This window comes from Proteus sp. LHD240705, from assembly GCF_047921555.1.
GTDB lineage: Bacteria > Pseudomonadota > Gammaproteobacteria > Enterobacterales > Enterobacteriaceae > Proteus.
Genome location: NZ_JBLRMI010000004.1, coordinates 1 through 230,686 on the forward strand (window position 1 = coordinate 1; position 230,686 = coordinate 230,686).

General features: G+C 38.0%; 213 protein-coding genes, 9 tRNA genes and 5 pseudogenes. 81 read left to right on the forward strand and 146 right to left on the reverse strand.

All coding sequences use genetic code 11. The features are described from left to right. The 10 genes from ACNART_RS08980 to ACNART_RS09025 form a co-directional block, all read right to left on the reverse strand. Positions 1 to 339: hypothetical protein (locus tag ACNART_RS08980; RefSeq protein WP_416303580.1), on the reverse strand; the 339-nt coding region annotated here is incomplete at its 3' end. Positions 340 to 571: 232 nt separating this feature from the next. Beyond that, on the reverse strand, positions 572 to 805 hold the full coding sequence (locus ACNART_RS08985) for a hypothetical protein (RefSeq protein WP_311747548.1): 234 nt from the start codon (positions 803 to 805) through the stop codon (positions 572 to 574). 72 nt (positions 806 to 877) lie between these two features. Continuing rightward, complete coding sequence (locus tag ACNART_RS08990; RefSeq protein ID WP_160230483.1) at positions 878 to 1,090, reverse strand: hypothetical protein; 213 nt, start codon at positions 1,088 to 1,090, stop codon at positions 878 to 880. Positions 1,091 to 1,526: 436 nt separating this feature from the next. Then, positions 1,527 to 1,928: an antiterminator Q family protein gene (locus ACNART_RS08995; RefSeq protein WP_160230484.1), complete on the reverse strand. Its 402-nt coding sequence runs from the start codon at positions 1,926 to 1,928 to the stop codon at positions 1,527 to 1,529. Between the two features lie 27 nt (positions 1,929 to 1,955). Continuing rightward, complete coding sequence (locus tag ACNART_RS09000; protein ID WP_311748418.1) at positions 1,956 to 2,981, reverse strand: DUF968 domain-containing protein; 1,026 nt, start codon at positions 2,979 to 2,981, stop codon at positions 1,956 to 1,958. Next, positions 2,981 to 3,688, reverse strand: coding sequence for a phage antirepressor KilAC domain-containing protein (locus ACNART_RS09005; protein WP_161748489.1), 708 nt, complete (start codon positions 3,686 to 3,688; stop codon positions 2,981 to 2,983). The genes ACNART_RS09000 and ACNART_RS09005 overlap by 1 nt, the downstream gene beginning before the upstream one ends. A gap of 171 nt (positions 3,689 to 3,859) precedes the next feature. Next, positions 3,860 to 4,951 (reverse strand): replication protein, encoded by a 1,092-nt coding sequence (locus tag ACNART_RS09010; protein WP_160230487.1) that lies wholly within the window; start codon positions 4,949 to 4,951, stop codon positions 3,860 to 3,862. A gap of 12 nt (positions 4,952 to 4,963) precedes the next feature. Beyond that, positions 4,964 to 5,143 carry a DUF4222 domain-containing protein gene (locus ACNART_RS09015; RefSeq protein ID WP_004247132.1) on the reverse strand — a complete coding sequence of 60 codons (180 nt, stop codon included), beginning with the start codon at positions 5,141 to 5,143 and terminating at the stop codon, positions 4,964 to 4,966. A 287-nt stretch (positions 5,144 to 5,430) separates the two neighbouring features. Then, positions 5,431 to 5,889 carry a YmfL family putative regulatory protein gene (locus ACNART_RS09020; RefSeq protein WP_311747423.1) on the reverse strand — a complete coding sequence of 153 codons (459 nt, stop codon included), beginning with the start codon at positions 5,887 to 5,889 and terminating at the stop codon, positions 5,431 to 5,433. An 82-nt stretch (positions 5,890 to 5,971) separates the two neighbouring features. Next, the gene (locus tag ACNART_RS09025) at positions 5,972 to 6,193 is read right to left on the reverse strand and encodes a transcriptional regulator (RefSeq protein WP_063108339.1); all 222 of its coding nucleotides are present in this window, start codon (positions 6,191 to 6,193) and stop codon (positions 5,972 to 5,974) included. Between the two features lie 128 nt (positions 6,194 to 6,321). Between ACNART_RS09025 and ACNART_RS09030 the strand changes: the two genes are divergently transcribed. The 6 genes from ACNART_RS09030 (at position 6,322) to ACNART_RS09055 (ending at position 10,514) form a co-directional block, all read left to right on the forward strand. Continuing rightward, on the forward strand, positions 6,322 to 6,789 hold the full coding sequence (locus ACNART_RS09030) for a hypothetical protein (RefSeq protein ID WP_099075719.1): 468 nt from the start codon (positions 6,322 to 6,324) through the stop codon (positions 6,787 to 6,789). A gap of 208 nt (positions 6,790 to 6,997) precedes the next feature. After that, positions 6,998 to 7,339: a hypothetical protein gene (locus tag ACNART_RS09035; RefSeq protein ID WP_129586862.1), complete on the forward strand. Its 342-nt coding sequence runs from the start codon at positions 6,998 to 7,000 to the stop codon at positions 7,337 to 7,339. Between the two features lie 173 nt (positions 7,340 to 7,512). Continuing rightward, positions 7,513 to 7,887: a hypothetical protein gene (locus ACNART_RS09040; protein WP_099075721.1), complete on the forward strand. Its 375-nt coding sequence runs from the start codon at positions 7,513 to 7,515 to the stop codon at positions 7,885 to 7,887. Positions 7,888 to 7,952: 65 nt separating this feature from the next. Beyond that, positions 7,953 to 8,780, forward strand: coding sequence for a YfdQ family protein (locus tag ACNART_RS09045; RefSeq protein ID WP_416303581.1), 828 nt, complete (start codon positions 7,953 to 7,955; stop codon positions 8,778 to 8,780). Between the two features lie 57 nt (positions 8,781 to 8,837). After that, positions 8,838 to 9,287, forward strand: coding sequence for an HD family hydrolase (locus tag ACNART_RS09050; protein ID WP_160230492.1), 450 nt, complete (start codon positions 8,838 to 8,840; stop codon positions 9,285 to 9,287). 207 nt (positions 9,288 to 9,494) lie between these two features. Further along, positions 9,495 to 10,514, forward strand: a complete 1,020-nt coding sequence (locus tag ACNART_RS09055) for a tyrosine-type recombinase/integrase (protein ID WP_099075724.1) — start codon at positions 9,495 to 9,497, stop codon at positions 10,512 to 10,514. A gap of 236 nt (positions 10,515 to 10,750) precedes the next feature. On the opposite strand, the gene ACNART_RS09060 is transcribed toward ACNART_RS09055, so the two are convergent. Next, positions 10,751 to 11,893 (reverse strand): FliC/FljB family flagellin, encoded by a 1,143-nt coding sequence (locus ACNART_RS09060; protein ID WP_198630075.1) that lies wholly within the window; start codon positions 11,891 to 11,893, stop codon positions 10,751 to 10,753. A gap of 387 nt (positions 11,894 to 12,280) precedes the next feature. Here ACNART_RS09060 and fliD point away from each other — a divergent pair, with 387 nt between their 5' ends. The 3 genes from fliD to fliT are packed head-to-tail and all read left to right on the forward strand — an operon-like array spanning position 12,281 to position 14,501. Further along, positions 12,281 to 13,711, forward strand: coding sequence for a flagellar filament capping protein FliD (gene fliD / locus ACNART_RS09065; protein ID WP_198619840.1), 1,431 nt, complete (start codon positions 12,281 to 12,283; stop codon positions 13,709 to 13,711). A 19-nt stretch (positions 13,712 to 13,730) separates the two neighbouring features. Further along, a complete protein-coding gene (fliS, locus tag ACNART_RS09070) occupies positions 13,731 to 14,129 on the forward strand; it encodes a flagellar export chaperone FliS (RefSeq protein WP_023581844.1) in 399 nt (132 codons plus the stop codon). 18 nt (positions 14,130 to 14,147) lie between these two features. After that, the gene (gene fliT, locus ACNART_RS09075; protein ID WP_023581843.1) at positions 14,148 to 14,501 is read left to right on the forward strand and encodes a flagellar protein FliT; all 354 of its coding nucleotides are present in this window, start codon (positions 14,148 to 14,150) and stop codon (positions 14,499 to 14,501) included. 126 nt (positions 14,502 to 14,627) lie between these two features. Here the strand turns inward: fliT and ACNART_RS09080 are convergent, their stop codons facing one another. The 7 genes and pseudogenes from ACNART_RS09080 to fliE all read right to left on the reverse strand — a co-directional run bounded on the left by ACNART_RS09080 (position 14,628) and on the right by fliE (position 18,942). Beyond that, a complete protein-coding gene (locus tag ACNART_RS09080; RefSeq protein ID WP_198619839.1) occupies positions 14,628 to 15,086 on the reverse strand; it encodes a GNAT family N-acetyltransferase in 459 nt (152 codons plus the stop codon). A 251-nt stretch (positions 15,087 to 15,337) separates the two neighbouring features. Then, positions 15,338 to 15,619: a DUF2622 domain-containing protein gene (locus ACNART_RS09085; protein WP_198619838.1), complete on the reverse strand. Its 282-nt coding sequence runs from the start codon at positions 15,617 to 15,619 to the stop codon at positions 15,338 to 15,340. 185 nt (positions 15,620 to 15,804) lie between these two features. Continuing rightward, on the reverse strand, positions 15,805 to 16,938 hold the full coding sequence (locus ACNART_RS09090; RefSeq protein WP_198626604.1) for a hypothetical protein: 1,134 nt from the start codon (positions 16,936 to 16,938) through the stop codon (positions 15,805 to 15,807). A 352-nt stretch (positions 16,939 to 17,290) separates the two neighbouring features. Further along, the gene (locus tag ACNART_RS09095; protein ID WP_023581839.1) at positions 17,291 to 17,506 is read right to left on the reverse strand and encodes a hypothetical protein; all 216 of its coding nucleotides are present in this window, start codon (positions 17,504 to 17,506) and stop codon (positions 17,291 to 17,293) included. A gap of 104 nt (positions 17,507 to 17,610) precedes the next feature. After that, a pseudogene (locus ACNART_RS09100) lies at positions 17,611 to 17,730 on the reverse strand (DUF6500 family protein); the annotation flags it as partial. Positions 17,731 to 17,804: 74 nt separating this feature from the next. Continuing rightward, entirely contained in the window at positions 17,805 to 18,143 is a 339-nt protein-coding gene (locus ACNART_RS09105) for a GlpM family protein (protein ID WP_151435470.1), read from the reverse strand. A 487-nt stretch (positions 18,144 to 18,630) separates the two neighbouring features. Continuing rightward, complete coding sequence (gene fliE, locus ACNART_RS09110) at positions 18,631 to 18,942, reverse strand: flagellar hook-basal body complex protein FliE (protein ID WP_004248328.1); 312 nt, start codon at positions 18,940 to 18,942, stop codon at positions 18,631 to 18,633. Between the two features lie 276 nt (positions 18,943 to 19,218). On the opposite strand from fliE, the gene fliF reads away from it, so the two are divergent. The 14 genes and pseudogenes from fliF to ACNART_RS09180 form a co-directional block, all read left to right on the forward strand. Further along, positions 19,219 to 20,946 (forward strand): flagellar basal-body MS-ring/collar protein FliF, encoded by a 1,728-nt coding sequence (gene fliF / locus ACNART_RS09115; RefSeq protein ID WP_198619836.1) that lies wholly within the window; start codon positions 19,219 to 19,221, stop codon positions 20,944 to 20,946. Beyond that, on the forward strand, positions 20,943 to 21,941 hold the full coding sequence (gene fliG / locus ACNART_RS09120; RefSeq protein WP_109373784.1) for a flagellar motor switch protein FliG: 999 nt from the start codon (positions 20,943 to 20,945) through the stop codon (positions 21,939 to 21,941). The genes fliF and fliG overlap by 4 nt, the downstream gene beginning before the upstream one ends. Further along, entirely contained in the window at positions 21,934 to 22,653 is a 720-nt protein-coding gene (gene fliH / locus ACNART_RS09125; RefSeq protein ID WP_109373785.1) for a flagellar assembly protein FliH, read from the forward strand. Before fliG ends, fliH begins: the two co-directional genes overlap by 8 nt. Then, complete coding sequence (gene fliI, locus ACNART_RS09130) at positions 22,653 to 24,020, forward strand: flagellar protein export ATPase FliI (RefSeq protein ID WP_198619835.1); 1,368 nt, start codon at positions 22,653 to 22,655, stop codon at positions 24,018 to 24,020. The genes fliH and fliI overlap by 1 nt, the downstream gene beginning before the upstream one ends. A gap of 36 nt (positions 24,021 to 24,056) precedes the next feature. Continuing rightward, on the forward strand, positions 24,057 to 24,503 hold the full coding sequence (gene fliJ, locus ACNART_RS09135; RefSeq protein WP_006533149.1) for a flagellar export protein FliJ: 447 nt from the start codon (positions 24,057 to 24,059) through the stop codon (positions 24,501 to 24,503). Further along, on the forward strand, positions 24,503 to 25,906 hold the full coding sequence (locus tag ACNART_RS09140; RefSeq protein WP_416303582.1) for a flagellar hook-length control protein FliK: 1,404 nt from the start codon (positions 24,503 to 24,505) through the stop codon (positions 25,904 to 25,906). Before fliJ ends, ACNART_RS09140 begins: the two co-directional genes overlap by 1 nt. A 177-nt stretch (positions 25,907 to 26,083) precedes the next feature. Then, positions 26,084 to 26,566: a flagellar basal body-associated protein FliL gene (fliL, locus tag ACNART_RS09145; RefSeq protein ID WP_109373788.1), complete on the forward strand. Its 483-nt coding sequence runs from the start codon at positions 26,084 to 26,086 to the stop codon at positions 26,564 to 26,566. 5 nt (positions 26,567 to 26,571) lie between these two features. After that, entirely contained in the window at positions 26,572 to 27,603 is a 1,032-nt protein-coding gene (gene fliM / locus ACNART_RS09150; protein ID WP_109373789.1) for a flagellar motor switch protein FliM, read from the forward strand. Further along, a complete protein-coding gene (fliN, locus tag ACNART_RS09155) occupies positions 27,596 to 28,006 on the forward strand; it encodes a flagellar motor switch protein FliN (RefSeq protein WP_006533153.1) in 411 nt (136 codons plus the stop codon). Before fliM ends, fliN begins: the two co-directional genes overlap by 8 nt. A 3-nt stretch (positions 28,007 to 28,009) precedes the next feature. After that, on the forward strand, positions 28,010 to 28,456 hold the full coding sequence (fliO, locus tag ACNART_RS09160) for a flagellar biosynthetic protein FliO (RefSeq protein WP_198630079.1): 447 nt from the start codon (positions 28,010 to 28,012) through the stop codon (positions 28,454 to 28,456). Beyond that, the gene (fliP, locus tag ACNART_RS09165; RefSeq protein ID WP_232797659.1) at positions 28,456 to 29,226 is read left to right on the forward strand and encodes a flagellar type III secretion system pore protein FliP; all 771 of its coding nucleotides are present in this window, start codon (positions 28,456 to 28,458) and stop codon (positions 29,224 to 29,226) included. Before fliO ends, fliP begins: the two co-directional genes overlap by 1 nt. Positions 29,227 to 29,241: 15 nt before the next feature. Beyond that, complete coding sequence (gene fliQ / locus ACNART_RS09170; RefSeq protein ID WP_069367481.1) at positions 29,242 to 29,511, forward strand: flagellar biosynthesis protein FliQ; 270 nt, start codon at positions 29,242 to 29,244, stop codon at positions 29,509 to 29,511. Positions 29,512 to 29,516: 5 nt separating this feature from the next. After that, positions 29,517 to 30,299 carry a flagellar biosynthetic protein FliR gene (gene fliR, locus ACNART_RS09175; RefSeq protein WP_368927901.1) on the forward strand — a complete coding sequence of 261 codons (783 nt, stop codon included), beginning with the start codon at positions 29,517 to 29,519 and terminating at the stop codon, positions 30,297 to 30,299. A gap of 156 nt (positions 30,300 to 30,455) precedes the next feature. Beyond that, positions 30,456 to 30,581: pseudogene (locus tag ACNART_RS09180) on the forward strand (GNAT family N-acetyltransferase); the annotation flags it as partial. Positions 30,582 to 30,667: 86 nt separating this feature from the next. On the opposite strand, the gene flgL reads toward ACNART_RS09180, so the two are convergent. From flgL to flgB, 11 genes are all read right to left on the reverse strand, one after another. Further along, positions 30,668 to 31,612, reverse strand: a complete 945-nt coding sequence (flgL, locus tag ACNART_RS09185) for a flagellar hook-associated protein FlgL (protein ID WP_198619832.1) — start codon at positions 31,610 to 31,612, stop codon at positions 30,668 to 30,670. Between the two features lie 27 nt (positions 31,613 to 31,639). Further along, positions 31,640 to 33,280, reverse strand: coding sequence for a flagellar hook-associated protein FlgK (gene flgK, locus ACNART_RS09190; protein WP_198619831.1), 1,641 nt, complete (start codon positions 33,278 to 33,280; stop codon positions 31,640 to 31,642). Positions 33,281 to 33,397: 117 nt separating this feature from the next. Then, positions 33,398 to 34,384, reverse strand: coding sequence for a flagellar assembly peptidoglycan hydrolase FlgJ (gene flgJ, locus ACNART_RS09195; RefSeq protein WP_109373795.1), 987 nt, complete (start codon positions 34,382 to 34,384; stop codon positions 33,398 to 33,400). Then, positions 34,384 to 35,490, reverse strand: a complete 1,107-nt coding sequence (locus ACNART_RS09200; protein WP_099075765.1) for a flagellar basal body P-ring protein FlgI — start codon at positions 35,488 to 35,490, stop codon at positions 34,384 to 34,386. Before ACNART_RS09200 ends, flgJ begins: the two co-directional genes overlap by 1 nt. A gap of 14 nt (positions 35,491 to 35,504) precedes the next feature. Then, positions 35,505 to 36,248 (reverse strand): flagellar basal body L-ring protein FlgH, encoded by a 744-nt coding sequence (locus ACNART_RS09205; protein ID WP_023581820.1) that lies wholly within the window; start codon positions 36,246 to 36,248, stop codon positions 35,505 to 35,507. Between the two features lie 63 nt (positions 36,249 to 36,311). Next, positions 36,312 to 37,094 (reverse strand): flagellar basal-body rod protein FlgG, encoded by a 783-nt coding sequence (gene flgG / locus ACNART_RS09210; protein ID WP_109373796.1) that lies wholly within the window; start codon positions 37,092 to 37,094, stop codon positions 36,312 to 36,314. 19 nt (positions 37,095 to 37,113) lie between these two features. Continuing rightward, positions 37,114 to 37,869, reverse strand: coding sequence for a flagellar basal body rod protein FlgF (locus tag ACNART_RS09215; RefSeq protein ID WP_198626598.1), 756 nt, complete (start codon positions 37,867 to 37,869; stop codon positions 37,114 to 37,116). A gap of 21 nt (positions 37,870 to 37,890) precedes the next feature. After that, entirely contained in the window at positions 37,891 to 39,141 is a 1,251-nt protein-coding gene (gene flgE, locus ACNART_RS09220; protein ID WP_198619829.1) for a flagellar hook protein FlgE, read from the reverse strand. A 27-nt stretch (positions 39,142 to 39,168) separates the two neighbouring features. Continuing rightward, on the reverse strand, positions 39,169 to 39,999 hold the full coding sequence (locus ACNART_RS09225) for a flagellar hook assembly protein FlgD (RefSeq protein ID WP_198619828.1): 831 nt from the start codon (positions 39,997 to 39,999) through the stop codon (positions 39,169 to 39,171). Positions 40,000 to 40,011: 12 nt separating this feature from the next. Continuing rightward, positions 40,012 to 40,416, reverse strand: coding sequence for a flagellar basal body rod protein FlgC (gene flgC / locus ACNART_RS09230; protein ID WP_006533173.1), 405 nt, complete (start codon positions 40,414 to 40,416; stop codon positions 40,012 to 40,014). A 10-nt stretch (positions 40,417 to 40,426) separates the two neighbouring features. Continuing rightward, positions 40,427 to 40,837 (reverse strand): flagellar basal body rod protein FlgB, encoded by a 411-nt coding sequence (gene flgB / locus ACNART_RS09235; RefSeq protein ID WP_072068529.1) that lies wholly within the window; start codon positions 40,835 to 40,837, stop codon positions 40,427 to 40,429. A 209-nt stretch (positions 40,838 to 41,046) separates the two neighbouring features. Here flgB and flgA point away from each other — a divergent pair, with 209 nt between their 5' ends. The 3 genes from flgA to ACNART_RS09250 all read left to right on the forward strand — a co-directional run bounded on the left by flgA (position 41,047) and on the right by ACNART_RS09250 (position 42,886). Next, positions 41,047 to 41,703, forward strand: coding sequence for a flagellar basal body P-ring formation chaperone FlgA (gene flgA / locus ACNART_RS09240; protein WP_198619827.1), 657 nt, complete (start codon positions 41,047 to 41,049; stop codon positions 41,701 to 41,703). A 429-nt stretch (positions 41,704 to 42,132) separates the two neighbouring features. Continuing rightward, the gene (flgM, locus tag ACNART_RS09245; RefSeq protein ID WP_109396479.1) at positions 42,133 to 42,432 is read left to right on the forward strand and encodes a flagellar biosynthesis anti-sigma factor FlgM; all 300 of its coding nucleotides are present in this window, start codon (positions 42,133 to 42,135) and stop codon (positions 42,430 to 42,432) included. Between the two features lie 13 nt (positions 42,433 to 42,445). Then, positions 42,446 to 42,886: a flagella synthesis protein FlgN gene (locus ACNART_RS09250; protein ID WP_109373857.1), complete on the forward strand. Its 441-nt coding sequence runs from the start codon at positions 42,446 to 42,448 to the stop codon at positions 42,884 to 42,886. A 260-nt stretch (positions 42,887 to 43,146) separates the two neighbouring features. Here ACNART_RS09250 and flhA read toward each other — a convergent pair whose 3' ends face one another. The 17 genes from flhA to cspE all read right to left on the reverse strand — a co-directional run bounded on the left by flhA (position 43,147) and on the right by cspE (position 64,734). Further along, the gene (gene flhA, locus ACNART_RS09255) at positions 43,147 to 45,237 is read right to left on the reverse strand and encodes a flagellar biosynthesis protein FlhA (RefSeq protein WP_198619826.1); all 2,091 of its coding nucleotides are present in this window, start codon (positions 45,235 to 45,237) and stop codon (positions 43,147 to 43,149) included. Continuing rightward, the gene (flhB, locus tag ACNART_RS09260) at positions 45,230 to 46,378 is read right to left on the reverse strand and encodes a flagellar biosynthesis protein FlhB (RefSeq protein ID WP_198619825.1); all 1,149 of its coding nucleotides are present in this window, start codon (positions 46,376 to 46,378) and stop codon (positions 45,230 to 45,232) included. The genes flhA and flhB overlap by 8 nt, the downstream gene beginning before the upstream one ends. Positions 46,379 to 46,800: 422 nt before the next feature. Continuing rightward, positions 46,801 to 47,457 (reverse strand): protein phosphatase CheZ, encoded by a 657-nt coding sequence (gene cheZ, locus ACNART_RS09265; RefSeq protein WP_023581808.1) that lies wholly within the window; start codon positions 47,455 to 47,457, stop codon positions 46,801 to 46,803. Between the two features lie 9 nt (positions 47,458 to 47,466). Next, positions 47,467 to 47,856 (reverse strand): chemotaxis response regulator CheY, encoded by a 390-nt coding sequence (cheY, locus tag ACNART_RS09270; protein ID WP_023581807.1) that lies wholly within the window; start codon positions 47,854 to 47,856, stop codon positions 47,467 to 47,469. 59 nt (positions 47,857 to 47,915) lie between these two features. Beyond that, positions 47,916 to 48,968 (reverse strand): protein-glutamate methylesterase/protein-glutamine glutaminase, encoded by a 1,053-nt coding sequence (locus tag ACNART_RS09275; protein WP_109373805.1) that lies wholly within the window; start codon positions 48,966 to 48,968, stop codon positions 47,916 to 47,918. Further along, a complete protein-coding gene (gene cheR / locus ACNART_RS09280; RefSeq protein WP_109373806.1) occupies positions 48,961 to 49,851 on the reverse strand; it encodes a protein-glutamate O-methyltransferase CheR in 891 nt (296 codons plus the stop codon). Before cheR ends, ACNART_RS09275 begins: the two co-directional genes overlap by 8 nt. A 6-nt stretch (positions 49,852 to 49,857) precedes the next feature. After that, positions 49,858 to 51,504, reverse strand: coding sequence for a methyl-accepting chemotaxis protein (locus ACNART_RS09285; RefSeq protein WP_198619824.1), 1,647 nt, complete (start codon positions 51,502 to 51,504; stop codon positions 49,858 to 49,860). A gap of 59 nt (positions 51,505 to 51,563) precedes the next feature. Further along, on the reverse strand, positions 51,564 to 53,270 hold the full coding sequence (locus ACNART_RS09290) for a methyl-accepting chemotaxis protein (protein WP_160230501.1): 1,707 nt from the start codon (positions 53,268 to 53,270) through the stop codon (positions 51,564 to 51,566). A gap of 383 nt (positions 53,271 to 53,653) precedes the next feature. Continuing rightward, positions 53,654 to 54,154, reverse strand: coding sequence for a chemotaxis protein CheW (gene cheW, locus ACNART_RS09295; RefSeq protein ID WP_023581802.1), 501 nt, complete (start codon positions 54,152 to 54,154; stop codon positions 53,654 to 53,656). A gap of 21 nt (positions 54,155 to 54,175) precedes the next feature. Continuing rightward, on the reverse strand, positions 54,176 to 56,347 hold the full coding sequence (gene cheA, locus ACNART_RS09300; RefSeq protein WP_198619823.1) for a chemotaxis protein CheA: 2,172 nt from the start codon (positions 56,345 to 56,347) through the stop codon (positions 54,176 to 54,178). 35 nt (positions 56,348 to 56,382) lie between these two features. Beyond that, positions 56,383 to 57,429 (reverse strand): flagellar motor protein MotB, encoded by a 1,047-nt coding sequence (gene motB, locus ACNART_RS09305; protein WP_198619822.1) that lies wholly within the window; start codon positions 57,427 to 57,429, stop codon positions 56,383 to 56,385. 2 nt (positions 57,430 to 57,431) lie between these two features. After that, entirely contained in the window at positions 57,432 to 58,325 is an 894-nt protein-coding gene (gene motA, locus ACNART_RS09310) for a flagellar motor stator protein MotA (RefSeq protein ID WP_196571556.1), read from the reverse strand. 134 nt (positions 58,326 to 58,459) lie between these two features. Continuing rightward, positions 58,460 to 59,041, reverse strand: a complete 582-nt coding sequence (gene flhC, locus ACNART_RS09315) for a flagellar transcriptional regulator FlhC (RefSeq protein WP_006533207.1) — start codon at positions 59,039 to 59,041, stop codon at positions 58,460 to 58,462. Between the two features lie 2 nt (positions 59,042 to 59,043). Then, complete coding sequence (flhD, locus tag ACNART_RS09320) at positions 59,044 to 59,394, reverse strand: flagellar transcriptional regulator FlhD (protein WP_072063484.1); 351 nt, start codon at positions 59,392 to 59,394, stop codon at positions 59,044 to 59,046. A gap of 3,720 nt (positions 59,395 to 63,114) precedes the next feature. Next, positions 63,115 to 63,813 carry an MgtC family protein gene (locus ACNART_RS09325; protein ID WP_072068540.1) on the reverse strand — a complete coding sequence of 233 codons (699 nt, stop codon included), beginning with the start codon at positions 63,811 to 63,813 and terminating at the stop codon, positions 63,115 to 63,117. A 403-nt stretch (positions 63,814 to 64,216) separates the two neighbouring features. Next, a complete protein-coding gene (dsrB, locus tag ACNART_RS09330; RefSeq protein WP_099075784.1) occupies positions 64,217 to 64,411 on the reverse strand; it encodes a protein DsrB in 195 nt (64 codons plus the stop codon). A 110-nt stretch (positions 64,412 to 64,521) separates the two neighbouring features. Next, positions 64,522 to 64,734, reverse strand: a complete 213-nt coding sequence (cspE, locus tag ACNART_RS09335) for a transcription antiterminator/RNA stability regulator CspE (protein WP_004243573.1) — start codon at positions 64,732 to 64,734, stop codon at positions 64,522 to 64,524. A 455-nt stretch (positions 64,735 to 65,189) separates the two neighbouring features. Between cspE and ACNART_RS09340 the strand changes: the two genes are divergently transcribed. Next, on the forward strand, positions 65,190 to 65,696 hold the full coding sequence (locus ACNART_RS09340; protein ID WP_198619821.1) for a YlaC family protein: 507 nt from the start codon (positions 65,190 to 65,192) through the stop codon (positions 65,694 to 65,696). A gap of 156 nt (positions 65,697 to 65,852) precedes the next feature. After that, positions 65,853 to 65,928 (forward strand) — tRNA-Asn (locus ACNART_RS09345). Between the two features lie 142 nt (positions 65,929 to 66,070). On the opposite strand, the gene ACNART_RS09350 is transcribed toward ACNART_RS09345, so the two are convergent. Together ACNART_RS09350 and ACNART_RS09355 are read right to left on the reverse strand one after the other, a co-directional pair. Further along, a complete protein-coding gene (locus ACNART_RS09350) occupies positions 66,071 to 66,664 on the reverse strand; it encodes an NAD(P)H-dependent oxidoreductase (RefSeq protein ID WP_198619820.1) in 594 nt (197 codons plus the stop codon). Positions 66,665 to 66,753: 89 nt separating this feature from the next. Continuing rightward, positions 66,754 to 67,695, reverse strand: coding sequence for an AraC family transcriptional regulator (locus ACNART_RS09355; RefSeq protein WP_232797671.1), 942 nt, complete (start codon positions 67,693 to 67,695; stop codon positions 66,754 to 66,756). Positions 67,696 to 67,991: 296 nt separating this feature from the next. Between ACNART_RS09355 and ACNART_RS09360 the strand changes: the two genes are divergently transcribed. The 6 genes from ACNART_RS09360 (at position 67,992) to ACNART_RS09385 (ending at position 71,508) form a co-directional block, all read left to right on the forward strand. Beyond that, positions 67,992 to 68,067, forward strand: a tRNA-Asn gene (locus tag ACNART_RS09360). A gap of 352 nt (positions 68,068 to 68,419) precedes the next feature. Beyond that, positions 68,420 to 68,495 (forward strand) — tRNA-Asn (locus tag ACNART_RS09365). Between the two features lie 323 nt (positions 68,496 to 68,818). Next, positions 68,819 to 68,894 (forward strand) — tRNA-Asn (locus ACNART_RS09370). 198 nt (positions 68,895 to 69,092) lie between these two features. Next, the gene (gene pyrC / locus ACNART_RS09375; RefSeq protein ID WP_198619819.1) at positions 69,093 to 70,145 is read left to right on the forward strand and encodes a dihydroorotase; all 1,053 of its coding nucleotides are present in this window, start codon (positions 69,093 to 69,095) and stop codon (positions 70,143 to 70,145) included. Positions 70,146 to 70,356: 211 nt separating this feature from the next. Beyond that, entirely contained in the window at positions 70,357 to 70,611 is a 255-nt protein-coding gene (bssS, locus tag ACNART_RS09380; RefSeq protein ID WP_064720401.1) for a biofilm formation regulator BssS, read from the forward strand. 294 nt (positions 70,612 to 70,905) lie between these two features. Next, on the forward strand, positions 70,906 to 71,508 hold the full coding sequence (locus ACNART_RS09385; RefSeq protein WP_198619818.1) for a response regulator transcription factor: 603 nt from the start codon (positions 70,906 to 70,908) through the stop codon (positions 71,506 to 71,508). 270 nt (positions 71,509 to 71,778) lie between these two features. On the opposite strand, the gene ttrA is transcribed toward ACNART_RS09385, so the two are convergent. From ttrA to ttrB, 3 genes are read right to left on the reverse strand one after another with little or no spacing between them, the layout of a single operon-like run. After that, positions 71,779 to 74,859, reverse strand: coding sequence for a tetrathionate reductase subunit TtrA (gene ttrA / locus ACNART_RS09390; RefSeq protein WP_368927929.1), 3,081 nt, complete (start codon positions 74,857 to 74,859; stop codon positions 71,779 to 71,781). Then, a complete protein-coding gene (gene ttrC, locus ACNART_RS09395) occupies positions 74,852 to 75,880 on the reverse strand; it encodes a tetrathionate reductase subunit TtrC (protein WP_198625768.1) in 1,029 nt (342 codons plus the stop codon). The genes ttrA and ttrC overlap by 8 nt, the downstream gene beginning before the upstream one ends. Then, positions 75,877 to 76,620 carry a tetrathionate reductase subunit TtrB gene (ttrB, locus tag ACNART_RS09400; RefSeq protein WP_368927930.1) on the reverse strand — a complete coding sequence of 248 codons (744 nt, stop codon included), beginning with the start codon at positions 76,618 to 76,620 and terminating at the stop codon, positions 75,877 to 75,879. The genes ttrC and ttrB overlap by 4 nt, the downstream gene beginning before the upstream one ends. 177 nt (positions 76,621 to 76,797) lie before the next feature. Here ttrB and ttrS point away from each other — a divergent pair, with 177 nt between their 5' ends. From ttrS to ACNART_RS09435, 7 genes are all read left to right on the forward strand, one after another. Then, on the forward strand, positions 76,798 to 78,561 hold the full coding sequence (gene ttrS, locus ACNART_RS09405; RefSeq protein ID WP_198630083.1) for a tetrathionate respiration histidine kinase TtrS: 1,764 nt from the start codon (positions 76,798 to 76,800) through the stop codon (positions 78,559 to 78,561). A gap of 10 nt (positions 78,562 to 78,571) precedes the next feature. Next, complete coding sequence (gene ttrR, locus ACNART_RS09410; RefSeq protein ID WP_075673842.1) at positions 78,572 to 79,174, forward strand: tetrathionate respiration response regulator TtrR; 603 nt, start codon at positions 78,572 to 78,574, stop codon at positions 79,172 to 79,174. Between the two features lie 74 nt (positions 79,175 to 79,248). Continuing rightward, on the forward strand, positions 79,249 to 80,190 hold the full coding sequence (locus ACNART_RS09415) for a Kdo(2)-lipid IV(A) acyltransferase (RefSeq protein WP_198619814.1): 942 nt from the start codon (positions 79,249 to 79,251) through the stop codon (positions 80,188 to 80,190). Between the two features lie 272 nt (positions 80,191 to 80,462). Continuing rightward, positions 80,463 to 81,671: a multidrug efflux MFS transporter MdtG gene (mdtG, locus tag ACNART_RS09420; protein WP_100160056.1), complete on the forward strand. Its 1,209-nt coding sequence runs from the start codon at positions 80,463 to 80,465 to the stop codon at positions 81,669 to 81,671. A 420-nt stretch (positions 81,672 to 82,091) separates the two neighbouring features. Further along, positions 82,092 to 83,627, forward strand: a complete 1,536-nt coding sequence (locus tag ACNART_RS09425) for a peptide MFS transporter (RefSeq protein ID WP_099075795.1) — start codon at positions 82,092 to 82,094, stop codon at positions 83,625 to 83,627. Between the two features lie 163 nt (positions 83,628 to 83,790). Continuing rightward, positions 83,791 to 84,570 (forward strand): PhzF family phenazine biosynthesis protein, encoded by a 780-nt coding sequence (locus ACNART_RS09430; protein ID WP_198619812.1) that lies wholly within the window; start codon positions 83,791 to 83,793, stop codon positions 84,568 to 84,570. Between the two features lie 107 nt (positions 84,571 to 84,677). Next, complete coding sequence (locus ACNART_RS09435) at positions 84,678 to 85,088, forward strand: acyl-CoA thioesterase (RefSeq protein ID WP_023581781.1); 411 nt, start codon at positions 84,678 to 84,680, stop codon at positions 85,086 to 85,088. Between the two features lie 229 nt (positions 85,089 to 85,317). On the opposite strand, the gene ACNART_RS09440 is transcribed toward ACNART_RS09435, so the two are convergent. The 6 genes and pseudogenes from ACNART_RS09440 to ACNART_RS09465 form a co-directional block, all read right to left on the reverse strand. Next, on the reverse strand, positions 85,318 to 85,635 hold the full coding sequence (locus tag ACNART_RS09440) for a hypothetical protein (protein ID WP_198619811.1): 318 nt from the start codon (positions 85,633 to 85,635) through the stop codon (positions 85,318 to 85,320). A gap of 134 nt (positions 85,636 to 85,769) precedes the next feature. Then, positions 85,770 to 87,533: a YadA-like family protein gene (locus ACNART_RS09445; protein WP_416303583.1), complete on the reverse strand. Its 1,764-nt coding sequence runs from the start codon at positions 87,531 to 87,533 to the stop codon at positions 85,770 to 85,772. Between the two features lie 406 nt (positions 87,534 to 87,939). After that, positions 87,940 to 88,569 (reverse strand): CatB-related O-acetyltransferase, encoded by a 630-nt coding sequence (locus ACNART_RS09450; RefSeq protein ID WP_198619809.1) that lies wholly within the window; start codon positions 88,567 to 88,569, stop codon positions 87,940 to 87,942. A gap of 255 nt (positions 88,570 to 88,824) precedes the next feature. Next, positions 88,825 to 89,905 (reverse strand): annotated as a pseudogene (locus tag ACNART_RS09455) (NADH:flavin oxidoreductase/NADH oxidase). A gap of 173 nt (positions 89,906 to 90,078) precedes the next feature. Continuing rightward, positions 90,079 to 90,357 carry a DUF2798 domain-containing protein gene (locus tag ACNART_RS09460; protein WP_109373827.1) on the reverse strand — a complete coding sequence of 93 codons (279 nt, stop codon included), beginning with the start codon at positions 90,355 to 90,357 and terminating at the stop codon, positions 90,079 to 90,081. Between the two features lie 242 nt (positions 90,358 to 90,599). Continuing rightward, positions 90,600 to 90,938, reverse strand: a complete 339-nt coding sequence (locus ACNART_RS09465) for a DUF5713 family protein (protein ID WP_109373828.1) — start codon at positions 90,936 to 90,938, stop codon at positions 90,600 to 90,602. Positions 90,939 to 91,100: 162 nt separating this feature from the next. Between ACNART_RS09465 and ACNART_RS09470 the strand changes: the two genes are divergently transcribed. The 3 genes from ACNART_RS09470 (at position 91,101) to ACNART_RS09480 (ending at position 94,590) form a co-directional block, all read left to right on the forward strand. After that, positions 91,101 to 91,832 carry a hypothetical protein gene (locus ACNART_RS09470; protein ID WP_368927933.1) on the forward strand — a complete coding sequence of 244 codons (732 nt, stop codon included), beginning with the start codon at positions 91,101 to 91,103 and terminating at the stop codon, positions 91,830 to 91,832. Positions 91,833 to 92,520: 688 nt separating this feature from the next. Further along, positions 92,521 to 93,186, forward strand: a complete 666-nt coding sequence (locus ACNART_RS09475; RefSeq protein WP_198619805.1) for a response regulator transcription factor — start codon at positions 92,521 to 92,523, stop codon at positions 93,184 to 93,186. Further along, a complete protein-coding gene (locus ACNART_RS09480; protein ID WP_198625773.1) occupies positions 93,187 to 94,590 on the forward strand; it encodes an ATP-binding protein in 1,404 nt (467 codons plus the stop codon). A gap of 85 nt (positions 94,591 to 94,675) precedes the next feature. Here ACNART_RS09480 and ACNART_RS09485 read toward each other — a convergent pair whose 3' ends face one another. Together ACNART_RS09485 and ACNART_RS09490 are read right to left on the reverse strand one after the other, a co-directional pair. After that, a complete protein-coding gene (locus ACNART_RS09485; RefSeq protein ID WP_109373832.1) occupies positions 94,676 to 95,005 on the reverse strand; it encodes an AzlD domain-containing protein in 330 nt (109 codons plus the stop codon). Beyond that, positions 95,002 to 95,664, reverse strand: a complete 663-nt coding sequence (locus tag ACNART_RS09490; RefSeq protein ID WP_109373833.1) for an AzlC family ABC transporter permease — start codon at positions 95,662 to 95,664, stop codon at positions 95,002 to 95,004. Before ACNART_RS09490 ends, ACNART_RS09485 begins: the two co-directional genes overlap by 4 nt. A gap of 85 nt (positions 95,665 to 95,749) precedes the next feature. On the opposite strand from ACNART_RS09490, the gene ACNART_RS09495 reads away from it, so the two are divergent. Next, the gene (locus ACNART_RS09495) at positions 95,750 to 96,310 is read left to right on the forward strand and encodes a helix-turn-helix domain-containing protein (RefSeq protein ID WP_109373834.1); all 561 of its coding nucleotides are present in this window, start codon (positions 95,750 to 95,752) and stop codon (positions 96,308 to 96,310) included. 128 nt (positions 96,311 to 96,438) lie between these two features. On the opposite strand, the gene ACNART_RS09500 is transcribed toward ACNART_RS09495, so the two are convergent. Then, positions 96,439 to 97,293 (reverse strand): D-amino-acid transaminase, encoded by an 855-nt coding sequence (locus ACNART_RS09500; protein ID WP_349443313.1) that lies wholly within the window; start codon positions 97,291 to 97,293, stop codon positions 96,439 to 96,441. A gap of 192 nt (positions 97,294 to 97,485) precedes the next feature. Here ACNART_RS09500 and ACNART_RS09505 point away from each other — a divergent pair, with 192 nt between their 5' ends. Continuing rightward, positions 97,486 to 98,064 (forward strand): HdeD family acid-resistance protein, encoded by a 579-nt coding sequence (locus tag ACNART_RS09505; protein ID WP_198619802.1) that lies wholly within the window; start codon positions 97,486 to 97,488, stop codon positions 98,062 to 98,064. A gap of 91 nt (positions 98,065 to 98,155) precedes the next feature. Here the strand turns inward: ACNART_RS09505 and ACNART_RS09510 are convergent, their stop codons facing one another. Beyond that, a complete protein-coding gene (locus ACNART_RS09510) occupies positions 98,156 to 99,778 on the reverse strand; it encodes a hypothetical protein (protein WP_349443312.1) in 1,623 nt (540 codons plus the stop codon). 600 nt (positions 99,779 to 100,378) lie between these two features. On the opposite strand from ACNART_RS09510, the gene ACNART_RS09515 reads away from it, so the two are divergent. The 4 genes from ACNART_RS09515 (at position 100,379) to ACNART_RS09530 (ending at position 105,835) form a co-directional block, all read left to right on the forward strand. Beyond that, positions 100,379 to 101,635, forward strand: coding sequence for a mechanosensitive ion channel family protein (locus tag ACNART_RS09515; protein ID WP_198619800.1), 1,257 nt, complete (start codon positions 100,379 to 100,381; stop codon positions 101,633 to 101,635). A 358-nt stretch (positions 101,636 to 101,993) separates the two neighbouring features. Continuing rightward, positions 101,994 to 104,426: a DMSO/selenate family reductase complex A subunit gene (locus ACNART_RS09520; protein WP_198619799.1), complete on the forward strand. Its 2,433-nt coding sequence runs from the start codon at positions 101,994 to 101,996 to the stop codon at positions 104,424 to 104,426. A gap of 11 nt (positions 104,427 to 104,437) precedes the next feature. Beyond that, on the forward strand, positions 104,438 to 105,055 hold the full coding sequence (locus tag ACNART_RS09525; protein WP_023581764.1) for a DMSO/selenate family reductase complex B subunit: 618 nt from the start codon (positions 104,438 to 104,440) through the stop codon (positions 105,053 to 105,055). A gap of 3 nt (positions 105,056 to 105,058) precedes the next feature. Next, the gene (locus ACNART_RS09530; RefSeq protein WP_198619798.1) at positions 105,059 to 105,835 is read left to right on the forward strand and encodes a dimethyl sulfoxide reductase anchor subunit family protein; all 777 of its coding nucleotides are present in this window, start codon (positions 105,059 to 105,061) and stop codon (positions 105,833 to 105,835) included. A gap of 72 nt (positions 105,836 to 105,907) precedes the next feature. Here the strand turns inward: ACNART_RS09530 and ACNART_RS09535 are convergent, their stop codons facing one another. After that, entirely contained in the window at positions 105,908 to 106,450 is a 543-nt protein-coding gene (locus tag ACNART_RS09535; protein ID WP_198619797.1) for a DUF924 family protein, read from the reverse strand. Positions 106,451 to 107,150: 700 nt separating this feature from the next. Between ACNART_RS09535 and ACNART_RS09540 the strand changes: the two genes are divergently transcribed. Both ACNART_RS09540 and ACNART_RS09545 read left to right on the forward strand, forming a co-directional pair. After that, positions 107,151 to 107,330 carry a GhoT/OrtT family toxin gene (locus ACNART_RS09540; protein WP_036912664.1) on the forward strand — a complete coding sequence of 60 codons (180 nt, stop codon included), beginning with the start codon at positions 107,151 to 107,153 and terminating at the stop codon, positions 107,328 to 107,330. Between the two features lie 373 nt (positions 107,331 to 107,703). Beyond that, positions 107,704 to 108,621, forward strand: a complete 918-nt coding sequence (locus tag ACNART_RS09545; protein WP_198619796.1) for a helix-turn-helix domain-containing protein — start codon at positions 107,704 to 107,706, stop codon at positions 108,619 to 108,621. A gap of 86 nt (positions 108,622 to 108,707) precedes the next feature. Here the strand turns inward: ACNART_RS09545 and ACNART_RS09550 are convergent, their stop codons facing one another. The 18 genes and pseudogenes from ACNART_RS09550 to ACNART_RS09635 form a co-directional block, all read right to left on the reverse strand. Further along, entirely contained in the window at positions 108,708 to 109,925 is a 1,218-nt protein-coding gene (locus ACNART_RS09550; RefSeq protein ID WP_368927943.1) for a pyocin knob domain-containing protein, read from the reverse strand. After that, positions 109,899 to 110,270 (reverse strand): annotated as a pseudogene (locus ACNART_RS09555) (hypothetical protein); the annotation flags it as partial. The gene ACNART_RS09550 and the pseudogene ACNART_RS09555, both read right to left, overlap by 27 nt. Positions 110,271 to 110,275: 5 nt before the next feature. Continuing rightward, positions 110,276 to 110,932 (reverse strand): DUF2612 domain-containing protein, encoded by a 657-nt coding sequence (locus ACNART_RS09560; protein ID WP_196533791.1) that lies wholly within the window; start codon positions 110,930 to 110,932, stop codon positions 110,276 to 110,278. Continuing rightward, positions 110,929 to 112,116, reverse strand: a complete 1,188-nt coding sequence (locus ACNART_RS09565) for a baseplate J/gp47 family protein (RefSeq protein ID WP_198632227.1) — start codon at positions 112,114 to 112,116, stop codon at positions 110,929 to 110,931. The genes ACNART_RS09560 and ACNART_RS09565 overlap by 4 nt, the downstream gene beginning before the upstream one ends. Further along, positions 112,109 to 112,453 carry a hypothetical protein gene (locus ACNART_RS09570; protein ID WP_198619794.1) on the reverse strand — a complete coding sequence of 115 codons (345 nt, stop codon included), beginning with the start codon at positions 112,451 to 112,453 and terminating at the stop codon, positions 112,109 to 112,111. Before ACNART_RS09570 ends, ACNART_RS09565 begins: the two co-directional genes overlap by 8 nt. Beyond that, a complete protein-coding gene (locus ACNART_RS09575) occupies positions 112,450 to 113,142 on the reverse strand; it encodes a Gp138 family membrane-puncturing spike protein (protein ID WP_416303584.1) in 693 nt (230 codons plus the stop codon). Before ACNART_RS09575 ends, ACNART_RS09570 begins: the two co-directional genes overlap by 4 nt. 2 nt (positions 113,143 to 113,144) lie before the next feature. After that, entirely contained in the window at positions 113,145 to 113,957 is an 813-nt protein-coding gene (locus ACNART_RS09580) for a baseplate hub protein (protein ID WP_198632229.1), read from the reverse strand. After that, the gene (locus tag ACNART_RS09585; protein ID WP_196533794.1) at positions 113,926 to 114,246 is read right to left on the reverse strand and encodes a phage baseplate plug family protein; all 321 of its coding nucleotides are present in this window, start codon (positions 114,244 to 114,246) and stop codon (positions 113,926 to 113,928) included. The genes ACNART_RS09580 and ACNART_RS09585 overlap by 32 nt, the downstream gene beginning before the upstream one ends. 12 nt (positions 114,247 to 114,258) lie before the next feature. Then, complete coding sequence (locus ACNART_RS09590; protein ID WP_198632230.1) at positions 114,259 to 114,747, reverse strand: phage baseplate protein; 489 nt, start codon at positions 114,745 to 114,747, stop codon at positions 114,259 to 114,261. Between the two features lie 2 nt (positions 114,748 to 114,749). After that, a complete protein-coding gene (locus tag ACNART_RS09595; RefSeq protein ID WP_368927938.1) occupies positions 114,750 to 117,053 on the reverse strand; it encodes a hypothetical protein in 2,304 nt (767 codons plus the stop codon). 82 nt (positions 117,054 to 117,135) lie between these two features. After that, positions 117,136 to 117,594 (reverse strand): hypothetical protein, encoded by a 459-nt coding sequence (locus tag ACNART_RS09600; protein ID WP_368927939.1) that lies wholly within the window; start codon positions 117,592 to 117,594, stop codon positions 117,136 to 117,138. 63 nt (positions 117,595 to 117,657) lie between these two features. Further along, positions 117,658 to 118,110: a phage tail fiber protein gene (locus tag ACNART_RS09605; protein ID WP_109373851.1), complete on the reverse strand. Its 453-nt coding sequence runs from the start codon at positions 118,108 to 118,110 to the stop codon at positions 117,658 to 117,660. A 10-nt stretch (positions 118,111 to 118,120) separates the two neighbouring features. Beyond that, positions 118,121 to 119,608 (reverse strand): DUF3383 domain-containing protein, encoded by a 1,488-nt coding sequence (locus tag ACNART_RS09610; RefSeq protein ID WP_368927940.1) that lies wholly within the window; start codon positions 119,606 to 119,608, stop codon positions 118,121 to 118,123. A gap of 8 nt (positions 119,609 to 119,616) precedes the next feature. Continuing rightward, positions 119,617 to 120,129: a phage gateway protein gene (locus tag ACNART_RS09615; RefSeq protein WP_198619788.1), complete on the reverse strand. Its 513-nt coding sequence runs from the start codon at positions 120,127 to 120,129 to the stop codon at positions 119,617 to 119,619. Positions 120,130 to 120,227: 98 nt separating this feature from the next. Beyond that, positions 120,228 to 120,677 carry a lysis protein gene (locus ACNART_RS09620; protein ID WP_198619787.1) on the reverse strand — a complete coding sequence of 150 codons (450 nt, stop codon included), beginning with the start codon at positions 120,675 to 120,677 and terminating at the stop codon, positions 120,228 to 120,230. Beyond that, entirely contained in the window at positions 120,674 to 121,078 is a 405-nt protein-coding gene (locus ACNART_RS09625) for a structural protein (protein WP_198619786.1), read from the reverse strand. Before ACNART_RS09625 ends, ACNART_RS09620 begins: the two co-directional genes overlap by 4 nt. Next, positions 121,071 to 121,379: a phage holin, lambda family gene (locus ACNART_RS09630; protein WP_088495157.1), complete on the reverse strand. Its 309-nt coding sequence runs from the start codon at positions 121,377 to 121,379 to the stop codon at positions 121,071 to 121,073. Before ACNART_RS09630 ends, ACNART_RS09625 begins: the two co-directional genes overlap by 8 nt. Positions 121,380 to 121,741: 362 nt before the next feature. Continuing rightward, complete coding sequence (locus ACNART_RS09635) at positions 121,742 to 122,557, reverse strand: antitermination protein (protein ID WP_198632235.1); 816 nt, start codon at positions 122,555 to 122,557, stop codon at positions 121,742 to 121,744. Positions 122,558 to 122,795: 238 nt separating this feature from the next. Between ACNART_RS09635 and ACNART_RS09640 the strand changes: the two genes are divergently transcribed. Next, positions 122,796 to 123,533, forward strand: a complete 738-nt coding sequence (locus tag ACNART_RS09640) for a LexA family transcriptional regulator (RefSeq protein ID WP_198625783.1) — start codon at positions 122,796 to 122,798, stop codon at positions 123,531 to 123,533. A 122-nt stretch (positions 123,534 to 123,655) separates the two neighbouring features. Here ACNART_RS09640 and ACNART_RS09645 read toward each other — a convergent pair. The 4 genes from ACNART_RS09645 to ACNART_RS09660 all read right to left on the reverse strand — a co-directional run bounded on the left by ACNART_RS09645 (position 123,656) and on the right by ACNART_RS09660 (position 124,285). Then, a tRNA-Thr gene (locus ACNART_RS09645) sits at positions 123,656 to 123,731 on the reverse strand. A gap of 6 nt (positions 123,732 to 123,737) precedes the next feature. Beyond that, positions 123,738 to 123,825 (reverse strand) — tRNA-Ser (locus ACNART_RS09650). 290 nt (positions 123,826 to 124,115) lie between these two features. Further along, a tRNA-Thr gene (locus ACNART_RS09655) sits at positions 124,116 to 124,191 on the reverse strand. Positions 124,192 to 124,197: 6 nt separating this feature from the next. Continuing rightward, positions 124,198 to 124,285: transfer RNA gene (locus ACNART_RS09660), tRNA-Ser, on the reverse strand. A 202-nt stretch (positions 124,286 to 124,487) separates the two neighbouring features. Here ACNART_RS09660 and rcsD point away from each other — a divergent pair. Then, on the forward strand, positions 124,488 to 127,196 hold the full coding sequence (gene rcsD / locus ACNART_RS09665) for a phosphotransferase RcsD (protein WP_198619784.1): 2,709 nt from the start codon (positions 124,488 to 124,490) through the stop codon (positions 127,194 to 127,196). 2 nt (positions 127,197 to 127,198) lie between these two features. Continuing rightward, a pseudogene (gene rcsB, locus ACNART_RS09670) lies at positions 127,199 to 127,832 on the forward strand (response regulator transcription factor RcsB). Positions 127,833 to 128,221: 389 nt separating this feature from the next. Here the strand turns inward: rcsB and rcsC are convergent. Both rcsC and gyrA read right to left on the reverse strand, forming a co-directional pair. After that, positions 128,222 to 131,056 (reverse strand): two-component system sensor histidine kinase RcsC, encoded by a 2,835-nt coding sequence (rcsC, locus tag ACNART_RS09675; RefSeq protein ID WP_368927916.1) that lies wholly within the window; start codon positions 131,054 to 131,056, stop codon positions 128,222 to 128,224. Between the two features lie 193 nt (positions 131,057 to 131,249). Further along, the gene (gyrA, locus tag ACNART_RS09680) at positions 131,250 to 133,877 is read right to left on the reverse strand and encodes a DNA topoisomerase (ATP-hydrolyzing) subunit A (protein ID WP_198619782.1); all 2,628 of its coding nucleotides are present in this window, start codon (positions 133,875 to 133,877) and stop codon (positions 131,250 to 131,252) included. A gap of 172 nt (positions 133,878 to 134,049) precedes the next feature. Between gyrA and ubiG the strand changes: the two genes are divergently transcribed. The 6 genes from ubiG (at position 134,050) to tyrP (ending at position 140,591) form a co-directional block, all read left to right on the forward strand. Beyond that, positions 134,050 to 134,787, forward strand: a complete 738-nt coding sequence (gene ubiG / locus ACNART_RS09685; protein ID WP_198632237.1) for a bifunctional 2-polyprenyl-6-hydroxyphenol methylase/3-demethylubiquinol 3-O-methyltransferase UbiG — start codon at positions 134,050 to 134,052, stop codon at positions 134,785 to 134,787. 348 nt (positions 134,788 to 135,135) lie between these two features. Further along, positions 135,136 to 137,427 (forward strand): class 1a ribonucleoside-diphosphate reductase subunit alpha, encoded by a 2,292-nt coding sequence (gene nrdA, locus ACNART_RS09690; RefSeq protein ID WP_198619780.1) that lies wholly within the window; start codon positions 135,136 to 135,138, stop codon positions 137,425 to 137,427. 11 nt (positions 137,428 to 137,438) lie between these two features. After that, positions 137,439 to 138,569: a class Ia ribonucleoside-diphosphate reductase subunit beta gene (gene nrdB / locus ACNART_RS09695; RefSeq protein ID WP_109374140.1), complete on the forward strand. Its 1,131-nt coding sequence runs from the start codon at positions 137,439 to 137,441 to the stop codon at positions 138,567 to 138,569. A gap of 25 nt (positions 138,570 to 138,594) precedes the next feature. Beyond that, entirely contained in the window at positions 138,595 to 138,873 is a 279-nt protein-coding gene (gene yfaE / locus ACNART_RS09700; protein ID WP_109374139.1) for a class I ribonucleotide reductase maintenance protein YfaE, read from the forward strand. A 91-nt stretch (positions 138,874 to 138,964) separates the two neighbouring features. Beyond that, positions 138,965 to 139,198, forward strand: a complete 234-nt coding sequence (locus tag ACNART_RS09705; RefSeq protein WP_109374138.1) for a YgdI/YgdR family lipoprotein — start codon at positions 138,965 to 138,967, stop codon at positions 139,196 to 139,198. A 241-nt stretch (positions 139,199 to 139,439) separates the two neighbouring features. Further along, positions 139,440 to 140,591, forward strand: coding sequence for a tyrosine transporter TyrP (tyrP, locus tag ACNART_RS09710; protein WP_232806260.1), 1,152 nt, complete (start codon positions 139,440 to 139,442; stop codon positions 140,589 to 140,591). A gap of 85 nt (positions 140,592 to 140,676) precedes the next feature. Here the strand turns inward: tyrP and ACNART_RS09715 are convergent, their stop codons facing one another. After that, a complete protein-coding gene (locus tag ACNART_RS09715) occupies positions 140,677 to 141,219 on the reverse strand; it encodes a YfaZ family outer membrane protein (protein ID WP_198625787.1) in 543 nt (180 codons plus the stop codon). Positions 141,220 to 141,502: 283 nt separating this feature from the next. Between ACNART_RS09715 and ACNART_RS09720 the strand changes: the two genes are divergently transcribed. Beyond that, a complete protein-coding gene (locus ACNART_RS09720) occupies positions 141,503 to 142,957 on the forward strand; it encodes a catalase (RefSeq protein WP_198619778.1) in 1,455 nt (484 codons plus the stop codon). A gap of 108 nt (positions 142,958 to 143,065) precedes the next feature. On the opposite strand, the gene ACNART_RS09725 is transcribed toward ACNART_RS09720, so the two are convergent. From ACNART_RS09725 to ACNART_RS09755, 7 genes are all read right to left on the reverse strand, one after another. After that, positions 143,066 to 144,793, reverse strand: a complete 1,728-nt coding sequence (locus ACNART_RS09725; protein ID WP_416303585.1) for a M10 family metallopeptidase C-terminal domain-containing protein — start codon at positions 144,791 to 144,793, stop codon at positions 143,066 to 143,068. A 173-nt stretch (positions 144,794 to 144,966) separates the two neighbouring features. Then, positions 144,967 to 146,391 (reverse strand): o-succinylbenzoate--CoA ligase, encoded by a 1,425-nt coding sequence (menE, locus tag ACNART_RS09730; protein ID WP_198619776.1) that lies wholly within the window; start codon positions 146,389 to 146,391, stop codon positions 144,967 to 144,969. Continuing rightward, the gene (menC, locus tag ACNART_RS09735) at positions 146,379 to 147,350 is read right to left on the reverse strand and encodes an o-succinylbenzoate synthase (protein WP_196533809.1); all 972 of its coding nucleotides are present in this window, start codon (positions 147,348 to 147,350) and stop codon (positions 146,379 to 146,381) included. The genes menE and menC overlap by 13 nt, the downstream gene beginning before the upstream one ends. Next, positions 147,350 to 148,207, reverse strand: coding sequence for a 1,4-dihydroxy-2-naphthoyl-CoA synthase (gene menB / locus ACNART_RS09740; protein ID WP_100158491.1), 858 nt, complete (start codon positions 148,205 to 148,207; stop codon positions 147,350 to 147,352). The genes menC and menB overlap by 1 nt, the downstream gene beginning before the upstream one ends. A gap of 12 nt (positions 148,208 to 148,219) precedes the next feature. Beyond that, positions 148,220 to 148,987: a 2-succinyl-6-hydroxy-2,4-cyclohexadiene-1-carboxylate synthase gene (gene menH / locus ACNART_RS09745; protein WP_198619775.1), complete on the reverse strand. Its 768-nt coding sequence runs from the start codon at positions 148,985 to 148,987 to the stop codon at positions 148,220 to 148,222. Further along, a complete protein-coding gene (menD, locus tag ACNART_RS09750) occupies positions 148,962 to 150,656 on the reverse strand; it encodes a 2-succinyl-5-enolpyruvyl-6-hydroxy-3-cyclohexene-1-carboxylic-acid synthase (RefSeq protein ID WP_368927919.1) in 1,695 nt (564 codons plus the stop codon). Before menD ends, menH begins: the two co-directional genes overlap by 26 nt. Before the next feature lie 346 nt (positions 150,657 to 151,002). Beyond that, on the reverse strand, positions 151,003 to 152,334 hold the full coding sequence (locus ACNART_RS09755) for an isochorismate synthase (RefSeq protein WP_109374130.1): 1,332 nt from the start codon (positions 152,332 to 152,334) through the stop codon (positions 151,003 to 151,005). 210 nt (positions 152,335 to 152,544) lie between these two features. On the opposite strand from ACNART_RS09755, the gene ACNART_RS09760 reads away from it, so the two are divergent. The 3 genes from ACNART_RS09760 to ACNART_RS09770 are packed head-to-tail and all read left to right on the forward strand — an operon-like array spanning position 152,545 to position 154,828. Next, complete coding sequence (locus ACNART_RS09760; RefSeq protein WP_198619773.1) at positions 152,545 to 153,759, forward strand: alpha-xenorhabdolysin family binary toxin subunit A; 1,215 nt, start codon at positions 152,545 to 152,547, stop codon at positions 153,757 to 153,759. 15 nt (positions 153,760 to 153,774) lie between these two features. Beyond that, the gene (locus ACNART_RS09765; RefSeq protein ID WP_416303586.1) at positions 153,775 to 154,119 is read left to right on the forward strand and encodes a hypothetical protein; all 345 of its coding nucleotides are present in this window, start codon (positions 153,775 to 153,777) and stop codon (positions 154,117 to 154,119) included. Between the two features lie 19 nt (positions 154,120 to 154,138). Next, positions 154,139 to 154,828 (forward strand): alpha-xenorhabdolysin family binary toxin subunit B, encoded by a 690-nt coding sequence (locus tag ACNART_RS09770; RefSeq protein ID WP_416303594.1) that lies wholly within the window; start codon positions 154,139 to 154,141, stop codon positions 154,826 to 154,828. A 58-nt stretch (positions 154,829 to 154,886) separates the two neighbouring features. On the opposite strand, the gene nuoN is transcribed toward ACNART_RS09770, so the two are convergent. From nuoN to hexA, 14 genes are all read right to left on the reverse strand, one after another. Further along, positions 154,887 to 156,356 (reverse strand): NADH-quinone oxidoreductase subunit NuoN, encoded by a 1,470-nt coding sequence (nuoN, locus tag ACNART_RS09775; RefSeq protein ID WP_198619771.1) that lies wholly within the window; start codon positions 156,354 to 156,356, stop codon positions 154,887 to 154,889. Positions 156,357 to 156,362: 6 nt separating this feature from the next. Further along, positions 156,363 to 157,892 (reverse strand): NADH-quinone oxidoreductase subunit M, encoded by a 1,530-nt coding sequence (gene nuoM / locus ACNART_RS09780; RefSeq protein WP_416303587.1) that lies wholly within the window; start codon positions 157,890 to 157,892, stop codon positions 156,363 to 156,365. Between the two features lie 19 nt (positions 157,893 to 157,911). Further along, positions 157,912 to 159,747, reverse strand: coding sequence for an NADH-quinone oxidoreductase subunit L (gene nuoL, locus ACNART_RS09785; protein WP_368927920.1), 1,836 nt, complete (start codon positions 159,745 to 159,747; stop codon positions 157,912 to 157,914). Then, complete coding sequence (nuoK, locus tag ACNART_RS09790; protein WP_099073810.1) at positions 159,744 to 160,046, reverse strand: NADH-quinone oxidoreductase subunit NuoK; 303 nt, start codon at positions 160,044 to 160,046, stop codon at positions 159,744 to 159,746. Before nuoK ends, nuoL begins: the two co-directional genes overlap by 4 nt. Continuing rightward, complete coding sequence (gene nuoJ / locus ACNART_RS09795; protein WP_109374124.1) at positions 160,043 to 160,576, reverse strand: NADH-quinone oxidoreductase subunit J; 534 nt, start codon at positions 160,574 to 160,576, stop codon at positions 160,043 to 160,045. Before nuoJ ends, nuoK begins: the two co-directional genes overlap by 4 nt. 12 nt (positions 160,577 to 160,588) lie before the next feature. Beyond that, complete coding sequence (gene nuoI, locus ACNART_RS09800) at positions 160,589 to 161,131, reverse strand: NADH-quinone oxidoreductase subunit NuoI (protein ID WP_006533299.1); 543 nt, start codon at positions 161,129 to 161,131, stop codon at positions 160,589 to 160,591. Between the two features lie 14 nt (positions 161,132 to 161,145). After that, on the reverse strand, positions 161,146 to 162,123 hold the full coding sequence (gene nuoH / locus ACNART_RS09805; protein ID WP_006533300.1) for an NADH-quinone oxidoreductase subunit NuoH: 978 nt from the start codon (positions 162,121 to 162,123) through the stop codon (positions 161,146 to 161,148). After that, positions 162,123 to 164,855 carry an NADH-quinone oxidoreductase subunit NuoG gene (nuoG, locus tag ACNART_RS09810; RefSeq protein WP_416303588.1) on the reverse strand — a complete coding sequence of 911 codons (2,733 nt, stop codon included), beginning with the start codon at positions 164,853 to 164,855 and terminating at the stop codon, positions 162,123 to 162,125. Before nuoG ends, nuoH begins: the two co-directional genes overlap by 1 nt. Before the next feature lie 53 nt (positions 164,856 to 164,908). After that, positions 164,909 to 166,273: an NADH-quinone oxidoreductase subunit NuoF gene (nuoF, locus tag ACNART_RS09815; RefSeq protein ID WP_023581728.1), complete on the reverse strand. Its 1,365-nt coding sequence runs from the start codon at positions 166,271 to 166,273 to the stop codon at positions 164,909 to 164,911. Further along, the gene (gene nuoE, locus ACNART_RS09820; RefSeq protein WP_006533305.1) at positions 166,270 to 166,815 is read right to left on the reverse strand and encodes an NADH-quinone oxidoreductase subunit NuoE; all 546 of its coding nucleotides are present in this window, start codon (positions 166,813 to 166,815) and stop codon (positions 166,270 to 166,272) included. The genes nuoF and nuoE overlap by 4 nt, the downstream gene beginning before the upstream one ends. A 2-nt stretch (positions 166,816 to 166,817) precedes the next feature. Then, entirely contained in the window at positions 166,818 to 168,614 is a 1,797-nt protein-coding gene (nuoC, locus tag ACNART_RS09825) for an NADH-quinone oxidoreductase subunit C/D (RefSeq protein ID WP_100158480.1), read from the reverse strand. A gap of 76 nt (positions 168,615 to 168,690) precedes the next feature. Next, entirely contained in the window at positions 168,691 to 169,365 is a 675-nt protein-coding gene (locus ACNART_RS09830) for a NuoB/complex I 20 kDa subunit family protein (protein ID WP_004243697.1), read from the reverse strand. 17 nt (positions 169,366 to 169,382) lie between these two features. After that, positions 169,383 to 169,835, reverse strand: coding sequence for an NADH-quinone oxidoreductase subunit A (locus ACNART_RS09835; protein WP_036912633.1), 453 nt, complete (start codon positions 169,833 to 169,835; stop codon positions 169,383 to 169,385). A 799-nt stretch (positions 169,836 to 170,634) separates the two neighbouring features. Next, positions 170,635 to 171,552, reverse strand: a complete 918-nt coding sequence (gene hexA, locus ACNART_RS09840; RefSeq protein WP_368927921.1) for a transcriptional regulator HexA — start codon at positions 171,550 to 171,552, stop codon at positions 170,635 to 170,637. Positions 171,553 to 172,412: 860 nt separating this feature from the next. On the opposite strand from hexA, the gene ACNART_RS09845 reads away from it, so the two are divergent. Next, positions 172,413 to 173,627: a pyridoxal phosphate-dependent aminotransferase gene (locus tag ACNART_RS09845; protein WP_100158515.1), complete on the forward strand. Its 1,215-nt coding sequence runs from the start codon at positions 172,413 to 172,415 to the stop codon at positions 173,625 to 173,627. A gap of 135 nt (positions 173,628 to 173,762) precedes the next feature. After that, positions 173,763 to 174,344: a 5'-deoxynucleotidase gene (gene yfbR / locus ACNART_RS09850; RefSeq protein WP_049203494.1), complete on the forward strand. Its 582-nt coding sequence runs from the start codon at positions 173,763 to 173,765 to the stop codon at positions 174,342 to 174,344. Between the two features lie 47 nt (positions 174,345 to 174,391). Here yfbR and ACNART_RS09855 read toward each other — a convergent pair whose 3' ends face one another. From ACNART_RS09855 to yfbV, 5 genes are all read right to left on the reverse strand, one after another. Further along, entirely contained in the window at positions 174,392 to 175,663 is a 1,272-nt protein-coding gene (locus tag ACNART_RS09855; RefSeq protein WP_416303589.1) for a hypothetical protein, read from the reverse strand. Positions 175,664 to 175,853: 190 nt separating this feature from the next. Beyond that, positions 175,854 to 177,683, reverse strand: a complete 1,830-nt coding sequence (locus ACNART_RS09860) for an SLC13 family permease (RefSeq protein WP_198632249.1) — start codon at positions 177,681 to 177,683, stop codon at positions 175,854 to 175,856. 109 nt (positions 177,684 to 177,792) lie between these two features. Continuing rightward, positions 177,793 to 178,455, reverse strand: a complete 663-nt coding sequence (locus tag ACNART_RS09865) for a sugar phosphatase (protein WP_198794680.1) — start codon at positions 178,453 to 178,455, stop codon at positions 177,793 to 177,795. A gap of 53 nt (positions 178,456 to 178,508) precedes the next feature. Then, on the reverse strand, positions 178,509 to 179,003 hold the full coding sequence (locus ACNART_RS09870; protein ID WP_088495118.1) for a YfbU family protein: 495 nt from the start codon (positions 179,001 to 179,003) through the stop codon (positions 178,509 to 178,511). Positions 179,004 to 179,142: 139 nt separating this feature from the next. Further along, positions 179,143 to 179,598 (reverse strand): terminus macrodomain insulation protein YfbV, encoded by a 456-nt coding sequence (yfbV, locus tag ACNART_RS09875; RefSeq protein ID WP_368927923.1) that lies wholly within the window; start codon positions 179,596 to 179,598, stop codon positions 179,143 to 179,145. Positions 179,599 to 179,990: 392 nt separating this feature from the next. On the opposite strand from yfbV, the gene ackA reads away from it, so the two are divergent. The 3 genes from ackA (at position 179,991) to ACNART_RS09890 (ending at position 183,958) form a co-directional block, all read left to right on the forward strand. Next, a complete protein-coding gene (gene ackA / locus ACNART_RS09880) occupies positions 179,991 to 181,193 on the forward strand; it encodes an acetate kinase (RefSeq protein ID WP_109374116.1) in 1,203 nt (400 codons plus the stop codon). A 77-nt stretch (positions 181,194 to 181,270) separates the two neighbouring features. Further along, complete coding sequence (gene pta, locus ACNART_RS09885; protein ID WP_109374115.1) at positions 181,271 to 183,415, forward strand: phosphate acetyltransferase; 2,145 nt, start codon at positions 181,271 to 181,273, stop codon at positions 183,413 to 183,415. Between the two features lie 399 nt (positions 183,416 to 183,814). After that, positions 183,815 to 183,958, forward strand: coding sequence for a Hok/Gef family protein (locus ACNART_RS09890; RefSeq protein ID WP_109374114.1), 144 nt, complete (start codon positions 183,815 to 183,817; stop codon positions 183,956 to 183,958). Positions 183,959 to 184,030: 72 nt separating this feature from the next. Here ACNART_RS09890 and alr read toward each other — a convergent pair whose 3' ends face one another. The 4 genes from alr to ACNART_RS09910 form a co-directional block, all read right to left on the reverse strand. Then, positions 184,031 to 185,254, reverse strand: coding sequence for an alanine racemase (gene alr, locus ACNART_RS09895; RefSeq protein WP_109374113.1), 1,224 nt, complete (start codon positions 185,252 to 185,254; stop codon positions 184,031 to 184,033). Positions 185,255 to 185,446: 192 nt separating this feature from the next. Next, positions 185,447 to 186,703 (reverse strand): PTS ascorbate transporter subunit IIC, encoded by a 1,257-nt coding sequence (locus tag ACNART_RS09900; protein ID WP_196533828.1) that lies wholly within the window; start codon positions 186,701 to 186,703, stop codon positions 185,447 to 185,449. 10 nt (positions 186,704 to 186,713) lie between these two features. Then, complete coding sequence (locus tag ACNART_RS09905; RefSeq protein WP_196533829.1) at positions 186,714 to 187,001, reverse strand: PTS sugar transporter subunit IIB; 288 nt, start codon at positions 186,999 to 187,001, stop codon at positions 186,714 to 186,716. A gap of 29 nt (positions 187,002 to 187,030) precedes the next feature. Beyond that, entirely contained in the window at positions 187,031 to 187,474 is a 444-nt protein-coding gene (locus tag ACNART_RS09910) for a PTS sugar transporter subunit IIA (protein ID WP_368927924.1), read from the reverse strand. Positions 187,475 to 187,701: 227 nt separating this feature from the next. Here ACNART_RS09910 and ACNART_RS09915 point away from each other — a divergent pair, with 227 nt between their 5' ends. Further along, complete coding sequence (locus ACNART_RS09915; RefSeq protein WP_416303590.1) at positions 187,702 to 188,748, forward strand: LacI family DNA-binding transcriptional regulator; 1,047 nt, start codon at positions 187,702 to 187,704, stop codon at positions 188,746 to 188,748. On the opposite strand, the gene yfcD is transcribed toward ACNART_RS09915, so the two are convergent. After that, the gene (yfcD, locus tag ACNART_RS09920; RefSeq protein WP_368927925.1) at positions 188,745 to 189,287 is read right to left on the reverse strand and encodes an NUDIX hydrolase YfcD; all 543 of its coding nucleotides are present in this window, start codon (positions 189,285 to 189,287) and stop codon (positions 188,745 to 188,747) included. The two genes, ACNART_RS09915 and yfcD, sit on opposite strands and share 4 nt — an antisense overlap. Positions 189,288 to 189,485: 198 nt before the next feature. Here yfcD and ACNART_RS09925 point away from each other — a divergent pair, with 198 nt between their 5' ends. After that, positions 189,486 to 190,100 (forward strand): glutathione binding-like protein, encoded by a 615-nt coding sequence (locus tag ACNART_RS09925; protein ID WP_109374109.1) that lies wholly within the window; start codon positions 189,486 to 189,488, stop codon positions 190,098 to 190,100. 66 nt (positions 190,101 to 190,166) lie between these two features. Continuing rightward, positions 190,167 to 191,072, forward strand: coding sequence for a TIGR01777 family oxidoreductase (locus ACNART_RS09930; RefSeq protein WP_198630023.1), 906 nt, complete (start codon positions 190,167 to 190,169; stop codon positions 191,070 to 191,072). A 354-nt stretch (positions 191,073 to 191,426) separates the two neighbouring features. Here ACNART_RS09930 and ACNART_RS09935 read toward each other — a convergent pair whose 3' ends face one another. The 11 genes from ACNART_RS09935 to ACNART_RS09985 all read right to left on the reverse strand — a co-directional run bounded on the left by ACNART_RS09935 (position 191,427) and on the right by ACNART_RS09985 (position 202,159). Further along, a complete protein-coding gene (locus ACNART_RS09935) occupies positions 191,427 to 192,008 on the reverse strand; it encodes a UbiX family flavin prenyltransferase (RefSeq protein ID WP_368927729.1) in 582 nt (193 codons plus the stop codon). 119 nt (positions 192,009 to 192,127) lie between these two features. Further along, positions 192,128 to 193,645, reverse strand: coding sequence for an amidophosphoribosyltransferase (gene purF, locus ACNART_RS09940; RefSeq protein ID WP_075670606.1), 1,518 nt, complete (start codon positions 193,643 to 193,645; stop codon positions 192,128 to 192,130). A gap of 30 nt (positions 193,646 to 193,675) precedes the next feature. Next, on the reverse strand, positions 193,676 to 194,167 hold the full coding sequence (gene cvpA / locus ACNART_RS09945; protein WP_023581692.1) for a colicin V production protein: 492 nt from the start codon (positions 194,165 to 194,167) through the stop codon (positions 193,676 to 193,678). 185 nt (positions 194,168 to 194,352) lie between these two features. Continuing rightward, positions 194,353 to 195,006: a cell division protein DedD gene (dedD, locus tag ACNART_RS09950; protein ID WP_198619760.1), complete on the reverse strand. Its 654-nt coding sequence runs from the start codon at positions 195,004 to 195,006 to the stop codon at positions 194,353 to 194,355. Then, complete coding sequence (folC, locus tag ACNART_RS09955) at positions 194,996 to 196,294, reverse strand: bifunctional tetrahydrofolate synthase/dihydrofolate synthase (RefSeq protein ID WP_198619759.1); 1,299 nt, start codon at positions 196,292 to 196,294, stop codon at positions 194,996 to 194,998. Before folC ends, dedD begins: the two co-directional genes overlap by 11 nt. Then, positions 196,287 to 197,249, reverse strand: a complete 963-nt coding sequence (gene accD, locus ACNART_RS09960; protein ID WP_109370914.1) for an acetyl-CoA carboxylase, carboxyltransferase subunit beta — start codon at positions 197,247 to 197,249, stop codon at positions 196,287 to 196,289. The genes folC and accD overlap by 8 nt, the downstream gene beginning before the upstream one ends. Positions 197,250 to 197,418: 169 nt before the next feature. Next, entirely contained in the window at positions 197,419 to 198,120 is a 702-nt protein-coding gene (locus tag ACNART_RS09965; protein WP_109370915.1) for a DedA family protein, read from the reverse strand. Positions 198,121 to 198,144: 24 nt separating this feature from the next. Next, positions 198,145 to 199,029, reverse strand: a complete 885-nt coding sequence (gene truA / locus ACNART_RS09970; RefSeq protein WP_232797506.1) for a tRNA pseudouridine(38-40) synthase TruA — start codon at positions 199,027 to 199,029, stop codon at positions 198,145 to 198,147. Next, a complete protein-coding gene (locus tag ACNART_RS09975; protein WP_196533837.1) occupies positions 199,029 to 200,039 on the reverse strand; it encodes an aspartate-semialdehyde dehydrogenase in 1,011 nt (336 codons plus the stop codon). The genes truA and ACNART_RS09975 overlap by 1 nt, the downstream gene beginning before the upstream one ends. Positions 200,040 to 200,084: 45 nt before the next feature. Then, complete coding sequence (gene pdxB / locus ACNART_RS09980) at positions 200,085 to 201,227, reverse strand: 4-phosphoerythronate dehydrogenase PdxB (RefSeq protein WP_198619757.1); 1,143 nt, start codon at positions 201,225 to 201,227, stop codon at positions 200,085 to 200,087. 149 nt (positions 201,228 to 201,376) lie between these two features. Continuing rightward, positions 201,377 to 202,159, reverse strand: a complete 783-nt coding sequence (locus ACNART_RS09985) for an AraC family transcriptional regulator (protein WP_196533839.1) — start codon at positions 202,157 to 202,159, stop codon at positions 201,377 to 201,379. A 121-nt stretch (positions 202,160 to 202,280) separates the two neighbouring features. On the opposite strand from ACNART_RS09985, the gene ACNART_RS09990 reads away from it, so the two are divergent. Beyond that, positions 202,281 to 203,201: a DMT family transporter gene (locus ACNART_RS09990; protein WP_109370919.1), complete on the forward strand. Its 921-nt coding sequence runs from the start codon at positions 202,281 to 202,283 to the stop codon at positions 203,199 to 203,201. 563 nt (positions 203,202 to 203,764) lie between these two features. Here ACNART_RS09990 and fabB read toward each other — a convergent pair. Next, positions 203,765 to 204,976 carry a beta-ketoacyl-ACP synthase I gene (fabB, locus tag ACNART_RS09995; protein WP_088495099.1) on the reverse strand — a complete coding sequence of 404 codons (1,212 nt, stop codon included), beginning with the start codon at positions 204,974 to 204,976 and terminating at the stop codon, positions 203,765 to 203,767. A 205-nt stretch (positions 204,977 to 205,181) separates the two neighbouring features. On the opposite strand from fabB, the gene mnmC reads away from it, so the two are divergent. After that, the gene (gene mnmC, locus ACNART_RS10000; protein ID WP_368927724.1) at positions 205,182 to 207,230 is read left to right on the forward strand and encodes a bifunctional tRNA (5-methylaminomethyl-2-thiouridine)(34)-methyltransferase MnmD/FAD-dependent 5-carboxymethylaminomethyl-2-thiouridine(34) oxidoreductase MnmC; all 2,049 of its coding nucleotides are present in this window, start codon (positions 205,182 to 205,184) and stop codon (positions 207,228 to 207,230) included. 196 nt (positions 207,231 to 207,426) lie between these two features. On the opposite strand, the gene ACNART_RS10005 is transcribed toward mnmC, so the two are convergent. From ACNART_RS10005 to prmB, 7 genes are all read right to left on the reverse strand, one after another. Continuing rightward, positions 207,427 to 207,975: a GNAT family N-acetyltransferase gene (locus ACNART_RS10005; RefSeq protein ID WP_198632658.1), complete on the reverse strand. Its 549-nt coding sequence runs from the start codon at positions 207,973 to 207,975 to the stop codon at positions 207,427 to 207,429. Positions 207,976 to 208,084: 109 nt separating this feature from the next. After that, positions 208,085 to 208,981 (reverse strand): hypothetical protein, encoded by an 897-nt coding sequence (locus tag ACNART_RS10010; protein ID WP_368927721.1) that lies wholly within the window; start codon positions 208,979 to 208,981, stop codon positions 208,085 to 208,087. 328 nt (positions 208,982 to 209,309) lie between these two features. After that, on the reverse strand, positions 209,310 to 209,582 hold the full coding sequence (locus tag ACNART_RS10015) for a YfcL family protein (protein WP_109370924.1): 273 nt from the start codon (positions 209,580 to 209,582) through the stop codon (positions 209,310 to 209,312). 154 nt (positions 209,583 to 209,736) lie between these two features. Further along, complete coding sequence (locus tag ACNART_RS10020) at positions 209,737 to 210,291, reverse strand: elongation factor P hydroxylase (protein ID WP_088495095.1); 555 nt, start codon at positions 210,289 to 210,291, stop codon at positions 209,737 to 209,739. Between the two features lie 17 nt (positions 210,292 to 210,308). Next, entirely contained in the window at positions 210,309 to 211,109 is an 801-nt protein-coding gene (locus ACNART_RS10025) for a sulfite exporter TauE/SafE family protein (protein ID WP_198619753.1), read from the reverse strand. A gap of 168 nt (positions 211,110 to 211,277) precedes the next feature. Beyond that, complete coding sequence (gene aroC / locus ACNART_RS10030; protein WP_198625803.1) at positions 211,278 to 212,363, reverse strand: chorismate synthase; 1,086 nt, start codon at positions 212,361 to 212,363, stop codon at positions 211,278 to 211,280. Between the two features lie 94 nt (positions 212,364 to 212,457). After that, entirely contained in the window at positions 212,458 to 213,327 is an 870-nt protein-coding gene (prmB, locus tag ACNART_RS10035; RefSeq protein ID WP_232797528.1) for a 50S ribosomal protein L3 N(5)-glutamine methyltransferase, read from the reverse strand. Positions 213,328 to 213,970: 643 nt separating this feature from the next. Between prmB and smrB the strand changes: the two genes are divergently transcribed. Continuing rightward, the gene (gene smrB / locus ACNART_RS10040) at positions 213,971 to 214,513 is read left to right on the forward strand and encodes an endonuclease SmrB (protein WP_109370928.1); all 543 of its coding nucleotides are present in this window, start codon (positions 213,971 to 213,973) and stop codon (positions 214,511 to 214,513) included. Between the two features lie 88 nt (positions 214,514 to 214,601). Here smrB and sixA read toward each other — a convergent pair whose 3' ends face one another. The 4 genes from sixA to ACNART_RS10060 form a co-directional block, all read right to left on the reverse strand. Next, the gene (gene sixA, locus ACNART_RS10045) at positions 214,602 to 215,075 is read right to left on the reverse strand and encodes a phosphohistidine phosphatase SixA (RefSeq protein WP_196533845.1); all 474 of its coding nucleotides are present in this window, start codon (positions 215,073 to 215,075) and stop codon (positions 214,602 to 214,604) included. 387 nt (positions 215,076 to 215,462) lie between these two features. Further along, positions 215,463 to 217,619: a fatty acid oxidation complex subunit alpha FadJ gene (fadJ, locus tag ACNART_RS10050; RefSeq protein WP_198619750.1), complete on the reverse strand. Its 2,157-nt coding sequence runs from the start codon at positions 217,617 to 217,619 to the stop codon at positions 215,463 to 215,465. Continuing rightward, the gene (gene fadI / locus ACNART_RS10055; protein WP_109370932.1) at positions 217,619 to 218,923 is read right to left on the reverse strand and encodes an acetyl-CoA C-acyltransferase FadI; all 1,305 of its coding nucleotides are present in this window, start codon (positions 218,921 to 218,923) and stop codon (positions 217,619 to 217,621) included. The genes fadJ and fadI overlap by 1 nt, the downstream gene beginning before the upstream one ends. Before the next feature lie 234 nt (positions 218,924 to 219,157). Next, positions 219,158 to 219,454, reverse strand: a complete 297-nt coding sequence (locus ACNART_RS10060; RefSeq protein WP_006533378.1) for a YfcZ/YiiS family protein — start codon at positions 219,452 to 219,454, stop codon at positions 219,158 to 219,160. Between the two features lie 345 nt (positions 219,455 to 219,799). Between ACNART_RS10060 and fadL the strand changes: the two genes are divergently transcribed. After that, positions 219,800 to 221,155, forward strand: coding sequence for a long-chain fatty acid transporter FadL (fadL, locus tag ACNART_RS10065; RefSeq protein WP_198629834.1), 1,356 nt, complete (start codon positions 219,800 to 219,802; stop codon positions 221,153 to 221,155). Between the two features lie 78 nt (positions 221,156 to 221,233). On the opposite strand, the gene mlaA is transcribed toward fadL, so the two are convergent. From mlaA to ACNART_RS10085, 4 genes are all read right to left on the reverse strand, one after another. After that, positions 221,234 to 221,971: a phospholipid-binding lipoprotein MlaA gene (gene mlaA / locus ACNART_RS10070; RefSeq protein ID WP_109370934.1), complete on the reverse strand. Its 738-nt coding sequence runs from the start codon at positions 221,969 to 221,971 to the stop codon at positions 221,234 to 221,236. Between the two features lie 208 nt (positions 221,972 to 222,179). After that, on the reverse strand, positions 222,180 to 222,374 hold the full coding sequence (locus tag ACNART_RS10075; protein WP_368927714.1) for a hypothetical protein: 195 nt from the start codon (positions 222,372 to 222,374) through the stop codon (positions 222,180 to 222,182). Positions 222,375 to 222,716: 342 nt separating this feature from the next. Continuing rightward, a tRNA-Arg gene (locus ACNART_RS10080) sits at positions 222,717 to 222,791 on the reverse strand. A 214-nt stretch (positions 222,792 to 223,005) separates the two neighbouring features. After that, a complete protein-coding gene (locus tag ACNART_RS10085; RefSeq protein ID WP_109370937.1) occupies positions 223,006 to 223,782 on the reverse strand; it encodes an AraC family transcriptional regulator in 777 nt (258 codons plus the stop codon). Between the two features lie 104 nt (positions 223,783 to 223,886). Between ACNART_RS10085 and ACNART_RS10090 the strand changes: the two genes are divergently transcribed. From ACNART_RS10090 to phsC, 4 genes are all read left to right on the forward strand, one after another. Next, positions 223,887 to 224,690, forward strand: a complete 804-nt coding sequence (locus ACNART_RS10090) for a sulfite exporter TauE/SafE family protein (protein ID WP_368927712.1) — start codon at positions 223,887 to 223,889, stop codon at positions 224,688 to 224,690. 879 nt (positions 224,691 to 225,569) lie between these two features. Further along, positions 225,570 to 227,849: a thiosulfate reductase PhsA gene (gene phsA, locus ACNART_RS10095; protein WP_198625807.1), complete on the forward strand. Its 2,280-nt coding sequence runs from the start codon at positions 225,570 to 225,572 to the stop codon at positions 227,847 to 227,849. A 14-nt stretch (positions 227,850 to 227,863) separates the two neighbouring features. Next, on the forward strand, positions 227,864 to 228,442 hold the full coding sequence (locus tag ACNART_RS10100; RefSeq protein WP_023581663.1) for a 4Fe-4S dicluster domain-containing protein: 579 nt from the start codon (positions 227,864 to 227,866) through the stop codon (positions 228,440 to 228,442). Further along, positions 228,439 to 229,218 carry a thiosulfate reductase cytochrome B subunit gene (gene phsC, locus ACNART_RS10105; protein ID WP_109370939.1) on the forward strand — a complete coding sequence of 260 codons (780 nt, stop codon included), beginning with the start codon at positions 228,439 to 228,441 and terminating at the stop codon, positions 229,216 to 229,218. Before ACNART_RS10100 ends, phsC begins: the two co-directional genes overlap by 4 nt. A 923-nt stretch (positions 229,219 to 230,141) precedes the next feature. Here phsC and ACNART_RS10110 read toward each other — a convergent pair. Then, a complete protein-coding gene (locus ACNART_RS10110; protein ID WP_196533856.1) occupies positions 230,142 to 230,444 on the reverse strand; it encodes a helix-turn-helix domain-containing protein in 303 nt (100 codons plus the stop codon). Between the last annotated feature and the right edge of the window lie 242 nt (positions 230,445 to 230,686).

Consider the following 230,686-nt stretch of genomic DNA (forward strand, 5'->3'; position numbering starts at 1 on the left):
ACCATACATAGATATCCATGTATTCGTTTGTTGTAAGTGTCCCTGAATAAATTGCTTCGCTTTCTCTAACAAATAAACACAACTCTCTTGTGTGTTTTTACGCCAATAGGATTCAATCGCCACCAGCAATGGAGCACCAGCATTACCAATTTTTTGCAAGCCGATTCGATATTGCTTTTTACCTGCGGGAGACGTTGTGCAAATTAATTGTGTCAGTTGTTGAGTTTCACCATCAGCCGTATGGATATTCGCCGTTAAAATGATAGAGGTGTTCTTTTCACTGTCTGTTTCTGAAGCATAGTGAAGACTAAACTGTAATTCGTTTATCTCTTTTGGCATGATGCGCACCTTTTATTGATATATGTCATATTTAGACAAGAAAAAAACCACTGTTGTGGATTCATATAATTGATATTTTAATGATAATAATTATCATTACAGCACATATCTGGTTTTCCCTGATATTGATACATTGTTTTATTGATAATTTATCTCGTTATTAACACTATTCCCGAGAGTTTATGCCGACATAACTCCTAGCGTGTCGGCTTTTTTTTTGCTCAAATTTAAGCTAGCCTCGGCAAATAACACGAACAGTATCTCCAGTCACTGTTGTAATGTAGGCTTGGTCTGTACGCTTAATATCAAACGATGGAATAGAGTCTTTTTTTGTGTGTTCGACTCGCGCTACGATATCTTTATTTCCAGGCTCAGGATAAAACTCTAAGCGATACATTTCGCCTAAGTAGTGAACCTCCTCTACTTTACGGCCTTCACGTTCAGTAATTAATTTAAGTGCGTACATACATTCGTTCCTTATTTTAGATAATAAAAAAGACCGCCTAAGCGATCTTTGATTAATTCACACATTTTTTATTTATGATGTATGGCATTCACTACAGCACCAATAACAACCATCAGCAGTTCTATAACCATTAACCTTTGCTTGAGAAACAGCCTGAGCACAACTGGTAAAATAACCTAAATATTGCCGGTTTGACGCATTAGGCATATGGTCGCAACCATCTTGATGAACCTCATAATCACCATGATTATCAGTAGATGTATGAACATAGTAATGATGATACATAAATACCTCTTATTGTTGTGTACACAAAGAGATAATATGTTAAATAGTTAAGTTGTTCTTACCCTTAGCTCACATATCAAAGATCTATCTGGTAATTTTGGATAAATAAACTTGCAAGGATTACTTACAGGTTGAAATAACGTCATTGGAACTCATCAAGATAATATCAATAAATTAACCTATGATCCCCCATCTATGAAGGTAATGCCTTAGAACTCAGGAGAATTAAAGCTTCTGCTCCTCTCTTTGCGCTCTTCTTCTGACAACTTATCGTGCTCGGTGTAAAGTTTAGCTTTAACTAAATCAGCTATAGCTGGATATTTAGAATCCATCGAATTCTTCATACATATAAACTCCAGATAACAAAAAACCCCGCCGAAGCGAGGTTCATAAGTTGGTTGACCTTGATGTCAGTCTTATCACAATATCAATTATCTTACGATCGTAAAGTCTTAAAACGATTTTTTTCTACATATCGATCCATTTCTAATGGAACCTCAAGCATCATCAACATTCCTTCAATGATACCTTCCGCTTTTTGTAGTTTTTTTCCAATATAAGTATCAGAACAATGATGTTTTTCTGCTAACTGAATGAAGGTCATTCCAAACAAATAATAATCGACCAATAGATCATGCATATCACTGCTTTTTTTATTTAATTGAGCCATACAACTGGAAATTATCATTGCATCATCTTCACTGCACTGAGGACGGGATTTCACTTTATTAGGTATTAATCCTTTAAAACCTGCAGCGATAGAATACCATTGAACTGATTCAGTATTATCAGCACACCACGCTCCCCAACGTGATAAAACTTCCTGTATATCTCTCATGCTAATACTCCCAGCTCTGTACACACGTTAAACCAATGCCCTCATTCCTAATGAGCGGTTTAGAAAAGAAAATAATAATTCGAGTTGATTGCCATAAGTGGCTTCCCATTGTTTGGGGTCACGATGTAACTCGTCATGGTGAGTTCGGCATAATGGAATGGTGAATAAGTCATGAGCTTTCGTTCCCATACCTCCCATACCATGGCCGATAATGTGATGTGGATCGTCAGCTTGTTGTCCGCAAACACAACAAGGCTGTGTTTTCACCCATTGAAGCCATTGGGAATTCTCCCAACGTTGCATTTTAGGTTTCAAAAGGAATGACGCTGGTGGCTCAGGAACGATAGCAACTTTTATAACTGGTCTTATCATGTCTAATCGTTCATTCATTGTTGATAGTGCTGTTACATTGCTTGGAATAATATCTGCTTCAGGAAAACCACCATGTACCCTGCGCTCTTTAGGTTTTTCAGACCAATCCAAAATTTGACGTAATATCGCATCAGGTAATTCATCAACCAGTTTATGCATCACAGCAAATGAGAAAAAATCGGGTACTGTCAGCTGGTGGCCATTATCCAATCTTAAACGACTGCGAATAGTGTCTACCATCCAAGCAATACGATTTTTATGAGCCAATTCAGCAACCCACTCAGCTGATGAATGACGAATATGATTATCATGGTACCAACAAGTCCGTATCACACCGTCTTTATGCCATGTGGTTGTTAATTCATGGTGATGATAACTGTCATGCTTATCGTTAATCTGACAACAATGGATATTTCTGCCTATCCACATATTCATCGATGACAATCCCCCCATAACTTGGATAACTTTTTTATTATTCAAAAAATCAACAATGCCCTTGTTATCCAATAATGGCTGTTCATTTCCTGTTAATGCCCCAGAAGGCCATTTATCTAAACTTTTTGGTACATCGCTAATAATCACGCGAGAATGTGGTTTAAATTGCTTAAGCAACTCCGCTCCAGGCTTCAATAAAACAACGCCAAGGTCAGACTGAATATAGGGCGTTAAGAGTAGTTTCATTAAATCTCATCCCCAACTTTATATTCAGCCCATAACCCTGCAATCCACTTCACACCTTTAGTAGTAAACCTTGATTGTGCAAAAGCATGGTTATTTTTTTGGTTCGTTCCCGTTTTTATCTCAAAGCGACCAAGATCGACATGAGTTTGATAAGGCGTAAACGTATTATTCAAGCGATACATAATTTTCTTATCAATTAAAAAACAGCGAAAATCGGTTTCTTTCGCCTGCAGTAATTTACACACTTGTCGAAACGTCATAGAACCATGGGATAAAACATAATTATCAACAAACTGAGCCTTAGGTGTTGCAATCGCCAGTTCACTTTCTAATTTTTGTTTTTCTTCCGCTAAGTCTGCTGCTAATCGCAATGCTTCTGGTAATGTTTGAGGAATGACTGGCTGCATTTTTGATTCTAATTCCTGCCAGCGATCAACTATTTTTGCTGTGAACTGAGGTGACAATCGAGCTACCAACACCAGAGAGTCTCTTTTATTAAAACGATATTCAGTATATTGATTGCCGTTATGTTCAAAAGGGAACTCAGCCAATGGCTGGGTTAAAATTTGAGCAACAAAAAGCCTATCGGCAGAACGCTTAACATCGGAGTGATTACTTCCCGTTAAACTGGCAATCTCTCGACTCGACATAGTTAATTCACGATTCATTATGGGTAATACTGAAACTTCCATTATTTTTTTCATCATGCTATTTCTCTCCACGTTTTACTCGTGACCGTACATCACGTGATTAAATGGGCAGATTGTTCTCTCCTTCACAATATCCATTAACATCAACTCAGGCATAAGTACCCCATAACCCAATCAGTAATGTCACTACAAACCAAAAACCAACGAACAAAATGTATTTAGTTAGCATTACTGAGCCTCCTGTAACATTTCTATCGCTTGCTTCCAAATGCTGTTCCATGCTTGGCGACCTGAAAACTCACTCATACGACGAATGCCTGTTTTACCTGCTAGCTCAAGTGCAATTTCTTCAATGCGGTTTTTAGGTTTAGAGCGAGAGCCAATCAAGCGGGAAAAGGCACTATCACGTTCAACGGTGTCAACTTGAACTTTTGGTTCATTCCTTGGCTCTTGGCTACGGACAGTGAGTTCATCAAAGTGTTTACGTAATTTTCGAGGACTTAAAATATTTTTGTGCCAGAATGAATCTTTGTTAGCCCAATCGAACAAGGCACAAATTTGCTCATGGGTACGCCCATCGATTTGGCGCATCAGGCGGATATCGTTCGCCCAGTCATACCAAGTAGGCTCTAATGCGGAGGGATTCAGTTTTTTAACACGACCAAACATCCATTTCGCTGTTTTTAAATCATCTTCATCCCCCCATTTCTGCCCATTAGCGCTGTAAATTACTGCTTCAGGATAACGAGTTAAAAAATCATTTTTCGACTGGTCGCTGGATTCGTCAGAATTCTGCGACGAATGATCTGTTTCTGTTGTACTCTCTGAAGTAATCTCTGTTGTATTCTCTGTAAGAACAGGCCATTTTGACCCGTTCAGAACAGCACATTTTGCACTGTTTGATGGTTTCAACTTGCGCTTATCGATAAGGTCATTTTGAACTGTTCGATCAGATGAATTATCACCATTCGATTGGGTCATATTGACCTCTTCGGTCAGCAAGTGGTGATCGTAATTAATCGCATAATAATTAGTACGGTCATGATTCGATTTATTGATTTGCTCGATGCGTAAAACGCCCTGCTTTTTTAAATTAGTAAAAGCACGTTTAATCGTTGACTCAGAGAAAAAAGGAAATTGATTCTTCCACTCTTCGACGGTGTTATAAATCCAGCGCGAGCCGTCATATTCAACACCTGAAGTAGTTTCAGTTAGCCAATATTGAATTTGCTGTAACAGCATAGCCTCATTTAAACCAAGACGTACCGCTAATTCAGGAATAACGACTAAAGGGCGACTTTTTAGTAATAATAAACTCATCTTGCCACCTCATTACTTAATACGTGTGTACTTCTCTTTAAAACGCTGTACAGGTTCACACTGTGGGTCGTCACAACCATCAAGCATAAAAATAACGCGCTGTTTTTCTCTGTCATAACGAACAACATGAACAACGATACCTCGGTGATTTTTATAGTAGCGATCAAGTTGGTTTGGGTTCTCATTGCTCATTGTCCCGCTCTCCACTTGAAAAATAAAAATCAGCCCATGCCTTTTTAAGAGACTGTCTATCTACCAAACATGCAGGTTTCTTGTAGTTGTCTGGTTGTTCGTCAGAGACTATGATTTCTACATAGCGAAATGACTGACGACCTGAGACAGATAAACACCGGAATTGCTTTTTAGGTACTAAATGCGCTAATCTACTCATGCTAATTTCTCTTCACACAATTGAAATTTGCAAACCGAAGCCAGAGGCCGTACACCTTTGGCTTCACCCTTTCTGGATATAGCCATCTTTAATTTCTCTTTTGATGTAACGAAACAAACGCATTCATAAATGTGCGGATCTGCGAAATTAATCCATCCAACATCATTTTTATTTTCTGCTCTTCTTCGTTATCAATAACGCCATCAGCCAAACTATTTTTTATCAGTAATGCTAAATGCCCTTGCATTTCGTCAACATTGCTTCGTAATGTGAATAACTCGGTTGTGTCTAGTTCAGCTGGATTGACTCTATCCACCAACAAGCGATTTGATTCACGAGCAACAAACTCAGCAAACAAAACGGTTTTAGAAATATCTTGCATCGCTAACAACTCGTTTAAATCAAACGAACGACAACCGTTTTTCTCGTACAGTTTATTATTGAATGATGTTAAAGACAGACCAAGCGCACCAGCCATTGCTTCACGTCCACCAGCAGTTGCCTCACACATTTCTTTCACTACCTGTTTTATTGATTGGTTACTCATTTCCTACCACCATTGATAGATTCTTGTAGTTAACTGCTTTAAACGGTTTTGCTATTGTTTATTCAGTAAAAAACTATGGAAATCATTGTTGAGTTCCACGCAAATACGACCAATCAATATCAGGTCTAAGCTCTTCACACCGAACTACACCTAACGTCGCTTTCTCAATTTCAAGGCAACGTTCAGCAGGAATTTTGCGAACACCATTAGCCCATTGAGAAATAAGTGTCGTTGGAACTCCCAATTTTCTGGCTAGTTCTGTAGATTTTCCCCGTTTGTTACTTGTGTATGTTTTTAGTGTCATTTGATTTACCTTACATATTACCTATCTAGATAATAGCGTTTCGCTACCATTAGTCAATAGCGTTTCACTTCTTCTAATGGTTAGTGCATTGCTATCTAATGTAGAAAATAAATAAAATTGGCAATGATATGAAAACTATTGAAGAAATTAGACGTGAATGGCTTAATATGCTTATTGAACAACATAAAACTATTGCTAACTTGAATATAGCTTTAGGAAGAGCAAAAACAGATGCGACCTTATCGCAAATAAGAAATAAGGCTATAGATAGCAAAAGTGGTAACCCCAGAAATATGGGCTCCCCTTTAGCTAGAGAGATCGAAGAAAAGCTTGGTTTAGAAATAGGTACACTAGATCATACTCCATGTAAGACTGATAAATCTCATAGAAATAATAGCTTTCTAGAAGCTTATGATTCTGCTGATGACGCAATAAAGTCAATAATTGATTTTATTTTACATAAAGACACTTCCACGCCAATCCCTCAGTGGGTTGATACAGATGCTAAAGCTCATGCTGACTCGTTAGAACTAAAATCAAGAAAATGGTTTGCAAACAATAAAAGCAATAAAAATAAGATCAAAACCAGAGCTTAAACTTGCTTGGTCTGATGGAAAGCCATTATTTTTGCCTCTCAACAAATCCCCAAAAAAATAAACACAAATTTATTAGCGTAATGCTATTGACCAAACATTAGCGTTACGCTATCTTATTGGTGTCAACAATATTACCAATGCCTACTCAAATACAAAGTAAATGATTTTTTATGTGTGAAGAGAATCAATTGTGTGGAGGGAAATTAGCGTGAATAATATTACTAATGAAAAACAAAACATCAAAATCTATGCCTTAGTCTTTCATAAGAACGCGCTAACTCTGTCAACCGACAATATCCATGAAGACTTTTGGTTAGAGCTACACGAAACCATCGGTTGGATTAAATTTGTAAAACATAGTGAAGAATCTGAGTTTGTTAAGAACGGAGCACTGTTTGTAGCCACTGAACTGCGTCCGGTATCTGATTCAGTCCCTTACCCAATAGTTGAAGCACAATGTGTTTTGTGGCGTCAGCGGGAAGCTCTTTTAAGTGCTGCAGATACCCTCTCCTTTCTTCTGGGTCAAAAACGAGGAACAATGACTGATTGAGTCTTTAACCATTAACGGGGGTGTGGTGATAATGTTCTGCTCAGTCAGCCATTTTTATCAAATCTAACAATAAATAAGGGTACTGGTATTGCTTGTGAAATGTCTTATCCGGGTTGTATCAACTCGCTAGTGCCCTTTCTTATTGTGTGAAGAGATAACATGAGGTTATAGAAATGAGCCAAGAAGATCGTAAGACAAATGTCCCTGACTTTCTTTCTGAATTAGATGCTGGCGTTTTTGAAAATAAAGTCTCTGCTGTTTTAAATGATGTGGCTTTAGGCGTTTTAAATAATGGTGGAAAAGGCAAAGTCACTATTGAATTAGATTTTGCTCGCATTAGTAATTCAATGGAAGAAAAACGAGTTGAAATAACTCATAAGCTTAAATTCTCTGCACCAACACCTAGAGGAAAACGGACTGAGGAAGATACCACCAAAACACCTATGTACGTGGGTAAAGGTGGCAAGTTGACCATTATGCAAGAAGATCAAGGTCAATTATTTTCTTTACAAGGTCAACCCGAAGGTAAATTAAAAGCCATTAATTAGTTTTCTTATTTTTAATTAAACCTGTCCATTTAATTTAATACTTTTAAATAAGTAGGAGTTTACTCATGTCTCAATTAGACAGTAATGCTATTTCGCAAATTCAAGATATGACAGTGGCTTCATTAAGTCTCAATGCAATAGAGAAGTCATTATGCCCAGCGATTGTGCTTCCGAATGACTTTAAAGTAAGTAGTTTAGAAAATTTACAAGAATGTCGTTTCCGTTTTCGCGGGGAAATGAAAACAACCAGTATCAGCGACTTTGTTAAATACTCAATCAAGAATGCGATAGAAGAAGGTGTTAGTTGCTTTATTGATGCCGATGAAATGAGAGCAGAAACTATTTTTAATCTCGGCACAATAGGTAAAGCAGGTCATGCTGATAACACTGCTATTGTGAAATTAAAACAAACCGCCCCATTCACAGCATTATTAAAAATGGATGGTGTTAAATATCGTCAAAAACAATTAGCCGAGTGGTTAGAAGATTGGCACGATTATTTAATGGCATTTGATGCTGACGGTAATGTTTTAGATATCAAACAAGCTATTTCTGCTGTTCGTCGTATTACGATTGAATCAACACGCTCTGCTGAACATGAAGATGCTGATTTTAGTGCTAAGCGCTCAGTGTTAGAAAATGTTGAAGCAAAAAGCAAAGACATTATGCCTGCCACATTCCAGTTTACTTGTACTCCTTATGACGAATTAAAAGAACGTAGCATTAAATTACGTTATAGCGTACTCACTGGTGATGATATTCCCGTTTTAGTCCTTCGAATCATTCAACTTGAAAAACTTGAAGAACAAATTGCTCAAGAGTTTCGAGATATGCTTTACAATGAATTCAATGAAAGCAAAATTGAAATATTCATTGGTAAATTTTCAGCGTAATTAATCATACAAACGCCACTAACTTGGTGGCGTTTATAAAATTGTGTGGAGAGAATAATGTCTTATATTGCAACAACAACAAATAAACATTTCTATTATCTCGATGTACGGATCGAAGATATAGATATTCAAGATATTGCCAGTGGCCTTGCTAATGAATGTCGCTTTAATGGGCTGATTGATAATTTCTATTCAGTTGCTCAACACTTGGTATATGTCAGCTATTTAGTTGCACCTGAATATGCTTTAGAAGCCTTACTTCATGATGCTAGTGAAGCCTATGTAAAAGATCTGCCATCAACTATATCTGATGCAGTTAATTTTGCTGACTTAATGATGTTAGCCACAGAAAAACGTGATTTGGAAATTGATGTTGGTAGTAATTGGTTAATGCTTGATGATATTCCAGAAAGTGATTTTGTTGTTAACCCACTAACACCACCACAAGCAAAGTCAATGTTCCTACGCCGTTTTTATGAGTTATGTAAAGGAAAGATAAATGGATGATGATAGTTATTTCACACTGAAAGAGTACGCAAGGAAACTAAAGATTTCTCGTCATACTATATATCGAAATCCTACTAATTTTTTTATGTTTCGAGTAGGTGGTTCATGGAGAGCAAACCGCGAAAGTTTGAAAAAATTTGAGCTAGCACAGTTTAATGACAACAATATTTACTGGCTAACATTAGTCAGTGGTGGGAGAAATTCAAAATGCCGATCTACAAAAGAGGTAAAAAATACTGGATTGATATCACATCTCCAAATGGAAAAAGAATTAGACAATCTGCTGGCACCTCGGACAAAACAAAAGCGCAAGAATATCATGACAAGTTGAAATATGACTTATGGCAACTAGATAAATTGGATAAGCATCCTGATAAGATCTTCGATGAAATTATTATTCTTGCTTTAAAAGATGCAGAAGGACAGAGAAGTTTTTCAAATAAACAGACCCAAGCTAAATATTTCTTAGGTATTTTTAAAGGGAGAAAAATATCAACAATCACAAGGGAAGAAATAGCTAACTCTTTACCTATTTATAGTACAGCGAGAAAAAGAAAGCTATCTAATGCATCTAAAAATAGATATAGAGCTTTCATTATGCGAGCTTTTTCACTTGCTCATAAAATGGGATGGATTAAAGAACAATTATATATTCCAAGAATGAGGGAACCTACGGTTAGAGTCCGATGGATTAAAAAAGAGCAAGCAATTGATTTAATTAATAATTTAAAACTTAAGTGGATGAAAGACCTTGTTAGTTTAGCTTTACTGACTGGAGCCAGACAAGGAGAATTACTTTCATTAACGTGGCGCAATGTAGACTTAGACAAAGGTATAGCTATTATTACTGCTGAAAATGCAAAGTCGAAACGAGCTCGCACTCTTCCACTTAATGAAGAGGCAGTAAATATTCTAAAAAATATCCCACGAAAATTCGATTACATATTTACTAGAACTGGAAAGAAAAAACATTCAATCGGCTTAGAGGATTTCGCACGAGCAATAAAGTTAACTAGATTGGTTGATTTTAGATTTCATGATTTGAGACATACATGGGCAAGTTGGCATGTGCAAAATGGAACCCCATTGATGGTACTTAAAGAAATGGGAGGATGGGAGACTTTAGAAATGGTTAAAAGGTACGCCCATTTAAATACAGAACATTTAAGTAAATATAGTGAACTCGTCACAATTTCGCCACACTCGATAGATAAGACCAAAAAATGAAACAACTAATATCTTAATTAATTGATATTTTACAATAGTAATAATGCTCTATTATATTCAATTCAATAAAATTTAATGCTTGAGATATCATAAAATAAATAATAAATCTCAATCTATTAATATTTAATGAAATTAAAAAAATTAAAAGGTAAGAAAGATAGTTTACTTAATATAAAAAGGCCCTCTTACGAGGACCTTTTGAATATAGAAAGGTATCTTTTGTGTCAGTGTACGAATTAACGTAACAGAGACAGAACAGTTTGTGGTACTTGGTTTGCTTGAGCAAGTACTGAAGTACCCGCTTGTTGCAGAATTTGACCACGGCTCATGTTAGAAACTTCTGTTGCATAGTCAGCATCTAGGATACGGCTACGTGCAGCAGATAAGTTGTTAACAGTGTTGTTCAGGTTGTTGATAGTAGATTCAAAACGGTTTTGAATCGCACCTAAAGAAGAACGCATACTATCAACGGAGTTAATTGCTTCGTCTAAAGTTTTCAATTGAGCTTCAGCCTTTTTAGTCTTTTCCTCCTCAACCTTAACTTCTTCAGGTGTATAAACTTTAACCTCTTTACCAACTTTATATTCTAAGGTTTTTGCTTGAAGTGGGTCAGCTGGGTTTTTAACTGATACTTCAGCTTCATAAGTTTTACCGCCAACAGTGATATAATTCTTGCCATTTACTTCAGCAACATCATCTACTGTAGCAGCAGGTGCTCCATCAATTGATGCTTTACCTAAGTCAGCAGCAACAATACCTTCACCACCTTTAGCTGGAGCCAACTGTGCAGCTGTTTTTTTACCAGCGGTCATTTCAGCTTTAGTTACACCACTAAATTTAGTTTCAGCACCAACTTCTAATTCGTCGATTTTCAACGTCTTGCTATCAACTTTTATCAATTCAAATTCAATTTTTTCTTTGTCGTTAGTACCAACGTGAACAGTCATAGTTGACTTTTCGCCACTCAGCACTTTAACGCCGTTGAATTGAGTTTGCTCAGAAATACGGTCAATTTCACTAAGACGTTCTTTAACTTCTTCTTGGATTGATTTGATATCTGATTCTGAGTTAGAACCGTTTTTAGCTTGAACTGTTAACTCACGGATACGTTGTAAGTTGTTGTTGATCTCGTTCAAAGCACCTTCAGTAGTTTGAGCGATAGAGATACCATCGTTCGCATTACGTGCTGCTTGAGTTAAACCATTTACGTTTGAAGTGAAACGGTTAGCAATCGCTTGACCTGCTGCATCGTCTTTCGCGCTGTTGATACGTAAACCAGAAGACAGACGCTCGATTGCACTTCCTAAAGCTCCCTGAGATTTATTCAGGTTGTTTTGAGTTACCAGAGACAGATAGTTGGTATTAATGACTTGTGCCATAGCTAGATTCCTTTAAAATCAAGTCGATAAAATAAAAGTTTGCCTATTCATTTTCGGTGTTAATCACCGGCAACAAGTTTATCGGCACTCCACATACAACCTTTAACTTTTCCTACAAAAATTTCTGCGATTTTTTATAGAATCCATATCAAGTTAATGATAAATAAAGAAATTAAATTATCATTTTTTTATTTATTTTTTATCAATTTTCGTCTCAACGTTTTTTTAACCCATCTAAATTCGACTTTGGTCATCAATGGCAATAAAAGGCTTCTATATGGCAGCCTGTTTCACTCATCAAAAATACTAAATAGACGTAAACTTTTCGCCGATTCTACCGATAACATTTTTTGAGGATCATTTTACGAACACAGAAAGGAGACCAGTATGGCTGGTATTGCTTCACTAGGCGTAGGCTCAGGGATGCCTCTAGGTCAAACATTGGCACAATTAGAAGCGGCGGAAAATAAACGCCTTGAACCCCTTGATAAACAGATGAAAAGCTACGAAGCTCAAATTACTGCTTACGGTAAAATGCGCGGACAGCTCGATAAATTACAAAAAGCATCAGAAGATTTAAAAAAATTCGACAAAATTGTAGGTACCAAAGTTGAAGATGAATTTGATGCTTTTAAAGTCACCACTGATGGTAAAGCAAGTGTCGGTAACTACACCGTTTCTGTTACCCAATTAGCTCAAGCTCAAACATTAAAATCTACAGCAGTCAGTGATGTAAAGAAACCGCTTGGGGAAACCTTAGGTGAAGGTAATAAACGGACATTAGTTATTACACAACCCGGCGAAGAAAAACCATTACGTATCGAATTAGAAGATAAACAAACTTCAATTCTTGAATTACGTGATGCTATCAATAAAAAAGAAGGTAATGTTTCAGCGACTATTGTTAAAGCTGATGATAATACTAGCTATTTAGTGCTAACTTCACGTAAAGAAGGTACTAAATCTGAAATGAAAATCACCGTTGAAGGTGATGATAAGTTAAATCAATTCCTGTCGAATTCAACTGCCAAAGACGATGCATCACATACATCAGGCATGAGACAAATTGTTGACGCTAAAAATGCGAAATTAACCGTTAACGGAATTGCGATTGAACGTCAGACTAATGAGATTAAAGATGCGCCTGAAGGGATCGTTTTAAATCTGAAAAAAACCACTGACAATAATAAAGATGGTGTCGATAAGCCTGAAATTATCAATGTAGCGCGTGACATTGAACCAATGAAAAAGGCGATTAAAGCCTGGACTGATGCTTATAACGAACTGAGCACAACGTATAAAGATTTAACCAAATACACCCAAGTTGAAAAAGGCGAAGAATCGTCTAAAAACAACGGGGTTTTATTAGGTGATAGCACCAGCCGTATGATTATGTCTGAGCTAAAAAGCTTTGTTACTAGCTCACAAAGCACATCTGAATTAGATACCCTTAATAAAATGGGTATTAAATTTAAAGTCGATGGCACATTAGAAATCGACAATAAAAAACTTGATGAGGCGTTAAAAGAAAAGCCAGCTAACGTCAAAGAGTTTTTTATGGGTGATGGTAAAGAGACAGGATTTGGTACTCAAACTTATAATTTCCTGAAGAAAACACTGCAATCTACAGATGGCACCTTAGATATTGCCACTGATGGTGTAAAAAAACGGAAAAAAACGTTAGATAACCAAATTAAAAATACGGAACGTAATATTGCTGCCACGATGGAACGTTATAAAAACCAGTTCCAACAGTTAGATAAAATGGTGAACTCCATGACTAACTCTAGTGCATCAATCGGCCGTTTATTAATGTAATTTTTAAAAGTAGGATAATATGTATCAACAATCAGCCAGTAAAATGTATGCTCAAATCGACGTTGAAAGCGAGATTTTAAATGCCACGCCTTACCAGCTGATCCAGATCCTATTTAATGGGGCGCTTAGCGCCCTTCGCCGTGCCTTAATATTAATGGAGCAAGGAAATATCGCAGGTAAAGGCGAAAACATTTCTAAAGCCATTAATATTATTGGTAACGGGTTAAAGCAAGGTTTGGATAAAGAAAAAGGTGGCGAGCTTGCAGAAAATCTGGAGCTCCTTTATGACTATATGGTTAATCAGCTACTCGATGCTAACTTAAAAAATAATCCAGAAAAAATTCATGAAGTCATCAAGCTCTTAACTGAAATTTCTGATGCTTGGCAACAAATCGGCACACAGATTAATTCTTATTAAATTAGAGTGGATAACAATATGGATATTATGGCGGCTTACGAGCATGTTTTAAAATCAAGTGAGCAAATGTTAACGCTTGCCAAAGATCAGCAATGGGATAAGCTGATAGAAATGGAAATGGATTATTTAAAAAGCGTAGAAAGTATCACTAAGATGATAAAACCTGCTGACGGTGAGCTGAGACTACAACAACGCCTCACAGATATGCTAAAGAAAATCTTAGAAAACGAAAATGAGACGCGAAATTTATTACGGGCTCGTCTAGATGAGCTTGGCATATTAATAAGACAGACTGAACAAGAGCAGAGGGTACAAAATAGCTATGGTCAGTTTACAGAACATAGTTATTATCCTGATCTCAACCTGAAATAACTCTCCTCTGCGCCAAAAGCGGTTTTATTAGCTAATGGCGTCTTTTTATCTAAGCAATTAGAGACTTTTATTCAGCTAAATTTGTTATCGGTAACGTACTCTTTTCTGGTTTATCTGTAAGTTGTTTTATTTATTAGACTGCATGAATACCATATCGATATGAGGAATATTATCTTCAAGATAACTTTCTGAGTCGATAACAAAACCATGAGATTGATAAAAATCGACTAAATAAGTTTGAGCCATTATTTTTACACTATTGGTTTTAAACTGTTTAAAAGATACTGAAATGGCTTCTTTTAATAATAGATGAGCAACGCCACCACCACGATACTCTTTAGCAACAATCACCCGCCCTATTGATGCCTGTGGAAATACCATACCCTGAGGTAATAAACGCGCATAAGCGATTAACTGCGAAGTTATTTTATCATTAGCAAATAGATGTAATGATTGTTGATCAATACCATCCAAATCTTGATAAGCACATTGCTGTTCACAAATAAAAACCTGATTTCTTAAGGCTAAAATAGCGTAAAGCTCATCGGTAGTGAGTTGTGAAAATGATTTTAAAACCCAATTCATGCACTTTATCCCATGGTTTAAAAGTGATAACAAAACAATCAATGATAATGCAATATCATCGACAAAATTTGTGTTTACTATAAATAATGAAATGATAATGTTGATGGTGCGTTTTGCTAGTGAAAAATGCAGAAGAATAAATACTCAATGCAGAAAGATAGGCGATAAAACCGTTAATCTCAATACGTTCAGACTCCCCCACGAGCCTTGATGACTTTTATTACTTTGCTTATCTATTTATAAAGATAATCTCAAAGTCGCTCTAACCCTTTCCACGCTCTATTTTTTACTTCTGTCACTAAAATGGCAGGATTTAAGGTTATTTTTTCTGCAATTGAAAAAGCCAACTCGATAACTTCTTTGTGATCTTTAGTTTCAGTATGATAATTAAACTCTGCATGAGGCAGAACATATTTACCTTTCAAACCATTAATCTCTTTTTTAAACCCTTCTTTTACCATCTTCTGTGTTAATAACACATAGTCTGCATTTTCGGGATCGGATAACTCTACTCTAACAGTAAACTCAGGCATAGAAACCTCCTACAGTCTATCTATGTCTATTGAAATTCTGTTAGCTCTCAAAAGGCAGTATATTAAATCAACAATCATTTTCCTAGTCAAAAACTGTGATAAATAATGTGATAATGATTGAAATTAGAATCGCCCACTTCACTATGGGCGATTTATTAGCTCATAATAATCTGATAAATAATAATTTATTTAATCACATCATAGAGTTGTTGATTAGATAAGTAATCTGCGGTTAAACCTACTGATGGATTATATTGTCCACCGTGGATCTCAGAGAATGCTTTACCCTCTTTACCTAATGAGACTTTACGTTCATCTTTACCCGTACTTTCATGGATAGAATAGGTTTTACGACGCATTGCTACATATTTATCTGCATCATTAGCAATATCACTGTGATAGCCTGTAATTTGTGCATCCGTTAAGGCTAATTTATTTGCTAAATCACAGCCCCAGCGCGTTAAACAGACCTCTGCAAAATGACGGACTAATAAACCTGGAGCATATAAGCCATTTTCACCATTAGCGCCATCTAAAGAAGCATTACCCACTAATGTGGCATGACGTCCAGAAATAGGGAAAATATGCATTTTAGTTTCAGATTCAATTGTTGGAATAACACAAGTAAATCCTTTAGAGCGTTCATCTCTTGCATAAAATCCGACATATTCTTTGACGTTTTTACCAAGCGTGACTTTTTCAGGTTGGAAATTCAGTGGACCTGGGACAGGATCAATAGCAAAAATATTCACGGGAATATCTTTTAATTGAGGATCTGCCAACATCGCATTCGCTAACATATGGCAAGTAATACCACCACGACTCCAACCCACTAAGTTAACTTGTGTTGGAATAATGCCATCTTTACGGAAGATTCGAATAATTTGCTGTTGAAGTTGTTGCTGAGTGACTTGACGATCGCCATAGTCATATTTACGCCATAAAAAAGAGCCTGTTACTTTGACATCTTCAATGGGAATGCCCGCTTTTTTCAGTTGGTTATACTGCTCTTCGGTTAACTTTTCACGTTGCCAATCAAAGTTACCTTTCATTAAGCAAAGTGCATGCTTCACGTTTTCTTCCCAACCACTACCAAATAGCGAACCCTTGATATCAGAGTAATTAGGACTTTCAACCCATAAATCATCTTCTTGCAGATTACCACTACCCGGGCCATCAACAATAAACCACTGTGCAAACTCTCTTCCTTGGTTATTTTGCGCTAAAGTGGAGACTAATTCGCCTTGCCAGAAGGTCGGATTATTATTATCAAATGAGTTAGACCCAGTACCACATAAATAAACGGTTAATACTGTCATAATTAAATTTCCTTTTATTAATAACTAAAAAATCAAAATAATGATTTTTATTTCCTTGTATTGAGCTATTCCTTAGCCCACCAGCACATTAACCATAAGCCTTTTTTTATTCAATGCGTAAAAGTAAATTAGTAGAGCTTAGATCACATAATTGAATTTTAATTAAGTAAAACAAATAAAAAATCGCTATCAGATCAATGTAATTAAATTATATTAATGAACACCTTATTTTTTTATTATTTCTATTAGTAAATCGATCTATACATAAAGCGCATTAAATAACCAATCCTTAAATTTAGATAAAAAAAATCCCACATTAATAAATGTAGGATTTTCTATTAGGTAGAATGTCTTATAAACGATTAAAAGCAACTACTCTCACCGCAGGAATATCGGCTTGTGCTCCTTCAGCAACTTCCTGACATGCTTTTTCTAACGCAATATGGGGTGTGATCCCACTCTCTGTTTCTACAATTTTATGTCCGGCGTAGGTATCACCATTTCTGGAACGCACTTTATACGCAATAAACCAATATTCCATATCATCACCGTTTACGTTATTAATCATGTAATTACCATAGCCGTTTATGACCTGCTTTAATGTGATAATAATCAATAATTTTTAGTTTAATAAAATCGTTTTATAAAAAGATGAGCTTTATCGTAGGAAAATTAAGCGTGATTTTCCATTTCTGATTGTATTATTTTTACTGCTTTTTCAAAGTGATTAAATTTATGTGTCATTATCCACCACGTTGCAACTTCCATAAGTAATTCAGGATTGTTATTTTTTGTTGTAGTGATTTTCTCATATTCTCTCTATCTTTATTTTTTAGCGTGAGAATAAATAGGTAAGAGTAAATACTCTATCCATGAAATTTATTCCATAACAGAATAAGCAACCAAGCCGCGATAATCCAGCAAATAACTGCCGTAGCCAATGCTGTAAATAATTTTACATAGTTGATCATCACATAGAGTGAAATTAGGTAAATCATATAAGGTATAACAGCCCATAAACTAAAAATAATTGTGGTTCGTAACGCTTCAATAGAACGTTCAGAGCCAACAATATAATGTGCAATAAGTGCAAAAGTTGGAAATAACGGAACCAATCCCGCAATATAGTAATGACGAGATTTCGATAAAACGGCAATTAATACCACTACAAACGCACCTATCAGTGCTTTAATCAGTAATCCCATTATTTTTTCATCAAGTTATAAAAACCTTACTACTATCATACTTATTCATATTGGTATGTGAGCTGGTTTTATTTTTAGTTATTTAAAATGTAATTAAATATTTAGAAAATAAAATAGAAAAAATTGAGAAGAAAGATGATGACTATGCTTTATACAAAACTAATCCAACATAGGTTAATTAACTTATTTAACAATTACTTTTGATCTTTTTTGAAAGATAAGAAGAGATAAAAAAATGAGTTGCTTTGATATAGATGTGCAAAAGCGCACATCAATAAAATGATGTGTCTATCCCATCTGCAAAAATCGGGGCGCTCATTATCATAAATAACAAACAATAGTATAAGTATTCGAATGTTTAATCACATTCGAAAGCTTATATCATCTATTCAATGACATTGAGCAAGATGCCCCATCTCTATTTTGATTAGGTGTTTTTTATCTCGTTATAGAAAAGAAAAGCCACCTTTATCAAATAAATAAGGTACTACACCTGCATGCTCATAATTTCTTGATAAGCAGCGACTAACTTATTACGCACTTGTACGCCCATTTGTAATGAAATACTGGATTTTTGCATATCCACCATCACATCGTTTAATTCAACACCTGGAGTACCTAAGGTAAACGCTTGAACTTTGTTGGTTGCATTCACTCGAGTTTCATTAATTTTACCCACGGCTTGAACAAGCTGAGTTGCAAATCCTGCTTGTACTGGCTGGGGTTTCGCAATATTGGATGCTTGCAAAGTCTGGATTTGCATTTTATCCAGAACACTTTCAATAGCTGGAATTGACATATAAACCTCTGCGTTAATCATCTAATTCAATTACTGAATCAATGTCATAGTAAGGAAGTGAACCAACACGCTTACCGAGTTATACCCTAACACAGGGGCTTCATTCCAAAGCGAGTAATTAACGCAAAAGTTAAGGGCTAATTACGCCATTAAATGAAACGCAAAAGGCCAATAATGAGACACCTGAGAGTAGGTTTATTTATTTGCGTAAGGGGAGTCTGTTTTGTTACGCCACGCTTTTAGTATTCATCCCGAACTACAAGGCAAGGATTGTCTATGAATGCCGAAAAAACCGACGTTGTGAACCAGAATAAGGGTTTTAACGCCATTATTAACCGGATAAAAGCCGATCCGAAAATTCCGCTCATTATTGCGGGTTCGGCGGCTATTGCCATTTTTGTTGCTGCATTTTTATGGTTACAAAGCCCTGATTATAAGGTGCTTTATAGTAATCTTAGCGATAAAGACGGTGGCGAAATTGTCACACAGTTAACACAGATGAATGTACCTTATCGCTTGTCACAAAATGGCGCAGCGATTATGGTGCCTGACAATCAGGTTCATGAATTACGCCTGAAACTCGCGCAAGCGGGGCTTCCAAAAGGCGGTGCTGCCGGTTTTGAACTGTTAGATAAAGAAAAGTTCGGGATCAGCCAATTTAGTGAACAGATTAACTATCAACGTGCACTTGAAGGTGAGCTTGCTCGCACTATCGAGACATTAGGTCCTGTACAAAATGCCCGAGTTCATTTAGCACTACCAAAACCATCTCTTTTTGTTCGTGAACAGAAATCCCCTTCTGCATCCGTTACGGTGGGTCTTTTACAGGGTAGAGCGCTGGATGAAGGTCAAATTAATGCCATCGTGCATATCGTTGCGAGCAGTGTTGCAGGTATGCCTGATAGCAGTGTGACCATCGTCGACCAAAGCGGCAAATTATTGACACAACCTGATGCATTAGGTCGTGATCTTAATTCTATCCAACTGAAATATGTTCAAGAGCTAGAAAGCCGTTATCAGCAACGTATTGAAACGTTATTAGGCCCAATTGTGGGTCGTGGAAACGTTCATGCACAGGTGACTGCTCAAGTTGATTTCTCTCATACAGAAGAGACTGCTGAAGAGTACAAACCAAACCAGCCACCAAATCAAGCCGCAGTGCGTTCAAAACAATTGAGCCAAAGTGAGCAGAATGGTGGCATGTTAGCTGGCGGCGTTCCTGGTGCATTATCTAATCAACCTGTTGCTCCACCACAAGCACCTATTGAAGCGCCAAAAGCGCAAGAAGGTGAGAAAGCAGATGACGCCAATGCAACGGGTACAAATCGCACATTAACGCGTAATCCAAACAGTAATAGCCGTTTAGATGAAACAACCAACTATGAAGTTGATCGCCGAATTCGCCATATCAAGCGTCCAGTAGGTAATGTCGAGCGTCTTTCTGTCGCTGTTATTGTGAACTACAAAACAGTTGAAGATAAGAAAGAAGCCGCTGAAGGCGAAGAGCCTGTTGTTGAAACTAAACTTGTTCCGCTAACTGATGAGCAAATTCAGCAAATTGAAGGACTTGTTCGTGAAGCGATGGGCTATTCCCAAGAGCGTGGTGACTCTTTAAGTGTCGTGAACTCCCAGTTTAACGATATTGAAGAGAAAGTGATCACCGTTCCTGTATGGGAAAACCCAGATATTCTTGCGAAAGCATTAGATTTAGGTCGCTGGTTATTACTTGTCATCATCGCATGGATCTTATGGCGCAAACTGGTGAAACCACAGCTTGAAAAACGCCGTGAAGCTGAAATTGCTGCACAGAAAGCCGTGCTGAAAACCAAGCTACAAGTTAAAGATGATGTTGATGAAGCAGAATTAGATGACGAAGCAAGACGTAAACAAGCACGTAAACGTGTGAGTGCCGAATTGCAGAGCCAACGTATCCGTGAAATGGCAGAGAAAGATCCTCGTGTCGTCGCAATGGTAATTCGTCAATGGATGAGTAAAGAGCAATGAGTAATAACTTAACTGGAACCGAAAAAAGCGCCGTTATGTTACTAACTCTCGGTGAAGACCGAGCGGCGGAAGTATTTAAACATCTAAGTACACGAGAAGTTCAGCAACTCAGTATTGCAATGTCATCAATGCGCCATATCTCAAATCAGCAATTAATTGATGTTATGGCAAGCTTTGAAGAAGATGCGGTTCAATATGCCGCATTGAACGTGAATGCAAATGACTACTTGCGCTCTGTTCTTGTTAAAGCCTTGGGTGAAGAACGCGCTAATAACCTGTTAGATGAGATCTCTGAAACACGAGAAACTTCAACAGGGATTGAAACGCTTAACTTTATGGAACCACAAATGGCTGCCGATATTATCCGCGACGAACATCCGCAGATTATCGCAACCATCTTGGTTCACCTTAAACGAGGTCAAGCGGCAGATATTCTGGCACTGTTCGATGAGAAACTGCGTAATGACGTAATGCTTCGTATCGCGACATTTGGGGGTGTTCAGCCGTCAGCATTAGCAGAGTTAACTGAAGTACTGAATAACCTGCTTGATGGTCAAAACCTCAAACGCAGTAAAATGGGTGGTGTTCGTACTGCTGCTGAAATCATCAACTTGATGAAGAGCCAGCAAGAAGAGAATGTCATTACTGCAGTTCGCGATTACGACGGTGAATTGGCACAAAAAATTATCGACGAAATGTTCCTGTTCGAAAACCTTATCGATATCGACAACCGTTCAATTCAGCGCATTCTACAGGAAGTGGAATCCGACTCCTTGGTTGTGGCATTGAAAGGGTGCGATCAAGAGCTGCGCGATCACTTCCTTGCCAATATGTCGCAACGTGCTGCTGAGATCATGCGTGATGACTTGAGTTCTCGCGGCCCTGTTCGTATGTCTCAAGTGGAAGCAGAGCAGAAAGCAATTCTGCTTGTGGTACGCAAATTAGCAGAGACTGGTGAGGTTGTTCTTCATGGAGGAGACGATACCTATGTCTGATAAACATACTGATACTAACTGGAAGCCTTGGGTTCCCAAAGAACTCACTGATTGGGCATTAAATGTCGAGGACACGACAGAAGACGAAAAGGAAGTCGAAAAACAGGAAAAAGAAGTCGTTCAGCAACAGAAAGTCCTTGAGCAAATTAATATGCTTGATGACATGAAAGAAAAGGCTCAAAAATTGGGCCACGCTGAAGGCTTTGAGGCAGGGAAAAACCAGGGTTATCAGGAAGGCTATCAGGCTGGATTACAATCAGGTATTGAAGAAGGTATTCGCCAAGGCATTGCTCAACAATCGCCATTAATTAATGAATGGCAAGGATTGTTGGCTGAATTTAGGCACTCTTTAAATGGGTTAGACAGTGTTATTGCTTCACGTTTAATGCAAATCGCCCTCACAGCGGCAAAAGAAGTTCTGGGTCAGCCTGCTGTTTGTGATGGGTCTGCATTACTGGCGCAAATAACCTTAATGTTGCAACAAGAACAAATGTTCTCAAACAACCCACAGTTAAGAGTTAACCCAAAACATATTCCACAAATTGAAAAAGAGCTGGGTGATTCACTTTCTGCTCATGGTTGGAAAGTAGTTGCCGATAACAGTATTCATGTTGGTGGATGCCGTGTTGTGACAAATGATGGCGATCTTGATGCCACGATTGCAACTCGTTGGCATGAGCTTTGTCGTCTTGCTGCTCCGGAGGCGTTGTAATGACAGCAAGATTGGGGCGTTGGTTAGAAAAACTCAGTGATGCAGAAGCACGTTTAAATAAAATTCCGCGTGTACGTCAATATGGTCGTTTAACCAGAGCAACAGGTTTAGTCATGGAAGCTAAGGGGCTTGTTATGCCCCTTGGCTCTACGTGTTTAATAGAACGTACCATTGGTAAAACTGTTGAAGAAGTTGAAAGTGAAGTCGTTGGGTTCAATGGTAGCCAAATGTTGTTAATGCCTTTACAGGAAGTCGAGGGATTAACACCGGGTGCTCGTGTTTATGCACAGGCCACTCCGAGTGGTGAAAATGAAGGTCGCCAATTGCCTCTTGGCGATGCGCTGTTAGGGCGTGTTTTAGATGGCTCTGGTTATCCTTTAGATGGTTTACCACCACCCGATACAGGTTATCGTGCGCCACTGATCACTCCACCTATCAACCCACTACAACGTACCCCTATTACTGATGTACTGGATGTAGGCGTGCGTGCAATCAACTCGCTGTTAACCGTGGGTCGTGGTCAGCGTATGGGGCTTTTTGCAGGTTCTGGTGTAGGTAAAAGTGTGCTATTAGGCATGATGGCGCGTTTTACCCAAGCTGATGTCATTGTTGTTGGATTAATTGGTGAACGTGGACGTGAAGTTAAAGACTTTATCGAAAATATTCTCGGTACTGAAGGTTTAGCACGCTCAGTGGTTGTAGCAGCGCCTGCTGACGTATCACCACTTCTTCGTATGCAAGGTGCTTCTTATGCAACGCGTATTGCAGAAGATTTTCGTGATCGCGGAAAACATGTCTTACTGATTATGGACTCACTCACACGTTACAGTATGGCGCAACGTGAAATCGCTCTTGCTGTAGGCGAACCGCCTGCAACCAAAGGGTATCCACCTTCTGTCTTCGCTAAATTACCTGCACTCGTCGAACGTGCAGGAAATGGCGTTGATGGTGGTGGTTCTATCACGGCTTTCTATACTGTTTTAACTGAAGGTGATGATCAGCAAGATCCAATTGCAGACTCTGCTCGTGCGATTTTAGATGGTCATATCGTGCTTTCGCGTTCTCTGGCAGAATCTGGGCACTACCCTGCTATTGATATCGAAGCCTCTATTAGCCGTGCAATGACATCACTGATTGATAAAACACATTATCGTCGCGTACAAGTATTTAAACAGCTTTTGTCTAGCTATCAACGTAACCGCGATTTAATTAACGTAGGTGCTTATGCTGCGGGTAGTGATCCTATGCTTGATAAAGCCATTGCACTTTATCCGTCCCTCGCGAAGTTCTTACAACAAGATATCCAAGAGCAATGCAGTTATCAAAGTGCATGTGAGCAACTTAATCAACTGATCACAGTAAACTAATTCTGAACATAATCAGAGAAAGTAAAGAGGGTTCCAATGCGGGAGCAGTCACCTTTAGTGACACTGAGAGAACTGGCACAGACAGCGGCTGAACAAGCCGCTATTCAACTGGCTCAGGTCCGGCAGAGTCATCAACAAATGGAACAGCAACTCAATATGTTGATTGGGTATCAGGATGAATACCGTGTACGTCTAAATGAAACGTTGAATTTGGGGGGGATGTCGTCAGCATCGTGGCAAAACTACCAACAATTTCTCAAAACGCTCGAATTGACTATCGAACAACATAAACAACAACTTCAACATTGGCAGGCGCAGCTCGATCTTGCAACTGAACAATGGAGAGAAAAACAGCAACGACTCAATGCATTTGAGACTTTGGAGCAACGTGCTGAAGATAGCCGTAAGCGACATCTTGATCGTATTGAACAGAAACAAATGGACGAGTACGCACAGCGTAGTACTTTACGGAGAACAACTTGATGGAGATAACGCTTCTGACCATGGATGTCGCTGCAACCTCTTCGGGAACGACATCCGCTTCAAATAGTCAGCCCGGTGATAATGCCCCGACATTTGCTCAGCTTTTGGGCTCTCAACCCCAAAATACACAGAGTGATAAAAAGACAGCCAATATCACAAACCATTCAACGAAAGAAAACAAAGCACATTCACACTCTGATGAAGACAAAACAAAAGAAGACGGTAGTCATCTTGCGTCTGTCACCACAGAACCCAATGTGATAGAAGAGCCATCTTTTGAGAAATCTCAATTGACTCTGACTTTGCCAGATAATGAACAATTTGCGGCTATTGTTGAAAATAAAACCCCTTCTTTATTAATGTCAGCAGAAGAACTTGCTGCTGAACTTCCCGTTCAGTTAGCAGGACTACCTGGATTAAAACGGCTTACCCTTCCCTCAGAGCAACTGACTCAAGCATTACAACAGCCTCAATCAGTTAAACGTGGTGAAGATTTAGCCTCGTTAGCACGCACTATTTCAAAAGATGGTGATATGTCGGACTTCAACCTTACCGACAAGCTTAATCTATCAAAATCAGATGAAAAGTCCTTGTTAACCCAGCTACGTCCAGAGACGGCGACATTAGCAACAGAAAGTACGCTTGTCGCTGCTAATCAAACAGAAAAGCCTTCTGCGAAAAAAGTAGATAGCATCGCGACACTTTTAACGCCAACAGCAGAAAAAGTGAATGCATTGCTAAACGGCGATAAGCAAGTTGCAAATGCAAAATTAGCGGACAATGTTGCTCAGCAAATGGTGACAAGTAATCGTGTTGTAGAAAGCGATCTTCACAACACCCTTTCTACCTCTTCTTCTTTGGCTTCGCAAAGCATTACGGGTCATGCTCACTCTTCAACACAACCACAAATGCAATTTTCACCGATGGCAACACAGGTATTAAATGCACAAGTGGGAACACAAGAGTGGCAACAGCAACTAAATCAACAAATTGTGATGTTTAGCCGTAATGGCTTACAAAAGGCAGAGCTACGTTTACACCCTGAAGAGCTAGGTTCATTGCATATCCGCATGAAAATAGAAGATGGGCAAGCGCAGTTGCACCTTGCTTCACAAAACGGACAAGTTCGTTCTGTATTAGAAAATGCCATGCATCAATTGCGTCAAGCTCTCTCTGAAAATGGGATCCAGCTCACGCAGAGTCAGGTGTCTAGCGACACTCATGACAGTTGGCAACAACAAAATATGTCAGATTCCTCTCAATTTAGTGGAGATGGTGCCGATAATCATCAAGGAAGCGAGGGTAATTCTCTGCAATTAGCCTCTGAAACGGCACTACAAAAGATAACCCTTACGCCTCAAGAATTAGCATCTGCTCGTGGTGGTGTTGATATTTTTGCCTAATACAAATGTATTGGGAGGACACCCTATGTCAATAAACGTAAGAGTTAATGGTTTTTTCCCTATCTGTTTCTGCAATTAAAAAACAGAAATAGCGGGATAATTAAGGTTGATTTAGATGGATATGGAAGTCCACAACAGTGAACACGTATCCACTACAAAACAGGAATTTAACTGTCCATGTCTAATTACAGCAATGAACGTAAAAGCTATAGCTTAATTCTGATCATCGTATTATTGGTGATCGCCATTATTGCAGCGGCATTCGGTGGATATAGTTGGTGGGCATTGAAGCATGCTAAATCAGGTTCAGCGGGCACAAATCAGGAAAAAGTTATACCAGCACCCGTTTTTATGTCATTAGAACCCTTTACGGTAAATTTAATTGATGACGAAGAACACTTAGACAGAGTGCTCTACATAGGGATCACATTAAGATTACATAATGAAGAAACTCGTAAACGTCTACATGATTATTTACCTGAGGTTCGTAGCCGCTTGTTATTACTGCTTTCTCGTCAACAGGCTAATAAGCTTGCGACAGACAATGGAAAACTCCAGCTAATGACGGATGTAAAAGAAACGCTGAGACCGACTCTCGTACCGGGAGAATCTGAACAGATCCTCTCCGATGTACTGTTTACCACGTTTATTCTGCGATAATCATTATGAGCGATAATATCCTTTCACAGGCAGAGATTGATGCTCTGCTGAATGATGACACATCAGGTGACGACGCCAAAAAAAGCGCGAACAGGGAACCTGCGATAGCGAAGGATCCGAATGAACCGGATATTCAGCCTTATGACCCCAACACGCAACGTCGTGTGGTTCGAGAACGTTTACAGTCGTTAGAAATTATTAACGAACGCTTTGCACGTCAATTCCGTATGGGGCTGTTTAACATGCTCCGTCGGAGTCCTGACATTACTGTTGGTGGCGTTAAAATTCACCCTTATCACGACTTTGCTCGTAACTTACCTGTGCCAACAAACCTTAACTTGGTGCATTTAAAGCCTTTACGAGGAACAGCATTATTTACCTTTGAACCCAATCTGGTTTATATCGCGGTAGATAACCTGTTCGGTGGTGATGGCCGTTTTCCAATCCCTGTGGAAGGACGTGAATTTACCAACACAGAGCAGCGGATCATCAACAAAATGTTGAAACTGGCACTTGATGCCTACCGTGATGCTTGGGATTCCATATTCAAAATTCAGGTGGAATATGTTCGTTCTGAAATGCAGGTGAAATTTACCAATATCACCTCATCACCGAATGACATTGTTGTTACAACACCTTTTCAGGTGGAAATTGGTTCAATGGTTGGGGAATTTAGTATTTGTATTCCATTTGCCATGATTGAACCATTACGTGAACGACTGATTAATCCACCAATTGAAAATGTTCGTCAAGAAGATGGGGTTTGGTTAGATAGTTTAGTCAACCAAGTTCAGCATTCAGAGCTAGAACTGGTCGCAAACTTTGCTGACATCCCACTGCGTTTATCAAAAGTGCTAACACTTAAAGCTGGGGATGTTATCCCAATTGATAGACCAGAAAGATTGATTGCACATGTTGATGGTGTGCCCGTATTAACAAGCCAATACGGTACAGTAAATGGGCAATATGCCCTTCGTGTTGAACACCTAATTAACCCTGTTTTAAACGCTCTGGATGAGGAACAAACCAATGAGTGATGCAAATCGCCCAACTGATAATTCACAATCGGCTGAGGATATGTGGGCTGATGCAATGGAACAGCAAACTGGGAAAAGCCAGGATAATAGTTCCGATCTATTTGAACATCTTTTACCTGAAGACGATACGCTGAACCATCTATCTGATATCAATTTGATTATGGATATTCCAGTCAAATTAACAGTAGAGTTAGGCCGTACCAAAATGACCATTAAAAAATTACTGAGCCTGTCACAAGGTTCTGTCGTTTCACTGGATGGTTTAGCTGGTGAGCCTCTTGATATCCTTATCAATGGCTATTTAATCGCTCAAGGTGAAGTTGTTGTTGTTTCTGATAAATACGGTATTCGCATTACCGATATCATTACGCCATCAGAACGTATGCGTCGTCTGAGCCGTTAATCTATGGAACAGCTTCCTTCCTTTTCCAGCCAAGGTGCGGTAAATACTACCGCACCCGCTACAACACAAACTGTTCAAACACCTACACAGCCGTTGCCTGTAGGTCAAAGTCTTGCTCAAGTTAGCACGGCACTTGCAGGCATTATCGTTCTTATTATTGTTGCTATGTGGTTATTTCGCCGTTTTGGCTTTACCCGTGGTTCATTTAAAGGAACGACAGCACAACTTAGCGTTAAAGCAAGTTGTTCATTAGGTGCAAAAGAACGTGTGGTGGTGGTTGAAGTAGAACAGGAATGGCTCGTATTAGGTGTAACTGCATCGCAGGTAAATCTGCTGCATAAATTACCCGTCCCTGATAAAGCCTCGCAGGAAGCGAACTCATCACCAACATCGCCATTGTTTACTCAAATATTACAAAAAACGCTAAAGCGAGATAAAGGCAACTCATAATGCATCAGTGTGTCACTTTTTTTAACGCATTAAAGCGTTGGCGTCTCTTCGCTAGTGTGCTGGTTTTAATCTTGTTACCTACCAGTGCGTTTGCCCAATTTCCGAGTGTTATTACACAGCCTTTACCGGGTGGTGGTCAAAGTTGGTCATTACCAGTACAAACATTAATCTTCATTACAGCGTTGGGGTTTATTCCTGCTATTTTGCTGATGATGACAAGTTTTACCCGCATTATTATTGTCCTTGGATTATTACGTAATGCTTTAGGTACACCTTCTGCACCACCAAACCAAGTGGTTCTTGGTTTGGCGTTATTTATGACCTTTTTCATTATGGCACCGGTTTTTGATAAAATTTATCAAGATGCCTATATGCCATTTACTGAAGATCAAATTACCTTCGAGCAAGCCTTAGAGAATGGCTCTAAACCTTTGCGTCAGTTTATGATGCAACAAACGCGTGAAACTGACTTAGCTCTGTTTGCTCGTCTTGCCGATGCGCCTGCGTTTGAAACTCGCGAAAGTGTACCAATGCGTATTTTGGTGCCTGCTTATATTACGAGTGAGCTAAAAACCGCCTTCCAAATCGGTTTTATGATTTTTATTCCTTTTCTTATTATCGACTTAGTTGTTGCCAGTGTATTAATGGCGCTAGGTATGATGATGGTGCCACCTGCCACAGTCTCATTGCCATTTAAACTCATGCTTTTTGTTTTAGTAGATGGTTGGCAATTAATACTAGGCTCGCTTGCACAAAGCTTTTTCAATTAGCGCAGAGGTAACCCCATGACACCAGAATCCGTCTTAGCACTAGGTACTGAAGCGATGAAAATCGCTTTATCACTAGCTGGCCCTCTTTTATTGTCCGCTCTAGTGACGGGTCTTGTGATCAGTATGCTTCAAGCTGCAACGCAGATAAACGAAATGACATTGTCGTTTATTCCAAAAATTCTTGCTGTATTAGCTGCTATTTTAGTTGCGGGTCCTTGGATGTTAAGTTTACTTGTCGATTATATGCATAACTTATTTACTGGCATTCCTGGGATGATTGGTTAATAGCAATGATAACCCTGACCAGTGAAATGCTTAACGGCTACATTAGTGATTTTTTCTGGCCATTTGTGCGTATACTCGCCCTTTTTAGCACTGCACCGCTATTTAGTGAAAAGCAGACACCTAAAAAATTTCGCATTGCGCTCGCCTTTTTAATTACCGCATTAGTTGCACCAAGCTTACCGCAAAGTAATGTACCTTTATTCTCGCTTATTGCCTTTTGGGTACTGTTGCAACAAATTCTAATTGGCACAATTTTAGGGTTATCAATGCAGTTGGCGTTCGCTTCTGTTCGTCATGCTGGTGAAGTGATTGGCTTACAGATGGGGCTTTCATTCGCCACCTTCGTCGATCCATCAGGCGGCCCTAATATGCCTATTCTGGCACGTATTTTTAATATGCTAACAATGCTATTATTTATGGTATTTGATGGACATTTATGGCTATTGTCTATATTAGTTGATACGTTCTATGTTGTTCCTATTGGAAATCAGACGTTTAACTCATTAGGTATTATCACTTTAGTTCAAAGTGGTGGCACAATCTTTATTAACGGTATGATGTTAGCCATGCCATTAATCACTCTACTTTTAGTACTCAACCTTTCATTAGGTATTCTAAACCGAATGACACCACAACTTTCAGTCTTTGTGGTTGGCTTCCCTCTTACGCTGACTATCGGTATGTTAGCATTATCCATGATTATGCCTGCATTACCTGTGTTTACAGAGCGTGTCTTTAGCGATACGTTTAATCGTATTACATTGATATTGCAGCAGTTGGTTTCTTGAGATTTCGGATCATTAACTTTTAATTAGTTATTTTTCATCTCACTCATTAAAATTAATCTGCTTTCACTCTAGCCATCAGTGGTCATTTATTCCACAATCCTTGTATATCATTATACCTGTCATCATTTTAACGAAAAACGCCGTAAACCCTCGGCCAATGCGGGCGTTCAAGCGATTATGGTTCATGCTCTTACAGAAAATGCAAAACAGTTTTATCTTCATAATGTTTTTAAAGCCTCTTCAACACAAAAAGACACTTTATTTCTAGCATTAAAGAAATGAACTCATCTGTTGTATTCAATAAAAAAAACCCCTGATAAATAAATACCAGGGGTGATATCAAAATGTCTTAGAACCGAACTAAATAATTAGCGATACATTTTGAACATCGACATATCTTTCATGTCGTTAAAGACTTTATAAGAAGCTTGTAATACAGACTCTTCTTGGTAATAATCTGAAATTGCTTGTGTCCAGTCTAAATCACGCAATTCGCTTAAACGTTTTGCATTTCTTAAAGACGTATCCGCACCTAAATCATCTAAATTATCAAGCTCTTGAAGTTGTAAGCCTAATTTAGCTTCAACACTAGAAATATTATTTAGCGTTGCACGGTTAATACGGTTTGCCGCATCAATTTTATCTAATGCAGCATCACGCTCAGCTTGTGATTTACCTGTTAAAGGGTCACGCAATGCTGTAATCGCATCATCAAGGGCATTAAAAATGTCTGGCTCTGTCCCTTTACTACCTGAAGATTGTAATGTTTCGATCCCTGTAAAGTTAGTGACCATTTCAATATTACTATCTACTTTTTGGGTAATTTGCTTATCACCGCCTTGATAGGTGATTTTGCCTGTTGCATCAGCGACAAAAGGAGGTTTGTCTGATTGGAAGCCTGCAAAAATATAACGCCCCACACCATCTTTTGTATTACCAATACCCACTAGCTGGTCTTTTAAACCAGCTAATTGTTCAGCTAAAGACGAACGGTCTTCATCACTTAATGTTGCATCATTACCTGCTGCAACCAGTGTTTCTTGAATTTTGGTTGTAATATTCACCATTTGGCTTGCTAAGCTCATTTGCAAAGACATACTGTTTTTTGCAAATCCACGAGCTGTCGCATACTGCTGATTACGCGATTCAGATTGTTTAACCATCACCGCTTGAGAAGCCGCCATTGGATCATCTGATGGTTTTTCAACGCGACGACCACTGGAGATTTTATTTCCTTCAGTCATCCATTTGCTTTGCGAACTGGTGATATTGTCCACTCGCTGACTAAAAATTTGATTTGAACTTAAACGCACCGTGTTATTCCTTATTCTGATGAAGGCTTAGAGAACTTGCATAATCGCATCAAACATACTGTTTGCTGTTTGAATAACTTTCGCATTTGCCATGTAATATTCTTGAATGCGATACATCTCGCCATACTCTTCATCCAAGTTCACGCCAGAAACAGACTGTTGTTGTTCTACAATACTTTTAGTGATAGAAACCTGAGCATCAAAGTCAACTTGAGCGGTATTCACTTTATTACCGACCATACTGATCAATGAGCCATAACCACCAGCAATTGTTGTTTTACCATCAATAATTTTTTCATCGGGTAACTCAAACAGTTTTTTCATGTTTTCGTTATCGCTTGGGCCAGTATCTTTAGAACCTGCTGCCGCAATTTTGCTAGGATCAGTCAAAGCAACTTTCATACCAGCAATCACGTTACCCACAGATTGAACGACAATGGAATCGTCTTTTTGTGGTGTACCATTGACTTTGATACTCATCCCTTCGAATTCTAATTCGCCCGTTGCACCAACTTTAGATGCAACTTTACGACCACCCGGCTCTACCGTCACATTCCAATTGCTGCCGTCATATTTAACCGTATAATCAGCCGCTTTTACTTCTTTAGTGTCAGTATATTTCACATCAAAGGTGGCATTACCTTTGTTTTTGCCGTTTGGCATAACATGAGCGCCACCAAGGTCAAAGAATTTTCCACCTTTGTCGCCATTTAAATCAAAACCTTGCTCATGCTGTTTATTAAATTGATCGCCCAACACTAACGCTAATTGGTTTAATTGATTACGGCTTGGATCTAACACTTCTTCACGGCTACGATAAGCACCGCCGAGTTCGCCACCTTTAATACGTTTTGCATCCACTTCACGAACTTCATCAATACCGTTGCTATAACCAATAACAAGGCGTTCGCTGTTTTTATTAGATGGAATAGCAGAAACTTCATAAGAGCGAGTACCAGACACTAATGGCAAACCATTAGCAAATGTGACGTTAACAAAACCACCGTCTTGTTGAGTCACTTGTACATCAACCAGTGTGTTTAGCTCTTGAACTAAACGGTCACGTTGGTCTAATAAATCATTAGGTTCAGCGCCATTAAAGCCTTTAGCACGACTGATTTCATTATTTAATTTTGCGATCTGTTTTGTATATTCATTGATATTTTTAGAGGTGTTAGTGACCTGACTATTAATATCTTTTTCTAGATCGCGCAATGATTGGTCTGCTTTAGCAAACATATTAACCATCGCTTCCGCTTTACCAATAACGGTTGTACGCGCAGGATTATCTTCTGCGTTATTGGTAACGTTAGGTAAGCTTGTAAAAAATTCGTCAATTGCGCTCGAAACGTCATTCCCTTTATCTGCTAACAAATCATTAATTTGTGAGATATTTTTGGTATAACTGTTTAAAGCACTTTGTTTTGCCATTGCACGGTTCATTTGGCCAGCAAGGAATTCGTTATATTCTCGATGAATACGGCTAACATTAACACCATTACCGATATAACCATTACCGGTCATTGTGCCACTGTTTTCATTAAAAACAGTCATTTGACGGTTGTACCATTTCACATTTTGGTTAGCGATATTATTACTCACAGTGCTCATCGCAGCTTGTGCCGCATTAAGTCCGCTCATCGCTGTATTAATTAAACTGTTGGACATTTGTCTATCCTTTTACGTTTAGTCATCACCCGTATGCACGGAGCATAGCTGGCAAGTTAAATGGATGCTCTGGTCTTTATTATCGGTTCTTCCCCTCTAAACTTGAGGGGAAAATGATTAAAATAGGTCGCTTAAATCGTGAGTATAAGTTTTAGCAACTTGCTCACCACTTCCTTTTAATTGACCAATAATTGAAACCAGTTTTTTGGCATAACCCGGATCGGTAGCATAGCCTGCTTCTTGGATACGGTAAGCCGCTTGTTCAGGAGTTTGAGCTTGAGGTACTTTAGCGTAACGAGGACTTTCAGTGATCAATCTAAGGTAATCTTGAATAGCTTCAACATACGAGCCATAAACACGGAAATTGTCACGCATTTTAATCGAGTTACCATCGATCACTTCAGTTGTCATGATATTCGTAACAGGCCCTTTCCAGCTACTTCCTGCTTTAATACCAAACAGGTTATAACTCGGTTTACCGTCACCAGTTAGAATTTCACGCTTACCCCAACCTGATTCAAGTGCAGCCTGAGCAACAACTAAAAGATGGTGTACACCAGTACCTTCTGTGGCTTGTTTTGCAGGCCCTAACAGTTTTGAAGCAAAAGAAGCACTGCTTTCAGATAAGCCCTTAAGCTTGCCAATCGTACTTTCAACTGCATTTTGATAGGGCTGCATCGCACGATAAATTTGCCCCAATGCTTGCGTTGGCATGGATTGAAATATATCACTACCATCTAATGGCATAGGTGTTTTGCCCGCCATTTCACTTGGGTCTAGCGTGACTTTGGCAGAAAGTTGTTTTTCTATCATGTCAGCAAAGCCCAAGCCTTTTTGTGATAAGTCTTGAGCGATTTGTTGATCATAAAGAGAGGTGTACATCTTGGTACTTTCTGAGTTGAACATGCTTTCTTGAGGAATAGCATCACGCATGCTCTTTAACATCATTTGAACAAAAACACCTTCAAGTTGCTGCGCCACTTGGCGCAGCCCTTGCTGATCAGCATTTTGCCCAACCTGATATTTAAGTTTATTCAATGCATTACTGTCATATGCCGGCGCAGACATCGTCGGCATTGAAGAAAGCAGAGATAAATCTTTCATCAGATAATCTCCAGTCTCGCACGTAAGCAACCCGCGCTTTCCATTGCTTGCAAAATTGACATTAAATCTGTTGGTGTTGCACCAAGTGCATTTAATGTGCGGATCACTTCGTTTAAGCTTGCGCTTGCATTCACTTGTTGTAATGAACCACCTTGTTCACTCATATTTACGCTAGTATTACGCGTTACAACAGTGCTACCCCCTGCAAACGGAGTATTAGGTTGGCTTACATTAACTTGGCTATCAACCGTAACGGAAAGGTTGCCTTGAGCAATAGCACAGCTTCCTAATGTCACATCACGATTCATAACAACAGAACCTGTTCTTGCATTAATGATCACTTTCGCATCTGCAACAACACGTTTAATTTCAAGGTTTTGAACTTCAGCCAGAAAACGTACTTGTTCACTTTTACCAATAGGAACACGCAATTGAACTGTACGGGCATCTAAAGGAATAGCTGTACCTACACCGCGCAATTTATTAACGGTATCAGAGATGTGTTGTGCCAAAGTGAAGTTTTCTTCATTCAGTTGTAGGTTCAGCAGACCTGTTTGACCAAATTGCGAAGGCAGTTCACGTTCAATGATAGCTCCGCTGCTAATGCGTCCACCCGCTAACTGGTTCACTTTAACGCTATTACCACCCGCAGATGCCCCTGCTCCTCCGACAACAATATTGCCTTGTGCTAAAGCATAAATCTGATTATCGACACCTTTTAATGGTGTCATCAGCAACGTACCACCACGTAAGCTTTTGGCATTACCTAAGGATGAAACAACGACGTCGATTGATTGCCCTGTACGACCAAAAGGCGGTAATTTTGCAGTTACCATTACCGCTGCAACGTTTTTCAATTGCATATTGGTGCCAGGTGGTACTGTGATCCCCAATTGTGAGAGCATGTTATTCAGACTTTGCGTGGTAAACGGGGTTTGCATTGTTTGGTCACCCGTTCCATCTAATCCCACAACCAAACCATAACCAATCAGCGCATTTTCTCTTACCCCTTCAACAGAGGTGAGATCTCTGATCCGTTCGGCATGAGCGGAAAAACCGACACATGTCATCACGATAAAGAAAAGGCTCATCGCTATTTTTTTCATCTGGACCCTACTCATTAAAAAGGTGATACATTTAAGAAGAAGCGTTGTAGCCATCCCATAGACTGTGCTTCATTGATATAACCGTCTCCGATATATTCAATACGAGCATCAGCAACTTGGGTTGAATTTACGGTATTAGCACCACTGATTGTTCTTGGGTTCACAACACCTGAAAAACGGATAAATTCAGTACCTTGATTGATAGCAATTTGCTTTTCACCGATAACGTGCAGGTTTCCATTGGCAAGAAGCTGATCGACAGTAACAGTGATGGTGCCTTTAAAGGTATTGTTTGCATTTGCGCCACCTTTACCGCCAAAGTCACTGTTTCCCTCCATTCCCATATCAGCACGGCTATTACCAAACAATCCTTCCAAAAATCTTGGCGTGATCGAAGCAAGGAATCCTGCTTTGCCATTACGGCTCGCATTTGCGGATGAGTTTTTGCTTGCACTCACGTTTTCTTGCAATGTAATCGTTAGCGTATCGCCAATATTTCGAGGACGTCTGTCTTCAAATAGAGGTTGATAGCCAAAATAAACAGGCTGAGCTGACTGAAAAATAGAGCCATTAGGTGCAGGTGCTGTTGGTGCCGTTGGAACCGCCGTTGTGTTACCTTCTACTAACGGTTTTTTGGGTATATGTGCGCATCCCGCCAGTGTCAGTACCAACAGGGCGGTACCTAAACGTTGATGACGACGCCATCTGACACTAAGCTTTCTTGCCCCAGAATTGTCAGTAATGACCTTTGTATCCATCTTCGATACTCTTTTAGTAATACGCCTGACAGGAACCCCTGCCAGGCTAATAAACAAACGAAATTAGAGTTGCGTTAGTTTCTGTAACATCTGATCAGATGTTGAAATCGCTTTACTGTTAATTTCATAAGCACGTTGAGTCTGGATCATATTGACCAGCTCTTCAGCTACGTTAACGTTAGAGGTTTCAACATATCCCTGATACAACAAGCCTGCGCCGTTGATACCTGGGGCATTCTCAGTAGGTGCGCCAGAACTTGCGGTTTCTAAGTACAAGTTTTCACCAACACTTTCTAATCCGCTGTCATTAATGAAGGTTGTTAGCGTCAATTGACCCACTTGTTGTGGTGCAGGTGAGCCTTCAATTTCAACACTGACAGTACCATCACGACCAATCATCACTTTTTTGGCGGTATCAGGTAAAATAATGGCTGGAACAACTTGGAAACCGCTAGTTGTCACTAATTGCCCATTTTGATCCATTTGAAAAGAACCATCACGAGTATAAGCATCGGTACCATCAGGTAACTGAACATGGAAAAAACCTTGTCCTTTAATCGCCACATCACGAGTACCGTTTGTTTGAGCCAAGTTACCTTGACTATGTAAACGCTCAGTAGCAACAGGACGAACACCTGTACCAATTTGTAAACCTGACGGTGCATTCGTCTGTTCTGATGTCATTGCACCCGGCTGGCGGATCGTTTGATACAGTAAATCTTCGAAAACCGCACGTTGGCGTTTAAAGCCATTGGTGCTGACGTTTGCGAGGTTGTTGGAAATCACATCCATGTTAGTTTGTTGTGCATCCAACCCAGTTTTAGCAATCCATAAAGAACGGATCATGGTTTTCCCCTTACACTATTTAACTCAGTGATAGCAATTGGTTAGCCTTTTGCGCATTTTCATCAGCGCTATGGATAACCTTCATTTGCATTTCGAAACGTCTTGCGTTTGCTATCATATCGACCATGGCTTCTGCTGGATTAACATTACTGCCTTCTAAAACACCAGCTAGCACCTTCACGCTATCATCCGCAGGTAATTCCTCACCGGCACGCGCTGCCCCTTTAGGGGATAAATGGAATAAACCATCATCGCCACGAACTAAGTCGTTTTGCTCTGGTTTTACCATTTTCAAACGACCAATTTGACCCAACATTTTCGGTGGATCAGTCGGTACATGCGCAGTCACAATACCGTTATTGGCAATACTGACGTTTGCTTGAGCAGGCACTTCAATCGCACCGTTATCGCCCATTAACAAACGCCCTTGTACCATTAACATGCCATCAGCGTTGCGTTGGATATTCCCGTTTCGGGTATACGCTTCTGTGCCATCTTCAAGTTGAACGGCCAAAAAGCCGTTATCACTTAAAGCAACGTCCATTGATCTGCCGGTATAGTTCATCGTTCCTTGACTCTGATCGCTACCTGGCGTTGAGGCTACCGTTAATGTACGAGTTGGTAAGGTATCGCCATTGACAGGTACGGCTCGCATTGCACTAAGCTGCGCTTTGAATCCCGGCGTTGATGCGTTTGCTAAGTTGTTCGCCACGACAGCTTGGTTTTCCATCGAATGTCTGGCGCCGCCCATCGCGGTATAAATCACATGATCCATAACAGATTATTTCCTGCGTTATTAGCGCAAGCTAACCAGAGTCTGCAGGATCTGATCCTGAGTCTTGATGGTTTGTGCGTTTGATTGATAGTTACGTTGAGCAACGATCATGTTGACTAACTCTTGGCTCATATCCACGTTAGACGCTTCTAATGCGTTATTGGTTAATTTGCCGAATACACCAGCGCCTGCAACACCCACGATTGGTGAACCTGAACCGTTAGTTTCAGACCACATGTTGTCGCCTTGCGAGCTTAAGCCGCCTGGGTTTGCAAAGTTAGCGAGTGCGATTTGACCAACAACTTGGCTTTGTTGGTTTGAGTAGGTCGCCATAATGGAGCCATCTTGCTCAATACGGAAATTGGTGAATTCACCCGCTTGGTAACCGTTTTGCGCTAATTTAGAAACGCTTGATTCAGCAACTTTTTGTTGGGTACTACCGGTGAAATCAAGTTCAATTTTGCCTACAGCAGAACCATTTAAAGAATCAATAGACATACTTGGTAATGCTGGTGGTGTTACACCCGCTGCGGTATAACTCTCTAATACACCTGACTTAGTATATTTTAAAGTCCCTAAATCTTGGTGAAGAGTTGGAGTACCACCAGCAGTCTTAGTTGATGTATCTTGTCCATAAACTTTCCATTCATTGTCATTCGTTTTTACAAAGAATAAGTTCAGATTATGTTCATTACCTAAGCTATCGTAAGTGGTAACGTTAGTACTAAAGTTATATGTATCACCATCTTTAGCATCAAATGGAGCTTTAGCGGGTTTATCTTCACCAGAGTTCAGGTTAACCGCCATATCAATTTTGTTGGTTGCGCTGGCATTCATCATATCGGTAGGAATAACGATAGGTGTTGGTGTTGCCCCTTTTTGAACAACGTTTTTACCATCAACAACTTGTACTGGATAACCTGTAATACGCATACCTTGCATATTAGTCAGGAAACCATTTTTATCTTTACCGAATTCGCCATTACGTGAATAGAAAACGCCACCGTTTTGGTCTTCAATGCGGAAAAAACCACCGCCAGAAATCGCTACGTCTGTTGGGCGGTTAGTGGTTGTGATACTACCGTCTTTAAAGTTTTGGCTAATGCCTGCCACTTTAACACCTAGACCTGCACCAGAGCCGGCGAAAACGTCAGCAAAAGAGACAGTTGCACCTTTGAAGCCATAGGTTGCGGAGTTAGAAATATTATTACCGATAGAATCTAAGTTAGCGGCGGCTGCGTTTAAACCACTTACTGCTTGTGAAAAGGACATGCGCCCTCCAAGTTGAATATGTGTTAGTTAAAGAACCTGACGAATTTCATCCAATGAAACGGTATTACCTAAGCCAATATCAAGGCGGGCACCACCATCCACCATGGACACACTATTCACCAGCGCATAATTCAGTGTCTTAACAGGGACCTGAGCATCATTAAGCGTGGCGTTAACGGTAAATTTATAACTGCCAGTTGGAACAGGATTGTCATCTTCATCAGTACAATCCCAAGAGAAGTTATAAACATCCGGTAGCATCTTTTTGTCCATTTGGATTGTACGAACGGTAGCACCACTGGCATTAGTGATGTTTATCGTAAGAGAATCGGTTGGACTGAGTAATTCAAAACCAAAAGGTGTTGAAAATAGGTGTTCATCGCTAGGCGCAGTTGGGTCAGTATCACCTGATTTATATATTCCCATTTGCTGGCGCGTTTTTTCATTTTGAGTATCAGGTGTTGGAATTGTGTCATCCCCATCACTGGGCTTTTCAGTTTCACCTTTACCGTCGGTTGGCTGAAAGACAACAATTTTATTCCCAGAGACCATAACACCACGGCCTACTAGAGAAGAAGCGCGCAACGCCTGACTTTGATCAATCTGTCCAACAATGTTATTCACTGTTTTATTCAGTGTTTCAATGCCTTCAACGGTTGAAATTTGAGCCAACTGGGAGGTTAACTCATTATTTTGCATTGGGTTTGTTGGATCTTGATTTTTCATCTGAGTGATGAGAAGTGTCAGGAAATTCCCTTTAATATCCTCACTACCACTTTTTTTCGTATGGTATGAAGAAGGTGTATCCCCGATAATGGTATTATCATAAGGTTCATTCATTGAGGAGGAAATACCCACAATTTATTCTCCCTATTGACCTATCATCAGTGTTTTTTGCATCAGCGATTTTGCCGTGTTCATCACTTCGACGTTAGCTTGGTAGCTTCTTGAAGCAGAAATGGTATTAATCATTTCACCCACAACATCAACATTCGGCATACGTACATACCCTTTTTCATCGGCAAAAGGATGTCCCGGCTGATATTCCATGCGAAATGGAGCAGGATCATCCACCACTTCAGTGACACGAACACCACCAACTTCTTGACCAGCAGGTGCGTTTACCTGAAAAACAACCTGTTTTGCACGATAAGGTTCACCATCTGGGCCCGCAACACTGTCGGCATTTGCCATATTGCTAGCACTTACGTTTAAACGTTGAGATTGCGCGGAAAGTGCTGAACCTGAAATATCAAAAATACTAAATAAAGACATGCTCTTTACCCTACTGTTGCAATACAGACATCATGCTTTTAACTTGTGAATTAATAAATGTCACATCAGCCTGATACTTAAGGCTATTGTCAGCAAAATTACTACGTTCCATGTCCATATCCACGGTATTACCATCCATCGCAGTCTGATGAGGCACGCGATAGAGTAAGTCCGCTTCTAAGCGATAACCGGGTTTGATCGGGATATGGCGCTCTGATGTCATCGCCAATTGCATGCCATGACTACCAGTACGTCCGTTTTCAATGGTTTTCTTCAATTCAGAAGCAAAATCAATATCACGAGCCTGAAAGCCTGGGGTATCTGCGTTTGCGATATTCGCAGCGAGAATTTCTTGGCGTTTATTGCGTATTGAGAGCGCTTCTTGTTGAAAATGAAACGTATTTTCTAATTTATCGAGCATCTTCTATCCTTGGTGGCTAAGCCACTTACCTCAGCTGATAAAACAATTTCAGTTGACAGAATAAACGCTCAAAAAAAAGATGATTGGAGGAATAGGCGTAAATTGGATTGCTATTTATGCGTTTAAGGCGTGCAAAGTCGATGTACACTGTTATTGCTAAATAATGACAAACGCACAATTAGCATCAACTCTGTAAGGTGATACAAATTATGTTAGTTAGAACTCTTATCGGTCTATTTTCTTTTTTCTTTATGGTGAATGTGAGTATCGCGAAATCACTGCCTGAAGAACTGCAAGATTTCTTTGTCGCACTTCACCAACAAGACGATAAAGTGACTGTGACAGTTTTAACGCCAGAAGAGAAATGGCCTGTCTGCCAAACACAAGAGATCCAACGTCATGCTGGCTCTCGTAATTGGGGACGTCTTTCAATCCCAATTCAGTGCGATAAGCAACGTCGTTTTATTCAAATTGATGTTAGCGTTAATGGTGAATACTTAATCGCGAAAAAAGACATCAATCGTGATGATATTATTGAAACGTCTGCTATTAGTACGGCAACGGGCGAATTAGAAAAATTACCTTATGATGTATTACGTGATCCCGCATTAATTAAAAATGCGATCGCAATGCGACAAATATCCGCAGGAAAACCTTTAACCTCCACAATGGTTCGTCGCCCTTGGGCTATTTTGGCAGGACAAACCGTCACCGTATTTGCACAAGGCCCTCACTTTCAGATCCGTTATGAAGGCAAAGCTGTAAACAACGCGGTTGCCAACGAAACCATTCGAGTGAGAGTTAAATCAGGCCAAATTGTCACTGGCGAAGCACTTGAAAATGGCTCTGTACGCATCCCTCTTTAATGGATAAAAAAGCTGATAAGCAGAATAAGCCTATATTGAATTGCTTGTTACCCGTTTCAGTTATGGCAAGCCAAGGTAAACTCTCTTACGTTACATTTTTACTCTAAATAATTGCGATAATTTAAAGCATCAATATAGATAAATGTTTATAGATAAATGTTGATAGATAAATGTTGATACTCTAAATAATTTAAGTTGTAGCTAGGCGACAAATGAACGAATCGCTAGGAGCATACATAAGTATGTGACTAGTGTGAGTGAATGCGATCAATACCGCTACGGCTTGAAGTATGACAAGTATGACGACTAAGATTAAAGTTTTTGATTTGATAGCCGATATAAAGAAACAAGATGATAGGCGAAAACACATAGGTTGTTTTACAATGGCTTCATCTGACTATTAATTGATGCCTAACAAAGGATTTTCCTATGAGTATTGAACGCGCAAATCCACTGCTTCCGATTAACGCAATTGCACAACGCAACCCGAGTGAAATCACTCAGGGCTCTCGTAAATCGGGAACAACTGAACAAAAAACTGCAACAGGCGACACTTCTGTAAAACTTAGTGAAGCGCAGAAAAAACTTGTTCAACCTGGAAATAAAGACATTAACGTTGAGAAAGTTGCTCACTTGAAAGAAGCAATTGCCAACGGAACATTAACCATGGACAGTGGTAAAATTGCGGATGCTCTTTTCCGTGAAGCTGCTGAAAGCATAACTCAATAATATTTTAATGATTATGATGGAAGAACTCCGCCAGACTTTAGATCTTCAATTATCACAGCTTAATACCATTGCAGGTATTTTACGTGCTGAACAACAGTTATTATGCGCAGGTAATATTGATATCAATGCCCTGCACGAAGTGACTGAACAGAAGAATTTTGTCTTGTCTGCTTTAGGTCATACAGACCAACAGCGTCATACGCTAAGCCAACAAGCCGGTGTAGAAAAACCTTATACAGGGTTGCCGTTCTTATCTGATTTATGGACACAGATAATAGACATCACGGCGGAGTTAAGATATCTAAATCAACATAACGGATTACTACTCGATCAACACATCTCTCGTAATAGTGATGCTATCCGTTTTTTGCAGAAGAACCACAGCCCAACCCTTTATGGTTCTGATGGGCAAGCACAGCGTTCAACACTGGCTGGGCGTAAAATTCAGGTTTAGGTTTTTTCAATAATTATCAAAATTCACACGAAACGCTATCAATATTGATAGCGTTTTGCTTTTCCAATAAAACACCTCTCACTTTAAGCCACCAGCAGATCACACTAGCACTGTTATCTATCATCCTTTCGTGGCACATCATTTTCTTCTCTAAACATTGGCTTTTATTTGAGCCTTTATTACCACACCATTACAAACACAAAAAAGACCACTTAATAAAGTGGCCTTAAATTTAGATAATGACATATTAGCGAGAATGATTAATGAGGTTGTCCACCAATCATTGATGTCATACGAATATGGCGACCTTCACTGACTTCCATATTCGACAATACAGCTAATTGTGGCAGGCTACGGCGTAAGAAACGTGACAATAATGAACGTAACGCATGATTGACTAATAATACAGGAGCTCCACCTGACATCTCTTGGTGACGTACCGCATCCGCTGCTTGTTGTTCAATATTTTCAGCCAGTCCTGGCTCTAAACCGCCGCCACTTTGCATTGCTTGAACAAGAATACGCTCTAAGCTTGCATCTAACCCAATGACTTGGATTTCATCTTGATCGCCAAACCAGTGTTGTGTAATCGCACGACGAAGTGCAACACGAACAACCGCCGTTAATTCAGCCGGATCTTTTTGATCTGGTGCATGCTCTGCTAAGGCTTCTAATATGGTTCTCATATCACGAATAGGCACTTGTTCAGACAGCAGGTTTTGCAATACTTTGTGCAATACAGTGAGTGAAAGCATATCTGGGATCATATTTTCTGTCATTTTAGGGAGCTCTTTACTCACCCTATCAAACAGCATTTGTGCTTCTTGACGACCAAATAATTCCGATGCATATTTCGCTAATACATGGTTAAAATGTGTTGCAATAACGGTACTTGCAGCAACAACGGTATAGCCCTGAACCTGAGCTTGCTCTCTTAAGCTGTCATCAATCCAAACAGCAGGTAAACCAAATGCAGGCTCTTGAGTAATATCGCCCTCTAAAGAGCCAACGGCATTACCCGGATTGATTGCTAACCAACGACCTGGATGCGCTTCACCATGACCAATTTCAACCCCTTTCATTAGAATGCGATAAGAAGAAGGTCTTAATTCCATATTGTCTCGGATATGAACAACAGGAGGAAGATACCCCGTTTCCTGAGCAAACTTTTTACGGATACCACTAATTCGGCCTAACAACTCACCATTTTGGCGGCTATCTACCATTGGAATTAAGCGATACCCTACTTCCATCGCTAATGGATCTTCAAGTTGTACATCTTCCCATGAAGCTTCAACAACACGATTTTGTTTTTCAACTTCTTCCATCTCTTTTTGTTGATGCACTTCAGGGTTAGCGTTGCGACGTAAGATATACCAACCTAATCCACCTAATGCTGCGGTGAAGAAAAGGAAAACAAAGTTAGGCATTCCTGGTACTAAACCTAACAGACCTAGCACACCTGCGGTTAACAGTAGAACACGAGGGTTGTCAAACAGTTGGGTAACCATCTGTTGCCCAACATCTTCATCTGTTGCAACACGAGTAACGATAACACCCGCTGCTGTTGAGATAATCAATGCAGGAATTTGAGCAACCAGACCATCACCGATGGTTAAAAGAGTATAAGTCGTTGCAGCATCGTTTAATGCCATCCCGTGTTGAGCGACACCGACAATAAGACCACCCACCACGTTAATCACAAGGATCATTAAGCCTGCGATGGCGTCACCACGAACGAACTTACTCGCACCATCCATTGAACCGTAAAAGTCGGATTCCAATGAAACTTCTTTACGGCGTTTTTTTGCTTCGTCTTCGTTGATAATGCCTGCATTCAGGTCAGCATCGATTGCCATCTGTTTACCCGGCATTCCATCTAACACAAAACGCGCACCTACTTCAGCAATACGTCCCGCCCCCTTAGTGATAACCATAAAGTTAATCAAAATAAGGATGATAAAGACCACAATACCGATAGCAAAGTTACCGCCAACAAGGAAATGGCCAAAGGCTTCAACAACGCGTCCCGCAGCATCTGGCCCTGTATGTCCTTCCATTAAGATGATACGTGTTGAAGCCACGTTTAATGATAAACGTAACAACGTAGTAAACAGCAAAATAGTAGGGAAAGCAGCAAAGTCCAAAGTACGTCGAGTGAACATTGCGACCAACAGCACCATGATGGAGAGTGCGATGTTAAAGGTAAATAATAAATCCAATAGAAAAGGTGGCAATGGCAATACCATCATTGACAGTATCAACAAGATAAGCACTGGCCCTGCCAGTATCTGCCACTGAGAACTTTTCCAATTTCCCGGCAAGCGGAGTAATGAGGCCAAATTAGCCATGACGATTATCTTCTCCAGCAAAGTCCAGTGCGGGAGGCACTGGCAAGTTCATAGGTTGTTTAGGTTTTAAACCACCTTCGGTTTTCCATCGTTTCAGTTGATAAACCCATGCAAGCACCTCGGCAACCGCAGCATAAAGGGTTGAAGGTATTGCATGACCTATTTCACTGTGACGATATAACGCCCTAGCAAGCGGTGGCGCTTCTAGAAGCGGAATTCGATTTTCTGCACCAATCTCTTTAATTTTTAACGCAATAGCCCCTGCACCTTTTGCTAAAACTTTAGGTGCGGTCATTTTGTCGTTGTATTGCAGTGCAACAGCATAATGTGTTGGGTTCGTAACAATAACGTCTGCTTTCGGTACATCCGCCATCATTCGGCGACGAGACATCGCATGTTGTTGCTGACGGATACGCGCTTTAAGTTGCGGATCACCCTCTTGCTGTTTAAATTCATCTTTAATTTCTTGGCGCGTCATACGTAGCTTTTTCAAATGACTACGAATTTGGAAAATAATGTCGAATGCCACCATCGGTATCAGCATAAAAACCGTAATGTAGACGGCAAAAATCAGCAGTTGCATTGCATTGGCTAGCGCACTAAGCGGTGGCAGTGTGATCAAATGGAGAATATCGTTCCAGTTGTGCCATAAAAAAACGGTTGCGGCGATCCCCACAAAAGTTGATTTCAGTATCGCTTTAAATAATTCAGCCAACGCATTCATTGAAAATATGCGTTTTAACCCAGAAATAGGGTTCCATTTTTTTGGATCAAACTTAATGGATTTACTGCTAAAGTTAATCCCGCCTAATAAGGCAGAGCCACCAATTGCCACGATCACTAACCCCAAAAACACGGGAGATAGCGCAAAAACAGCTTGTTTAATCAAGCTACCAAATCGAGGGATCAACAAATTCTCATTACCAATAAGGTGATGATTAAACGTAAATCCTTCTGTTAACATGGCATGTAGCCCACGGGTGATAAATCCACCACTCATCCACAGCAAACTCACGCCCCCCAAGATCATTAATACGGACGATAGCTCTTTAGAACGGACAATTTGTCCATCCTTTTTGGCTTTTTCCCGTTTATGGGGTGTGGGTTCCTCTGTTTTTTCGAGATCGCTATCTTCAGCCACAGTCTGTCCGATTTAGATATTGAGATTAAAAGCATGAATGAAATGACTCTAAGCATGACAAATTCAGAGGAAATTGATGGGCTGAACAATCGCAAATTTACGGGGCTTTTTGGGCTATGACGGTATGCACTGGAAAAACAACTCAATGATAAAAATGGAGATATAAGCAATATTGACGCTGATTATAAGGAAATCAGCAAAATTCACAGTAAAATTGAGTAATTTTGCTTTTGATGATTATTTCGACAACATCAAAAGCCGCTTAAAAAAAGCGGCTTACATTTTCTTCAATAGCGTGGGCTATTAAAGCATTATTACGTACTTTTTTATCCATAAAATACATCATCCTAAAAGAGCTGAGCATAGAGCGAATGCGTCCTGCATATCTCAACGTCCTTATCGCCCTAAAACTCATTAGAAGGTTAGAAACCTAAACTTTCCAGTAAATCATCAACTTGATCTTGATTTTTGATCACACCAGCGTTGTTTTTATTAACCTGTGGACCATTTAATAAAGAGTCAGTCTCTTTCTTCACATTAGACTTTTCAAGTTGCTCTGGTGGCAGGTTTTCCATTAGGACCATCACAAGTTGTTTTTCAATTTCTTGAACGACACTCATCATGCGCTTAATTACCTGGCCGGTCAGATCTTGGAAATCCTGTGCCATCATAATTTCCAATAACTGACTGTTAGTAAAAGCCGTACTCTCAGGGATATCCCGCAAATAATTGCGGGTATCTGTTACAAGAGAGCGTACATCTTTCAGCTCTTCTGGCTGTTCAAACCATTGGTCCCAACGTTCAGTAAGCTTAGTCGCATCGGCACTTAACGCATCCTGTTTAGGCTGCGCAGCTTCGACACAGTTCAATGTACGCTCAGCTGCCTGAGCGGTCATTTGAGCAACATAGTCCAGTCGTTCCCTAGCGTCAGGGATGGCTTCTGCTGCTTCGGCTATTGCTTTATCCAATCCTAATTCTCGCAAACTGTCGCGTAACATCCGCGTCAATTGTCCGATCCGGCTGATAATATCAGATGTCATTTCAATATTATCTTTCGGCATAATTGGATTCCCACTCATTGCGACTCCTTAGATGCCCAGTTTTTCAAAAATTTTATTTAGTTTTTCTTCAAGAATTGCTGCTGTAAAAGGTTTAACAACATATCCACTTGCACCAGCTTGCGCTGCTGCAATGATATTTTCTTTTTTAGCTTCAGCGGTCACCATGAGTACTGGTGTTGCTGCAAGTCCCGCATCACTACGAATATTTTTAAGAAGCTCTAGACCATCCATGTTTGGCATGTTCCAGTCTGTGATCACAAAATCGATTGCCGAATTGCGTAATTTAGCTAACGCGTCAGCACCATCTTCTGCTTCTTCTACATTCGTAAATCCTAATTCCTTTAGCAAATTACGAACTATGCGGCGCATTGTTGAAAAATCATCAACCACTAAAAATTTCAGATCCTTACTTGCCATTGAAAACTCCTTCAAAATATATCGGCAAATTACTGTGTTGCTTTTTAAACTGAACTTAATCAGATACGCAATGATTGTGTGCTACTGATTTTCATCAGAACAGCTTTACTCATTGCGCTTATGCTTTTCACCTCGTCTACTGCGCCTAATTCAACCGCAGCACGAGGCATACCAAAGACGACACAACTCGCTTCATCTTGTGCAAAGGTATAACTACCAGCGCGACGCATCTCTAATAAACCAGCAGCACCATCACTTCCCATTCCGGTTAAAATCACACCGATGGCATTACGTCCCGCATATTTTGCGACAGACCTAAATAGCACATCGACGGAAGGACGATGACGATTGACCGCAGGCTCTTTATTAATGTGGATCTGGTAGTTAGCACCATTACGACGAAGCTCCATGTGATAATCACCTGGCGCAATATAAGCATGCCCAGGTAATACACGTTCGCCATCTTCTGCTTCTTTTACACTAATTTGGCATAAACGATTTAATCGTTCTGCAAATGAGTGTGTAAACCCTGCGGGCATATGTTGCGTAATTAATATCGCAGGGCTGGTAATAGGTAATGGTTCTAGAAAATTACGAATAGCCTCTGTGCCACCAGTTGATGCGCCTACTGCAATCAACTTTTCACTCGAAATCATCGGTGTAAATGACAATGATTTAGAAGGAGGTGCTTGTACTTCTCGGCGATTAATTCGTGCCTGTGCAGCAGCACGAATTTTCTCGGCAATCAGTTCACTATAAGCCATCATACCTTCACGCAAACCAAGCTGTGGTTTAGTCACAAAATCAACTGCGCCCAGTTCTAACGCTTTTAACGTCACTTCTGAGCCTTTTGCTGTTAATGATGAGACCATAACGACAGGCATTGGTCTTAATCGCATCAGTTTTTCCAAGAAATCAATACCATCCATGCGTGGCATTTCAACGTCTAACGTTAATACCTGTGGGTTGTACTTTTTTATTAAGTCACGAGCCACTATAGGATCTGGTGCACAATCAACAACTTCCATATCGCTATGACTGTTGATGATTTCTCGCATGATTTGACGCATTAGCGCCGAATCATCAACACAGAGTACCGTTATTTTATTCATAACCTCTCCTTGCTGGTGTCAGCCCGTAAACGGTATGCCCATGCAAGTAGAAATCCTTGCTAAGCTGGCTTACATTTTCAGAATGTCCAACAAACAGCATTCCGTCTGGCTTAAGTAATGAGGTAAAGCGGTTAAGTAAGGTTTGTTGTGTCGCTTTGTCAAAATAGATCATGACATTACGACAAAAAATCGCATCAAAACTGCCTTCTAAATCCCATTGCTTATCGAGTAAATTCAAATACTGAAAAGAGACCATCTCGCTAATTTGCTGTCTAATTTTCACGTATCCTTCAAAATCGCCGACACCTTTGAGAAAATATTTTTTCAAATATTCATTATTTAATGTTTTAAGCTCTTCCTGTCGGTAAACACCTTTTCGTGCTTTATCCAACACATTAGTATCGATATCGCTGGCAATAATTTTGGTTTTATAAGGGTTATTTCCAAAAACATCGCGTAAAGTCATCGCAATTGAATAAGGTTCTTCTCCAGTAGATGCAGCTGCACACCATACTCGGTAGACGCCTCCTGCTCTTTTTCTGGCATGTTTTGCCAAAATAGGAAAATGATGCGCTTCCCTGAAAAATGCGGTGAGATTGGTTGTTAATGCATTTACAAACTCTTGCCATTCAGGGTTGCGTACATCACTTTTAAGAAACGCAAGATAGTCACCAAAGTTATTCATCCGTAATTCACGTAACCTCCTAGTGAGACGGTTATAAACCATCTCCCTTTTGTTGTTAGTCAGCACAATACCTGCCTTTTGATAAATCAATTGGCATATAGATTGGAACTGATCATCGGACAACATAAACCGTTGGGTAAAAATATCCAACGGTTGAGCAGCGATATCTGATAAGACTTCAGTAACATTACGTTTCATTGTTTTTTAATGGGTCTTTTTAAAAAATGATTTTTTATCTGCTTTTTTCAACCCATTACCTTCTAGGGATGAAGAGTTATTATCCTCATCCGTGTCAGGCAACTCGAATGCCGATACAGCATTAACAAGGTTATTAGCCTGATCTTCTAATGCTGCGGCAGCAGATGCTGATTGCTCCACCAAAGCAGCGTTTTGCTGTGTCACCTGATCCATCTGACTGACTGCATCAGCGACTTGGTGAATACCTCGGCTTTGTTCATCAGAAGCTGAGGCAATTTCTGCCATTAACTCAGTGACTTTATTTACTGATGTGACGAGTTCCTCCATTGTCTGCCCTGCATTATTAACGAGTTGAGAACCTTGAGAGACACGTAAAACAGATTCATCAATCAACAATTTAATTTCTTTTGCAGCATCAGCACTACGTTGAGCAAGGTTACGAACTTCTCCAGCAACAACAGAGAATCCACGTCCTTGTTCACCCGCGCGAGCAGCTTCAACCGCCGCGTTAAGTGCTAATATATTGGTTTGGAACGCAATACCATCAATCACACTGATAATAGCCCCTATCTTTTGAGAACTTTGTGTAATCGCATCCATGGTTTCAACAACACTATTCGTGATTTGGCCACCACGAATGGCTGTTTCAGAAGCAGACTCTGCGAGCTTGCTCGCTTGCAAGGCGTTATCAGCATTTTGTTTTACCGTTGCTGTTAACTCTTCCATGCTTGCCGCAGTTTCTTCTAACGAAGCAGCTTGTTGTTCAGTTCTTGAGGATAAATCCGTATTTCCTTTGGAAATTTCTTGAATACCAGAATACATAGCATGGCTGTTGTCTCGAACGATACGAATAGAACGCGCGAGCTCACCACGCATATCTCGTAGTCGTCTAAACACATCCCCTATTTCATCATCGGTGAAGACAAGAATTTCACGATTTAATTTACCGGTAGCAACATCATTAAAATAACGGCTTAAACTTGCGAAAGGCTTAATGATATTAAAACTTAGCCAGCGATGAGCGGCGAGTGATACAACAATAACCATCGCTATTGCACCGATAAACATCAAGATAGCAATAGTATAAGAGCGATGTCCCTGCTCTATAGATTCAGTAATTTCGCTCTGAACATAATTCATATAGGTATTAAATGAATTTTCCATCGCTGTTTGATAACGTTCCGTTGGTTGATCTAAAAAACCTTGGAAGTTATTGTTTTTTAACATGCTATGTAATTCAGTTAATGCACCATATAAAACGTGATAATCGTTTTTTACAGCTTCAACGATTTCTTTTTCTTCTGTTGGGATTGCCTCTTTATTTATCTCAGCAAGGAAATTTTGAAAATGAGTATTCGCCGTTTCCAAACGTGAAAGTGCAATTGATTCAATAGATTGAATATAATCCGTTGACTGTTCAGTTTTCACTGCAATAGCTACACGATTAATCGCATTACGTGTTTGTATTAAAGATGCCCAACTTAATCCTAATTCATCTCGCTTAGATGTATCTATATCTACTTTGGTGAGTTGTTCGTTATTCAAATGAACGATCCCTAGCGAAATACCACTAGAAATCACCTGCATAACGCAAAACATCATCAGTAATAAATAGAGACTGGTGGATATCTTTAATTTGCGAAACCTAAACATGCCTTCACCTCGTTTAAAGCGGTGGTTAAAAGCCACCGCTTGTCAGCCACTTGTTGTTGTTAGAAAGTTTCCCAGTTAGCGGGATCTTCAACACTGCTGCTCTTTTTCTTTTCTGAGGTTCCTGGTTTTATAAGTGGAGCAGCGGCTTTAACTACAGGGGTTGCATCCGATTCCTTTCTTTCTAGCGTTTTTTCTTCCTGACCCGGTAATTTGAAGATTGAAACTAAGCGGGTTAATGCAACTGCTTGATCTTCAAGACCAGCAGCAGCGGCTGCAGATTGTTCTACTAAAGAGGCGTTTTGCTGAGTGACACGATCCATTTCAGAAACCGCAAGGCCAACTTGTGAAATACCTCGGCTTTGCTCATCTGATGCAGAAGCGATTTCGCCCATGATGTCAGTAACACGCGTTACTGAATCCACGATACGCGTCATCGTCTCACCCGCACTTTCAACGAGTACAGACCCCGTTTCAGTACGATTTACAGAATCTTCAATCAGTGTTTTTATTTCTTTAGCAGCTTCTGCACTTCTCTGTGCAAGGTTACGAACTTCACCGGCAACTACCGCAAATCCGCGACCATGCTCACCGGCTCTTGCAGCTTCAACAGCTGCATTCAGTGCCAAAATATTGGTCTGGAATGCAATGCCATCGATAACAGCTGTGATATCGGTGATTTTCTGAGAACTTCCGGCTATGTCGTGCATCGTTTGCACCACATTAGCAACAACTTTTCCGCCTTGGCGGGCAATATCTGAGGCGTCATTAGCAAGGTTACTTGCTTGGCGAGCATTGTCCGCGTTCTGTTTCACGGTCGCCGTTAACTGTTCCATACTTGCAGCAGTTTCTTCTAACGAAGCCACTTGCTCTTCTGTACGAGCAGATAAGTCATTATTTCCAGCAGCAATTTCACTTGTACTGTTATAAATGTTTTCCGTACTTTGATAGACACCACGAACAGTTTGAATAAGCTCTTGTTGCATATGTTTTAAACCATTTGCTAACAAGCTCATTTCATTGCGACCATTCACTTCGATATTTGGACGTAAATCACCTTCAGAGAAGGTTTTAATACTTAATAGAAGTGAATTTAATGGTCTAATTAAGGCATTACGTAATGCAAACCAGCATAGAATTAATGCCGAGATAACGATAATAGCTAACACAACCATAGTAATGACAGTACGTTGATGAGAGGCTTCTAGTGCCACATTTAACTCTTCGTTAAATTTTTCATTGCGCATGACATATGCAAGATATTCTTTATAAAAAGCGTCTTGATAACCCGTGGTTGGTTGCTCAAAAAAGTCTTTTAAGTTTCTATCTTGAAGTAAAATTTCTAGTTGGTTTAATGCAGAGAAATATTCGATAAAACGCCCTTTTAAGCTACGAACATCATCTTCTGAGTGAACTTGATAAGCGGTAATATTCTTTTCAAATTCTTTAAATTTCTCGTCTGCACGAGACATATTTTTACGAGCAAGCCCCGTCAAATAGTCAACAGACAGAGAATCATCTACATTAAGATTTTTATCTTGTAATAAAAAACTAATCGCTGCACGATTAATATTATTACGCGCTTGTAGTAAGTTAGCCCAGCTTTCATCTAGACGCTCACGTTGATCCTGTATTGTTAGTGTTTTATTCAGGTCATTTCTTGTCTCAACAATATTTGAGTAAAAAACACCCCCAGATACAAACTGCAAAACACCAAACAACAGAAGAATGGATAATAATCCAGTCACTATTTTCATTCGGCTAAACATAGTTTCCCTTTTTATAATAAATGGTAATGAGCAAGTTATCGGCAGACTTAAGAGAAACTTTATAGGATTCATTTCGCCTTAGTCGCATTTTTGCTCCATTAGAAAGCGGTGGTAATACTGTTTTTAATTAAAATTATAAGTATAAAAAACTTTAAAGTTATTTCCGTCAGTAGAAAAATATTATAGCTAGGTGATAGCTACTTATAAGTTGATAAATAATAAAATAGAACTTAACTAAAATTATTAGTTCTTTTTTATCTTTTAATTTTACTTAAAGTTAATTTAATGCTTTAGCACTCGCTAATAAAATAAAAAAAGATAGAAATAGCTATTCCGGCAAAATTACCGGAACAGTATTTAGATTATTTTTAAAAAAACAAAACTTATTTAGCTTGAATTGTTGCGCTATCGACTAATTCCATTTCTTCACTATTGAGTAATTTTTCAATATCCACAAGAATAAGCATTCTTTCATCTAAAGTACCTAAACCTGTTAAATACTCAGTAGACATTGTGACCGCAAACTCTGGCGCGGGGCAGATCTGCTCTGGTTTTAGCGTAAGAACATCAGAAACGCCATCAACAACAATTCCTACAATTCGATTTAATAAGTTAACCACAATAACAACAGTATTGTCATTATAAGTTACACTTTCTTGTGAAAATTTAATACGCAGATCAACTATCGGAACAATAACGCCCCGTAAATTAGTTACGCCTTTAATAAAGCTAGGTGAATTAGCAATACGTGTAACTTGGTCATATCCGCGAATTTCTTGAACCTTTAAAATATCAATTCCATATTCTTCATCGCCCAGCGTAAAAATTAGAAATCCTTGTCCAACAGTTTCACCGGATAATTTCTCGAAATGTTCCGAAGCCATAATCTTATTTTATCCTCACTATTAAATGACTGCGCTTGCAGTTGTATTCTTTTTCTTATTCGTCATTTGTGTATGACTTAAACGTTGCAATTCTGGTACATCAAGAATTAAAGCCACACTACCGTCGCCCATAATTGTTGCAGCAGATATACCAGGAACTTTTCGGTAATTGCTTTCTATATTTTTAACAACAACTTGATGCTGGCCAACTAATTGATCTACCAATAAAGCATAACGACGTCCGGCACTCTGAACAATAACCGCAATTGCTTGGGTAATATCAGTTTGAGCGCCTTCAATATTAAAAGTACGATGCAGTTCAATCAGTGGTAAATATTCCCCTCTAACCTGCAATAATTTCTCATCGCCAGCCAATGGATAAATATCGTCTTCTTCCGGTTGTAAAGAACTGACTACCGTTCCTAATGGTAAAATAAAGACTTCGTCATGAACTTTAACGGACATACCATCTAAAATTGCTAATGTCAGTGGAAGTAAAATACGAATGCGCGTTCCTTTACCCACTTCAAAACTGATTTGAATTTGACCACCCATCTCTTGGATATTTCGTTTTACAACATCCATACCCACACCGCGACCAGAAACATCTGTTACTACTTCTGCGGTAGAGAAACCGGGTGCAAAAATCAGCATAGCAATTTCTTCATTGCTCATATTTTCAGAAACAGCAAGCCCAGAGGAAATCGCTTTTTTCAAAATACGTTCGCGGTTTAATCCAGCACCATCATCAGTCACTTCAATACAAATATTACCGCCTTGATGTTCCGCAGACAGGGTTAATTGCCCCGCTTCCGGTTTACCCGCCGCAACACGATCAGCGGGCATTTCAATACCGTGATCAAGACTGTTACGCACTAAGTGAGTTAAAGGATCGATAATTTTTTCAATTAAGCTTTTATCAAGTTCTGTTGAGCTACCAATCATGTTTAGCTCAACTTTCTTATTCATTTTACCTGCAACATCACGCACAACTCGAGGGAAGCGACTGAAAACATACTCCATCGGCATCATACGAATTGACATAACAGATTCTTGTAAATCACGAGAATTACGCTGTAACTGAGCAATACAACTTAGTAAATCACTATATATTGCTGGATCAAGACTACCACTGTGCTGTGCCAACATTGACTGAGTGATAACCAGCTCACCCACTAAGTTGATTAATTGGTCAACTTTTTCAACGGCAACACGAATACTGCTTGATTCTGTTTTCGGTGCAGCAGCGGCAACAGGTCTTTTCGTTGGTGCTGCCGATGCTGCTGGTGCTTTAGCAGGTTCTGCCGATGGCGTCACTTTTTCAGCAACGGTTTTTTGTACAGGCGCTGGTTGCTCAACTTGGATTTCAACATGAGCATCATCAACAGATGTTGTACTTTCTTCTGTAACTGTGTTTTTTTCTGCAACAGCCACTTTTTTAAACGAGATTTGTTCAGGTTCAATCACAAAACAAAGTACAGCGCTGATATCTTCTTCTGTTGCAGTGGTTTTCAATATTGCTTCAAGACCATGATGCTGTTTTTCAACTTGGCTAACTTCACCAAGATGTTTTAATTCATCAAGCATTAAATCAATATCTGTCTCTTTAAGATCAGACAAAATAATATGATGATAATAATGTCCATCAGCCGCCATCGTCGATGCGACTTCGACCATGGTTTCTACGGCTTCACTTTGCACATTTTCAGCGTCAGATGACAAAACAGGAGTTTCAGTCATTGTGGCCTGTGAGTCTGAAGCTTCAGATCCAGCAACAGCCTCAACGTGAGGAGCGGATTGTTCTTCTTTTACATCGAGAGCCAGCTGACGCAACTTCTCACAAATATAGTTAAATGTTTCCTCATCAGGTTCTTGTGAGTTTTTATGTGCATCCAATTGCTGTTGCATAATATCTTTCGCTTCCAGAAACAGGTTAATAATGTCGTCGGTGAGCGCCATCTCATGACGTCTTGCACTATCGAGCAAGTTTTCAAGCACATGAGTGGTCTGTTGAAGTTTAACGAAGCCAAATGTTGCAGCTCCTCCTTTTATGGAGTGTGCACTACGGAAAATCGCATTCATCTGTTCTTGATCTGGATTTGCAGGATCAAGTAACAGTAAATGCTGTTCCATATCAGCTAACAACTCATCTGCTTCATCAAAAAATGTTTGATAAAACTCAGTAATATCCATCGTTACTCATTCACCTTTACGCGATTACTAACAAATTAGGGTGCTGTTCCCTGCTTTGTAGTAATATTTGTCGATTGTGATGGCAAACTTTCCCCAGAAACTCCTGTTTCAACATTTTCCTTTTTTGATTCGGGAAGCTCAGATGCAGAAGACACAGACGAACCCGTCTGTGTGTTTCCTGCTTTTTCTTGTGGGGTTTCTTGCCCTGAAAGTAGAGGTTCAATTTCTGAAGTCTCTGTTACTGTCGGTGCAACCCGCTCATTTTCTTGTACAATTTTTTGTTCTGCTTGCTTCGTTAAGACCAAAATACTGATCCGTCGGTTAGCAGGTGCAAAACCATCCTCTTTAACTAAATGAACTGTTGATGCCATACCTACAACACGCAACACTTTCCATTCACTCAATCCTGCACCAATTAATTCTCGACGAGAGGCATTCGCACGATCTGTTGATAGTTCCCAGTTACTATATTTTAAAGCGCCACTTGCATAAGGAATATCATCGGTATGACCTGATAAACTGATTTTGTATGGCGTGTCATTTAAAATAGGTGCTATTGCCGTTAAAATATCCTTCATATAAGGTTCAACGGTGGCACTACCGACTCTAAACATAGGTCGGCTTTCTTTATCTATAATCTGAATTCGTAACCCTTCATCCATCATGTCTATTAATAAATGAGGCTTCAGATCTTTTAACCGAGGATCATTTAAAATGACTTGCTCTAAACTGTCTTTTAAACGACGGAATTGTTGCTTTTCATTGAGCTGTTTATCTTCCTGGCCTTTTGGCAAAATATCACCTTCGTTATAGACAGGATCACGCCCTCCTCCAGGAATAGGATTGGTTGCATCCCCACTAAATCGCCCTTTCTCAATAGCAACTTTTAATGGCGTACGAAAATATTCGGCTACACGAGTTAATTCTTGAGGGCTAGCGATTGAAAGTAACCACATCACCAGAAAGAAAGCCATCATTGCAGTCATAAAGTCAGCATAAGCTATCTTCCATGCACCACCATGAGCGTTATGTTGTTTTCTCCCTCGCTTTTTAACTCGAATGATTTGTGAATTACTCTTCATGATTACTCTTCTTTCATTGCATCAGGATTTGCCTGCATCGGTGTCCGTACCTGACGTACATGTTCTTCCAATTCAACAAAAGAAGGTCTGTCTGCCAGAAAGAGGGTTTTACGTCCAAATTCAACTGCTATCTGTGGCGCATATCCATTCATGCTAGATAACAATGTTGTTTTGATACACTCCATCATTTTCATTTGTTGACTAGAGCGTTGTCTAATTCGAGAAGCTAATGGTGAAATAAAACCATAAGCTAATAAAATACCTAAGAAAGTACCAACCATTGCGTGTCCAATTAAAGCCCCCATTTCACCAGCAGGCCTATCCGCAGCACCTAACGCATTTACAACCCCCATAACGGCGGCAACGATACCAAATGCTGGTAATGAGTCACCCATAGTTGACAAACCTAAAGCGGGTACTTCACTTTCCTCTTCAAAGGTTGCGATCTCTTCATCCATCAGAGATTCAATCTCATAAGGGTTCATATTCCCTGTCACCATCAGGCGCATATAGTCCGTAATAAAGCTAAGCATATAAGCATCTTTCATAATGCGGGGATACTGAGAAAAAATATCACTTTGCTGTGGGTTTTCGATATCTCTCTCTAATGCCAACATCCCGTTTTGACGCGCTTTTGACAATAAACGAAACATCAGTGCCATTAAATCCATGTACATCGCTTTATTGTAATTTGTGCTACGAAGTAATTTTGGTAGGATCTTCATTGTTGATACAATTGCTCTACCATTATTACCTACAATAAAAGCACCGATGCCGGCACCAAAGATGATTAAAAACTCGGCTGGTTGATATAATGCGCCTAAACTACCTCCGACGAGGGTATACCCTCCGAGGACAGCACAAATCACCACGATATATCCTAAGAGTACTAACACGCGATATCCCTTTAGCTAATTTCGTTATAGAGAGAATGGCGAACATAGCAGCAAGAGATAGGAGGGGGAGAGGAAACGGCTCAGGTTATAGATAACTAAACTCTATAACCTGATATTTAACTTTCAATCTCGAATCACATTGCAAACTGTTCAAGACCATCCAACAGTTGTAAGTTAATATCGGCAGGATTGGCGGAAAGTTTACGTTTTTTTATTGCGCGAGAAGGTGGCTGGCAAAGACTACAAACATAATTGCTAGCTGGTTGGTGTGCGTGTGTAATAAATGAACCATTACATTTGGTACAAACAGAAAGTTGCAACATGCCACTTTCAACAAAGCGTACTAATGTCCATGCTCTTGTTAGTGCTAAAATAGGTTCTTGATCTTTAACAGGCGGACATTGTTCTAAGTATAAACGATAAGCTTTAACAACAGCCTCAACACCAACACAACCGCCATTTTTTAATAAAAAGCGATAAGCGTTATAAAACATTGAGGAATGGATATTTTGTTCCCATGTCATAAACCAATCCGTTGAAAATGGTAGCATTCCTTTTGGAGGGGGGCTCCCTCTTAATTCTTTGTATAATTTAATTAAACGCCCCCGACTTAATTGAGTTTCACTTTCAAGCATTTGCAAGCGGGCACCCAAGGTGATTAATTCCATTGCTAAGCGAATATCTTTCGCTTCTCGGACGATACTTTTCTCACTCATTGTTATGCCCGCTTCTTTGTCGCAGTAGTATCTTGTTCCGATAACTGACGAAACAAGTTAGAAGAAAGAAGAATACCAGTATGAATTTGTTGTAAATCATCCACTCTAGATTCTTTAGTGAGTTGTTCTATTGTTTCGCTGTCTTCAAACCGGAAATTACAGATTAGTTGGTTTGTTTCAGCCAACTTAACCAATTGAGGCAATGTAAGCTCTGCCAGCGCATCCGCCATCGCGTCACTAATCCCAAGCCGAAACATTGCGGAAGCCTTTTCTTGGTTAATTAACCTTTGCGCTAAAAGCAAATACGATAAATTTATGTCATAAATATGCTTAAGCAATTCAACCGTACTCATCTCTTTACATCCCGTCCGATTATATTGAACAAAGAGGATCTCTCTAATGAAAGATCCCGAGGAAATTAATATAAATGTAATATTAAATTTCCAGGCCCCATTTTATGAACATGACACGTAGTAACACTACCTTGTATTACTTAGTTACGGTCATTTTCAAAAGTAGCGAAAAAAACATTTAAATTAAAAGTAAACTTTAAATGCTCGCCAATATAGCTCGTTAAGAATAATCCTAACGCAACAACTTTACTCCTTAACGATTAAGTTATTCAACGGATAAAGTAGTCTAATTTAAATACTCTGTGAGTCACATCACAAAAAGATAATCATTATTATGGAATTAGTTCATTAACTATTCAAGTGATAAAAGTAATAAAACATGGTGTAAATTAATAAGCTAATCTACCCAAATTAAAATATTAATGATAATTTTTTATTTTATACGATCTATTAAACTTATAAATCTAAAAATACAGCATAAAAATTTGACAAATCCTAAATTATAGATTTTTTTGATCACAGTAACATATATTGATATATCTCCTCCTCATCTTTATCTAAACAAGCCCCCCAAATTTAATAAATATTTCTATAGATATTATTTTTTTCATCATTTACGTAAACCTTCAGAAATGATCACTTTTTATTTACAATTTGTTTGAAAAACAACCCATTCTAATTATTTATAGTTATCCTAAATTTTTTTATTATTTCACGATAAAAATTATCCTTTAAAATCAAGGTGATAACTTGATGTATTTATTAAGCAGAACGATAAGTCATATAAAATTAAATTCTTAGTTATGCATCTTCACCCTTAAATCATTGAATATTTATTTCCACATTATTAAAGCTTCAACTGTAATAATAAAATTTAATTAATGATTATTAAGCGCTATTTAACACTTAAATTACAGAACTCTTAATAAGAGTTTTATTGGCTGTAAATTAGTCACAAAGAAATAATATCCACATATAAGTAAGTTTTACTTATGAATCACAGTATATTTTATGAACAATATAAATTTAAAATTGCCACAATTTTAATATAAAAACAAAAGAATACTTTTTATTTAATTAAATAAAAAAACTGTTATTTAATTATCGATTCAAAATGGAATATAAAAATAATATAGCATTTAACTTAAGTTAAATTAAAAAAAACAATCATTTTTTTATAAAATAAAGTCACAATTTATTAGTATAAAAAATCAAATTAAAATCCGCTTATTTTTCTCTTTATATAGATATATATTAATAAAATAATCGACGATTAATTAAAAACATAATATCCAGTAAAAAATATAAATAAAAAAGCAGATTTATAATTTATATCTTATATAAATACACATCTTTTTTTATAAAAAAAGACATTTTATGAAATATAAATTTCGATTTCATAAAAAAAGATCCCAAGATCTCCAATATAAAGTGATTAATTCATAAAATAATAAGGCAAAATATAAATTCTGTTTTTCCTGTTATCAGCATTATCTCAACACAATAAACGGCTGTAATGACAAATATGACAACCTGAAGTTAACACTTGTACACATCAACTTTTTCAATGTAAAGACAGAAAAACAAATATGATCAAAATAACATCTCATTGACTATTCTATTAGCATTAGTGCGAACTAAAAAATATCAAATGTTACCTTTTAGCCCCAAAATAGTCCCTATCAGTAATTAGTTTTACTCTTACCAATGATGAGCATTGTTTCACGTTTCCTCTTATTATGTGGTTAGCCTCTTTTTTTTAACCTAGCTAGCACAAGTATCAAGACATTACAGAGCCAAAAGTGCTGACTTAGTAACAACACCATTACTTAACAAAAGTTGATGTTGATGGGCTTAGGAGAGTATAAAGATTTATATATCGGTATATCTTTACTTAAAGCGCTAAAATATATCTCTAAATATTCTTCTATTCTAACCACTAATTTTACTCATTTTATTACCTTTTTTATGAGTAATTTTGCGTTTAAAAAGACTTTTCCTCTCGATCAAAACCTAATAAAAATATTGGTGTATCTAAATAATCAAGACTTATATCTCATTTATTAGATTAGTCTTAAAAACCAATAACAGACCTTAGTATTCTATACACCTAAACTGTTCTAAATTTTTGGAAAAGAAAGGTTTTGAAAATATTGTAACTGTATTTTTCAAAAGTAATAATTGAGATCATTCATGCGATGAATGCAAATACTTTATGCATTGCTTTCAGTTCTATTGAAATGAGTTACATCGTTTTTAGTAAGTAAACATGAAATGATTGTTCACCTTTTTATACCAGCAATTTTTTAAATTAATGTACCTCTTATCGTTGTTTTTATCTTTTTTGGTAAATCGAAAAAGGTCAGTACCACAATTATCTTTTATATATATTTTTACAGCGAATACTAATGACACATCTATTTCATACTAAGATAATTCTCCTTCTGTAATAAGTAAGATTTACGTCCTTGACAAATTTATAAACAATATAATTTTGAAATTATTATTTTATTGGATGGAAAGAGTGGTGTGGTTTTTCTACTCTTATTATAAGATTACTTATTGGTATCAATTTTTCTACATGACTTTTACAAAAAATCCTACAATTTTTCAAAAGGTTTTCATTCATAATTGATTAGTGATTACAAACAACATACCACAGCAATTCATCAGCTTTACTGTAGCGGTCTAAACTCACCATTTTCCTGAATTCTTCCTCATTTTTTGAAAGTCTAATTTGATTAAATTAAAAATATTACTCAAAAAGTCACACTTAAATTAAATACAATAGAAAATATTGATAAAATTTTCGCCAAATACATTGAAATAATTTGAGAGTATAATTTAGGTATTAAAAAAAAATCCAATATAATCAATGGAAAACACCGCTTTTTTCCCAAAATTCTATACTGCACTAAGCCCCTTAATAACGATTTTTTGTCCTACAATACTCCTAAGTACCTCATTTAATAAGCAAACTATGGGGAGCAATCGCTTACTTGATTTTAGTTTTTCCTGTTTATTAAAAATAAAATAAACAGAGATAAATCAAATCAGTCTAAAAAGGGCGATTAATAAAGATGAGAAATAACGTCAAATACATCCAAACTCTGTTCAACATTTTTCATTCATAACTCATTATATACGGGTTAACCACAATACAAATAATTGTACATTAATCAATTTAGGTAAAAATGTTTGTTTTTATTAAAACGAAAATGAATATATTCCACCCTATTGCGTATTTTAATTAGTTTTTTTGAGCACATTTTTCTATTTTTTATTCCATAAAGTAATAGTTACAAAAATAATAATTACATAAACAAAATACTTTATTTCTATATATCAGTAATAATACGTAACTCATGACTAAGATCTCATTATTCTCATCAGAGAAATGAGTTTTTGAATTAAGTATTATGCTAAGGCTCTTAATAACTTGAGGTTTAGATAGGCAAAAGTGAATGGTTTACTAAGAACAAACAAAAATATGTGACTGGTATGAATAAACATAATCGACGACACAATAGCTTGAAATATGACAGTTCTATTACTTACAAGTTACAAAGTTATATTCTTTATAACTTTTATCAATATTCATATTCCCTTTTGAAATAACTTTGTAATTTGATATCTATCTCGTCTTTATACGACAAAAAAAGCGCCCTATATTTAATATAGGGCGCCTCAAGTAGAAAGATATTATCTTGAAAAGATCCATCAAGCAGGATGCTCTGCCGCTATCTTCCAATTAATTGCGCTGACACTCTTTTCTAAACTTACTCTGCAAACAATCGCTTCTATCTCTTTTTGCTCGACAGGTGTTGCCAGCAATTCAGCACACACTTCTAGCTGACTAGGCATCAATGTATCAGCACTGCTTAAAGACTGTAATCGAACATGTAATCCATTTATTGCTTGTAAAATGAGTGTTCTAACCAAAACTTCATCTTCTTCATGACAAATAATTCGTATTGAGTAGCGTTGTTCTATATCTATTGCTTGATGTTGTGGCTGAGCGTTTATCCGCTGAGCTGCTTCTCGTAGTAAGATATTCGCACAAAGAATAAGAAGTGTTGCTATAGTTGCCAATTGATATAAACCTAAACCACATAACACGCCAATTCCTGCTGAACACCAAAGCGTTGCGGCAGTATTAAGTCCACGTATATTCATTCCTTCACGCATGATCACACCAGCACCAAGAAATCCAATACCTGAAACAACTTGAGCTGCGATCCGACCGGGACTATCTGGCGAAGTTTCTATTGAACTTAAAATAAAAACAGCGGCACCGGTTGCAACTAAAGCATTTGTTCTTAAACCGGCCATTCTTTGTCGCCATTGACGTTCGGCACCAATCAAAGCACCAAGACACATTGCAATCACGAGATTTAAAATATAAGGCGTCATCGTCATGTTTATTTCCTCTACATGATGATTAAAATCGATATGAAAATTTTGCTCTGATAGTTCAGAGTGTTGAAATTAATTCATCGCCTTAGGTGGAGGAAATAAAGAGAAAAAAATGTAGCACATGAAGTTACCCTTCTTATGTTAGCGACATAAGGGAAATTATTTGGGTAAGTGCATAATAGGAATATATAAGAAAGGAATATTACAATGCACTGCCCACCAAAATGGTAAGCAGTTTTAGTGAAGAAAACAGCTTACCTATTATTTTGAATAAAATTATTCTCAGTTAATGGAGTTATCATTAACCTACAACTTTCTGTCTCCACTATGTTTTCTCCTAACTAAAATTTGGCAAAAGTATAAGTAGCTGATTTGAAAATGTAAATGAACCGTACCTAAACGTCAGTCACTTTTGCTGTATTGGTCTAACAAATGTTCCTTCACCGCCCTCTTTTTCATTAAAAAACCAAATTCCTTTTGGATATTCAGGGAGTGATACTAAATACATTATGCCTTCATTAAATTCTTCGATAAGTAGGATAGTTCCTTCACGATCGTCAATACCATCAGTTTTCACAACAACGTTATCATTAACCTGCATTTTCTCTCCTGATAAATATTATCATTCTCTTTTTCTTTATTTTACCCATAAAGAAAAAGCCTGCCACCATAAGGTGACAGGCTTGAAGAAAATTTTTAAAAGGCTTTAAATTACAGAGCTGTTACGTTAGCAGCTGCTGGACCTTTTGCACCGTTTTCAATTGTGAATTCTACGTTCTGACCTTCAGCCAGAGTTTTGAAACCGTTACCTTGAATGGCAGAAAAGTGAACGAATACGTCTTTGCTTCCGTCTGCTGGAGTAATAAAACCAAAGCCTTTAGACTCGTTGAACCACTTAACTTGACCTTTCATTTTGTCAGACATGTGACTTTCCTATATATCAATAAAACGTTGCCTTCTCGGCATCTACTGGCCTGAACTACCTATAACTTATGGGCACACATGAAGAAAACGGTCAAAAAGCGATGCTGTTTAAAACTCATTAACTTAGAATGTCAATCATAAATCAGGTCTGTATTGAGGCCTTACTCATTAACGCATGAGACAAGTTTAATAGCAATAGTTTTATGCGTCTAAAGATTAAAAAAATGCGAATTGCACATTAAAAATACAATTCTTCCTCTATTTTTATCACTGTGCATAAAATTTATTTGATATTTTATCTCTATTATTAACAATGACTAAGAATATTCTTAATGGTCTAACAATAACAGTTAATACCAGAATTTAAAAAAACTGTTCTACCCGCTTATCTTGTCCCCGTGATAATCTAGTAATAAGAAACAAGTTTGCAACATTCATCTCTTAAGGTGTTTACAATGAATGTATTAAAAGAAATCTTAGAGCGTGATTTAGACCGGATCAATACAGCAGAAAAAAGAGACGGGAAACCACATTTTAATAGTCAGTTTTTAAAAAACCATATCTGGTTATGTATCAGCATGGTTCTCTCTTATATATTGCTCGCTGCGTTATTAATTTATTCACCTTACTTTGGTGTTATCTCGCTCGTTCTCTTTACTGTCATGTTCTTAGTTATGGCAGGTATCTTGTTATTTGATATAAAACCTATCTATAAATTTGAAGATATTGGTGTTCTCGATTTGAGAGTTTGCTATAACGGTGAATGGTATACCTTTGAAAAACTCTCTGATGAAGCCATAAATGAAATTCACCAGCACCCTGCAATATCTAAACAAATAAAAGAAGATATTCGCGAGATTATTAATAAAAAACAAGAAATTCATTTTTACGATGTGTACCTGATGGCATTTGATCCCGTACAACAATCAATTTCAGCATCACAATTATCCCCTCAAACTTAATTGATTCTCCGTGTTACACACAAAAACACGGAGAATAACTTCTATTATTTAGCCACTTTGTTGATAAACCAACCAAACAGATATTTAATCCACTTTTAACGTTGACACTCTGATATATCATCGTTATTATGCGCCTCGTTCTCACGAGAACTCGCTTCCTCCATAGTTCAGTCGGTAGAACGGCGGACTGTTAATCCGTATGTCACTGGTTCAAGTCCAGTTGGAGGAGCCAAATTTAGAAAAGCCCGCGCTATTACAGTGCGGGCTTTTTGCTTTCTACATTCTTATCATCTAAATCAGCTACCTAAATCCAATCTGTATCGTTATCTTGCTTGATTAATAAATAGCTAATTTATATCTAGTACGATAAAGACCTAACCTGCTATTCCAACAATTTCGTGTTTTAGGTGTTTTTTATACGCTTCAACATCTTGCTCAATTTGCGGTTGTTTCACCACATCAAACATTCCGAAGGTTTTTAATCCTTCCATACCTAAAAATTGGTTCGCTTTATGGAATGGAAAATAGACAGCATCAATTCCTTTTCCTTCAAAGAACTGTTCTTGTTCTTCAAAAGATTCAAAAGGCGCATTCCAAGTTACAGAAAGAAGATACTTTTTGCCTTGTAATAATCCACCTGAACCATATTTTTTCGAAGGATCTTTTCGTGTACGACCATCATCAATATACATTTTGCCGTACCCAGCACTAAATACATCATCAATGTATTTTTTTAAGATCCAAGGGCCTTCCATCCACCATGCTGGCATTTGATAAATAATGACATCAGCCCATAAGTATTTATCAACTTCTTCGTTAGTATCATAACCATCATCAATGCGTGTTGATTGCACATTTATCTGATGTGAAGACAACAAATCTGTGGCGACTTGCGTTAAATGATCGTTGAGTTTCCCTTCAGAACCATCAAACTCTTTTGCAGCATTAATAATAAAAACGTTAGTCACTTCTAAACTCCTTGTATACACATATTTAATAAGCAAACTGTAACGCAATTACTCATCACTGCTTTAACTCATTCCTCCATTATTCTTGCCTAATAATCCAAAGATACCGTTTCAGTTTCTGATTCTTTTAATCGTTGAATATCTTTTAAGGGCGATAAACCAAATAATCGATGATATTCACGGCTAAATTGTGAGGGGCTTTCATAACCGACGATAAATGCTGCTTTAGAAACATCACTCATTTCAATCAGCATGATCCTTCTTGCTTCATTCAGCCGCAACCACTTTTGATACTGCAACGGCGTCATGCCAGTTCGTTTTTTAAAGTGAAAATGAAATGATGAGGTGCTCATACCCACTAACGTTGTAAGATCTTCAATCCGAATTGTTTCGTGATAATGTTGTTTAATCCAATCAAGCGCATGACTAATTTGCCGACACTGAGGATGTTGTGATGCTAATAGTTGCTGACGCGCACCATCATTCGATCTTAATAAGTAATAAAGGATCTCTTTTTGGATCAAAGGAGCGATAAAAGGTGCATCTTCTGGTGTATCTATTAGTTTTATAAGCCTTGTTACTGCTTGTAAGATTGGCGCGGTTGCTTGAACAATTTGTTGAGCGCTGATTTCGTTATTTTCTTGTAGTAATTCAAACTTATTTTCAGCAAGTAGTTCAGGTAATAGGGTGAGGTCTAATTTTAGCAACATTGCTAAAAAAGGTGTTTCTTTTGACGCTTCACAGACTTTAGCAAAAGTAGGTATATCTGATGATGTTAAAAGCATATTCATAGGACGATAACAGTTTGTCTCTAGCCCTATCGTTATTTGCTTTGCACCTTGTGCAGCAATAGCCAAACTGGGTTCATACATCCAGCCTTCAGACTCTGTAATAGAAGTATACCGACATAACGCTAAACCAGAAACAGAGGTATCCCATCCCCCTTCTTTATCTTTTGTATATAGAAGAAGTGTTTTTTTAAATTGCTCAAACTCTAATACCATCGGTACTGATAAATTCGTAGTATCCATCGTCTCGGGATCTTCAATTAGTCTTTGAATTCGTCAGATTGTATAACTAAACAGTATGAAAAACTTTCTTTTAAAAAAACGCTTTATCTTTTCTTTCCAATGTAAGACACATTTCAGCGAGTAGAAATGTAATTTCGAATATTATTTCTATTGATAACCATTTATTTTTTATACATTTTTGTCAAAAAAGAAACAATCTGATGCACTCTTGAGCAAACGGTTATTTTTTTCATTTTTTTACTTTACAAGGTGAGCGAGGATAGCTATTATTCGCCTCGTTCTCACGAGAACTCGCTTCCTCCATAGTTCAGTCGGTAGAACGGCGGACTGTTAATCCGTATGTCACTGGTTCAAGTCCAGTTGGAGGAGCCAAATTTAGAAAAGCCCACGCTATTACAGTGTGGGCTTTTTGCTTTCTACTCATCAGTTATTTTTATTCCTCTATTTCTTATTTATTTCCTTTGTATCCTCTGCATATTCATCTTATGCATCTGTTATTTCTGTTCTGTGTTAACTCAAAATCATCAATAAAAAACACCTTTTTATAAAACTATTTCAATCAGCATAGCTCTATTGACTGTTTTTTAAACATAAAACCACCTTATTTGATTTAAAAACTATAAATTAGTTATTTTTTAACCACTTAAACTATTATTTCACTTTTTTTACTTTACAAAGTTCATCACCCTCGCTATTATCCGTCTCGTTCTCACGAGAACTCGCTTCCTCCATAGTTCAGTCGGTAGAACGGCGGACTGTTAATCCGTATGTCACTGGTTCAAGTCCAGTTGGAGGAGCCAAATTTAGAAAAGCCCGCGCTATTACAGTGCGGGCTTTTTGCTTTCCACCTTCTCTATTATCAATACCTTTCTCATTTTTCTATCTATTTTATTTTTCAGAGCCCAACATGGTCTCAAATACGTTATCTCTTTATTTTTTATCTTTATTTTTAGTCTTCAGTGTGAAAAAAATAGCCATTTAAACGAGTTCACCACCTCATTATTAGATTATCTGTTTTAGAAACACACAATATGTTGTTTATCTATGCACTTAAACAAATATCGTCGATTGTCCTTTGACATATCAAATCACCCACTATATGATACACGCCACTTAATGATGTTCCTCCATAGTTCAGTCGGTAGAACGGCGGACTGTTAATCCGTATGTCACTGGTTCGAGTCCAGTTGGAGGAGCCATTTCTTTTTGTGTCACCCTCGTAACTTCTTGATTTTATTCTCTGTTTCACCTTACATAATTTCAAAAACATAATAAAAAAATACGATTAAATGGTAGCTATTTAATCGTTTTCGTATTAGCATTCGTTTCCGGCTTGACTATCTAGTCCAATCCAATCCTTGATCTTTCGATTTTCCTAAGACACACGGAGCCGGTATATGACCACTGCACAACCTATCACCCTCACTATTCGCCGTCCTGATGATTGGCATGTTCACTTTCGTGATGATGACATGCTAAAAACCGTTGTTCCTTATACCAGTCGCTATTTTGGCAGAGCTATTGTGATGCCAAACCTTGTTCCACCTGTTACAACGATTGAAGCGGCTCGCACTTACCGTGATCGCATCAAAGCGGCTATTCCTGCCAGCGATAACTTCGAACCGTTAATGACTTGCTATTTAACAGATAGCACATTGCCTTCAGAAGTAGAGCAAGGTTTCTTACAAGGTGTTTTTACTGCTTGTAAACTTTATCCTGCGAATGCAACAACTAACTCAAGTCATGGTGTATCCGATATCACAAAGATTTATCCAATCTTAAGTGTGATGGAAAAAATCGGAATGCCATTGCTGATCCACGGCGAAGTAACCGCCTCAAGCATTGATATTTTTGATAGAGAAGCACGTTTCATCGATAGCGTTATGTCTCCTGTACGCAAGCAATTTCCTGAGCTAAAAATTGTTTTTGAACATATTACAACTAAAGAAGCCGCTCAGTATGTATTAGAAGGAAATGAATTTCTCGGTGCTACCATTACTCCGCAACATTTGATGTTTAACCGCAATCATATGTTAGTTGGTGGTGTTAAACCTCACCTATATTGCTTGCCTATTCTTAAACGCAACGTTCACCAAGAAGCACTAAGAGAAGCAGTTGCATCAGGAAACTCTCGCTTTTTCTTAGGTACAGATTCAGCACCTCACTTACAGCACCGCAAAGAATCATCTTGTGGTTGTGCTGGGGTATTTAATGCACCAACCGCACTGGCAGCCTACGCAACCGTATTTAAAGAACTCAATGCATTACAACACCTTGAAGCCTTCTGTTCTCTAAATGGTCCGCGTTTTTATGGTTTACCCGTTAATGAAGGAACAATCACATTAACTGAAAAAACTGTTGAGGCTCCAGCACAAATCCTTTGTGGTAATGAAGCGCTTATTCCTTTCTTAGCGAATGAAAATATTCATTGGGATATCACTGTCGATTAATTCTCCCCCTTGATATTTATCTAAAATGCACCATATAACATTTGTTCGACTGTTAATGGTGCATTACTCTTTTATCAGAGCCAGTACACATTTTTTTGTTATAACCAAAATTTATCTTTTTAATCACGATAAATCTCGTATACTGAAAAGTAACCACTTTGTGTGGGAGCTTCTCTCTTAGTCAAAACCGGTTGTATGATTAGGAGGTATTATGAGTAGAAAAAATGAAGTTATTCAGACACATCCTGTTGTAGGCTGGGACATCAGTACCGTTGACATCTACGATGCCATGATGTTGCGTTTACATTATCTTCCTGAAAACGAACATCATCCAGAAAATGCAGTTGTAGATAAGACACTTTGGCTCACAACAGACATAGCTAAGCAGTTGATTCATATTCTTCAAGCTGGCATTGATAAAATTGAATCATCTGAAGATTCTGTTTCAGACAACACCAAACATTAATAAAAAGATCTAGAAAAGTTAGCGAACGTAAAACAGGAGTACTTGGTACTCCTGTTCTCATTTTATCTCCCTACAGTCCTCTATCACATATTATTTATATCAATATATAAACCAGCTCTTACTGCATGCAAATAATTGCCCATATTAATAAATCAACTTTCATTTAATGAAAAAATAATCATAACCTTTTTATTCGATATATCTTCAGAAAAATAATATATAAGCCGAATTGACATAAAATAAGGTTATCTTTATTTTAATAAATTAAAACAGCTACAAACAAGGAAGTTATTTGTGAAAGTATTAATTATTGATGAATGTTTTTTTACTCGTAATGGTATAAAACATTATTTTTCGAAGAGAAATCTAAGACATGAAATAATTGACATATCATCTATACAAGAAGCCAATAGTTATATTAATCACTCAATGCCAGATATTATATTTATTGATCTCACAAGATATTGTCGAGAAGTAGCACATTGCCCGCATTTGCAACTTTTTTTTATTTCAACAAGAAGCTGTCGGCTTTATCTTTATATTGATGCTAACTACCCAGACAAAGAAAGACCTATCGCATTGACAAATAACTGTTTTATCCTTCCGAAGAAGATACTTCCTTGGGTGCTTGAAAAGACATCTTTGTTCACTTCTCGATGCCAAGTTTACTTTCCGACCTATAAACATTCATTATGTTCTATTTTTAGTTCACAAGAACAAAAAATTATTAATTATTGGATGAATGAAATACCTAATCATCAAATTGCTAAAAAACTATCCATTAGTAGTAGTACAGTATATTCACACAAAAGGCATATTACCGAAAAAATTAATGTGAAAAATCGAATTGAATTATTTTTCATATATAATATTTTAAAATACATATATGAGAAATAATCCTATTACATTTCAATCAAAAAAAACAAACAGAAGAAAAAAGGAATCCAATTCCTATTATTACTCCCTGTAAATGAGGTGGCTAATATGCGTGTTGACCACCTTAAATTTATTATAATATTATGTATGTAGGATACATATGATATTAAAATAATTAAACTGATATAGCTCTATCTTATAAAAGATAAAGTAAAACTGATTTGTTATGCAATCACTTCACTCTTCTTTTAATAAAGAGTGAAGTGATTATTTAAAATACCAAATCGATAATTAAGCTATGCGCTCAATCTTAGCTGGTAAACCTTGACGCACAGATGCACCAGATACCCAATCTAACCATGTATTAGTGATTTGACGTGTTGGATCAGCAAACCCTAAATCATTAAGGTTGATACCGTTGCCAATGCCTTTATCCATCGGTAATGGTTGTTCATCTAAATAATGCTGACGAGAGCCTAACTCTTGATGCCCATATCCATGTTCAATCGCTAAAACGCCCGGCATTACGCCATCAAGTAAACTAATCTCAGCTTCCACTTGTCCACCGGGTGTAACAATGCGAACTTTATCACCATGATTAACCCCCCATTTTTTACCATCTTGAGGATTAATTGCGACTAAGTTACTCGGTTTTACCATTCTTAAACGCTGGATCATGCCTGTTGAACTACTCACCACATGAGACTTAAAGGACATTAATTTTAATGGCCACTGCTCTTCAGGATAATGCTGATGAATATCACTACCATCCGATAAACGTGGTGGATAATAAGTCGGGCAACCACTATAACGTTCACCTGTTATTGCATGATGGTTTTTAGCCACTTCTTCATTCCAGATTTGTAATGGTTTTTTCCACTGAGGTCCAGTTTCTTCACCATTCCACGCTTTGTCATAAGGGGCAAAACGACCGCCTCGTGTATAGATATAGGCAACTTGAAGAACTTCTTCATTTTTTAATGTTGATGTTATCGCAGGTAAAATACGGTCTACACCACTTAATAAAATATCTTCATTGGTTGCAGGGGCAACAGGTTTTTCCCCCATAAACGCCATATTAGCGGCAACGCGTAAATAGTAATCTTCTGCACTATTGATTGGATAGAAGTTACCATCCATATCTTCGATTGCTTTCTCACCAAAGCCTGGCAAATCTAAGGCTTTTGCAACAGCAATACAGAATGCTTCCATTGAAATTGGCTGACCATCAGCTGTTTTTGCAACACGAGGTTCAACAATCGGCCAGCGTGCTGTACTTGCTTTAGTTTGAACACCAGACCAAGGCGCACTAAATCCCCAACTCTCAAAGTTATGTGTATCAGGAACAATATAATCTGCCAGCGCTGTTGTTTCATTCATAAAAGCATCAATACCAATAATCAAAGGTAGGTGCTTCGGATCTTTCAAGCGCTCTTCCATCACTTGGCGAATACCCGCAATCCCATAAATAGGGTTGGTCATATTCGTTATCCATGCTTTTAATGAATAAGGATAACCTGCTAATGCAGAGCCTAGCTGCTCAGTTAATTGTCCAGCAGCAAACGGATACCAAGGTGCTTTTGCTGGATATGGGGATCCCCCTTTCTCTATACGCTCACGGTATTCATCAGATTTCTCATAGGCTGCTTTGCTGCGTGATAACACCATGCCTTTTGGTTTAACTTTACCTTTAAAGCTATCCATTTTGTAACATGGCCCATCGGTTGCACCATTAAACTTACCGCCACCAACAGATACTCCACCTTTAAGGTTTAAGTTACCTATTAGCGCATTCAGCATAATCACGCTCCATGCAGTATAGAAACCATTACCGCCCATCATACCGCCATGAGAGATAACCGCCGCTTTTCGTCCATAAGCGGTAAATTCACGACCTAATGCAGCGATTGTTGTTTCTGGTACTTTACAACGCTCACTATATTCTGCCAGTGTCATACGTTTAGCCGCTTCATCAAGTAATTGGAAACTTGATTTAACCGTAACGGTAGCACCCGTTTTTAATGTCACAGTATGCGTAGCAAACAATTGTGCTTTATTAACTTGGGTCGATGGAACTAATTCACCTTCAAGTGATAAAACCAAGGTTTGCTCTTCCCCTTCTGCAACATCATTAAAATGTGCAGTTGTCAGCATTTGCCCTGACAAAGGATGTTTTTCATCACTGATCACAAGGTGAGTCGCATTCGTCCAGCTCTTCTCCCCCATATTTTTCATTGAAACTTCGCTTGGTACTGACAGATATTCTGCATTGTAGCGATTGTTTTCAATGATCCAGCGGATCATCCCCATAACTAAAGCGGCATCCGTTCCCGGTTGAACTGGAACCCAATGCCCATGATCGTTAGCTAATGTTGTTGTTAAAGGTAAAGCAGGTGCAACAACCACATAGTTAAACGAATCACGAATTCGTGCGTTAGCTAACTGACGACCTTGACGCTTAAATGGGTTACCTGATTGTGCTGGTGATGTTCCTAAAAATAGTGCAAATTCAACGTAATCCCAGTCAGGCTTAACGTGGGCGTTTTTATCTAAATCGTTCATTAACGCACCAGAGCCAGCACGGTACGCCAATCCACAATAAGAGCCATGAGCACCAAAGTTTTTACTACCAAATGAGTTTTGAGCAAAGCGACGAATAAACGTATCTCGACCATCATCACCCGCATTTGTCATTAATAATTGATTAGCTTTAGGGCCTAAAGCCGGTTGCTTTGGATCGATTAAAGTCTCTAAATCACGAATGGCGCGTAAGCCATCAACATGGCCTTCACCAAAGAGATCGCCACCTTCAACAATTTCTTGGATCAACTGCTCAAAACTAATGCGTTTCCATTTACCTTCACCGCGTTTACCCACGCGTTTCATCGGCTCAAGGATACGTGTTGGGCTATCAAGGCTTTCCATCATGGTTGCACCACGAGCACACGCCGTAGAGCGGTTTTCTAAACCACTTTCACCACCCATTTTTTCAAATGCTTCTTTAATTGGCATGTTATAGCCAAAATGATGATCATGAGAAAGTGGGTGATAAGGATTACCTGCAATACGTAAAACTTTATTATTGGCTCTATCAACACGGGCACGAACGCCGCATTGTGTCCAGCAACCAAAGCATTGCGTCATACAAACAGATTGATCTGTATTCGCTTGCCATTTTGCGTCTTTTACAACTTTACCTTCAGGTAATAACGAGTTTCCGTTGATCCTATCAAGTGTCACTTTACCTGATGTGCCATCAACTAAACCATCTATGGCACGTTTAGCAACATCACGGTAGCTGGCAGCAAATGCGGCAATACCACCGATAACTAACCCACCTTTAAGCCATTGACGTCTTGTAAACTTAGCCATGCTGCACTCTCCTGACAACCCAACGAATACTTTCTCTAAATAAAATAGTTAACGCTATCCACAATCCAAATGTACCAACAATTGCCATCAATCCATCATTACCTAGCGTAAACTCATAAGGGTTTGTAATTATGTTATATTTTGGAATGTATTGAGCACCCATCAACATCAACCAACGTAATACCCACGCAAGTCCCATTGATACAAATGCCATGATGGTAATAAACGCAACCGAACGTACTTGTTTTGCCATCAAAAGTCCCATCGCAACAGAGATACCCCATAGTACGATAACGCCCATGGCACTCCACCAGCCAAGGCTTCCCATTACTAATTGTTCTCTAATTGCCTGACCTGAAATCGTATCGCCTGCAACCCAAAAGCCCGTACATACTGCTAATAACATCAGTGAACTCACAAACCACATCGCTAATTCACGCTGATGTACAGGTTCACGACGTGTGCCTAATGCGAGTAATGTCGGTAGTACTTGCATTGCACTAAAGAACAACAGTATTGGTAACCAGTAGGTATACAACACAGGCCTTGCTTTTAAGATAGAGGCTTCGCGGCCTGTATATAACAACAAACCAATCGCAGTTAATGAGCAAGCTAATGCTACCCAACGAGTTAATTTGTATTCACGCTTCCAGACTAAACGAACGACCATCGCAGCAAAGTAAAGCATGCTAAATACTGAGAACAATGGCAGTAATAGTGATCCCCATGCCATCCAAGACCACGGTGTTGGATAAGCATAGAAGTGCCACACGCGTGCTGTTTGGTGTAAATCTGCCGTTAAAGCAAGAGGTGCTGTAATGCCAGCTGTTACCGCAATAAAGACAGCAACCGCTTCTAAACGTTGATTACCTGCACCGCCTTTCCAGCACTGCCAGCACGCATAAAGCGTTGCACTACAAGCAATACCGATAAAAAAGAAATATTGCACAGCCCAAGGTAACCAAAAATATTCTTGAGGGATCGCGATGACTTCTTGAATTTGAGAAATTTGCGGGATCATGAGTGAACCTCCTGCTGCCATAATGCGGGTTGTCCTTGACCTGCTAACGGTTGTACAAATGCATCATTGAGGCCGAGATAGAAAACTTGTGGCAATGTACCGCTTTCTGGTTTTAATACTTTAAGCTCTTTTTCATGTGTACGTAGCATTTTGCTGATAGTGCTATTAGGATCTTTCATATCGCCGATAATACGAGCACCGCCAACACAAGATTCAACGCACGCAGGCAATAATCCAACTTCAAGGCGATGTGCACAGAAAGTGCATTTATCTGCTGTTTGTGTTGAGTGATTAATAAAACGTGCGTCATAAGGACATGCTTGAACACAATAAGCACAACCAACACAACGTTCATTATCAACGACGACAATGCCGTCTTTACGTTGGAAAGTCGCTTGAACAGGACAAACTGGCACACAAGGTGGTTCATCACAATGGTTACACAATCTAGGCAGTAAGACGTTGGTTATCCCTTCTTGCCCCTTGATAGCAACCTGATATTGGTTTACTGTCGTCCTAAATTGTCCTTGAGGCGTCTGATTTTCGATGTTGCAGCTCACAGTACAGGACTGGCATCCTACACAACGGCGTAAATCAATCAGCATACCGTAGCGTTTATCTTCCGAGCCCTCACGACGCTCAGGTGATAATTTAATGCCGGCTTCAGCTAAAGGAACCAGTGAAGCACCCGCAGTAAGGACTCCTAATTGTTGTAAAAATTTTCGTTTTCCAAGATCCATATTTGTCTCCAGCATCACTCAATAACACAATCTCACTATGAGTGAAGGAAATAGAAATTAAAAAGTATGTGTTTTGTTATAAGTGCATTGTAAAAATTACTGAAGATGACACCTATTGTGGTTTACCACATACCAAGTGCGAACTTGATCCAAGACAATATTTAACATTAGATATTTATGACGATAAAACAGACAATTGGGATAAGAAACGCAGTAAGTATCGGGTTATTGCTGCTCTTTTTTGTACTTCCTCTACAAGCCACAGCAAAAGAGTGGACAATCGGTGTTTTAGCACTACGTGGTGATGCGTCCACTCAAAGACACTGGCATCCACTTGTTGATACATTAAATGAACAATTTCCGTCAGAAAACTTTGTGTTAATGCCATTAAATCTGGAGGAGATGAAATTAGCAGTTGCGAAGAAAAGTGTTGATTTCTTACTCACAAATCCTGCGCAATTTATTCAATTAGATAATGCATTTCCATTACGCTGGTTGCTCTCTTTACGTTCTGGCTATGAGCCTGATAACACGACACGAAATGTCATTGGTAGCCTAATTCTCGTCCGTAACGATAGCCCGATTACTTCTGCACATGAATTAATCGGAAAACGCGTTGGCGCCATTGCCCCTGATGCCTTTGGCGGCTATCTTTTAGGTTACAAAGCGCTACGAGAAGACGGAATTGATCCTGATAAAGATTTCACATTGCGTTTCACGGGTTTTCCGGCGGATGCTTTACTTTATCTATTACGAGATGAGGATATTAATGCGGCAATTATTCCCGTCTGTTTACTGGAAAATATGGATAGCGAAGGGCTTATTCGTAAAAGTGATTACCGCCCCTTGATTTCCTATCAAACCAATACGCCATGTTTAACCAGTACACCGCTCTACCCTAATTGGTCATTCGCAGCACTAGATACCGTACCTGATGAACTTGTTGATAAAGTCACTCGCGTTTTACTCACCGATGATAGTAAACCGATGAAATGGGGAGCCCCTGCTTCACATACACAAGTTGAAAAGCTATTAAGGGAAGTCAACCAACATCCTCGCCAAAGACAGCTTTGGCAAGATGCGCAAAGTTGGGCTATTCAGCACCAATTTATTATTGGTCTTTCATTGGCGGCTATCCTTTTTCTCATCCTAAACCAAGTCTGGATCAGCTATTTAGTTAGGCGTCGTAGTCGCCAACTGGAACACGCTCACAATCGATTAAGACAGCAAAAGGAAGAGTTAGAACACGCTCAACGCTTAAATATATTGGGAGAAATGGCATCAGGATTTGCTCATGAGCTTAATCAGCCACTTTCTGCTATTAAAAGCTATGCGCAAGGGAGCGTTATTCGCCTCAAAAGAGAGAATGAATCGCACCCATTGCTACCTGCATTGCAACAAATAGATAAGCAGGCGCAACGCGGCGCTGATATCATTAGAAATCTACGCTTATGGGTTGGAAAACAAACACCTAATACTGATACCATTTTGCTTTCTCATCAAAGTATTGCAGAGTGTATCCAACATATTTGGAAGCTTTTACGCGTAGAAGACAAATACCCACAGGTTTCACTGATCACCCATATTGATGAACATGATACCCTGTGTTTACCCGAAACATTATTAGAGCAAATTTTATCGAATTTAATCACCAACAGTCTCCAAGCTGGCGCTAACGAACTAAAAATTAGCACCCATAAGGCTCCTGATAGGTTACTTATAGTCATTGAAGATGATGCAGGTGGAATGAGCCACAGCCAACTTGAACAGCCCTTTTCCCCATTCCAAACAACAAAAACGGAAGGACTTGGGTTAGGTTTGGTGATTTGCCAACGTTTATTGCTTTCTCAAGGTGCTGATATTCATATTGAAAACCAAAAGAATGAACAAAATAAAGTTGGAATAAAAATCACACTTATTTTCCCTAACAAAAATAAATAACGGAGAAAAAATGCCAACAATTCATCTTGTTGATGATGATCTTGCTGTCACTGATGCTTGTCAGTTTTTATTAGAAAGCTTAGGTTATTCAGCCCATGTCTGGAATGATAGCGAGTTCTTTATCAACAATGTCAATCTCTATCAGCAAGGTGTTGTATTGTTAGATATGAGAATGCCAAAACCCGATGGCAGGCAAGTCCACCAGCATTTAATTGATAAGCACAGCACCCTTTCTGTGATTTTTTTAACTGGTCATGGCGATATCCCCATGGCAGTTGAAGAGATCAAAAAAGGAGCTATCGACTTTCTACAAAAACCCGTTGATAGCAATGCGTTGTTATCTGCTTTAGATGCAGCATTTCTTGAAACCAATACGCGTTTTACCGCCCATGATATTCGTCGCCGTTATGCTTCATTAACCCCAAGAGAAAAAGACATTGCCTATTATGTTATACAAGGATTAATGAACCGAGAAATTGCGGAAGTTGCTTGTGTTTCAATAAGAACTGTCGAAGTTCATCGAGCAAAAGTGATGGACAAAATGGCAGCTAAAAATATTGCCGAATTGGTGACGGCATTACAAGGTATCGAAATAATTTCACCTAATTTATGACAAAATTTCTTATCTGCGCTAAAAAGTGTCACAATATAAGATATTCATTGGAAAAATAGTAAATAGATAGGCTTATGATAAAGTCACCTCCATTTAAAAAATCATTTTTGCATCCTAAATATTGGCTGACTTGGTTCGGGATCGGATTACTCTATATTCTGGTTCTCCTTCCTTATCCTGTCATTTATTGGCTAGGTACGCGCCTAGGCCGTTTTTCAAAAGTTTTTTTAAAAAAACGTGTCCAAATAGCGGAACGTAATCTTGAACTCTGTTTTCCACAGATGCCAAAAAGTGAACGAGAAGCCTTAGTTAATAAAAATTTTGAATCTGTTGGTATGGGATTATTCGAAACGGGTATGGCGTGGTTTTGGCCAGAGTGGCGTGTCAAACGTTGGTTTAAAGTCAGTGGGCTTGAAAATATCAAAAAGGTTAAAGGCTCAGGACAAGGGATCTTACTTATTGGGATCCATTTTCTGACACTAGAGCTTGGTGCTAGGATTTTTGGTATTTGTAATCCTGGCGTTGGTGTTTATCGCCCTAACGATAATCCCGTTATGGACTGGCTACAAACATGGGGTCGATTACGTTCTAATAAATTTATGATTGACAGAAAAGATGTCAAAGGCATGATCCGTAGTTTAAAAGCAGGTGAAATTATTTGGTATGCACCTGACCATGATTATGGTCCTCGTAAAAGTGTTTTTGTGCCTTTGTTTGCAGTTGATAAAGCGGCAACAACAACGGGAACTTATATTCTGGCAAAAACGAGCAAGCCCGCATTAATTCCATTTACCCCAAAACGCTTACCTGAAGGCAAGGGTTATGAATTAATTATATCGCCACCTGTTGCTGATTTTCCTACTGATAATGAGGAAAATACCGCGAGAGCGATGAATAAAGTCGTTGAACAAGAGATTTTACGCGCGCCAGACCAATATATGTGGTTACATCGTCGCTTTAAAACTCGCCCAGAAGGTGACGCTTCCTTATATAACGAAATAAAGAAAGTACACTAACGACAAAGTGGCTGTTTTGAAATAAAACAGCCACTTTGTTATATTGCAATACACTGAAATAACAATAATAAAATCAATAACAGCATAAGCTGTAAACTCCTGCAAAACACATTATAAGAGCAAGACCTATCGCACTTATTCTGTATCATGGCTATATTCTTATTCATCATAAAATAAGAAAACCGACTCGTTGTTGCCACGCCCAACATCGCTACGGTTATTGTCAGCCTATTTTCTTGGTTTACTCTCTCGTTCTCGGCTAAAGGAGTAACATGGATCTCAAGCCCCGAAATAACTCTTGGAAACGTAATCTCTATATTGTCTGGTTTGGCTGTTTTTTAACTGGTGCTGGTTTTAGTTTGATCATGCCCTTTCTTCCTTTATATGTAGAAGAACTGGGTATAACCGATCACGAAGAGCTTAATCTTTGGACAGGTGTTGCATTTAGTATTACTTTCCTTTTTTCTGCCATTGCAGCACCTTTTTGGGGGAAATTATCAGATAGAAAAGGTCGAAAATTAATGCTGTTACGTTCTGCCCTTGGTATGGCAATTGTGATGGTATTAATTGGGTTTGCTCAAAATATATGGCAATTATTAGTATTGCGAGCCTTGCTGGGTGTATTAGGTGGCTTTGTTCCGAATGCAAATGCGTTAATTGCCACTCAGGTTCCAGTTAAAAAAAGCGGCTGGGCATTAGGAACACTTTCAACAGGTGCAGTAAGTGGCGCATTAATAGGTCCTTTAATTGGCGGTATGCTTGCCGATCTCTATGGTTTACGTCCTGTCTTCTTTATTACTTCTGCCGTTTTATTTATTTGCTTTTTAGTCACCCTCTTTTTTGTCAGTGAAAACTTTACACCTGTTTCTAAAAAAGACGCACTGACCACCAAACAGGTATTCTCATCACTTAAAAATAAAAGACTCGTTGTATGCCTATTTTTCACTACGATGATCATTCAAGTAGCAACAGGCTCCGTTACGCCTATTTTGACACTTTATATTCGTGAATTAACAGGTTCAGTTAGCAACCTTGCCTTTATCAGTGGTGTTGTCGCCTCTGTACCTGGTATTGCTGCACTTATTAGCGCACCTCGTTTTGGTAAATTAGGTGACCGAATTGGTCCTGATAAAGTCCTTCTTTTTACCCTCGGACTCTCTATTTTTATGTTAATTCCAATGGCACTGGTCAGTAGTTATTGGGAACTTGGCGCGCTACGTTTTTTACTTGGTGCGGTCAACGCAGCCATGTTACCTGCGGTACAAACGCTTATTCTTTATAACATTACCCCTGCTATTGCGGGTCGAATTTTCAGCTATAACCAAGCACTAAGAGATGTTGGAAATGTTACGGGACCGTTAATGGGGGCTTTTGTCGCTGCAAGCTATGGATTTAGAGCTGTTTTTTATTTCACCGCAGCCGTTGTCTTTTTTAATCTAATTTATTCTTGGTTAAGCTTTAGAACACCACAAGAAAAGTAGTCAAAAAATCTACAAATTAGATTAGTTAATAGTTTTTTTTCTTCAAAAAATTACACTTTTACATTTAAAGGCCTAATTGTTATTTTTTTTATTCTATTTTTTGTAATTTATTGTTTATTAAGAATATTCCCACCCCCTATTTGTTAAGACCTATAAAATTTTCTTGTCCTCTTTTTTCAAAAAATTGCAAGGTTAACTATTGCAAAATGAGATTTTTATCGACTTTTGCACCAAAAAATGGTTTATAAAGTATTAAATATACTTTTAGTCACTAAATTCTGACAAAAGTATGTTAAAAATATATTAATTAAATGCAGTGGGTATTGATAACAGAATGAAATAATTTTGTTTCACCACTAGCTGATATTTTGTTCTTTTTACTTGCAAACGACCTGTAGAGGTTTTTTTTGGGAATTTAAGATGCAATCTACTCACTCAAAATCTAGCCGAACTTTCTTTGGCCACCCATATCCATTAAGCTCCCTTTTCTTCACCGAAATGTGGGAACGCTTTTCTTTCTATGGTATTCGCCCATTATTAATTCTATTTATGGCGGCAACCGTTTATGAGGGTGGCATGGAAATCCCCAGAGAGCAGGCATCTGCTATTGTGGGTATTTTCGCAGGCGGTGTTTATTTAACATCGCTACCAGGAGGTTGGCTGGCTGATAACTGGTTAGGTCAGCGCCTAGCTGTATGGTATGGCTCTATCTTTATTGCATTAGGGCACCTATCCATCGCACTTTCAGCGTTTTGGTCACAAGATCTGTTCTTTATCGGTTTATTACTGATTGTATTGGGTACAGGGCTATTTAAAACCTGCGTAACTGTGATGGTAGGAACCTTATATAAAAGGGATGATACTCGCCGTGATGGTGGATTCTCCTTATTTTATATGGGTATCAATATGGGCTCATTTATTGCACCACTCATCACGGGTTTCTTAGTGCGTGATTATGGCTGGCATTGGGGCTTTGGTATCGGTGGGATTGGTATGCTTGTTGCGTTACTGATTTTCCGCTTTTACGCAGTACCGACCATGCGTCGCTTTGATAGCGAAGTCGGTTTAGATTCAAGTTGGGATCGCCCAACCGTCGTTCGTCGTAATGTCGGTCAATGGATCTTAGCGTTATCTGTCGTTCTTATAGCAATTGTTGGCCTTATTATTTCTGGTGTTATTCCTTTTAACCCAGTTGTTGTGGCTAACTTTATGGTCTATGTAATTTCAGGTAGTGTTATCGCTTATTTTATCTATTTATTCCTATTTGCTGGATTAAGTAGTAGTGACCGTTCTCGCTTATTTGTTTGTTTCCTCTTATTGGTTTCAGCAGCCCTTTTCTGGTCTGCATTCGAACAAAAACCAACATCATTTAACTTATTTGCCAACGACTATACTGACTTAAACTTTATGGGTTTCGAGATCCCAGCAGTTTGGTTCCAGTCTGTTAACGCCCTGTTTATTATTATTCTTGCACCTGTATTTAGCTGGTTATGGCCAATGATGGCACGTAAGAATATGAATTTAAGCAGTATGACTAAGTTTGTGATTGGTATTTTATTTGCAGCGGGTGGCTTTACCGTCATGATGTTTGCATCTGAAAGCGTTATTGCAACAGGACAAGGCGTTTCACCTCTTTGGTTAATTGGCAGTATCTTATTACTGACATTAGGTGAATTATGCTTAAGCCCAATTGGTCTTGCCACTATGACTATTTTAGCGCCTGCTAAAATGCGTGGTCAGGTGATGGGATTATGGTTCTGTGCAAGTGCATTAGGTAATTTGGCAGCAGGTTTAATGGGTGGAAATATCCGTCCAGACAAACTGGATGTAATGCCTGATTTCTTCTCTCATGTTTCTATCGCTCTGGTTATTTGTGCTGTTGTTCTTGCTGCACTGATTATTCCAGTTCGTAAACTTTTACAAAGTGCAGATAGCAAAGAGAAAGCACAAGCTTAATCTAATGCGTTAATTATTAAAGCCATGTCTAATTACTTAGACATGGCTTTTTGCTTTTATATCCTACAATTTGTAACGCTGTTTTTAAGTATTGCACCCAATATTTAAAACACTTAATCTCATTACCTTCTATTTATTGGTAGTTTATCACTAAGGTAATACGATGACAGTTCTTCCTATTTATTATGTTAATGCTTTTTCCTCTCTGCCTTTTTCAGGAAATCCCGCAGCTGTCGTTTTGTTAGAAGAGTGGTTGCCTGATGACACCTTAATTACACTTGCTAGTGAGATTAATTTACCTGAAACCGCTTTTTTAGTTGGTGATCATATTCGTTGGTTTACACCTAAAATTGAAGTTCCTCTTTGTGGACACGCAACATTAGCCACAGCTTTTGTACTGAAAACGATAAAACAGTCTCCTAATAAGCTCTTTAAATTCCAATCTCTTTCAGGTGAGCTCACTATTTCTTGCCAAGGCTCTCTCTTTACACTTAATTTTCCAGCTATACCCGCGACATTAAATAACGATATAAAATCAGCGCTTGAAGAAAAATTAGCATTACAAATAGATGAAGTTTGGCAAGCGCGTGATCGTTATGTTTGCTTTTTATCTGATCCAGAAACTGTCATTAACTACCAACCGGATTTCACTCAAATCGCACAGTTGCCTTTACCTGGCGTTATTATCACAGCTAAAGGTCATGCTCCTTTTGACTTTATTTCTCGCTTCTTTGCGCCCGTAAAAGGCGTGAATGAAGATCCTGTTACAGGCACATCGCATTGTGTATTAGCCCCAATTTGGGGTAATAAACTCAATAAAACACAGTTACAAGCAAGACAAGTTTCAAAACGAGGTGGAAATATCGACTGTGAATTAAAAGATAATCGCGTTTTACTAACAGGAGATGCTGCACTCTTTTTAACTGGCGAAATAACCTTTTAATTACAGACGGCATAATCAGCCATTCATCTACTTTGCTTTCAATTTACTCTATTTTATACTGTGGGGAATTTCTCCCCTACAGTATAAAAGAAGAAGGCTTTATTGTTATGTCCATCTCTGACTTATCTCCTGAGCTACAAGATAAAATTAAAAATTCAGTCACCCGTGTATCTAAAGTCATATTCCCCACCACGACTAATCATCACTCAACACTCTTTGGTGGCACTGCATTAGCTTGGATGGACGAAGTTTCATTTATTACCGCCACTCGCTTTAGCCGTAAACGCCTAGTGACGGTTTCAACTGAAAAAATAAATTTTAATCACCCTATTCCATCGGGTACGATTATTGAATTAGTGGGTGAAGTTATTCGTGTTGGACGTACAAGTTTGACGGTAAATGTTTCTATTTTTCTTGAAGATATGTATGCAGAAGGCCGTGAAGAAGTGATCCATGGTCAGTTTAATTTCGTTGCGGTTGATCATGACGGTAAACCAACGCCATTATTCGATAAATAACATCTTATAGAGAGATTTATCATACTTTTTATCTCTCTTAATTAAAAACTGCATTATTTTATTATGTGATTTATTATTTTGAATAATAACAAAGAGTAAGAACATTAATTTAAATGGATATTTTTCAATCAACATAAAATATTCAACAAAATCAATAGATAATAAGATTACTAACATGTAGGACAAGAGTTATCCACAGTTAATGTGGATAACTGATTAAGTTCAAAAATCAGAGAACACAGATTTTTGTTACTGCAAACTCAATCTGACAAATAGTCAGTTTCCTTCCTACAGTTGCACTTTCAGCAATAACAATATCCGTAGATTGTGAATACTGTCGCCCCACTTCAAGCGCTAACTCAATAGTGGGCTCAATCAGTAATATCACCCCAATCTGTTCAATATCAACAGGAAAGTCTGCAAGTGATCTAAGTTGCACCACTTGTTTTATCTTACTTTTAGCAATCTCTTGTGCTTTTTCTGTTGCGGCCTGATTAACTCTTGTTTGTTTTTCAAAAGCGCCACCACCCGAATGAAGAAAGATCATAATTTGCTCATTATAGAAAACAAAGGCTGTTACCTTTATTATTCAAATCCAAGCCATAAAAGCCAGCAGATAGATAAAAAAGAAACAGCCTTATCTCTATTTTTTCATTCTATTGAGCACAATATAAAAGTGCTTTACCAACCATAAGAAACACCTCCGCCGACAACACCGCGATCTTCTGTATTCCATGAAGCAGAGACACGAATAATGGCACTTTCTGTTATTTGATACTGAGCACCTGTTGCAAGGGCATTAGCATCGCGATAATTACCCACTCCCACACCTAAACTAAAAGTATGATTAGTCACATAAGGAATATTGGCCATTGCCGCAACAGAGGCAATACCTGCACTTGCCCTTTTGTCAGCTTTATCTATTTTGTTATCCATATTATTGAGCGCGACATCATTATCAATAAAGATATTCTTAATCTTATTGTTGGTATATTCATTCGCAATAGAAATAGAGTCTTTTTTTGACGAATCAATGTATTCTCTTAGGGACTCATCTCTTTCATTGATAACAGTATTGGTGATATTGATATATTCATTTCCTTTTTGAGTAATATATTTTTCACGCTCTTTTGTAATTTTTTCGTTATTTCTATTTATTGCACCCTCAATACCTGTGGAAATTTTACTGATTTCTATATCAGTATAATTATTGGCATTTTTTTCAGATTTTATAACTCGCCCTTCTGTCAATGATGTTATTTCATCTCGGGTATTCTTGATATGTTCTACTGTTTTTTCATGATGTTCATTGACTTTAAAATCAGTGTATCCTTTACCACTATTCTCAACTTCAACAATTCTATTATTGGTATATTCTTTAATATTATTTTCAGATTTGGTAATTTTATCATTGGTGTTTTTCTCAATATTACCTTTCATTTCATCCACTCGATTATTAGTATAATCTTCAACGCCTGATTTTATTTCAGCATATTTATTTTCACTATAGATATGAAATTCGTTTTTTGCTTCATTGATATAATTAATCGTATTCTCTTGATGTTTTTCTATTTTACTATCAGTATATTGATTTGCTTTCTTCTCTGCACTATTGGCTAATTCATTTGCTTTTGTTTCACTTCTTTTTAGCACCTCCTCATTTGCTTTAGCAATATCGCCTTTTATTATTTTATTATTATCATTTATTTGATTATTTGTCTCTTTAAGAATGCGATCTTTTTCTTGCTCAATTCTATTATAAATATTCTGGTTATTGTCATTAATACGCTTATCTGCCTCAATAAGAATATTATCTTTTTCTTTTCTTAATTGAGAAACATTAACAGCATCGTTATCTTCTGTACCTGCTGCGACATTAATAATTTGTCGCTGATTTTTATCACTACCGATTGATAATGTATTATTGCGATTATTACTACTGTTATCGCCTAATATAATTGCATTACTTGCTGATCCTGAAGATTTGCTACCAATAATAACTGAATTATCTGCATTATCAGAAAGGCGACTGCCACTACCTAAAATAACCCCATTTTCAGCATTATTTATTGCCCCTTTCCCTATACTAATTGAATCTTTATTTTCACTATAAGCTTGAGAGCCAATAGAAAGAGAACCGTCACCGATTGCCATTGCACCACTTCCCAATGACATCGCATTATCTCCTATTGCTGTACTTTTATGGCCTATTGCTGTACTTTTATGGCCTATTGCCGTTGCATTTTTACCTTCTGCTCCCGCGTTAGCACCAATTGCGGTTGATTGGTCTGAATGAGCCCATGTATTATATCCAACCGCGGTCGATTCATTACCATCTGCTTTACTATTTCCACCTAATAACGTGGTATTATTGGCATAGGAAGAAGTAGATGAAAATAATATAATAACTAATAGTTTTATCTTAAAATTTATATTACAAACCATACCTATATCACTCCAAAATTAATAAACTCACATATAGAGTAATATGTATTTTATTTTTTACACATTATATATCTTATAAAACAACTTAATAACTCTTGACGATTCTATTAAATATAAATAGTAACATCATTAGATGATTTTAAATTTAATAAAAAAACAAATAACTAATTTTTATTTTTAAAATAAAATCAACCACTAAAGAAAAAGCATAAATAATAAAAAATAAAAACAAACATGAAAAATTAAAATAATAAGTATTTTAATGAAATTAAAATATTTTGGAATTTGAGATAGAGATCAAATAAAAAACAACATTATTTTTTATCTTTTAGTGATATGATTAATTTATATTAAAATAGTATCTAAGTAAAAATCCCTAAACGTGGTTACGTTTAGGGATTTTGTTTTACTCAATAAATTTCGCTTCTGCAATTAATAATTTATCAATTGATGATTGGCATAAATAAGGCCTCAGAGCATCAAATTTCTTTTCTGACCATTGGTAAATCTTTAAAGATAAAAGTTGCTCAATAACTTTTGGCTCAAACCGATATTTAAGGTGTCGTGCGGGTGTTCCTCCAACAATGCTATAAGGTTCAACATCTTTGGAAACAACGCTATTAGCCGCAACAATAGCACCTTCTCCAACCGTCACACCAGGCATTATCATTGCACGCATTCCTATCCATGCACCATCATGAATATGAGTATCACCTTTACCAATATATGCCTCTTCAATTTTATCCATAAAAGGATAAAGAGAGAACCAATCCATACGATGTGTATGGTTTCCTCCCATTAATATGACGGCTTGCGCACCAATGCAGACATAATCGCCAACATATAATTTATCAATTTCCCACAATGGCTCCCATTGCAGACTAGCTTCATCACCATAAAGATAGCGAACAACAGAGGTCTCAAAACCCTCATCCCAACAATCACTGTAATAACTGTGTTGTCCTTTGATGATAATATTTTTATTTTTAACCGTTTCGTGTAGATATTCTACACGCGACCAATGTTTATTTTTCATAATATGACTCGCAATAAATTAATGAGTCATCAAAGAATGCTTAATTCTCTGATGATGTGTTCGCATTCAAAACACATCGTCTTAAGCAATCCTTGGTTGAAGCAATAAGGGATTTTTTTTCATCTTATTTACGACCAATTATTACAACGCAATTCAATTATGCTTGCTGTTTATGCGCATCATCATAACGGTTATTAAAGAAAAAGCCACGGTTCCCCTGAATAACACCCTGTTATTCCCCGTGGCTTGGTATCACTATTTAAAAAAGTCTTTGCTACCATGAGGCGCACAACGTAAATATTGAGGCGCCACTTTTATGGTTTGTTTGAGTTTTTCCGCCGCATGCCAAGGCCAACGAGGATCATAAAGAATACCTCGGCCTAAAGCGATAAAATCAGCCTGCTCTGTAAGTAAAATGGCTTCGGCTTGTTCTGGCTCAGTAATTAGACCAACAGTAATAACAGGTAGTTGCGTTTCATTATAAATTGCTTGAGCAAATGGTACTTGATAATTAGGACCTAGTTTAATTTCTTGTTTTTCTGATAATCCACCAGAAGAAACATGAATATAATGGCAACCTAATTCTTCAAGATGTTGTGTTAACGCAATCGCACTTTCTAAGTCCCAACCGCCTTCAACCCAATCTGTCGCAGAAATTCTGACACCAACACAAACATTATCAGAAACTGCATTTTTCACGGCGACAAAGACATCCACTAATAACCGACTACGATTATTAAAATCGCCACCGTATTGATCCGTTCTGTGATTTGATAATGGAGATAAGAATTCATGCAATAAATATCCATGAGCACCGTGGATCTCAATTACATCAAATCCTGCTGACTCCGCTCTTCTCGCAGCATCAACAAAAGCTTGTTTTATTTCTTCAATTTCATCAATAGCCAAAGCATGAGGCTGATGATTCTTTCCAAAAGGAATTTCTGAAGGTGCAACTTTCTGCCATCCATTAGGAGAATCTGGCGCTAATGACGCTCCGCCATTCCAAGGTACATCGGTCGATGCTTTACGTCCTGCATGTGCAATCTGTATACCAATTTTTGCAGATGAATATTGCTTAACATTATCAACAAGTTTTTTTAATTCACTGCCATGTTGATCCGACCAAATGCCTAAATCTTTATAACTAATACGACCTCTAGGCTCAACCGCTGTTGCTTCAACAATCACTAGCGAAGCACCTGATAATGCAATGTATCGTGTGCCATGCTGTCGGGTAACCTTCTTGTGCTGAATATTGGCACATAGGTGCAACGATAATACGGTTATCTAACTGATGGGGGCCTAGTTTTTTAGGGGAGAACAACAAACTCATTTAAAGCCTCCTGCTATCAATAAGAATTTATACAAAGAAAAATATCTTCGCTTTTCGATATACCATTTAAATATACAAGTTTAAGGCTATCGGATCTTATTCATTTAGGCGATGGTTTACTTCACATTGTGAAAAACAAAAAGATCAGCATCAATTGCTGATCTCTTTTTTAATTAATCATTAGATTTGGCTGGTTTCACCAATAACAGTGAAAAGCGTCTTGCGATCGGCAAGACGAATAAAACAGTAGGAAAAGCAATCATCCAAGAGATCCCCCAAGAAGTTAACCACGGGGAGATAACGTATGTTCCCATTCCTAACGATTTGACGGTACTAATAAAAGCAACAATACCTGACATGATAAAAGAAAGGAAAAAGGGAACAAGAAAAATCATTGCTCGAGTAGGAAGTTTAGGAATACCTAAAAAGTAATTTTTGTCATGAAAAGACATAGATAAAGACTCCAATAATACGATTGTACAACAGCACATAACTGCCGATACAACAGGCTAAAAAAGTTATATGCGTTGATTAACGTAAACGCTTACGAGTCTTTTTGACCAAACTGAGAGCTAGTTTATTAATAAATATTTCTTTGTCAACTAAATTATTCTCATTATCATTTAGGTGATAATTGATAAAATTAAGATTAGTGAAAGATGAGAAAACACGATACGGTTTTCTCATCTTTTCCCTACCAATCTCGTGTTGCAATTAACTCTTCTATATCAGCATTCTCAAAACCATATTCATCAGCGATAACGCAAAAATCCTCAGCAATACACTCTCTTGCTACTGTTTCAATTTCGCTATTTTCTTCATAAAACTCTTCCGCTAACTCATTAAATTGATCTGTTGTTTCTTGCGTTAGAATATAAAGTTCTGCCAAATTTTTAGGTGAAGTCGCTTCTATTTTTACACAAAGTGCTTTTAGTAAATCTTGCCCTTTCTTTACAAGGTGTGTTGGATAATAATTATCATTGTCCATTCCCTTTAAAAAATAATGTGCGGCAAGTACTTTATTTTTAATCATGAAAAATATCCTTATCTAAGTATTTATCTTAAGGTCATTAAAGTGCACTTATTATCTTAATTACGGGAAAGTATATTACGTTTATTAATTAAATGTCTCGCTTTTATTTCTATGAATTTATAGAATTCTGACCAGCAAACGGAAAATAGGCAATTAATTAAAATGGCTAAAAAAATACGATTTATATTTCTTTTTTTGACGATTGCACTGCTCTCATTTTTGATCATTAATAAATATTTCCAAAACTCACCTTTAGCGACATGGTACTTCTATGGCAATAACGGTGAATATATTACAGGTCATTACTACCTACCAACAGAAAATGATGCAACAGATGCCGTGATTTCCATTCCAGAAAAACCAACTAAAGAAGGTTTAACAATAACACATTGGGATACTTGCAGTATTGGACTGAACATTGATAATAAAACGCTTAATATTTCTTATTTTACTGATGGTCTTATTCAAGCCTCATTATCAACAAAAACCACACCTTATGTTATATTAACTGAGCTGTATTTTTATCAACCTGATGATATGCATTGGTCGATAAATCGATTAGAGGATGGAACATACAAAGGTTGGATTTGGGATAATATTGCAAATCAGCTTATTTCCTTTCGTTATCAGGAAGATAAAACAACAATTATTGATGGTACAAAATATACATTGATGCCAGAAAGTTATTGGCTATTTCAACGTTGGGCTAATGGCGTTTTGGTGGAAGAGTACACATTAGATGATTTACCAGCAAAAGATAACTTTATTCCTGATATAGATAAACAAAGGCTGATTCAAGCAAAAGCAGAGCTTCAAACCACGGTGAATGAATTAGTGGCGCCATTAAATTTACCATTTAACTTAATGTTGTGGGATAACTCACTTTGTCAGTGATAACATCATGTGAAATGCTCCCAGAGGGTTGGGAGCATTTCTGACACAGAATGATTTAATTTATACTAAATAACACCATCTAATTTCATGTAAATTCCTTTTATTAAAAAATCAATTCCTTTCAAGTAGTTAATTTTTACTGCAAGAGTATAGATGAATAGAGTAAATAATTTAAATCTAATAAAAATGTTGCACAACAGGGATATATTAAAACAGTTATCCAATTTCAATAAAAGAATAAGACATAAATTTAATAGTTATATTATTCAATAAAATTGATATTTTATATTTATATTGTTTTAAATATAAAAACTTATTTAGTCAATGTTAATTTTTAATAATCTTCTCTTTTAAACCTAAAGTATCTTAAATAAAGTATTTAAGTTACCTTAGCATAATAGAGTGAAGTATTTATTATTCACATTAGATTAATTATGCTAATTCTATCTAAAATAGATCTTTAAATTTAACATTAAATGCCTTAACGTGATAAATATGAAATAAATAGCATACTTATCTCAATCCATTCCTGAAAATTCTAGTCATTTATTTTTAGTAAACCGTATTAAATAAAAATTTATCTTACATTAAGAGTTCATTAATCAAACCTTGCTTTACATTTTATTATATTGCTCAATTTTTATTTGGCTCTTATACTTTCTTAAGACGATTTTAGGTAGGTATTATTATGAATATTTTATTAGTTGAAGACGATTTACAACTCGGTAAAGCGCTTTGTCGCGGGCTTGAAATTGCTGGTTTTCAACCATGTTGGGTCAGATTGCTTGCGGATGCTCGTGTTCAATTAAGTCAACGCCCTTTTGATTTAATGCTATTAGATTTAGGTCTACCTGATGGTGATGGGCAAGATGAGCTGATTGCACTTAGAAAAAGTGGCGAGAAAATTCCGATTATTATTTTAACTGCCCGCACTCAAATTGATAATTTAGTACAAACATTAGATTCAGGCGCAGATGATTTTTTACCAAAGCCTTTTGCTATGCCTGAACTTATTTCTCGCGTAAAAGCGGTTAGTCGTAGAATGGCCGGTTTTTCTTCACAAATATGGTCTATTGGCGATTTACAACTTAATCCAGCAAACCATCAAGTCACTTTAAATAACGAATTGCTTTTATTATCAGGTAAAGAATACCAACTATTATATGAATTAATGCGTAATACTGATAATGTGGTGCGTAAATCAGAGTTGGAACAGCGTTTATTTGGTTTAGACGATAAAATTGAGAGCAATTCCCTTGAAGTACATATGCATAATTTACGGAGAAAAATAGGCAAAGAACGTATTATCACGGTTCGTGGCGTAGGTTATTTATTAAAAAAAGAAACTAATTAAATGAAGATCCGCTCCTTCTTTATTTACACCATTGTCCTTCAGATTATCTCCATCGTTATGCTTTGGGGCGTTTGGTTAGCTTGGATACAATTTGATTATCTTGCTGAGTTCGAAAAAGTGTATAACAAACAGCAAGAAATTATTGCTGAGGGTTTTGCTAATACCTTAGAGATTGTTGCTGACCAGCCTGAAGTTCTCAAAGAAGTCGCTCATAATTTACAAGGCATGTATATCGACGCCATGCTTAATGGTGAAGATGATGAACTACAATATTTACCGTGGTTTATTGCCTTAGATGAAAATAATACTCTGATTTATACTAATCGTCCTGAGTTGCCTATCCCTACAAGAGTACTTTCATTAGCATCAGAAAAAGTGTCTGTCGCAGGTGAAAAGTGGATACTCTCTTTTAGCTGGGGAGAAAAACATAAAATAAAAGTGTTTATCGGTGAATCGGTTGAAGACAGAGGCCATGTTATTGGTAACCCTGTTGAAGGCACCTTTGTTCCTTTTCTATTTATTCTCGCAACTGTTATTTTTGCAATCTTAATTACTGCTTATTTTAGTTTACGCCCTTTAAGACAAGCAGCAGAACTTATTTCTAATCGTAAACCACGTAATTTAACGCCTATTAATGTCAGTCAGCAATTTAAAGAAATTCGCCCTATCTTTAAAGAGCTAAACCAATTAATGGCAAGAATTGACGCTGCTAATATTCGTGAAAAACAATTTATGGCCGATGCCGCCCATGAATTAAGAACACCAATAGCTGCGGTTATTGCTCAATTACACCTGCTTTCTTTAGTCGATGATCAGCAAGAGCGTGAAGAAATTATTGATGATATGAAACAATCTCTTGATAGAGCAGCAGCACTTTCTCATCAATTAATTGATCTGGCGCGATTAGAATGTGACGATTTCCCATTAAAAATAGAATCTATTGATATCTATAACGTCATTGGAAATGCAATAGCACAGCGCGTTCCTTATGCGATTACTAAAAATATTGAGTTATCACTTAATGAAGGCCAAAGTTTAACACTTAAAACAGATAAACAGGCTTTACTCTCTATATTTAATAATCTGCTTGATAATGCCATAAAATATTGCCCTGAAGGTAGCCAAGTTGAGGTAACTATTGAGAATCGATACGCCGAAGGGATACATGTTATCGTGCGTGACAATGGCCCTGGTGTCGCAAAAGAACATATTAATGTTCTATTTTCACGTTTTTATCGCGTTCCTGGCTCTAACGAAACAGGTAGCGGATTAGGTCTATCTATTGCACAAAATCTCGCTAATAAAATTCAAGCATCACTCATTGTTACTGAAGGACTGAATAATAAAGGAATTGGCTTTATTATTGTTCTACCTTTAGAAGCTAAATCATCAGAAAACGATTAATAAATAGATAGATAATCGATGTTCCAGAATAAAGGAGGTAATTATACCTCCTTTTTATTTTATCGCGATGAGGCTCTAATGAGTGTTATCCCCAAAGATTAATTAACCAACGTAGACTTGCTGTCACTATTGCTGCACTAAGCACAATCATAATAAAGGGCTTTTTCTGCCAAGTAAGTACTCCCGCGACACCAACACCAATAATTTTTGAAATATCAGCAAGTTGGTCACCATCAAAAAATGTCGATGTCATCGCCACCGAAAACAGAATAACAATCGCAGATAATGAGAGGAGCTCTTTAACCCTCTCTGATACACCTGCTTTATTATTGAGCAATATTCCGGAAAGACGCATGGCGTATGTACCAACAGCAAGAATAATAATTCCTGTAATAATAGAAGCTGTGGACATTATATTTTCCTTATCACAAACAGTACGCCTAATAGCGATAATAAAACAGGTATTCCAGCAGGAAGGAATAATGTGGTTACGAGTGCAATAATGCTCCCTATGATTGCAGCATGACGTGTTAGTTTATTTTTTAATGCTGGCAAACTTAATGCAAGAATAATAGCTGGAAACATCGCATCCAGCCCTAGCATCTTTATATCTACGATAAATGACCCCAAGTAAACACCAAGCATGGTTCCCAAAGGCCAAACAAGTAAAATTCCTAACCCACAAGCCCAAAATGCTAATTTATTTTGTTCAGCGGTACGTTGAGATAAACCAAATACAACACTCTCATCATTTAATATATGAAAACCTAATAATGATTTAAGCCCTTTTCCTGGTAAATCCTTTACTGCCATGCTAAAAGGAATATGTCGTGCATTCACCATTAATCCCGCAAGAGCCGCATATATTGCACTTCCTCCCATTGCCACAACGCCAATAAAAAGAAATTCAGAAGCACCCGCCAAAACAAAAATGGATAACACCAACGGCACCCAAAAATCAAAACCCTGTGTGTGAGCTAAAGCACCATAAGAGATACCGACAATACCGTCAGCTAATGAAACAAGCACAATATCTCTAAGTACGTTATTATCAAGACGACTGTTAATTTGCATAGAATATAGTATTTTTTATCGAACCATTCGTTCATTATGTTGAACGATTTATTTTTTTGCAAGATGATTTTTGAAGGAAGCTATGATGTCATCACCTTGTGCGCCTATTGAAATTATTTCTCAAGCACTAGCTAGAGAAAGAAAAAAAGCGGGTCTTTCACTTGCTGAAATAGCAAGACGAGCTGGTGTTGCAAAATCAACATTATCTCAATTAGAAGCGGGACAAGGAAATCCAAGTATTGAAACACTTTGGGCAATTTGTGTTGCGTTAAATATTCCTTTTTCTCAACTTATTTCAGCACCACAACCTGAAGTTAAGGTGATCCGTAAAGGTGATGGCTTTAAAATTAGTGCAGAAAAAGCGTACTATCATGCTTTTTTACTTTCATCCTGCCCTGTAGGCGCAAAGCGCGATATATACACCGTGATTGCACAACCTGGGAAAGATAGAGTCTCTGATCCTCACAGTAAAAATGTGACTGAACATATTATTATTATCAGTGGAAGCGCAATGGTAGGTACTTTAGATAATCAACAAGAATTACAACCCGGTGATTATATTTGCTATCCCGGTGACGTCACTCATGTATTACGAGCTTTAGAGCCAGATACAACTGCCGTCATGATTATTGAGCATCATAATTAACATAGTAAAACGAATTAACATAGTAAAACGAATTAACATAGTAAATGGTAAATTTACCGCACTGCTATATAGCAATAAAAATCTGAAAGCAGTGCGATAAATTCGATAGAGAATGTCTGTCTAGACAATTATTTTTTAAGTGCTTTATCAAGGTAAATCTCTCGTAATCGTTGAGATAAATGCCCAACGGCTCGCTGATTTATATCTTCATTGTCGATTGAAATAACTGGCCAAATTAATGTAGTCGCAGAGCTAATAAAAGCTTCTTTTGCTTTTTTCGCTTCATCAAGTGTAAATCGACGTTCTGTTATTTTAAGCCCTTCTTCTTGCGCCAATTGAATAATCGCTTGGCGTGTGATACCAGGTAAAATATCCTGACTTAGCGGCCGTGTAATAATTTCATTATCACGATTAACAATAAAAAAGTTACTTGAACTGCCTTCTGTTATATAGCCATCTTTAATTAAAATAGCATCGTCAGCACCTTGTTGATGTGCATAGTTTTTTGCTAAACACGCCGCTAATAATGCCACTGTTTTAATATCGCAACGTTGCCAACGAATATCTTCAACACTGATTACTGAAATCCCTTTTTTTGCATTAGGATGATTAACAACTGTTGAATGTTGTACAAAAGCAACTATTGTGGAAGGAACAGATGAAGATGGAAAATCAAAAAAACGAGAGGAATCAGTACCTCGTGTTATTTGTAAATAAATAAGCCCTTCATGAAGATTATTCTTTTCGATAAGTTGATGATGAACATCAATTAGCAACTCTTTGGTAATAGGAAGCGATAAACCTAATTCTTTGCATGAACGCTGTAAGCGTTGAAAATGCCCATTAAAGTCAATGAGCTGACCATCAATAACAGCAGTAACTTCATAAACGGCATCTGCAAATAAAAAACCACGGTCAAAAACAGATATTTTAGCCTGCTCTTTAGGTACAAAGTGACTGTCTAAATACACGATATCAGACATTTTACCTCCGTTATAAATTTTATTAACAATCTATCTCAATTCACTACCTTACTCCTTCAATTTTCTATTTTAAAGATGCTCCCCTCATCCTTACCTCTTTTTAATTATAGTTTTATGTAACTAAGTCATGTTATATAAGCAAAAATTGCTATAATTTAACTTATGTATCAAATATAAGGATAAGAGGTGGCTATGTTAGATATTAATAAAAATAATTTATCTCAGCTAACAGAGAAACTGGTTAAAAAACAATGTACTTTAATGACTGTTATTGCCACATTGGGCTTTATTGCAGGTTTTATCTGTATAATTAACCCTCTTTCTTCTGGCATTGTTATCAGTGTATTACTCGGTGTTGTATTTTTTGCCTGTGCGATATCCAGCATTATTGGTGGTTTTAATGCTCAAGTTTCTTCTGGTTGGTCAATGTTGATTACGTTATTAACGGGTTTTATTTATCTTCTGCTTGGCTATATTTTTGTCACTGATCCACTAAAAGGTATGCTTAGTCTCGCCTTTTTTATCGGCTTCCTATTTATTTTTGCGGGTATACTGCGTCTAAATATAGGCTTTAAACAAATCAAAGATAATTTTTATGGCTGGTTTAATATCTTGGTTGGATTTTTAGATTTAGTAATTGCCTATTTCTTAATTGCTTTTGGCCCTGAAACCTCAGTCGCACTCGTCATGGCGTTAATTGGTATACAACTTATTTTAAGTTCTATCACCATTTTATCGATAATAAATGCGATAAAACGAATGACTCACTAATTGACTATTTAGTGATAATAATCTTATTGATGAAACATAGACAAAGAGCCACGCAAGGTGGCTCTTAAGTATAAAGCAAAATAGATTTGTATTAAGCACAAGGTAAGCGCAGAGATACCGTATACATATTTTCTCCGCAAAGGTAACAATTTCCTGTTTTTTCAAATACCATCACTTGGATACCTAGTTGCCCTACTTCAATATTAGGCAATGCATCAGCCAAAATACTCTCTAATGCAGGCTCAACGATCTCAACCATATTAATAGGATCGTTATTAGGTGTTGTATCGTGTAAGAAATTACCTAAACGAGGATCATCAGCGTAGATTTCTAATGTTGAGCGATATACCAACGTTCTTTCACTACTATTTACCTTAGAATAACCATTAAAAATGATAACCATTTTTTGGATATTCATTTTCGCTACACGATTTTTAATTTGTAAACATAAAGAAGGAACAAGTCTAATATTGACAGAATTAAAGTAGCGATCGCAAATCTGAGGAATAGTGACACTAATACAAGGCTTGGGCGCAATATTTTTAATTTGCTTACTGCATTCCCCAGTTAAAGAGTTATCAACAATAATACGCTCACGTCGAGAAAAACAGATATTATCGAAGATATCAACAGTGAAGAAAGAAATGTAATGAATGCCATTTGTTAATGACTGGTTCTCTAATCTCACAGAAACGGCTGATTTATCAGTACATGGCAACATCTTAAGTTGATCATTAAAATAAAACCCAACTTGGGTGCTTTCACTAATATCACGACCTAAAATAAGATTAGCGTTAACGCAATAGTTCTCACTATGATAGCTGAGAATACCATTTAATGTTGCAGGCACTTTAGGAGAAGGTAATTTCTCCGTTGTCATTTCAACATAATAATCTCTGGATTTAATTGGCTTATCTAGATCTTCACTATTTTCAGTTTCGGCATGAAATATAGCGACTTGTTTCGGTTCACTCTTTTTAAATTTGACTTTAAAATTCGCAATACCGTATTTATTCGTTTTGCTAATATTAATTTTCTCGCCATCAGAATTATAGATTTCTGGCTCAACAGGCAATGTACTATTCTCTACATCGTAAGTTAATTTAACCTCTTTATTTTGAACATCTTCACCTTCTTTATCTTGAAGATGTACCACAAAACTTTTAGAAACACTCTCCCACTGACTTGGCCATTGCATAGATTCTGAACGTATTGTCAACAAGTCATCAAATTGTTCACAATTACTCGATGAACAGTCAGTGTTAGGATTGGTTTTAGGTGGGGTAACACGAATTTGTATTGGTGTTGCATAATAAACAATATTCTCATTATCCTCATCTTTTAAGATCAATTGTAATGACGCCACACCACTGCGATTACCCGTTAAAGAGATTTCTGTTTTGCTGTTATCCACTATTGTGATGTAGACATCTTTGTTGTTTGGTAAAATTAAAATACCTTTCGGACTTGTGCGCCATTCAGCCAAACGTAGATTAATCCCCGTTACACTAACTTCATATTTGATAACTCGATTCAGTTTTACTTCGTTATCAGGCTCATCAGGAGATGATTTTATCTGATTGAATTTAATATCCACATCAGCATCAATAACGGCTTGAGCATGGGCACCATAAACAGGTGGTGTTAGTGCTATTGCACTTTTCTCACCTTGTAAAATTTTTTGTAAACGTTCTTCTTTTGTTTCGATATTCATTGAGTGATTTCCTTTCTTTTTCCGATTCCATTTTTAGCTTAAAGCAAAAAATTTGAGTGAAAATCACAATAGAAAAAAGTCAACTAAGCATTGTTGTTAGATGAAAGTAAAAAAGAGAAAATAAACAATAAGATAAAGAAAGTTTTCAATAGAAAACTCTCTACTTGATCGATAAAAAACATCTTTAAAATAAAAAATAATTTAAATTTTAAAATATTTTTGTATAAAGCTATTGACTGTTATGGAAATGTGATTAAAATCAATCTTAGAAAATATTTGTGACATGAATCACATTTTATTAATAGGACACTTAATATGAAATCAATGACTTCTTTTATTACTAACCTGCACCAAGTTGTTGTAAAATTATCATCAACTCGTTTACTGTAATTATTTGATTTAAAAATAAAATACAGCATAAAGCCAGAAATAGCACCCTCATCGCACAAAAGACTATTTCTGGCTTTTATTCACTCTACTACGCTTAATTATCATCTCGTTTACCCTCACATTTGTCGTAACAAAAAATTCACCTTCTTGAACTAAGCTCTCGTTTCTATACTCTTAATATACGACCCACATTAACTATGAGGATATTTTATGCAGCAGCAACTGCTTACATGGATACGTCAATTCAATGAGGAGTATGCCCAACTCGCTTCTCTACTACTCGTTTTAGCCATTATTTTTCTTGTCGCAATCATTCTTCATTTTATTTTGCACAAGTTGGTCTTACCTAAAATTTCCAAAGCCATAAGTCAGTACGATCAGAAATGGCAACTTTCTCTAGAAATAAATAAACTATTTAGTCGTTTTGCGTTTTTAATCCAAGGCGTTGTTGTTAATATCCAAGCGCTGGTGTGGATGGGATCAGGTAAAACACAAGAGATCCTCACCACCAGCGCCCAAGCGTGGTGCTTAATTTTTGGCTTGTTAATGCTTTTCTCTATTATGGATCTCTGTATGCAGATCATGAGAAATTCATCCTCATTTGGCCGATTACCATTAAAAGGTATTTTTCAAAGCTTAAAACTCGCCGCCTCTGTGCTGATTGGGATAATGATTATTTCCCTACTTATTGGCAAATCACCTCTTATTTTACTCAGTGGTTTAGGCGCCATGACGGCTGTATTAATGTTGGTGTTTAAAGATCCTATTATGGGATTAGTCGCTGGTATTCAATTATCTGCAAACAACATGATAAGCCTTGGTGATTGGTTAGAAATGCCTAAATATGGTGCTGATGGCGCCGTTATTGATATTAGTTTAACAACGGTTAAAGTGCGTAATTGGGATAATACAGTTACAACTATTCCAACTTATTCTCTAATTTCAGACTCCTTTAAAAACTGGCAAGCAATGACAAAATCAGGAGGACGTCGTATTAAACGAAGTCTTGCTCTTGATATTAACAGCATCCATTTTTTAGATAAAAAGCAACTTGATGATCTAGAAAAGGCCCACTTGTTGACTCCTTATATAAAAAATAAGGAAAGTGAAATTAATCAATTCAATGCAACCTTGGGCAATGAATATCAAACACCATTAAACCAACGTGGCATGACCAATATTGGAACCTTCCGTGCGTATGTTGAAGCTTATTTAAAAAACCATCCTAATGTTCATAAGCAAATGACAATTATGGTAAGACAATTAGCCCCAACCTCGGATGGGCTTCCCATTGAAATTTACGCTTTTACGAACACCACCGTTTGGGTTCAATACGAGGCGATTCAATCAGATATATTTGATCATATCTTTGCTATTTTGCCTCAATTTGGCTTAAGAGTTCACCAATCTCCAACCGGAAATGATGTAAGAGCACTCAGATTACCTGTCGAAAATAATCCGCAATAAATCATTTTTGTATAAAGTAAAAAAGGAGAATTATTCTTCTTTTTTACTTTTCTTATTAACAAATATTTTTAATCTCTTATTTTGTTATCATGTTAACAATCTTGTTTTTCTATATATTAATAATAATCGTTATATTATTTTTTATACACCGATTGATTGTTTAATCCTATTTATTTGATATTTCATTTACCACTAAAGTGGTATTTATCAAAAAATGTAACCATTTGTTTAATAATTATTTTTTTATATAACCTTGTTAACATTTTTTATATTGATATAAATCATTATAGGTAGAAGGGTTATAACTTAACATATATATACAACTTTACTTGTTGTGAAAAATGTTAGGGTAATGTCAATGTCAAAAATTAAAAATAATACTTCTATTACTGAAATGAGTCGGCGTGGATTCATTCAGTCTGCAGCCGTTATTTCTGGTGCTGCTGCTGTTGCAGGAACGGTTTCATTACCATTCGCTGCTAATGCTCAAACTCCCCAGGGTATTCGTCCTGATGAGACATCTGAAACTATCAAATACAGTGCATGCTTAGTGAACTGTGGTAGCCGTTGTCCATTAAAAGTTCATGTGAAAGATGGCGTTATTCGTCGTATTTCTAATGAAACTATGTATGACGATTCAACATTTGGTCTTCACCAAATTCGTCCGTGTCTGCGTGGTCGTTCTGTACGTTGGAAAACATATAATCCCGATCGTTTAAAATACCCAATGAAGCGTGTTGGTAAGCGTGGTGAAGGTAAATTTGAGCGTATTTCTTGGGATGAAGCCACTTCAATCATCGCGGAAAAATTAAAATATACCATCGAAAAATACGGTAATGAGTCTATTTATTACCAATATGGTACAGGCTCTACAGGTGCAAACTTACACGGTAGAACGGCATGTAAACGCTTATTAAGTACTGTTGGTGGTTTTTTAAGTGACTATGGTACTTATTCATACTCTCAATTAACCGGTATTGTGCCTTATGTTTATGGTGACATGCTGGAATCACTGTTAACAGAAATTGAGAATTCAGATTTAGTTGTGATGTTTGGTCATAACCTTGCTGAAACACGTATGTCTGGTGGTGGTCAGTTCTATGAAACGTTAAATGCGTTAGATAAGAGCAAAAGTAAAGTTATCATTATTGACCCTCGCCGTACCGACAGTGTGACAACATTAGGTGCAGAATGGATCCCTATTTATCCGGGTACTGATGCTGCGTTAGTCGCTGCATTAGGCTATGTGATGATCCAAGAAGGCCTCACCGATGAAGATTTCTTACGCGAATACTGTGTCGGTTGGGATAAACAAACACTACCTGCATCAGCACCTGAAAATGGCTCTTATAAAGATTACATTTTAGGTAATGGCCCTGATGGCATTGCAAAAACACCAGAGTGGGCAAGCAAATTAACTGGTATTTCTGTTGCACGTATTATCCAATTAGCGCGTGAAATTGGCGGTGCAAGAGCTGCGTGGATCTCTCAAGGTTGGGGTATTCAGCGTACTTCAAATGGTGAACAAGCCTGTCGTGCGATTATGATGCTACCATTAATGTCAGGTCATATTGGTCGCCCTGGTACAAATACAGGTTGTTGGGGTGGTAACGTTGCTTATCCAGTTGCAAGTTTTGCTCTACCTAACCCAGTTAAGACCTTGATCCCAACATTTATGTGGTCTGAAGCAATTGCTCGCGGTGAGCAACTTACCAGCAAAAATGCGGGTGTCAGAAATAAAGATAAGCTCGATACGGGTATTAAATTTATGTGGTGTTATTCCAGTAACGTGATTGGTAACCAACACGCTGACTTGAATAAAACACATGATTTACTGCAAGATGAATCAAAATGTGAGTTTATTTTAGTGTGGGATAACCACATGACACCATCTGCAAAATACGCTGATATCTTACTGCCAGATGTGACAACCGTTGAGACAAACGATCTTATCAATAACTCTTACGCAAGTGGTGCTTACCACTATGTCGTCCGTTTACAAAATGCGATTCAACCACTTTGGGAAAACCGCCCTTGCTATGATGTCTTAACTGATATTGCAGAAAAGATGGGCACCAAAGAGCAATTCACCGAAGGACGTACTTACGAAGAGTGGATTGAATATTGCTATAACCAAATGCGTGAGAAAAACCCAGCACTGCCTACATTTGCAGAAACTAATGATGTAGGAATTATCGATCGTAAATTACCTAACCGTAATCAATACGTTGCACTTGAAGCATTCCGTCAAGATCCTATCGCGAATCCATTAAAAACAGCGTCAGGTAAGATTGAAATTTATTCTGAAAAGCTTATGCAAGATACCGATGGCTGGATTTTACCAGAAGGCGATCGTATTCCTGCAATTCCAGAATATTGTAAAAATGAAGAAGGCGTTGAAAACGTTAAGCTTAAAGAGAAATTCCCTCTGCAAATGACGGGTTTCCACGATAAAGGGCACGTTCACTCAAGCTACTATAACGTTGCTATGTTACGTGAAGCTATTCCTCATCAATTCTGGTTAAACCCAATTGATGCAGCTGAACGTGGATTAAAATCTGGCGATATTGCTGAGATTTATAATGCTCGTGGTCGTTTAAATATTCTCGTCAAAGTGACAGATCGTGTATTACCTGGTGTGATTGCAGTACCGCAAGGTGCATGGCGTTCACTTGATACAACAGGTGTAGATACAGGTGGATGTATTAATACATTAACAAGCTGGCACCCATCGCCGTTTGCTAAAGGAAATCCACAACATACAAACCTTGTTGAAGTGAAACGTGCATAAGGAGTTAACTCATGAAGCAATATGGTTTTTATTTTGACTCCACTAAATGCACTGGCTGTAAAACGTGTCAAGTCAGTTGCAAGGATGAAAAAGATTTAGATTTAGGCCCTAAATTCCGCCGTGTTTATGAATACGGTGGTGGTAGCTGGGCAAAACAAGACGGGATCTGGACACAAAATATCTATAGTTATTATTTATCCATTTCTTGTAACCATTGTTCAAACCCTACTTGCGTTGCAGGTTGCCCAACTGGCGCTATGCATAAACGTGAAGAAGATGGTTTAGTGGTTGTTAACCAAGATATTTGTGTTGGTTGCCGTTATTGCGAATTGCGTTGCCCTTATGGTGCACCACAATTCGATGAGAAGAAAAAACTCATGTCTAAATGTGATGGTTGCTACGAGCGTGTAGCACAAGGCATGAAACCGGTTTGTGTTGAGTCTTGTCCTCAACGTGCACTTGATTTTGATGATATTGAAGTGATCAGAGCAAAACATGGTACTGAATGTGGTATTGCACCAATGCCTGATCCTAGCTTGACCAATCCAAATATCGTGATCAAAGCCCACAAAGAAGCGAAACCTTCTGGTGATAAAACCGGCTCAGTTCAAAATGCGGCGGAGGTATAAACCATGCATGAACTTCCTCTAGTCTTTTTTACTGTTTTAGGTTCGTCAGCAGCAGGCCTGTTTCTTATTGCTTATATCAGTAAAAAATTAGGTCAAATTGATGAAAACCAACTGCGTAATGCTAATATTTTAGCCCTGATTTTAACATTAGTTGGCTTAGGTATTGGTGGATTACACGTTGGTCAGCCACTGCGTTTTTTCAATATGCTCTTAGGCGTTGGTCGTTCTCCAATGAGTAATGAAGCGTTTTTAAGTGGTGTGTTTACAGGTTTTGCTTTTGCAACTGTTGCACTCACTATGATGAAAAAATGGAAGGGCTTACGTGAAATTTGTAACCTACTTACCGTTGTTTTTGGTCTAGCATTTGTTTGGTCAATTCCTCAAGTTTACCATATTCCTACAATTGCTAACTGGAACACAGACTACACCACATTGCAATTTTGGATGACGCTATTAGTTGGCGGTGGTGTATTAGCAATGGCAACAGGTTCAAGACGTTTAGGCGCATTGTCCTTTATTATCGGTGCCATTATCACTTTTGCTACTCGCTCTGGTTATGTGAGTTTCCTTGGCTTTACAGGCCCAGAACTCAGCGCTGACCAATCTCTATTTTGGGGATTCCAATTAGCTGTATTAGCATTAGGTGTGGTTATCGTAGGATTTACTGCAGTAAAAGCCCAAGCATCAAAAATGACGCTGGCAACTTGTGCTGCTGCGGTCATTATTGCAGAGTTATCAGGTCGTATTGCATTCTATAACTTATGGCATATTACAATGTAGTCTTAATTTTCTTACAAAGTAATCCGTAAGAGAAATAAACGAAAATGCATACCTTTTTAGGTATGCATTTTTTTAGAATGCAGAGCCCGGTTGCTGTAAAAAGGCTAATTCTTCGGGTGTAGACGTTCGGCCTAAAATCTCATTACGATGAGGATAGCGACCATATTTATCAATAATTTCTTTATGTCGCAGTTCATATTGATATGTGTTTTCATCATTAAGCTGAGAAAACAAGGTAACCGCATCTTGATGAATTTTAGATGATTCTGAATGCATAAATGGCATGATAATAAACTTACGTTTAACAGGTGTTAAAGTCAGGTATTCAGGTAATCGGATAGCTTCTTGCGCTAAGATTAATGCCATATTATCTTGGGCAAAAGCTTTTGGCGTATCACGCCAAATATTACGTGAGAACTGATCAAGAATAATAATCTCAGCTAAGCGCCCTTCTATTGTTTCTCTCCATGATGCCAGCTCGCCACGACTCGCACTTAAACATAATTCACCAAATCTGCGGCTAATTTCTTTATCAAACTGAATATCTTTTTTAAACCATTGCTCTGGTGTGCATTCTTCAAACCAAAACGTCAAAGTTGATTGATAAGGGATCATAAAAACTACCACGCTAGTTATTTATTAATCAAAACAGCGTTTATTTTCATCAAAATAAACGTCATTGGCGGATTACGACTTTGGTAAGTTACCATTTTAATATAGTGACGGCTATTAACCCCTATCCGAAAAAGACATAAAAATAAATCCCCTTTTCAATCTTAAAAGGGGATTTTAAATGCTTCCTAGCTAACGCTTAAATCCATTAAGTCGCGCCATCCATAAGCTCATTTATCTACAAGTATGTATAAAATGGCATTCATCCCATTTATTACATTCTGTCGATATCATGATGTAATATAATTAACCTGTGCACTTTACAAACATTGAATTTATCTCTTCATCACTATCCTGCCTTAAAAATCAGCATTTAAAAATTTTAATTTTTATAGTGAAACCACTAAAAAAGATCGATACCATTTTGTTCTATTTTTTAATAACCCTCTTTTCAAAACAATAAAGGTTGTTACAAATAATAAGCTAAATCAATCTACTACATTTTATTTTTTTGATTTTTAGGCTTTAACCTTGTTATTATCTTGTGTGACTACACCGCAAAGAAATCGGAGATCAAAAATGAGATGAATGTTTAAAATTTGCACATTAGTAATGACATTTATTGAAAAGTTTGCCCTATTCCTCTGTTTCTTTAACAATTTTGGAGTACAATTGTTGCAGTCTATTTACTGAATGATCTGTTATGTCTGCTATCTCTATTATTGGAATAAGCTACCTTATTGGGGCTGTAATATCGTTTATTATTACTTTCTTTTTAACCAAAGATCCTAGCCTAGCCATGCGCCTTTTAAGTGCATTATTAATCGCCTTAACTTGGCCTCTTAGCTTCCCTATGGCACTTATCTTCTCTATTTTTAGTTAATTTTTCCAAAACAAAACGGATAATGTAGTTATATTCTATTAAATTAGAATAATAACTATTTATTATTCTACGGATAATTACTTATATTAATTTAATTATAAAAATAACACATTTAGCTTAGATTTTATTAAAGAAAAAATATTTAATGGTTGGTTTAAAACTTAAATGACATTAACTTACGCTATATATATCAATCAGTTAAAGCTAGATCGGTTTTTCAAAAATATAGATGCCCGTTTAAATACACTTTATAAGTTACAATGTTTTTATAAATTTACAATCAAACTTAATTTCATTACAGTATCTAATGTAAATTGGTTAAATGCCTTTCTTTTTATATTACCGAAAATAAATTATTAATCAGAGCCTAAATATGTTTAGCGAAAATGTCATTACAGATATTATCTATTGGATTGAAGAGAATTTAGAAAAAGATCTCAAACTCGAAAATGTCTCACAGAAATCAGGATATTCGAAATGGCATCTTCAACGTATGTTTAAAGAACAAACAGGTCTGACATTAGCCTCTTATATTCGAGCAAGGCGTCTTTCTTGTGCTGCGGTCGAATTACGTTTACAAAGAACACCACTACTTGATATTGCGTTAAAATATCGTTTTGATTCTCAGCAGACATTCTCAAGAGCGTTTAAAAAACTGTTTAATATAACGCCTTATAATTATCGTAGAAAAGAGAATTGGCAAGCTCACGGCTTTACACTACCGTTAAGAAAATTTAGTGGTTTTAACCTCGATATTGAGATTGTCACAATAGACTCTCTTCCATTAATCGGTATAGAGCATACCTATAAAGCGAATATGATTGATTGGAATTTTAGTACAGAAAAAGCGCGGGAAGATTACTGGAAGATTTTCTTTCAATATGCACTTTATAAACATGATAAAGTCTATGCGGTACATAATATTTTATCTAAGAAAAATGATGAATTAACCGTTAAATATTCAACTATGATGGGTAATACGCCTGAAATTTATAATGCTCAATTGACTCATCGAACTCAGATAGAAAACACAAGATATTTAAAATTTAGTATTCCTGAAGCATTATTAAAATTAGATTATAAAGATATCATCTATAACACCTATGGTATTTTACTTAGAAAACTCAATATACCAAGAAAGAACGGTGCTCCAGATATTGAAGAGTATATTTTTAAAGATGATTATCCTATTTCAATTCTTTTAAACAAACCTGCATCACTATTAAAAGACGTTAATTATTATATTCCAATTGAAGTGGATGATAAGGAAAAAAGTAAGATAAAAGAGTAGTTTTATCTTATTGCTGAAAAGCCACCTATAAAATAGGTGGCTTTTGTTGGGAATAGAAAGTTGAGAATTAACACTCAGAATCAAAATTAATACCCAATCGCTATATATGTAAAATGGATATAACCAGAATTTCCAGTTAAAGTGAACCCTGTCCTTGTTCGGTTAGTTGTACCTAACATTGCATACCCATCTGCGGCTGTAACCATTATTGTCAAAACAGTATTAGGAAAAGGCACTGAAAATTTAAAATCTAATGACTGCCCTGCACTCCATTTATGTTCATTCCACTGTTGCATAATGCCTGTATCACCACATTTCCACCACCCACTTCCAGTTTTATTAGCCGTATTCTTAGCTCCATAACTACCTGCGGGAGCATAGTTCCCTTTCAGTTGATATTTACTATCAGACTCACCTTTGGAATAGCTATATCCAGAAGCTAAATAATTCCCTTTTGGCTGATATTTACCATCCGATTCTCCCTTAGAATAACTATAACCCGATGCTAGATAATTCCCCTTCGGCTGATATTTGCCATCTGATTCACCTTTGGAATATGCGCCCACATCAGCTGCGGTCGGTTTATTTTGACTATTAAACTCTTTTGCCCATGGTGTAAAATTACCTTTATCATACTGGCTACGAGAATAAATACGGCTCGTGTTATAAACATAATAAAGTTGAGTAATACCCGCATTTTTTAAAACAATTAATGTACCCGCCATGGTTTCTGGGTAATTTAAATTTGTAGTCGCATTTGCATTCGCTGGCTGAAAATAAATACCCGCTGTTTTATAGTTATTTAAATTTTGATTAGCGCCAATTGAAATCGCCTGATTAGAAAAAATATCTTGCGATGTTACCGTTACATCACCACTCAATGGCTTATCATTAACTTTACGAGTGGTAGCAACATAATTGCCTTTCGCTTGATATTTATTATCCGCTTCAGATTTTGAGTAACTATAACCCGCTACTTGGTAATTCCCTTTCCCCTGATATTTACTATCAGATTCAGCTTTAGTATAGCTTTCACCTTTAGTCGCATAATCGCCCGACGGTTGATAACTTCCTTTTGGCTGATATTTACCATCAGATTCTACTTTGGTATAGCTTTCGCCCTTAGTAGCATAATTTCCCGCAGGGGCATAATTCCCTTTCGGTTGATATTTCGTATCAGTTTCGGCTTTTGAATAACTATGACCTTCAACTTGATATTTACCTAGTGGTTGAAAGCGTTTGTCCGCATCGTCTTTAGAATAAGCGCCAACTTCATTCGCTGTAATATCCGCTTTTAATTCAATCCATGCATTACCAGCAATTGGCTCAACATTATTATTTTCAATTTTAGACTGCCAAGCTTTATTTTTATGATAAACCACACTACGAATAGGATAAGGTTTGCCTGCTTCCGACCACTTAGCAAAACCCTGCAATTGCATTTCACCAATAGACTCGGTGATATCGTGAAATAAACTATTCATTTTTTCACGTTCAATATCTTTTGCTGCTGGATCAGTAACTTGGTCACGTTCATAATCGTAACCATAACCTTGTGTATAAGACACAGAACCATCAGATTGAATTTCAACAGGCACAACTGTTTTATCCCCTTGTGTTGCAAAGGGGGTTTTAAATATTTTAGTCATAGGAATTATTCTCCGAAATTACTCTTCAGAAAGTTTTTACGATATTGACCATAACCAAAGGCCTTCTTGGTTACGATACGATATTTGACGCCCACGCCAGAAGGACGCGGCATTAAGTCGAAGTTTTCTAATAAAAGACGTAAACGTTCATCTGGATTAAAATTAAAAACATAATACATATACGTCATATCAAAAGGATCGAGCACAAAGACTTTGCTATCTTCACGCCAGAAAAAACGTTTAAGAAACTCATTAATATTGGTCACGGTAGGACTTTGAGTGAGATTAAAATAACGCATTCTCACCAGCATTCTTTTTTGATCTAAAGTCAGCGATAGAGTGTAATCCGCATTTCGTCTAAAGTTTGCCTTAAAATTGGTTTTCTTTTTACCAAAGCCAAAACCTATTTTATTTTTATCACTAGGAGGAATATCAATCCCTAAAGGCACATCTAAAATACGTGACCATACGGATAAACCAAAGTCGTTAGCTGTATCAATATTAAATACATCTCGATACCAGTTTTGCCAAAATGAAACCGTAGATTGATTAAAGTAAGCCGCTTTTAAATGTGCTAATGCTTTTAGCTTATCTGCATTTTCATATTGCCAGAGGATCGCTTTAAGTAGATCAGAATGAAAATCAAATTCTTGAATATTCATACGATCACCACTTGTACTGCCCCTTTTGGTAATCGGGCAATTTGATTAAGACAAATAGGAATTAATGCAACATTCCAATTTTTTCCATCTGTTGAAAGCTCAACTTTAGTGACAAATAAATGAGGCTCAACCGCATTAACCGCCGCTGAAATTTCAAAAGGGGAGACTTCTCGCCCGACCACCAGCCCATTGTCTCCATCTATTTCACCCTGTACCCATTTCTCTAACGCATTAGGAATAATGGTTTGTGCATCAATATTGGATTTTTTTACAGAAACACGGCAAAATACCAATATTTCTTTCGGTCGTGAAAATTTAATAGGATATTCTTGACCACTTGCTGGCTCTATTACCTTTATTTCAATATCACCATTAAATGCAGCACCTATTGTTTTTGTTCTTAATAATGATTTAGCAATTTCATGGCTATCCCCACCTTCTATACACACGTAAATGCTATGCGGTAATAATGAAATACCATCAACAATTAACGCTTTATCATTAAAATTTTCACGAAAAGAAAGAGAATTAACGCCCTCTAATTCATATAACGAAGAAGTAATTGCTTCTGCAACGCTAACTGTATTTTTAGCGAGTGTTTGTTTACGCCGACGCCTTGCCTTTATATCTGACTCAGCATGACGACCAACAACTGCATGGGTTAAGTTATTCACTTTTTCCCATCCTAATACAGAACTTGCCACTTTATTTAATTGCCCAATACCACAAGTAATAGAGCCATATTCTTTGGCTCGCATATCGCCATTAATTTTCCCATTATTAGCGATAATTAATGGCGATAACGTTTCAAAAACAGCCCCCATTATTGTGAGTGCCTGAGAACCTTTAGGAATAATAGTACCGGGAATACCCGTAAACTCGACATCACTTAAATAGGAATGTGTGGCATTAATACGCTCGCCGCCCATTAAAGCCCATATTGCATCGAGAAAAATACCACCAGCAATATCTGGATTTATTTGATTTGCCAGTTCAGCATTATTACGAACAATCGCATCCCGATTTTCAATTTCCATAGTCGCCAATACTCCTTGTGGAGTTTCTGGCGATAAATTAATGGATTGACCAAATACAGCACGAAATTCGTCTTCTACACGATTTCGTAATGTTGATGTATCAGGAACAATCACACCTTTATTATTGATATAACGATAGTCAGCCATTCAATGTAAATCCTCCATATATCGTGCGTATATCTGCCTGATATTTCAATGTTCCCTCTTCTAGAAAAGCATGGAAATAAGTGATAGAGACAACGTCCTCTATTTCAGCAATACGTTGTCGAAACGCCATTTCAAATAAAGGAAGATCAGCTTGTCGGCTAAATGTTGCTGACCAATAAGGAATACCTTTATCTTTTTTATGTAGCATTTCACCACGGACAGCCTTAATAAAATGCTGACAAAGATTTTTTACTGCATCATCGTTGTCACAAATTTGAAGGTTACCATCAGCACCTATCGCAAAATCATTCTGCTGGTTTATTGAAAATGTCCTCATATTGGACTCCCTGTATTGTCTTTCCCTGCTTGCACCCCACTATGGGTATGTGTTGAGCCGATATCTTTTCCGTTATGGCGCATCAGCCCACCTTGTGAATCACTATTACCATTTACAGCGTAATTACCATTAACAGTAACATTGCCAGTAAATATCGTTTCAGGTGCGTTGATCTCATATTTTGGGATTTCTAATACAACTTTATCGTTATGAAGAGAGAAACAGACTGAACCATCCATTGACTGAATAACTAAGGCGTCAATGTTCCTCCCATCAATAGCCCATCCTTTGATCGTGTCAGGAAAAAACATAGCATCACTAAACGAATGTAATCGTGTTGTATTGGGTTGATCTTCTAAACCACCACGTTGAAAAATAAGGCTAATATCACGATCACAGGCTTTTAACCAGCCAAAATCACCGGGTTTAATGGGGGCTCTAATAAAAAATCCACCGCCACCAAATCGAAACACAGGAATGTTAGCAACAGAGGCTCGAGAGATTTTTTCATCATCCGTAGTCAACATCATGACCAAGGGCTTTATCATGGCTCGGTTGGTTTTTTCATCATAATTAATGACAGTTGCGGGTAACATATCATCTGTATTCATCATTAAATGGCGAAATGCAGACGAAAAAGCCCCTGCCAGTGAACCAACACTGGCAATATCATTATTGGGTTTACTCATAGTTAAGCTCGTTTACATGTTGCGGTATAGGCAAAATCAGCATCATGAGAGGCAACTTTAAATTCAAGCTGCTCAATAATGTAATCGCCATTTAGTGAGGTATTTAGTTTACTATCAAGGCGAAGTATTCCGCCTAATTCAGAGGTACTATCGATAAGATAACTCACCGTCAATCCACTCTCTGTGGCTTTAGGAATGCCAATCATGCCTGAATTCATATTCAAAATACGAAATCGGCTTTTTAATGCTTTATCGTCATCTTTTACGAATAACGTATCATCATCAATAAAAGCTTTAACATTTCCTGACTCTTGTAAACGCTCTATTTGATGTAATGCGGAGCCACAATAATACCAATTAGCAATATTCTTATCGGTCGCCTGAAAATCTAATTTCACACCACAGTCATTAGCAATGGCTAACGCGATTTCACTCAATTTTTGAATTGCGCCACCACTAGAAGAAATAATTTTCCCAGAACAATGATGGCTGGTTTTTGCAGATAACGTTACGGTGACATTCGGAGGAGAGTCTATTTCTGCACTGACGATATCGCCAATAAAAAGCGAAAATAAGCCAGAGTTAATGCGACCAACTTCTAAATAAAGTCGCCGAACTTGCTTATTTTTATTATAAGGACTGGTTTCCGTCAGCAAATAATCCCTTGTCTCGGCATTAAGCCCTGTAATAGCGATTTTACATTCGTTTTGTAATGGATTTGCATATTTTTTTCCTCCTGCTGATATACGCAATCCTTCATACCATTGAAGCCTTTCGCCGACCTCAATCCCCACCCTTATTCGCCGAAGATCCATCTTCATTACTCCAATACACTAATGATTGTGTTTTTGTAAATTCCTCATACCACGGTAAAGCATCATTTTCTGTTAAAAAAACTAAATTAATCCCTTGGTTTAAATAACGATAAGGAATAATAGGTGTATTAGCGACTAAGCGAATACCTGTAATAAGTACTTCACCATCTCGCTCAATATCACAAAACATGGTTTGATTAGCGACCTTCAACGTAAAAATCCAATCAACACCAGCTATTTCGACAGAAAATCGCTGATTAGGAATAGCTTGTAATGGAATAGTTTGCATTTTATCTACCTCCTATTTTTCTTTTTTTCCTATTTGTGTTGATTTTTTACTTTTGACATTTCCACGATTGACTGTTGAGGTTTGCTTTGGTTTTTTTGTCGATTTAGAAGATTTTTTATTATATTCAGGCTCTATTGTTTTCCATTCTATAAATTTGAGTGTTAATTCGATGGCATTCACTTTTTGGGGATCTTCATCATGACTAAGGCTCTCTAACAACATCGGTTGATAGGTTTTGACTCTAGTTTGAATTCCCACCAGTGTGTGTTCGTCATAAAGCTGCTTGATAATAGAGTAACGATTCACAATATCACCCGTTAATAGTAATTCGACACTTATACTAATAGGATCAACAATGATGTGGTCGCTACGATTTTCACCATTTTCAACCGCAAATTTAATAACTTGGTGACTATCAGTAATCGAAACTTTCATCGGATTAACGCTATCAAATAGTGTTGCAAATGACTCTAAATCAAAAATTCTAACTTCAGTTATCATAATTAACTCTTACCTCCGCTAGAGTAGTGCTCTGAAATTTCTTTAGCAGCTTCATTTATCAATGTTTCATTAATCGCTTTCGCAACACCAGGCCCGTCAGTGGCTTGTGTTTCAATTCTAATTTCACCAATTTGAACATTACTTTCATTTTTAACGCTTGATTGGTTACTGATCATTTGACTGGTCATCGGGTTTAAACTATTTGTTGATGACAGTGTTAATCCATTATTTAACGCATTTACATCTTGTACTGGATTATAATAGGGTATTGCTGGCTTTGGTTGTGGAATGGTGTAATTGAGATTGCCTTCGTCAGATAATTGTCGCTCTACTTTTTGAACAACTTTTATTTCGTTTTCAGCATCCTCCATACCTAAAAAGCTTTTTGCTGATTGCCAAATCCCTTTTATTGAATCAATACCTTCATTAACCCAACCTAATATTTTCTCTATATATTCCCACATCCAACTAAATACGCTAACCACAGCATCAGAGACAAAAACAAAAACATTAATAATTGATTGCCCCCACTCGATAATATTATTAATGCCTGCATTAAGCGCTATAACAAATTGATTAAATGCGTCAGATATATAATTCCAAGCAGCAATAACATGTTCAGCAATAGCCTTTGAAGCAATCGTTAAAGATTGAACAAAAACTTGCCATGCTTCCCATACAATCATTATTGCGTCTTTAAGCGCGGGGTATTGATCCAATATACTGCCTATCATTGAATCATTACCATTAATAAAATTCATAATATCGTCATAAACGAGTTTAAATGCCGTCGCTAAGATCCCAATAACAGCAGCAATAGCTAATATAGGGAGTGCCGTTGCAAGTGTAGCAACTGCCGCAGACACCATTGCAGGTAAATAAAAAATGGCAACAGCACTACCAATAGCTGAAAAGAAACCGATAACAAAATCTTTATTGTCAATACAAAAATTAACTAATTTATCAAACCACGTTATTCCTTTTGCAAGAACGGGAATAATTATCTCTAAAAAGTTATTTTTTAATTGTGCTGCTAATTGATCAAACTTATTCATTACTGCATTAAGTTGAATAGAACTTTCGATACTTTCATCATTAATACCAGAAAATTGTTTTTGAACCCCCATTGTGCGCTCTAATTCTTCGCGCCCCTTCATCATTAATTCAATGGTTTTTTCATCGACAACACCCAGTTTTTCCAGCTCTTTTTGGGCTCCATCAAAGCTCATCCCTTTGACTTTATCTGCGGTCTTTAAAAGTTGTTCGATAGGATCTTCTGTATCATTAAATGCATTGGCCATTGCCGTCAAATCAGCTTGAGCGGCCTCTTTTGTGCCCCCCATTTCAGCCATAACACCTGAAAATGCATCGATATCGATAGCTGCGATACCTATTTTTTTACTCAGTTTATCTAGCGACTCTATTTCTTTGGCGCGATCTAATGAAGCAGAAAAAACCTTTTGCAAAGTCCCCGTAATATCCTTAGCGCCAATGGCGTTAAGAATATAGTCCTTCATTTTCGCTGTGGTTTTCTGATAGCTTTTACCTGTTTCATCAACACTATCACCTAATCGACGTTGAGCCTTTGCTTCTTTAACTGCCGCTTCAATGCCTTGCGTTTGCATTATGGTAATAAAAGTATCGTAATCAGCACCTAATTGTTTAATCAGTGCATCGATGACAATTTTACTTTCTTTATTTTTCTTTTCAGCTTCAGTTAAAGAACTCAACTCACCATTAAGTGAAGATAATTGCGCCTCCATTGCATCATATTCAGCATTGAGGCTTGCTAAAATATGAGCTTCCGCTGCGCCATTGTTATTGACCAATTCTCTTTGGTAATCTAACACCGACATAGCGCTTTTCAGGTCATCAATACTTTGTGTTACTGAATTAATTTTATCTTGAGTTTCACTGATATTAAGATCAATATTTATTGGCTCATTAAGTGATAAGCCCAGCATGCCCACTAAGATTTCTTGCAAGAATTTATCAAACTCTTGCGTTCCCATTAGTGCGCTTTTAACAATGCTTTGAATTGAGTTTTCAATAGTTACAGAAGCACTTGTCATTTCATCACTATTAAATGAAATACTTATGTCATGATCTTCGGGTAATTCCCCAAGATTGAGGTGAATTTCTTGAACAAAGTTATAGAAACTAGTAATACCTCCTGAAACCCCCTGTTCAATATTTTTCATTTCAACAAGAATTTCATCTGCTGATTTTCTAATATTTGCTAATGCACTATCAGATACTTCAGCCTCCAACATTAGTACCTGAGAAAATACCTGTAATAGAGACATTATCTCTCCTTTGACGCCGCAAGCGCCTCGTTATAACGATTAGTAATCGCGATCTCCCACAGATCAAAGGCTTCCTCTAGATCTATAGTTGTTTTGAGTTCTGTGAAGGAGGCGAAACCCGCGGAGATGATGACTGCAAAGAAGCCATCAGCGTTTTTATAATCGACGGGAGAGAACCGCTGAACTTGCCTAGTAGGTATTGTAGGAAATTTGGGCTCCCGTCTTTGCCGAAAAAACTGGTGTTGTATTTCAGCATTTCGAGTTCAAGACGAATCAAAGCTTCCCCATCAGGCACATGATTATCAATTAATGTGCTGGTTTTTAGATAAATCTCTTGCCCTTCTTTTTCAACTGCCACATAAGCCATCATTTTTAACATGGCTTCTTTGCTAACTTCATAATCGCTAATTTTAGGTGCATTTGATAAAGGATATTTAGCAAGAATTTCTCGCCCAATCGTTGCAGGTAATCGGCTAATAATAAAAGTATGTTCTTCACGATCACTATCAATAACAGTGATCTCTTTTGGTTTAATTAACATAATTAAATTCCATAAAAAAGGCGGCCGAAGCCGCCATTAGATGAATAAGAATAACGCTAAAAATTAACGTGCTCTGACACGATCAAAATCTTGGAAAATAAAGGTGTACTGTTTAGATTTGAGACGCCCAGCACTCGCAATTGAATTACCACGACTACCATTAGTAATTCGACCATTACGAGCAGTGGTAATAGAGCCATCACCATAAGAAGCCACTAATGTAATAATATCGCTTGCATGACGACGTCCTCGTCTTGCTGTATTTGCATCAAGCAAAATAGCCAAGTTTTCATCTTCTTCACTACCTGCTAATACATTAACCGTCACAGTTTGAGGTGTAGGCGCTGACCAACTCACTAAATTACCATTAATATCTACTGCGGTTTGAGTGATATCTACTGCTGGTAAATCTAAAGGATCACCATCATCTGAAAATGTGGTAATAGGAATACCTGCAGGAAATGTGTTACTTGCCTGAATAATTAAACTTAAACCTGTTGCTGAAATATCGTTCATTGTTTGTTCCTTAAACTAAATTGTGTGAGCCTTCAACTTTACGAACCCAATCGCCTTTACCGTAAATTAATACATATTTCATGATGTATTCTGGTAAATTAGAAGGGCCTGTTTCTTCAACGATTTCAGCGTTATACCAATAACCTTTATTTTGTACATCGTGCCACGCTAAATCATCACCTGCTGCATCTGTAATTGCGATTTTTTGTACTTCAGCCAGCGTTTTACCCGTAAGAATAGTGCCATTATTTAATGCTTTCGTAACCGCACCCGCAATAATCATCATCGCTCTTGCTTCACCATCTTTATTCGCTGGAATACCACGAGTGGAAAGCAATAAGCTTAACCATTGCTGTGCGATATGGGCTTTTAGCCATTGCTCATTAGTATGAACACTCATATCTAATGGATTAGAAGCATTTCCACATAAAAAACCACGTTGATAGAAGCTAATATCAGTGCCAGTAACAGCTGTTTCACCGTAATAGTTCACGCGTAATTTATCTAATCTATCCGCCGCAATATCTGTCTTAACTTGAGATGGGAAAGTGATACCAAATTGACGATACATATAGTTAGTCGTCGCGTTTGTGCGATCAAAATCTGTTGCCGCCATAATTGCCATCGGTAGAGCTTGAACAAAAAAGTCATCATCTGTTTTTAAATTTAATCCCGTTGATGCGGTACCGATTAATGCTTTACTATAAATTTCGGCTTGTTTATCCGGAACTGATAAATAGAGCTGGTATTTTACATTTTCACCCGCAATATACTCTGCTAACTCAACACTTTGCTCTACTGAAAGCTCGGTTAAGAATGTCGCACTACCAAATGAATCAGAAATCGCTTCGGCAGCGATAAATGCTTGAAGCGCCGTTTGTGCCACATTACCCTCAGATGCCTCTCCGTCACTTAACCCCATAGCATCGGCTAAAAGTGAGTGTTCTATGGTGATCTTCGCTTTTTCTTGTACACCACCACTCATCAAAAAAGCACCATCAAGTGCATTAAAAGTGACGTAACAATTGGCAAATTGAGGTTCGCTTTCAGCGTTTAATTTAGCTTGGATCAGAGAAGCAACATCAGCGTAAGACTCAACATCTTTTAGGGAAATATCAGTAATATTTTTAGAGATATCACCGATAGTCAAAGTAAATGCACCCTCTTCAATTAACTTTAATTTATCAAGCGTTGCTGCTGGCGTACCAAATAATGTCGGAGCACGACCTACGGGTTCAAAAGAAGCAATTTGTAGCTCTTTAGGTTTACTAATAGGTGCGGGACTAACATAACTAAAATATTGACGAGCAAATTTCGCTTCTGGTGATCCTGCACCAAGTAATTCATCCACTTGCCCACTAGCAAATTCAAGTACTTTCCCTGCTGGAATTTTAGGGTTTGTTGAGAAAATACGAGCTGTAAGTTTACGCATAGGTGCGGCTGATGCACCAATAACTGCGCTCGCAATATCAATATAGCGCGTTTGTTTAATAGACATATTTATCCTTAAATACGATATAGATTAGTAATAATTAAATTTGTTGCAGCAGTGTCTAAAGATAACGTACTGGAAAAAGTGACATTAAAATCAAATGAAGGATTATGCTCATAACTATTTCCAGCATTTATTATCGGCGCTCGTCTAATTTCGCTCGCACGTTGTATCCCTATTCCCACTTTTCTCATTGATTCGACAAAAGACAACGAATTAATAATCATTCGAGTCATTCGAATTAAATCACCTGCTGTTAAATTTGGATGTTGTTTAATAAAACCTTGAACCTGAAATGTTAATTCGAACAGTTGTTTTTCTTTATGATTTGCATTATCACCTTGAATATTATAATTTCTTTTTTGCCAACCTTGGCCAACCTCCTTTATAGGAAAAAACATAATAATATTATTATCTTGTTTTTTATCTGGCTGATAACCAGCAATAACATCAACATTAATATTTGCTGATTTAAATTGTTTTAATAGTTGTTCACGAATGGCAATATTAATATCATTATCTTTCATTTTACCTCCTTAATATAACTCTCCTTTTCTTTATAAAAATTTAATCTATTTTATTTTATAAATAATTTTTATTGATTATAAATTAATTAAAGGGATTTTTAATTAATACACTCTTGCCGAATATAATCTTGTAAACCTAAAATGATCTGTTCTGATTGCGCAATTCGTTCTCTGAGTACCCAATAATTTCGGATAGCGGTGTCAGTAGGTCTGGCGGTGCTTGCATCAACCAAGCCGGTGGTGGAATTGGCTGATATTTTGGGGCATTCTGCTTTGATATACACCCGCTCAGGAGTACGCTCACTAATATCACGCAACTGATCAATTTCTTTTTTTGCATGCACAAGTTCCTGTAAATGACGATTATCAAGTTGATTAAGCTGACTTATTCTTAATTGATAATCTTTATTCTCTGCAATCTGTTGAATAAGAGATTGATTAATATTATTGTATTCCTTTTTCAAGGATTTATTTTTATCAATTAACCAAATCGATCCTATACCTAGGCATAAAATCACTATTGCCATTATTTTTAATAAATAATTCATAATAACAACCAGGCATCTTCAAAAACTTTTTCTGAATAAGGTTGATAGCCAAGTTCAATATTAACAATCACTACTGCTAAAGGAATAGCGACATTTTTTAATTGTGTATTAATTGGATTATCTTCCTCAATACCAATTTCTTTTGATGCTCTAATAATATAGCCTGCCGTATTATTTTCGTTAGGTGGAGCATAACGATTGATAATTGTTTTAATAGTGTTTAAACCATATTTTTTTTGGTACGTTTGTAATAATTTGTAGATAGCTCGTATTCCATATTCAGGTGAAATAAATTGACAAAAATCTTTATCGGTTTGCTCTATGGATAATCCTTGCCATTTCGAACCGTGCCGGATATTACCGGGATTATTATTACGCTCACCTCGTGCTATTTTAGCCATTTTTAACTCCTGCTCTTCCTTTAAGGAGTTTACTCACGGAATCTACTCCGACATAGCCAATAAACACACTGGCTAAGTAAGCAAACTCATGATTAATATTAAATAAAATTAGAATATCTTTAATAAACCAAGCAAACATTGCACACATCAGCCCATCTATAGAGGTTTTTTTCCATCCTCCGCCGTTATATAAACCTCGAAGAATAGCCATTCCTCCAGCTAGAGAGGCTGATATTCCTTGTTCTTTCATTGAAGAAAGGACAATAAATATCTGTTCCCATAGATCTGGATTTTCTTTCATTGTTTCTCATGGCTTACCTCCAATAGGAGGAACTGTAATAAATAATATACTCATCCACAGCACTTAAATTTAAGTACTGTTTTAACATGAGTATGTTTATGTTTTATCTAATTAGATAAGTGGCAGATAGAAAAAAAGACCACATGGTGGTCTTCTATTGAAAATAAAATTTAACAGATATCGTTAATTTATATTAGTTACGAAAATAGAGATACAAAAAAGCCCCACTTCAAAAGTGGGGCTCTTTATATTCTGTTGTGAGGTCTTTAGATACAAATCTCTCACTGTGGAGTTATAGTATGCTTATTTTTCCTAGAAGTCAATAACTAGTTTCTACAAAAATAAATAAATAGAGAAAATTATTACTTAGCAGTCACTTCTTGCAGAATCTTTTCTGATAAGGACTCTTCTTTAAAGCACTCTTCAACTAAATGTTCAAATAACGGCTTGTAGTTACTGTACGCAGCAGTTTTAGAAACACTCACCACCATTTGTACTTTCTCTAATACTTCGCTGAATTTTAAACGAGGATACCCGCGTCCTGAACATTGATTACAAGGTTTGAAAACAGACATACCCTGCTTTTCACTCTCTTTTTTATCTAAAACTTGACCACGTCCATGACAACGACATGCTAAACGAATTTCAGCTTTCCCCTTACATGTAGGGCAAACCACTCGAGTTGTTTCTCTTACTTCACGGTAAGAAGTTTTATTTTGGGGTTTAACTTTAAACTCATTTTTAAAATTTCGCTCAAGCTCTTTAACAGATTTTGAGGTGTAGCTTTTGGTAGTAAAAACGTCAACTTCAATAAATCCATTACTGCAATCAGGACACGCTTTCTTACTTGCGGCACTTCTTGCGTAATCTTGGAAAGCATAATTAGCAATAATGTGTAAAACATTAGCTTTCACATCTTCATTAAGTTTATCAATGGCTTTATATTGATAAGCTTGGGTTAGTGCATATTGATAAAGGCTTTCTATTGCTTCACTGGGATGATTAATACTATGTTTAGCTAAAAATAACTCTATGCCCATTCGCCCTTTTCGAGTTGCTAAACTAATTGATGTCATCACATCAGTCACTGACAGTGAATCTACTGCCTTCACTGTTCTTACATCACTTAATACAATGCTTTTTGGTGAAAAATATTTAGGTAAGTCTGCTAGTCTCATTTAATGCTCCTTTTGATTTCCTATCACTACTCATTGGTCATCCATGTACCACGACAAGGCATGGCATTTATGCATCTAAATCACCCGCATTTTACGGCGTTATCTCAACGTGATTTTTACTTACCACTCTTGCATTGGTTTATTTAGTTACTTTTTTGTACTTTTCGCACTTTTATTAACTAATAGTTAATGCTATATTTTAACCAAAGTGACGTCAAGCAGCAAAGGAAATTAACCAGTGGTTAAAAATGATAATAAAACGGAGTTCACAAAAAGGCTTCAAGAAGCTTGCTTAGATTCAGGGATTGCAGGACGTGGATTAGGTAAAAGAATTACAGATGCACTCGCTGAGCAAGGCATAAAAGTCAGTGCTCCAGCTGTATGGAAATGGCTGAACAATGAGTCAATTCCTGATCCAACAAATATCTTAGCATTAAGTCGATGGCTCGATGTTCGAGCAGAATGGTTAGAATATGGGCGAGGAGCAAAAAGAAACGATGGTGTTTCAGTAAATGAAATGACACCTGTTGATGATTGGGATAATAATACGCCGATAGAACGAGATGAAGTTGAGATCCCCTTCTATACTACTATTGAATTGGCTGCAGGTTTCGGAAGTTGTACCACTGATAATCAAAAGGTGGAATTATTGAGATTTTCTCGTTCTACATTTAATCGCTATGGTGTTCAACCTAGTGATGCCGTTGCTTTTAAAGTTCATGGTGACAGTATGTCCCCAGTTATTCCTGATGGTTCGATTGTCACTATCAGTACAGGACATACAAAAATTATTGATGGTGGTATTTATGCTATTCAACAAGGCGATCTTTTGAGAGTTAAAATTTTACACCGACTCCCCAATAACACCATTATCATCCGCAGCTATAATACTATTGATTACCCAGATGAGCGTTCGACATTAGAAGAAGTGAAAATTTTGGGACGAGTATTTAATTGGTCTGTGATGGGTTGGTGATCACGATAATACACAAAAACACCACAATCTTTTTATGTGGTGTTTTTTTACTATATCATTTCAATATTAAAATTGATCCAAGAAAAAACCCGCTATCTCTTGCGAGATAACGGGTTCTTATATGGTGCCGGCTACCGGAGTCGAACTGGTGACCTACTGATTACAAGTCAGTTGCTCTACCAACTGAGCTAAGCCGGCTAATTCTGGCGGAAGGATAGAGATTCGAACTCTAGGATGGTTTCCCATCGGCGGTTTTCAAGACCGCTGCCTTCAGCCACTCGGCCATCCTTCCATAGCGCGGAATTATGCCTATCTCTGACCCCGCTGTCTAGTCCTGATTGTAAAAAAAATGACTTTTTTATCTGTTTGCTCAATCTTCAAACGCTTTCTGCTTAAAAAATGCTAACTCACTAATATATTGATTAATTTTTGATAACTAAAGATAAAAAAGCAGAGTGATATCAAGAAATAAACGGAGTACCCCATAAGGAACTAAATAAAAATAAATAAGAGGAAAAATGAAAAAGAGAATTATAGATAAGAAAAAACCCGCTACCTCTTACGAGATAACGGGTTCTTATATGGTGCCGGCTACCGGAGTCGAACTGGTGACCTACTGATTACAAGTCAGTTGCTCTACCAACTGAGCTAAGCCGGCTAATTCTGGCGGAAGGATAGAGATTCGAACTCTAGGATGGTTTCCCATCGGCGGTTTTCAAGACCGCTGCCTTCAGCCACTCGGCCATCCTTCCATAGCGCGGAATTATGCCTATCTCTGACCCCGCTGTCTAGCTCCGATTGTAAAAAAAATAGATTTTTTTGTTTGTTTGCTCAAAGTTCATCCGAATATCCCTTTTAAAAGGATAACCTGTTAATATAATGGCTGAATAATGGTGATTGTTTATTCAATTTTCTATTTTTAATTACATTGTCTCTTAAAGGCTCGCAAACTGAATGCGTACATTGAACCAACTCAAGCCAAATACACTAACTCGTCTATATGCCCTATTCCTTCTTTTTATGGTCATATCGCTTTTTCTATACGCTTACAGTTATTTTGACACTTGGCTAGATAGCAAAAAAAACGCTATCAACAATACAACTCTCAAATTCTCTCGACAGGTTGAAGATTACCGTTATCACTCTAATCAGCTTTTTCAGTTATCAAATAAAATAACCGATACCTCGATGTTTCCTGTATTGCGACTTAATCCAATAAAATTGCGTTCTGATGTATTTTGGCTTGAAGGACGAGACCAAACCGTAGATTCCATTATATTTGGTAAACCCAATGAGCAAACCTTTCAGTTAGCACAACGATTTGCAAATTCACTCGAAATTCTTTGGGGTGTGCGTAATGATTACAGTTCACTTTATTATCTAAATGGTAAAGGGAATGATCTTATCTTAATTACGACCCATTCTGTGCTTAAACCGGAGATCCGTTACAAAGAAAGCTATTTAACATTAACGGCTGAAAGTAAACGGTCTGAGTTATTGATGCAATCAACTGCATTAGATGAAAAAGAGAGCCTTTCTCCTATTAGGAAAATGTCTACGGAAAACATTTATTACTATACTTATCGTATTATGTTTAATGTTCCGGGTCAGCTAACCAGCGTAGTGGCGTTTGATTTGCCTATCAATAATTTCTTGCCTTCAGAGCTATCTCCACACTACTTAAGATTACTTCCGACAGGTCAGCAATCTGTTTATGACAAGAATAACATTGAAATATCAACCGATGGCTCTTCACTGATTTTTTCTCAACCGATTATTGGGATCCCATATTCACTCTCTTATGAATACCCTATGAAGTCGATTATAAAAGAGATTGCCTACAAAAATATTTGGTTATTAATCAGTCTGCTGATATTTATTTCTATCTCCGTTTTTGGCCATATTTATATCCGTAACAAGTACGTTTTCCCTTATATCTCTATGACTCGTAATCTACGGATCAAAGAAGAGATGACAAACGACATCATTTCAAACCTTCCGATAGGATTACTAGTCTATAATTTTTCCTCTAACCATAAGATTATTAGTAATAGTCATGCGGAAAAATTACTGCCTCATATCGATTTATCTAAGATCCGCCAAATGGCAGTTGAGCACAATGGCTTAATTCAAACGGCTATCAACAACGAAATTTATGAAATAAGAACAAGTAATAATAACAATATTGACAATACCTCATTATTCATATTTCTGAATAAAGATAACGAAGCGCTAATCAATAAAAAATTACAACTTGCACAGCAAGAATATGAGAAAAATACCATCGCACGACGCAAGATCTTATCTAATATGTCATTAGAATTAATGCGTCCTATCAAAGATATAAATGAGATGGTTTATCAATTTAAAGAATTATTACCCGAAGACACTCATCAACAATTGCTTAGCTTATTATTAGAGAAAACAAATTACATTTCTGAATGGATAGAAAACATTACATTAATTAATAAGTTAGAAAACCAAGAATGGAAAATTCATAAGGATGAATTTGAACTATCAACATTAGTTGAATCTATTCTGATAACAGCATCACCTTTTATGATAAGAAAAGGCCTAACACTTTATTTCCACAATAATATAAGACCTGGATTACTTTTAATTAACGATGGTCCCGCTTTAAGTAAGATTATTTTATCATTGATTAATTATGCCATTAGCACGACTAATTATGGAAAGATAACCGTTAATCTGAATTTAGTTAAAAATAAAGATAAAGAAGAAATACTTATAGATATTATTGACAGTGGAAGCGGGCTTACCCCTCAAGATATTGCTAATATAAAATACCCATTCTTAGGACAAGCAATGGGAGACAAATATTATTCTAATTCAGGTATCATTTTTTATTTATGCCATTTGCTATGCAACAAAATACAAGGAGAATTAACGATTAAGAGCCAAGAAAGTATTGGTTCTCATTTCCAAATTGCACTCCCATACCAGCATATAGATACTGAAGAACGAACATTTAACGTATTATTAGAGGGAGTAAACGCAAAACTCGCTATAAAAAATCCTGAAATAGAAAAAATTATCTGTCAACAGCTTGATAAATATGGCGCCACATACTTTGATAAAAATAGAGAGAATCTTTATCCTGAATACGATATCATACTTAAGGATACGCCGAATGATAACCCTGAATCTCCAACAATATTATTAATGAGTTCTATTGTTGGATTTGAAAAAATATCAAAAGATTTAATAAAGTGTAACTATAACTTCGGTGATCCGTTAATAGAGGCTATTACTTATTTAATTGAAGAAAATGAGTCATTTTCCCTAGATACAACTGAAGAGAGTATTTGGGATGAAAATAATAACCTTGATAAATACGAAGTAATTCTTAATAATTATAGGAAGAAGTTGAATGGTAGTGATTATAAGGAACTATTTATCAGTACTGTTCCTATTGATGTTGAAAAACTACACTTAGAAGCAACAAATAAAGACTTTTATTCTCTAGCCCAGACAGCTCACCGTCTAAAAGGGGTTTTTGCCATGTTAGATTTAGAATATCTCAGAGAAAGCTGTGAATATTTAGAGCATGACATAAAAAATCATAATGAATTAGAGATCAAAGAACGTATCACTCAACTGGATAAATGGATTCAACAGTTGCTGCAGCAAGGTAACAATTAAACATGAATAACCTTAATATTATTATTGCCGATGATCACCCAATCGTTTTATTCGGTATTCGTAAATCTTTAGAACAAATTGAATGGGTCAATGTTGTAGGTGAATTTGAAGATTCGACTTCACAATGTGGATGCTTTAATTACTGACTTGTCTATGCCTGGCGATAAGTATGGTGATGGTATTACACTCATTAAGTACATTAAAAGACATTATCCTAATTTGTCGATTATTGTACTCACAATGAATAACAACCCAGCTATTTTGAGCGCAGTTCTTGATCTTGAAATTGAAGGTATTGTGCTTAAGCAAGGTGCTCCGACTGATCTACCAAAAGCATTGGCTGCACTACAAAAAGGCAAGAAATTTATGCCTGAAAGCGTTGCGAAGCTACTTGAAAAAGTAAATGCAAATGGTTATGGCGATAAACGTTTATCACCAAAAGAAAGTGAAGTGCTGAGATTATTTGCTGAAGGCTTTCTTGTGACTGAAATCGCGAAAAAACTTAATCGTAGTATTAAAACGATTAGTAGTCAGAAAAAATCAGCCATGATGAAATTAGGTGTCGATAACGATATCGCATTACTTAATTACTTGTCATCAGTGACTATTGATAAGGAAATTAACGGCCCAGATTAATTTCACCGTAGTTACCTTAGTCGCACCGATAAAATCAGGAAGCTCATCCCTTTGTGGGAGCTTCTCTGCTTTTTAATTTTTACTCTTTATCTCTCATTCTCTTTGGGTTTGCCTTTCTCTTTTCTTGCAAATATTTCCTGTTCAGAAGCACCTTATAAGCTGCATGGCTTATATCGTACCTTTACTAGTTTTTTCGCTTATAGGCTGTTACAGAGACTCCCTCACTCTCCTTTTAATCGGCTTGTCTTATTATGGCTGTACTTTGTTTCATTTTATCTATCAAAATACTTTGTAATTACGTCATTTTTACCTTATTTTGACTTAAAAAAAACCAAGGCTAATAAATTAGCCTTGGTTTTTTTACTCGTTTTATTGTTCACGATCTAGAATTATTCTTTAGGTATGTACTTCACCAACACTTCTCTTAAAATAGAAAGCGAAACAGGTTTAGATACACAATCATTCATTCCTGCATCAATACAGCGTTGTTTCTCTTCTGCAATCGCATTCGCCGTCACACCAATCACAGGCATATTACTGCCTATTTCTCTTATATGTGTTGCCAGCTGATAACCATTCATGTTTGGCATATTGACATCCGTCAGAACGATATCAACATGATTTTTAGCTAAATACGTTAATGCGTCACAGCCATCTTCTGCTGTTACTGTATTAAAACCGATTTTTTTCAGTTGATCAGTCAACAATAAGCGGTTTATTGGGTGATCATCGACAATAAGAATCGTTAAGGTTTGTAAGCTACAATCAGTATCTTGCTCCACCATATCCACACAATTTGCTTCCACTTTATTTTGTGGCAATTGCAGGATTATTTTTGTTAACTCGTTTAATTTATAAGTACTGCAGACCCATACGTTTCCAGCTGTTTTCTTCGACGGCTCAAAATAATGCTCGTTGATCCTAATAAATTGGCAGTTATCTTTTCTTGGTATATCGTAATCTGTGATAATAAAATCGGTTGAAGATAACACCACTTCTTCAGTAAGTAATTCGCAACTCAAGCCAAAATAACGAAGGTATCGACCAATAAAGCCTTCTAAATAGAGATTTTTAATATCAATAAAACAGCGAACATTACTTTCTTTATAAATATTCTGTTTAGAAGAAGGCTCAACGCCTTCTAAAGCACCATAAAGAGGTATACGAACTGTAAAGCGGCTACCAATATTTTCTTGGGAAACAACGCTGATATCCCCATCCATTAAGTTAATTAGTTTTTCACAAATAGCTAAACCTAATCCTGTCCCTTCTGATGCACTTTCTGTATTTTGAGACACTTGGAAGAATGGTTCAAAAAGCTCATGCAATGCTTTGTCGCTGATCCCTCGCCCTGTATCGTGAATATCGAAATAGAGATAATAATCATCTTTATAAAGATGCAAGGTAATACACCCTGTCGTAGTGAATTTAATACTGTTATTCAATAAATTAGAGATAACTTGTTGCACACGAACTGGATCACTATTTACAATTTTAGGTACATCAGGTTCGATAAAACAGTAAATAGCTAAGTCTTTTTTCGCAATCAAAGGTAAATAGTTAGAGATAACAAAAGAGAGCACTTGGCGACAATTAAATGGCTTAATATCAATTTTTAACTGTTTAGATTCAATTTTCGAGAAATCGAGGATATCACTAATAATTTTTAGTAATAACGATGAGGAGTTATTCATCGTTTTTAATAATCGAGCAGCATCATCGCTTTGTGTAAGAGATTGTAATAACTCTAAATTACCAATAATGCCATAAAGTGGCGTTCGTAATTCATGGCTGACAGTTGCCAAGAACATCGATTTAGCTTGGTTAGCTTGCTCCGCAGCTGTCGCCATGTTTTGTAATGAGCGCTCCATTTTAACCCGTGCGCTAATATCCACTAAAACACAGATGGCCACATCTTCATTTTGATAACGTGAATTAACAAAGCTAATTTGCAGATGATTACGATTGTTGGTCACTACATCGACCATATTGCTACTTTTCTCTGCAATAATAGAGAGGATATTTTGTTTATCGCTATGGCTAAGTAAACGAAAATAGTTATGAGCGAGTTCGTTACTTAAAATGATCATGCCATCACGTATTCTAAGAATACTAATCCCAACTGGCGCTGATGCTACAATCTTATGGTTAAACTGCTCGTGTTCTTCCAGACGAGAGGCATTGTTTTCAGCTGGGGAGAATATTTTTCGCTCAAAGATCCATACGAAGATAAAAATCATAATGGCTGAAATAATATTTAAGATCAGCGCATTAAAAATCGTAAATTTAAATTCATTTAAAATTTGTTTGAGTGGTAATGAATACACCACACTAAAAGATGAAGGCAATAATTTACGCTTAGCAACTAAGTCACTAAAGTCTTCATCAAAACCAAAATAAGGGGCACTAACATCAGGAACTTGTTTAACGGCATGATAGTTATTTTCTGCTGGATAGCTTAAAACAGTGGTATTTCTACTATTAAGAAGGTGAATTGAAATCACTCTGTCTTTGGCGGGAGAAAAATATTCAAGTCGAATTGCCCTTTCAATACCGATCAAGCCAATAAATTTACCTGAGGCATAAACTGGCGACATAACATATAAAATGCCGCTATCTCCTTTTGCATCTGGCACTATCCAATATTGGTTAACCTCTTTACCTTGTGCGCGTTGATTGATGTAGTTACGTGTATTTTCGTAAACCATCTTTTTCAACATTTCAGTATCAACAGGGGATGCGCGCAAAGGGAAGTTAATCATACACATGCTATGGGAGCCAACCATAAAGACTTGGTTTATTCCTTGCAGGGCGGGTGTATTATCTTTCCAATAATATAAGATGCTGTTAAATGAGCGAAAATAGTTATTTGTTTGTCCTTTAAACAATTCACAATCCGCAGTGTCATTAAGTTTATGAAGTGAAAAAGGTCCTTCATAAAATAATGAATTTTTCATGCTCGGATTTAAATTGATCTGTTCTTGATGTCGTTCTGCGAGGTATTGTAAATCACGGATGGTGCCAGAAGTTTGCCTAAAGAAGCCAAGGAGATTGGTGTAGTTATTACTATACTCTTGCCGAATATCTGACTTTGTGTCATTGAAAATATTGATGAGGTAAAACATGGTTAACAATGCACCCATCGCCCACAACATGATACCTAATACACGAAAAAGGTAGCGGGAAATTTTTAACGATGTTTTAAAGGACGAGAGATATCTCAAACAACCACCCTAATCAATAATGCCTACCGCATAAGAAACTTATTCTATTCTAGCAGAAGTTACTGTATGTCTGAATGATATGATCTTTATCATCAAGATAATTTTTTCTGATGATGAACTGATCCTACCATATAAAAAAAGCAGGCAATTATGCCTGCTTTCTTTTATTTATACATCACAATAATGATAAATATTATTCTTCGTCTGCATCATCCGCTAAATCTGAATCAGGTGCTTCTGATGACTCTTCGTTAATAACTTCATTAACTTCATCGTCATCTAATGCATCATCTTCATCTTCAACACGTTGCAAGCCAACGACCAACTCACCTTCGGTTGTACGAATTAAGGTAACACCTTGTGTATTACGTCCAACAATGCTGACTTCAGAAACTCGTGTACGAACTAATGTACCCGCATTCGTGATCATCATAATCTGGTCAGTTTCTTCAACTTGAATTGCACCAACAACTTTACCGTTACGCTCACTGACTTTAATAGAGATAACGCCTTGTGTTGCACGATTCTTCGTTGGGTATTCGCTTTGAGCAGTACGTTTACCATAACCATTTTCAGTTACGGTTAAGATATCACCTTCACCACGAGGGATGATAAGTGAAACCACTTTATCGTCATCGCTCAGTTTCATACCACGAACACCTGTCGCAGTACGTCCCATTGGGCGAACACAATCTTCTGCAAAGCGAACCACTTTACCATCCGCAGAGAACAACATAACTTCGTTAGTGCTGTCGGTTAAATCAACACCGATTAACTCATCACCTTCATTTAAGTTGACGGCAATAATACCTGCACTACGAGGACGGCTGAAATCTTGCAGAGGTGTTTTCTTCACGGTGCCGCTTGCTGTTGCCATAAAGACAAACTTACCTTCTTCATACTCTCTCACTGGCAAAATAGCCGTAATACGTTCATTTTGCTCAAGAGGTAATAAGTTGATAATTGGGCGACCACGAGCACCGCGACTTGCTTCTGGTAATTGGTAAACTTTCATCCAGTAGAGACGACCACGGCTTGAGAAGCACAGAATGGTGTCATGGGTGTTAGCTACCAACAGACGATCGATAAAGTCTTCTTCTTTAATTCTTGCTGCTGATTTACCTTTACCGCCACGACGCTGTGCTTCGTAATCGGTAAGAGGCTGATATTTAACGTAACCTTGATGAGAAAGTGTCACAACAACATTTTCTTCATTGATCAAGTCTTCGATATTAATATCTGCTGTATTTTCAGTGATTTCAGTACGACGAGGATCGTTATATTGATCTTTAATCGCATTTAGCTCTTCACGAATGACTTCCATCAGACGCTCTGGGCTTCTTAAGATATGTAATAGCTCAGCAATTTGGAGCAATAACTCACGATATTCATCTAACAGTTTTTCATGTTCAAGGCCGGTCAGTTTCTGCAAACGCAGATCCAAAATAGCCTGAGCTTGTTGCTCTGTTAGATAGTACTTACCGTCATGCACACCATATTGTGGCTCTAACCATTCAGGACGAGCAACATTGCTGTCACCAGCACGCTCTAACATGGTAGAAACGCTACCTAAATCCCAAGGTTGTGCAATTAACGCCGCTTTTGCTTCTGCTGGATTTGGTGCTTGACGGATCATTTCAATAACTGGGTCAATGTTCGCCAAGGCAACAGCCAGTGCTTCTAAGATATGGGCGCGGTCGCGTGCTTTACGTAATTCGAAAATAGTACGACGAGTAACAACTTCACGACGGTGACGAATAAAGGCAGAGATAATTTCTTTTAAATTTAATAATTTTGGCTGGCCTTGGTGAAGCGCAACCATATTAATACCAAAAGAAACCTGCATTTGTGTTTGTGAGAATAAGTGATTTAATACCACTTCACCCACAGCATCACGTTTGATTTCAACGACAATACGCATACCGTCTTTATCAGACTCATCACGTAAGCCGCTAATACCTTCAATACGCTTATCTTTAACAAGCTCTGCAATTTTTTCAATTAAGCGAGCTTTATTCACCTGATAAGGAATTTCTGTCACGATAATAGTTTCGCGGCCTGTCTTCTCATCAGTTTCGATATCAGCCTGAGCACGGATATAAATTTTTCCGCGACCAGTACGGTAAGCATCTAAAATTCCTCTGCGACCATTAATAATAGCGGCAGTCGGGAAATCAGGCCCCGTAATATGTTCCATCAACTCTTCAATCGTGATGTCTTCGTTATCAACGTAAGCAAGACAGCCGTCGATAACTTCGCCTAGGTTATGTGGAGGAATGTTTGTTGCCATCCCTACCGCAATCCCTGAAGAACCATTGACTAACAAGTTTGGAATACGGGTTGGCATTACAGCCGGAATATGTTCTGTTCCATCATAGTTAGGAACAAAATCAACCGTTTCTTTTTCCAAATCCGCCAGCAGTTCATGGGCGATTTTCGCCATACGAACTTCGGTATAACGCATCGCAGCCGCCGAGTCACCATCAACTGACCCGAAGTTACCCTGCCCGTCAACCAACATGTAACGCATAGAAAAAGGCTGTGCTAAACGAACAATCGTTTCATAAACAGCACTGTCACCGTGCGGGTGATATTTACCGATAACATCCCCAACAACACGGGCTGATTTTTTATAAGGTTTATTCCAATCGTTTCCTAGTACATTCATCGCGAAAAGCACTCGGCGGTGTACTGGCTTCAGTCCGTCTCGAACATCGGGTAATGCGCGTCCTACAATAACAGACATCGCATAATCCAAATATGAGCTTTTCAGCTCTTCTTCGATATTAACTGGTGTGATTTCTCTGGCAATGTCGCTCATGGAGCCACTGTCCCTCATACTACGGATTCAAAGGTTTAGAACTATACCACAAATCGCCAATTTTTGGAAAAAGGAAACAACTAAATTAATGATCCTTTCGCTATTCTCTTCGATTTCACCGTCTAACGTTGGTAGAATCATGGCAATATGAAAATAGGAGTAATACTTTCTGATGAATGATAAAACAACCTCTTTACATGCTAACGTGGATCAGCATGAAATCGACAAGTTTGAAAGCGTCGCATCACGGTGGTGGGATCTTGAAGGTGAATTTAAGCCATTACACCGCATCAACCCACTAAGACTCAACTATATTCAAGAACGCGCAGACGGCCTATTTGGAAAAAAAGTCCTAGATGTCGGTTGTGGTGGCGGTATTTTGTCTGAAAGTATGGCATGTGCTGGAGCTGAAGTAATTGGACTTGATATGGGTACAGAGCCATTACAAGTTGCACGTTTACACTCACTGGAATCGGGTATACCTGTCACTTACATTCAAGATACCGTTGAAAACCACGCGAATGACAACCCACAAACTTACGACGTCGTTACCTGTATGGAGATGTTAGAGCACGTTCCTGATCCATCTTCTGTGGTAAGAGCCTGTGCAAAACTGGTAAAACCTGGTGGACATGTTTTCTTCTCAACCATCAATCGTAATAAAAAAGCGTGGCTAATGCTGGTCGTAGGTGCGGAGTATATTCTGAATATGGTACCTAAAGGCACACATGATGCTAATAAGTTTATTCGCCCATCAGAATTGCTTAGTTGGGTCGATGAAACCGATTTACGTAGCAAAAATATGATTGGTTTACATTATAACCCAATCACTGACAAATTCCGATTAGCGCCAAATGTCGATGTGAATTATATGGTGCACACACAATCGACACATAACTCGAATTCATGAAACTGAAAGTTTGATTTGGTTTAATAAAACATCAAACGATCACATTTTTTAAAATTGACTTTACATCGTTGTCACTTGAATTTGTGTTTCTTACTGCCTGTATTTATGCAGGGTACAGGCAGTTATTAAAAAATTTATCCCCTATTTATCCACAGAAACAATCAGATTTGTACACTTGATCAATCTCTCAATTACCTTTATCTTGTTATCACCATTTGAACCAACCCCTATATATTGTGTTTCCTTAAATTTCACACCACAAGACTCCTTGACACAAATTGTCATCGGGAGCGTTTTTTTGCGGTATAAAATTTCAGGTAACACTAATGCAAGAAAGGTGCATCGCTCATGAATCACAGCCTGCTAGTCACAAAACGTGATGGTCATAAAGAACGCATTGACTTAGACAAAATTCACCGTGTTATCGCCTGGGCCGCTGAAGGTCTAGAAAATGTCTCTGTATCTCAAGTTGAATTACGTTCTCAGATTCAGTTTTATGATGGTATCAAAACTGCTGATATCCATGAAACGCTGGTAAAAGCTGCTGCAGACTTAATCTCTGCTGAAACGCCTGATTATCAGTATCTCGCTGCCCGTCTTGCCGTATTTAATCTACGTAAAAAAGCGTATGGCCAATTTGAGCCACCAGCACTGTATGATCACGTTAAAAAATTAGTCGATTTAGGCAAATACGATCGCCATCTTCTCGAAGATTACACGCAAGAAGAGTTCGAACAGATGAATAACTTTATTGTTCATCAACGTGATATGAATTTCTCCTACGCAGCGGTTAAACAATTAGAAGGCAAATACTTCGTTCAAAACCGTATTACAGGTGAAATTTACGAAAGTGCGCAATTTTTATACGTTCTAGTCGCTGCTTGCTTGTTTTCTCGTTATCCACAAGCAACTCGTATGGACTATATCGAACGCTTCTATAATGCGATTTCAACCTTTAAAATTTCATTACCAACGCCAATTATGGCGGGTGTAAGAACACCAACTCGTCAATTTAGCTCTTGCGTTTTAATTGAGTGCGACGACAGCCTTGATTCTATCAATGCGACATCAAGTGCTATTGTGAAATACGTTTCTCAACGTGCGGGTATTGGTATCAATGCAGGTCGTATTCGTGCATTAGGTAGCGCTATTCGTAATGGTGAAGCATTCCACACAGGCTGTATCCCTTTCTATAAACACTTCCAAACTGCGGTGAAATCTTGCTCGCAAGGTGGTGTTCGTGGTGGTGCGGCAACCTTATTCTACCCATTATGGCATCTAGAAGTTGAAAGCCTGCTGGTACTGAAAAATAACCGTGGTGTTGAAGATAACCGTGTTCGTCATTTAGATTATGGCGTGCAATTAAACAAATTAATGTATGAGCGTTTAATCAAAGGTCAGGATATTACTTTATTCAGCCCTTCTGATGTTCCTGGTTTATACGATGCATTCTTTGCAGACCAAGACGAATTTGAACGCTTATATGTACAATATGAGAAAGACAAAAGTATCCGCCAAAAACAAGTTAAAGCGGTTGAGTTATTCTCATTAATGATGCAAGAACGTGCCTCAACTGGCCGCATTTACATTCAGAACGTTGACCATTGTAATACACATAGCCCATTTGATCCGGCTGTTGCACCAATTCGCCAATCAAACTTATGCTTAGAAATTGCACTGCCAACTAAACCATTAAATGATATTAAAGATCCTAATGGTGAAATTGCACTGTGTACGTTATCTGCATTTAACTTAGGTGCAATTGAAAATCTTGATGATTTAGAAGAACTTGCTCGTTTAGCCGTTCGTTCACTTGACGCCTTGTTAGATTATCAAGACTATCCAATCTTGGCTGCTCAAAAAGGGGCAATGGGTCGTCGTACTTTAGGTATTGGTGTTATTAACTTTGCTTATTATTTAGCAAAACACGGTGTCCGCTACTCTGATGGTAGTGCAAATAACTTAACCCATCGTGCATTTGAAGCTATTCAATACTATTTATTAAAAGCATCTAATGAATTAGCGAAAGAACAAGGCGCATGCCCATGGTTTAATGAAACCACTTACGCTGAAGGTATTTTACCTATTGATACCTATAAAAAATCATTAGATGTACTGACCAATGAACCACTGCATTACGATTGGGAAGGCTTACGCAAAGACATTAAAGAGTACGGTTTACGTAACTCAACACTATCCGCGCTGATGCCATCAGAAACCTCTTCACAGATTTCGAATGCGACAAATGGTATCGAGCCACCGCGTGGTTATATCAGTATTAAAGCCTCTAAAGACGGTATTTTACGTCAAGTGGTTCCTGAGTATGAGCGTTTGAAAGGCGCTTATGAATTACTGTGGCAAATGCCAAGTATTGAAGGTTACTTGCAGTTAGTCGGTATTATGCAAAAATTCGTTGACCAAGCGATTTCTGCAAACACTAACTACGATCCTACTCGTTTCCCTAGCGGTAAGGTTCCAATGAACCAACTGCTGAAAGATTTGCTGCTCGCTTACAAATATGGTGTGAAAACACTTTATTATCACAATACCCGTGACGGTGCAGACGATGTACAGGGTGATCTGGAAGAAGTCGTTGAGACGGAAGATTCAGATTGTGAAGGCGGCGCGTGTAAAATTTAATTGAGGAAGCTATGTCTTATACTACTTTTTCACAAGTTAAAAATGATCAACTTCAGGAGCCCATGTTTTTTGGGCAACCTGTTAACGTAGCGCGTTATGATCAGCAAAAATATCCTATTTTTGAAAAGCTAATTGAAAAACAGCTCTCCTTCTTCTGGCGTCCAGAAGAAGTGGACGTTTCTCGTGATCGTATTGACTATAATGCGTTACCTGATCATGAAAAACATATTTTTATTAGTAACTTAAAATATCAAACGCTGTTGGATTCGATTCAAGGAAGAAGCCCTAACGTGGCATTCTTACCTTTAATCTCAATCCCAGAGTTAGAGACGTGGGTTGAAACATGGTCATTCTCTGAAACCATCCACTCACGCTCTTATACTCATATTATTCGTAATATTGTTAACGATCCGTCAGTTGTGTTTGATGATATCGTTGAAAATGAAGAAATTTTAAAACGTGCACGTGATATTTCTTCTTACTACGATGAACTGATCAGACTCACTAATCTTTACCATATGTTTGGTGAAGGTGATCATGAAGTCAAAGGCGAGATGGTACACGTTACACTGCGTAAACTGAAAAAACAGCTTTACCTGTGCTTAATGAGCGTCAATGCATTAGAAGCGATTCGTTTCTACGTTAGCTTTGCCTGTTCATTTGCCTTTGCGGAACGTGAATTAATGGAAGGTAATGCTAAAATCATTCGATTAATTGCCCGTGATGAAGCGTTGCATTTAACAGGAACACAGCACATGCTGAATTTACTGCGTTCAGGTCAAGATGATCCTGAAATGGCAGAAATTGCGGCTGAATGTGAGCAAGAGTGTTATGACCTGTTTGTTGAAGCGGCAGAGCAAGAAAAAGAGTGGGCGGAATACCTGTTCTCTGAAGGCTCTATGATTGGTTTAAATAAAGATATCCTTTGCCAATATGTTGAATATATTACCAATATTCGCATGCAAGCAGTGGGTCTTAAATTACCATTTAAAGCACGTTCTAACCCTATTCCATGGATCAATGCATGGTTAGTGTCTGACAACGTTCAAGTTGCACCTCAAGAAGTTGAAGTCAGTTCTTACCTCGTGGGTCAAATCGATTCACAAGTTGATACTGATGACTTAAGTAACTTTGAACTGTAATACTGAGAAATAACACCGATACGTTATGGCATCTCATAAAGTGACCCTGCATCAGCAGGGTCTTTCAACACCTTTAGAATTTCATACTGACACCCATCCTTCTTTGCTTGATGCATTAGAGCATGGGAAAGTCCAAGTCGAATACCAATGTCGTGAAGGCTATTGTGGCTCTTGTCGTCTACGCTTAGTGAAAGGCAAAGTGTGTTATCGCAATGAGCCTTTAGCGTTTATCCAAGCCGATGAAATACTCCCCTGTAGTTGCCATCCCATTAGTGATATCGAAATAGAAATTTGCTCTGAGTAATTTGAATTATCTTAATTTTGGCTTTTTCCTAACACTCTTGTTCATCTTTGACTAAAGTTACAAATAACATTGATAAAAAAGGAAAAGTATTATGAAATTAAGTTCTATTTTCTCCGCTGTTGCTATTTCCACATCAATTCTGCTCGTCGCGGGCTGTTCAAGTCCACAAAAAATAGAAACAGTGAATGGGGAAACAATTTTAACAACAGATAAACCCCAAGAAGATGAAGCAACTGGATTAATTACCTACAAAGATTCAGAAACAGGACAAATTAAACAAATTAATCGTGATCAAATAAGACGAATGGTAGAGCTTGACGATTAACGCTCCTATAAATATCTCTCTTAAAGCGCCAATTCATATTTATAATTGGCGTTTTTTTATTCACAAAATCCTTTTTGTAAACCAATCATTACAGCATACGTAATTAAAATTTGACAGAAATTTACCATTCTTATACCCTGCTTTTTAAATAAATAAAATAGTTTAGAGAACAGAGGATTTTGTGAAGAATCGCACTATAGGCAGTGTTTTTATTGTTGCAGGAACAACAATTGGGGCAGGTATGCTGGCAATGCCACTGGCTGCCGTGGGTATTGGTTTTAGCACCATGATGCTATTGCTTGTTGGCTTATGGTTATTGATGAGCTATACCGCGTTACTGCTGGTGGAAGTTTATCAATACAATGATCCTCATACTGGTCTTGGCTCTATTGCAAAGCGCTATCTTGGTGTTGGTGGTCAAGTGATCACAGGACTTGCACTATTACTATTAATGTATGCGCTAACAACTGCTTATATTAGTGGTGCAGGTGAACTACTCTCATCCACACTCTCGTCTTGGATTGGTCATGAGCTTTCTGTCACACAAGGTATCATTATCTTTACAGTGATTGGTGGAGCGGTGGTAGGAATTGGTACAACATCGGTTGATATGATTAACCGCCTATTGTTTACCGCAAAAGTTTTCTTCCTCATATTTATGCTGATTGTGATGTTACCTCACGTTGAATCAGTAAACTTAACCTCAATGCCTGTGGCGTATGGGCTTATTCTTTCTGCTATTCCTGTTATTTTTACCTCATTTGGTTTCCACGGTAGTGTGCCAAGTATTGTAAGTTACATGAACGGCGATATTAAAAAGCTACGTATTATCTTTATTGTTGGTAGTGCTATTCCGCTTGTTGCTTATATTTTATGGCAAATTGCCACATTAGGTGCCATCCCAACAAATACTTTTATGGGAATTATGGCGCAACAATCTGGATTAAATGGTCTGCTTACTGCTATCCGTGATGTCGTTGCTACACCTCGCGTGAATATTGCAGTTAACCTATTTGCGGCATTAGCTTTAGCAACCTCGTTCCTTGGTGTTGCATTAGGTCTATTTGATTATCTTGCTGACCTATTCAAACGCAGTAATCGTGCAACTGGGCGTATGCAATCAAGCCTATTAACGTTTGTGCCTCCTTTACTATGCGCGCTTTATTTCCCTAACTTTGTACAAGCATTAGCCTATGCCGCTATTGCCCTGTCAATCTTAGCGTTGCTTCTACCTGCTTTATTAGTATGGAAAGTTAGACAAGAACAAAACGGTGCAGATAAATACAAAGTTAAAGGCGGGAAAGGTGCATTAGGTATTGTGTTTATTTGTGGTCTGGTGGTTATTGGTATTCAAATCGCTATCACTTTTGGTTTATTACCACAAGTCGGCTAAATACTCACTTATACCAACAACAAAAAAAGCAGGTGCTGATTTTTCAACACCTGCTTTTTATTTGATCTTATCTGCTTTTTCTAAATTAGAAGCTTAAACCAGCTCCAACATAGAAACCATCAGCAATTTTATTATTACTTCTATTATGTGAGTTTTCGATTTCAATCACACGGTAACCTGCATTAACGTGCAGTGGTTTAAATACTGTTAATTGAGCACCCACATCGGCTTCATAATAAGATTTGCTGCCAGAGGTTAATCCTTCAGGAGAAGCATAAGCTTCACCATAAACATTCAATGAAGGGAATACATTCCAGTTTAAACCTACACCACCCGCTAGTGCAGCACCATCATCACCATTTTTTGGTGATAAGTAGAGTGCTTTACCTCCAACACTCGCTGAGAAAGGTCCTAATGGTAATGCGAATTTTGCACCTAGGCTACCCGTCTGACCATCATGATCACTACGTGCCCAGTTACCATTAAAAGATAGCCCTGCGTTAGGATCACCTAAACCCGCTCGAACATCAGTGTAATGCTTGCCCGCTTGAATATTCATTGATACTGCATTTGCATTACCAGCCATAAATAACGCACTTACAGCGCTGACCAATAAATATTTTTTCATTGTTATTACTCCAGCAAATAATTGTCCTAACTTATAATTATACAACAAATTTATTAAACAACTTTAGCTAAAATTGAAAGCTAATCTGTAGAATTTTCAATCTATGTAAATAAGTTACGTCTATCAATGTTATTGGTCTAATTGGTTTTATTAATGAGTTTATTATTACTAAAGTGGAATTACAGTCAATATTAACCATAATAAGTATAAGGCTGTTCGCTTCGTTTTATTCACACATGCTATTTTTTAGAACGTTCATTATTTCATAAACTGGAGATATGTGATGGAAAAGAAAAAGCTAACAACGGCATCTGGTGCGCCGGTTGTAGACAATAACAACTCGATGACAGCAGGCCCTCGTGGCCCAATGTTACTTCAAGATGTCTGGTTTCTAGAAAAACTTGCTCACTTCGATCGTGAAGTTATTCCTGAAAGACGTATGCACGCAAAAGGCTCTGGTGCTTTTGGTACATTTAAAGTGACTCACGACATTACGAAATATACTCGTGCTAAAATATTCTCTAAAGTGGGCAAAAAAACAGACATGTTTGCTCGCTTTTCTACTGTTGCAGGTGAAAGAGGTGCAGCGGACGCCGAACGTGATATTCGTGGCTTTGCATTAAAATTTTATACCGAAGAAGGTAACTGGGATATGGTGGGTAATAACACGCCCGTTTTCTATCTTCGTGATGCCTTGAAATTCCCTGACTTAAACCACGTTGTAAAACGTGACCCTAAAACTAATCTGCGTAATTTAGCTTACAAATGGGATTTTTTCTCTCATTTACCTGAAGCATTACACCAGTTAACCATTGATATGAGCGACCGCGGTTTACCAAGAAGTTATCGCTTTATTCATGGTTTTGGTAGTCACACTTATAGCTTTATTAATAAAGATAACGAGCGTTTTTGGGTTAAGTTTCATTTCCGTTGCCAACAAGGCATTAAAAATCTGATGGATGATGAAGCGCAAATGCTAGTAGGTCAAGACAGAGAAAGCTCACAACGTGACTTATTTGATGCTATTGAGCGCGGTGATTTCCCACGTTGGAATTTACAAATTCAAGTAATGCCCGAGAAAGAAGCTTCGAAAGTTCCTTATAACCCTTTTGATTTAACTAAAGTTTGGCCTCATGCGGATTATCCATTAATCGATGTGGGTTATTTTGAATTAAACCGTAATCCTGAAAACTATTTCTCTGATGTAGAGCAAGCAGCATTTAGCCCAGCCAACATCGTTCCTGGTATTGGTTTTTCACCAGATAAAATGCTACAAGGTCGCCTATTCTCTTATGGTGATGCACATCGCTATCGTTTAGGTGTTAATCATCATCAGATCCCTGTTAATGCTCCTAAATGCCCATTCCACAATTATCATCGTGATGGTGCAATGCGTGTTGATGGTAATAGTGGCAGCGGTATTACCTATGAGCCAAATAATGGCGGTATGTTCCAAGAACAGCCTAATTTCAAAGAGCCACCATTATCTATCGAAGGCGCGGCGGATCACTGGAACCATCGTGAAGATGAAGATTACTTCAGTCAACCTCGTGCACTGTATGAATTACTGAGTGATGAAGAGCACCAACGTATGTTTGCTCGCATCGCAGGCGAATTAATTCAAGCAAGTAAAGATACACAAAAACGTCAAATTGCCCTATTTAAGAAAGTCCATCCTGAATATGGTGCTGGTGTTGAAAAAGCAATGAAAGCATTAGCAAAAAAAGACGCTAAATAACCCTATAATAAGAAGCCCTGTGAGCAACTCGGCAAAAACAAACCTCCTAGTTATTAATATATTAGTAATTAGGAGGTTTTATTTATCGCTAAACTAATTATTTTCTTGTTAACAAAGAAGCTCATCATAACTAAATTGCCCGGTAACATTAATCACTAAATTCGGCACATTTAGATTTTCTACCGTCATAATCTTAATAATGGTTTTATTGTCTTCATAGTCTAGCGTTAACTCATTTTTATTCCCTGTAAACGACTGAACTAATCTTGGATTAATAATTTGGTCATCTGCTTCTGATTTAAACAATAGAACATCATCTTCTTTATTAAAATCAAAAATAATATTTTTGCTATCCATGCTTTCCGATAAGCTAAAAACAAAGGTGTCCTTTCCTTGATTACCAGAAATAATATTACTGCCATTTTTTATAATGAAAACATCGTCACCATAACCACCATACAAAATATTATTTCCCGAACTTGCTATTAATGTATCATCACCCAACCCTGCATATAATAAATCATCGCCGCTGCCACTAAAAAGAACGTCATTTCCTGCTTCACCGATAAGAATATCGTTTCCATCATCCCCGAAAAGAATATCATTGCCTAACCCACCATATAGCGTATCGTTACCTTCTCGACCTAATAATGTGTCATTTCCTTTATTACCCCATAATTCATTATCCGTACTATTTCCTATAATATAATCATCTCTTAGCCCCCCTTTGGCATTTTCAATAACGACATCGAAAGCAATAGAAACATTACTACGTAATCCACCGACATCAGAAAAAGTCCCTTCATTTAAATTAATTTTCTGATTTACGTTATATTGTGAAAAATCTAAAGTATCATTACCACCAGCATCCCAAATACAACTGACCAAAACATCATCTGTCGAATGTAAACTATAAAAATCTCTTTCTGTATTAGAATTAAACCCATAAATTGTATCTCCAGTTCGCGTGGTCATATTCTTCCCATACAATTTTTGGATAAGATAAGTATCCAATAATAATGGATTCATTGGGTAATTAACGCCAAAATCTGCGTATTCTTTTTTCGGTTTTTCATAAGCCATAATTGAATATTTTAGGCTATTTTCTTCAATATCAGGTAACTCAGAATCACTCGTAAAAGTATGAGACAGACCAAGAGAATGCCCTATTTCATGTATTATCGTTTTTCTTATTGCAGAACCGAGACCCAATGTTTTTTCTGGATTATTTATATGTCCATTATCATTGTTATTTTTATACAGGAAAACCCAGTCATCTAATCCTTCAAAATAAGTCACAATACCATCGGCATTCTCTTTAAATGAATGTAGTTTCTCTTTTTCTTCTTCTGTATGTAATCTTGTATTAACCACAGAGATAAGCCCAGTTTCAGAAATATTAATCCAAACTTGTCCATCTAAACTGTAATCACTTACTTTATCTATCTTTTTATTTTGTTCTAAATGTTCATTGAAATACGAGGCTACGCCTAAAGTTGAGTAATCATAATCTTTCGTTAATTCATTTATATTGTTATAAACACCAAATTTTATATGCGTATCATGCTGATTATCTTTTTCTATAAATTCAATATTTGCAATATCACTGTATTGTTGCAGTGATTTTTTTACCGCATTTTTTTGGGAGTCATTCATTGTTGTTAAGGTTTTATATTCTTGACCTCTTAATTGACTCCAATCAGGAAAACTAAATGTTATTTTAGTGATGCTTTTATCAAGCTCTGAATTTTCCGATCTTAATGTTGGCATCATAGTCTTCATGATATCAATAATAGTATTAAATCCAGGTGTTTTTTCTTTATTATTTACTTTCATAAAAGATAATCTCTATTAATAATTAATTAGAGATGATTATTTTACGTACTCAAAAACAATAATATTTAAAAAAAAACACAAATATAAAGTGTTCAACCGAGCAATATAATAATAATAACAATTTATTAAATTAATAATATTATCTATAAAGTGTTATTTATTAGGGTAACTATTTACCCTAATTGAGTTTTCACCCACTCTTGCACTTGTTTACGGGAAATTTTAATTCCCCCATTTTTAAGGCTTTCAGGGAGTTGTAGGCAAGCAATAGGTCGTTGAAATCCTGCTAATCGGATGTAATACCACTGTGGTAATTGATTGATTATTTCAATTTCTGCATCCACAACCGCGACAGGACGTTGCCCAAATTCAGCATCATCAATAGGGACAACAAAAGACTGACTAACACTTGGATGTGTATTAAGAATTTTTTCTATATCTTCTGGTTGAATACCTTCGCCAGCACTAAAAAAGAGATTGTCCAAGCGTCCTAAAACACACCATTCATCAGCGATAAAGTCACCTTTATCTCGTGTTGAATACCAGCCATCCGCAGTGAGTGATAACGGTTTTAATTTACCATCAAACCAATAACCTAAAGCAACACTGTCTGATTTAATCTGAATTTCATCATCGAGTATTCTTACACCTTTGCCTTTTAATGGTAGCCCTACTCCCGCTTTACCATCAGCGCGTTTGGCGCAAACAGTGGATGCCATTTCGGTCATGCCATAACCACACCAGCATTGAATTCCCCAATGTTCTGCTTCTTGCGTTAATTCAATGGGGATCATCGCGCCACCTAATAAAACAGATTTTAAGCTGATCGAGTGTTGCCTATCTTGTTGCGCTTTATTTTGTAAGAAACGCCAAAGCTGTGTAGGGACTAAAGAAGCATGAGTACAACCTTGTAATGCATCAATAAAAGGATGCATTTCACGCACCACCAGCGTTGCGCCACGTAACAACCAACGCCAAAAAATGCCTTGTCCTGATACATGAAACAAAGGTAAAGAGAGCAACCAGCTATCACCTTTCTCAAAGGGCATTAATGATAAAACACCTTCCGCACTGCAAAGATGCGCATCAAAAGTATGAACAGCCGCTTTAGGTAGACCCGATGAGCCCGATGTCAAAATAAGCGTTGCCATACGAGATGGCTCCCACTGCACATCTTCTATTTCATTTTTGTGTTGACGTGGTGTGTTATTAAACTCAACACCATTAAGATCAAGCAAAGTCGCATCCAGATCTAGCGTTGACTCACTCAGATCAGCATAAAAATCAATATTTAAATGAGGCAATAAATCATCAAGTAAAGACTTTGGAAGTTGTGGATTTAAAGGTAAAACCTTAGCTCCACATTGAAAAACAGCGAGTAATGCAAAAACAAGATTGAGATTATTTTTTCCACGCAACAACACTATGCTTTGTGTATCAACACCTTGTTTAGCAAAATTGTTAGCTAAGTGATTAATATGACAACTGAGTTGCTGCCATGTAATAGGTGAAACACCTGAAATGATGGCCGTTTCATTTGGGTAGAGTTGTGCCCATTGATGCCACGGCCATTGTTTAAATGGAACTACTGTTGCCATACTGTCTCTAGTTGTTCAAGAGAGATAAGTGGAATATCCACATTTGGCCAAGGACGAATAAGTTGTTGTTTAATTAAATCAACGGTATCGAGCCCTGGAGTGCTATTAGGCGTTAACCACTGCGCAATTCTTGCCAATTGAGTCAGCCCAAAGCTACTTTCAATACTTGAACTGATAATGGCATCTAGTCCTAAAGCATGTGCTTGTTCAACAAAAGATTGGCAGCGTTCAATACTTCCCACCAATGTAGGTTTGATAACAATCGTTGTTACACCCGCTTGAGGTTTGATTTCAAAACCTTCATCACGCACAGTTTCATCCCAAGCGATGTTAATCCCTGTAGCCTGTGAAAAAGCGAGTGACTCTTCTGGTGTTTTACATGGCTCTTCTAAGAATGCAATACGATCTCGCCATGCAGGATTTACATATTTCGCAAATCCTTCGGCTTTTGCTGGCGTCCAACTTCTGTTCGCATCCAATCTTAATTTTAAGTCTGGAATGGCTTCTAATAACAGATTAACGACTATTCCATCACGCACAGCTTCATATAAACCCACTTTGATTTTAGCGACTTTTTCACCTTCCATATCATTAAGGCTTAAAATCAAATCATCAGGATCGCCATTACATAAAGGTGCAGCACGATAATTCGCTTCTTGTGGCAAAGTACCTTCAAGCTCTGCTAATGCACAGCTAATACCAAAAGCGACACTTGGTAGTTCACTATAAACAGGGTTTTCACCTGCACACCAAGCCGTTAACCAAGATTGTGCGGCTTCTTGGGCTTGTTCTAAAGTTTCACGGCTAAACTCAGGAAGAGGTGAAATTTCACCCCATCCTTGTTTGCCATTTTGCTCTAAACAGACAAGAAAACCATCACGCGATTTTAGCCTTTGATAACGCAACACAACGCCTGCATCAACAGGAAGGCTGAATGAATAGAGTTTGGCGTTTCGCATTATGGGTTACGTTTAAATCGAGAAAAATCAGGTTGACGTTTTTCGTTAAAGGCGTTGCGGCCTTCTTGACCTTCATCAGTCATATAGAACAGCATGGTTGCATTACCTGCTAATTCTTGAAGACCCGCTTGACCATCACAATCTGCATTTAATGCAGCTTTTAAGCAACGTAATGCCATTGGGCTATTTTCCAGCATTTCACGACACCAACGCACCGTTTCTTTTTCAAGATCTGCATAAGGAACAACGGTATTCACTAATCCCATTTCTAATGCTTCTTTTGCATCATATTGACGGCATAAGAACCAAATTTCGCGTGCTTTCTTTTGGCCTACAATACGTGCCATATAAGAAGCGCCCCAGCCACCATCGAAAGAACCGACTTTAGGACCAGTTTGACCAAAAATTGCGTTTTCAGCAGCGATGGTTAAGTCACACATCATATGAAGCACATGGCCACCACCGATAGAATAACCCGCGACCATTGCCACAACAGGTTTTGGACACGTACGGATTTGGCGTTGGAAATCCAACACGTTCAGGTGATGTGTACCGCTATCATCACGGTATCCGCCGTAGTCCCCGCGAATTTTTTGGTCACCACCTGCACAGAACGCTTTTTCACCAGCACCCGTTAAAATGATAGTACCAATGGCGTCATCATAACGAGCATCCGCTAATGCTTGGATCATCTCTTTCACTGTCAAAGGACGGAAAGCATTACGCACTTGCGGGCGGTTAATCGTAATTTTTGCAATGCCATCGACTGATTTATGATAGAGGATATCTTCAAAACCTTCAGAACAATCCTGCCATTCAATCGGTGCATATAATTTTTCTTCGCTCGGGTAAAGCATAATTAGGTTCCTTTAACCAAAGAGGGATAAAACATGATTTATCACCGCAGCGTAAGCAACAGGCTGTGCCTGATGGGCATTATGACCAGCTTGCGGGATAGTCGTTAATGGCAGCGAATACTGCTGCGCAATAGATTGAAATTTATTATCTTTTTCACCACAAAGCCAAATAAACGGCAATGTGAGTTGCTGCAACTCTGTGACAAGCCAAGGTTGATTGCCTAAAGAAAGCGTTTCTAAACTTTCTGCAATACAAAAACCAGCGTTACGACAACGTTTTTCAACGAGTAATTGGCGTTTCTCATCACTAAGATCGGCAAATACGGGTTGCTGATACCACTGTGTCAATACGTCACTGATAGGTTCATTACGGAAACGCTCAGCCCAGCGTTTATCATGTGCAATGCGATTTTGTCTTTCCGTTGCATCATATAAACCTGGATTTCCACCTTCTACAATCAACCCCATTAATCCCGTAGTATCACCAAAACACGCATGATACATCGAAATCCTGCCACCTAACGAATAACCAATTAGCCAATAGTGGTCAACACCTTGCTCTTTTAGTGTATCTGTCAGCAACGTACTCACTTCAACAAAATTTTTCACGCTGATAGAAGCAGAATCACCATGACGAGGCAAATCAATCACAAGTGATGGATATTCATGGCAAGCTTGAATGACAGGCTCCCATTCACAACCCTCACCTAATAGCCCATGCAACCAAACTAACCAAGGCCCTTCATTATGGGTATTATATCGCTGACATGCTAAAGTCATGAGATGTTACCTGTTTTACCAGCTGATTTAATGTTTTTGCACCATCGGTATCATCAACAATTAATTCAATTAATGTCGTTATTGGCGCCCCTACCCAGCATTTCTGAACTGTCGTTAACAGTGCATCCCAACTTGTTGGTGATACATAATGCAAACCAAACATTGCAGCTGCGTGTTTGAAATTTAGTGAATGAGGCATACAGTAAAAGCGTTCTCGCTCTGCCTCTGGCGTTGGTAGCATTGAAAATATTTGCCCACCGTTATTATTCACTACGATAATAACATTAGGCGCATAAACTTGTTGATGCAACGCTAAACTATTTAAATCATACAGTGCAGATAAATCACCCAATATTGTTAATGTTGGCTTTTCTGTTGCACGATGAACCCCCGCAGATGTTGAAATTAAGCCATCAATACCACTTGCGCCTCGATTGCTCATCACAGGATAACCTTGTGGTAACTGAGCAAATGCATCGATTAATCGTACTATCAGACTATTGCCAACAAATAATTGTCCATCATTAGGAAGTAATTTATCTAATTGGTGCGCAACCTGTGCTTCACCAAAATAATCGGTTATTTCACTGACTTTTTGATAGGTTTGTTTGGCTATATTAGTTAATACATTAGTCCACGGTGAATTATCAACCGCAGAATGTGCCGTTAACCACTGCATCGGTGATAACGTAAATTTCTCACCTTGATGATGACCAGGATCTAAGCGCCCCGGAATAGGATCAATGATCCAATACGTTTTTGGAGAGCACCCGACTTGCCATTGTAATAAGCGTTTACCTGTTAAACTTGAACCAAATTGAATAACGATTTCAGCCTTATTTAATTCTGATTTTATCTGTGGATTATTCAACCATAAATCGGCACAAGGTAACGGTTGCCCCGTTTGTGATAAAACATCACCCAATAAAGGCCAACCTAATTGAGATGCCCATTTTTCAACTTCGACACCTTCTTCTGGGCTAATACGTCCTGCGATAACCACTCCTTTTTTCTGACGTATAACATCCCATTGAGGATGCGTCGATACAGAGGTAAAAAGGGATTCTTGTAACCACGGCTTATCACTTTGCCACCAATGGCCTAATGCCTCAGTCCACGGCGTAGATGTTTCAACATCATCACCATATAACGGTTCAGCAAAAGGGCAATTAACGTGTAATGCGCCATGAACCAATGTATTCATCGCATTATCAAGTGTAGAAACTAACCAACTTGCGGGAATATCAGTTGTCGGTCGTGGTAAAGAGAGTGTTTTTGAAGGATGAGTTGCAAAAATACCTTGCTGACGAATTGCTTGATTCGCACCACAATCAATTAATTCTGGCGGTCTATCTGCGGTTAAAAAGATCACTCGTTCACCCGTTAATCCTGCTTCAATTAAAGCGGGATATAGGTTAGCCACCGCGGTACCCGATGTCACAATAACAGCAACCGGTTCTTTCGATGCTTTTGCAAGCCCTAATGCTAAATGCCCCAATCCACGCTCATCAAAATGCGTATGACAGGTTAATTTATGATTTGCGGCTGCGGCTAGTGTTAAAGGTGTCGAACGAGATCCAGGTGCAATACAGATATGGCGTAAACCATGACGAGTCAAAGCTTCGAGTATAACTTTAGCCCATTGGCGATTAAACGAACTATTAGACATTGATCATCCCAACAACGAAAACCTGCAATTGCTATTATAATATCTGTTCCTAAATACTTTTCTTTAGCCTAGTTCAATGAACAGTCGTTTTCGTTAAATAAATCGTTAAAGAAACACTCAAAGAGTGCATTATTTAGGCTAATCATCCACTCTATTTTCAATGAACTCTTTTTATCGTTAAGAATAAGAATAAATAGCACAAGTGGCTTAAAGAATAGCATCAATTAGTTAACAAATCGCAATAGTTAATTGAAAAGTAGCACTAAAAATGCGCTTAAAATAAAACCATCAAATTTTGATGGTTTTAATGATGCTATTTAATAAATTTGAGGTTATCTGTAATAAATTAATTTTCTTTTTCTAGCAATGTACGCAAACCCGCCGCTTTATTCTCAATTTCAGTCCATTCTTGTAACGGATCTGAACCAGCAACAACACCTGCACCTGCATAAAGTGTCAGAGTATCATCATGCAGTTCACCACAACGTAGACTTACTGCAAATTCTGTGTGTGGTAATCCTAAATATCCTGCTGAACCCGCATACCAACGGCGCTCAAAAGGTTCATGTTGACGAATAAAAGCGCGAGCAATACTACGAGGTAAACCACATACTGCGGCGGTAGGTTGAAGTCGTTTTAAACAGTCAATATCATCAGAATCAATCAGTTTCCCATGTATATAACGACGAAGATGTTGCACTTTACGGAGTCGGATCACATCCGCTGCTGAAACATCGATACCTTCGACACCTCCTTGTAATCGCTGACAAATATCATCAACCACCACCAGATTTTCATGCTGATTTTTTTTGTCATTCATCAGCCAATCTGCAAATTCTGTCGCTTGCTGTTCATTGTCAGAGCTGGCAGCCGTTCCTGCTAACGCTTCGGTATACAGCATTAACTCATCACGTTTATATAATCGTTCTGGGGTTGACCCCATAAATGCATCAGAAGGCGAAAAAGCCAGCATATAATGATAGCAGTGATGATTAACATCACGACTTGCTTTCATAAATTGAATCGCTTTTAGCGGATTATCCAACGTCAAGCAAGTTGCTCTCGCAGGTACCACTTTTTCAAAATGATTTTGACGTATTTCATCTAATGCAAGAGTGAGATAATCGACCCACTGAGCTTGCGTTAAGGAGTGATTCACCGAAACCACAGAAACAGCAAGCGGCTCAATATCCAGCGCTTGATTTAAGGTTTGCAGAAAATCTAAGGTGCTTTGTTTATCACCTTCATTCAACATATTTAGATGAACGGAAAGCTGTTGCTGGTGGCGTCGAATTTCAATCCGTGGCAGAAAAAGGTAGGCATCATCGCCATTTTTTTCATCAATACGACCAGGAATAATAGTATCCCATGCATTTAAGCCCCAAATACGTACATCATCAATACAGGGATCCGATTGGTGCACAGCTAAAAATTGGTGTGCATCTTGAATATGATTGAAACAGCGTAATTGTCCACAGGCTGCCACTTCTTCATGTTCATCACGATGCTGCCAATAAAATTGAGGATAATACGACTGCGCAGCAAGCCATGAGAGCAATGAAAATGAAACCTCTGCTGGCAAGGTGACTTTCAAATGTAAAAGATTACCTTGTGCTGTCAGATTTATATTTTTAACTTTTTCGTACAGTGTCGAAAACACAGGATTAACCTTTTCCACTCCAAATACCCACAACTAATTAAAAAGGAGATTATACGTCTCTATACGAATTATCAAAGGGCTGATTAATTATAACCTTTGTCATTTATCAAAGTTTTGTATTTTTCATGTTACAAAGTAGAAGCATTAACTCGCACTTCTGAAATAACCAACACATCTTCATTAGATAAAGTGGTAAAGATAAAAATTTTCATACATAAGTGAGGTTATATGGATACAACCATCTATGAACATGTCGATAAAATCATTGAGACCTCCGATATACCTAAAGTTGCACTCGGTTTAATATTAGGAATAGATATCGAAAATGGTCGATTACCGGGTATTGTGACATCTCATGATTTAATAAAAATAAAGTCTTATGTTAATAAAGCACTTTCTCTTCCTTACAAAATAGATGATGTCATCAAATTTATTCATTACAGTAAAATAAATGAATCACAACTCTCTCCTGATAATATTTTGTCTCTGTTCATTCAAATACGGGAGCATGCATTTGAATGGAATCAAATTGAATATGCAATAAAGCAACAAGCAATTGATTTAGAAATAATGGGTAGAGAAATCACTTCTACAGGTGAAAGTGTCATTTTATTTATTAGTCAAATGCCTTTATTAACTAAAATATCTACTATTATTAATGACATTTCTGAGCAAGAGTTAAAAAATATTCGATACACATCTCAAGATAAAGAAGTTTCAACACAATTAATTCATATATTAGAAAGTATGAAAGAGGATATTGAAAATGAACGTGATAAGACCATAAAAATAAAAGACAGCTTATCTACCTTTAGAAGTAAAATAATGGGAGGCAAAGATAGCCAGAATGTTAATCATCATTCTATTTATCACGACATTCTTAACAAGAAAAGATTTATTAATGAGTTTTATACAGATAATAGTCGTTCACTTATTGAAGAACGAGATTTACTCGTTGAAGAAATAGAAATACTCAAAGATGAATATAAACACTATGTTGGTCTTGCATTTACAGGGCTAGCAATAGGTGTTATTGGTGTTATTATCACAGGTGGAATATTCGGGGCAAAAGCCGAAGTCATACGTAAAAAGAAAAATGAACTTATTCAAAAGGTGAAAAAAATCAATGCTGACATCGATATCTATGAAGGCTTATCTTTGCATTTAAATACACTCTATATTGAATTATCTGAAATAGAACTATTTATCGAAGATACAAATATGGCGTTAGAACATATTGAATATGTATGGCAAGCCATCTTAACAGAAATAGAAGCATCAATAACACATTTTAATAAAATTAACAGTGCATTAGAGCTGATTAAATTTAGTATTTACTTAGAAAAGATTATCGCGCCTTGGTATATGGTCATTGGTTACTCAAAGGAGATCTTACTCTCTTTTGATGATGCTCTTTCTACATTTTATTCATCTAAAGATTAACAAAAGGATATTGTTATGAGTCATAATGAAAAACCCGTCAATTTAGAAGAATGTTTTAAACATAATCAATTATTTCATGCGCACAGAAATATTCTCTCTTTAAGTAATAGTAAATGTTATCTAGATAGTACACTTGAGGGAGAAGTCAATAATCTATTAGAAATAAACAATAAAAATATTGAACGCATTATTTATTTTTCACTGAGTTTAAAAAGCAGATTAAGGCAAAGTTTATTTAATGATATTTTTAAAACAATAAATGAAATTGACAATGAGATAAAAACAGGAAATCTTGATAATGAAATAAAAAATAAATTAGAAAAAAAAAAGAAAAGAAATAATCAATATATTTTCAAATGAAATAAATGAAATAAATGAAATAGAGAAAATGATAAATGAACATACTCATTCACTTTCAATTGAAATCAATAAATTAAAAAATAAATCCCTCACAAATAAAGTAATACCTTTTATCTATAATAAAGAAAATGATGTTAAAATCTGTTCAGAAGAGATTATTATCTTAGAAAGCGCCTCCGAAACAACAAAAAATGAGTTAGATATCATACGTGATAGTGAAGATATCTTACATAAAAGAAATTTTTTCGATCTGTTCAAAAACAAACTTCCTCAGCAACAACAAATTGAAGATCTTAATATTGAAACACAAGAAAAAAATGTTTTATCTTCACTGGTAAAAATACTGAGTAATTTATTTTCTACGTTAGACTCTGGATTTTCTTATAGTAAAGTTGTTGAAACTCGGCATCAACTTACTTCGCTTTATTTATCACAAATAAAGAGCCTTCATCAATTAAAAGCTAAGCAGCAAAAAATATTATTAAATATGAAACATCATTATAATATTATGGATATTGATTACTTTCTTCATATATTGATTAAACAGTTAACATTTCTATCTGAAAGTTGGCGGGAAATAGCCTTAAAAATATCAACATTAGAAAATAACAGCTTATTAAATGAAGAGATTATTATTCCTATCTTCTCATTTTTAGATGATTTCTCTTTATATTATGAGAGCGCAGACAAAATAAATATTTATCAATAATAATTAAAAACGGCTCTATAAAAGAGCCGTTTTATTATTTAACGATACGTTATTACGATTAGTTGATTGCGGGTGCAATAATCGCAAAATTCGTTAATTCAATCAGTGGTTGTGGCCATACACCTAAGGCAATCACAACAACTGCACAGATTAACGCAACAAATGTTGCCATATTTTGTGATGTTGTAGAAATCGCAGGAGTGTTGTCATTGTCTGGTTTGCGTAAAAAGACAATAGCCGCAGCACGTAGGTAGTAGAATAAGCCAATCGCACTACCTAACACAACCATACCTGTTAACCACCATAAGCTTGAGCTAATGCCCGCAATGATGACATACAGTTTACCAATGAAACCTAATGTAATTGGTACACCTGCCAGTGATAGCATCATCAGTGACATCACCACAGCCACAACAGGACGGCGCCAGAATAATCCGCGGTAATCTTCCAGTGAATCCATTTCGCTTTCACGATAAGGACTTGACGCTACTGCAATAGCACCAAACGCCCCGAGACTTGCAAACAAGTAACCAGCTAAATAAATTTCAGCGGTTTCTTGTGCTAATACAGGGCTGTATTGCAGCACAATTAATGCCACGAGTAGATAACCAAGGTGTGATACGGAAGAGTAACCCAATAAGCGTTTTACGCTCTTTTGCGTTAACGCCATGATGTTACCAAACAAGATAGAGGCAATTGCCATGAAACCTAAGATCATTCGTAAGGTTTCACTATCCGCAGCTGGCGCTTCAAGGAATAAACGCATAACAACAGCAAAAATACCAATCTTACTTGCCGTCGCTAAGAACGCGCCCGTTGGTGCTGGCGCACCTTGGTAAACATCGGGTGTCCATAATTGGAATGGGAATAAAGATAATTTAAATCCAATTCCCACTAACATCATACCTAAACCTGCAAGTACTAATGGTTTATGGATATTGCTATCACTTAAACTTTGTCCCATTGCAGCAAAGGAGAGCCCCCCTGCTTCTGCATAAAGAAGTGCCATACCAAATAGTAAGAAAGAAGAGGCTGCCGCAGAAAGCAGCATATATTTGATACCTGCTTCCAGTGATGGACGTTGTTGGAATGCGTAACCGATAAGACCAAACAGCGGTAATGTCAGTAATTCAATACCAATAAACATCGATGCGAAGTGATGAGCAGACGAGAGTAAAATCCCTCCGACTACCGCAATCGCAATCAGCAAGTAAAACTCTTCTTTGTTATCTTGATAGCCTTCTAACCAAGGATAAGCAAAAGCAATAGTGCCAATACCAGAAAGGATCACTAGTGCAGTAAAGAAGCTTGAGTATCCATCAACGTGGTAAAGCGTGGTCACGTCCACTACGCCTAATGCATTAACGTAATAGAGCGAGCCCAGCGCAATGATGAAACCCGTAGCTGTCAAAGTGGCAATGGTAAAATGATCGCGTCGCCATGCAATGGACAGCATCACAACCACCACCGTCAATCCGACGATCAATAGCGGTAGCATTGCGATCAATTGTTCAGGAGTTATTGTCATGGCGAATTACGGCCTTACTGTTGAAATAGAAGCGGAATACCAAGTCTGGAGATTTTCCATCGCTGATATTGATGTGTCTAATACAGGTTGTGGGAAGAAGCCCAAAATAACCAGTAAAACAACCAATGTGATCAGGATAAAGAATTCTCTCAGATCTAACCCTTTATAGGTTCTTTCAGCTGTTTTCGGTGAGCCATAGTAAGCCTGTTGCATCATCCACAGCGCGTAGACAGAAGCAAAGACTAAACCAAAGACCGAAATAATGGTGATCAGCTTAAAGTTACCATAAGTACCAAACAGGATCATAAACTCACCCACGAAGTTACCTGTTCCTGGCATACCTAAAGAGGCAACCGCAAAGAACAGTGAAAACGCAGGTAAGAAACGGATGCTTTTCCACAATCCACCCATTTGGTTCATATCACGCGTACCTAAACGCTCATAAAGCATGCCACACATGATAAATAAACCCGCAGCTGACAAACCGTTGGTGATCATTTGAATAATCGCACCTTGGTAAGCCAATACAGAGCCGGCATAAATCGCAATCACGATAAAGCCCATGTGAGAAATACTACTGTAAGCCGCAAGACGTTTGATATCAGTCTGACGGAAGGCTAACAGTGCTGCATAGAATACGGTAATTAAACCTAACCACATCGCCACAGGTGCCAGCAACGCTGACGCTTCAGGAAAGAGTGGTAAGTTAAAACGTAATAGACCGTAAGCCGCTGTTTTTAGCAAAATACCTGATAAGTCAACAGAGCCTGCTGTTGGTGCTTCTGCGTGAGCATCCGCTAACCAGCCATGTACAGGTACGATAGGCATTTTTACTGCAAATGCAGCGAAGAAACCTAACATCAGAATAAATTGCAGTTCAGAGCCTAATACCGTATGTGCTTGTAATAAGGTGTCATAATTAAACGTCCAAATACCCGTTTCACGGTAGAAAGCAACCGCAAGACCGATAATGGCCAGCAACATTAACAGACCACTTGCCTGTGTATAGATAAAGAATTTTGTTGCTGCACTAACGTGTTTTTTATCACTACTTCCTTTGTGTCCCCATAAAGAAATCAGGAAATACATTGGGATCAACATCATTTCCCAGAAGAAGAAGAATAAAAACAGGTCAGTCGCTAAAAATACCCCCATCACACCAGCTAAAATCCACAGCAAGTTAAAATGGAAAGCACCTTGTGATGGCTGATTTTCATTCCACGATGAAAGTACCGCTAAGATACCTAAAATCGCAGTTAATACAGTCATCAGCAATGACATACCATCAAGTGCAAATTGGATATTAATCCCTAAAGCAGGGATCCACGGCACAAAGAAAAACTCTGTCCAATGTGGTGCTCCATCAGCACTAAGTAGTTGATAATCGCCTTGCAACCAAAGTTGCACAGAAATAACGAGTGTTAATCCCATCGTCAGCAACGCAACCCAGCGAGGGACTTGCGAGCCGATTCGTTCAGCCTGCCAACTTAGCAGGCCACCGATGAAGGGAATAAGTATTAGCCAGGGTAATAACATGGCGCAATGTGTCCCTTAATTAAACCAGAAGCAGCAGAGCGATAACCAGCACTGCACCTAAACCGAGAGAAGCCGCATACCAACGTGCCAATCCATTCTCACTGAAACTTAACCCTTTATTGGTGCCTTTAAGCAGGCAACCGAATAGATTAAAGAATTGGTTAACAGGATCATTTTGGATAAGCCACGCCGCCCCTTTATAAGGTTTGACAAACAGCACTTCATACAGCGCATCGAATCCCCAAGCATGGAACCACCATGTTGAGAAGAAACGACCTGTACGAGTATTAGCAACCTTAGAAACACATTGACGCTGTTTCAGGTATAACCATGCTGCAATGGCAACGCCTACTATCGCTACCACACCAGAAAGCGCTTCTAATACATATTTACCCTCATGCGATGCGCTTCCTTCAGGGAAAACAGCACCTAACGGTTGAGTAATTAACGCACCGATAAATGTTGATAACAGTGCTAATACCGCTAATGGGAAAGTATGTGTAAACCCTTTAACTTGGTGTGCTTCGGTTTTGGTTTCACCATGGAATACGATGAAAATCAAACGGAAGGTATAAAGTGACGTAAATAACGCACCAACTAAACCTGCAAGCATTAAGTTAAAATGCCCGTTTGAATACGCACCCCATAAGATTTCATCTTTACTGAAGAACCCTGCTGTTAACAGTGGTAATGCCGCTAATGCGCCACCACCAATTAGGAAACAGGCGTAAACAAATGGGATCTTCTTACGTAATCCGCCCATCTTAAAGATATTCTGCTCGTGGTGGCAGGCAACAATCACAGAGCCTGCAGATAAGAACAGTAATGCTTTAAAGAAAGCGTGAGTCATTAAGTGGAAAATTGCCGCATCCCATGCTTGAGCGCCTAAAGCCAAGAACATATAACCAATTTGGCTCATGGTTGAATAAGCAAGAATACGTTTGATATCGGTTTGTACTAAAGCCGCAAAGCCCGCTAACACTAATGTGACTGCACCAATAATACCGACTAATTCAAGTACTTCAGGTGCCATTAAGAATAGCGCGTTACTACGTGCAACCAAGTATACACCTGCCGTAACCATCGTTGCGGCGTGGATTAATGCAGATACTGGTGTAGGGCCTGCCATCGCATCCGCTAACCATGTTTGTAATGGAAGCTGTGCTGATTTACCGACTGCACCGCCTAATACCATTAACATTGCCCAGTTAATGACGCTTGATCCTACTGCTAATTGCTCAGGAGCAAGTACTGCCATTTCACGGAAGCTCAATGTACCTAATTGGTCAAATAGGATAAACATACCGATAGCTAAGAACACATCACCGATACGCGTTACGATAAACGCTTTCATCGCAGCTGCGCCATTAGCAGGATTGCTATAATAGAAACCAATTAGCAGGTAACTACATAGACCAACCCCTTCCCACCCCATATACATCAGCATCATATTATCAGCCAGTACTAAGACAACCATACTTGCGATAAATAAGTTGGTATAAGCAAAGAAGCGAGAATACCCTTCTTCGCCACGCATATACCAAGATGCATACATATGAATAAGGAAGCCAACACCGGTAATCACACCCAGCATGGTTAATGAAAGACCATCAAGAACCAGTGTAAACGGAATATTGAAATTCCCTGCTGACATCCAGCTCCATAAAGTCAGAACATACGTTTCTTGCCCATTAGCAAAGAAATCCATACCTGCCCAAAGTGCAACAAGGGCAGATAGACCAACAGAACCTGTACCAATCCATGCTGATACGTTTTCAGACCAACGACCACGCGAGAAAGCGAGCAGTAAAAATCCCAGCAGTGGTAGCAGAATGGTTAAATAGAGTATATTCATCCGCGCATCTCACTGACTGTATCAATATTGATGTTTTGGCGATGTCTATGAAGCTGTAACAACAATGCCAGACCAATACTTGCCTCTGCCGCCGCCAAACTGATTGCCATGATATACATTATCTGACCATCTGTTTGACCCCAAAAGCTACCACCGACAACAAATGCCAGTGCAGCTGCATTAATCATAATTTCTAGTCCGATCAACATAAACAACAGGTTGCGGCGAAGTACTAAGCAGGTAAAACCTAACACAAACAGTACCGCAGCCAAGATCAAACCATGTTGAAGAGGTATCATTTTTGCTCCCCTGCGTTTTCGTTTTCGACGAGATCGTCATGGCTCTTATCACGGCCAATGTGGTAAGCAACAATCAATCCAGACAATAAGAGAACAGATGCTAACTCAACAGCCAGAATATAAGGCCCAAATAAGCTAATACCGACCTCTTTCGCGCCAATCACTTCTCCAGCAATTTCGCCGTGAGTGACACTACTAATGGCGTAAATTAACACGACTAATAGCGTCAGAGATAAAAGCGCAGGCCCAATCCAAAACTTCGGTTGTAGCCACTTTTTCTCTTGATCAACAACGGATTTACCTAAGTTGAGCATCATCACCACGAAAACGAATAACACCATAATGGCGCCAGCGTAAACAATGATTTCTAATGCACCAGCAAAATAGGCGCCTAACGAGAAGAAAACCACAGAGAGCGCAATCAATGAAATCACTAAGTACAATAAAGCGTGTACAGGATTGGTATGAGTGATCACTCTCAATGTTGCAAGGATGGCAATCAGCCCCGCGATGTAAAATGCAAATTCCATGAATATCGCTCCTTACGGTAACAGGCTTTTGACATCGATAGGTTTAGCTTCATCATCCGCATCACCTTTATCTTTGCCGTTAATCGCCATACCTGTTTTACGGTAAAAGTTATATTCAGGATATTTGCCTGGCCCTGAAATCAACAGATCGTCTTTTTCATAAACCAAATCCTGACGCTTAAACTCACCCATTTCAAAATCAGGCGTTAATTGTAACGCCGTTGTTGGGCAAGCTTCTTCACATAAACCGCAGAAAATACAGCGAGAAAAGTTGATACGGAAAAACTCCGGATACCAACGACCATCTTCATGTTCTGCTTTCTGTAATGAAATACAGCCAACTGGACAGACTGCTGCACACAAGTTACAAGCAACACAGCGTTCTTCACCATCAGGATCACGAGTCAACACAATTCGTCCACGATAACGTGGTGCAACATTGACAGGTTCTTCCGGGTACATCTGTGTTTCACGTTTGGCGAAGGCATGTAAGCCAATCATCCAAATGCTTCGTACCTGGGTGCCGAAACCAGTCAATAACTCTTTTAAAGTCATGGTTCAATCACCCCTTATTGAGCGTTGTAAAGTATCACTGCAGCAGTGACCAGCAGATTGATAAGCGTTAACGGTAAGCAAATTTTCCAACCAAAAGACATCACTTGGTCGTAGCGCGGACGCGGTAACGATGCACGAATAAGGATAAACATCATCATGAAGAACCCTGTTTTCAGTGCAAACCAAATGAATGATGGTAAGAAAGGCCCTTGCCAACCACCAAAGAATAACGTCACGATAAGACCCGATACCGCAACGATACCGATATATTCACCAACAAAGAATAAACCGAATTTCATACCAGAATATTCAATGTGATAACCATCAGCCAGCTCTTGCTCAGCTTCAGGTTGGTCAAATGGATGACGGTGACAAACAGCAACCCCAGCAATCGCAAACGTAATAAAGCCAAAGAATTGTGGGATGACATTCCACATATTTGCTTGTGAGTTTACGATGTCAGTCAGGTTAAAAGAGCCCGCTTGTGCAACAACACCTAAGATTGAAAGTCCTAAGAACACTTCATAACTTACGGTTTGTGCTGATGCACGCATTGCACCTAACAGTGAATATTTGTTATTACTTGACCATCCTGCAAATAACACGGCATACACCGCAATACCTGCAACCATCAAGAAGAACAAAATACCGATGTTTAAGTCAGCAACAACCCATGTTGAGCTAACAGGTACAATCGCAAATGACAGCAGTAAAGATGAAAACGCAATTACTGGTGCAATGGTGAAGATAAAGCGGTCAGCAAATTTCGGGATCCAGTCCTCTTTAAAGAACATTTTGATCATATCCGCAATTAGCTGTGCTGAACCTGCATAACCTACACGGTTAGGCCCATAACGGTTTTGGAATAAACCCAGTAAACGGCGTTCCCCCATACTCATAAAAGCACCACAAGTGACCACAACAAGCAAGATCACAACGGCTTTTAATACGGTGAGTAAAATCTCTGTAACTTCAGGAGATAACCAGCTCATTATGCAATACCCCGCAGTTGACGAACCGATACACCCACCAGCGATGGAGAAATACCTGCCATACCTAACGGCAAGCCAATTTGACCTTGAGTCAGGTGAGCACTGATTTTCACAGGTAAGGTGAATTCACGGCCTTCGTAAGTAAACATAGCTTGCTGACCTTGAGTTAACGCTAATGCTTGGGCATCAGATTCACTCAATGTTAAATAAGCGGTTTCCATACGAGATTGGATAACTTCAGCGCGTTGTGATAACTCTTCACTACCAAATAAACGGTAGCAAGGTGCGACAGTCCATTGATTTTTCTGTGCATTAAATGGCGCAGGAATATCAGTGAAGTAGCCAAGTGTATTATCACCACATTCAATTAAACGCACACCTGGATCGCCAAAGCGTAAGCTGCCACCCACTTCTGCTTGGAATTTATTCCATGCTTGAGGTGAGTTCCAACCCGGCGCCCATGCAAATGGAATTTGCTGACGAGGTGCTGTTGGGCTGTTATTACCTTCCATTGAGAACGCAAATGGGGTGTCGATATCTTTTGGTTGACGCTGTTCATGAACAGACACATTCGCCAGCATAGATGTACGACCACTATAACGATGTGGTTCACGAGCCAGTTTTTGTCCACGAATACGGAATGACGCATTTGGTGCCGCATCAACAATGCCAGCAAACTGAGGAAGACTCGTCGCACAATGTTCAATCACATTGTCTAACTGTGTCCAATCCAGTGTTCTTTCATGCCATTGTGAATCAACCGCACTCAACCAACGCCAGCTTTCATGCATCACCACTTCTTTGTTATAGAAAGAAGGTTCGAAAACTTGGAAATAACGTTGTGCTCTGCCTTCTTGACTCACCATTGTTCCATCACTTTCAGCGAATGAAGAAGCTGGGAGAACAAGATGTGCTTTCGCCATAATGTCAGTTTGCTGGTGGTCGATGACAATTAAGTTATCTACTTTAGCAATCGCATCATCAATCACGTCGGCATCAAAATGACGATATAAATCGTTTTCCATGACAACAACGGTGTTAACTTGACCACTACGCATCATTTTTAATGCGTCATCAAGTGGCTGTGCATTCATCATGGCAAGACCCATGCTGTTTGCATCATCAGCAACGAAAGAAAGCCCTACTTCATTACCTTTTGCTTTTAATGCAAAAGCAATGTTAGCGGCTGCTTTGATAACGTCTTCGCTACCCGCATGGCTACCACTGATAATTAATGGTTTCTTGGCTTGAGAAAGTGCTTGAACAACCATTTCGATGTGTTTATTCAGCGCTTCATCAATACCATCAACAGCTGGTGCATCACCGTTAATGTTATTCGCAATCGCAAAGCCTAAACGTGCTTGATCAACAACGGGTGCGCGATAACTCCACGCAGCAACATCATCGAGGCGAGTTTCATCAACATGAGTGACAAACAGTGGGTATTTTGCACGTTGCCCGATATTCATAATCGCAGCAATTTGCCAGTCAGCCACTTTTTGAGCTGCCGCCATTTCACGCGCTTTACCTTTCACGGCCTGACGTACAGACAATGCCATACGAGCACCAGTTTGTGTTAAATCTTCACCTAACACTAAAACGGCATCGTAATCTTCAATTTCACGCAGAGATGGAGTATGAACGCCACCTTTTTGTAAAATATCTAACATTAAGGTCAGACGTTTTTGCTCTGATGCAGAGATACCGCTATAGAAGTTTTCAGCGCCAACAACTTCACGTAATGCGAAGTTACTTTCAATGCTTGCACGCGGGGAACCAATACCCACGATACGCTGACTTTTCTTCAGCATATCCGCAGCTGCTTGAGTCGCTTGAACAGCGTTAATTTCTAACCAGTTACTGCCTAAACGTTTTTTAGGTTGACGAGGTCTGCTTGCTAAATTCACATAGCCATAGCCAAAACGACCACGGTCACAAAGGAAATAGCGGTTTACAGTCCCGTTATAACGGTTTTCGATACGACGTAATTCACCATAACGTTCACCAGGGCTGATGTTACAACCCATGCTACAACCCTGACAAATGCTTGGTGCAAACTGCATATCCCATTTGCGGTTATAACGAGATGAGTGGGTTTTATCGGTGAAAACACCCGTCGGACAAATTTCAACCAAGTTACCTGAGAATTCGCTCTCTAATGTGCCATCTTCAACGCGTCCAAAAAATACGTTGTTATGTACACCAAAGACACCAAGATCAGTACCATCAGCATAATCTTTGTAGTAACGAACACAGCGGTAACAAGCAATACAACGGTTCATTTCGTGAGAAATAAACGGTCCCAAGTCTTGGTTTCTATGTGTACGCTTAGTAAAGCGATAGCGACGCATAGTGTGACCTGTCATTACCGTCATATCTTGAAGGTGGCAGTTACCGCCTTCTTCACAAACTGGACAGTCATGAGGATGGTTTGTCATATACCATTCAACAACGCTTTCGCGGAATTTCTTCGCTTCTTCGTCATCGATAGAGATAAACGTGCCATCAGTCGCAGGTGTCATACAAGACATCACTAAACGACCGCGGGTATCCTCAGCATTTTGATACTGCTTAACCGCACACTGGCGGCAAGCGCCAACGCTTCCCAGCGCTGGATGCCAGCAAAAATAAGGAATATCTAAGCCTAAATTAAGACAGGCTTCTAACAGGTTATCAGCCCCGTTAACTTCATATTCTTTGCCGTCTACATGAATCGTAGCCATAGTCAGCATGCTTCCCAAAGGCCTGCACAGCAGGCGTTAAACCTAGAATGTGTCGTGAAAAATTACCAGCGGCTTTTCAGTAAGTTAGGCTGAATACCTCTGATCAAGTTGGCATTGGTATAATCTTCTTGAATAATGCCAGCCTCAAATTCTTCACGGAAATATTTAATGGCGCTTTGTAAAGGTTCTACTGCACCCGGTGCGTGAGCACAGAATGTGTGTCCCGGACTTAAAGAACGACATAAATGTTCAAGGGTTTCGATATCACCAGGGCGACCTTTACCGTTTTCTATCGCACGTAAGATTTCGACACTCCATGGCAAGCCATCACGACAAGGTGTACACCAGCCACAAGATTCACGAGCAAAGAACTCTTCTAAGTTACGGGTTAATGAAACCATATTAATTTCATTATCTACCGCCATTGCAAGTGCTGTACCTAAACGGCTACCTGCTTTTGCAATCGTGCCAAAATCCATTGGAAGATCGAGGTGATCTTCTGTTAAGAAGTCAGTACCTGCACCACCCGGTTGCCATGCTTTTAGCTTAAGACCATCACGCATCCCCCCTGCGTAATCTTCAAGGATCTCGCGCGCTGTTGTACCAAATGGTAATTCCCATAAGCCCGGATATTTCACGCGACCTGAGAATCCCATTAATTTAGTACCCGCATCTGGGCTTTTACCTTCACTTAAGCCGATATACCAATCTTTGCCGTGTTCAATAATCGCAGGCACATTACACAGTGTTTCAACGTTATTGACACAAGTTGGTTTACCCCATGCACCTGATGTTGCAGGGAATGGAGGTTTAGAGCGCGGGTTAGCACGACGACCTTCTAATGAGTTGATTAATGCTGTCTCTTCACCACAGATGTAACGACCTGCACCCGTGTGAACAAACAGTTCAAAATCAATGCCTGAACCAAAGATGTTTTTACCCAGAAAGCCTGCTGCTTTTGCTTCTTCAATAGCATGGCGCAGATTCTTAGCCGCTTCGATATATTCGCCACGAAGGAAAATATAGCCACGGTAAGCTTTTAGTGCGTGAGCGCCGATAATCATCCCTTCAATTAACAGATGTGGAAGTTCTTCCATTAAGAGACGGTCTTTATAAGTACCCGGCTCCATTTCATCTGCGTTACAAAGGATGTAACGGATATTCATGCTTTCATCTTTTGGCATCAGGCTCCATTTCAAGCCTGTTGAGAATCCAGCACCACCACGACCTTTTAGGCCAGCATCTTTAACTTCAGTGGTCACCTCAGTCGGTGACATACCTTTTAATGCTTTTTCTGCCGCTTTATAACCGTTTGTAGCACGGTATTCATCCAGCCATACAGGCTGACGATCATCACGTAAGCGCCACGTTAGCGGATGCGTTTCTGCGCTACGAATAATCGGTTTTGCTCCTGAAATTGCTGTCATGGATACTGCTCCAGTAACGTTTCAATCTCTTCAGGTTTAACAAAGCTGTGAGTATCGTCATCTACCATCATAGTAGGACCTTTATCACAATTACCTAAACAGCAGGTTGGCAGTAACGTAAAGCGACCATCTGGTGTAGTTTGACCAGGAATGATATTAAGGTGCTTTTCAATCGCTGCTTGAATGCCTTGATAACCTGTAATATGACAAACCACGCTGTCACAAAAACGAATGATGTGACGGCCAACGGGTTGACGGAAAATTTGGCTATAGAACGTCGCAACGCCTTCAACATCGCTTGCAGGGATCCCAAGAACATCCGCAATCGCATAAATTGCGCCGTCTTCAACCCAACCACGGTTCTTTTGCACAATTTTCAGTGCTTCAATAGAGGCTGCTCGCGGATCTTCGTAATGATGTTTTTCTTGTTCAATTTCAGCACGTTCTTCTTCAGTTAAAACAAACGTTGCTTTCTTTGAATGTGTTACATCAACGATTTCGATCTGCACAGCATCATCTTTTTGGTTTAATTCATTTTGCATGATTAACGATCCACATCCGACATTACAAAATCAATACTTCCCAGATACACAATCAAGTCAGAAACCAGACTACCGCGGATAACTGCGGGGATTTGCTGCAAGTGAGCAAAACTTGGCGTACGAATACGGGTACGGTAGCTCATTGTGCTGCCATCACTGGTTAAGTAATAGCTGTTGATCCCTTTCGTGGCTTCAACCATCTGGAATGATTCATTAGCAGGCATAACAGGACCCCATGAAACCTGTAGGAAGTGGTTAATCATAGTTTCGATATGCTGTAATGTACGCTCTTTTGGTGGAGGCGTTGTCAGTGGATGGTCTGCTTTAAATGGCCCTTCTGGCATATTTTTATAGCACTGTTCCAGAATACGTAAGCTTTGGCGTAGTTCTTCTACTTTCAGCATTACGCGGTCATAACAGTCACCATTACTTGCGACAGGGATTTCAAATTCAAAGTTTTCATAACCTGAATATGGACGCCATTTACGCACGTCAAACTCAACCCCGGTTGCACGAAGACCTGCACCTGTGACACCCCAATCTAATGCTTCTTTAGTATTATATGAGGCAACACCAATAGTACGACCTTTTAAGATACTGTTTTGCAGTGCTGCTTTTACGTAAGAATCTAGACGTTTTGGCATCCAATCTAAGAATTCACGTAATAAGCGTTCCCAACCGCGAGGTAAGTCATGAGCAACACCACCGATACGGAACCATGCAGGGTGCATACGGAATCCGGTAATTGCTTCAACGATGTTGTAAACTTTTTGACGGTCAGTAAAGGCAAAGAACACGGGTGTCATCGCACCAACGTCTTGGATAAAGGTACTGATATACAGTAAGTGGCTATTAATACGAAATAGCTCAGACAGCATGACACGAATAACTTTAACGCGTTCAGGCACTTCAATACCGGCAAGTTTTTCCACTGCAAGTACATAAGGCATTTCGTTAACGCATCCGCCGAGGTATTCAATTCGGTCTGTGTATGGGATATAACTGTGCCAAGATTGGCGCTCACCCATTTTTTCAGCACCACGGTGGTGATAACCCACGTCAGGCACACAGTCGACGATCTCCTCGCCATCAAGCTGAAGAATAATACGGAATGCACCATGAGATGATGGATGGTTAGGACCGAGGTTTAAGAACATAAAGTCCTCATTCTCAGTACCGCGTTTCATCCCCCACTCTTCAGGTTTGAATGTCAGCGATTCCATTTCCAGATCCTGTTTCTGCTTTGTCAGCACATAAGGATCGAACTCTGTCGCACGAGCAGGATAATCTTTACGCAGCGGATGACCTTCCCAATCAGGAAGCATCATAATACGGCGTAAATTTGGATGCCCATTAAAGACAATCCCAAACATATCCCAGACTTCACGCTCATACCAATTCGAGTTAGGGAAGATAGATGTGATTGTCGGAACATTAAGATCATTTTCACTTAATGCGACTTTCAGCATGATATCTTTATTACGATCGATTGATATCAGATGATAGAAAACAGAAAAGTCTGCTGCTGGCAAGCCTTGACGATGCGTACGAAGACGCTCATCAAAACCATGCATATCAAACAGCATGACATAAGGTTTTGGTAAAGATTTGAGGTATAGCATTACCTCAATAAGTTGTTCCCGTTTTACCCAAACAACTGGCATACCAGTACGAGTAGGCTGGAACGTAAACGCATCTGGCCCAAATTTCTGACGTAGTTCATTAACCACCTGATCATCAATATGATCGGTCGTTTCCCACGCTGGCCGAGCGCCTTTTTGCGCTATCTGATCGGTCATTTCTATTCACCACAACTTTGATCAGGGTTACTATGATCGCAACACATTGCTCTGGTTACGTCTTAGGCAAAAGCCTTTAAATTTCGTCAGGAGTACGCAGGTTTTTCACTGCGATACGTTCACCGTGTTTTCTTTCTCGTTCTGATTGCATATTGGCACGGTAAACACCTTGGTCGCCGACAACCCATGATAATGGGCGACGTTCTTTACCAATGGACTCTTGTAATAACATCAGTGCTTGCATGTAAGCTTCAGGGCGTGGTGGACAGCCAGGAATATACACATCAACTGGAATGAACTTATCAACACCTTGCACTACTGAGTAGATGTCGTACATACCACCAGAGTTTGCACATGCCCCCATAGAGATAACCCATTTAGGCTCTAACATCTGATCGTATAAACGTTGAATAACGGGTGCCATTTTAGTAAAGCAAGTACCCGCAACCACCATAAAGTCAGCTTGACGAGGTGATGCACGTAATACTTCTGAACCAAAACGAGCCACGTCATGCACAGCCGTAAATGACGTCACCATTTCAACATAACAACAGGAAAGACCAAAGTTATATGGCCATAAAGAGTTTTTCCGTCCCCAGTTCACAACATCATGCAACGCATGTTCCAGTTTTCCCATATACACGCTGCGATGAACGTGAGCATCTAATGGGTCACTGACAATTTCCTGTGATTGCAGGGGATAACGGTCATTCTCACCGTTCGGATCTATGCGGGTGAGCGTATAATCCATTTCTAATGCCTCGCTTATTACTGCTGCGGATGTTTGCCGCTGGTTAATCGAACATGGCTTTTACTCGCGGTTTCACGACGAGAGCGAACAGGCGTCCAATCTAATGCGCCTATACGAACCAAATAGAATAATCCAGCTAATAAAATAGCGATGAAGACTGACGCTTCAATAAAGCCTAACCAGCCAACTTCACGAACGGAAACAGCCCAGGCATAAAGAAACAGTGCTTCAACATCGAAAATAACGAAAAACATGGCAACTAAATAGAATTTAGCTGACATGCGCAGACGAGCGCTGCCAACAGAATCAAGACCAGATTCATAAGGAACATGCTTTGCCCTTGCCTGTGCGCGTCCGCCTAAATAGCGGGCACCCAACAACATGAGCGAACATAACCCCAATGCGCCTATGAGGAAGACAGCAAATGCCCAATGATGGGCGATAACTTCGGTGGTTGTAGACATACTCATTGCTTACTCATCAAAGGTGGTGTCAATTAACCAACTCTTATCCGGCGGTTTACACCACATTTCTAATTACGAAAAAAAAGGCGAATTAAACAGACTTGCTAATTAAAGAAATAATAACAGTCTATTTATACCTTTATTATTTTTTGGAAAACTTTGCGACAAATCACTCAGTTTTCCATCGCGATTTAACAAATTTAACACTCATTTTTAACACTCAATTACTGGCTAATGCTAAAACGTGTCAGTCAACCGACAAACTTTATGCTAACACGCTTAGTCTAACCGATAATTCGATTTTACTACACCAGTATCTCAGGAAAAACCTGACTCAACACAGGCAAATGTGCCTTATTTTCTTGATCAAACTCACAAAATAGTCGAAAAAATACTTAATCAGTTTAAAATTTATCCAAATTTTAACAAATTAACTTTCTAATATTGTGGAGGAGGTCAAATATCCGATTAGATTTACTTTTTTATTCTCTTAAAACCTAGACAATCTTTTTATTTGTTAACAAATCCTACAACTGATTAACCAAGTGGAAAGGTAAACATTTTTTTAACAAACAGTTAAGGTAGTTTTGGGATGAAATGTCACAAAGATAAATACATAAAACAACATAATTATTAACAAGGTGTTACTATTTCAAAAAATGGCAATAAAAAACGGAAATAAACGCACTTAATTGCATCTATTCCCGTTTATCACTATTCATCACTATCCAGTTTTATTTGACTCTTTTTTAATCTTTAATTTTTGTGTTCTAACGCTAAAAAATTCACACAATTATTAATGTGATTATTCAAGTTCAGTAGAGCTAATATCTTCAGATGCAGTGATGGTATAAGGTGTTTTCTTGTTTTCAATCGCATTGAATACCGTTAACACCGCTTCATTTTGTTCATCAGAGTTACGATACAACCAATACTGTGTTTCAGGTAAACGAGGTAATCCTTCGCTTTCGCCTAAAATACGTAAATCGGCATTTTGCATTTCAAGTGGACGCGCAGTAATACCCACTTCTGCATTAACTGCGGCACGAACAGCGGATAAAGAAGCTGCTTCATAAGCAATACGCCATTGGATCCCAGCATCATCTAACGTGTTTATCGCTAATTGACGGAATGGGTTCGTTTCATCCATTACAACTAAAGGAATAGGCTCATTCATTTGTAATTGGAAATCTGGCGCGCAATGCCATAGCACTGGTGCTGTACGTAACGCTGTACGAGGATGATGACCAATACGTGCTGTTGTTAATGCTAAATCAATTTCATGATTATCTAGCATTGTTTCAATATATTGAGAACGCTTAATGCGAACATCAACAGCTAAACGTGGATACACGGATGCGATACGGTTTAATAAAAACGGTAATAAAGTATCAACAGAGTCATCAGAAGCACCAATACGTAGCTCCCCTTCTGCATCGCTATACGTTAATGATGCCGTTGCATCATCATTTGCACGCAGAATTTGACGAGCATAACCTAACAGTTGTAGGCCATGCTCTGTTAAAAGTTTATTACGACCATGGCGGGCAAAAAGCTCTCTACCGACCAATTGCTCTAAACGTTGCATCTGCTGACTCACAGCAGATTGGGTTCGACATACAGCAGCAGCGGCTGCTGCAAAAGTGTTCAAATCTGCTACAGCTACAAACGTTCTAAGCAGATCGAGGTCGAGATTCATTATCGGACGATTTGCATTAATCATTGTTTATTCTTCACTTATTTTTGATTTTTAAATTACATATACCTGGTGTTTTATATCAAAAGTCTAAAAAAGACTTCCGATTCAGACAGTACTCTACTCTGAAAAAGAGAGCAAAGACATACCGAATACTTTACATTTGTTTCTTATCGTTTACACCTCCTAGATGGAAAGGAATTGCATCTTTTTGTAACAAATTAAATTTTATTATCATTTCAAGCATTCACAAGAAAGAACTGTATACCGTCATCACAAGTTAGACTTAGATCATACTATATTGCTTTCTCATTCATAAATTTTAACATTTTGAAAATAATTTAAATTATCTTAACTATGCATTCGAATTTAAGTATCTTCCCCTATAAATTAAATTTAAGATTTAAATTTAATTTATACTTAAACTAATTGATTGCTATAGAATTAAATAGATTTAACCATATTATTTGAAAATTTAATATATTAAGCCAGATAATACAAATCCGATAAAATTATTCAATAATTGATTATGCAACATTTCATCTACCTGTGTATCACATCAACTTATTTCTAATCACCACACTAAAAAGCCCTCTTTCAATAGAATAATAATCCAGATTATTTTTCAAAACTGAAACATAAATCCGCCATAAGCAATACAATTAGTCATCAAAATAACATTCTAAGAATAAACTGACCTTTTACACCAAAAATTACCTAGCATCTTCAAAAGTTTGTAACGTAAGAGTAGAGTGATAGAACAGTTATTTGCTGGGACAGCCTTTTCATTTGTATCTTTCTATATGAATAGCAATCGGTGATAAATATCGCTAAGTCGCCATAATCACAATAAAGATACGAGTCAGACCCTATTAGGTAAACGCGCTATGAATCAGATTAAAAAATCAAACAAACTCGAACATGTCTGTTACGACATTAGAGGTCCGGTTTTGCAAGAAGCAAAACGTCTGGAAGAAGAAGGTAACAAAGTTTTAAAACTCAATATTGGTAACCCGGCACCTTTTGGCTTTGAAGCACCTGATGAAATTTTAGTGGATGTGATCCGCAATCTACCAAGCTCTCAGGGTTATAGTGACTCCAAAGGTCTATTTTCGGCGCGTAAAGCTATCATGCAGCATTATCAAGCTCGTGATATGCGTGATATCACGGTTGAAGACATTTATATTGGTAACGGTGTTTCCGAGTTAATCGTACAAGCAATGCAAGCCTTATTGAATAATGGCGATGAAATGCTAGTACCTGCGCCTGATTATCCTTTATGGACTGCCGCAGTTTCTCTTTCGGGAGGAAATGCCGTTCACTATATGTGTGATGAGCAACAAGGTTGGTTCCCTGATTTAGATGATATCCGCAGTAAAATTACAAAAAATACCCGCGGCATTGTTATTATCAACCCAAACAATCCAACGGGTGCGGTATATAGCAAAGATATTCTAATGGAAATCGTTGAAATAGCTCGTCAGCATGACCTGATTATCTTTGCAGATGAGATCTACGATAAAATTCTCTATGATGATGCAGAGCATCACTCTATTGCTGCAATGGCACCGGATTTATTAACCGTCACTTTTAATGGTTTATCAAAAACCTATCGTGTTGCTGGTTTTCGTCAAGGTTGGATGGTATTAAACGGCCCTAAAAAACATGCTAAAAGCTATATTGAAGGCTTGAATATGTTAGCGTCTATGCGTTTATGCGCTAACGTTCCAATGCAACACGCCATTCAAACTGCATTAGGCGGCTATCAAAGTATTAGTGAATTTATCCTTCCGGGAGGTCGCTTATACGAACAACGTAATCGAGCTTGGGAGCTGATCAATCAAATTCCTGGTGTTTCTTGCGTTAAGCCAATGGGTGCTCTTTATATGTTCCCTAAAATTGACTTAAATCGCTACAGTATTAAAGACGATCAGAAAATGATCCTCGATTTATTGTTGCAAGAAAAAGTGCTATTAGTACAAGGAACGGCATTTAACTGGCCACACCCAGACCATTTCCGTATCGTTACCCTTCCTCGTGAAGATGATTTAGATATGGCAATTCAAAAATTTGGTCGTTTTATCGTGGGTTATCACCAATAAGACTTATCAAATCAAAATAAAACGCAGTATAACAATCAGTTATATTGCGTTTTTTTATTTTCTTTTTTATTTACGTTTACATCTGTTAATTATCCACTCACAATAATCACTTCAATCACGCAATTGGGAGATATTATGAGTTACTTTTTTGCCCACCTTTCTCGCTTAAAACTCATTACTCGTTGGCCTTTAATGCGTAATATTCGCCAAGAAAATGTGTCTGAGCACAGTTTACAAGTGGCTTTTGTTGCCCATGCCTTAGCGGTGATTAAAAATCGTAAATTTGATGGCAATGTCAATGCCGAACGAATTGCATTACAAGCGATGTATCATGATGCCAGCGAAGTGATCACCGGTGATATGCCAACCCCCATTAAATATCACAATCCTCAAATTGCTCATGAATATAAAAAAATAGAAAAATACGCGCAGCAAAAACTAATTGAAATGTTACCCGAAGAATTACAAGATGACTTTCGCCCTCTTATTGATGAGCAATTACATAGCGAGGAAGAAACCTTTATTGTAAAACAAGCAGATAGTCTGTGCGCTTATTTAAAATGTCTTGAAGAGTTAGCAGCCGGTAATAGCGAATTTAATCTGGCTAAAAATCGGTTAGAAAAGACCCTAGCAGAAAGACATAGCCCAGAAATGGACTATTTTATGAAGGTGTTTGTACCAGGGTTTAGTTTATCGCTTGATGAAATTAGTGAGTGATAATAATCACTCACTTTAAAGTTGATACTATAATTTAATGATATAAATCAATCTTCATTTTTTACATCGTTTTTATCAGGATTAATATCCTTATCATTCATACCTTTTATATTTTCCATTTCCTTTATATTTTCCATTTCCTTTATATTTTCCATTTCCTTTATATTTTCTGCTAAAAACTTCAATGTATTGGATTCAAAACTTACGATCAAACCTTCTGTTAATTTATTTAGCCTCTCAATTTTGCTATTATCTTTACCAATAACTAGATTTCTTATTCCTTTCATACCTCTAATAAATACATTACTTCTATTGATACTTTTTGTTTTTCCCATAGCAAGCATTATTATATCATTTTTATTTTCATTAAGTTTTAGTGCTTTCATATAATCTAATGTTTGGTCAATTGCCGAATTAACTGTCTCTAATCGTTTTTCTGAGTTTAATGTTGCAGCAAACTCTAAACCTTTATCTTTGATCATTTTTTCAATAATATTTTCGGCTTGTTCTAAATTAACATGAATATTATTGTCATTAAGATAGTGTTCAGCAATTCCTTGAAAAATATCATGTGTATTTAAATCACTTTTATTTCTAACAATATTTTTATTTTTAAAATCATTAACAAGTTCAAAAAGACCTTCTATTTTTTTATCAAATTTATTTGACTCCATTGTTTTTAATATATTTTTCGCTCTATTAGTGATATTCAACTTATTTTTTACAGCATCTATATATCCTTGGTATTTCTCATTTAAATAATCCTTTACATACTCAACAGAATCATTCTTATTATTATTTTCTAATATAGAAAAGATTATTGCCTCATCTGCATTTTTTAATTCTAATGAAATAGAAAAATTAGTCATTGCTTTTGATGCTTTATCATGAAACTCAGGTGCTAATGAAGTAAAATTATTATACTTTGATAATATCTCATTCCCCACACTTTCTTTATTATTCATCAAATTATTCGCGATCAATCCTTTAAAAACAGTAGGACGTGTAGAAATAGCCTGTTTTATCTGTTTTAGATCATCGCTAACACTTTGAGTTAAATTTTTATTATGTTCACTAGAAAAAACAATATTTTTATTATTTACTCTTGCTGTTGATTTACCCTGGCTATTTTTTTCTATTATTATCTCTTTTATTTTATTACTTAATACTTTGTTACTTTCTTTTGATGTATGAATATTGCCATTAGTTTTAAACTCTCTACTATTGTTTGATATAGTGCTTATTCTATTGTCATCTTGAGTACTTTTATCATTCTGAATCAAAATTTTGTTTGAGGTGCTTATTGAATTTATACACATTATATGTCTCTCTTATTAAATTATTTTCAGATCAATAATATGACTATACTTTTTTTTCTAAGAAAGATTTTCAGAAAACACACATTCATAGATATGTCGCATACATCAAATAAAAAACATCGCCCAATAAATAAAAAACGCTGTTTATTAATTAACAAACAGCGTTTCAGCAAAACAAAAGTATTAATATTTAGAATGGGAATAATAGCGGGATCAGGAAGACACTAATCAACATCACAATAACCGTAAATGGCACACCAATCTTGATAAAGTCGGCAAACTTATAACCACCCGGCTCCAGGATCAGCGTATTAACAGGCGATGAAACTGGCGTCATAAATGCTGCAGATGCTGCAACACCTATCACCATTGCAAATGGTAGTGGAGAAACATTCATTTGGTTAGCCGCAGCTATAGCAATTGGTGCCATTAATACCGCCGTTGCCGTATTGGAAATAAACAACCCAATTGATGCACAAAGTATAAATAAACACACCAACATCACTTGAGGACCAGCACTACCCGCAACATCCATTAAACCATTAACAATAAGCTCTATACCGCCTGTTTTTTGTAATGCGGCTGCAAAAGGCATCATACCGACAATTAAAATAATACTTGGCCAATGAATAGAGCGATAAGCACTTTCCATATCAATACAACGGAATTTACCCATTAACAAACAGGCAATAAGTGCCGCAATAAAATTAGGGACTTCATTCGTCACCATTAACGCCACCATTAGTGCTAACGAAAACAGTGCATGAGGAGCTTGGGATGAAGCAGGGGCAACAGTTTCAATTTCTGCAGCTAAATTTAACACAATAAAATTACGTGGTTTCGTCGAAAGAATACGGATTAATTTCCAATCACCAATCACCAATAACACATCACCAAGGCGTAATGGCTCATCGACAATTTTACCCGGTAAAGCACTTCCTTCACGACGAATAGCAACCACGTTTAGTCCATAACGGGTACGAAATTTTATTTCTCTTAATGATTTGCCTAATAATTCTGAATCAGGATTCATGGAGACTTCAGCAAGCCCTACATCACGAGATTGTTCAGAAAAATATTCACCCCGCAATACCATTGGTTCTAACATCTGTTCACGGCAAAACTCACGTAAATCGACATCACTGGCTGACATATCAACTAATAAAACATCACGCTCTCTTAATTCAGTACCACCCGTTGCGCTAACCATAACACGCCGAAAGCGCCTCCAGCGTTCAATACCGACAACGTTTGCACCATAACGAGAACGTAAATGTAATTCATCAAGTGAATGACCGACTAGCGGAGAACCTTTACGAATGGCTAAACGACGAGCACGCCCAGCTAACTGATAATCACGAATAAGATCACGGAAAGTCCGACGATAAGCTTCTTTTTGCTTACCATTATCGTTATTTCCTAGCCATCGACGTACCACCAGCATATAGAGAATGCCTGCGAATAATACGGCAATACCAATAGGTGTAATGGAGAAAAACTGAAAACTCGGTAAACCTTCTCTGACTAATTCACTGTTAACAACCATATTAGGTGGTGTTGCCACTAAGGTCATTAATCCACTAATCAGTCCAGCAAAGCCTAACGGCATCATTAAACGACCTGGCGATGTTTTCATTCGAGCAGCAACACTCAATACAACAGGAATAAAGATGGCAACAACACCTGTTGAACTCATGAAAGCACCTAAACTTGCAACGCATATCATTAATAGCACAAGCATTTTAACTTCACTGCTACCCGCGACACGAACTAGCCAGTCCCCCATTTGATAAGCCACACCTGTTCTCACTAACCCTTCACCAATAACAAAAAGGGCCGCAATAAGTAATACGTTAGGATCGCTAAACCCTACCGTGGCTTCATTTAATGAGAGAGTACCGCTAAGAACGAATGCGATGATGACAAGTAAAGCGACCACATCCATGCGGATTTTGTTGGTCGTAAAAAGGACAATAGCTATCAATAGCAGGCTTAAAACCCATAATAATTCGCTATTCAAAATGGCCTCGATCAGCAATAAGTGAAAACAGTTTAAGACATCAATTCACTACATTGATAAGTAGACCATTTTTACAACAATAAATCTTCTAATATGATCAAAGAAAAGACTATCTTTTGTGCGTTATTATTACTTTTTCAGCTTGCTTCTCGATTTGAATATCATTTAAAGAATCAATAATTAAATGAATCTCATTACGGCGAGGGAGAGAAAGAGGGGCATGAACGGCAACAACTTGGCATCCCGCATCTAAACCAGAGTAAATACCCGCTGCTGCATCTTCAAAAACCACACAATCTTGTGGTAATAAACCCAATTTTTTGGCACCTAAAAGATAAGGCTCTGGATTAGGTTTACCTTTGCTAATACATTCCGCGGTAACCCAATGCTTAGGTTCTGGAATACCCGTAACAGATTGGCGTGTTGTTGCGATCGGAACCGTACCTGATGTGACAATCGCCCACGGAATATTTAAGTCATTAAGGCGATTAATTAACTCAATAGCCCCCGGAAGCGGGGCTAAACCTTCTATTTGTGTTGATTCTAATTTCTCTAACCAACGAAATGTCTCGGTTATCTCTTGTTCGGTGGCATTAGGCATAAAATGGCGAATCGACTCAATAGCAGGCTTTCCGTGGATGTAGTCATTAATCTCTTGTGTTGATACACCGACACGCTCACCAAATAACGCCCAACAATGTTCAACAACTGGTAATGAATCGACTAATGTTCCATCTAAATCAAACAGAAAACCTTTACATGTGATTGCCATATTTTATGCCTACTTTTACCTTATAGTGATGCGTTAACTATTATGTACTGCAATTACGCATTAAGTATTTGCTGGATTTCAACGGCGCTAAGGTGATATTGGCGAGGGCACGCTAACCAAACATTAAGCATTCTTTGGTATTTTTCCCACATTGGTGTTTGAGAGTTAAAACCATGACTGCCACTATCGAAATGCGTGTAACGCCCTTCTGTATTCACCATAAAACGCACATAGCTAAGATAGCGGGATTCTGTCGCCGCATCAAAGCCTATAAATGCGACACGTCGAGCATCTGGCATCTCTTGTTCTTTTAAGTTATCACGAGAAACTTGCAGTGCATGGTACATTTCCATGACGTTAATAATGGTACGGCAAGTCTCTTCTGACATTTCATCGAAGTCACGATCAAGTTCACGTAATTGTAATCCATAACCACGTTCAATAATTGTCTGATAGCGACGATAACGTTCAGCGTTATCAGGATCCATCATAGTCATCATTTTATACTGATTAGAGAGGATCAAGCGTTGTGCGTGTGTCATTTCCATCATTAATTCTCCAAAGAAATCATTGAGGAGAGCATGACATTAATCAAAAGTATTGAGTAGTGCTAACTACGCGTTTTTTGATCTCAACGGGGTAATTCAGATGACAATAATGACAAACGAAGAAGGTAGAACAAATGTTCTACACATCATCAAGAAAAGAACGATCCAGTTGCTTAAAAGCACGTTTTAATAAATGGGCTAAAGAAAGGTAAGTCGGTGTTTGCTCTACAGGGGCTAAAGCGATACCTGCTTCTTCAAATTTCTCACGAATTTCATAAAACCAGCGCAATACCGTAGCAGGAAGAGGTGTTGCTGCACGCTTGCCTAACCACCATAATCCTTGCATTGGCAAGCTACAAGCAAAGAGCGCTGTTGTAATTGCTGGCCCTAAATTGCCGCCTAATGCGATTTGCCATGTCATTGTAAAAATGGCGATAGGTGGCATATAGCGAATACCAAAGCGCGTGGCTTTGACAATACGATTTTCAGGGAAAACAGGCGCTAACTGCTTTTCAACCGGCCAGGTTTTTAAATACTCGTTACCCAAACGAAGCTTCTTAAAAAAGCCGGGGGGAGTCACTGTCGGTTCGCTCATAATGACCTCAATCAATTTCTTTTGTAACTTTTAAAAAATATCTATAAAGAATAAAAATCTTTTAGTAGAATTAAGTATATTTTGTCTTTGTTGCCTTTACTCTGTATCCTGTGCCCATTCTAAAGCTTTGTGGCAATAAAGCGCTATATTTTGTTTGCCGGCGTGATTTTCAACCCTTTTCGCCGATTTTAACGCGAAAAGTTAATGGGTGAATAAAAATCGTCCAATTAATGATTGGCAACTATAATTAGCATCAAGTTTTTTACTTTAAGCATGATGCGCGTCATTAATGTCATCATAGGAATGCGATAGGCTTTTATGATTGACGTTTTATTAACCACCGTCTTTATAATATAAAAGACACTACGACAACAAGATAAATAGGTAATTCCATGTCAAGTAAGCTGGTGCTGGTACTGAACTGCGGTAGTTCTTCTCTTAAATTTGCAATTATCAACCCAGAAAATGGTGATGAATTCCTGTCAGGTTTGGCTGAATGCTTCAACCTTCCTGAAGCCCGCCTGAAATGGAAAATGGATGGCCAGAAACACGAAGCTGCGTTAGGCGCAGGCGCTGCTCATAGCGAAGCATTAAACTTCATCGTAAATACTATTCTGGCTCAAAAACCAGAACTTTCTGCACAAATCGCGTCTATTGGTCACCGTATTGTTCATGGTGGCGAGAAATTCACTAAATCTGTCGTGATCACTGACGACGTTATCAAAGGTATTGAAGCAGCAATCCCATTTGCACCATTGCATAACCCAGCTCACCTTATTGGTATTGAAGAAGCACGTAAGGCATTCCCTCATTTAATTGAAAAAATGGTTGCTGTATTTGACACTGCATTCCATCAAACAATGCCAGAAGAAGCTTATTTGTATGCTCTGCCATACAGCTTATATAAAGATCACAGCATCCGTCGTTATGGTGCTCACGGAACTAGCCATTTCTTCGTTTCTCGTGAAGCCGCTAAAATGTTAAACAAACCTGTTGATGAGCTGAACGTAATCACTTGCCATTTAGGTAATGGTGGTTCTGTTTCTGCTATCGTTAATGGTAAATGTGTTGATACTTCTATGGGGCTGACTCCATTAGAAGGTTTAGTCATGGGTACTCGTAGTGGTGATATCGATCCTGCTATCGTGTTCCATTTACATGATGCTTTAGGCATGAGCGTTGAAGACATCAACAAACTGCTGACTAAAGAATCTGGTTTATTAGGTTTAACTGAAGTCACTAGTGACTGCCGTTATGTTGAAGATAACTACGACACTAAAGCAGATGCTAAACGTGCAATGGACGTTTACTGCCATCGTTTAGCGAAATACATCGGTTCTTACTGTGCACTGATGGAAGGTCGTTTAGATGCTATTATCTTTACTGGTGGTATCGGTGAAAACGCAGCAATGGTACGTGAATTATCACTGAAAAAACTGGCTCTGTTAGGTTTTGAAGTTGATCATCAACGTAACTTAGATGCACGTTTCGGTAAATCAGGCACTATCACTACCGATAACAGCCGTCTTGCTGTTGTTATCCCAACTAACGAAGAGTTAGTTATCGCTCAGGACGCAAGTCGCCTGACCGCTTAAGTTCTTTGATGTACTGCCAGTGTAATACTGGCAGTACTGTTTTACATAACGAGCAACCGATATTTAAAGAGGTTTCCGTGTCCCGTACAATTATGCTAGTCCCAACTGATACACGCGTAGGTTTAACCAGCGTCAGCTTGGGTGTTATCCGTTCTATGGAACAAAAAGGCGTTAGCCTGAGCGTGTTCAAACCAATTGCACAACCTCGTGTAAAAGGCGCGTTAGATCAGACAACTGCGATTATCCGCTCTCACTCCACTATTCAATCATCAGAACCTTTAAACATGGATTATGTTGAGTCTCTACTCAGCTCAAACCAAAAAGATGTTTTGATGGAAGAAATTGTTGCTAGATACCATGAAAACACCGCTGATGCAGAAGTTATTCTCATCGAAGGTCTGGTACCTATGCGTAAGCACCCTTTTGCACAATCATTAAACTATGAAATTGCAAAAACATTAGGTGCTGAAATTGTTTTCGTTACTGCATTAGGTAACAACACTGTTGAACAGCTAAAAGAGCGTATCGAATTTGCGCGTGCTGAATTCGGCGGTGTAAAAAACCAAAATATCACAGGCGTTATTGTTAACAAACTAAATGCACCTGTTGATGATCAAGGCCGTACTCGCCCTGACTTATCTGAAATCTTTGATGATTCAAGTAAAGCGATTATCTCTAATGTCGATTTAAAAACCATCGAAAAAAATAGCCCACTGCCTTTACTGGGTTGCATTCCATGGAACTTCGATTTAATCGCCACTCGTGCAACAGATATGGCAAAACACTTAAATGCGACTATCGTCAATAAAGGCGATATTGAAACCCGTCGTATTAAGTCTGTTACTTTCTGTGCACGCAGTATTCCACACATGTTAGAGCATTTCCGTCCTGGTTCACTTTTAGTGACTTCAGCGGATCGCCCTGATGTATTAGTTTCAGCATGCCTTGCAGCAATGAATGGCGTTGAAATTGGTGCAATCCTACTAACAGGTGGTTACCAAATCGATGCACCAATCAAACAACTTTGTGAACGTGCATTTGAAACTGGCTTACCAATCTTTATGGTTAGTGCGAACACTTGGCAGACCTCTTTAAATCTGCAAAGCTTTAGCTTAGAAGTTCCTGCTGATGACCATGAACGTATTGAAAAAATTCAGAACTACGTTGCTCAACATATCAATACACAATGGATTGATTCACTGACAGCGAACTCTGAACGCCCTAACCGCCTATCACCACCAGCATTCCGTTATCAGTTAACAGAACTAGCACGTAAAGCGAAAAAACGTATCGTTTTACCTGAAGGTGATGAGCCACGTACTGTCAAAGCTGCAGCAATTTGTGCTGAACGTGGTATCGCAACTTGCGTACTGTTAGGCGATCCTGAAGAAATTCGTCGTGTAGCAACTGCACAAGGTGTTGAATTAGGTACAGGCATTGAGTTAGTCGATCCTAAAGAAGTCCGTGAAATCTATGTGCCTCGCTTAGTTGAACTGCGTAAAAGCAAAGGTATGACAGAGGTTGTTGCTCGTGAACAGTTAGAAGATAACGTTGTTCTTGGCACATTAATGCTGGAAAAAGGTGAAGTAGATGGCCTAGTTTCTGGTGCTGTTCATACTACCGCTAACACTATTCGCCCACCATTACAGTTAATCAAAACTGCACCAGGTAGCTCATTAGTGTCTTCTGTGTTCTTTATGCTGTTACCTGAACAAGTTTATGTTTATGGTGACTGTGCAATTAACCCAGATCCAACAGCAGAACAACTGGCTGAAATCGCAATTCAATCTGCAGATTCTGCAATTGCATTCGGTATCGACCCACGCGTTGCAATGATCTCTTATTCTACTGGTAACTCTGGTGCAGGTAGCGATGTAGAGAAAGTTCGTGAAGCGACACGTTTAGCACAAGAAAAACGCCCTGATCTGATGATTGATGGTCCTTTACAATACGACGCGGCTGTTATGGCTGACGTTGCTAAATCTAAAGCGCCAAATTCACCTGTTGCAGGTAAAGCGACTGTGTTTATCTTCCCTGATCTGAACACCGGTAACACTACTTATAAAGCGGTACAACGTTCAGCTGACTTGGTTTCAATCGGACCAATGTTACAAGGTATGCGTAAACCAGTGAATGACCTTTCTCGTGGTGCATTAGTGGATGATATCGTCTACACCGTTGCGTTAACAGCAATTCAAGCAAGCCAACAAGAAAACGCATAATTACTGAAGTTCGCTTCAAATAAAAAACGCCAGATGATTGATTTCATCTGGCGTTTTTTTATTCTACAGATTTTTAATTTACTAAAATTCGAAGCAGTGTCAACATCGATTCTGTCTCCTTTATAAAGGAGAGTCAAGAAAAATCTCGCATATACCTCCCCAATACAAATACAACTAACATATTGATTTTAATCGTTTATTTATATTTCTTTTATTCAAAAAAAGATAGAAATGAGGTAGGTTTCTGTTAGTATGCAGGTGGGTGCTTGGATCATTTTGGTTCAAGCATTAGTGAGAGCCAAAAAGACGAAAGCCCCGAATTCTATTTTATTAAAATCCGAGGCAGTCTCAAACCAGACAACTTGATTCTGTCTCCTTTATAAAGGAGTGTCAAGAGAAATGGCTAAATTTGCCCTGATGGGGCTGATTGCTGTCTGTGTGACAGCACTGTGTTTATCATTACTTAGACATGAAAGATTATGCTCTTTCAATATTCGTAGTGGTCATACAGTAGTTCAAGCGACTTTATCTTGCGATAAATAGCTTTGTGGGGGAATTTTCCCCCACAATTTCTCATCACACGTTGTTGCGTTTTGTGGTTACAAGCACCCTACTTTAATCCACTAATACCCGTTGATTGGTTGCACCCCATAAAATCGACATCTCTGTAAATAATGCACCACTGATATCTTCAACTTCTTCAGCTGTAATTTCGCTATTACCTTGCTTACCAAAGAACACGACTTCATCCCCTGATTTGATATTTTTAAGATCTGTAATATCAACAATCACCGTATTCATTGACGTTTTACCTAAAACAGGCACACGTTGGCCACCAATTAAAGCATGCCCTGCATTACTAAAAACGCGGCGATAGCCATCTGCATAACCGACAGGAATATTCGCTAATACCGAGTCACGTTTTAGTGTGTAAGTACGGTCATAACCAACAGTATTACCTTTAGGATAATAATTGATTGAAGCAATATTCGATTTAAACGTCATAACACGTTTGTAATCTGTACTTGCGATAGTATCGCCATAGAAAATTCCGCCCACACGCACCATATCTAGCCATGATTCAGGTACGGTAATTGTGGCGAACGTATTTGCCATATGCAGAGTGACATCTTTACGATTTAGTCCTGTAACATCCAATACCTTTTGTGATTGCTGTTTAAAACGAGCAAGATCTTCTCTTACTTTATCAGCATCTTCTTCAGGATAGTGAGACATAATGCCAACCACTTTAAGGTTAGCTAATTGAGCAATTTGCTTCGCCTCTTCAAGCCCTGCATTATTATTCACTTCTAATCCATTACGAGACATTCCACCTGAATTTAAAGCTAAATGAATAGGGATCACTCTATTTTGTTGTTTAGCAATGGCATCTAATTTTCTAGCCATATCTAAATTACCAATCAATTCTTCCACGTTATAGCTTGTTGCCTGAGCCATCTCTTGCTCTGTGGCATTACGTACACGCATTAAACGGCCTTGGAATCCTAGATCACGAACTTCTTTTAGCTCTTGGTTATTCGTTACGCCAATACATTGCACATTATTTTCAATCATAACAGGTGCAACTAATGATAAATCATGACCATATGCATCGCCTTTTAAAACAGCACAAAGAGAGGATTTATCACCTAAAAGTGATTGTACTTTCTTCACATTAAAATCGAGCGCACTACGTGAGATTTCAATCCATGAGTTATTCACGATTGCAGGTTGAACCTGCGCCGTTTGAGTCACGGGAGGATTGTGATTAATCGGTTGTTGGCAAGCAGTGATAACAAAAAGTGGTAACAACGCAAGATATCGAATACCAAAAGACATCTTCTTTTTCCTTAGTGATTGTGATGTAAACCTATTTTTATAATTAATTAGGTACGAAAATATACACACAGTGAATATTCACTCAGGATAATAGCATTATTATTCATAAAATAAACATATAAATTCACATAAAAAAACGCCCCAATGAATTAATTTCAATGAGGCGTTTATCTATCTTAATTCTTAAAACAATCAGCGAACAATAATACCTAACAGAATACCGATAACACCAAAGTCTGCATCACTAAATGTAGTGTTAGCAATACCGATATCGCCAAGCACAGGCAAGAGGAATACAGGTAAGAAGGTAATTAATAAACCTTGAGCAAAGGCACCTAAAATAGCACCACGACGTCCACCGGTTGCATTACCAAAGACCCCCGCTGTTGCACCTACAAAGAAGTGAGGAACAACACCTGGAATGATCACCGTCCAATCTAAGGCATAAAGAATGAACATACCGATAACGCCAGCGGCAAAGCTACTTAAAAAGCCGACCAATACCGCATTAGGAGCATAAGGGAACACCACTGGACAATCTAAAGCGGGTTTTGCATTAGGGACTAACTTATCAGAAATACCTTTAAATGCTGGAACGATTTCAGCAATCACCATACGTACACCTTGCAGAATAATATAAACACCTGCTGCAAAGGTTATGGATTGCATCAATGAGAACATAAACCAGTTTTTGCCACCACTGACTTCACGAACAAAAGCATCGCCCGCAAATAAACACGTAATGATAAAAATAATACCCATTGTAAAGGCGATGGCAACAGGCGTATCACGTAAAAATAGTAAACTTTTAGGCACATTCATCTCTTCGGTTGAATGCTCTTTATTACCAAATTTACTGCCGATAAAACCAGCAACAACATAAGAGATAGTCGAGAAGTGTCCTAATGCCACATCATCAGAACCGGTAATTTTTTTCATATAAGGATGAGCAATGGCAGGGAAAAACACCATTGAAATCCCAACAACTAATGAACCTACCGCAACTAATACTGTACCTTCTAAGCCAGCGGTTGCCAGAATAACCGCCACCATCATAGACATAAATAAAGTATGGTGACCCGTTAAGAAAATAAATTTCCACGGGGTTAAACGTGCAATTAAGATATTAATCAACATGGCAAAGAACATAATCATAGCCATCTCTTTACCAAAGCTTTTTTGTGCAATAGAGACAATCGCCTCATTATTTGGCACAACGCCTTGAATACCAAATGCATGTTGGAAAATTGTTGAGAAATCACCCAGTGAGTTGATAACTAACCCTGCACCTGCACCTAAAATAACAAAACCCATAATGGTTTTTACGGTGCCTTTGATACATTCTGTCACTGGTTTTTTCTGGGCGATTAAACCAATTAATGCGATCAAACCCACTAAAATGGCTGGCTCTGAAAGCACATCACTCATTAGAAAGCGGAAAAAGTCCATGATAGGCTCCTTATAACGCGCCTAATTCACGTAATGCGACAGAAAGTTTTTCTTTCATCGCTACTTTGTCAATCATGTTATCCAATGAAACAACCTTTCCATTTACCGCTTGTGAATTGAGTTGCTCTGCAATATCACGCGTACCTACATAGATATCACTTGGTGTGCCTTTTGCTGATCCCAGATCAACGTGATCTACTTCTGCATTCACAGAAATATCTTTTAGGATACTTTTGATGCTCATTTCCATCATTAAGCTACTACCTAAACCATTTCCACACACAACTGTAATTTTCATGATATTCCCCTTGGTAATTTAAATCGTCATTAATAATTGTTGATAACGGCTAATACATCCGTTTTGCTTTTCGCATTAAATAGCTTTTGAATATCTGCATCGTTATCAAAAAGTTCGGCTAATTTCACAATGGCATTAATATGGCTATCGTTATCTGTTGCAGCCAAAACAATCAGTAATTTCACTGGATCGTTTTTATCAGCACCAAATTCAACACCTTGCTCAACAATCGTTAATGCAAGAGAAAGTTGATTAACACCATCTTCAGGACGAGCATGAGGCATCGCAATACCGGGGCCTAAAACATAATATGGCCCTATTTTTTCGTGTGATTTGTAAATTGCATCGATATAACGAGGTTCAATACAACCTTTATCAATCAATGGCTGACATGCCACTTTGACTGCATCTCTCCAATCGATAACGTTTGGAACCACTTGCACCACATCGGGCGTTAATAACGTTTTAAGCATACTTGCAACCTCGATAAGACTCTCTATGAGCTTCGTTATTAAGGATAGTAATCATTAATGGTAGCGCTATCTAGATAGATCATTCGTAATTGTGATAGCGCTATCATTTTAATGAAATGTTAATTGCAGAAAATGCCAACAATTGACACTGTATTGTTTCAGCATAATAGGAAGATTTCAGGTAGGATCTGCGGTTAATAAAATAGGCTAGGCAAGCATAATAACAAATGATCAAAACACGTAAGCGCCGAAATACAGGTCGCGTCACATTACAAGATGTCGCTAAACATGCAGGAGTCGGATCAATGACCGTCTCTCGTGCATTGCGAACCCCTGAATTAGTTTCTGATAAGTTACGAGAAAAAGTTAATCAAGCCGTAGAGGAACTTGGCTATATTCCTAATGCCTCGGCAGGTGCTTTAGCTTCAGCACAAAGTCATATTATTGCGGTACTGTTGCCCTCCTTCACAGATAGAGCCAGTGCAGATTTTATGCAATCTTTACAACAAATACTCAATCGCCATCAATATCAAATTTTAGTGGGTTGCTATGAGCACCAACCTCATAAAGCCAGCGATGTGATTAATATGCTGTTGCAAAGTAATCCTGCCGCATTAGTTGTCTTTGGTTCACAGCTTAGCCCAACTCATTTTTTGCATATCAGTAATGCCAATGTGCCTGTTGTCAGCGTTGCCAGCCAACCAGATGAACAAGCCGCTATTAGTATTGATTGTTCTTATGAGCAAGCGGCATATGATTTAACAAACCATTTAGTCACCCGAGGAAAGCGTTGTATTGGCTATATTGGTGCGTTACAAGGACAACGCCTGCACCACCAGCAAATAACCGGTTGGTCACGAGCGTTACTCAAAAATTATTTAAATGCTGAGCAAAGTGTCACTACACCTGATCCCGCATCTATGGCATACGGTCAACAAGCATTAACAGAGATTTTATTGCGCCAACCCGAACTAGATGCGGTCATTTGTAGCCATGAGAGTATTGCATTAGGTATGATTTTTGAGTGTCAACGTCGATTAATTAAGATCCCACAAGATCTGGCTATCGCTTGTTTAGAAGGCTCTGAAAATAGTGATCAGATATCCCCTTCTCTCACATCAATTCGTTTTGATTATCACAAAATGGGAAAAGAGGCAGGAAAACATCTGATAGCACTTTTACAACGTTTAAGAGACGAAGATGATAACGCTATATTCGAAGATACCGTTATCAACTATGCTTATCGATTTGAGTTAGGGCAAAGCACCCCTTAGTCCACAGCTTCTCTACTTTCTAGGCGTGTACTGTTGTTACGTGTTAACCAAAGAGAGAGGGCTTTTAATGAATCAGGCGTGAATTCATCACAGCGCTCAGTAATTTCAGAGGGAGTTAACCAACACACTTCCTCAATTTCTTCTGCTTGCAGTGCGAAGGGTCCATGAGAAACACAGCTAAACAAGCTTCCCCATACACGGCAACTTTCATCATCATAATAAAATTGACCATGCTCAGCAAAAGGGACTCCAGCAATACCTAACTCTTCTTCTGCTTCACGACGCGCACTTTCAAGTAAATTCTCACCTTGCTGAACCACACCACCCGCAGTAGCATCTAACCAACCAGGATAAAAATCTTTTATTTCAGTTCGACGCTGCGCCAAGATTTTCCCCATTCCATCATGAACAACGATATAAGTTGCTCTATGTCTTAGATTTTCAGCTCGCATTTGTTGACGTGTTGCTTGTGCAACGACTTCATTTTTATCATCAACAATATCAACCCATTCAACCAATGCCGTCTTTTCTTGTTCCATCCTCAACAAACCTTTTTTAACCGATACTAAACGATCGTAATTTTTATCCTGAATATACCAAAATCACTATTTTTCACCACTACAATAATCATACGTGACTTGTTTTATCCATCTTGCGCTTTTTTGCTTTTTATGATGTTAAAAGGCAGACTGTGATTATATTGTCTATTTAGTGCCTACTTTATTTTGGAGCTTTTAATGATTGACTTATATTATGCAGATACCCCAAATGGCCAAAAAATAACGCTTTTTCTTGAAGAAACTGGCATACCTTATCAGTTACATCGCATCGATATTAGTAAAGGCGATCAATTTAAACCTGAGTTTTTAGCAATTTCACCCAATAATAAAATTCCCGCGATTGTAGATAATTCACCTATTGATGGTGGTGAGCCTATCTCTATTTTTGAATCAGGTGCTATTCTTATCTATCTAGCTGAAAAAAGTGGCAAATTGCTCAGTCAAAATTTACGAGAAAAAACAACACAACTACAATGGCTGTTTTGGCAAGTGGGGGGATTTGGCCCAATGTTGGGACAAAATCATCACTTCACCCGTTATGCCACAGAAAAAGTCCCTTATGCGATTAAACGTTATACTGAAGAAACACAGCGTTTATATAGTGTATTAGAGAAAAGGTTAGCGCAGTCACCTTACCTTGGGGGCAAAGAGTACAGCATTGCGGATATCGCCACATATACATGGGCTCGTCTGCACGATCACCACAATATTGATTTAGCAAATTATCCCGCAATTGATAAATGGCTAAACAACATTAACCAACGCCCAGCTACGAAAAAACTCTTTAGCTAATATAAGCAATTTATATATCAGGATGATATTTATTCTTTATCAAGCAAGTAGATCAGGAGGATTGTGATGAAAATACTTATCACAGGTGGTACAGGATTAATTGGCAAAGCATTAGTTTGTGAGCTTGCGCTCGCCAATAATGATATTACGGTGCTTTCTCGTTCGCCTCAAAAAGTTTATTCGCATTTTTGTAATGAAATCACCTGCTGGACTCAACTCAACGATAAACAAAATCTTAATGAGTTTGATGCCGTTATTAATCTTGCTGGAGAACCTATTGCTGATAACCGTTGGACTCCCTCTCAAAAGCAAAAACTGGTTAATAGCCGTTGTCATTTAACCCAGAAATTGGTTGATTTGATTAAAGCTAGCGATTCTCCTCCAGCAGTTTTCATTTCTGGCTCCGCAGTAGGTTTTTATGGCGATCAAGGTGATACACGAGTTACAGAAGAGACGCCAGCAAATCCTGAGTTTACACATGAACTCTGTGCAAAATGGGAACGTATCGCGCTTGAAGCTCAAACACCATTAACACGAGTTTGCTTGTTGCGTACAGGGATTGTACTTTCAACTCTCGGTGGCGCACTGCCTAAAATGAGCAAACCTTTCAAATTAGGATTAGGTGGCAAATTAGGGAGCGGAAAACAGTATATGCCGTGGATACATATCGATGATATGGTCAGTGCGATTGTTTTCTTGCTTAAGACCCAAGATGCTAAAGGCGCTTTTAACTTAACAGCACCTAACCCAGTACAAAATAAAGAGTTTACTCGCCTATTAGGAAAAGCTTTTAATCGCCCAGCATTAATGACAGTTCCCGAAAGTGTATTGCGTCTAGTGATGGGAGAAAGCGCGACATTAGTATTAGGTGGACAACAAGCCATTCCTGAAAAATTACTCAATGCAGGCTTTGAATTCCGTTATCCACAATTAGAAGAGGCATTAAAAGATATTATTACCACTGGAAAATAATCTCTTTTAATTCGAATTAGGTATTCTACCGAAGAGACGCAGTCAACAACGCTGTACCTTGAAGTATGACGAGTAAATACTCTAAATAATTCAAGATGCAGCTAGGCGACAAGTGAATCTATTCCTTGAAAAAACGCCTAGGAGCATACATCAGTATGTGACTAGTGCGAATAAACGCAGTCAACAACGCTATACCTTGAAGTATGACGAGTAAATACTCTAAATAATTCAAGATGCAGCTAGGCGACAAGTGAATCTATTCCTTGAAAAAACGCCTAGGAGCATACATCAGTATGTGACTAGTGCGAATAAACGCAGTCAACAACGCTGCAACTTGAAGAATGACGAGTATACTTAGCGAGTGGGCTTATCGCCCTCCCACCTTTGAAATAAATCATCAGGTAAATCAATCTCAAACTGATCAAGTACACGATTTACTGTTTGATTAACAATATCATCAATCGTTTTAGGCTGAAAATAGAAGGCAGGTACTGGTGGCATAATCACTGCGCCTAACTCAGCAGCCTGTGTCATTAATCGCAAATGACCTAAATGCAGTGGCGTTTCACGCACACATAATACTAACTTACTCCCTTCTTTTAATACCACATCCGCAGCGCGAGTGACTAAGGTATCTGTATAGCTATGAACAATACCTGACAGGCTTTTGATTGAGCAGGGTAATATGACCATTCCATTGACACGAAACGATCCTGAAGAGATAGATGCGCCAATATCGCGATCGTCATAAATCACATCCGCTAAAGCATGAATATCTTTTAGCGAATAATCAGTTTCTAATGAAATCGTACGGCGTGCAGCTTGGCTAATCACTAAATGTGTTTCAACTGACGGCACAGATTTTAGTATCTCTAATAAACGTATACCGTAAATTGCACCACTGGCGCCTGTTAGCCCAACTATCAGCTTTTTCATTATAATCCTCAGAATATATACCTTTGTTAATCATTATGATGATTAACCCTCAAAAAACAAGCGTCGATGCAGAACACACTGGCATCGACGCTTTATAAGGAAGGTATCTTACCGAAAAATCAGCCTTCGTTATAGATTTCCAAATTTTCTATTTCATTCTGATCACGAATTTTGTGTTCATCATCACGACGTAGATTTTCTAAATAATCCAAGTAATCTTGATCGATATCTTTCGTAATATAAACACCGTCAAATACAGAACATTCAAACTGATTAATATCAGGATTCTCTTCTTGTACTGCGGCGATTAAATCAGTGAGATCTTGGAAAATAAGTCCATCAGCACCAATTAATTTACGAATTTCATCCACTTCACGTCCATGAGCAATAAGCTCATTGGCATTTGGCATATCAATACCATACACATTAGGGAAGCGAACTTCTGGCGCAGCTGAGGCAAAATAGACTTTCTTCGCACCCGCTTCTCTTGCGAGCTCGACAATTTGCTCTGACGTTGTGCCACGGACAATAGAGTCATCAATCAACAGAACATTTTTATCACGAAACTCTGCGCGATTTGCATTCAGTTTACGTCTAACTGACTTACGACGCTCTTGCTGACCCGGCATAATAAAGGTACGACCAACATAGCGATTTTTTACAAAGCCTTGGCGATAAGGTTTATTGAGAATATGCGCAATTTCTAAGGCAATATCACAAGATGTTTCAGGGATTGGGATCACAACATCAATGTGTAAATCATCCCATTCTTTGGCAATTTTAGCGCCTAATTTCTGCCCCATGCGTAAACGCGCATTATAAACCGAAATTTTATCGATAAAGGAATCAGGACGAGCAAAGTAAACATACTCAAACAAACAAGGCATTAACTGCGGATTTTCAGCACATTGGCGAGTAAAGAGTTGTCCTTGCTCTGTGATATAAACCGCTTCACCCGGTGCAACATCACGTAAAAATTCAAAACCTAAAGTATCAAGCGCAACACTTTCAGATGCGACCATATATTCATGGCGACCATCTTCTAAGGTACGTTTACCCAAGACTAAAGGGCGAATACCAAAGGGATCACGAAAAGCCAGTAAGCCATGACCGATGATCAAAGCAACACAAGCATAAGCCCCGCGGAGTTTTTTATGCATTGCCGCAACGGCTGCAAAAATATTATCAGGCTCAAGCGGGAAATGGTCAAAACGGTCTAATTCGTATGCCAATACATTGAGCAGGATTTCAGAATCAGAGGTGGTATTGATATGGCGACGTGCTGTTTCAAATAATTGGCGACGTAATAAATGCGCATTGGTTAAATTACCATTGTGCGCCAACGTAATACCAAAAGGTGAATTCACATAAAAAGGCTGCGCTTCTGATGCACTAGAACTACCCGCAGTTGGATAACGGACATGCCCTATCCCGATAGTACCTTTTAAACGCAACATATGACGGGTTTCAAATACATCTTTAACCAGTCCGTTCGCTTTGCGAAGACGGAAACCGTTGTTACCGTCTATTGTTGCAATGCCTGCTGCATCTTGACCTCGGTGTTGTAACACCGTTAACGCATCATAAATTGATTGGTTTACTGGATTAGCTCCAGCGATACCGACAATACCGCACATGAATAGATCCTCATCAGCCAGACGGAGAGGTTATATTCTCTCCGACACGAAACTTGACGCATTTTGCAGGTAGTCAAAGAACCACCTAATAATATGGTTGAATTGAGGAATAAGCTCAGAACGTTGCCAATCAGCGCTATCTGCCATAGGCGTAAATGCGCCTAAAACAAAAAGTAATGCTGAAACTATCAGCACGCCTCTTAAAGCCCCGAAACAGACCCCCAATACACGATCTGTACCTGATAACCCTGTGCGTTGAACAAGAGAGCTAATCACATAATTCACAACAGCACCGACAATCAGTGTCGCAATAAATAACGTGACTATTGCAATCCCGTTACGAACCAGCTCATCTTCAAACCGGGTAAAATAGACGGCAAGATAAGGATAAAACTGACTAGCAACAAAGAAACCACAACCCCAGGTGATGAGTGACAATGCTTCACGAACAAAGCCACGGATCAGGCTGACTAATGCGGAAAAACCAATAATGGCAATGATGGCGTAATCTATCCAGACCATAAATTCTTTATCCAATAATGATGCTCCGCATTAATACGGAAGCATTCTAACAGAAAACGAAAACGTTTGCGTAATGCTAATTTTCGCTAATTTCAAAATAATTTACGGCGATATGAAAAATCATAATCGCCGCAATAAGTTAACGCTTTGTTACATCACTCATCTGATGACTCGTTTAGAAAAAATTAAGGCTTATATGCCCTTACCTCACCTTGTAAGCCCGTAAGCTCTTTTAAATGAGGCAAAATAGCCTGTAATTCTGACTTAGATGCACTAGGACCAATGTAAATTCGAGTCACTTGTCCAGCAACAGGACGTGCAGGTACGGTATATACCGGATAACCTGAGAAATGCATTTTCGCAATAATTTCTTCTACCTTCGCCGCATTTTTCAACGCACCTAATTGAACAACCCAAGCCTCGCCTTTCGGTGGCTGAGTTTCTTGTACTGGAGGTGCTGGTGGTTGTACTGGTGGTGTAACCACAACCGGAGGCTCTGGTGTAGGCGTTGGCTGTTGTGGTGGTTGTACCGGTGGTGTAACAGGTACAACAGCAGGTGGTTCAGGTGTTGTAACAGCAGGTTGCTCTACACCTGTCACAGCTTCAGAAAGCATACCTTCAGATGCGCCTTCTGATGGAGTAGAAGGCACTGAAGTTTGCTCTATCGGGGCGATAGATTCTATTTCTTGCTCATCACCTGGTTTGGGTACTAAAGGAATAGAGGCGAACTGGTCTTCGTTATATTTCTTATCGCCGTCGAGCAGTGCGGGTAAAAAAATGACCCCTACTGCCACCAATACAACGGCACCGACTAAGCGATTTTGAAATTTACTTGCCACCCACACTCTCCTTTTCCAAAAGTTCCATCACATGCGCGACTGTATGAAATGAGCCACAAACCACAACAATATCGTTAGGAGCAGCATCGGACATTGCTTGTTGCCATGCATTTTCAACACTATCGAATACCATTGGTTTCTCGAGATGTTGAGCTAACACATCCGCAGAAGCGCCACGAAATTCATTAAGTGGAGCTACATACCAATGATCAGCCAATGGTGTTAAGCACGCTAAAGTTCCTGCGATATCTTTATCACCCAGCATACCAACAACAATACGCACTTGAGTATCAGATTTTTGTGGTAATTGTGATAACTTTTCCGCTAAATATCCTGCTGCATGAGGATTATGTGCCACATCAAAGATAACCAAAGGATGTTGAGAAATTACCTGAAAACGACCTGGTAATTGTGCACGAGACATACCGTCGACAATACTTTGCTGTGTGATTGCTTGGCTGACTTTGTCATCAGATTTAAGCAAGCAACGAATAACCCCCATCGCTGTCGCCGCATTGGCTAGCGGAATATTAGGGATTGGCAGCGCATCAAATTCACAGTCAACACAATGCCAATGCCAGTGATCATCTTCAATAACAAAGGACCAATCTGTTCCACGACGGAAAAGCTTGGCTTGTTTTTCATTGGCAACTTGTGCAATGGAATGAGGCATATCTGGCTCACCCACAACAGCATAATGATTGGCTCGGAAAATACCGGCTTTCTCGTGGCCAATATGCTCTCTATCTGCGCCTAACCAATCAGTATGATCGAGGGCAATACTTGTGATAGCAGCAATATCCGCATCAACGATATTTGTCGCATCTAACCGACCGCCTAATCCTACTTCAAGAATAACAACATCAAGTTGTGCTTGTTGAAATAACTTCAGCGCAGCCAGAGTGCCATATTCAAAAAAAGTGAGCGAGATATCGCCTCTAGCTTGTTCAATTTCTGCAAAAACCTCACAGAAAGCATTTTCTGAGAGTTCTTTGCCTTGGATACGAACGCGTTCTGTATAACGAACAAGATGAGGGGAGCTATAAACGCCGACTTTCAATCCTGATGCTATCAAGATTGACTCTAGCATATGACAGGTTGTGCCTTTTCCATTCGTGCCTGAGACAGTAATTACCTTAGGCGCAGGACGTAACACATTTAATATTTTTCCTACCTTGCCTACTCGCTCTAACCCCATATCAATAGCGCTAGAGTGTAAATGTTCAAGATAAGAAAGCCACACCGACAAAGGCGATGTGGCTTTAGGAGCAGTTATGATATTAGACATCTTCTTTTTTATTCGTTTCGATGTTAATTTCTGGCTCGTTGTCTGTAGATTCAATTTCATCAGCAATCATTTCTTCACCGATGATTTCATCTTCATCTTCTACTAAATCATATTGAGTCAGCTTAGCCAGTAATTCAGCCAGCTCATCACGCATTTGAGGACGACGAATAATCATATCAATCGCCCCTTTTTCTAACAGGAACTCACTACGTTGGAAGCCAGCAGGCAGTTTTTCACGTACTGTTTGTTCAATAACGCGGGGACCTGCAAAGCCAATCAATGCTTTAGGTTCAGCAACATTGATATCACCTAACATCGCTAAACTTGCAGAAACACCACCCATTGTAGGGTCAGTCATAACTGAAATATAAGGTAAACCACGCTCTTGCATTTTTGCTAATGCTGCACTGGTTTTGGCCATTTGCATTAATGACATCAGCGCTTCCTGCATACGAGCGCCACCACTTGCAGAGAAGCAAACTAATGGGCAGTTATCTTCGAGTGCTTGTTCAACCGCACGAACAAAACGCGCCCCAACAACAGAAGCCATTGAACCGCCCATAAACGCAAATTCAAAGGATGCAGCAACAACTGGCATCTTTTTCAGCGTTCCTTTCATCACGATTAATGCGTCTTTTTCTTGCGTTTGCTTTTGAGCAGCGCTAATTCTGTCTTTGTATTTTTTAGAGTCGCGGAATTTCAGAATATCTTTAGGTTCTAATTCGCTACCTAATTCTGTTGTACTTCCTGTATCAAGGAAAGTCTCAAGGCGACGGCGCGCTGAAATGCGCATATGGTGATCACATTTAGGGCAAACCTCTAAATTGCGCTCTAATTCTGCGCGATAGAGTACCTGCCCACAGCTATCACATTTAGTCCAAACCCCTTCAGGGATATTGGCTTTACGTGAACTTGTGATAGTGCTTTTGTTTAGAATTTTTTCAATCCAGCTCATTAATGGACCTTTTCGTCTGAATCTGACCTTCGCCAGTAAAATTATTGTTAGCGTATCAACCACAATACACTGGCTGTGTGGTTAGCAAAGTTTATGATGATACCGCTTACTGAATTTCAGCGCATCTCTTTATTATGGCTATTCTACGGCAAAAACTGATGATAACTGCTCAAACCTCTTTGTTATCACTTTCTTTCTTTGCTTTTGCACTCGCTCTACGATGGCGTAAGATCTCAATAACGCCCGGTAAAATAGAAATAACAATAATGGCAACAATTAGCAATTTTAAGTTCTTTTGAACTATATCTAAGTCACCAAAAAAGTATCCTGCATAAGTAAATAGCAGTACCCATGCAATTGCCCCAGTAACATTATAAAAGGCAAAGTGACGATATGACATTTTACCCATTCCTGCAACGAATGGCGCAAAAGTTCGGATAATCGGCACGAATCTTGCCAAAATTATTGCTTTACCACCATGCTTTTCATAAAAAGCATGGGTTTTATCTAGATATTCACGACGGAAAATCTTTGAATCAGGCTTACTAAACAGTTTCTCGCCAAAAAGTCGTCCAATAGAATAGTTAACCGCATCACCTAAAATAGCTGCACAAAGTAGCAGTAAAACAATAATATGAACATTCACATCATTAGTTTCTAATGAAGCTAAAGCGCCAGCAACGAATAATAAGGAGTCTCCGGGTAAGAAAGGCGTTACTACCAACCCTGTTTCACAGAAAACAATAAGAAACAAAATGGCATAAACCCATGTACCATATTGAGCAACAAGCTCAGCTAAATGGGCATCAATATGTAAAATAAAATCGATTAGAAATTTTATTAAATCAACAAATTGCGTTAATATTTCCATAAATCCTCAGAAAACTGGGTGTTTTTATGATTGAGATATCTCAATAGGGTTATCCGCTAAAAATAGTGGACCCATTGCAGGTTTTGGTAATTCAAATTGCTCAGGATAATCCACAGATACCAAGTACAGTCCATTTGCTTTGGCTGTTGCAGCCGCTTTGGTTCTGTCTTTTAAGGCTAATAATTCAGCCATCCAAGTAATATTCTGATTGCCACACCCTATTTCTAGAAGACTGCCAACAATATTTCTCACCATATGATGAACAAACGCATTCGCTTTAATATCCACGACAACATAGTCACCATATCGAGAAACATTGACATGCATAACGTTACGCCATGGCGTTCGAGATTGACATTGGACAGCTCTAAAAGAGGTAAAATCATTTTCACCCAGTAGACATTGTGCTGCTTGATGCATGCGTTCAGCGTCTAAAGGATAATGAAAATGTGTCACTCCAGATGACAAGATAGCGGGACGATAGCGATGATTAAAAATCACATAGCGATAACGTCTTGCTGTTGCACTAAAGCGAGCATGAAAATCGTCAGAAACTGTTTTTACCCAACGTACGGCAATATCCGCAGGCAAATGGGTATTCACTCCCATAGTCCAAGCGGGATCTTTGCGATGTGCCGTTGTTTCAAAATGGACAACTTGCCCCGTTGCGTGCACACCAGCATCTGTCCTTCCAGCACAAAAAACCGATATAGGCTCATTAGCCACTTGTGAAAGTGCTTTTTCTAGCCGTTCTTGTACACTACGCACTTCATTTTGGCGTTGCCAGCCATAATAGCGACTACCATCATATTCAACGCCTAAAGCAATTTTTATTGTTGTGCTTTCAGAGGCAACCGCTGACTCAGTCAAGGGCTGTTCTGTCACTTCAGCACTCACTTGCACATTCATTAGTAAAACTGCTCCTGCATTAATTGCTCTGCTACTTCAACAGCCATTAATGCCCCGCCAAAGCGCACGTTATCTGCTACTGACCAAAATTGTAAGGCTTCTGGCATACCATAATCATTACGGAAACAACCTAAATTCAAGCTCACATTGCCTGAAGCATCAGTCACTTGTGTTGGAAAATCATTTTCATCACTGATATTCAGATCTTCATTTTCTTGTAATGTCTCACGCGCTTCATCACTCCCCATTGGACGAGATGTTTCTAATTGCACGGATTGCGCATTACCATAAAAAACGGGTGCTTGTAATGTGGTGACAGAAATAGGCAAACCTTCGTCTTGCAAAATTTTACGAATTTGGTCAACCATGCGACGCTCTTCTTGTATAGAGCCTTCGTCATCAACCATTAAAGGTAAAATGTTAAATGCTAATTGCTTATTAAAACGACCTAATTCAGGAGGAATACCGTTAAGTAAACGGGCACTTTGCCCTGCCAGTTCATCTACGGCTTGTTTTCCAAAACGAGAAACAGACATTAAGTTTGTCACGCTAAGGCGTGTTAAACCCGCAGATTCTGTTAATGGGTTAATGGCGCGTAATAATTGGCTTACCATGCTATCAGCTATTGAAACAATATTACGAGTACGGTATTCCGCTAGCATTGCACTGTTCACGCCAGGAACAACCAATGGTATATCCCAATCCATTGCAAAAATGCCACTACAATCAATAACAATACAGCCAGCATCAGCCGCTTGTTGTGCATATTGCGCACTGATTTCTGTTGGTGCGGCAAAGAAAGCTAATTGAATATCAGCCCACTCGATATTGTGAATACCTTGAACCGCAACACTTTTGCTGTTTACACGCACCGATTTTCCAATGCTATCTTCACTTGCGATTGCAGTTAATTCACCAATGGGAAATTCACGCTCTTGTAGCAGTTCTAAAATCGCTTCACCAACAGCGCCTGTTGCACCAACAACTGCAATATTCCAACCTTCTCCCATAAGATATCCTCCAATAACATAAATTTTTAAAAATAATATTTTGCTTTATTTGTGTGTAGTACTTTTATATGTAGCACTAAAGCCAATTGCATTTAATGTATCAACCGTAGTTTGATTATCACAAATGACATGGAGTGAAGACCACTCACGACGAACAGGATAAAATTTGCGTAATTTATCAAACTCCCCTTTTATTCCTGCTACTTTTCGTAATGGAGCATCATCACGACGCACATCATAAACAAGATGAATCAGTTGTTTTAAAAGTGTTTGAGTTAACTTACCTTGTACTGAAATGGTGGAAATAGTAGGTGCAGGTAACAGAGTTGATAATTCAACTTTTTGAGGCTGTCCAATAAAATCACAATAAGCTTCAAAAACTTGAGTTGTACCACGCGCCTTACCTTCTAAGGTGTAACCCGCAATATGTGGTGTTGCGATATCAACTTTATTTAATAACTCAATAGAGAGATCTGGCTCTGGCTCCCAAACATCCAACACAACGCGTAAGGATTTACCTTTCTCAAGTACAGACAATAATGCTTGATTATCAACAACCTCGCCACGGCTCGCATTAATTAAAATACGACCTTCAGGTAATTTTTCGAGGTTGCTCTCATTAATTAAATGATAACTTTTGTATAAGCCTGATTTATTGAGAGGTGTATGGAAAGTTAGAATATCTGCTTTTTCTAACAATGTTTCCAATGGATGAAACTCTTCATCATCACCATTATCCGCTCTTGGTGGATCGCAAAGTAAAACATTTACACCCAATGCGCGAAGGCGCGTTGCTAATCGACCGCCCACATTTCCCACACCGACAATACCAACGACTTTATCGGTCAATTGAAAGCTATCTTGCTCTGCTAACATCATCAGAGCAGAAAATACATATTCAACAACCGCGATAGCATTACAACCTGGGGCTGATGAAAAACCAATTTGTTGCTGTTTTAACCATGCAATATCTACATGATCGAAACCCGCAGTCGCGGTTCCAACAAATTTTACTGGCTTGCCTGATAATAAGGATTCATTGACTTTAGTAATTGATCTCACCATTAAGGCATCAGAATCATTAAGCTCATCAGTAGGTAATGGGCGACCAGAAACAGCTTTTACCTCACCTAATTGGCGGAAAAGTTGTTCCGCATAAGGCATATTTTCATCAACCAGAATTTTCACGGTGTTATCTCACTGATTTGGTATTTATGTGTGTAAACAATCAATCGAAAAACAAAATTAAGCGGTCTATTTTGCCACTTATTCACAGTAAAGCCTATTATTGACAGTAAAATCCGCCTAGATTTTAAGTAAATATATGAAAAGAAGACTTAACAATTGGGTAATCGACGAAAACGTTCCGGTGTTGTGCCAGCATATTGTTGAAACATCGCAATAAATGAGGATGAAGAGCTATATCCCACATCAAATGCTATTTCATTCACGCTTTTCCCTTGTTCTAATAAAGAAATTGCATGTAAAAAACGTAGGCGCTTACGCCATTCACTAAATGACATACCTAATTCTTGTTGGCAACGACGAGAAAGTGTTCTTTCTGAGGTATAACGCTTTTTAGCCCATTCTTCTAACGAGGTATTATCCGCTGGATCCTGCTCTAATACAGAAAGTATGGGAGCAAGTAATTTATCTTTAGAAGACGGTAAATAAGTATGATGTATTGGCGAAACTTTAAGTTGATCAATCAGTACTTGAGCTAAGCGAAAATCTTCTTCTGTTTGTGGTTTACACACACCACGATGAAAAAAGTCGGAAAATATAGTTGAAAAAATAGCACTTAATTGAATCAAACAAGGTTTATCTAATAATCCTTCACACCAACTTGGTGCGATATCTAGCACCTTAAAAGAGAGTGTTTTTTTATTGTAACTAGCATGCCCTACATTTTTGGGTATCCATACACTAAATTCTGGTGGCGCTAAAAACCGCTGTCCTCCAGCTTCTAAATCCATGACACCAGAAATCACATAAAGTAACTGACCAAAATCATGTTGATGATAAACAAACTCTGTTTCAGCTAATAGTTGTTCATCACGAAATCGAACTGTATCTGGATCAGACAATAACCATTGCATTTTTTGTTGTTCAATTGTCATCTTTATGTTGTTCTCTTGTCATGTTGTCTTTATTGGCCTATCTGTTGTCTGGTTTTCATTATATATATCTAATCAGACAGACTTACAATAGCGACCTGGTTTAAAAATAGATGTGAGAACAATGAAAAATGCAATTTTTCCGCTTTTAGCGGTGTTAATCTGGTCCATTAATGCAGTTGTCAATAAAGCAGCCGCGTCTGTTATCGATCCTGCTGCAATCTCTTTTTATCGTTGGTTCCTCGCCTTTTTAATTATGACACCTTTTTTGGTCATGCCAGTTTGGCATCATCGTAAAACCGTCAAACAATATTGGTGGAAATTATTTATTCTTGGTGCATTAGGGATGGTGATGTACCAAAGTTTAGCTTATTATGCGGCACATTATGTTAGCGCAACATTTATGGGGATTCTGAACTCTCTCATCCCATTATTAACCGTTATTATTAGTATTTTTGTTTTACGTGTTGTACCTACGGTAGGTATTGTTTTAGGCACAGTGCTTTCAATTAGTGGCTTAGTTTGGCTAATTAGCCGTGGCGAACCTTCTCAATTGCTTTCTCAAGGTTTGGGTTATGGTGAGCTGATGATGTTTATTGCTTCGGCGTCATACGCCCTTTACGGTGTATTAACAAAACGATGGTCAATTGCACTACCTAACTGGCAATCACTTTATGTGCAAATTGGATTTGGTGTTCTGCTATTATTGCCAAACTTCTTTCTTGCCGAAAGTGTTGCGTTAACAAAAGATAATATTGGATTAGTTATTTTCGCAGGTATCGGAGCTTCTATTCTTGCACCTTATCTGTGGATTTTAGGTGTGATGAAATTAGGTGCAAATACGACCTCTATTTTTATGAACCTAATGCCATTATTTACTGCAATGATTGCTATCGCGCTTCTCGGTGAAGAAATGCATAGTTATCACTTAGTGGGTGGTGGTATTGTGTTACTAGGTGTGCTCTTAGTGCAACAACTTAGAACGCCGCTGAATTTCCGACGTCAGTCTGCTCAGAAAAAAGCAGATTGCCATCAGGAGATGTGAGTCAATGTCAAAAAGACAACAATAAAAAATGCCGGCTAAATTCTTAGCCGGTCACATTCATAATGTTAGGTTTAATAAATAAAACTGACACAAGAAATCAAAGTATAAAATATAAAGTAATACAAGTATCCGAGGCAAACATTACCAACTTTTATATTAAATAGCTCCTACTTATTTGTAATAAAATAACCCAGATCAATTTTTTTGCACTCTTTTTGTCTTATTCAACTTTTCCATTCACCTAACTCCATATAAAACAAAATATTTAATGATTTTGGATAGAATTAAATTAAACGATTGAAATAAAATGAAGCTAATTTATTTTTCTCAATATAAACAACATATTAACAAATTTTGTCTATTTTATTAGAATAATAAAATGAGTAACTATTAGGAAAGGTATTTTTAAACGTTATTTATATAATCTTTTTTTTATGATTTTTATTCGAAAAATATCTTTATTAGAATAATAAATTATTTTTCATAATAAATTTCAAATAAAAAAGCAGACTCCATTAAAATGAAGCCTGCTTTTTTTAATAAGTAAATATAAGTATATCTAACTATTTTTTATATTTACTCATGACTAATGAAGCATTTGTACCGCCAAAACCAAAGCTATTTGACATTACAGTCTCCAGCTTCTGTTCTGTTGGTTGAGTAATGATGTTCATCCCCATTGCTTTATCGTCTAATTCTTCGATATTAATGCTTGGTGCAATAAACCCATGCTCTAACATCAGTAAGCTATAAATTGCTTCATGCACACCAGCAGCACCTAATGAGTGACCAGTCATTGCTTTTGTTGCTGAAATAGCTGGAGTATGCGAACCAAACACTTCCGTGATAGCTTCAAGCTCTTTTAGATCACCAACTGGCGTTGAAGTACCGTGTGTATTGATATAATCAACTTTATCAATACCTTGCATCGCCATTTGCATACAACGCACAGCACCTTCACCTGAAGGAGCAACCATATCTGCACCGTCAGATGTTGCACCATAACCTACGACTTCACCATAGATGTGTGCACCACGCGCTAATGCGTGTTCTAATTCTTCAACAACCACAATACCGCCACCACCTGCGATAACAAAACCATCACGATTTTTATCGTAAGTACGAGAAGCTTTGGTTGGGGTTTCGTTATATTTAGTTGAAAGTGCACCCATTGCGTCAAATTCGCAGGTCATTTCCCAACTTAACTCTTCACCACCACCAGCAAATACAACATCTTGTTTGCCTAACTGGATAAGCTCAACAGCGTGGCCAATACAGTGTGCTGATGTTGAACAAGCAGAACTGATTGAATAGTTAACGCCTTTAATTTTGAAAGGTGTTGCTAAACAAGCTGAAACACCTGATGCCATTGCTCGAGTTACCATATAAGGACCTACGCCACGTAGGCCTTTAGCTCTCATGCCATCAGAACCTTGCACTTGGTTACGTGGAGAACCACCACCAGAGCCAACGACTAAGCCAGAACGAATATTAGAAACTTGGTCTTCTGTCAGACCTGAATCAGCTATCGCCTCTTGCATAGATAAATAGGCATAAACCGATGCGTCGCTCATAAAACGGCGGATTTTACGGTCAATAAGACCTTCAGTATCAAGCTTAACGTTGCCCCAAATGTGGCTACGAAGCCCCATCTCTTTAAATTCTTCTGAGAAAGTTATCCCGGAACGACCTTCCTTTAAAGAATCCAGCACTTCTTTCTGGTTATTACCAATGCTCGAAACAATACCCAGACCCGTGATCACTGCGCGCTTCATTCATACCTCTTTACAATAATAGTTGTAGCTGCGGGATTTCTGACTAGCACTTTAGCGTACAGTTGTACGCCGAACAAGTCCGATCAGGATCTTTTTTACAAAAATACAGATAACCTAATAAAACGCTTTCCCCTTTAAGGCTGGCATAAGCTACCTAACAGCGCTAAGATGTTGGATAATTTTTTCGAGAAATACAGGCAGTTCCGTGAATAATAGCCCGATAAATACTGCGTCTTTAAGTTGGAATGAACTTGGTACGCCTATCTCTGAACAATTTGGCGATATTTACTTTTCAAACCAAGACGGTCTAGAAGAAACTCGACATGTGTTCTTACATGGAAATCATTTTCCATCACGTTTTGGTACACATGTACGCTCTGAATGTGTTATCGCAGAAACAGGATTTGGTACTGGGCTTAACTTTTTAACACTATGGCAAGCTTTCGAGCAATTTAGACAAACGTCTCCTGACTCTCGTTTAAAACGCCTTCATTATGTAAGTTTCGAAAAATTCCCTCTGACTAAAAGTGATTTACGATCTGCACATCGCCATTGGCCTGAACTCGAAAAATATTCACAAGCGCTTTGTTCTCAATGGCCATTAGCCATTGCAGGTTGCCACCGCATTATTCTTGCTGATGGAACAATCACATTGGATTTATGGTTTGGTGATATCAATACCTTGTTACCCCAAACACGCCAAGCGCTACATAACAAAGTGGATGCATGGTTCTTAGATGGTTTTGCTCCTTCTAAAAATCCACAAATGTGGAGTGAAACTCTCTTTCAATCGATGGCTGATTCAATGAGAGAAAACGGCACATTTGCAACATTTACCGCCGCAGGGATCGTCAAACGAGGTTTGCAAAATGTTGGTTTTGAGATAAATAAAATCAAAGGATTTGGTCAAAAAAGAGAGATGCTGACAGGTGTTTTTCCACATACTCCATCCCCTGAGTTTCTCCCTTACTATGCAAGACCAAGTGCAACCAAAGCACAGAATATTGCAATTATAGGTGGCGGTATTGCCAGCACATTTACGGCACTTTCGTGCCTAAGAAGAGGCGCCAATGTCACCTTATATTGTGAAGATAAACAACCTGCAACTAATGCCTCAGGCAATCGACAAGGTGTGTTATATCCTTTACTTAATGGCAAATCCGATGAACTAGAACAATTTTTCACAACCGCATTTCTATTTGCTCATCGCACTTATGACAATTTGAGTAAAGCAAGTATTCCTTTTTCACATCAATGGTCTGGTGTCGCACAGATTATTTATAACGAGAAAGTTCGTAAAAAAGCACAGAGAATTATGGATAATTCTATACCTTTTGCTCAAATAGCATGTTATCTCGATGAAAATAAAATCAATAAACTCAGCGGAATAGATGTTAATTGTGATGCATTGTTTTACCCACAAGCGGGATGGCTTTCACCGACTGAGCTCACGATCAATACATTAAAATACGCTGAACAATTAGGTTTAACGTTGCGATTTAATCATCAAGTCACTCAAATAAGTGCGCAGAAAGCATCTTGGTGCTTAGATATTGTTCATCACGATGGAGTGAGTGCGACACAATTTCAATCACAATATGATTGCGTTATTTTGGCAAATGGACACCGAATCACAGACTTTACTCAAAGTGCAAAATTACCCATTAGCGCAGTTAGAGGTCAAGTTAGCCATATTCCAACAACAAAGACATTATCAAAACTAAAAACAGTACTTTGTTATGATGGCTATTTTACGCCTGTTGATCACCAAGATAATTTGCATTGTGTAGGAGCAAGCTTTCGCCGCGATCGATTAGATTTAGCTATTTCGACTCAAGAGCAAGAAAATAACCAAGCTCATCTTATACAGTGTTTAGCAAAAGCCCCTTGGGTTAAAGAAGTTGATTTTAGCCGAAACGAAGCGCGAATTGGGATTCGTTGCACTATTCGCGATCACCTACCGTTATTAGGCGAAGTACCTGATTTCGAAAAATTGCGCGTGGCATACACGCACTTAGATAGATTTAAGCGTAGAAGACAAACACCCGCTTTAGCTCCTGCTTATCATCAACTTTATATTATCAGTGCGTTGGGCTCTCGTGGATTATGTTCAGCGCCTTTATCAGCTGAAATTCTGGCAAGCCAAATTTTTGATGAACCTTTTCCGGTTGAAGATGATGTATTGAATGCCTTACACCCTAATCGTTTTTGGGTAAGAGCATTACTACGAGGAAAACCGATTGCAGTGAAATAGCCAAGGTGATAAGTAGTATTGAAGCACTTAATTGAAATGATTATTAATAATAAAAGAAAATATTTTAGCCAAATAACTCATATCATACCTCCAAACGCCATAAATGTAGCTACTTTTAATGGTGACTGCTCCCCGCCCGCATTAGCCGAGGGTTTACGGCGTTTTTCGCTAAAAAACGTTTCTTTGTATAAAAAAACTAAACCTCAAATTTCATTGCACAGCGCGTTTCTTTTACAAAACCCCCGCTTTCAACTTCATTATTTAAGATTTCTTGCAAAGAATGAGGAATTTCGCTTTCTGACAAAATAGAAAAACCTAAGCGTTGATAATACGGCGCATTCCAAGGAACATGGCGAAATGTCGTCAACGTAACGGCACTAAATTGATGTGCCTTTGCTTCATTTTTTACTTTTTGAATAAGTAATTTACCAATACCTCTATTTTGCCAAGCTTCACTCACTGACAACTCATGAATAAATAAACTTTCAGGTAATGGCATCGTCATAATAAAACCAACTGGTTCATTATCACTATTAACCGCAACCCAATGCCCTTTATGGTTAATAAAGGCTAAATGTTTTTCAACACTTTGTACGCCACTCTCACTTATCCAACTTAAATCTTCTAAAGTACTAAAAAGTTGCCCTGCTGATTGCTCGATAGCAGGCAATTTAATTGCATCATCAATTTGTGTGGGGCGAAGAGTAATATCGTTATTTTTTATTTCGTTTTGTGTTGTTGTCATCTCTTTTTCCAGCTCAGGTGTTTTTATACTTTTATGCTTAATTTATTAAAAAGCCATCCCGTAGGATGGCTTATGTTAAAGCTAAAATAATTTCTTATTTTTTAAATCGTTAATCTTTAGGTAATATGCCATAAGATTGAAATTTACCACTCTCTTCCATAAACTGATTATAATACTTGTTGTCTTCTACAGAGTCTTTCACGGCTCTATTAGCATACGCGCTAGAGACAGCGAGTGTCGCCTTATAAAGTTTATCTTTTAATGTGTTATGGATCTTCGGATCTTCACTTTCTTGAATTTGATTTAATAATGAAACTAGCTCTTCTGCTTCAGCTTGAATATCAGGATCAGTAAATTCTGCTGTCGGTAACATATAGTCTAAATCAAAATTAACAGAATCGTTATATTCATCTTCTTGAGTAAACGGAGCTAAATCTTTACTGTATTCCGCTGAAATATATTTAATAAATTCAGGTTTATCAAAGCATTTGTTTTTTATGCTACCGTCATTATTTTTATTGCGAGTGCGAATTTCATTAGGAAATGGCTCGCCTAAGGCATAAGTACACTGAAAAACATTACCATCAATTAATGTGGCATTAGTACTACGCACTGGAAGTTCAAATTCATAGCCATTAATAATAACTGGGTAATCGACAGGTTTAAATTGATCTGTTTTTCCCTTAACTGCATAAACTTCAGAAAGGGTGTAATACATAAAATTATCAGGATTTAATATGCCACCATTATTATGGTCATAAACCATAAATCGAGCATCATTACCGGCACTATCTTTTAAATTATGCTCACCAGGTGATAGTGTTATGTAGCCATTTTTACCCGGCTCTACCTGATATTCTTTACCATCGACGCTAAAACTAATGACTTTTTCACTTGGATTACTGTAATAAAACTTATTTTTTTTATTATCTAAATCAAGTTGATCACAAGCAGATAAAAATAAAACAGCGCTAGTCAGTAGTCCTATTTTAAAGAAATTTTTCATCGTATCGTTATCCTTATCATAAATATTCTATGCAAATCATTTGCATCCCGAGAAACATTCCTAAAAAACATTTAAAAGTAATTTTACAGAAATGGCAAGGAGTTACAAAAGATAGCACTATTATGCTTAATCAATGAGAGATACATCGACTTTGAAAAATCAAATAAAAACAATTGATAAATAGTAAGGATCAATTTTTGTATAAAAACCAATCTAATTCAACAGTAAATATCTTAAATATAACTTAGAGGCAGTGATCTTAATAAGATTTTAAGAAAGAAAAAAACAACCGATTTATGCCGGTTGTTCTCTTAGTAGACATGCCGAATTAATTAATTGAGTTAACTAAATCATGCCATGTAGACAAAACTAACGCTTGATCTGGAGGTGAAAGCTCGCCTGCTTTTATCGCCTTTTGAATGCTCTCTTCTACACGCGTTCTTAACGCTTCTAACTGTGTGTTATTTTCTTGCTCAAGTTCAGCAATAGCCAGTGTAATATGGCCTTGTAAATACCCGCCTGCAAATAACTCATCGTCAGAGGCATGTTCAACACGGCTATCAATTTTATCTAATAAGTACGCTTCATACTCAGAAAGCATTATTTATCCTCAATATATAATGTTGCTACTTTTTTATATTTACCTTGTATTAGCAAAGCATAAATACGTATGTTCTAGCAACCTTACTACTTCAGACTCCACCCTATTGGGTAAAACCTTCACAGTGGATAGGCGATAGTTATTCTCGCAATCCTTAATTAACTAAAGGATTTTCCTGATAAGGAAACATCTCTTCCGTTAGCTCTGGGGTATTGTAAAACAAATGTAACGCATTAATAAATAGCTGTGCTCGAGGTGGCGTGTTTTTATCTCGTAAATAAGCGAGTACTTGTTCTCTAACTTTATTTCTAAATTCATAGCGGTCAGGTTCAAAGTTACCTTCTAAATTGTCACAACTGACATTAAAAGGATAACCAGCAGCTTGGCAAAATAACCAATCCAATGCTTGAGGTTTGATTTCTACAACTTCAAACTGTCCTTGAGTGGTTTCATCTCGTCCATCTGGGCAATACCAGTAGCCATAATCAACTTGTTGACGACGAGCCTCTCCGGCGATACACCAATGTGATATTTCATGTAATGCACTGGCATAAAAACCATGAGCAAAAATAATTTGGTGATAAGGTGTCTCTTCATTTGCAGGCAAATAAATCGGCTCATCATCCCCTTTAACTAAACGGGTTTGGAAACTTTCGCTAAAACATTGATTAAAGATATCAATTAACTGTTGATAATGATGTGCTGACATTTAAAAACCATCTATTCCTAATTAAAAAGAGCAGAAAACCAAAGTGCAATAGTATCGCCATGATTGTCATGTATGAGTTTGATGCTCATCAAAAAGGAGATAATGACCAGCATAGGTCTTATTAATTTTTGCCCTTTTGTTAATACTAAACCTGCACCTAAGCGAGCACCAATAAACTGCCCACAAAGCATAACTAAACCAATAGTCCAAATAACCTGCCCACCAATAATAAAAAACAGTAAAGAGCCAAAGTTAGAGGTGAAGTTAAGTAACTTAGCATGAGCCGTCGCTTTTGAGAGATTATACCCAAGTAACATGACATAACCTAAAGCGAAAAAAGAGCCTGTTCCTGGTCCAAAAATACCATCATAAAAACCGACACCACCACCAAGCACTGCACCAAATGTATAGTAGCCAATACGTTGTTTACTGTCTTGAGCGCCTATTGATGGAGTAAGAAGAAAATAGAGACCAATAGCTATGGTAAGAATAGGAAGTGCTTGTTTAAGGATTTCTGGATTAATAAACTGTACCAACATGGCACCAGAAACCGCACCAATAAAAGTCATTAAAATTGCAAATCGCTGCGCTTTTAAATCAATAACTTTTCGACGTATAAAATAGAGCGTAGCCGAAAACGAGCCACCTACCGATTGCAGTTTATTCGTTGCGAGAGCCTGAACAGGCGGGATCCCAGCAGATAACAAAGCTGGAATAGTGATTAACCCACCACCACCAGCAATCGAATCAATAAAACCTGCGATTAAAGCAACAAAGAAGAGAAGAAGGTAGATGCCATCTGAAAAGAGCCAATCCATTTATCTATCCGAATTATTAGGAATGAAGGACGTGTTGCTGTGTTTATCTCATTTATTTAAAAAAGCTACAGCAACACGATCTGAGCATAATAAAATTAGGCGCTCACACCTTTAAAGCTAACATCAAACTTACAACAGTTTATCGACTACGTTATTGACGTAGAATGATTACCATTGCATTAATGGAGGTACAACGTCACCACATTGACCACGTTGGCGCAATGCATGATCGAGCAACACAATTGCCATCATTGCCTCTGCAATCGGAATAGCGCGTATTCCCACACAAGGATCATGACGACCTTTGGTTATCATATCGACTTCTTCGCCATCACGATTTATCGTTTTACCAGCAATAGTAATGCTAGATGTTGGTTTTAAAGCGATATGAGCAACAATTGGCTGACCACTGCTAATTCCACCTAAAATGCCACCTGCATGGTTGCTAGTGAAACCACTCTTAGTGATTTCATCTCTATTTTCAGTGCCTTTTAATGTCACAACACCGAAACCATCACCAATTTCAATTCCTTTAACAGCATTGATACTCATTAATGCGTGTGCTAAGTCTGCATCTAGTCTGTCAAAAACTGGCTCCCCAAATCCTGCTGGCACCCCCTCTGCAACCACAGTCACTTTTGCACCAATCGAGTTACCTTCTTTTTTAAGCGCACGCATATATTCATCAAGTGCTTCTAAACGAGAAGGATCTGGGCAGAAAAACGGGTTAGTTTCAACGATAGACCAATCAACAAGATCACAAGTAATTGGGCCTAGTTGAGAAAGATAGCCTTTTACTTCAATACCCATTTTCTCTTTTAGGTATTTTTTTGCGATTGCACCAGCAGCAACACGCATTGCGGTTTCTCGTGCAGAAGAGCGCCCACCGCCACGATAATCACGCAAACCATATTTTTGCTCGTAGGTATAATCAGCATGACCAGGACGAAAAACATCTTTGATTTCACTGTAATCTTGAGAACGTTGATCAGTGTTTTCAATCAGTAAACCAATGCTTGTTCCTGTTGTAACACCATTAAATACACCTGATAAAATGCGCACTTGGTCAGGTTCACGGCGCTGAGTGGTATAACGTGATGTTCCGGGTCTACGTCTATCTAAATCAACTTGTAAGTCAGCTTCTGTTAAAGGCAATCCAGGAGGTACACCATCAACAATGCAACCTAATGCAATACCATGAGACTCACCAAAAGTCGTGACTCTGAATAATTGTCCGATACTGTTTCCTGCCATCCCTTTATTCCTATCTTTTACTGTGTGATGTTATCAATATGTTATTTGCAATAAGTAACAATCTACCGTCTCATTGCTGTTACATCAACGTTTATCATTGGATAAAACAGTGTGAGTGTTCAACAAGTTGTTCACGGGTCAACATGAAAACACCAAGTCCACCATTTTCAAACTCAAGCCATGTAAATGGAACTTCTGGGAATTGCTCAATAAGATGAACCATACTATTACCCACTTCACAGACTAAAATACCTTTTTCACTCAGATATTCAGGGGCTTTTAGTAGGATTTGTCTCGTAATATCTAGACCATCAATACCCGAAGCTAATGCTAATTCAGGTTCTACTTGGTATTCATCAGGTAAATCCCCCATATCTTCGACGTCGACATACGGAGGATTTGTCACAATAATATCGTAAGGCGTTGGAACAATAGCGTTAAATAGATCTGATTGCATTGGATAAACACGATGCACTAAACCATGATTTTCAATGTTAAATTCAGCCACTTCCAGAGCATCTTCAGAAATATCAACCGCATCGACTTCAGCATCTTCAAACTCATGAGCACAAGCAATCGCAATACAGCCACTTCCCGTACATAAGTCGAGAATGCGTGTTGGCTCTTGCTGAATTAAACCATCAAAATGGTTATTGATTAATTCACCAATAGGAGAGCGAGGGATAAGCACACGTTCATCAACATAAAATTCGTGACCGCAGAACCAAGCGCTATGAGTTAAATAAGGGACTGGAATTTTTTGCTCAATTCGGCTTTCGATAAGCGTAATGATTTCCATCTTTTCAGAAGTTGTTAACTTGGTTGATAACAGTGCATCTGGAATATCTAAAGGAAGTGCAATGGTTGGTAATACAAGCTGTAATGCTTCATCCCACGCGTTATCTGTGCCATGACCATAATAAATATCAGATGAATTAAACTGACTCATAGCCCAACGTAACATATCTAGGATAGTGCTTAGATCAGCAACCGCTTCCTCTTTTAGTGTTATATCCAAAACTGTTGTCCTCTGAAGAAATAGAAAGTCTGTAGTTTGCCATGAAGATGGCGATAAATCAGCGGGAAACCATAAAAAAACATCACTACATTATTATTCTCTTTACCATAACCACACACTTACTATGGTTTTAAACTTCAATCAGCTAATTAAAAGCAAAATTTACGATCTACCCATAAATAAAAATTAGTGTTTTATACTTTTAATTTAACTTTTATTAGCAAGTTAATGAAATTGAACCATACTTAAAACATGAAAGAATTAACTGTGTACTAAATGCGCCTATAGATTTTTTTCATTCGATATGCAGTCATTTTAAAGCAAATAGCTAATTTTAAAGACTATTTTTGATATCAATTTATCGTTTTTTATCGCAACCTGAAGATATAACAACGTTTTATGTTCCACAGATATCATGAGTAGAGCAACTTGTTAACCAGCCTATATTTGCTAACTATGTGACTATTTCGGCAGGGTAAATTCCCTGCCTTTTTTTATGCTAAATTTATAGTCTATATTTTTTATCTCTAACACTATTTCATGTACTATTGCCTGATAAAGACAGTAACACTATGAAGAATCGTAAAAAATGAATAAAAAATTTTCATTGCCACCTTCTGAAATTGAGTTATTTCAGGAGATGATAAAAGGCACTAAGAAATTAGCTCAAGATAAAATACTTCATTCACCAAAACGTAAAAAAGTGACACACTACGCTGTTGAACGTTTACAACAAGAGCAAGTTGACGCCTCTTATTATTTTTCAGATGAATTTCAACCTAACTTAGCCACAGAAGGCCCCATGCGCTATTTAAGAGAAGGCGCTAATGCTTATGAATTAAAAAAACTACGTCGTGGTGATTATGTACCTGAGTTTTTTCTAGATTTGCATGGATTAACACAACTAATTGCAAAACAAGAGATTGGCGCATTAATTGCGGCATGTAGACGAGAGCATGTTTATTGTGCCTGTATTATGCATGGTCATGGCAAACATATTTTAAAACAACAAACGCCACTTTGGTTAGCACAACACCCTGATGTAATCGCTTTTCATCAAGCCCCAAAAGAATGGGGAGGCGATGCTGCATTATTAGTCTTAGTGGAAAACGACGATATCGCTCGCCGCTAAACCCCAAAAATTCTATCGCATTAACCCTTAAATCACCTATCAGGTGAAATAAGGTGTTAATTACTTTCTTAGATAATTGATTTAAATTTCATTTCAATGTTGAGGGTGACACTTGCCATAGCAACTCCCCTGCTCCTTTTGATAAGTCAAAATCAACACAAGCAATGGTTGATGTTGAAAACATAGGAGCACACACAGCTGGGCAGAGTTCAGCGACAACATAGCCAACTAAAGGTAAGTGAGAAATAACAAGAATATTTTTATATCCTGTATCTCCCAAGGCACGTAAGTAATGTGCAACATGTGAAGGATTACCACCGGGGATAAGCCCATCATCTATTTCTATTTTACTAGGTAGCGCTAAATCTGCTTTTACGGCATCCAATGTCTGTTGAGCACGTAAATAAGGACTAACTAAAACATAATCGATTGTATGTCCCTGCGTTGTCATCCATTCAGCCATTTTTATTGATTCACTTTTCCCACGTTCAGTCAGTGGTCTTAGTGCATCGCTAGCAGCATCAAGAGCCGCTTCTCCGTGGCGCATAATAAAAATTTGCATAGTAAATTATTAAACCTATTTTATTTTTGTAATTACTGGTATTTACACTTGTAAGATACTTAATTTAATTCATTTTAAATCAATATGTTCCCATATAAAATCGTTAATACCCTAATTGCAATAGCATTATTAATCTTTTTAAGGTCATGCCCTTGGTTTACAAATTAACATCATTTTCAGAATTTTATTTTAAAAAGCTTTGTTTTTAAATTTATTTTCAAATAACTATTTTGCCATATCTGGCTATAATTAACACTTTCGACCTCTTTTTCCATTAAAAATTCACCAATTATTAATCTGACGCAAAGAGTACAAGAAAAAAGGCGCCTAAGCGCCTCAATCAAAACAAATGTCACAAAAGGAAAAAGCAATGGTAAAGAGATGATATTAATCGTAAAAACGTTCATTTCGTTTAGCCATTTCCACTAAACGCTCACAAGGGCGATATTTTTCTCCATATTTATCGGCAAGTTGGTTAAGTTTTTCTTCCACCTTTGTTGTTCCCATACTGTCCATATAACGGAATGGGCCACCAAAAAAAGGAGGAAAACCGATACCAAATACAGCACCAATATCACCATCTCGTGGTTGCTTTATAATATTCTCATCTAAACAACGAACCGCTTCATTTAACATTAATAATAAACAGCGTTCCGTAATTTCAGAGGAAGACAATTGGTTTTTAGGCTTAATTTGTAATAGTCGATATATGGCTGGATCAGGTTGTTTTTTATTTTTACTGAATGAGAAAGGTAATGCATGTTTTGCATAAAGATAAAAACCTCGTCCATTTTTACGACCTTTTCTATCATCAGCAATAATGGCATCCACAGCAGGAGGAGAGGCAAATCTTTCACCAAATGCATTCACTAATATTGGTGTTATTTTTGTGCCAATATCAATACCCACTTCATCCAATAACTGAATAGGTCCTACAGGGAAACCAAACTGGACAAGTGCTTTATCAATATTCTCAATAGGCTCCCCCTGTACTAAGCATGTCAATGCTTCGCTGATATAAGGAGCAAGGATACGGTTGACGTAGAATCCAGGTTTATCACCAACAACTATTGCAACTTTGCCCTGTTTTTTAGCAAAAGCTACCGTTGTAGCAATCGTTTTTTCATCCGTATTTTCATGTGGAATAACTTCAACCAAAGGCATTTTTTCTACTGGACTAAAATAGTGAAGCCCGATCACTTTTTCTGGGTATTTTGCTGTTTCTGCAATTTTATGAATAGGAAGCGAAGAGGTATTTGAAGCAAAAATAATTTTACCTTTCCCCACGCCTTCAATATCTGCGACCATCTTCTGTTTTAAAGCAAGATCTTCAAAAACAGCTTCAACAATAATATTTGATTGATGGAAACCGCTGTAATCCAAGGAGCCCGAGAGCAGCCCCATTTGGCGCTGACGTTCACGTGCAGATAATCTTTTTTTACTCACTTTGGCTGAAAGCGCTTTCCAACTATAATTAAGTGCCTGAGCAATTCCCTTATCACTGATATCTTTAATTCTTGCTGGTAAATTACCTTTTGTCGCCGTGACAAAGGCAATACCACCACCCATTAATCCACCACCTAAAATACCGATATGATGCAAATTATCTGGTTTTTCGGATGATCCTGTCTCATTCTTAAGTGCCGTAGAAGCAAAAAAGAGATGTCTTAATGCAGATGAAACTGGCGTCATAGCAAGTTCACCAAACGCATTTGCCTCTTCTTTAAACCCTGCTTGAATATCTTTTTCAAGACCACGTTCTATAACATGAAGAATACGCTCTGCTGCTGGATAGTGGCCTTTTGTCTTTGCCAATGTACGTTTTTTCGCTTGCCCAAAAAGAATATTTCTACCTAACGTTGTATTGGCCCAAAAACGATCCATCACTGAATGTTTTTTCTGTTCTTTTTTACCCAATAAAATCCATTTAGCAGCAACTTCTAATAGAATATCTTGTGAGACAACATCATTTACAAGACCTAATTTTAAGGCTCTCTTCGCATTAACTTGTCTCCCCGTTAAGATCATATCTAACGCAGATGTCACACCAATAAGACGTGGTAAGCGTTGAGTACCACCGGAGCCAGGCAGCAATCCAAGTTGCACTTCAGGAAGCCCTAAACGCGTTTTGCTATTATCAGAACAAATTCTCCCATGACAGGCTAAGGCCAATTCAAGCCCTCCGCCAAGGCATGCGCCATTAATAGCGGCCACAACTGGCAATGGGTAGTTTTCAAGTTGAGTAAAAAGATCCTGTCCTGCTTTTGCTAATGCACTCGCCTCTTCTTTAGTTTTACAACCCGCAATCATGGAGATATCCGCACCCGCAATAAAACTGTCTGTTTTACCTGAGGTGATAATTAATCCTTTTACACCAGAATGTTGCTGAGCTTGCCTTAAAACATCTTGAAATTGCTGCACAAACTCTGCTTTTAGCGTGTTTACTTTTTCACCAACAACATCGATGCTGATAACACCCACTTTGTCATTACGAACTGAGAACTGAAAAACAGATGATTTTTCTAGTGTTGTTTGTTGTTCCATTATTCCACCTCCAAAATCATCGCTGCACCCAATCCACCCGCAGCACAAGCAGTGGTTAACCCAAAACCTCCACCTCGACGTTTAAGCTCATGTAGTGTCTGTGTGACCATTCTTGCGCCAGTCGCAGCAAAGGGATGTCCATAAGCAATAGAACCGCCTAGTACATTAAATTTATCCATATCCACTTCTCCAATCGCCTTGGATAATCCTAGTTGCTCTTTAGCAAACCGTTCACTGGCAAACAGCGTCAAATTACTGAGTGTTTGTGCGGCAAAAGCTTCATGCATATCAATTAACGTTAGATCACTCAATGCAAGACCTGCGCGAGAAAGCGCAAGTGGTGTGGCATATGATGGCCCCAATAGCATATCTTTCCAGACATCTGTCGCTGTAAAAGCATAACTGCGTAAATAACCTAAAGGTTGATAACCAAGACTTTTAGCAACAGATTCTTTCATCATTAATACCGCGGCTGCGCCATCCGTTAATGGCGTACTGTTTGCGGCGGTGACACTACCATGTCGACGATCAAATGCCGGTTTTAGTTTGGCGTAAGAATCAAGAACAGAGTTTTTACGGATATTATTATCTTGATGGAAACCTTCTTTGTAAGGCGGAAAAAAAGCGGTCATCACTTCATCATTTAGTTTTCCCATCTCCCATGCTTTAGTTGCTAATTGATGGGAACGATGTGCTAATTCATCTTGAGCAACTCTAGAAATATGATAAGTCTTTGCCATTTGCTCTGCGGTGTCTCCCATGCGTAATCCTGTTGAATACTCAGCAACGGCAGGCGCTACAGGGAGCAAATCTCGAAATCGTAATTGGCTTAAATAACTTAATCGTTGACCTAATGATTTAGCCTTATTAAGACTTAATAAAACATCTGCAAGCTTTTTACTAACACCAATAGGCAAAACTGAAGACGAATCTGCGCCACCAGCAATACCGACAGAGACATGTCCTGCCATCATACTTTCAGCAACATTAGCAATCGCCTGAAAGCTTGTTGCACATGCTCTTGTTACACTATAAGCATCAGTTTTTACACTTAATCCTGCACCGAGCACTATTTCTCTAGCAATATTAGGTGCTTCTGGCATTTGAACCACTTGTCCGAAAACAAGTTGATCAATAATTTCGGGAGGAATTTCATTGCGAGTCACTAATTCTTGAACCACTGAACGCCCTAATTCAACCGCAGGTATTCCTCGATACGCAGTCGCTTGTTTAGCAAAAGGTAAACGTAGCCCGCTGACAATGGCGATGCGATCTTTCATAGCACTGTTCGTTGATGACTTCATAACGGCTCCTGACAAAATGATTTCCTAACACCAAAGAGGTCTGACCTGATAATAGTGTTAACAAAAATTTCACTTTTCAGAAACGTCATTTTACGAGAAGTGGGAGTTAGCGCTCAATATTTCGATGAAATGTCTGAAACTTAACAATAATGATAGAAAAGATAATGGTGTGATCGAGAGAGATAAAAAAGGCTGTTGAATTTCAACAGCCTTAAATCTATTAATTTCAGAGGATTAACGTAATCCCAGCTGGAAAATTAGGTTTTCTGCTTCACAAGAGAATGTAAAATCAGCGGTTAGTTGAACACCACCATCAACATCAGCAAATTGTTGATTAATTTTGCAAGGCTCTGAAGCGATAGATTGTGCTTTTGCACTAAGTTGATCTAACATTGCTTGCGCCTGTACTTTATCAGCGAAGACATGCTGATATGACGCTGTGCAATTCTTATTGTCAATAATAGTACCCACATCTACACAACAGCAAGCAGCGGTTTCTTCTGCACTACAACGATTAATTGCGTCTGCCATTTTAGTCTCCCAACGAAAGAAATGTTAATTATCTATCATAATCATAAAAAAATAAAATAAACTGCTTTAGCTCAAATTTTATTACAATTTTACAAAAATAATTGATTTTTCTGTTTATTTAACAATCAAAAACATCTTTATTGGGATATTTTGTGAAAAATATGTTAACCAAATCCCAATTATTGAATCAAAATGGAAATATTTGTAAAACATACTTGCAACATTTAGGGTGATCAACTTTATACTTAATCAACTGGTCTGATTTGTCATAACGACAACCGCACCTAAAATCCAGCGCTTCTAATCAGAAGTTACTAACTTAAAAAAATTATGAGGGTTTAGGTCATGAACCGTAAAAACCTGTTTACTCGCACAGCACTAGCTGCCATTGTAGGAGCAATCTCCTCTCAAGCAGGCGCTGCCGGTTTTCAGTTAAATGAATATTCAACTTCAGCACTAGGGCGTGCATTTTCAGGGGAAGGCGTTATTGCCGATGACGCAAGCGTAGGTAGCCGAAACCCAGCTGCACTGACTATGTTTGATCGCCCCGAATTTTCTGTCGGTGCTATTCTCATTAACCCAGGCGTTGATGTTAAAGGTAAATCACCTCTTACAGGTACTGATACCACTGCAAAAGATATCGCACCAAGTGCATTAGTACCTAATATCCACTTTGTAGCACCCATCAATGATAAATGGGCCATTGGCGCATCAGGTACAACAAACTTTGGTTTAGCGACAGATTTCCCTAACGATTATCCTGCAGGACTTATCGGCGGTAAAACTGATCTGAAAACCATGAACTTAAACTTAAGTGCAGGTTACCGTGTAAATAACCAATTTAGTGTAGGTTTAGGGTTAAATGCTCTTTACGCTGATGCGGAAATTACTCGTCATGTTGGTGAAGCGGGTAAAGTGTTAGGTGGCGCATTATCTCAAAAGCCTGGCATGGAACAATTAGGTGGTTATTTATCAAGCTTATCTCCTAGCGATCGCTTTGCTCAGTTAAAAGGTGATGCATGGGGCTTTGGCTGGAACGCAGGTCTATTATACGAATTTGATGAAGGTAACCGCATTAGCTTCACTTATCGCTCTAAAGTAAAAGTGAAATTTAAAGACGGTGAATATCAAAGTGATTTGCGCTCTATTCCACAACTCGAAGGAATGGGAATTGTCGGCACTAACGGAGAAACCATTAAAGGTAAGCTGGATCTTAACCTACCTGAAATTTGGGAATTTGCGGCCTATCACCGTGTTGCACCAAAATGGGCTGTTCACTATAACTTCGCTTACACCAGTTGGAGTGCGTTTGAAGAGTTAAGAGCAACACGTAAGAGCGATGGTCAACAACTGTTTAAGAAAGAAGAAGGCTTCCGTGATGCATGGCGTGTGGCTTTAGGTACAACCTATTATCACGATGATAACTGGACATTCCGTACCGGTATTGCCTTTGATGATAGCCCAGTTCCCGCTGATAAACGTTCTATTTCCATTCCAGACCAAGATCGCTTCTGGTTAAGTGCTGGTACAACTTACGCATTTAATAAAGATATGTCTGTTGATGTGGGCTTAGCGTATATGCACGGTAAAAAAGTCACAATCAAAGAGAAATTATCTGAAGATTTACCATTGCCTGCTTATGAATTTGAATCATCAGGTAAAGCATGGTTATACGGTATGAACTTTAACTACCGTTTTTAATTTCCACTGTATTTTTATACAAAAAATGGTCTTTTTTAAGACCATTTTTTTATTTATACATAAAACTAACAGCAAAGGTTAGTCAATGGAATCTAAGTCATCTTCGATGGCTTTCGCATTAGGGTTTTCTTTTACTGTACCCGCTTGGAAGTCATTACTTTGGAAATAGGCTTCACGCATCATTAGATAAGGATCAGACGAGTTTTGTAAAATTGCATCAGAGTCGAGCAATTGTGCTCGTGTTTCAATGCCTTCTAATGCCCATTTACCCGCCGACATCCAAAATGTTAAATAGCTCAGCATAGGATACGTTAAATCAGCCCAATCACCACCTTCTTCACGGACAGTAAAGCTACCATAGCCCGGAACAACAACATAAGGGCCATAATCCATACCATAATGCCCTAATGTGCTACCAAATCGCATTGGGACTTCTTTTTCCATCGTCTCTTTAGACATGCCAGCAACATCTATTAAACCGCCCATACCAAAAACGGTATTAATCCAGAAACGACCAAAATGTTTTGCACCTTTTTCAAAGTCACCACGCAATACGCTGTTTACCATACTTGCAGGCTCTTCTAAATTACCTAAAAAGTTAGATAAGCCATTTCTTGCTGGTGGTGGCACATAATCACGCCAAACAACGGCAACTGGACGTAAGATATAGGGGTCTAAAACATAGTAGTTAAAATCAAACATCTGGCGGTTAAACCCTTCTAATGGGTCAGAGCGCCCCTCCCCATTATTAGGGGTACTTGCACATCCTGAAAGTAAGGCGACTGAAAGAGCAACACCGCACAGGCGATACTTCATAATGTTCTCCGCTAATTATCTTATGATGAGCAGCATCATAGTTCGCATATTCATAAACTCTACACATAATACTGTCAATGCATGATAAGTGGTACTTTTATTAGGTTTTGATCTTATAAGATAATTCGGGTTTTGTGATTACCTTATCGAGCTGATTTAAAATATTAGCCCAATATTATTAGGCTAATATACAAATACATGGTGTGATTTAATTATATTCTTTTATCGCTAATAGCTCTTCTGGAGCTAGGTATGAAAAATGCTTTTTTAGTGAGGGCTTACCAGAAATATGAAAATCATCTTTAACCACTAACGTGCCATTTTTAGTATAAAAATTCACTAAATACTCAAGATTTTCGTCAGTAATAGCTTGGTCTGCATTGGTTATTAATTGCGTTAGCAATTGGGTATATTGTTCCAATTCTTCAGTAGTGAAAATTTTCCTCTCCTTATCTTTAAGCCAGATAAGGAATTTAAATAAAAAAAACGCTCATCAGGAGAGTTCTTAAATACAATCAATTACCACCACTAAGTAATTAGCCTAGAGTTACACCCCGCTAGTAGAAAAAATAAGTAATAAATAAAAATTTCAGATATCGGATATCATTAATTGATTTTATGTCCATATAAAAACCTAAATTTATTATTGGTGATTGAACGAAGAAGTAAAACAAGGGTGATAATAGCGTGAACTGATAAACACTGCTCTAGGAATAATATTTAAATTTACAGGATGGGTAATAGATGGCGTTCCCTACAGGAATCGAACCTGTAACTAGCCCTTAGGAGGGGCTTGTTATATCCATTTAACTAAGGGAACATACGTAATAAAATTAAGTACAACTGATGGACGGGCTATATTCTACCCCCCTCACTCTCTATTAATCAAGTTTTAACGCACTGATATTGGAAGGAATTTTTTTGTTTCTTTTTTGAACAATGTAATTTGTTTGAACAATGTAATTTGGCTTAAAAACCATCTGATAAATATCAGCATCAATGATTATGGTTTGTTCTTATATATGTCTGTTCTATTAAAACTCTTTCAGTTGTTTTAAAAACAATTTCGGTGAATATCCCATCTCTTTATTAAACATCGCACTAAAGGCGCTCGGATTTTCATAACCCAGTTCTAAAGCAACTTCAGTAACTGAATCACCTCTCTTTAAAGCGGTTAACGCATACATTAAACACGCTTTTTGACGCCAGTCTCGAAAAGAAAGACCCGTTTCTTTATGAAAAAGACGGGTAAAAGTACGTAGGCTCTTATTTAATTTTTCAGCCCACATTTCTGGTGTCGTGCGAATATTAGGTTGTGACATAAATTCAGTACACAATTCATCTAATAAAGCATGTTGCGGTAATGGTGTAAAATAAGGCAATGGCTTAGCATGAGCTAATTCATGACAAAGCAAAGTCAATAATGCACTATCTCGTCCACCTAAATCATAAAGTAAAGGAAGTTCATTGGCCGAAAGTAATAGCTGATGAAGCAGAGGGGAAACTTGTAAAACCTCACAATATTCTGAGTGACGAGGAATTTTATTAGGCTCAATATAGAGACTATAAGTACTACTCCCCAACATCAGCACTTGATGTACCTTTTCTGCTGGGATCCACACGCCACTGTAAGGTAATACAATCCATTGACCATCTTCTGTTTTAACTTTCATTACCCCATTAGGGGCATATAAAAATTGAGCTCGTCGATGATGGTGAGCTTCAAGTAATGTGTCATAAGGATAATCAGAGCCTAATGCTAAAATATCACGAGGAAGGTTATCCACACTGTTGATATCGATATTACGCATAATATTTAAATTGTCCTAAATTCGTATAAACTTGTCATTATCGCGTGGGTAAGCCATCATTTTATTCTATATTGTTAATCTCCTGACTCAACAGGAGATTTGAAATGACACTCTGGCTGATTTCTTTTGGTTTAATTTCAGGCATCACAACATGGTTATTTGGCTTTGGCGGTGGCTTTGTCACTGTTCCCTTACTCTATACACTTATTCTTACACTCTGGGGAATAGACAGTTTACCTGCTGAACATGCTATGCAAATCGCAGTTGCTACCTCTGCATTAATTATGTTGTTTTCTGCGACAGTCACAACCATTAAACACCATAAGGCCAAAAGGCTTGATTGGAATATCATGTCCATTTTGTTTATTGGTATCGCTTTTGGTGGGATCTTAGGTGCTCTTCTCGCCTTAACAGTTGAAGGTGTGTGGATCAAATGGATCTTTATTGGTTATCTTTTTGTCACTATATTAGACTGCTATTTTCGCCCCGGTTTTATGGCTCCTACTCACAACTCAAAAAAAGTGACCAAAGCAAAAGAAAGCATTAATGGTACAGTAATTGGTATTATTGCCACTTTTCTAGGGGTTGGTGGAAGTGTGATGACAGTACCTTTATTGCGCCGTAGAGGAACACCAATGGCACAATCAGCAGCAATCGCCAATGCATTAACCTTACCTTTAGCACTCACTGCAACATTCACTTATGTCGCCCTCTCTTTTACGTCACCTTTAAATAGTGAATCTGGTTTTATTGGTTATATTTGGCTAAAAGCTGCACTTATTCTGATTTGTAGCACTTGGGTTGGCTTGAAGATCTCTGAACGCTTTTTATCTCGTATTCCCGACAAATGGCATGCAAGAGTCTATCCTCTGTTACTGAGTCTTGTTTTGATTGTCATGCTGTTTTAAATCCTTTCTTCTATGAAGAGACAAAGGCAATAAACAACGAAAAAAACAATAATGGCTACACATAAAATAGTGGCAAATGGTGGTTTTGAGTGTTCAAAAAATCGCCATTTTTTAACATTTCACCTTATCTTTTTCCTACGCACCTTCACTTAGCATTAATGATATTAAGACACATAAAACAAAAAATATCTCTTTTTGACAATCACGATACAGTTCCATAACTATTAATATCATTAATTAATATTTAAACATAATGAACAATAATTTATAAATTGTCTCGTATTTAGCATCAGTTTGTTCACGTTTTACTGAGCCTTTTTTGTATTATTAATCACCAATTTATTTTTCTTTTTTATTTGTATTTATCATCAAAATAATAAGTTAGCTGTTTTTCAAAAGAAAATAATTTAAGAAGAAACTGGATTTAAACAAAATAAAAAATATTATTTATTCTGATTTTTAAATAACAAATTAATTACAATATAACGAATTTTCGATATATAAATAATTATATATCGATAGGCTTTTTTGTCAAATTTTAATTATTATTAATCATATATTTTAAATACACTTTAATAAAACAGATTGATAATATAAGCTAGTGAATTTAAAAGAACAATCTACAACTGTTATATCCCTTAAAATCTCCTATTTCTTCTCCAAACTTTTATAATAGTATCCAATGGAAGAAAATAATTATCATTTGATTTTGTCTATTTTAGTTAAATTATTTAGTGACATTTATTAACGTCTTATTCTCTATTATTTATTATTTACAACCAAGTCATCACTTATGAATTAATAAAATGGAGACGCCTTCAAATATTTATTTAACTGTCTGTATATAATATTTAGCTATAAGAAGAAACTGGAGGTTATATGAGTATTAGTCGTCGTTCTTTTATTAAGGGGATGGGAATAGGATGTGTGGGTTGTACCGTGAGTAGTTTACCACCAGGTGCACTTGCATTTAATCCTGTAGATTCTCTTAAGGGTCAGTCAAAATTAACACCTAGCCTGTGTGAAATGTGTTCTTATCGTTGTCCGATAGAAGCTCAGGTTGTTAACAACAAGACCGTTTTTATCCAAGGAAATAGAAATGCGGAACACCAAAGTAGCCGAGTTTGTGCAAGAGGTGGAAGTGGCGTTAGCCTAGTTAATGATCCAAATCGGATTGTCAAACCCATGAAACACAAAGGCCCTAGAGGTGCTGGTGAATGGGAAGTAATAAGCTGGGAACAAGCTTATCAAGAAATTGCAGAAAAAATGAATGCCATAAAACAAAATTATGGTGCAGAAAGTATCTCTTTTTCATCTAAATCAGGTTCACTCTCTTCTCACCTTTTCCATTTGGCAGCCGCATTTGGTTCACCGAACACGTTTACACACGCATCGACTTGCCCTGCGGGTAAAGCCATTGCAGCATCAGTGATGATGGGTGGCGATCTTGCGATGGATTTAGCAAATTCTAAGTATATTATCTCTTTCGGTCATAACCTTTATGAAGGTATTGAAGTCTCTGAAACACACGAACTAATGAGCGCCCAAGAGCGTGGTGCAAAACTAGTCAGTTTTGATCCTCGTTTATCTGTCGTTTCAAGTAAAGCAGATGAGTGGTTCGCAATCCGCCCTGGCGGGGATTTACCTGTTTTAATGGCAATGAGCCATATTCTTATTAAAGAAGATCTTTACGATAAAGATTTTATTGAGAAATTTACCGTTGGCTTCCCACAATTAAAAGACGTTTTACAAGATACAACACCTGAATGGGCTCAAGCACATTCTGATGTTCCCGCTGAAGATATTGTTCGTATCACACGCGAAATAGCAGCAAAAGCACCTCATGCACTGATTATGCCTGGTCACCGCGCAACCTTTAATAAAGAAGAAATCAATATGCGCAGAATGATCTTCACCCTCAATGCCTTACTCGGCAATATTGAACGTGAAGGCGGTATGTATCAGAAAAAAGCAGCTTCAAAATATAATAAATTAGCAGGCATTAATGTTGCTCCTGAATTAGCGAAACCAAGCGTTAAAGGTATGCCTGAAATTACCGCAAAACGCATTGATGCAACAGCACCTCAGTTCAAATACATCAATAAAGGTGGTGGTATTGTTCAGTCCATTATTGATTCAACTTTAGATGGTGTGCCGTATCAAACAAGAGCATGGATTATGTCTCGTCATAATCCATTCCAAACGGTCAGTTGTCGTCCAGAGTTGGAAAAAGCAGCACAGAAATTAGATTTAATTGTTAGCTGTGATGTGTATTTAAGTGAAAGTGCTGCTTATGCAGATTATCTGTTACCTGAAACCACTTATTTAGAGCGTGATGAAGAGATTTCTGATGTTTCAGGGCTAAATCCTGCTTATGCCTTACGCCAGCAAGTTGTTGAACCTATTGGCGATACAAAACCAAGCTGGTTAATTTGGATGGAACTAGGTAAAAAATTAGGTCTAAGCCAATATTTTCCTTGGGAAAATATGGGAGTTCGTCAGTTGTATCAAGTTAATGGCGATGAAGCACTGTATAAAGAAATCCATAAAAAAGGCTATTTATCTTATGGTATTCCATTGCTATTACGTGAACCTACCTATGTTAAAGCGTTCGTAGAACAATATCCTGATGCGATTAAGCATGTTGATGACAATGATATGATGGAAAAAGCCCTCTCATTTAAATCACCAAGTGGCTTAATTGAAATTTACTCTGAAGAATTAGAAAGCCGTTTAGAAAACTATGGTATTCCACGCTTCCACAACTTCCCATTAAAAGAAAAAGACGAGCTTTATTTTATCCAAGGTAAAGTCGCCGTTCATACTAATGGTGCAACACAATACGTACCATTATTAGCTGAATTAATGTGGGAAAACCCAGTTTGGCTACACCCTGAAACAGCTAAAAATCATGGAATTAAACATGGTGATGAAATCATTCTGGAAAACAGTATAGGCAAAGAAAAAGCACATGCTTTGATCACTGAAGGCATTCGCCCTGACACCGTATTTGTTTATATGGGATCAGGTGCAAAAGCAGGTGCGAAAACAGCAGCGACTACAACAGGCGTTCACTGTGGCAACTTATTACCTCATGAAATTAGTCCTGTATCAGGTACTGATGTGCATACATCAGGTGTCAGAATTAGTCGGGCTTAAGGAAAAAAATAACGATGAACAATAATGATAAACAATTTGTCATGTTACATGATGAGAAACGTTGTATTGGCTGCCAAGCTTGTACTGTTGCGTGTAAAGTCATCAATGACATTCCAGAAGGATTTAGCCGACTTCAAGTCCAAATTCAAGGTCCTCATGACGACGAAGCGGGTAACCCACATTACCAATTTTTCCGTGTTTCTTGCCAGCATTGTGAGGATGCACCTTGTGTTTCTGTTTGTCCTACTGGTGCCTCTTTTATTGATGAGAATGGTATCGTTCAGGTGAAAAAAGAGCTGTGTATCGGCTGTGATTACTGTGTTGGTGCTTGTCCTTACCATGTTCGTTATATCAATCCAATGACGCATATCGCAGACAAATGCAACTTCTGTTCTGATACTCGATTAGCTGAGGGTGAATTACCTGCATGTGTATCAGTATGCCCAACAGATGCACTTGCTTTTGGTCGCATCGACTCACCTGAAATTCAGGCTTGGATCAAACAAAAATCCGTTTATCAATACCAATTAGATAATGTCGGAAAACCAAGTTTATTCCGTCGTAAAGAAATCCATCAGGGAGATAAAGCATGACTAGTATCTGGGGAGCAGAACTCCATTATACGCCAGATTATTGGCCTGTATGGTTAATGGCAGCTGGTTTATTAATCGTTGCTATGATAGCAGTATTAGTTATTCATGGCTTACTACGCTATGCCCTTGCACCAAAACACTCTGGTCATTATGAAGAAGAGCGAGTTTATTTATATTCTAAAGCAATTCGTTTTTGGCACTGGGGTAATGCTTTACTGTTTATCCTATTACTATTAAGCGGATTTTTAGGGCATTTCTCTATCGGAAATGTCACTTCAATGGTGCTATTACATAAGATCTGTGGTTTTGTACTTATCGCGTTCTGGATTGGTTTTATTTTTATCAATCTAACAACCAGTAACGGTGTGCATTACAAAGTAAGATTTAGCGGATTAATTGGTCGTTGTATCAAACAAGCTCGCTTTTATCTTTACGGTATAATGAAAGGTGAACCACATCCTTTCGCAGCAACTGAAACTGATAAATTTAACCCACTTCAGCAACTCGCTTACTTAGGTGTGATGTTTGGTTTAGTGCCACTGTTACTTGTTACTGGATTATTATGTTTATATCCTGAAGTCCTCGGTTATGGCTATTGGATGCTAAAAGCACACTTAGTATTAGGAATAGTGGCATTAATGTTTATTTGTGCACACTTCTACTTATGCACACTGGGTGATACTTTCACTCAAACATTCCGTAGCATGATCGATGGTCATCACCGTCACCAGAAACATGATGATCATGGTTCCATAGCAGAAAAAACAGAGCATTAATTTCTCAATATTCCTTCTGTTACGTTTCATTTCCTAAAATGCCCGTTTGAACGGGCATTTTTTTGATCTTAATTCAGAAATAATTTTATAGTTTTATTATTAGCAAATATATCATTTTATTTACATGTTATTCGGTGTATAGTCGGCGCCCACTTTCGCTATATAAATATTTATGCAATGATATACATTGCATTTGCGATAGGTATCATGAAGATTGGCAAATGAGTGCAGCAATTGGTTATCAAACAGCTTATCGTGCTGGTGGATCAAATCATACCGAAAATGGATTAAGTCCTGCTGTCACATTAATGTTTAAACCTCTCAAAGACTAACTGTTACCGTCTCTTCATATTCACAGCGAAGAGGCAACAATAGTCCATCCCAATGTGATATTAACTACTATTATCCATAGATAGTCATTTAATGATAAATACTTAAATTTTGATCTAATAACGTATTTCCTCCAACGCACACATTTTGTCTTTATCATATTAAAATTCATTCTTTTTAAATTTATTGGTATAAAAGGCATAAGTTATCCGTTTAATAGCTTCAAAAATGTTATCAGGAGGTGAAATCATGGTGGGTAATATAAGAGGTAATTTTATGGGAAGCTTATTCTAAACAAGTATTAATTAGCTGTTTTTTTCTCATACAAATAAATACGAGAATATATTTCTCTAAGTATGAAATTCTCAGTTCATTTGTAATAAAATTATTCTTTTTTTCTTAAAATTAAAAATTCTCATTCTCTATATACGTAAAATGCCCTAATAAGGGCATTGGTTTCATATAGAGGCTTTATTTCATCTATTAAGAAAATTCTTATTATTAACTAACCAGAGAGATACACTTACATATAAGAATTATCTTACTCAATTTAGTTATTCTAAAATGAGTTACTTTCTAATTTAAGAATATTATTAGAAGATAGAAAGAGCCTTGCTATCGAAATGAGCTGGAATATGTTGTTCATTACGCTCAGTTTCTTGAGCTATTCCACCTGTTACTTCTTCAAAGAAGCTACCAATATTAACGCCTAGTACTTCAAGTACTCTAACTAAGCAATCAATATCAATACGGTTTACACCACGCTCATAACGAAATAACTGTTGTTCACTAATATCAATCTCTTTTGCTAACTGAAATACAGTATAACCTTGAGATTTTCTTAATGACTTAATTTTTTGTCCAACTGCATAAGCGACTGGATACTTGCTACTCATAATATTGTTCTCGCTTTTCACTTTGATTGATATCTAATTTTATAATGGTGTGTTCCTGCGTAATAATATATAAAAATATATACTATCGAGGACACCTTTTTGTTTTAATAAAATATTATTTTTAGTAGATAAGAAATATTACAATTCATAACATGACTTATCATATGTAAATAATATACTACGCATTTAAACACTTTCAACTAGTCGAAAAAAGACAGTGCAAGCACAATGATTTACTCACA

What these genes read in the sequence shown, in the direction of transcription:
- ACNART_RS08985 (WP_311747548.1), bottom strand. Translation starts at nt 805, where the DNA reads ATGTACGCACTTAAATTAATTACTGAACGTGAAGGCCGTAAAGTAGAG.
- ACNART_RS08990 (WP_160230483.1), bottom strand. Translation starts at nt 1,090, where the DNA reads ATGTATCATCATTACTATGTTCATACATCTACTGATAATCATGGTGAT.
- ACNART_RS08995 (WP_160230484.1), bottom strand. Translation starts at nt 1,928, where the DNA reads ATGAGAGATATACAGGAAGTTTTATCACGTTGGGGAGCGTGGTGTGCT.
- ACNART_RS09000 (WP_311748418.1), bottom strand. Translation starts at nt 2,981, where the DNA reads ATGAAACTACTCTTAACGCCCTATATTCAGTCTGACCTTGGCGTTGTT.
- ACNART_RS09005 (WP_161748489.1), bottom strand. Translation starts at nt 3,688, where the DNA reads ATGATGAAAAAAATAATGGAAGTTTCAGTATTACCCATAATGAATCGT.
- ACNART_RS09010 (WP_160230487.1), bottom strand. Translation starts at nt 4,951, where the DNA reads ATGAGTTTATTATTACTAAAAAGTCGCCCTTTAGTCGTTATTCCTGAA.
- ACNART_RS09015 (WP_004247132.1), bottom strand. Translation starts at nt 5,143, where the DNA reads ATGAGCAATGAGAACCCAAACCAACTTGATCGCTACTATAAAAATCAC.
- ACNART_RS09020 (WP_311747423.1), bottom strand. Translation starts at nt 5,889, where the DNA reads ATGAGTAACCAATCAATAAAACAGGTAGTGAAAGAAATGTGTGAGGCA.
- ACNART_RS09025 (WP_063108339.1), bottom strand. Translation starts at nt 6,193, where the DNA reads ATGACACTAAAAACATACACAAGTAACAAACGGGGAAAATCTACAGAA.
- ACNART_RS09030 (WP_099075719.1), top strand. Translation starts at nt 6,322, where the DNA reads ATGAAAACTATTGAAGAAATTAGACGTGAATGGCTTAATATGCTTATT.
- ACNART_RS09040 (WP_099075721.1), top strand. Translation starts at nt 7,513, where the DNA reads ATGAGCCAAGAAGATCGTAAGACAAATGTCCCTGACTTTCTTTCTGAA.
- ACNART_RS09045 (WP_416303581.1), top strand. Translation starts at nt 7,953, where the DNA reads ATGTCTCAATTAGACAGTAATGCTATTTCGCAAATTCAAGATATGACA.
- ACNART_RS09050 (WP_160230492.1), top strand. Translation starts at nt 8,838, where the DNA reads ATGTCTTATATTGCAACAACAACAAATAAACATTTCTATTATCTCGAT.
- ACNART_RS09055 (WP_099075724.1), top strand. Translation starts at nt 9,495, where the DNA reads ATGCCGATCTACAAAAGAGGTAAAAAATACTGGATTGATATCACATCT.
- ACNART_RS09060 (WP_198630075.1), bottom strand. Translation starts at nt 11,893, where the DNA reads ATGGCACAAGTCATTAATACCAACTATCTGTCTCTGGTAACTCAAAAC.
- fliD (WP_198619840.1), top strand. Translation starts at nt 12,281, where the DNA reads ATGGCTGGTATTGCTTCACTAGGCGTAGGCTCAGGGATGCCTCTAGGT.
- fliS (WP_023581844.1), top strand. Translation starts at nt 13,731, where the DNA reads ATGTATCAACAATCAGCCAGTAAAATGTATGCTCAAATCGACGTTGAA.
- fliT (WP_023581843.1), top strand. Translation starts at nt 14,148, where the DNA reads ATGGATATTATGGCGGCTTACGAGCATGTTTTAAAATCAAGTGAGCAA.
- ACNART_RS09080 (WP_198619839.1), bottom strand. Translation starts at nt 15,086, where the DNA reads ATGAATTGGGTTTTAAAATCATTTTCACAACTCACTACCGATGAGCTT.
- ACNART_RS09085 (WP_198619838.1), bottom strand. Translation starts at nt 15,619, where the DNA reads ATGCCTGAGTTTACTGTTAGAGTAGAGTTATCCGATCCCGAAAATGCA.
- ACNART_RS09090 (WP_198626604.1), bottom strand. Translation starts at nt 16,938, where the DNA reads ATGACAGTATTAACCGTTTATTTATGTGGTACTGGGTCTAACTCATTT.
- ACNART_RS09095 (WP_023581839.1), bottom strand. Translation starts at nt 17,506, where the DNA reads ATGATTAATAACGTAAACGGTGATGATATGGAATATTGGTTTATTGCG.
- ACNART_RS09105 (WP_151435470.1), bottom strand. Translation starts at nt 18,143, where the DNA reads ATGGGATTACTGATTAAAGCACTGATAGGTGCGTTTGTAGTGGTATTA.
- fliE (WP_004248328.1), bottom strand. Translation starts at nt 18,942, where the DNA reads ATGTCAATTCCAGCTATTGAAAGTGTTCTGGATAAAATGCAAATCCAG.
- fliF (WP_198619836.1), top strand. Translation starts at nt 19,219, where the DNA reads ATGAATGCCGAAAAAACCGACGTTGTGAACCAGAATAAGGGTTTTAAC.
- fliG (WP_109373784.1), top strand. Translation starts at nt 20,943, where the DNA reads ATGAGTAATAACTTAACTGGAACCGAAAAAAGCGCCGTTATGTTACTA.
- fliH (WP_109373785.1), top strand. Translation starts at nt 21,934, where the DNA reads ATGTCTGATAAACATACTGATACTAACTGGAAGCCTTGGGTTCCCAAA.
- fliI (WP_198619835.1), top strand. Translation starts at nt 22,653, where the DNA reads ATGACAGCAAGATTGGGGCGTTGGTTAGAAAAACTCAGTGATGCAGAA.
- fliJ (WP_006533149.1), top strand. Translation starts at nt 24,057, where the DNA reads ATGCGGGAGCAGTCACCTTTAGTGACACTGAGAGAACTGGCACAGACA.
- ACNART_RS09140 (WP_416303582.1), top strand. Translation starts at nt 24,503, where the DNA reads ATGGAGATAACGCTTCTGACCATGGATGTCGCTGCAACCTCTTCGGGA.
- fliL (WP_109373788.1), top strand. Translation starts at nt 26,084, where the DNA reads ATGTCTAATTACAGCAATGAACGTAAAAGCTATAGCTTAATTCTGATC.
- fliM (WP_109373789.1), top strand. Translation starts at nt 26,572, where the DNA reads ATGAGCGATAATATCCTTTCACAGGCAGAGATTGATGCTCTGCTGAAT.
- fliN (WP_006533153.1), top strand. Translation starts at nt 27,596, where the DNA reads ATGAGTGATGCAAATCGCCCAACTGATAATTCACAATCGGCTGAGGAT.
- fliO (WP_198630079.1), top strand. Translation starts at nt 28,010, where the DNA reads ATGGAACAGCTTCCTTCCTTTTCCAGCCAAGGTGCGGTAAATACTACC.
- fliP (WP_232797659.1), top strand. Translation starts at nt 28,456, where the DNA reads ATGCATCAGTGTGTCACTTTTTTTAACGCATTAAAGCGTTGGCGTCTC.
- fliQ (WP_069367481.1), top strand. Translation starts at nt 29,242, where the DNA reads ATGACACCAGAATCCGTCTTAGCACTAGGTACTGAAGCGATGAAAATC.
- fliR (WP_368927901.1), top strand. Translation starts at nt 29,517, where the DNA reads ATGATAACCCTGACCAGTGAAATGCTTAACGGCTACATTAGTGATTTT.
- flgK (WP_198619831.1), bottom strand. Translation starts at nt 33,280, where the DNA reads ATGTCCAACAGTTTAATTAATACAGCGATGAGCGGACTTAATGCGGCA.
- flgJ (WP_109373795.1), bottom strand. Translation starts at nt 34,384, where the DNA reads ATGAAAGATTTATCTCTGCTTTCTTCAATGCCGACGATGTCTGCGCCG.
- ACNART_RS09200 (WP_099075765.1), bottom strand. Translation starts at nt 35,490, where the DNA reads ATGAAAAAAATAGCGATGAGCCTTTTCTTTATCGTGATGACATGTGTC.
- ACNART_RS09205 (WP_023581820.1), bottom strand. Translation starts at nt 36,248, where the DNA reads ATGGATACAAAGGTCATTACTGACAATTCTGGGGCAAGAAAGCTTAGT.
- flgG (WP_109373796.1), bottom strand. Translation starts at nt 37,094, where the DNA reads ATGATCCGTTCTTTATGGATTGCTAAAACTGGGTTGGATGCACAACAA.
- ACNART_RS09215 (WP_198626598.1), bottom strand. Translation starts at nt 37,869, where the DNA reads ATGGATCATGTGATTTATACCGCGATGGGCGGCGCCAGACATTCGATG.
- flgE (WP_198619829.1), bottom strand. Translation starts at nt 39,141, where the DNA reads ATGTCCTTTTCACAAGCAGTAAGTGGTTTAAACGCAGCCGCCGCTAAC.
- flgC (WP_006533173.1), bottom strand. Translation starts at nt 40,416, where the DNA reads ATGTCTTTATTTAGTATTTTTGATATTTCAGGTTCAGCACTTTCCGCG.
- flgB (WP_072068529.1), bottom strand. Translation starts at nt 40,837, where the DNA reads ATGCTCGATAAATTAGAAAATACGTTTCATTTTCAACAAGAAGCGCTC.
- flgA (WP_198619827.1), top strand. Translation starts at nt 41,047, where the DNA reads ATGTTAGTTAGAACTCTTATCGGTCTATTTTCTTTTTTCTTTATGGTG.
- flgM (WP_109396479.1), top strand. Translation starts at nt 42,133, where the DNA reads ATGAGTATTGAACGCGCAAATCCACTGCTTCCGATTAACGCAATTGCA.
- ACNART_RS09250 (WP_109373857.1), top strand. Translation starts at nt 42,446, where the DNA reads ATGATGGAAGAACTCCGCCAGACTTTAGATCTTCAATTATCACAGCTT.
- flhA (WP_198619826.1), bottom strand. Translation starts at nt 45,237, where the DNA reads ATGGCTAATTTGGCCTCATTACTCCGCTTGCCGGGAAATTGGAAAAGT.
- cheZ (WP_023581808.1), bottom strand. Translation starts at nt 47,457, where the DNA reads ATGAGTGGGAATCCAATTATGCCGAAAGATAATATTGAAATGACATCT.
- cheY (WP_023581807.1), bottom strand. Translation starts at nt 47,856, where the DNA reads ATGGCAAGTAAGGATCTGAAATTTTTAGTGGTTGATGATTTTTCAACA.
- ACNART_RS09275 (WP_109373805.1), bottom strand. Translation starts at nt 48,968, where the DNA reads ATGAATAAAATAACGGTACTCTGTGTTGATGATTCGGCGCTAATGCGT.
- cheR (WP_109373806.1), bottom strand. Translation starts at nt 49,851, where the DNA reads ATGAAACGTAATGTTACTGAAGTCTTATCAGATATCGCTGCTCAACCG.
- ACNART_RS09285 (WP_198619824.1), bottom strand. Translation starts at nt 51,504, where the DNA reads ATGTTTAGGTTTCGCAAATTAAAGATATCCACCAGTCTCTATTTATTA.
- ACNART_RS09290 (WP_160230501.1), bottom strand. Translation starts at nt 53,270, where the DNA reads ATGTTTAGCCGAATGAAAATAGTGACTGGATTATTATCCATTCTTCTG.
- cheW (WP_023581802.1), bottom strand. Translation starts at nt 54,154, where the DNA reads ATGGCTTCGGAACATTTCGAGAAATTATCCGGTGAAACTGTTGGACAA.
- cheA (WP_198619823.1), bottom strand. Translation starts at nt 56,347, where the DNA reads ATGGATATTACTGAGTTTTATCAAACATTTTTTGATGAAGCAGATGAG.
- motB (WP_198619822.1), bottom strand. Translation starts at nt 57,429, where the DNA reads ATGAAGAGTAATTCACAAATCATTCGAGTTAAAAAGCGAGGGAGAAAA.
- flhC (WP_006533207.1), bottom strand. Translation starts at nt 59,041, where the DNA reads ATGAGTGAGAAAAGTATCGTCCGAGAAGCGAAAGATATTCGCTTAGCA.
- flhD (WP_072063484.1), bottom strand. Translation starts at nt 59,394, where the DNA reads ATGAGTACGGTTGAATTGCTTAAGCATATTTATGACATAAATTTATCG.
- ACNART_RS09325 (WP_072068540.1), bottom strand. Translation starts at nt 63,813, where the DNA reads ATGACGATGACGCCTTATATTTTAAATCTCGTGATTGCAATGTGTCTT.
- dsrB (WP_099075784.1), bottom strand. Translation starts at nt 64,411, where the DNA reads ATGCAGGTTAATGATAACGTTGTTGTGAAAACTGATGGTATTGACGAT.
- cspE (WP_004243573.1), bottom strand. Translation starts at nt 64,734, where the DNA reads ATGTCTGACAAAATGAAAGGTCAAGTTAAGTGGTTCAACGAGTCTAAA.
- ACNART_RS09340 (WP_198619821.1), top strand. Translation starts at nt 65,190, where the DNA reads ATGAATGTATTAAAAGAAATCTTAGAGCGTGATTTAGACCGGATCAAT.
- ACNART_RS09355 (WP_232797671.1), bottom strand. Translation starts at nt 67,695, where the DNA reads ATGGATACTACGAATTTATCAGTACCGATGGTATTAGAGTTTGAGCAA.
- pyrC (WP_198619819.1), top strand. Translation starts at nt 69,093, where the DNA reads ATGACCACTGCACAACCTATCACCCTCACTATTCGCCGTCCTGATGAT.
- bssS (WP_064720401.1), top strand. Translation starts at nt 70,357, where the DNA reads ATGAGTAGAAAAAATGAAGTTATTCAGACACATCCTGTTGTAGGCTGG.
- ttrA (WP_368927929.1), bottom strand. Translation starts at nt 74,859, where the DNA reads ATGGCTAAGTTTACAAGACGTCAATGGCTTAAAGGTGGGTTAGTTATC.
- ttrC (WP_198625768.1), bottom strand. Translation starts at nt 75,880, where the DNA reads ATGATCCCGCAAATTTCTCAAATTCAAGAAGTCATCGCGATCCCTCAA.
- ttrB (WP_368927930.1), bottom strand. Translation starts at nt 76,620, where the DNA reads ATGGATCTTGGAAAACGAAAATTTTTACAACAATTAGGAGTCCTTACT.
- ttrS (WP_198630083.1), top strand. Translation starts at nt 76,798, where the DNA reads ATGACGATAAAACAGACAATTGGGATAAGAAACGCAGTAAGTATCGGG.
- ttrR (WP_075673842.1), top strand. Translation starts at nt 78,572, where the DNA reads ATGCCAACAATTCATCTTGTTGATGATGATCTTGCTGTCACTGATGCT.
- ACNART_RS09415 (WP_198619814.1), top strand. Translation starts at nt 79,249, where the DNA reads ATGATAAAGTCACCTCCATTTAAAAAATCATTTTTGCATCCTAAATAT.
- mdtG (WP_100160056.1), top strand. Translation starts at nt 80,463, where the DNA reads ATGGATCTCAAGCCCCGAAATAACTCTTGGAAACGTAATCTCTATATT.
- ACNART_RS09425 (WP_099075795.1), top strand. Translation starts at nt 82,092, where the DNA reads ATGCAATCTACTCACTCAAAATCTAGCCGAACTTTCTTTGGCCACCCA.
- ACNART_RS09430 (WP_198619812.1), top strand. Translation starts at nt 83,791, where the DNA reads ATGACAGTTCTTCCTATTTATTATGTTAATGCTTTTTCCTCTCTGCCT.
- ACNART_RS09435 (WP_023581781.1), top strand. Translation starts at nt 84,678, where the DNA reads ATGTCCATCTCTGACTTATCTCCTGAGCTACAAGATAAAATTAAAAAT.
- ACNART_RS09440 (WP_198619811.1), bottom strand. Translation starts at nt 85,635, where the DNA reads ATGATCTTTCTTCATTCGGGTGGTGGCGCTTTTGAAAAACAAACAAGA.
- ACNART_RS09445 (WP_416303583.1), bottom strand. Translation starts at nt 87,533, where the DNA reads ATGGTTTGTAATATAAATTTTAAGATAAAACTATTAGTTATTATATTA.
- ACNART_RS09450 (WP_198619809.1), bottom strand. Translation starts at nt 88,569, where the DNA reads ATGAAAAATAAACATTGGTCGCGTGTAGAATATCTACACGAAACGGTT.
- ACNART_RS09460 (WP_109373827.1), bottom strand. Translation starts at nt 90,357, where the DNA reads ATGTCTTTTCATGACAAAAATTACTTTTTAGGTATTCCTAAACTTCCT.
- ACNART_RS09465 (WP_109373828.1), bottom strand. Translation starts at nt 90,938, where the DNA reads ATGATTAAAAATAAAGTACTTGCCGCACATTATTTTTTAAAGGGAATG.
- ACNART_RS09470 (WP_368927933.1), top strand. Translation starts at nt 91,101, where the DNA reads ATGGCTAAAAAAATACGATTTATATTTCTTTTTTTGACGATTGCACTG.
- ACNART_RS09475 (WP_198619805.1), top strand. Translation starts at nt 92,521, where the DNA reads ATGAATATTTTATTAGTTGAAGACGATTTACAACTCGGTAAAGCGCTT.
- ACNART_RS09480 (WP_198625773.1), top strand. Translation starts at nt 93,187, where the DNA reads ATGAAGATCCGCTCCTTCTTTATTTACACCATTGTCCTTCAGATTATC.
- ACNART_RS09490 (WP_109373833.1), bottom strand. Translation starts at nt 95,664, where the DNA reads ATGCAAATTAACAGTCGTCTTGATAATAACGTACTTAGAGATATTGTG.
- ACNART_RS09495 (WP_109373834.1), top strand. Translation starts at nt 95,750, where the DNA reads ATGTCATCACCTTGTGCGCCTATTGAAATTATTTCTCAAGCACTAGCT.
- ACNART_RS09500 (WP_349443313.1), bottom strand. Translation starts at nt 97,293, where the DNA reads ATGTCTGATATCGTGTATTTAGACAGTCACTTTGTACCTAAAGAGCAG.
- ACNART_RS09505 (WP_198619802.1), top strand. Translation starts at nt 97,486, where the DNA reads ATGTTAGATATTAATAAAAATAATTTATCTCAGCTAACAGAGAAACTG.
- ACNART_RS09510 (WP_349443312.1), bottom strand. Translation starts at nt 99,778, where the DNA reads ATGAATATCGAAACAAAAGAAGAACGTTTACAAAAAATTTTACAAGGT.
- ACNART_RS09515 (WP_198619800.1), top strand. Translation starts at nt 100,379, where the DNA reads ATGCAGCAGCAACTGCTTACATGGATACGTCAATTCAATGAGGAGTAT.
- ACNART_RS09520 (WP_198619799.1), top strand. Translation starts at nt 101,994, where the DNA reads ATGTCAAAAATTAAAAATAATACTTCTATTACTGAAATGAGTCGGCGT.
- ACNART_RS09525 (WP_023581764.1), top strand. Translation starts at nt 104,438, where the DNA reads ATGAAGCAATATGGTTTTTATTTTGACTCCACTAAATGCACTGGCTGT.
- ACNART_RS09530 (WP_198619798.1), top strand. Translation starts at nt 105,059, where the DNA reads ATGCATGAACTTCCTCTAGTCTTTTTTACTGTTTTAGGTTCGTCAGCA.
- ACNART_RS09535 (WP_198619797.1), bottom strand. Translation starts at nt 106,450, where the DNA reads ATGATCCCTTATCAATCAACTTTGACGTTTTGGTTTGAAGAATGCACA.
- ACNART_RS09540 (WP_036912664.1), top strand. Translation starts at nt 107,151, where the DNA reads ATGTCTGCTATCTCTATTATTGGAATAAGCTACCTTATTGGGGCTGTA.
- ACNART_RS09545 (WP_198619796.1), top strand. Translation starts at nt 107,704, where the DNA reads ATGTTTAGCGAAAATGTCATTACAGATATTATCTATTGGATTGAAGAG.
- ACNART_RS09560 (WP_196533791.1), bottom strand. Translation starts at nt 110,932, where the DNA reads ATGAATATTCAAGAATTTGATTTTCATTCTGATCTACTTAAAGCGATC.
- ACNART_RS09565 (WP_198632227.1), bottom strand. Translation starts at nt 112,116, where the DNA reads ATGGCTGACTATCGTTATATCAATAATAAAGGTGTGATTGTTCCTGAT.
- ACNART_RS09570 (WP_198619794.1), bottom strand. Translation starts at nt 112,453, where the DNA reads ATGAGGACATTTTCAATAAACCAGCAGAATGATTTTGCGATAGGTGCT.
- ACNART_RS09575 (WP_416303584.1), bottom strand. Translation starts at nt 113,142, where the DNA reads ATGAGTAAACCCAATAATGATATTGCCAGTGTTGGTTCACTGGCAGGG.
- ACNART_RS09580 (WP_198632229.1), bottom strand. Translation starts at nt 113,957, where the DNA reads ATGGATCTTCGGCGAATAAGGGTGGGGATTGAGGTCGGCGAAAGGCTT.
- ACNART_RS09585 (WP_196533794.1), bottom strand. Translation starts at nt 114,246, where the DNA reads ATGCAAACTATTCCATTACAAGCTATTCCTAATCAGCGATTTTCTGTC.
- ACNART_RS09590 (WP_198632230.1), bottom strand. Translation starts at nt 114,747, where the DNA reads ATGATAACTGAAGTTAGAATTTTTGATTTAGAGTCATTTGCAACACTA.
- ACNART_RS09595 (WP_368927938.1), bottom strand. Translation starts at nt 117,053, where the DNA reads ATGTCTCTATTACAGGTATTTTCTCAGGTACTAATGTTGGAGGCTGAA.
- ACNART_RS09600 (WP_368927939.1), bottom strand. Translation starts at nt 117,594, where the DNA reads ATGTTAATTAAACCAAAAGAGATCACTGTTATTGATAGTGATCGTGAA.
- ACNART_RS09605 (WP_109373851.1), bottom strand. Translation starts at nt 118,110, where the DNA reads ATGAACGATATTTCAGCAACAGGTTTAAGTTTAATTATTCAGGCAAGT.
- ACNART_RS09610 (WP_368927940.1), bottom strand. Translation starts at nt 119,608, where the DNA reads ATGTCTATTAAACAAACGCGCTATATTGATATTGCGAGCGCAGTTATT.
- ACNART_RS09615 (WP_198619788.1), bottom strand. Translation starts at nt 120,129, where the DNA reads ATGAAAGATAATGATATTAATATTGCCATTCGTGAACAACTATTAAAA.
- ACNART_RS09620 (WP_198619787.1), bottom strand. Translation starts at nt 120,677, where the DNA reads ATGAATTATTTATTAAAAATAATGGCAATAGTGATTTTATGCCTAGGT.
- ACNART_RS09625 (WP_198619786.1), bottom strand. Translation starts at nt 121,078, where the DNA reads ATGGCTAAAATAGCACGAGGTGAGCGTAATAATAATCCCGGTAATATC.
- ACNART_RS09630 (WP_088495157.1), bottom strand. Translation starts at nt 121,379, where the DNA reads ATGAAAGAAAATCCAGATCTATGGGAACAGATATTTATTGTCCTTTCT.
- ACNART_RS09635 (WP_198632235.1), bottom strand. Translation starts at nt 122,557, where the DNA reads ATGAGACTAGCAGACTTACCTAAATATTTTTCACCAAAAAGCATTGTA.
- rcsD (WP_198619784.1), top strand. Translation starts at nt 124,488, where the DNA reads ATGCGTACATTGAACCAACTCAAGCCAAATACACTAACTCGTCTATAT.
- gyrA (WP_198619782.1), bottom strand. Translation starts at nt 133,877, where the DNA reads ATGAGCGACATTGCCAGAGAAATCACACCAGTTAATATCGAAGAAGAG.
- ubiG (WP_198632237.1), top strand. Translation starts at nt 134,050, where the DNA reads ATGAATGATAAAACAACCTCTTTACATGCTAACGTGGATCAGCATGAA.
- nrdA (WP_198619780.1), top strand. Translation starts at nt 135,136, where the DNA reads ATGAATCACAGCCTGCTAGTCACAAAACGTGATGGTCATAAAGAACGC.
- nrdB (WP_109374140.1), top strand. Translation starts at nt 137,439, where the DNA reads ATGTCTTATACTACTTTTTCACAAGTTAAAAATGATCAACTTCAGGAG.
- yfaE (WP_109374139.1), top strand. Translation starts at nt 138,595, where the DNA reads ATGGCATCTCATAAAGTGACCCTGCATCAGCAGGGTCTTTCAACACCT.
- ACNART_RS09705 (WP_109374138.1), top strand. Translation starts at nt 138,965, where the DNA reads ATGAAATTAAGTTCTATTTTCTCCGCTGTTGCTATTTCCACATCAATT.
- tyrP (WP_232806260.1), top strand. Translation starts at nt 139,440, where the DNA reads ATGCTGGCAATGCCACTGGCTGCCGTGGGTATTGGTTTTAGCACCATG.
- ACNART_RS09715 (WP_198625787.1), bottom strand. Translation starts at nt 141,219, where the DNA reads ATGAAAAAATATTTATTGGTCAGCGCTGTAAGTGCGTTATTTATGGCT.
- ACNART_RS09720 (WP_198619778.1), top strand. Translation starts at nt 141,503, where the DNA reads ATGGAAAAGAAAAAGCTAACAACGGCATCTGGTGCGCCGGTTGTAGAC.
- ACNART_RS09725 (WP_416303585.1), bottom strand. Translation starts at nt 144,793, where the DNA reads ATGAAAGTAAATAATAAAGAAAAAACACCTGGATTTAATACTATTATT.
- menE (WP_198619776.1), bottom strand. Translation starts at nt 146,391, where the DNA reads ATGGCAACAGTAGTTCCATTTAAACAATGGCCGTGGCATCAATGGGCA.
- menC (WP_196533809.1), bottom strand. Translation starts at nt 147,350, where the DNA reads ATGCGAAACGCCAAACTCTATTCATTCAGCCTTCCTGTTGATGCAGGC.
- menB (WP_100158491.1), bottom strand. Translation starts at nt 148,207, where the DNA reads ATGCTTTACCCGAGCGAAGAAAAATTATATGCACCGATTGAATGGCAG.
- menH (WP_198619775.1), bottom strand. Translation starts at nt 148,987, where the DNA reads ATGACTTTAGCATGTCAGCGATATAATACCCATAATGAAGGGCCTTGG.
- menD (WP_368927919.1), bottom strand. Translation starts at nt 150,656, where the DNA reads ATGTCTAATAGTTCGTTTAATCGCCAATGGGCTAAAGTTATACTCGAA.
- ACNART_RS09760 (WP_198619773.1), top strand. Translation starts at nt 152,545, where the DNA reads ATGGATACAACCATCTATGAACATGTCGATAAAATCATTGAGACCTCC.
- ACNART_RS09765 (WP_416303586.1), top strand. Translation starts at nt 153,775, where the DNA reads ATGAGTCATAATGAAAAACCCGTCAATTTAGAAGAATGTTTTAAACAT.
- nuoN (WP_198619771.1), bottom strand. Translation starts at nt 156,356, where the DNA reads ATGACAATAACTCCTGAACAATTGATCGCAATGCTACCGCTATTGATC.
- nuoM (WP_416303587.1), bottom strand. Translation starts at nt 157,892, where the DNA reads ATGTTATTACCCTGGCTAATACTTATTCCCTTCATCGGTGGCCTGCTA.
- nuoL (WP_368927920.1), bottom strand. Translation starts at nt 159,747, where the DNA reads ATGAATATACTCTATTTAACCATTCTGCTACCACTGCTGGGATTTTTA.
- nuoK (WP_099073810.1), bottom strand. Translation starts at nt 160,046, where the DNA reads ATGATACCTCTTCAACATGGTTTGATCTTGGCTGCGGTACTGTTTGTG.
- nuoJ (WP_109374124.1), bottom strand. Translation starts at nt 160,576, where the DNA reads ATGGAATTTGCATTTTACATCGCGGGGCTGATTGCCATCCTTGCAACA.
- nuoI (WP_006533299.1), bottom strand. Translation starts at nt 161,131, where the DNA reads ATGACTTTAAAAGAGTTATTGACTGGTTTCGGCACCCAGGTACGAAGC.
- nuoH (WP_006533300.1), bottom strand. Translation starts at nt 162,123, where the DNA reads ATGAGCTGGTTATCTCCTGAAGTTACAGAGATTTTACTCACCGTATTA.
- nuoG (WP_416303588.1), bottom strand. Translation starts at nt 164,855, where the DNA reads ATGCTGACTATGGCTACGATTCATGTAGACGGCAAAGAATATGAAGTT.
- nuoF (WP_023581728.1), bottom strand. Translation starts at nt 166,273, where the DNA reads ATGACAGCAATTTCAGGAGCAAAACCGATTATTCGTAGCGCAGAAACG.
- nuoE (WP_006533305.1), bottom strand. Translation starts at nt 166,815, where the DNA reads ATGCAAAATGAATTAAACCAAAAAGATGATGCTGTGCAGATCGAAATC.
- nuoC (WP_100158480.1), bottom strand. Translation starts at nt 168,614, where the DNA reads ATGACCGATCAGATAGCGCAAAAAGGCGCTCGGCCAGCGTGGGAAACG.
- ACNART_RS09830 (WP_004243697.1), bottom strand. Translation starts at nt 169,365, where the DNA reads ATGGATTATACGCTCACCCGCATAGATCCGAACGGTGAGAATGACCGT.
- ACNART_RS09835 (WP_036912633.1), bottom strand. Translation starts at nt 169,835, where the DNA reads ATGAGTATGTCTACAACCACCGAAGTTATCGCCCATCATTGGGCATTT.
- hexA (WP_368927921.1), bottom strand. Translation starts at nt 171,552, where the DNA reads ATGATTAATGCAAATCGTCCGATAATGAATCTCGACCTCGATCTGCTT.
- ACNART_RS09845 (WP_100158515.1), top strand. Translation starts at nt 172,413, where the DNA reads ATGAATCAGATTAAAAAATCAAACAAACTCGAACATGTCTGTTACGAC.
- yfbR (WP_049203494.1), top strand. Translation starts at nt 173,763, where the DNA reads ATGAGTTACTTTTTTGCCCACCTTTCTCGCTTAAAACTCATTACTCGT.
- ACNART_RS09855 (WP_416303589.1), bottom strand. Translation starts at nt 175,663, where the DNA reads ATGTGTATAAATTCAATAAGCACCTCAAACAAAATTTTGATTCAGAAT.
- ACNART_RS09865 (WP_198794680.1), bottom strand. Translation starts at nt 178,455, where the DNA reads ATGGCAATCACATGTAAAGGTTTTCTGTTTGATTTAGATGGAACATTA.
- ACNART_RS09870 (WP_088495118.1), bottom strand. Translation starts at nt 179,003, where the DNA reads ATGGAAATGACACACGCACAACGCTTGATCCTCTCTAATCAGTATAAA.
- yfbV (WP_368927923.1), bottom strand. Translation starts at nt 179,598, where the DNA reads ATGAGCGAACCGACAGTGACTCCCCCCGGCTTTTTTAAGAAGCTTCGT.
- ackA (WP_109374116.1), top strand. Translation starts at nt 179,991, where the DNA reads ATGTCAAGTAAGCTGGTGCTGGTACTGAACTGCGGTAGTTCTTCTCTT.
- ACNART_RS09890 (WP_109374114.1), top strand. Translation starts at nt 183,815, where the DNA reads ATGGCTAAATTTGCCCTGATGGGGCTGATTGCTGTCTGTGTGACAGCA.
- alr (WP_109374113.1), bottom strand. Translation starts at nt 185,254, where the DNA reads ATGTCTTTTGGTATTCGATATCTTGCGTTGTTACCACTTTTTGTTATC.
- ACNART_RS09900 (WP_196533828.1), bottom strand. Translation starts at nt 186,703, where the DNA reads ATGGACTTTTTCCGCTTTCTAATGAGTGATGTGCTTTCAGAGCCAGCC.
- ACNART_RS09905 (WP_196533829.1), bottom strand. Translation starts at nt 187,001, where the DNA reads ATGAAAATTACAGTTGTGTGTGGAAATGGTTTAGGTAGTAGCTTAATG.
- ACNART_RS09910 (WP_368927924.1), bottom strand. Translation starts at nt 187,474, where the DNA reads ATGCTTAAAACGTTATTAACGCCCGATGTGGTGCAAGTGGTTCCAAAC.
- ACNART_RS09915 (WP_416303590.1), top strand. Translation starts at nt 187,702, where the DNA reads ATGATCAAAACACGTAAGCGCCGAAATACAGGTCGCGTCACATTACAA.
- yfcD (WP_368927925.1), bottom strand. Translation starts at nt 189,287, where the DNA reads ATGGAACAAGAAAAGACGGCATTGGTTGAATGGGTTGATATTGTTGAT.
- ACNART_RS09925 (WP_109374109.1), top strand. Translation starts at nt 189,486, where the DNA reads ATGATTGACTTATATTATGCAGATACCCCAAATGGCCAAAAAATAACG.
- ACNART_RS09930 (WP_198630023.1), top strand. Translation starts at nt 190,167, where the DNA reads ATGAAAATACTTATCACAGGTGGTACAGGATTAATTGGCAAAGCATTA.
- ACNART_RS09935 (WP_368927729.1), bottom strand. Translation starts at nt 192,008, where the DNA reads ATGAAAAAGCTGATAGTTGGGCTAACAGGCGCCAGTGGTGCAATTTAC.
- purF (WP_075670606.1), bottom strand. Translation starts at nt 193,645, where the DNA reads ATGTGCGGTATTGTCGGTATCGCTGGAGCTAATCCAGTAAACCAATCA.
- cvpA (WP_023581692.1), bottom strand. Translation starts at nt 194,167, where the DNA reads ATGGTCTGGATAGATTACGCCATCATTGCCATTATTGGTTTTTCCGCA.
- folC (WP_198619759.1), bottom strand. Translation starts at nt 196,294, where the DNA reads ATGTCTAATATCATAACTGCTCCTAAAGCCACATCGCCTTTGTCGGTG.
- accD (WP_109370914.1), bottom strand. Translation starts at nt 197,249, where the DNA reads ATGAGCTGGATTGAAAAAATTCTAAACAAAAGCACTATCACAAGTTCA.
- ACNART_RS09965 (WP_109370915.1), bottom strand. Translation starts at nt 198,120, where the DNA reads ATGGAAATATTAACGCAATTTGTTGATTTAATAAAATTTCTAATCGAT.
- truA (WP_232797506.1), bottom strand. Translation starts at nt 199,029, where the DNA reads ATGAATGTGCAAGTGAGTGCTGAAGTGACAGAACAGCCCTTGACTGAG.
- ACNART_RS09975 (WP_196533837.1), bottom strand. Translation starts at nt 200,039, where the DNA reads ATGGGAGAAGGTTGGAATATTGCAGTTGTTGGTGCAACAGGCGCTGTT.
- ACNART_RS09985 (WP_196533839.1), bottom strand. Translation starts at nt 202,159, where the DNA reads ATGACAATTGAACAACAAAAAATGCAATGGTTATTGTCTGATCCAGAT.
- ACNART_RS09990 (WP_109370919.1), top strand. Translation starts at nt 202,281, where the DNA reads ATGAAAAATGCAATTTTTCCGCTTTTAGCGGTGTTAATCTGGTCCATT.
- fabB (WP_088495099.1), bottom strand. Translation starts at nt 204,976, where the DNA reads ATGAAGCGCGCAGTGATCACGGGTCTGGGTATTGTTTCGAGCATTGGT.
- ACNART_RS10005 (WP_198632658.1), bottom strand. Translation starts at nt 207,975, where the DNA reads ATGACAACAACACAAAACGAAATAAAAAATAACGATATTACTCTTCGC.
- ACNART_RS10010 (WP_368927721.1), bottom strand. Translation starts at nt 208,981, where the DNA reads ATGAAAAATTTCTTTAAAATAGGACTACTGACTAGCGCTGTTTTATTT.
- ACNART_RS10015 (WP_109370924.1), bottom strand. Translation starts at nt 209,582, where the DNA reads ATGCTTTCTGAGTATGAAGCGTACTTATTAGATAAAATTGATAGCCGT.
- ACNART_RS10020 (WP_088495095.1), bottom strand. Translation starts at nt 210,291, where the DNA reads ATGTCAGCACATCATTATCAACAGTTAATTGATATCTTTAATCAATGT.
- ACNART_RS10025 (WP_198619753.1), bottom strand. Translation starts at nt 211,109, where the DNA reads ATGGATTGGCTCTTTTCAGATGGCATCTACCTTCTTCTCTTCTTTGTT.
- aroC (WP_198625803.1), bottom strand. Translation starts at nt 212,363, where the DNA reads ATGGCAGGAAACAGTATCGGACAATTATTCAGAGTCACGACTTTTGGT.
- prmB (WP_232797528.1), bottom strand. Translation starts at nt 213,327, where the DNA reads ATGTTACGTTGGGCTATGAGTCAGTTTAATTCATCTGATATTTATTAT.
- smrB (WP_109370928.1), top strand. Translation starts at nt 213,971, where the DNA reads ATGAATAAAAAATTTTCATTGCCACCTTCTGAAATTGAGTTATTTCAG.
- sixA (WP_196533845.1), bottom strand. Translation starts at nt 215,075, where the DNA reads ATGCAAATTTTTATTATGCGCCACGGAGAAGCGGCTCTTGATGCTGCT.
- fadJ (WP_198619750.1), bottom strand. Translation starts at nt 217,619, where the DNA reads ATGGAACAACAAACAACACTAGAAAAATCATCTGTTTTTCAGTTCTCA.
- fadI (WP_109370932.1), bottom strand. Translation starts at nt 218,923, where the DNA reads ATGAAGTCATCAACGAACAGTGCTATGAAAGATCGCATCGCCATTGTC.
- ACNART_RS10060 (WP_006533378.1), bottom strand. Translation starts at nt 219,454, where the DNA reads ATGGCAGACGCAATTAATCGTTGTAGTGCAGAAGAAACCGCTGCTTGC.
- fadL (WP_198629834.1), top strand. Translation starts at nt 219,800, where the DNA reads ATGAACCGTAAAAACCTGTTTACTCGCACAGCACTAGCTGCCATTGTA.
- mlaA (WP_109370934.1), bottom strand. Translation starts at nt 221,971, where the DNA reads ATGAAGTATCGCCTGTGCGGTGTTGCTCTTTCAGTCGCCTTACTTTCA.
- ACNART_RS10085 (WP_109370937.1), bottom strand. Translation starts at nt 223,782, where the DNA reads ATGCGTAATATCGATATCAACAGTGTGGATAACCTTCCTCGTGATATT.
- ACNART_RS10090 (WP_368927712.1), top strand. Translation starts at nt 223,887, where the DNA reads ATGACACTCTGGCTGATTTCTTTTGGTTTAATTTCAGGCATCACAACA.
- phsA (WP_198625807.1), top strand. Translation starts at nt 225,570, where the DNA reads ATGAGTATTAGTCGTCGTTCTTTTATTAAGGGGATGGGAATAGGATGT.
- ACNART_RS10100 (WP_023581663.1), top strand. Translation starts at nt 227,864, where the DNA reads ATGAACAATAATGATAAACAATTTGTCATGTTACATGATGAGAAACGT.
- phsC (WP_109370939.1), top strand. Translation starts at nt 228,439, where the DNA reads ATGACTAGTATCTGGGGAGCAGAACTCCATTATACGCCAGATTATTGG.
- ACNART_RS10110 (WP_196533856.1), bottom strand. Translation starts at nt 230,444, where the DNA reads ATGAGTAGCAAGTATCCAGTCGCTTATGCAGTTGGACAAAAAATTAAG.